This window comes from Xanthomonas sp. NCPPB 3218 (assembly GCF_056725185.1).
This window is the reverse complement of the sequence record NZ_CM161516.1, coordinates 4,849,819-5,044,027: the sequence shown is the minus strand read 5'-3', so window position 1 is coordinate 5,044,027 and position 194,209 is coordinate 4,849,819. Positions and strand designations below refer to the sequence as shown.

148 protein-coding genes, 2 tRNA genes, 3 rRNA genes, 1 other RNA gene and 2 pseudogenes (1 of these 156 cut by a window edge) are annotated in these 194,209 nt (G+C 65.9%); 84 read left to right on the top strand and 72 right to left on the bottom strand.

Features of this window, described 5'->3' with window-relative positions:
• The first annotated feature begins 242 nt into the window (after positions 1-242).
• From rpmH to mnmE, 5 genes are all read left to right on the top strand, one after another.
• Positions 243-383 (top strand): 50S ribosomal protein L34, encoded by a 141-nt coding sequence (gene rpmH, locus AC1PLS_RS21160; RefSeq protein WP_002805908.1) that lies wholly within the window; start codon positions 243-245, stop codon positions 381-383.
• A gap of 38 nt (positions 384-421) precedes the next feature.
• Entirely contained in the window at positions 422-868 is a 447-nt protein-coding gene (rnpA, locus tag AC1PLS_RS21155; protein WP_039512801.1) for a ribonuclease P protein component, read from the top strand.
• A 15-nt stretch (positions 869-883) separates the two neighbouring features.
• Positions 884-2,605, top strand: coding sequence for a membrane protein insertase YidC (gene yidC / locus AC1PLS_RS21150; protein ID WP_024939151.1), 1,722 nt, complete (start codon positions 884-886; stop codon positions 2,603-2,605).
• A 93-nt stretch (positions 2,606-2,698) separates the two neighbouring features.
• Positions 2,699-5,401: a polysaccharide deacetylase family protein gene (locus AC1PLS_RS21145; RefSeq protein ID WP_184380608.1), complete on the top strand. Its 2,703-nt coding sequence runs from the start codon at positions 2,699-2,701 to the stop codon at positions 5,399-5,401.
• A 20-nt stretch (positions 5,402-5,421) separates the two neighbouring features.
• On the top strand, positions 5,422-6,762 hold the full coding sequence (mnmE, locus tag AC1PLS_RS21140; RefSeq protein WP_184380606.1) for a tRNA uridine-5-carboxymethylaminomethyl(34) synthesis GTPase MnmE: 1,341 nt from the start codon (positions 5,422-5,424) through the stop codon (positions 6,760-6,762).
• A gap of 161 nt (positions 6,763-6,923) precedes the next feature.
• On the opposite strand, the gene AC1PLS_RS21135 is transcribed toward mnmE, so the two are convergent.
• Positions 6,924-7,784, bottom strand: coding sequence for an acid phosphatase (locus AC1PLS_RS21135; protein ID WP_065033267.1), 861 nt, complete (start codon positions 7,782-7,784; stop codon positions 6,924-6,926).
• A 195-nt stretch (positions 7,785-7,979) separates the two neighbouring features.
• Here AC1PLS_RS21135 and AC1PLS_RS21130 point away from each other — a divergent pair, with 195 nt between their 5' ends.
• A complete protein-coding gene (locus AC1PLS_RS21130) occupies positions 7,980-10,280 on the top strand; it encodes a TonB-dependent receptor (protein WP_184380604.1) in 2,301 nt (766 codons plus the stop codon).
• 247 nt (positions 10,281-10,527) lie between these two features.
• Positions 10,528-11,628: a glycerophosphodiester phosphodiesterase gene (locus AC1PLS_RS21125; RefSeq protein WP_024939156.1), complete on the top strand. Its 1,101-nt coding sequence runs from the start codon at positions 10,528-10,530 to the stop codon at positions 11,626-11,628.
• A gap of 86 nt (positions 11,629-11,714) precedes the next feature.
• Here the strand turns inward: AC1PLS_RS21125 and AC1PLS_RS21120 are convergent, their stop codons facing one another.
• Together AC1PLS_RS21120 and AC1PLS_RS21115 are read right to left on the bottom strand one after the other, a co-directional pair.
• The gene (locus AC1PLS_RS21120; protein WP_184432748.1) at positions 11,715-12,500 is read right to left on the bottom strand and encodes a rhomboid family intramembrane serine protease; all 786 of its coding nucleotides are present in this window, start codon (positions 12,498-12,500) and stop codon (positions 11,715-11,717) included.
• A 346-nt stretch (positions 12,501-12,846) separates the two neighbouring features.
• On the bottom strand, positions 12,847-13,803 hold the full coding sequence (locus AC1PLS_RS21115) for a TerC family protein (RefSeq protein WP_024939158.1): 957 nt from the start codon (positions 13,801-13,803) through the stop codon (positions 12,847-12,849).
• 261 nt (positions 13,804-14,064) lie between these two features.
• On the opposite strand from AC1PLS_RS21115, the gene AC1PLS_RS21110 reads away from it, so the two are divergent.
• The 10 genes from AC1PLS_RS21110 to AC1PLS_RS21065 all read left to right on the top strand — a co-directional run bounded on the left by AC1PLS_RS21110 (position 14,065) and on the right by AC1PLS_RS21065 (position 27,229).
• The gene (locus AC1PLS_RS21110) at positions 14,065-15,231 is read left to right on the top strand and encodes a class I SAM-dependent rRNA methyltransferase (protein WP_184432751.1); all 1,167 of its coding nucleotides are present in this window, start codon (positions 14,065-14,067) and stop codon (positions 15,229-15,231) included.
• A 31-nt stretch (positions 15,232-15,262) separates the two neighbouring features.
• Positions 15,263-15,580: a hypothetical protein gene (locus AC1PLS_RS21105; protein WP_039518152.1), complete on the top strand. Its 318-nt coding sequence runs from the start codon at positions 15,263-15,265 to the stop codon at positions 15,578-15,580.
• 235 nt (positions 15,581-15,815) lie between these two features.
• Positions 15,816-17,069, top strand: coding sequence for a dipeptidase (locus AC1PLS_RS21100; protein ID WP_184432754.1), 1,254 nt, complete (start codon positions 15,816-15,818; stop codon positions 17,067-17,069).
• 477 nt (positions 17,070-17,546) lie between these two features.
• Complete coding sequence (locus tag AC1PLS_RS21095; protein WP_184432757.1) at positions 17,547-18,857, top strand: MFS transporter; 1,311 nt, start codon at positions 17,547-17,549, stop codon at positions 18,855-18,857.
• A gap of 25 nt (positions 18,858-18,882) precedes the next feature.
• Positions 18,883-20,052: a glycerate kinase gene (locus tag AC1PLS_RS21090; protein ID WP_104608580.1), complete on the top strand. Its 1,170-nt coding sequence runs from the start codon at positions 18,883-18,885 to the stop codon at positions 20,050-20,052.
• 172 nt (positions 20,053-20,224) lie between these two features.
• Positions 20,225-21,403 (top strand): sugar diacid recognition domain-containing protein, encoded by a 1,179-nt coding sequence (locus tag AC1PLS_RS21085; RefSeq protein WP_126966912.1) that lies wholly within the window; start codon positions 20,225-20,227, stop codon positions 21,401-21,403.
• Between the two features lie 142 nt (positions 21,404-21,545).
• Positions 21,546-23,276: a sensor domain-containing diguanylate cyclase gene (locus tag AC1PLS_RS21080; protein ID WP_372469989.1), complete on the top strand. Its 1,731-nt coding sequence runs from the start codon at positions 21,546-21,548 to the stop codon at positions 23,274-23,276.
• A 137-nt stretch (positions 23,277-23,413) separates the two neighbouring features.
• Complete coding sequence (locus AC1PLS_RS21075) at positions 23,414-23,806, top strand: DUF2628 domain-containing protein (RefSeq protein WP_016902101.1); 393 nt, start codon at positions 23,414-23,416, stop codon at positions 23,804-23,806.
• 564 nt (positions 23,807-24,370) lie between these two features.
• Complete coding sequence (locus AC1PLS_RS21070; protein WP_260300084.1) at positions 24,371-24,631, top strand: hypothetical protein; 261 nt, start codon at positions 24,371-24,373, stop codon at positions 24,629-24,631.
• A gap of 120 nt (positions 24,632-24,751) precedes the next feature.
• Positions 24,752-27,229: a GH92 family glycosyl hydrolase gene (locus AC1PLS_RS21065; RefSeq protein WP_184432763.1), complete on the top strand. Its 2,478-nt coding sequence runs from the start codon at positions 24,752-24,754 to the stop codon at positions 27,227-27,229.
• A 454-nt stretch (positions 27,230-27,683) separates the two neighbouring features.
• On the opposite strand, the gene AC1PLS_RS21060 is transcribed toward AC1PLS_RS21065, so the two are convergent.
• Together AC1PLS_RS21060 and AC1PLS_RS21055 are read right to left on the bottom strand one after the other, a co-directional pair.
• On the bottom strand, positions 27,684-29,099 hold the full coding sequence (locus AC1PLS_RS21060; protein WP_039816211.1) for an amino acid permease: 1,416 nt from the start codon (positions 29,097-29,099) through the stop codon (positions 27,684-27,686).
• Between the two features lie 181 nt (positions 29,100-29,280).
• Positions 29,281-29,661 carry a hypothetical protein gene (locus AC1PLS_RS21055; protein ID WP_016902107.1) on the bottom strand — a complete coding sequence of 127 codons (381 nt, stop codon included), beginning with the start codon at positions 29,659-29,661 and terminating at the stop codon, positions 29,281-29,283.
• A gap of 306 nt (positions 29,662-29,967) precedes the next feature.
• Here AC1PLS_RS21055 and AC1PLS_RS21050 point away from each other — a divergent pair, with 306 nt between their 5' ends.
• From AC1PLS_RS21050 to AC1PLS_RS21040, 3 genes are all read left to right on the top strand, one after another.
• The gene (locus tag AC1PLS_RS21050; RefSeq protein WP_184433055.1) at positions 29,968-31,503 is read left to right on the top strand and encodes a DNA recombination protein RmuC; all 1,536 of its coding nucleotides are present in this window, start codon (positions 29,968-29,970) and stop codon (positions 31,501-31,503) included.
• A gap of 171 nt (positions 31,504-31,674) precedes the next feature.
• Positions 31,675-32,079 (top strand): hypothetical protein, encoded by a 405-nt coding sequence (locus AC1PLS_RS21045; RefSeq protein ID WP_180968877.1) that lies wholly within the window; start codon positions 31,675-31,677, stop codon positions 32,077-32,079.
• A gap of 153 nt (positions 32,080-32,232) precedes the next feature.
• A complete protein-coding gene (locus AC1PLS_RS21040; protein ID WP_046345178.1) occupies positions 32,233-32,778 on the top strand; it encodes a glutathione peroxidase in 546 nt (181 codons plus the stop codon).
• A gap of 247 nt (positions 32,779-33,025) precedes the next feature.
• Here AC1PLS_RS21040 and AC1PLS_RS21035 read toward each other — a convergent pair whose 3' ends face one another.
• The 6 genes from AC1PLS_RS21035 to AC1PLS_RS21010 are packed head-to-tail and all read right to left on the bottom strand — an operon-like array spanning position 33,026 to position 37,128.
• Positions 33,026-34,069 (bottom strand): MlaA family lipoprotein, encoded by a 1,044-nt coding sequence (locus tag AC1PLS_RS21035; protein WP_026064229.1) that lies wholly within the window; start codon positions 34,067-34,069, stop codon positions 33,026-33,028.
• 10 nt (positions 34,070-34,079) lie between these two features.
• Positions 34,080-34,379 carry an STAS domain-containing protein gene (locus AC1PLS_RS21030; RefSeq protein ID WP_016902122.1) on the bottom strand — a complete coding sequence of 100 codons (300 nt, stop codon included), beginning with the start codon at positions 34,377-34,379 and terminating at the stop codon, positions 34,080-34,082.
• A complete protein-coding gene (locus AC1PLS_RS21025) occupies positions 34,369-35,031 on the bottom strand; it encodes an MlaC/ttg2D family ABC transporter substrate-binding protein (protein WP_024940545.1) in 663 nt (220 codons plus the stop codon). The genes AC1PLS_RS21030 and AC1PLS_RS21025 overlap by 11 nt, the downstream gene beginning before the upstream one ends.
• Positions 35,028-35,573, bottom strand: a complete 546-nt coding sequence (mlaD, locus tag AC1PLS_RS21020; protein WP_016902127.1) for an outer membrane lipid asymmetry maintenance protein MlaD — start codon at positions 35,571-35,573, stop codon at positions 35,028-35,030. The genes AC1PLS_RS21025 and mlaD overlap by 4 nt, the downstream gene beginning before the upstream one ends.
• Positions 35,574-35,584: 11 nt before the next feature.
• Positions 35,585-36,334 carry an MlaE family lipid ABC transporter permease subunit gene (locus tag AC1PLS_RS21015; protein ID WP_016902129.1) on the bottom strand — a complete coding sequence of 250 codons (750 nt, stop codon included), beginning with the start codon at positions 36,332-36,334 and terminating at the stop codon, positions 35,585-35,587.
• Entirely contained in the window at positions 36,334-37,128 is a 795-nt protein-coding gene (locus tag AC1PLS_RS21010; protein ID WP_102257241.1) for an ABC transporter ATP-binding protein, read from the bottom strand. The genes AC1PLS_RS21015 and AC1PLS_RS21010 overlap by 1 nt, the downstream gene beginning before the upstream one ends.
• 235 nt (positions 37,129-37,363) lie before the next feature.
• Here AC1PLS_RS21010 and AC1PLS_RS21005 point away from each other — a divergent pair, with 235 nt between their 5' ends.
• The gene (locus AC1PLS_RS21005; RefSeq protein ID WP_016902133.1) at positions 37,364-37,651 is read left to right on the top strand and encodes a DUF6916 family protein; all 288 of its coding nucleotides are present in this window, start codon (positions 37,364-37,366) and stop codon (positions 37,649-37,651) included.
• Here AC1PLS_RS21005 and AC1PLS_RS21000 read toward each other — a convergent pair.
• From AC1PLS_RS21000 to AC1PLS_RS20985, 4 genes are all read right to left on the bottom strand, one after another.
• Positions 37,644-38,213, bottom strand: coding sequence for a GNAT family N-acetyltransferase (locus tag AC1PLS_RS21000; RefSeq protein ID WP_024940542.1), 570 nt, complete (start codon positions 38,211-38,213; stop codon positions 37,644-37,646). The two genes, AC1PLS_RS21005 and AC1PLS_RS21000, sit on opposite strands and share 8 nt — an antisense overlap.
• A 4-nt stretch (positions 38,214-38,217) precedes the next feature.
• Positions 38,218-38,757 carry a phage tail protein gene (locus AC1PLS_RS20995; protein ID WP_024940541.1) on the bottom strand — a complete coding sequence of 180 codons (540 nt, stop codon included), beginning with the start codon at positions 38,755-38,757 and terminating at the stop codon, positions 38,218-38,220.
• Positions 38,758-38,816: 59 nt separating this feature from the next.
• Complete coding sequence (locus AC1PLS_RS20990; protein WP_104544315.1) at positions 38,817-39,344, bottom strand: phage tail protein; 528 nt, start codon at positions 39,342-39,344, stop codon at positions 38,817-38,819.
• 65 nt (positions 39,345-39,409) lie between these two features.
• Entirely contained in the window at positions 39,410-39,955 is a 546-nt protein-coding gene (locus AC1PLS_RS20985) for a phage tail protein (protein WP_481104524.1), read from the bottom strand.
• A gap of 259 nt (positions 39,956-40,214) precedes the next feature.
• Between AC1PLS_RS20985 and AC1PLS_RS20980 the strand changes: the two genes are divergently transcribed.
• The 6 genes from AC1PLS_RS20980 to AC1PLS_RS20955 all read left to right on the top strand — a co-directional run bounded on the left by AC1PLS_RS20980 (position 40,215) and on the right by AC1PLS_RS20955 (position 57,567).
• On the top strand, positions 40,215-45,437 hold the full coding sequence (locus AC1PLS_RS20980; RefSeq protein ID WP_184432775.1) for a putative Ig domain-containing protein: 5,223 nt from the start codon (positions 40,215-40,217) through the stop codon (positions 45,435-45,437).
• A gap of 377 nt (positions 45,438-45,814) precedes the next feature.
• The gene (gene recC, locus AC1PLS_RS20975) at positions 45,815-49,219 is read left to right on the top strand and encodes an exodeoxyribonuclease V subunit gamma (protein WP_481104033.1); all 3,405 of its coding nucleotides are present in this window, start codon (positions 45,815-45,817) and stop codon (positions 49,217-49,219) included.
• Positions 49,216-53,268: a UvrD-helicase domain-containing protein gene (locus AC1PLS_RS20970; protein WP_481104032.1), complete on the top strand. Its 4,053-nt coding sequence runs from the start codon at positions 49,216-49,218 to the stop codon at positions 53,266-53,268. Before recC ends, AC1PLS_RS20970 begins: the two co-directional genes overlap by 4 nt.
• 171 nt (positions 53,269-53,439) lie before the next feature.
• Entirely contained in the window at positions 53,440-55,590 is a 2,151-nt protein-coding gene (gene recD / locus AC1PLS_RS20965) for an exodeoxyribonuclease V subunit alpha (RefSeq protein ID WP_481104031.1), read from the top strand.
• 138 nt (positions 55,591-55,728) lie between these two features.
• Positions 55,729-56,784: a virulence RhuM family protein gene (locus AC1PLS_RS20960; RefSeq protein ID WP_047126549.1), complete on the top strand. Its 1,056-nt coding sequence runs from the start codon at positions 55,729-55,731 to the stop codon at positions 56,782-56,784.
• Between the two features lie 351 nt (positions 56,785-57,135).
• The gene (locus AC1PLS_RS20955) at positions 57,136-57,567 is read left to right on the top strand and encodes a hypothetical protein (protein WP_231110695.1); all 432 of its coding nucleotides are present in this window, start codon (positions 57,136-57,138) and stop codon (positions 57,565-57,567) included.
• Between the two features lie 61 nt (positions 57,568-57,628).
• On the opposite strand, the pseudogene AC1PLS_RS20950 reads toward AC1PLS_RS20955, so the two are convergent.
• From AC1PLS_RS20950 to AC1PLS_RS20920, 7 genes and pseudogenes are all read right to left on the bottom strand, one after another.
• A pseudogene (locus tag AC1PLS_RS20950) lies at positions 57,629-57,884 on the bottom strand (antitoxin).
• A gap of 579 nt (positions 57,885-58,463) precedes the next feature.
• On the bottom strand, positions 58,464-58,796 hold the full coding sequence (locus AC1PLS_RS20945; RefSeq protein ID WP_039513672.1) for a lipoprotein: 333 nt from the start codon (positions 58,794-58,796) through the stop codon (positions 58,464-58,466).
• 144 nt (positions 58,797-58,940) lie between these two features.
• Positions 58,941-59,258, bottom strand: coding sequence for a hypothetical protein (locus AC1PLS_RS20940; protein ID WP_155758412.1), 318 nt, complete (start codon positions 59,256-59,258; stop codon positions 58,941-58,943).
• Positions 59,259-59,261: 3 nt separating this feature from the next.
• Positions 59,262-60,017, bottom strand: a complete 756-nt coding sequence (locus AC1PLS_RS20935; RefSeq protein ID WP_481104030.1) for a nucleotidyltransferase domain-containing protein — start codon at positions 60,015-60,017, stop codon at positions 59,262-59,264.
• The gene (locus AC1PLS_RS20930) at positions 59,930-60,736 is read right to left on the bottom strand and encodes a pentapeptide repeat-containing protein (RefSeq protein ID WP_481104029.1); all 807 of its coding nucleotides are present in this window, start codon (positions 60,734-60,736) and stop codon (positions 59,930-59,932) included. Before AC1PLS_RS20930 ends, AC1PLS_RS20935 begins: the two co-directional genes overlap by 88 nt.
• A gap of 187 nt (positions 60,737-60,923) precedes the next feature.
• Positions 60,924-61,760, bottom strand: coding sequence for a restriction endonuclease (locus AC1PLS_RS20925; protein ID WP_481104028.1), 837 nt, complete (start codon positions 61,758-61,760; stop codon positions 60,924-60,926).
• Positions 61,761-61,998: 238 nt separating this feature from the next.
• The gene (locus tag AC1PLS_RS20920; RefSeq protein WP_481104027.1) at positions 61,999-63,390 is read right to left on the bottom strand and encodes an alpha/beta fold hydrolase; all 1,392 of its coding nucleotides are present in this window, start codon (positions 63,388-63,390) and stop codon (positions 61,999-62,001) included.
• A gap of 175 nt (positions 63,391-63,565) precedes the next feature.
• Here AC1PLS_RS20920 and AC1PLS_RS20915 point away from each other — a divergent pair, with 175 nt between their 5' ends.
• Together AC1PLS_RS20915 and AC1PLS_RS20910 are read left to right on the top strand one after the other, a co-directional pair.
• Positions 63,566-64,462 (top strand): pseudouridine synthase, encoded by an 897-nt coding sequence (locus tag AC1PLS_RS20915; protein ID WP_481104026.1) that lies wholly within the window; start codon positions 63,566-63,568, stop codon positions 64,460-64,462.
• A gap of 118 nt (positions 64,463-64,580) precedes the next feature.
• On the top strand, positions 64,581-64,919 hold the full coding sequence (locus tag AC1PLS_RS20910) for a hypothetical protein (RefSeq protein WP_481104025.1): 339 nt from the start codon (positions 64,581-64,583) through the stop codon (positions 64,917-64,919).
• A 28-nt stretch (positions 64,920-64,947) separates the two neighbouring features.
• Here the strand turns inward: AC1PLS_RS20910 and AC1PLS_RS20905 are convergent, their stop codons facing one another.
• Positions 64,948-65,403 (bottom strand): hypothetical protein, encoded by a 456-nt coding sequence (locus AC1PLS_RS20905; RefSeq protein WP_024939627.1) that lies wholly within the window; start codon positions 65,401-65,403, stop codon positions 64,948-64,950.
• 302 nt (positions 65,404-65,705) lie between these two features.
• Between AC1PLS_RS20905 and AC1PLS_RS20900 the strand changes: the two genes are divergently transcribed.
• Positions 65,706-66,107, top strand: a complete 402-nt coding sequence (locus tag AC1PLS_RS20900) for an antitoxin Xre/MbcA/ParS toxin-binding domain-containing protein (protein ID WP_065033331.1) — start codon at positions 65,706-65,708, stop codon at positions 66,105-66,107.
• Positions 66,108-66,177: 70 nt separating this feature from the next.
• On the opposite strand, the gene AC1PLS_RS20895 is transcribed toward AC1PLS_RS20900, so the two are convergent.
• On the bottom strand, positions 66,178-67,803 hold the full coding sequence (locus AC1PLS_RS20895) for an alpha/beta hydrolase (RefSeq protein ID WP_481104024.1): 1,626 nt from the start codon (positions 67,801-67,803) through the stop codon (positions 66,178-66,180).
• Positions 67,804-68,181: 378 nt separating this feature from the next.
• Complete coding sequence (locus tag AC1PLS_RS20890) at positions 68,182-68,859, bottom strand: DUF6393 family protein (protein WP_241235277.1); 678 nt, start codon at positions 68,857-68,859, stop codon at positions 68,182-68,184.
• 136 nt (positions 68,860-68,995) lie between these two features.
• Between AC1PLS_RS20890 and AC1PLS_RS20885 the strand changes: the two genes are divergently transcribed.
• Complete coding sequence (locus AC1PLS_RS20885; RefSeq protein WP_481104023.1) at positions 68,996-69,556, top strand: hypothetical protein; 561 nt, start codon at positions 68,996-68,998, stop codon at positions 69,554-69,556.
• Positions 69,557-69,828: 272 nt separating this feature from the next.
• Here AC1PLS_RS20885 and AC1PLS_RS20880 read toward each other — a convergent pair whose 3' ends face one another.
• Together AC1PLS_RS20880 and AC1PLS_RS20875 are read right to left on the bottom strand one after the other, a co-directional pair.
• Positions 69,829-70,941, bottom strand: coding sequence for a type II toxin-antitoxin system RelE/ParE family toxin (locus AC1PLS_RS20880; RefSeq protein ID WP_184614991.1), 1,113 nt, complete (start codon positions 70,939-70,941; stop codon positions 69,829-69,831).
• Complete coding sequence (locus tag AC1PLS_RS20875) at positions 70,928-71,134, bottom strand: hypothetical protein (protein WP_065046733.1); 207 nt, start codon at positions 71,132-71,134, stop codon at positions 70,928-70,930. Before AC1PLS_RS20875 ends, AC1PLS_RS20880 begins: the two co-directional genes overlap by 14 nt.
• 271 nt (positions 71,135-71,405) lie before the next feature.
• Between AC1PLS_RS20875 and AC1PLS_RS20870 the strand changes: the two genes are divergently transcribed.
• Entirely contained in the window at positions 71,406-71,921 is a 516-nt protein-coding gene (locus AC1PLS_RS20870) for a CcdC protein domain-containing protein (protein ID WP_160954947.1), read from the top strand.
• 39 nt (positions 71,922-71,960) lie between these two features.
• On the opposite strand, the gene AC1PLS_RS20865 is transcribed toward AC1PLS_RS20870, so the two are convergent.
• Positions 71,961-73,226 carry a phospholipase D-like domain-containing protein gene (locus tag AC1PLS_RS20865; RefSeq protein ID WP_024939635.1) on the bottom strand — a complete coding sequence of 422 codons (1,266 nt, stop codon included), beginning with the start codon at positions 73,224-73,226 and terminating at the stop codon, positions 71,961-71,963.
• 178 nt (positions 73,227-73,404) lie between these two features.
• Positions 73,405-73,953, bottom strand: coding sequence for an RNA 2'-phosphotransferase (locus AC1PLS_RS20860; RefSeq protein ID WP_481104022.1), 549 nt, complete (start codon positions 73,951-73,953; stop codon positions 73,405-73,407).
• 393 nt (positions 73,954-74,346) lie between these two features.
• On the opposite strand from AC1PLS_RS20860, the gene AC1PLS_RS20855 reads away from it, so the two are divergent.
• A complete protein-coding gene (locus tag AC1PLS_RS20855; RefSeq protein ID WP_024939637.1) occupies positions 74,347-75,708 on the top strand; it encodes an MFS transporter in 1,362 nt (453 codons plus the stop codon).
• Positions 75,709-75,913: 205 nt separating this feature from the next.
• Here the strand turns inward: AC1PLS_RS20855 and AC1PLS_RS20850 are convergent, their stop codons facing one another.
• The 5 genes from AC1PLS_RS20850 to AC1PLS_RS20830 all read right to left on the bottom strand — a co-directional run bounded on the left by AC1PLS_RS20850 (position 75,914) and on the right by AC1PLS_RS20830 (position 81,262).
• Positions 75,914-78,115 carry an FUSC family protein gene (locus AC1PLS_RS20850; RefSeq protein WP_481104021.1) on the bottom strand — a complete coding sequence of 734 codons (2,202 nt, stop codon included), beginning with the start codon at positions 78,113-78,115 and terminating at the stop codon, positions 75,914-75,916.
• Positions 78,112-79,572, bottom strand: coding sequence for an efflux transporter outer membrane subunit (locus tag AC1PLS_RS20845; protein ID WP_481104020.1), 1,461 nt, complete (start codon positions 79,570-79,572; stop codon positions 78,112-78,114). The genes AC1PLS_RS20850 and AC1PLS_RS20845 overlap by 4 nt, the downstream gene beginning before the upstream one ends.
• Entirely contained in the window at positions 79,569-80,489 is a 921-nt protein-coding gene (locus AC1PLS_RS20840) for an efflux RND transporter periplasmic adaptor subunit (protein WP_434983129.1), read from the bottom strand. Before AC1PLS_RS20840 ends, AC1PLS_RS20845 begins: the two co-directional genes overlap by 4 nt.
• Positions 80,486-80,704 (bottom strand): DUF1656 domain-containing protein, encoded by a 219-nt coding sequence (locus AC1PLS_RS20835; protein WP_024939640.1) that lies wholly within the window; start codon positions 80,702-80,704, stop codon positions 80,486-80,488. The genes AC1PLS_RS20840 and AC1PLS_RS20835 overlap by 4 nt, the downstream gene beginning before the upstream one ends.
• 102 nt (positions 80,705-80,806) lie before the next feature.
• Positions 80,807-81,262, bottom strand: coding sequence for a MarR family winged helix-turn-helix transcriptional regulator (locus AC1PLS_RS20830; protein ID WP_024939641.1), 456 nt, complete (start codon positions 81,260-81,262; stop codon positions 80,807-80,809).
• A 131-nt stretch (positions 81,263-81,393) separates the two neighbouring features.
• Between AC1PLS_RS20830 and folE the strand changes: the two genes are divergently transcribed.
• From folE to AC1PLS_RS20810, 4 genes and pseudogenes are all read left to right on the top strand, one after another.
• Positions 81,394-81,996, top strand: a complete 603-nt coding sequence (folE, locus tag AC1PLS_RS20825; protein ID WP_016902173.1) for a GTP cyclohydrolase I FolE — start codon at positions 81,394-81,396, stop codon at positions 81,994-81,996.
• A gap of 19 nt (positions 81,997-82,015) precedes the next feature.
• On the top strand, positions 82,016-83,485 hold the full coding sequence (locus tag AC1PLS_RS20820) for a DUF3375 domain-containing protein (RefSeq protein ID WP_016902174.1): 1,470 nt from the start codon (positions 82,016-82,018) through the stop codon (positions 83,483-83,485).
• A complete protein-coding gene (locus AC1PLS_RS20815; protein WP_016902175.1) occupies positions 83,472-84,173 on the top strand; it encodes a DUF4194 domain-containing protein in 702 nt (233 codons plus the stop codon). The genes AC1PLS_RS20820 and AC1PLS_RS20815 overlap by 14 nt, the downstream gene beginning before the upstream one ends.
• A gap of 385 nt (positions 84,174-84,558) precedes the next feature.
• Positions 84,559-87,951, top strand: a pseudogene (locus AC1PLS_RS20810) (ATP-binding protein); the annotation flags it as partial.
• Positions 87,952-88,722: 771 nt separating this feature from the next.
• Here the strand turns inward: AC1PLS_RS20810 and AC1PLS_RS20805 are convergent.
• On the bottom strand, positions 88,723-89,502 hold the full coding sequence (locus AC1PLS_RS20805; RefSeq protein ID WP_180968875.1) for a sulfite exporter TauE/SafE family protein: 780 nt from the start codon (positions 89,500-89,502) through the stop codon (positions 88,723-88,725).
• A gap of 90 nt (positions 89,503-89,592) precedes the next feature.
• Here AC1PLS_RS20805 and AC1PLS_RS20800 point away from each other — a divergent pair, with 90 nt between their 5' ends.
• The 6 genes from AC1PLS_RS20800 to bphP all read left to right on the top strand — a co-directional run bounded on the left by AC1PLS_RS20800 (position 89,593) and on the right by bphP (position 97,057).
• The gene (locus tag AC1PLS_RS20800; RefSeq protein ID WP_160954954.1) at positions 89,593-89,982 is read left to right on the top strand and encodes a YchJ family protein; all 390 of its coding nucleotides are present in this window, start codon (positions 89,593-89,595) and stop codon (positions 89,980-89,982) included.
• A gap of 158 nt (positions 89,983-90,140) precedes the next feature.
• Complete coding sequence (locus AC1PLS_RS20795) at positions 90,141-90,347, top strand: hypothetical protein (RefSeq protein ID WP_024939646.1); 207 nt, start codon at positions 90,141-90,143, stop codon at positions 90,345-90,347.
• Between the two features lie 315 nt (positions 90,348-90,662).
• Positions 90,663-92,822, top strand: coding sequence for a lytic murein transglycosylase (locus AC1PLS_RS20790; RefSeq protein WP_481104019.1), 2,160 nt, complete (start codon positions 90,663-90,665; stop codon positions 92,820-92,822).
• 378 nt (positions 92,823-93,200) lie between these two features.
• Positions 93,201-94,466: a TCR/Tet family MFS transporter gene (locus AC1PLS_RS20785; RefSeq protein WP_184615006.1), complete on the top strand. Its 1,266-nt coding sequence runs from the start codon at positions 93,201-93,203 to the stop codon at positions 94,464-94,466.
• Between the two features lie 99 nt (positions 94,467-94,565).
• A complete protein-coding gene (locus AC1PLS_RS20780; RefSeq protein ID WP_104577442.1) occupies positions 94,566-95,159 on the top strand; it encodes a biliverdin-producing heme oxygenase in 594 nt (197 codons plus the stop codon).
• Positions 95,156-97,057, top strand: coding sequence for a bacteriophytochrome BphP (gene bphP, locus AC1PLS_RS20775; RefSeq protein WP_184432849.1), 1,902 nt, complete (start codon positions 95,156-95,158; stop codon positions 97,055-97,057). Before AC1PLS_RS20780 ends, bphP begins: the two co-directional genes overlap by 4 nt.
• A gap of 39 nt (positions 97,058-97,096) precedes the next feature.
• On the opposite strand, the gene AC1PLS_RS20770 is transcribed toward bphP, so the two are convergent.
• Positions 97,097-97,171, bottom strand: a non-coding RNA gene (locus tag AC1PLS_RS20770) — sX9 sRNA.
• Between the two features lie 61 nt (positions 97,172-97,232).
• On the bottom strand, positions 97,233-98,408 hold the full coding sequence (locus AC1PLS_RS20765) for a benzoate/H(+) symporter BenE family transporter (RefSeq protein ID WP_184432852.1): 1,176 nt from the start codon (positions 98,406-98,408) through the stop codon (positions 97,233-97,235).
• A gap of 813 nt (positions 98,409-99,221) precedes the next feature.
• Here AC1PLS_RS20765 and AC1PLS_RS20760 point away from each other — a divergent pair.
• The 8 genes from AC1PLS_RS20760 to AC1PLS_RS20725 all read left to right on the top strand — a co-directional run bounded on the left by AC1PLS_RS20760 (position 99,222) and on the right by AC1PLS_RS20725 (position 108,481).
• Positions 99,222-100,768: ribosomal RNA gene (locus AC1PLS_RS20760) — 16S ribosomal RNA — on the top strand.
• A 92-nt stretch (positions 100,769-100,860) separates the two neighbouring features.
• Positions 100,861-100,936: transfer RNA gene (locus AC1PLS_RS20755), tRNA-Ala, on the top strand.
• 19 nt (positions 100,937-100,955) lie between these two features.
• A tRNA-Ile gene (locus tag AC1PLS_RS20750) sits at positions 100,956-101,032 on the top strand.
• A 227-nt stretch (positions 101,033-101,259) separates the two neighbouring features.
• Positions 101,260-104,140: ribosomal RNA gene (locus AC1PLS_RS20745) — 23S ribosomal RNA — on the top strand.
• A 112-nt stretch (positions 104,141-104,252) separates the two neighbouring features.
• Positions 104,253-104,367: ribosomal RNA gene (rrf, locus tag AC1PLS_RS20740) — 5S ribosomal RNA — on the top strand.
• The 16S, 23S and 5S rRNA genes sit together here with 2 tRNA genes alongside, the layout of an rRNA operon.
• 340 nt (positions 104,368-104,707) lie before the next feature.
• Complete coding sequence (gene mutM / locus AC1PLS_RS20735; RefSeq protein WP_104601556.1) at positions 104,708-105,523, top strand: bifunctional DNA-formamidopyrimidine glycosylase/DNA-(apurinic or apyrimidinic site) lyase; 816 nt, start codon at positions 104,708-104,710, stop codon at positions 105,521-105,523.
• A 184-nt stretch (positions 105,524-105,707) separates the two neighbouring features.
• Entirely contained in the window at positions 105,708-106,811 is a 1,104-nt protein-coding gene (locus tag AC1PLS_RS20730; RefSeq protein ID WP_184435141.1) for a DUF4380 domain-containing protein, read from the top strand.
• Between the two features lie 68 nt (positions 106,812-106,879).
• Positions 106,880-108,481: an OpgD/OpgG family glucan biosynthesis protein gene (locus tag AC1PLS_RS20725; protein WP_039522777.1), complete on the top strand. Its 1,602-nt coding sequence runs from the start codon at positions 106,880-106,882 to the stop codon at positions 108,479-108,481.
• 147 nt (positions 108,482-108,628) lie between these two features.
• Here AC1PLS_RS20725 and AC1PLS_RS20720 read toward each other — a convergent pair whose 3' ends face one another.
• Both AC1PLS_RS20720 and AC1PLS_RS20715 read right to left on the bottom strand, forming a co-directional pair.
• Positions 108,629-109,873, bottom strand: coding sequence for a GAF domain-containing sensor histidine kinase (locus tag AC1PLS_RS20720; RefSeq protein ID WP_024937659.1), 1,245 nt, complete (start codon positions 109,871-109,873; stop codon positions 108,629-108,631).
• Positions 109,874-110,079: 206 nt separating this feature from the next.
• The gene (locus AC1PLS_RS20715) at positions 110,080-110,745 is read right to left on the bottom strand and encodes a thymidine kinase (RefSeq protein WP_184435138.1); all 666 of its coding nucleotides are present in this window, start codon (positions 110,743-110,745) and stop codon (positions 110,080-110,082) included.
• A gap of 113 nt (positions 110,746-110,858) precedes the next feature.
• Between AC1PLS_RS20715 and rep the strand changes: the two genes are divergently transcribed.
• The 3 genes from rep to AC1PLS_RS20700 all read left to right on the top strand — a co-directional run bounded on the left by rep (position 110,859) and on the right by AC1PLS_RS20700 (position 114,674).
• Entirely contained in the window at positions 110,859-112,835 is a 1,977-nt protein-coding gene (gene rep / locus AC1PLS_RS20710) for a DNA helicase Rep (RefSeq protein WP_024937657.1), read from the top strand.
• A gap of 63 nt (positions 112,836-112,898) precedes the next feature.
• Positions 112,899-113,489 carry a GNAT family N-acetyltransferase gene (locus AC1PLS_RS20705; protein ID WP_054592231.1) on the top strand — a complete coding sequence of 197 codons (591 nt, stop codon included), beginning with the start codon at positions 112,899-112,901 and terminating at the stop codon, positions 113,487-113,489.
• Positions 113,490-113,639: 150 nt separating this feature from the next.
• On the top strand, positions 113,640-114,674 hold the full coding sequence (locus AC1PLS_RS20700) for a DUF4272 domain-containing protein (protein WP_184435135.1): 1,035 nt from the start codon (positions 113,640-113,642) through the stop codon (positions 114,672-114,674).
• A 132-nt stretch (positions 114,675-114,806) separates the two neighbouring features.
• Here the strand turns inward: AC1PLS_RS20700 and AC1PLS_RS20695 are convergent, their stop codons facing one another.
• On the bottom strand, positions 114,807-115,475 hold the full coding sequence (locus AC1PLS_RS20695) for a YceH family protein (protein ID WP_481104018.1): 669 nt from the start codon (positions 115,473-115,475) through the stop codon (positions 114,807-114,809).
• A 58-nt stretch (positions 115,476-115,533) separates the two neighbouring features.
• Complete coding sequence (locus AC1PLS_RS20690; RefSeq protein ID WP_481104017.1) at positions 115,534-115,740, bottom strand: hypothetical protein; 207 nt, start codon at positions 115,738-115,740, stop codon at positions 115,534-115,536.
• Positions 115,741-115,756: 16 nt separating this feature from the next.
• Between AC1PLS_RS20690 and AC1PLS_RS20685 the strand changes: the two genes are divergently transcribed.
• The 4 genes from AC1PLS_RS20685 to AC1PLS_RS20670 all read left to right on the top strand — a co-directional run bounded on the left by AC1PLS_RS20685 (position 115,757) and on the right by AC1PLS_RS20670 (position 119,025).
• Positions 115,757-116,722: a 5'-nucleotidase, lipoprotein e(P4) family gene (locus tag AC1PLS_RS20685; RefSeq protein WP_046345132.1), complete on the top strand. Its 966-nt coding sequence runs from the start codon at positions 115,757-115,759 to the stop codon at positions 116,720-116,722.
• A complete protein-coding gene (gene pyrF, locus AC1PLS_RS20680) occupies positions 116,719-117,450 on the top strand; it encodes an orotidine-5'-phosphate decarboxylase (protein WP_481104016.1) in 732 nt (243 codons plus the stop codon). Before AC1PLS_RS20685 ends, pyrF begins: the two co-directional genes overlap by 4 nt.
• A 277-nt stretch (positions 117,451-117,727) precedes the next feature.
• Positions 117,728-118,324: a hypothetical protein gene (locus AC1PLS_RS20675; RefSeq protein WP_126966958.1), complete on the top strand. Its 597-nt coding sequence runs from the start codon at positions 117,728-117,730 to the stop codon at positions 118,322-118,324.
• Positions 118,325-118,329: 5 nt separating this feature from the next.
• Positions 118,330-119,025, top strand: coding sequence for a hypothetical protein (locus AC1PLS_RS20670; RefSeq protein ID WP_481104015.1), 696 nt, complete (start codon positions 118,330-118,332; stop codon positions 119,023-119,025).
• Between the two features lie 205 nt (positions 119,026-119,230).
• Here AC1PLS_RS20670 and AC1PLS_RS20665 read toward each other — a convergent pair whose 3' ends face one another.
• From AC1PLS_RS20665 to AC1PLS_RS20650, 4 genes are all read right to left on the bottom strand, one after another.
• Positions 119,231-120,751, bottom strand: coding sequence for a tryptophan halogenase family protein (locus AC1PLS_RS20665; protein ID WP_047130137.1), 1,521 nt, complete (start codon positions 120,749-120,751; stop codon positions 119,231-119,233).
• Between the two features lie 107 nt (positions 120,752-120,858).
• On the bottom strand, positions 120,859-123,894 hold the full coding sequence (locus tag AC1PLS_RS20660; RefSeq protein ID WP_481104014.1) for a TonB-dependent receptor: 3,036 nt from the start codon (positions 123,892-123,894) through the stop codon (positions 120,859-120,861).
• Positions 123,895-124,271: 377 nt separating this feature from the next.
• Positions 124,272-127,301: a TonB-dependent receptor gene (locus AC1PLS_RS20655; RefSeq protein WP_481104013.1), complete on the bottom strand. Its 3,030-nt coding sequence runs from the start codon at positions 127,299-127,301 to the stop codon at positions 124,272-124,274.
• A gap of 135 nt (positions 127,302-127,436) precedes the next feature.
• The gene (locus tag AC1PLS_RS20650) at positions 127,437-128,489 is read right to left on the bottom strand and encodes a LacI family DNA-binding transcriptional regulator (protein ID WP_166769503.1); all 1,053 of its coding nucleotides are present in this window, start codon (positions 128,487-128,489) and stop codon (positions 127,437-127,439) included.
• Between the two features lie 406 nt (positions 128,490-128,895).
• Here AC1PLS_RS20650 and AC1PLS_RS20645 point away from each other — a divergent pair, with 406 nt between their 5' ends.
• The 3 genes from AC1PLS_RS20645 (at position 128,896) to AC1PLS_RS20635 (ending at position 133,842) form a co-directional block, all read left to right on the top strand.
• Positions 128,896-129,870, top strand: a complete 975-nt coding sequence (locus AC1PLS_RS20645; RefSeq protein ID WP_481104012.1) for a hypothetical protein — start codon at positions 128,896-128,898, stop codon at positions 129,868-129,870.
• The gene (gene plsB, locus AC1PLS_RS20640) at positions 129,870-132,536 is read left to right on the top strand and encodes a glycerol-3-phosphate 1-O-acyltransferase PlsB (RefSeq protein WP_481104011.1); all 2,667 of its coding nucleotides are present in this window, start codon (positions 129,870-129,872) and stop codon (positions 132,534-132,536) included. Before AC1PLS_RS20645 ends, plsB begins: the two co-directional genes overlap by 1 nt.
• 325 nt (positions 132,537-132,861) lie before the next feature.
• Positions 132,862-133,842 (top strand): zinc-binding dehydrogenase, encoded by a 981-nt coding sequence (locus AC1PLS_RS20635; protein ID WP_481104010.1) that lies wholly within the window; start codon positions 132,862-132,864, stop codon positions 133,840-133,842.
• A gap of 416 nt (positions 133,843-134,258) precedes the next feature.
• Here AC1PLS_RS20635 and AC1PLS_RS20630 read toward each other — a convergent pair whose 3' ends face one another.
• Positions 134,259-134,462 carry a YdcH family protein gene (locus tag AC1PLS_RS20630; protein WP_039513143.1) on the bottom strand — a complete coding sequence of 68 codons (204 nt, stop codon included), beginning with the start codon at positions 134,460-134,462 and terminating at the stop codon, positions 134,259-134,261.
• A gap of 156 nt (positions 134,463-134,618) precedes the next feature.
• Here AC1PLS_RS20630 and AC1PLS_RS20625 point away from each other — a divergent pair, with 156 nt between their 5' ends.
• Positions 134,619-135,191: a hypothetical protein gene (locus tag AC1PLS_RS20625; protein ID WP_104555616.1), complete on the top strand. Its 573-nt coding sequence runs from the start codon at positions 134,619-134,621 to the stop codon at positions 135,189-135,191.
• 18 nt (positions 135,192-135,209) lie between these two features.
• Positions 135,210-135,950: a toll/interleukin-1 receptor domain-containing protein gene (locus AC1PLS_RS20620; protein WP_481104009.1), complete on the top strand. Its 741-nt coding sequence runs from the start codon at positions 135,210-135,212 to the stop codon at positions 135,948-135,950.
• 274 nt (positions 135,951-136,224) lie between these two features.
• Here the strand turns inward: AC1PLS_RS20620 and AC1PLS_RS20615 are convergent, their stop codons facing one another.
• The 3 genes from AC1PLS_RS20615 to AC1PLS_RS20605 form a co-directional block, all read right to left on the bottom strand.
• Positions 136,225-138,033, bottom strand: coding sequence for an XVIPCD domain-containing protein (locus AC1PLS_RS20615; protein ID WP_481104008.1), 1,809 nt, complete (start codon positions 138,031-138,033; stop codon positions 136,225-136,227).
• Positions 138,034-138,038: 5 nt separating this feature from the next.
• Positions 138,039-138,650, bottom strand: a complete 612-nt coding sequence (locus tag AC1PLS_RS20610) for a hypothetical protein (RefSeq protein ID WP_481104007.1) — start codon at positions 138,648-138,650, stop codon at positions 138,039-138,041.
• Between the two features lie 158 nt (positions 138,651-138,808).
• A complete protein-coding gene (locus AC1PLS_RS20605) occupies positions 138,809-139,066 on the bottom strand; it encodes an XAC0095 family protein (protein ID WP_104555688.1) in 258 nt (85 codons plus the stop codon).
• A gap of 518 nt (positions 139,067-139,584) precedes the next feature.
• Between AC1PLS_RS20605 and AC1PLS_RS20600 the strand changes: the two genes are divergently transcribed.
• Positions 139,585-139,938, top strand: coding sequence for a ribonuclease E inhibitor RraB (locus AC1PLS_RS20600; protein ID WP_104571171.1), 354 nt, complete (start codon positions 139,585-139,587; stop codon positions 139,936-139,938).
• Between the two features lie 67 nt (positions 139,939-140,005).
• Here the strand turns inward: AC1PLS_RS20600 and AC1PLS_RS20595 are convergent, their stop codons facing one another.
• The 4 genes from AC1PLS_RS20595 to AC1PLS_RS20580 all read right to left on the bottom strand — a co-directional run bounded on the left by AC1PLS_RS20595 (position 140,006) and on the right by AC1PLS_RS20580 (position 146,466).
• Positions 140,006-140,539, bottom strand: a complete 534-nt coding sequence (locus AC1PLS_RS20595) for a lipocalin family protein (protein WP_104596771.1) — start codon at positions 140,537-140,539, stop codon at positions 140,006-140,008.
• Between the two features lie 326 nt (positions 140,540-140,865).
• On the bottom strand, positions 140,866-141,900 hold the full coding sequence (locus tag AC1PLS_RS20590) for a glycoside hydrolase family 43 protein (protein WP_481104006.1): 1,035 nt from the start codon (positions 141,898-141,900) through the stop codon (positions 140,866-140,868).
• Positions 141,901-141,936: 36 nt separating this feature from the next.
• The gene (locus tag AC1PLS_RS20585) at positions 141,937-143,424 is read right to left on the bottom strand and encodes an MFS transporter (protein WP_184435117.1); all 1,488 of its coding nucleotides are present in this window, start codon (positions 143,422-143,424) and stop codon (positions 141,937-141,939) included.
• Positions 143,425-143,523: 99 nt separating this feature from the next.
• A complete protein-coding gene (locus AC1PLS_RS20580; protein ID WP_167709955.1) occupies positions 143,524-146,466 on the bottom strand; it encodes a TonB-dependent receptor in 2,943 nt (980 codons plus the stop codon).
• 282 nt (positions 146,467-146,748) lie between these two features.
• Here AC1PLS_RS20580 and AC1PLS_RS20575 point away from each other — a divergent pair, with 282 nt between their 5' ends.
• The 6 genes from AC1PLS_RS20575 (at position 146,749) to AC1PLS_RS20550 (ending at position 155,940) form a co-directional block, all read left to right on the top strand.
• Positions 146,749-148,257: an MFS transporter gene (locus tag AC1PLS_RS20575; protein WP_439655027.1), complete on the top strand. Its 1,509-nt coding sequence runs from the start codon at positions 146,749-146,751 to the stop codon at positions 148,255-148,257.
• Between the two features lie 10 nt (positions 148,258-148,267).
• On the top strand, positions 148,268-149,254 hold the full coding sequence (locus AC1PLS_RS20570) for an endo-1,4-beta-xylanase (RefSeq protein ID WP_481104005.1): 987 nt from the start codon (positions 148,268-148,270) through the stop codon (positions 149,252-149,254).
• A gap of 43 nt (positions 149,255-149,297) precedes the next feature.
• Positions 149,298-150,719, top strand: a complete 1,422-nt coding sequence (uxaC, locus tag AC1PLS_RS20565; protein WP_184435109.1) for a glucuronate isomerase — start codon at positions 149,298-149,300, stop codon at positions 150,717-150,719.
• Between the two features lie 163 nt (positions 150,720-150,882).
• Positions 150,883-153,582, top strand: coding sequence for a beta-galactosidase GalB (gene galB / locus AC1PLS_RS20560; RefSeq protein ID WP_439655026.1), 2,700 nt, complete (start codon positions 150,883-150,885; stop codon positions 153,580-153,582).
• Positions 153,583-153,698: 116 nt separating this feature from the next.
• Entirely contained in the window at positions 153,699-154,817 is a 1,119-nt protein-coding gene (locus tag AC1PLS_RS20555) for an endo-1,4-beta-xylanase (RefSeq protein WP_481104523.1), read from the top strand.
• A gap of 76 nt (positions 154,818-154,893) precedes the next feature.
• On the top strand, positions 154,894-155,940 hold the full coding sequence (locus tag AC1PLS_RS20550; protein WP_184435103.1) for an SMP-30/gluconolactonase/LRE family protein: 1,047 nt from the start codon (positions 154,894-154,896) through the stop codon (positions 155,938-155,940).
• A 206-nt stretch (positions 155,941-156,146) separates the two neighbouring features.
• Here AC1PLS_RS20550 and AC1PLS_RS20545 read toward each other — a convergent pair whose 3' ends face one another.
• Positions 156,147-157,043, bottom strand: a complete 897-nt coding sequence (locus AC1PLS_RS20545) for a DUF3800 domain-containing protein (RefSeq protein WP_260300210.1) — start codon at positions 157,041-157,043, stop codon at positions 156,147-156,149.
• Positions 157,044-157,160: 117 nt separating this feature from the next.
• Positions 157,161-158,204, bottom strand: a complete 1,044-nt coding sequence (locus tag AC1PLS_RS20540) for a Kelch repeat-containing protein (RefSeq protein ID WP_184435100.1) — start codon at positions 158,202-158,204, stop codon at positions 157,161-157,163.
• A gap of 218 nt (positions 158,205-158,422) precedes the next feature.
• On the opposite strand from AC1PLS_RS20540, the gene AC1PLS_RS20535 reads away from it, so the two are divergent.
• On the top strand, positions 158,423-159,376 hold the full coding sequence (locus AC1PLS_RS20535) for a DNA-binding protein (protein ID WP_104571221.1): 954 nt from the start codon (positions 158,423-158,425) through the stop codon (positions 159,374-159,376).
• Between the two features lie 80 nt (positions 159,377-159,456).
• On the opposite strand, the gene AC1PLS_RS20530 is transcribed toward AC1PLS_RS20535, so the two are convergent.
• Entirely contained in the window at positions 159,457-159,615 is a 159-nt protein-coding gene (locus tag AC1PLS_RS20530) for a DUF2256 domain-containing protein (RefSeq protein ID WP_046346114.1), read from the bottom strand.
• Positions 159,616-159,842: 227 nt separating this feature from the next.
• On the opposite strand from AC1PLS_RS20530, the gene AC1PLS_RS20525 reads away from it, so the two are divergent.
• Both AC1PLS_RS20525 and AC1PLS_RS20520 read left to right on the top strand, forming a co-directional pair.
• Complete coding sequence (locus AC1PLS_RS20525) at positions 159,843-160,265, top strand: hypothetical protein (RefSeq protein WP_481104004.1); 423 nt, start codon at positions 159,843-159,845, stop codon at positions 160,263-160,265.
• A 72-nt stretch (positions 160,266-160,337) separates the two neighbouring features.
• Entirely contained in the window at positions 160,338-160,709 is a 372-nt protein-coding gene (locus AC1PLS_RS20520) for a hypothetical protein (protein ID WP_054591735.1), read from the top strand.
• 66 nt (positions 160,710-160,775) lie between these two features.
• Here AC1PLS_RS20520 and AC1PLS_RS20515 read toward each other — a convergent pair whose 3' ends face one another.
• Complete coding sequence (locus AC1PLS_RS20515) at positions 160,776-161,780, bottom strand: 2-hydroxyacid dehydrogenase (protein WP_046345116.1); 1,005 nt, start codon at positions 161,778-161,780, stop codon at positions 160,776-160,778.
• A gap of 337 nt (positions 161,781-162,117) precedes the next feature.
• Entirely contained in the window at positions 162,118-162,447 is a 330-nt protein-coding gene (locus AC1PLS_RS20510) for a SymE family type I addiction module toxin (RefSeq protein WP_311736862.1), read from the bottom strand.
• A 434-nt stretch (positions 162,448-162,881) separates the two neighbouring features.
• Here AC1PLS_RS20510 and AC1PLS_RS20505 point away from each other — a divergent pair, with 434 nt between their 5' ends.
• Positions 162,882-163,268: a bleomycin resistance protein gene (locus tag AC1PLS_RS20505; RefSeq protein WP_184435097.1), complete on the top strand. Its 387-nt coding sequence runs from the start codon at positions 162,882-162,884 to the stop codon at positions 163,266-163,268.
• Between the two features lie 147 nt (positions 163,269-163,415).
• On the opposite strand, the gene AC1PLS_RS20500 is transcribed toward AC1PLS_RS20505, so the two are convergent.
• The 7 genes from AC1PLS_RS20500 to AC1PLS_RS20470 all read right to left on the bottom strand — a co-directional run bounded on the left by AC1PLS_RS20500 (position 163,416) and on the right by AC1PLS_RS20470 (position 175,200).
• Complete coding sequence (locus AC1PLS_RS20500; protein ID WP_481104522.1) at positions 163,416-164,879, bottom strand: mannitol dehydrogenase family protein; 1,464 nt, start codon at positions 164,877-164,879, stop codon at positions 163,416-163,418.
• 226 nt (positions 164,880-165,105) lie between these two features.
• Positions 165,106-167,724, bottom strand: coding sequence for a glycoside hydrolase family 3 protein (locus AC1PLS_RS20495; RefSeq protein ID WP_184381543.1), 2,619 nt, complete (start codon positions 167,722-167,724; stop codon positions 165,106-165,108).
• Positions 167,725-167,795: 71 nt separating this feature from the next.
• Positions 167,796-169,490 carry a glycoside hydrolase family 43 protein gene (locus AC1PLS_RS20490; protein WP_221237875.1) on the bottom strand — a complete coding sequence of 565 codons (1,695 nt, stop codon included), beginning with the start codon at positions 169,488-169,490 and terminating at the stop codon, positions 167,796-167,798.
• Positions 169,490-170,749: a D-mannonate dehydratase ManD gene (gene manD / locus AC1PLS_RS20485; RefSeq protein WP_039527737.1), complete on the bottom strand. Its 1,260-nt coding sequence runs from the start codon at positions 170,747-170,749 to the stop codon at positions 169,490-169,492. The genes AC1PLS_RS20490 and manD overlap by 1 nt, the downstream gene beginning before the upstream one ends.
• An 11-nt stretch (positions 170,750-170,760) precedes the next feature.
• Complete coding sequence (locus tag AC1PLS_RS20480; protein WP_184435092.1) at positions 170,761-172,725, bottom strand: sialate O-acetylesterase; 1,965 nt, start codon at positions 172,723-172,725, stop codon at positions 170,761-170,763.
• Positions 172,722-174,917: an alpha-glucuronidase family glycosyl hydrolase gene (locus tag AC1PLS_RS20475; protein WP_184435144.1), complete on the bottom strand. Its 2,196-nt coding sequence runs from the start codon at positions 174,915-174,917 to the stop codon at positions 172,722-172,724. Before AC1PLS_RS20475 ends, AC1PLS_RS20480 begins: the two co-directional genes overlap by 4 nt.
• 118 nt (positions 174,918-175,035) lie before the next feature.
• Positions 175,036-175,200 (bottom strand): hypothetical protein, encoded by a 165-nt coding sequence (locus tag AC1PLS_RS20470; protein ID WP_016903660.1) that lies wholly within the window; start codon positions 175,198-175,200, stop codon positions 175,036-175,038.
• Between AC1PLS_RS20470 and AC1PLS_RS20465 the strand changes: the two genes are divergently transcribed.
• Positions 175,151-176,167: a LacI family DNA-binding transcriptional regulator gene (locus AC1PLS_RS20465; RefSeq protein ID WP_311736861.1), complete on the top strand. Its 1,017-nt coding sequence runs from the start codon at positions 175,151-175,153 to the stop codon at positions 176,165-176,167. The genes AC1PLS_RS20470 and AC1PLS_RS20465 overlap by 50 nt on opposite strands.
• A 69-nt stretch (positions 176,168-176,236) precedes the next feature.
• Here the strand turns inward: AC1PLS_RS20465 and xylA are convergent, their stop codons facing one another.
• Positions 176,237-177,574 carry a xylose isomerase gene (gene xylA, locus AC1PLS_RS20460; protein WP_481104003.1) on the bottom strand — a complete coding sequence of 446 codons (1,338 nt, stop codon included), beginning with the start codon at positions 177,572-177,574 and terminating at the stop codon, positions 176,237-176,239.
• A 481-nt stretch (positions 177,575-178,055) separates the two neighbouring features.
• Here xylA and ttcA point away from each other — a divergent pair, with 481 nt between their 5' ends.
• The 3 genes from ttcA to AC1PLS_RS20445 all read left to right on the top strand — a co-directional run bounded on the left by ttcA (position 178,056) and on the right by AC1PLS_RS20445 (position 181,473).
• Positions 178,056-178,976 carry a tRNA 2-thiocytidine(32) synthetase TtcA gene (gene ttcA, locus AC1PLS_RS20455; protein ID WP_184435016.1) on the top strand — a complete coding sequence of 307 codons (921 nt, stop codon included), beginning with the start codon at positions 178,056-178,058 and terminating at the stop codon, positions 178,974-178,976.
• Positions 178,977-179,042: 66 nt separating this feature from the next.
• Positions 179,043-179,948: a recombination-associated protein RdgC gene (locus AC1PLS_RS20450; protein ID WP_007974628.1), complete on the top strand. Its 906-nt coding sequence runs from the start codon at positions 179,043-179,045 to the stop codon at positions 179,946-179,948.
• Between the two features lie 739 nt (positions 179,949-180,687).
• On the top strand, positions 180,688-181,473 hold the full coding sequence (locus AC1PLS_RS20445) for a YgjP family zinc-dependent metalloprotease (protein ID WP_039513591.1): 786 nt from the start codon (positions 180,688-180,690) through the stop codon (positions 181,471-181,473).
• A gap of 150 nt (positions 181,474-181,623) precedes the next feature.
• On the opposite strand, the gene AC1PLS_RS20440 is transcribed toward AC1PLS_RS20445, so the two are convergent.
• The 3 genes from AC1PLS_RS20440 to hemH all read right to left on the bottom strand — a co-directional run bounded on the left by AC1PLS_RS20440 (position 181,624) and on the right by hemH (position 183,886).
• The gene (locus AC1PLS_RS20440; protein ID WP_065048698.1) at positions 181,624-181,911 is read right to left on the bottom strand and encodes a hypothetical protein; all 288 of its coding nucleotides are present in this window, start codon (positions 181,909-181,911) and stop codon (positions 181,624-181,626) included.
• 140 nt (positions 181,912-182,051) lie between these two features.
• Positions 182,052-182,918 carry an alpha/beta fold hydrolase gene (locus AC1PLS_RS20435; protein ID WP_104608968.1) on the bottom strand — a complete coding sequence of 289 codons (867 nt, stop codon included), beginning with the start codon at positions 182,916-182,918 and terminating at the stop codon, positions 182,052-182,054.
• Positions 182,919-182,920: 2 nt separating this feature from the next.
• Positions 182,921-183,886 (bottom strand): ferrochelatase, encoded by a 966-nt coding sequence (hemH, locus tag AC1PLS_RS20430; RefSeq protein ID WP_065033379.1) that lies wholly within the window; start codon positions 183,884-183,886, stop codon positions 182,921-182,923.
• A 152-nt stretch (positions 183,887-184,038) separates the two neighbouring features.
• Between hemH and AC1PLS_RS20425 the strand changes: the two genes are divergently transcribed.
• The 4 genes from AC1PLS_RS20425 (at position 184,039) to tatC (ending at position 186,630) form a co-directional block, all read left to right on the top strand.
• Complete coding sequence (locus tag AC1PLS_RS20425) at positions 184,039-184,941, top strand: lipid-binding SYLF domain-containing protein (protein ID WP_024937602.1); 903 nt, start codon at positions 184,039-184,041, stop codon at positions 184,939-184,941.
• A gap of 73 nt (positions 184,942-185,014) precedes the next feature.
• Positions 185,015-185,242 (top strand): Sec-independent protein translocase subunit TatA, encoded by a 228-nt coding sequence (tatA, locus tag AC1PLS_RS20420; protein ID WP_481104521.1) that lies wholly within the window; start codon positions 185,015-185,017, stop codon positions 185,240-185,242.
• Positions 185,243-185,257: 15 nt separating this feature from the next.
• Positions 185,258-185,896 carry a Sec-independent protein translocase protein TatB gene (gene tatB, locus AC1PLS_RS20415; RefSeq protein WP_184435010.1) on the top strand — a complete coding sequence of 213 codons (639 nt, stop codon included), beginning with the start codon at positions 185,258-185,260 and terminating at the stop codon, positions 185,894-185,896.
• The gene (tatC, locus tag AC1PLS_RS20410; RefSeq protein ID WP_024937600.1) at positions 185,893-186,630 is read left to right on the top strand and encodes a twin-arginine translocase subunit TatC; all 738 of its coding nucleotides are present in this window, start codon (positions 185,893-185,895) and stop codon (positions 186,628-186,630) included. Before tatB ends, tatC begins: the two co-directional genes overlap by 4 nt.
• A 269-nt stretch (positions 186,631-186,899) precedes the next feature.
• Here the strand turns inward: tatC and AC1PLS_RS20405 are convergent, their stop codons facing one another.
• From AC1PLS_RS20405 to AC1PLS_RS20395, 3 genes are all read right to left on the bottom strand, one after another.
• Positions 186,900-187,799 (bottom strand): BPSS1780 family membrane protein, encoded by a 900-nt coding sequence (locus tag AC1PLS_RS20405; RefSeq protein WP_016904253.1) that lies wholly within the window; start codon positions 187,797-187,799, stop codon positions 186,900-186,902.
• Between the two features lie 45 nt (positions 187,800-187,844).
• Entirely contained in the window at positions 187,845-188,609 is a 765-nt protein-coding gene (locus tag AC1PLS_RS20400; protein WP_016904252.1) for a glutamine amidotransferase, read from the bottom strand.
• Between the two features lie 540 nt (positions 188,610-189,149).
• The gene (locus AC1PLS_RS20395) at positions 189,150-190,964 is read right to left on the bottom strand and encodes a GspE/PulE family protein (RefSeq protein ID WP_054591723.1); all 1,815 of its coding nucleotides are present in this window, start codon (positions 190,962-190,964) and stop codon (positions 189,150-189,152) included.
• Positions 190,965-191,054: 90 nt separating this feature from the next.
• Between AC1PLS_RS20395 and glyQ the strand changes: the two genes are divergently transcribed.
• Both glyQ and glyS read left to right on the top strand, forming a co-directional pair.
• Positions 191,055-191,963, top strand: a complete 909-nt coding sequence (glyQ, locus tag AC1PLS_RS20390; protein WP_039513568.1) for a glycine--tRNA ligase subunit alpha — start codon at positions 191,055-191,057, stop codon at positions 191,961-191,963.
• A gap of 293 nt (positions 191,964-192,256) precedes the next feature.
• Positions 192,257-194,209 carry the 5' portion of a glycine--tRNA ligase subunit beta gene (glyS, locus tag AC1PLS_RS20385; protein ID WP_184435004.1) on the top strand. The gene runs 285 nt beyond the window's last position, so the window shows 1,953 of its 2,238 coding nt (coding positions 1-1,953); its start codon is at positions 192,257-192,259; its stop codon lies beyond the right edge, outside the window.

Here is a 194,209-nt window from a genome sequence, read left to right as displayed (position 1 = left end):
CAAAGTATGATCATCTGTTGCTGGCTGCGGCGCGCAGAAAAGCGCCGTGCTCGCAGCCCGGTAGTGAAAAGAGGATGCGCCAGACTAGCACCGAGGACAGGGTTTTCCCAGACTTATTCACAGGTCCATCCACAGGGCTTGACCGCCATCACCTCCCCTGACTTCTGCGGGGAGTTGACCCGGCCTCTGATGGCCCTATAGAATTGCCGGTTCTATTCGTCTCCATTCATGCAGAGGGCCCCATGGCCACCAAGCGTACTTTCCAACCCAGCAACCTCAAGCGAGCACGCGACCATGGCTTCCGCGCACGTATGGCAACTGCCGACGGCCGCAAGATCCTGGCTCGCCGCCGCGCCAAGGGCCGCAAGCGCCTGAGCGCTTGATTGCCGCGCCGCTCCCTGCGGCCGAGGCAGTCCCTAACGTGAACGCATCGAACCCGTGCAGGCGATTTCCTCGCTCTGCGCGGGTTCGTACGCGTGCGCAATATACGGTCGTTTTCGATACTGCACGTCGTACCTCGGACCCGTTGCTCAGCCTGCACTGGCGGACCGGCGATACGCCGCCGCGCCTGGGCATGGCGGTGTCGCGCAAGGTCGATACGCGTGCGGTGGGACGTAACCGGATCAAACGCGTATTGCGCGATGCCATGCGGCATCTGCTGCCCGAGCTTGCCGGCGGCGATTACGTGATTGTGGCGCGCTCCGCAGCCGCAAAAGCGACCAATCCACAGATTCGCGACGCCTTCCTGCGTCTGCTGCGCCGTGCCGGCGCATTGCCCCTGCCTGCTGCGCCCGGCACAATGCCGCCCGCCAGGACGATGCACCCATCCTCCCTTTCCCCGACAGAGCCGGAACCCAGTTCCGACTGAGCGAGTTGCTGCCCGATGAACCAGACCCGTGTTTTCCTGATTTTTGCCTGGCTGATGGTCGCGGCGCTGCTGTGGATGGAGTGGGGCAAGGACAAGGCCGCCGCCAATGCGCCGGTGGTTGCGGCGACGCAGTCGGTGCCGGCTGCGCGCGATCTTGACGCTGCGGCACCGTCGGCCAATGTGCCGGCGGCCCAGGCCATTCCGCAGGCGGGCGTGCCGGGCGCCGTACCGGCGACCAGCACGACTGCCGCGACGCCGGCCGCTGCCGGTGCTGCGCCGGTGATCACCCTGACCTCGGACGTGCTGCGCCTGAAGCTGGACGGCCGCAGCGTGCTCGACGCCGAACTGCTGCAGTTTCCGCAGACCAAGGACGGCACCGCGCCGGTCAGCCTGCTGACCGAAGATGCCGCGCACCCCTATAACGCCACCAGCGGCTGGGCCAGCGAGCATTCGCCGGTACCGGGCGTGGGCGGCTTCCGCGCCGAACAGCCGGGCACCGCGTTCGAACTGGCCAAGGGCCAGAACACCCTGGTGGTGCCGTTCGTGTGGAATGGCCCCAACGGCGTGTCGATCCGCCGCACCTTCACCCTGGAGCGCGGTCGCTATGCGATCTCGATCAAGGACGAGGTGATCAACAAGAGTGGCGCGCCGTGGAACGGCTACGTGTTCCGCAAGCTGAGCCGGGTGCCGACCATCCTCAGCCGCGGCATGACCAACCCGGATTCCTTCAGCTTCAACGGGGCGACCTGGTACAGCCCGCAGGAAGGCTACGAGCGTCGCGCGTTCAAGGACTACATGGACGACGGCGGCCTCAATCGCCAGATCACCGGCGGTTGGGTGGCGCTGCTGCAGCACCACTTCTTCACTGCGTGGATTCCGCAGAAGGACCAGGCCTCGCTGTACGTGCTGAACCAGGACGGTCCGCGTGACGTGGCCGAACTGCGTGGCCCGGCCTTCACCGTGGCGCCGGGCCAGACAGCGACCACCGAAGCGCGCCTGTGGGTGGGCCCGAAGCTGGTCAGCCTGATCGCCAAGGAAGACGTGAAGGGGCTCGACCGCGTGGTCGATTACAGCCGCTTCTCGATCATGGCCATCATCGGCCAGGGCCTGTTCTGGGTGCTGAGCCATCTGCACAGCTTCCTGCACAACTGGGGCTGGTCCATCATCGGCCTGGTGGTGCTGCTGCGTCTGGCGCTGTATCCGCTGTCGGCTGCGCAGTACAAGTCCGGTGCCAAGATGCGCCGCTTCCAGCCGCGCCTGGCGCAGCTGAAGGAGCGTTACGGCGACGATCGCGTCAAGTACCAGCAGGCGACGATGGAGCTGTTCAAGAAGGAAAAGATCAACCCGATGGGCGGCTGCCTGCCGCTGCTGATCCAGATGCCGATCTTCTTCGCGCTGTACTGGGTGCTGGTGGAATCGGTGGAACTGCGCCAGGCGCCGTGGCTGGGCTGGATCCAGGATCTGACCGCGCGCGATCCGTACTTCATCCTGCCGGTGCTCAACATCGCCATCATGTGGGCCACGCAGAAGCTGACCCCGACCCCGGGCATGGACCCGATGCAGGCCAAGATGATGCAGTTCATGCCGCTGGTGTTCGGCGTCATGATGGCCTTCATGCCGGCCGGCCTGGTGCTGTACTGGGTGGTCAACGGCGGCCTGGGTCTGCTGATCCAGTGGTGGATGATCCGCCAGCACGGCGAGAAGCCGAGCAAGATCATCCAGGCCAACGCCAAGTAAGCGCAGTTGCACAGAGCCCGCCGCAAGGCGGGCTTTCTGCATGTCGCCGCAGTTGCTGTCTGCCCTGTTGTCTTCATCGCCAAGGACGCCGTCGTGATGTCATCGCCGCTGTATCGCCTGTTGCTGTGCGCCGCTTGCGCCGGAATGCTGGCGATGGCCGGCTGCGGCAAGCAGACCGCCGGCGAGGCAGCGTCTGCCGCCAGCACCGCTGCGCCGGCCGCCGCTGGTGCGCCAGCCGAAGCCGACAACGACGACGCACGCGCACTGATCGCGCAGCTGCGTGAGCAACTGGACCGGCATCGCCGCATCATCGTGTTGCTGGCCGATGCGGATGCCCAGACGCCACGCGACCGCGCCACCTCCAGCAGCGTGGGGCAGCAGCTGTTCCATGAAAACCTCCAGCAGCGCGAGCGCATCGCTGCGCGATTCGAGACGGTGTTGACGTCGAACGCAGCGCGCCGCTTCGCAACGATCGCCACGGTGCTGGACGAGATCGAATCGGCACCGGATCTCTACGATGCCGACCGCCTGGCGTTTGCCGAAGTGTTGCGCGACCTGCACGCACGCATTGGCCGGGATTCGGCACTGCCGGCAGTGAAGCTGCATCAGCGCATCGGCGAGGATCTGGAAGCGTTGGACGAGATCGAGCGCAGCTACAACAAGGAACTGACGCAGATATTCAGCCGCTTCGATCGCAGCCGCGCGATCGTGCCCAAGCGCGAGAAGTGGGACGACTACGTGGCGCATCTGCGCAGCCTGTACACGCGCGAAAAGATCCTGCGCGATCATGGCGTGGTGGAGCCGTACCCGTTCTCCGCGCGCGAGAGCGACAGCGAGATCTTCGGCCGCGACCTGCCGCCCAAGACGGTGGTGCTGACCTTCGACGATGGCCCGCACAAAGCCTATACCGAGGAGATCGTGGCCATCCTCAAACGCTACGACGTGCCGGGCGTGTTCTTCGAAGTGGGCCGCAACCTGGGTAGCCTGGACGCGCAGGGCAAGCCGACACTCGCGCCGTTATCCAAGATCAGCCACACGCTGATGGAAGAAGGTTATGCGGTGGGCAACCACAGCCTGACCCATGCGCAGTTGTCCAAGACCACTGGCGATGCGTTGCGCAGCCAGGTGCTGGACACCGACACGTTGTTGCGGGCGGTGGACGACAAGCGTGCGCCGTTGTTCCGGTTTCCGTATGGGGCGCGCAATGCCGAAGGCTTGCAGCTGCTGGGCGAGGCAGGCCTGAAGTCGATCATGTGGAACATCGACTCCATGGACTGGGCCGACCCGGTACCCGAGTCGATCGTGCAGCGCGTGCTCGACCAGGTGAACAAGGAGCAGCGCGGCATCGTGTTGTTCCATGACATCCACGACCGTGCAGTGAAGGCGCTGCCGCAGATCCTGGATCGCCTGATCGCCGATGGTTACCAGTTCGCCGGCTGGAATGGCCGCGAGTTTTCGGTGGCGCACGCGCCCAGCGCGGCGGCCGAGGCGACCGTGACCACCGGCTACGCCAACTCCTGGGCGATCGTGATCGGGATCGACGACTACGCGCACTGGCCCAAGCTCGAATATGCCGCCAACGATGCGCAGGCCATCGCCAGCACCCTTACCGGCCCGTTGGGGTTTCCGTCCTCGCAGGTGATCGTGCTCAAGAACGGGCAGGCCACGCGCAACAATATTCTTGCGGCATTCCACGATCGCCTCGGCGAGGGACGCGCGCAGACCAACGACCGCGTGTTCGTGTTCTTCGCCGGGCATGGCGCCACGCGCCGGCTGGCATCCGGGCGCGACCTGGGCTACATCATTCCGGTCGACTCGGATCCGCAGCAACTGGCCAGCGATGCGATCGCGATGAGCGACCTGCAGAACATTGCCGAAAGCCTGCAGGCCAAGCATGTGCTGTTCGTGATGGATGCCTGCTATAGCGGATTGGGGCTGACGCGCGGCGGGCCGACGTCCGGCGCCTACCTGCGCGAGAACGCGCGACGCATCGCCCGCCAGATGCTCACTGCCGGCGGTGCCGATCAGCAGGTGGCCGACAGCGGCCCGAACGGGCATTCGGTATTTACCTGGGTGCTGCTGCAGGCGCTGGCGGGCAAGGGCGACCTCAATGGCGATGGCCTGATCACCGGGACCGAACTGGCGGCCTATGTCGCACCGGCAGTGTCGGCAGTGTCGGCGCAGACCCCGGCATTCGGCAGCCTGCCCGGCTCGCAGGGCGGGGAGTTCGTGTTCCAGGTACCGAGTGGCGAGGAGTTCCTGACCGCCGGTACCGCGCAGTTGTCTGCCGATGCGATCGCACTCAACGGCCGCGTGGATGCGGCGCGTCCTGCCGCCACCACCAGCGGTGCTGCAACAGCTGCGGCGCCGGTGACGGTCAAGACGCTGCAAGGCGGCGAAGCCAGGCTGGTCTTGCCGACCGCGGTGAAGAGCAGCGACCGCCAACGTGCGCAGCTGGCCAACGAGCGCGGCCTGCAGTTGTACAAGGAAAAACGCTACGCCGAAGCGGCCGAGCAGTTTGCCGAAGCCTTGAAGCTGCGCCCGGATTTCGCCTTGGCCGCCAACAACCTGGGCTTTGTGTACTACCGCCAGGAACGCTTTGCCGAATCGGCGCGCTGGCTGGAAAATACCTTGAAAATCGATCCGTCGCGTGCGGTGGCCTATCTCAATCTCGGCGATGCCTACGCAAAAGCCGGCGATCGCGACAAGGCACGCAAGGCCTACGCCACCTATCTGGAACTGCAGCCGCAAGGCAGCGGCGCCGAGCAGGCACGCACGCAACTGCAACGTCTCTGATCCGCGTAACCTGTCTGACTATGTCTTCTTCGCCATCGACCATTGTTGCCATCGCCAGCGCCGCCGGAACCGGAGGCATCGGCATCGTGCGCCTGTCCGGGCCGCAGGCGGCGCAGATCGCCGCCGAGCTGGGTGTCCCGAATCTGCAGCCACGGCAGGCACGCTACGCGCGCTTTCGCGATGCGCAGGGCGAGGTGATCGACGATGGCATTGCCTTGTGGTTTCCGGCGCCGCACAGCTTCACCGGCGAGGCGGTGGTGGAACTGCAGGGACACGGCAGCCCGGTGCTGTTGCGGCAGCTGGTGGCGCGTTGCATTGCGCTGGGCGCGCGGCAGGCACGCGCGGGCGAGTTCAGCGAGCGCGCCTTTCTCAATGGCAAACTCGATCTGGCGCAGGCCGAAGCCATTGCCGATCTGATCGCCGCCGGCGATCTGCGCGCGGCACGCGCTGCGCGCAGATCCTTGGACGGTGTGTTTTCGCAACGTGTCGATGCGCTCAGCGACAGCCTCACCCGGCTACGCATCCATGTGGAAGCGGCGATCGACTTTGCCGACGAGCCGCTCGACACCCTGGGCGGAGCGCAGGTGCGCGACGGGCTACAGCAGGCGCGCGCATTGCTGGCGCAACTGCTGCGCGATGCCGAGCGCGGGCGCAAGCTGCGCGACGGCCTGCACGCGGTGCTGATCGGTCCGCCCAACGCGGGCAAGAGTTCCTTGCTCAATGCATTGGCCGGTAGCGAGCGCGCCATCGTCACCGATGTCGCCGGCACCACGCGCGATACCTTGCAGGAAGCCATCCAGCTCGATGGTTTCGAACTCGTGTTGGTCGACACCGCCGGCCTGCGCGAAGGTGGTGATGCGATCGAGCGCGAGGGCATGCGGCGCGCGCGTGCCGAACTGCAGCGCGCCGATCTGGCGCTGGTGGTACTGGATGCACGCGACCCGCAAGCCGCGCGCGATGCGATCGGCGATGCCATCGATACGGTGCCGCGTCAGCTGTGGATCCACAACAAATGCGATCTGCTGGCCGAAGCCACAGCGCTCGATCGCGATGCGGTCGCGGTCTCGGCGGTGACCGGGCAGGGACTGGAGCAGTTGCACGCCCGGTTGCGCGAACTCGCACTGGGCGACGGAGCGGACAGCGTGGAAGGCGAATTCTCCGCACGCACGCGGCATGTCGAGGCATTGCGCCGCGCCGAACAGCATGCAGACGCAGCGGATCTGGAGCTGGGCTTCGAACAGCTCGAACTGGCCGCCGAAGAAATGCGCCTGTCACAGGAAGCACTCGGCGAGATCACCGGCAAGCTGAGCGCCGACGAATTGCTGGGCAAGATCTTTTCGAGTTTTTGTATCGGCAAGTAGACCGCTTACCTGCCGCGACGCATGACCAGCCGATGCAGACGCTGGCTATTGGTGTTCTGCATCAAGGATCAGGGACGGCGACAAGCGCAACGCTTGTACAGCGGGTCACATGCCGATACCGAAACTCGAAGCGAGCGCCCGTAACTGCGCCGCAGAACGCGTCACATCACACCCGGCAACACCGTCTGCAATGCCGCGTTCTCGGCATCGCATGCTGGCGATGCAGCGGCGGTGGCAGGTTGCTTTGCACGTGCCTTGTCGATCTCGCGGCGCGCAGCGGCTAGATCCTTCTGGAACTCGGGGTTGTCGTGCAGCGCGGCGACGGTGGCGGCGCCCATGATGCGGCCCTGCAGGACATCGCTCTGCCAGTGCACGTTGCAGACCAGGCGGCTGTCGCCGAAGGCGCGGCCGCGGGCGAGCAGGGCGTCGCGCTGGGCGGGGGCCAGCTCGGCCAGGATCAGGCTCCAGCTCCAGCCGATGGCGGTGTGGCCGGAAGGGTAGGAGCCGTTCTTGCGCAGCGCCGCGTCGTCGTCGGGCGTGCACATCGGCTGGTCGTTGCGCATGAACGGGCGTGGCCGCTGGTAACGGGCCTTGGCTGCGCTGGTGCTGGTGCTGGCGTCGCGCATGCTGCGTTCGAGCAGGCGCAGCAGGTGCGGGGTGTGCGCCTGGTCGATCTGGATGCCGAGCGCGCAACTGAAGTGATTGGCGGCCGCCGGGAAACTCAGCGCAGCGTCCTGTGTGGCCAGGTCCCAGCGTGGTGTGCCGCGCAGGGCAAGCATGGATGTGGCGATGGCCTGATCGTTGGCGAGCGCGGCGCTGCCGTCCTGCGGCGGTGGCGGTACCAGGCGCAGGCTGTCGGGCACCTGTGCTTTTTCCAGGTAGCCATGTGCATCGGTGGCGATCACCGAGCCCGTCGAGGCCACCTTGTCGCGCGCGCTTGCACTGCCGCATCCCACTGCCAACACCGCGATGGCGACGCTGGTCAGCGTCCGGAAACAAGCGCGAGCAATGCGATCGGACATGCAGCAACCTTCAGACTACACGGATGGATGAGGGCGCAGATTACGACGCGCAGATGACATCTGCATGCCAGCGCAACGCAGCTGCGGCGCGGAATGCGCAGCTGCTGTCGCAGCACTGTCATGTCCCGGTCGCATCGACGCAAGACGGCTGTCGCACGCTTGCCGTCATCTTTTGACTCGTCCCCCCTGCCGCTCATGCCCAAGACCCATCTGTTAAGTGCCGCCGTCTTTACCGCGCTCGTGCTGTCGCCGGCTGCCCACGCCGCCGATCCCGAGGTGACTGCCGATACCGGCACGACCGTGCAGCAACTCGACGCGGTCTCGGTGATCGGCCAGGGCGAAACGCGTCAGGTGCAGCGCATCACCCAGCAGGACATTCCGGTGTTGCCGCCGGGCACCAGCATCCAGAAGCTGCTCAACCGCATGCCGGGCGTCAACGTGCAATCCAACGATGCCTTCGGTGCCAACGAGGAGTCGCAGACGATCAGCCTGCGCGGCTTCAACGGCACGCGCCTGGGCTATACGCTCGACGGCCTGCCGCTGGGCGACAACGCCTACGGCAACTACAACGGCCTCAATATCAGCCGCGCCCTGATTGCGGAAAACTTCGGCGGCGTGGAGCTGGCCTCGGGCATCGGCGCACTGGGCACCGCGTCCACCAGCAACCTGGGCGGCACCATCCAGTACTACTCGGCCGATCCGTCCAGCGTGTTCGGCGGGCAGCTGTCGCAGACGGTGGGCTCCGATGCCAACCGGCGCACCTTCCTGCGCGTGGACACCGGCGACTACAACGGGTTTTCGGCGTATCTGTCCGGCATCAATGCCGAAGCCGACATGTGGGCGCGCCCGGAGTCGCCGACCACCACGCGGCAGTTCAATGCCAAGGGCGTGTACCAGTTTGACGGCGGCAAGCTGACCGCGTTCGCCGACACCTCGCGGACCTCGCAGGCCGACTATTCGTATCTGTCCAAGAGCGGCATGGCGCGTGGCCTGGGCTGGGACTGGAACCTGTATGCACCGGACTGGAACCGGGCGTTGGCCGCGGCGTACTGCGCACCGGCCACGCGCAATGCGGCGCGCTGCGGTTTCAGCGGCGGCGTGGACAACATCGACGATGCGTACTACCAGAGCCGCGCGTTGCGCGACGACGATCTGTTCTATGTGGCCGGCGACTTCCAGCCCAACGATGCGATCAGCCTGCACACCCAGGTCTACCACCACGAAAACAAGGGTCAGGGCCACTGGTGGTCGCCGGGCCAGGCGTCCAACCCGGGCACGCCGCAGGCATTGCCGATCTCCATCCGCAGCACAAATTACTGGATCAACCGCACCGGCGGCATCGCCTCGCTTGGCTGGAACCTGGGCCCGCATCATCTCGAAGCCGGGCTGTGGTACGAGCGCAATCACCACGATGTGGAGCGCAATTTCTACTGGATCGACGGGCCGGTCAGCGACGACAAGTTCCTGCAGGATCCCGACCGCCGGCTGTTCTCGCAGAACTACATCATCACCACGCGGCAGTTCTATGTGCAGGGCAACTTCAAGTTCCTCGACGAGCGCCTGAGCGTGGATCTGGGCATCAAGAGCCCGAGCACCGAAATGACCGCGCGCGAAACGCCGGGGCTGGCGGTGGAAGCGCCGGTGGCGACCGGCTCGATCAAGGCCAGCGAGTCGGTGCTGCCGCAGGTCGGTCTGGGCTATCGGATCGCAGACGGACAGGAAGTGTTCGCCTCGTACGCGGAAAACATCGCCGCGTTCCAGGGCGGTGGCGCCGGTGGTCCGTTGCTGGTGACGCAGGCCTCCTTCGATGCCAGCGTCGGTGCACTGGAGCCGGAGAAGTCGCGCACCGTGGAAGCCGGTTACCGCTTCGTGCGTGACCGCTTCGAAGCCTCGCTGGTGGGTTACGACGTGACCTTCGACAACCGCCTGCTCTCGCTCAATCCCTGCGCAAGCATCCAGCAGGGCACCACGCCGGCCTGCACCACGCGCTTCTTCAACGTGGGCTCGGTGAGCAGCCGCGGCGGCGAACTGACCATGATCTGGAAGCCGACCAGCTACCTGCAGTGGTACAACTCGGCTTCGATCAACCGCTCCACCTACGACGACAACTACGTGCAGAACGGCGTAACCATTCCCACTGCCGGCAAGACCACGGTGGATACGCCCAAGCGCATGTTCGCCAGCGAAATCGCCTTCAACTACGCCAACTGGAACATCAACCTGCGCGGCAAGTACACCGGCCAGCGTTATTACACCTACACCAACGACCAGGGCTTCGGCGGTTACACCTCGTTCGATGCGGGCGCCGGGTACGACTTTGGCCAGGCCGGCGTGCTGCAGGGGCTCAAGCTCTCGCTCAACGTGACCAACCTCACCGACAAGCGCTATGCGTCCAACCTCACCGCGTTCGCCAACAGCGATCCGAATGGCCGTCAGCTGGCATTCCACGCCAGTGCGCCGCGGCAGGTGTTTTTGACCTTGGATGCCAAGTTCTGAGTTAGGGATTGGGGAGTCGGGATTGGGGATTGGTAACAGCGGGTCTTGTGGCTGCTGACTGATTTCCGGTGGCGATCGACGTGGATGGTTTTAGAGTGGCTGGCAAGACCTGTCGAGTGATTGTCGGGCGGATGCGACGATGCGGAGGTGCGGGATGCAAGGTCGTGCATCCCGCCTCGCTCATCGGCCGCGCTCGTCTGGCGGTCGTGCCGTGGTGTTGATGGCTGCTTTTTTGTTGGAGAAAGGCATGATGCAGTTCCACCGTGCGTTGGTGTTGGGAGCGATGATGGTCGGCATGAGCGGGCCCGCGTTGGCAGAGGCGCCGTTGGCGAAGACGGTGCAGATCTTTGCGCACCGTGGCGCCAGCGCATTGCGCCCGGAACACACCCTGGCCTCGTATGCCAAGGCGATTGTCGATGGCGCCGATTTTGTCGAGCCGGACCTGGTGTCCACCAAGGATGGTGTGCTGGTGGCGCGCCATGAGAACGAGATCGGCGGCACCACCGATGTGGCCAGCCACCCGGAGTTCGCCGCGCGCAAGACCCGCAAGACCATCGATGGCCAGGCGATGGAAGGCTGGTTCACCGAAGACTTCACTCTTGCCGAATTGAAGACCTTGCGCGCGCGCGAGCGGTTGCCGCAGTTGCGCGGCACGCGTTGGGATGGGCAGTTTCAGATCGTCACCTTCGATGAGATCATCGATTTTGTCGCAGCCGAATCGGCAGCGACCGGGCGCACGATCGGGCTGATTCCGGAGATCAAGCACCCGAGCTATTTCAGTGGGCTGAATCTGGCGATGGAAGACAAGGTGCTGGCGAGCCTGCGTGCGCATGCCTACACGCAGACCGCGCCGGTGGTGATCCAGTCGTTCGAGACCGGCAACCTGCGTTACTTGCGCGGCAAGATCGGGCGCAACAGCACTATTCGCTTGCTGCAGCTGCTGGGCGGCGCGCAGATGGCGCTGCCCGATGCGGGCGTGGGCAACGCGCCACGCACCTACGCGCAGATGATCACGCCCGAGGGACTGAAGCAGGTCGCCGGCTATGCCGATGCGATCGGCCCGGACATTCGCAGCATCATTCCGCTGGATGTGCAGCAACGCCTGGGCACGCCGACCAGCCTGGTGCACGACGCGCACGCGGCAGGATTGCAGGTGCAGCCGTATACCTTCCGCCCGGAGAATTATTTCCTGGCCGCCAACAACCGCAGCAGTGCTGCGGTGACCGAACGTAACGAGGCCGGCGCATTGGCCGAGTTGAAGGCGTATCTGGATGCCGGTATCGATGCATTCTTTGCCGATGATCCCGGCTTGGCGCGGCGTGCGTTGAGCGAGCGTGCGACGCGTTAAACGTTGGACGCATATGCGGTCTGTAGGAGCGCGCTGGCGCGCGATGAAGCGTTCCCGATAACGCTCCATCGCGCGCCAGCGCGCTCCTACGTCCCAGGTGGCCGTTCGCGTGGCGGGAAGTGCAGCACCACGTTCTGCGAGCCGTCTTCCTGGCGCTGCCACAGCACTGGCACCTGGCGTGGCGGCGGCGGTTCCAGCACGTCGCGTTCGGCGTTGCTGATCTCCCAGGCAGCGTCCTCGTCCTCGTCTTCCCAGCTGTAGCGCGGCCTGGCCTGTTGCGGGTCGCGCAGGCGCAGCAGCAGTGCAGCGATCAGGCCGGCCACTGCGCCGCCCAGATGCGATTGCCAGGATACGCCGGCCTCGTGCGGCAGGATGGTCAGCAACATGCCGCCGTAGAACAGGAAGGCGATCATGCTGGTGGCAATCGCCGGGCGGTCGCGGCGCAGCAGGCCCAGCACGAACACCAGGAACATCAGCCCGTGGGTGACGCCACTGGCGCCCAGATGCCGGCTGCCGGGCTCGCCCAGCAACCACGCGCCCAGCCCCGAACCCAGCCACAGCAACGGCAGCGCCAGGGCGGTGGCACGCGGATACACGCTGCCGGCCAGTGTGCCCAGGATCAACAAGGCGGCGGCGTTGGCGCCCAGATGCGCGAGCGAGCCGTGCAGCAGCGGCGCGGTGAGGATGCCGAGCAGGCCGTCGGCCTGCAGCGGTGCCACCGCCCAGGCGCGCCAGTCGAACATGTTCTGGGCGGTGAACACCGCCACCAGCAGCAGCACGGCGGCCAGGCTGAAGTTGAAGGCACGCAAGACCCGGGAACGATCCAGGCGATCTTGCGAGGTGGCGTCGGCGGCAACAGGATGCGGTGTCATGCCTTCACGGATGGCGTCGCGCGGATGTTTTACAAGCCTGTTCGGCGCGGGATAAGCAGGCCCGACGACGGGATAATCCAGTTCCGCCACCGGTGATTGGCGCAGCGGCTCGCGTTGCGTCACGCAGGTGGCCGAAGCGCGACACCCATTGGCTGCGGGCCCTTGCCCGCCCACCGTCGCGGGACACGCCGCAAGTACGTCCGTGTAGGCTCTTACGCGGCATCCATGCCGCGTAAGGTCCCGCGACGGCGAGCAGGCAACGACCCCTCGAGTTGGTCAGTGCGTAAATGCGAGCAACGCACGCGGCTCTGCCGTTCCCGAATCCCGAATCCCGAATCCCGGCCGGTCAGTGCCCGGCCGGCTTGGGCGGCCGCAGCAGGCTCAGCACGATGGTGAAGACCAGGATTACGATCACCACCGCCAGCGAGACCAGCACCGGGATCTTGTATAGATCGATGATCATCATCTTGGTGCCGATGAACACCAGGATCACCGCCAGGCCGTACGGCAGCAGATGGAAGCGGTCGGCCATGCCGGCCAGCAGGAAGAACATCGCGCGCAGACCCAGCACCGCGAATACGTTGGAGGTCAGCACGATGAACGGGTCGGTGGTGATCGCGAAGATCGCCGGGATGCTGTCCACCGCGAAGATCACATCGATCACCGCAATCAGGATCAGCACCACGAACAACGGGGTGAACCAGCGCTTGCCGTCCTTGATCACGCTCAGCGCATGGCCGTGGTACTGAGGGCTCAGGCGCAGATGGCCACGCATCCAGCGCAGTACCGGGTTGGCTTCCAGATCCGGCTCCTTGCCGGCGGAGAACCACATCTTGATGCCGGTCAGCAGCAGGAAGGCGCCGAACACGTACAGCAGCCAATGGAACTTGGTCAGCAGCACCGAGCCGGCGAAGATCATGATCGCGCGCAGCACGATCGCGCCCAGCACGCCGATGATCAGCACGCGCTGGCGCTGCTCCTCGGGCACGCCGAAGTAGGTCATCACCATCAGGAACACGAAGATGTTGTCGACCGCCAGCGATTTCTCGACCAGGTAGCCGGTCAGGAACTCCAGCCCGATGCGGTCGGCCGCCGCATCGCCCATGCTGCCCTGCAGGTACCACCACAGCCCGGCGTTGAAGGCCAGCGCCAGCAGCACCCAACCGATGCTCCACCAGGTGGCTTCCTTGAAGGTGACCTTGTGGGCACCGCCGTGGCGCATCAGCACCAGATCGACCAACAGCGCCACGATCACCACGATCGCGAAGCCGCCCCATAACCAGACATTGCCAATGGTTTGCATACAAGAATCCCGAAAGTGAAACGACCTGGACAGCCGGTGGGCTGAGGCCTTGTGACACGGAAATCGTGGATTCCGGGTGACGGACCTTCGCCTGCGCGGCGAAGGTCTCGCTCACAACCGGCCGGGCCGGTTGCCGTTGCACCGGAGCGCCTGATGGCAGGGCTCGTCATGACGGCGACAACGCTGGGAGCTACTCCCCTTCTGCAGCCGATTCTGCGTGCCCGGGGCAGGCACGTCAATCCAGCCGGATACAATGGGCGGATGAATACTCCTGTCCCCGTCGTCCGACTCAAGAATGCGTGGCGCTCCAGCCACCCGTGGATCTACCAGAAGCTGGTGGAAAAGCCCGCCGCCAAGCCCAAACCCGGCACCATCGTCGATGTGGTCGGCGTGGACGGGGAGTGGGTCGGCCGCGGCTTCTACAACGGCCACTCGCGCATCGCCGTGCGCATCCTGGAGACCGACCAGGCGGTGCCGGTGGATGCGGGCTGGTTCTCGCGCAAGATCGCCGCGGCAGTGAGCCTGCGCCGCGACTGGCTCAAGCTCGACGCGGTGTCCGATGCCTGGCGCGTGGTGCACAGCGAAGGCGACGGCCTGTCCGGCCTGGTGGTGGACCGCTATGGCGACCTGGTGGTGGTGGAGTTCTTCGCCGCCGGCATGTTCCGCCACCGCGAATGGATCTACGAGGCGCTGCGCGAGCAGTTCCCGGGCTGCCGCTTCCACAGCTTCGCCGACGAACATGTGCAGAAGCAGGAAAGCTTCGATTTCCACGGCAACACCACCACCGAAGCGTCGGTGATCACCGAGTACGGCATCAAGTTCCGCGCCGACCCGGCCGGTGCGCACAAGACCGGCTTTTTCGCCGACCAGCGCGAGAACCGCCAGTGGCTGAGCGAGCAGGTCGAAGGCAAGAGCGTGCTGGACCTGTGCTGCAACACCGGTGGCTTTGCGGTGTATGCGGCTGCGCGCGGCGCGTCCGAGGTGCTGGGCGTGGACATCGACGAGGACGTGATCGCCATCGCCAAGGGCAACGCCAAGCTCAACAACGTGCGGCCGAAGTTCGTGCAGGCCGACATCTTCCCCTGGCTGCGCGATGCCTCCAACCGCGGCGAGCAGTTCGATGTGGTGATCCTGGACCCGGCCAAGATGACCCGCGACCGCGAGCAGGTGATTCCGGCGCTGAAGAAGTACCTGGACATGAACAAGCTGGCGCTGGGCGTGGTCAAGCCCGGTGGCCTGTTCGCCACCTTCTCGTGCACCGGGCTGGTGGCCGAACAGGAGTTCCTGGACATGCTGCGGCGCGCCTCGTATTTCTCCGGGCGCACCATCCAGATCCTGAAGGTGGCCGGTGCCGGCCCGGACCACCCGTTCATGGCGCACGTGCAGGAATCGCGCTATCTGAAGGCTGTTTTCTGCCGCGTGATCTAGCGCGGCGATCAACCCCTGGAGCGGCCAGTCGATGACAGCGGACGATGAGGAACGCAAGGCGCTGAGCCGGTTGCTGCGCGAGATCGAGCGGCCCCATGCCAGTCTGCTGGCCAGCAACTGGCCGGTGTTCGGCGTGTGGCTGCTGTTCGCCGGCGCCTTCATGTACCTGTTCCAGACCGGCAACGGTTCGCCATTGCATCCGTTGCTGCTGGCGCTGGGCTCGACCTGCCTGGGCGTGCTCGGTGCCTGGATCGTGTTGCGCTCGGTATGGGCGCGGCAGTGGCTGCACGTGCGCGAGCACGTCGATGTCGAGAGCGTGCGCGCGCGCCTGGCCGAACTGGGCGATTGAACCCACACCTGGCCCCGCACGCCATCGCCAGGCGAGCGGTCACGGTGGGCCACGCATGGATCCCTGCGTGCGGCTGCAAGCTGGGCGCGGCGTACAGACGTTGGCACTGCGCGCAATGTGGTTTCGTGTGTTTTTTTTAGAGCCGCAATGTGCGCATCGCCTGCGCCGTGGCGCGTGCAGTACGCGTGCCGCAAGCCGTTATGATCCGGTGACCCCCACCTGGCTGTGAGATCGCATGCACCTGCACACGCTGTCTCTGTCTGTCTCGCTGTTGCTCGCCACCGCGCTGCCTGCCCACGCGCTGGAGTTTTCCAAGGCCGAACTGGCGCGCGCCACGGCGCTGCAAAAACGCCTAGTCACGCTGGATTCGCATCTGGACACGCCGGCCAACCTGGAGCGCCCCGATTTCGACGTGTTGCAGGCGCATGCCGGCAACCGGCTGTCGCAGGTGGACTACCCGCGCATGGTCGAAGGCGCGCTGGATGGTGGCTTCTGGGCGGTCTATACCGCGCAGGGCAATCGCAGTGCGGCCGCGCATCTGGACGATCGCGATGCCGGTCTGCAGCGGCTGTTGAAGATTCACACGCTGCTGGCCGCGCAACCGCAGCGCTTCGCCTTCGCCACCACGCCCACCGATGCCGCGCGCATCAAGGCCGATCGCAAGCGCGTGGTGTACATCAGCATGGAAAACGCCAGCCCGCTGGTGGCCGACCCCACGCTGCTGCGCTTCTATTACGCGCAGGGCCTGCGCCTGATGAGCACCGTGCATTTTCTCAACAACGAGTTTGCCGACTCGGCCACCGACCCCAAGGGGCCGGAGTGGAAGGGCCTGAGCCCGGCCGGCAAGCAACTGGTGCAACAGGCGCAGGCGCTGGGCATCGTGATCGATCAATCGCATGCCTCCGATGCGGTGTTCGACCAGTTGATCGCACTGTCGCCGGTGCCGATCGTGCTCTCGCACAGCGGCGCGCGTGCGGTGTTCGACCATCCGCGCAATATCGACGACGCGCGACTGAAGGTGCTGGCCGAGCACGGCGGGGTAATCCAGGTGAATTCCTATGGCGGCTATCTGGTCGACAGCGGCGCCAGCCCCGAGCGCAAGGCAGCCGAGAAGGCGCTGACCGAGCAATACGGCGGCTGGGAGCACATCAAGATCGCCGACGGCACGGCCCTGAGCGCCGCGCTCAAGGAGCTGGATGCGCGCTACCCGATCAAGCGCGCCACCGAGGAGGATTTCTTCGCCCATCTGGAGCATGTGCTCAAGGTGGTCGGGCCCGAGCACGTGGGCATCGGCATGGACTGGGATGGCGGCGGTGGCGTAGTCGGCCTGGAAGACGTCTCCGACCTGCCGCGCATCACCGCCTGGCTGCTGCGCAAGGGCTACACCGAGCAGCAGATCGCCGGCATCTGGGGCGGCAACCTGCTGCGGGTGATGGGGCAGGCGCAGGCGTATGCGGTGGGGAATGGGGAATCGGGAGTGGGGAGGTAGTGCTGGGATTGGGGAGTCGGGATTCGGGATTCGCAAGGCCGAGGCGGTCTGTCGTGCGGGACTGGGTGCTGTGTCGGGCTTGGCGGTGGCCGCCGGCTTGGTTGTAAGTGCAGGGCTGGGGTAGAGGCGCGTCGCTGCTGTTGGCTTCTTCGCCGGATGGGCTGATAGGGGCGCGCGCGGAGTGCGCCGGCGCTGGTTGTCAGCCAGGTGGTTGGGTGGCGGGCCGCCGTCGCAGCATCGGGGTCGCCAGCCCTGCACCAACAGCATGGTTGCTGTCGCGTTCCGAGCCCGGCACACGCCGGGAGCGGTTGTGGCTGATTTGGGCAGTTGCACAAAAACCGGTGTGTGCCTGCCCGCAGACAGGCAGCAGGCTGACGATGCTTCCGGGAAAAAGCTCCAACTAGAATGCGCCGACCCCTGTGTGGTGCCGGTGCCAGCACTGCGCGCCGGTGGGCCCACCGACTGCTGGAGCGTGCGATGACCCAAGCCACCCGGCCACTGCCGCCCACCGATGGCATGGCCCCGACCTACCGCAAGATCCTGTGGCGGCTGATCCCGTTCCTGTTCGTCTGCTACCTGTTCAACTACCTGGACCGGGTCAACGTGGGCTTCGCCAAGCTGCAGATGCTCGGCGATCTGGGCATGAGCGAGACCGTGTACGGGCTGGGCGCGGGCATCTTCTTCATCGGCTATCTGGCCTGCGGGGTGCCGAGCAATCTGATCCTGCAGCGCATCGGTGCGCGCCGCTGGGTGGCGATCATGATGGTCAGCTGGGGCCTGCTGTCGACCTGCCTGATGTTCGTGCGCACGCCGGCCGGCTTCTACACCCTGCGCCTGCTCACCGGCGCGGCCGAGGCCGGCTTCTTCCCAGGCATCGTGCTGTACCTGACGCGCTGGTTTCCGCGCGCCCAGCATGGCCGGGTCATGACCGTCTTCATGTCGGCCATCCCGATCTCCGGCGTGCTGGGCGGGCCGTTGTCGGGCTGGATCCTCGGCCATTTCTCGGCCGGGCAGGGTGGCCTGGCTGGCTGGCAATGGATGTTCCTGCTGCAGGGCCTGCCGACCGTGCTGCTGGGCATCGGGGTGTGGTTCCTGCTCAGCGATGGCGTGCAGCAGGCGACCTGGCTGGACCCGCAGGAGAAGCAGGCACTGACCCGCGCGCTGGCCGCAGACGAAGCCGGCAAGCCGGCCGGCGCCTCCAGCTCGCTGGGCGCAGTGCTGCGCAACCCGGCGGTGTGGATGCTGGGCACGGTGTACTTCTGCATCCAGAGCGGGGTGTATGCGATCAACTTCTGGCTGCCTTCGATCATCCAGGGCAGCGGCGTCACCGACCCGACCCGGATCGGCCTGATGAGCGCCATCCCGTACCTGGCCGCGGCGGTGTTCATGGTGCTGATGGGGCGCTCGGCCGACCGCCGCCGCGAGCGCCGCTGGCACCTGGTACTCCCGTTGCTGATGGGGGCGGCCGGGCTATGCATCGCCGCCAGCGTCACCGACAACCTGGCTCTGGCCCTGTTCGGCATGACCCTGGCCACGATGGGCGCGGTCAGCGGCTTGCCGCTGTTCTGGCCGCTGACCAACGGCTTTCTCACCGCCGCCGCTGCGGCCGGCGGGCTGGCGCTGATCAACTCCACCGGCCAGGTCGCCGGCTTCGTCAGCCCGTACCTGGTGGGCTGGATCAAGGACGCCACCCACAGCACCGAGCTGGCGCTATACGTGCTGGCCGGGGCCATGCTGCTGGGCGCCGCGCTGGTGCTGCGGGTGCCGGCACGCGCGGTGAACCAGTGATGCGTCCGTCTCAGCGAGTGTGCCCATGAAGATCGTCATCGCCCCCGATTCCTACAAGGAAAGCCTGTCCGCACTGGAGGTGGCCACCCAGATCGAGGCCGGCTTCCGCGAGGTGTTCCCCGACTGGCAGTACCGCAAGGTGCCGGTCGCCGATGGCGGCGAAGGCACGGTCGATGCGCTGGTGGCGGCCACCGGCGGGCGGGTGATCGACTGCACGGTCAGCGGCCCGCTCGGCACCCCGGTGCAGGCGTTCTTCGGCCTGACCGGCGACGGCCGCACCGCGGTGATCGAAATGGCCGCCGCCAGCGGCCTGGCACTGGTGCCGCCGGCCGAGCGCGCGCCGCTGCGCACCAGCACCGCGGGCGTGGGCGAGTTGATCCTGGCCGCGCTGGATGCCGGCGCGCGGCGCTTCATCATCGGCATCGGCGGCAGCGCCACCAACGACGGCGGCGCCGGCCTGGCGCAGGCGCTGGGCGTGCGGCTGCTGGATGCGCAGGGCGAGGCGATCGGCCCCGGTGGCGGCGCGCTGGCGACGCTGGCGCGGATCGATACCCAGGACCTGGACCGGCGGCTGCAGGACTGCCAGTTCGAAGTGGCCTGCGATGTGGACAACCCGCTGATCGGCCCGACCGGCGCTTCGGCAGTGTTCGGCCCGCAGAAGGGTGCCACCCCCAGCATGGTGCGCCAGCTCGACAGCAACCTGCAGCGCTACGCCGATGTGCTGCAACGCGACCTGGGACTGCGCCTGCACGACCTGCCCGGCGGCGGTGCGGCCGGCGGCCTGGGCGCGGCGCTGGTGGCGTATCTGGGTGCGCAGTTGCGGCCCGGGGTGGAGATCGTCGCGCAGGCGCTCGGGCTGGACGCCCTGGTCGCCCAGGCCGATCTGGTCATCACCGGCGAAGGCCGCCTGGACAGCCAGAGCCTGCACGGCAAGACCCCGGTGGGCGTGGCGCGGCTGGCGCAGCGGCACGGCAAGCCGGTGATCGCCATCGCCGGTTGCCTGGGCAATGGCGCTGCGCTGCTGCACGGGCACGGCATCGACGCGATGTTTGCGGTGGTGCATCGCGCCTGCACGGTGGAGCAGGCGCTGGCCGAAGCCGCCAGCAACGTGCGCATCGCCGCACGCAATGTGGCCGCGGCGCTGCAGCTGGGCCAGGCCTTGGCGCAGTTGCCTGCGCGTGCAGCCACGCGCTGACGGCAGCGCGCGGGATGCCGTGCGCAGGCTGTGCCACGCGGTCGCCACGTGATCCACTGATGCTGCCTGCCTGCCTGCCTGATGCATGCGCGCAGCACAGGACGGGGCACCGCCATGCAGCACCGAACGTGCCACCGTGTCCTCCCCGATCGCGCCAACAGACCCCATGCCCATGCTCACGCTCGACCGCACCCTGGCGCAGTCCATCGTCGACCGCGCGATGACCATCATCGACGGCAACGTCAATGTGATGGACCACACCGGCGTCATCATCGCCAGCGGCGAGCCGGCGCGCATCGGTCAGCTGCACGAGGGTGCGCTGCTGGTACTGTCCAGGCAGGGCCGGGTGGAGATCGACGCGGCACTGGCGCAGCAGCTGGATGCGGTTCGCCCGGGCGTCAACCTGCCGCTGATCGCCGATGGCCGCATCGTCGGCTGCGTCGGGCTGACCGGCGACCCGCAGCGGATCGGGCAACAGGCCGAACTGGTGCGCATGGCCGCCGAAGCGATGCTGGAACAGGCCGGCCTGCTGCGCCTGCTGGCCCGCGATGCGCGCCTGCGCGAGGAAGTCACGCTCGGCCTGATCCGCGCCGACGGGCCGACCCCGGCACTGGCCGGCTGGGCCGAACGGCTCGGCATCGCGCTCGACCTGCCGCGCGTGGCAGCGGTGATCGAAGTGGAAAGCGACACCCTCGACCTGGACGCGATGCTGGTGGAACTGCAGCGCCTGCACACGCTGCTGTCCACGCCCGAGCGCGGCAACCTGATCGCCGCCACCGCGCTCAACGAACTGGTGGTGCTCAAGCCCGCACTGGACCGCCGCGGCCACTGGGATGTGGACGAACAACGCCGCCGCGCCCACACCTTGCTCGAGCGCATGCGCGCCAGCAGCCCGCTGCGTATCCGCCTCGCGTTGGGGCAGTATTTCCCGCAGCCCGGCGGGCTGGCGCTGTCGCACCAGATCGCGCGCACCACCATGCGCATCGGCAAGGCGCGCGCGCCGCAGGCCGATGCGTTCTTCTACGACGACCATCGCCTGCCGGTGCTGGTGGACGACCTGCGCCAGGCCTGGCAGGCCGAGGAACTGCGCAAGCCGCTGCAGGCGCTGCTGGCCCAGGACCGACGCGGCGACCTGGCGCAGACGCTGTCGGTGTGGTTCGGCGCCGGCATGCGCATGGCGCCCACCGCCAAGGCACTGGCTATCCACCGCAATACGCTGGATTACCGCATGCAGCGCATCGCGGAACTCTGCGGCGTGGACCTGCGCAATACCGACGACTGCGTGCGCCTGTATCTGGCCCTGCAGATGCGCGACGCCACTGCGGCAAGCGGGACCGAGCCCATCCAGTGACGGAGCGTGTGGGCTGCGCACAAGGCATCTTCTGTGCGATGGCGCACGCAACGCTGCGTTAGCAGGTATGTTCGGTCCGCTAGACTGAGCGGATTGCCCGGGGGACCAAGCGAGCATTTCATTGAGCCACTGCGACGCCGTCGTGTCATCCACCTCCCGCGAGGCCGAGCGGCTGTCGCGTCTGGCGCTGTTGCAGGTCGTCGACACCGATGCCGAGCCGTTCTTCGACGCGCTGGCCGCCGCCGCGCAGGCGATCGCCGGCACGCCGATCGCGCTGGTGTCGCTGGTGGACGAACATCGCCAATGGTGGAAGGCCAATATCGGCCTGCCCGATGCCAGCGAAACCCCACGCGAACTCGCGTTCTGCGCCTACACCATCCAGGACGATGCGGTGATGGAAGTACGCGATGCGCCGGCCGATCCGCGCTTTCGCGACAATACGCTGGTCACCGATGCGCCGGGGATCCGTTACTACGCCGGTGCGCCGATCGTGTTGTCCGACGGCTTGCGCATGGGCACGGTGTGCGTGATCGACCAGCGCCCGCGCGCGCTGGAGCCGGCGCAACTGGCCGCCTTGCAGCAGCTGGCCCGGGTTGCCGCCGAAGGCCTGGAGCAGCGCCGGCTGATGCTGGAACGCCAGGCCGCCAATGAACAGCTGCAGCAACGCCTGCGCGAGAGCGAGGCGTTCCTGGAGCGCACCGGCCGGGTTGCCGGCGTCGGCGGCTGGGAAGTGGACGTGGCCAGCGGCACCCTGACCTGGTCGGACCAGACCTGCCGCCTGCACGATCTGCCGGCCGGCTACCGGCCGACCCTGGCCGAAGGGATCGGCTTCTACCCGCTCGATGCGCGCGCGGTGATCACCGAGGCGGTCGAGGCCTGCGTGCGCGATGGCACGCCCTGGGATCTGGAACTGCCGCTGGTCAGCGCCACCGGCCGGCAGCTGTGGGTGCACAGCACCGGCTCGATGGAGCATGTGGACGGACGCACCCGTCTGATCGGCGCGATCCAGGACGTCACCGACCGCCATCGCGCGGTGGATGCGCTGGCCGCCAGCGAGCGCAAGTTCCGCAACATGTTCCAGTACAGCCTGGGCCTGATCTGCACTCACGACATGGATGGCCGCCTGATCAGCGTCAATCCGGCCGCCGCGCGCTCGCTGGGCCGCAGCGTGGAGGGCATGGAAGGCCGCTCGTTGCTGGAATTCGTCCGCCCCGAGCTGCATGCCGCCCTGCACGGCTATCTGTCGCGGATGGTGCTCGACGGCCAGGACGCCGGCGTGATCGAGCTGGTCGCCAGCGATGGCAGCCTGCGCCACTGGCAGTACCGCAACGTGCTGGACGTGGAGGCCGACGCCACCATCGTGCTGGCGCACGCCCAGGACATCACCAACCAGTACCAGCAGGAGAAGCAGCTGCTGGAATGGTCGTTCACCGACCCGCTCACCAACTGCTACAACCGCCGCTTCCTGGACGAGCTCGACAAGCGCGATCCCAGCGTGCGCTGGGGCTGCATCGTGGTGGATCTGGACAAGTTCAAGCTGGTCAACGACACCCATGGCCACCAGCGCGGCGACGAGGTGCTGGTGCAGATGGCCTGGTTCCTCAACCAGCCGCTGCGCACCCAGGACCGCCTGGTCCGCCTGGGCGGCGACGAATTCCTGGTGCTGCTGCATCAGCCCACCCAGCCGCAGCTGGCGGCCCTGGTGCGCGACTACATGGCCGCCATCGACGAGGCGCCAATCCGGTTCACCCTGGGCACCGCCCTGCGCAACGACGGCGAGGCGCTGGCGGCGGTGGTCGACCGCGCCGACCACTCGCTGTATGCGCTGCGCCGGGCGCGCCGCGGCACCGGCCTCAGCGACCAGCGTGAATAACGCGCGCTGCACCGCTGCAAGCGGCCACTGCCGAAACTGATCGGCGGCTGACCCCGTCTTCCATCCGGCGCCCGCAAACGTGTCCGGTGAATACGCGATCGCCTATTATGTAACCGTTTTCAACTACATGGTTTGGAATGGACACCTTCGATCGCACCCAGCTCAGCCCCAAGTGGCAGTTCCGTTTCGATTTCTTCGACCGGCACGGTGGCCCCAAGGACCCCAGTTACAAGAACGCACTGAAGACCTTGAGCTTTGGTGAGAAGGTCAAGGTCGGCATGAACTTCTATGCCTTCTTCTTCGGCGTCATCTACTTCTTCATCATTGGCCTGTGGCGCAAGGCGTTGAGCCTGATCGGCATCAGTGTCGTGGTGAGCATCGTGGCCTCGTTCCTGCCGGCCGCGTTTCAGAATGTGCTGTGGCTGCCGCTGTCGTTGTTGACCGGCATGATCGCCAACTACGCCTATTACCTGGACAAGGTGAAGGGCAGTACCAGCTGGAACCCGTTCGAAGGCATGCGCTGGATCTGAAGCAACTGCGTCACCGGCGCGTCGGCCCCTCCCGCCGCCACGCCAGCGTCGCCAAGCCCGGTCACTGACCGGGCTTTTTTATGGGCCAACCAAGCCCCGGGAACCAAGCCCCTCTCCCCCGGGGCGATAAGGCACAGCGTGCGCGCCTGGGAGCGCCTGCGCTGCCAGCGCGGGCCGGGGCGCAGAGCGGGGGACTGAGGTGAGGGTCCGGCCCCCTGATACGCGACACGCCCAGGCGCACCTCTCTCAGCCAACCGCGCGCAACGCAGCCAAATCACCTCCGAGCCAGCTCATCCGTCAGCACAACTGACACGCTTCAAAACTGCAGCACTCGGCCACGCGCAGCCTGATTCAAAACGCCTAAAACACCGAAAAACTGCCAGAGCCCGCACACTTTGCTGCGCCGCGGTGTGCAGCCGCGGGTCGAGAATGCTTAATCTTTGCCAACCGATGACACAAAGCGGCACAGGATTTAGATCGATCCAATTACGCCAATCCCCCGCAAGTGTTTAAAAAAAAGACGATGTCTTTCCGTCGTACCACCGCCCTCGACGAGACGCTTGAATGACCGATTACCGCCGTTGTCGCCCGCAGCTGCTGTCCCGAGCCGTGCTGCTCGCATTGCTGTCGCCCCTGTCCGCCCTGGCCCAGCAGGCCAGCGCCCCGCAACAACTCGATGCCGTCACCGTGACTGGTTCGCGCATCAAGCGCGTCCAGGCCGAAGGGCCGGCGCCGGTGCAGATCATCGGGTCCGAGGAGATCCGCAGCCGCCTGTTCAGCCCGGTCGGGCGCGAGATCGCGGCAGAATACGTGTTCGATTTCTGAGCCGCTGCCCACCTGTCGCAAGCCGCCGTCAGGCGGGTATCGACCGGTCGCCGCGTCTGGGGCGTCGGCACGCGTCATCCACCTGCGGCCTCGGCCGCTCTCTCCCCCGAGGTGTCCTGCATGCCCTTCGCCGTTGCATCCGATCGCTCTTCGTCGCATCTCCCATCAATGCCGCGGTGGCGCCGCGCCGCCGCCGGCCTGTGCCTGCTCGGCATGGCGGTGTGCGCGCCGCTGGCCGCGCAGGACCCGGCGCAGGTCAACACCTTCATCGGCAGCAAGGACGACGGCAACACCTTCCCCGGTGCCTCGGCGCCGTTCGGCCTGGTCCAGGTCAGCCCGATCGGCGCGCACTACGCCGGCTGGCGCTACGACGACCCCAGCATCCGCGGCTTCGGCCACTCGTTCCTGTCCGGGGCCGGCTGCTGGGAGCAGGGCGGGCAGGTCTCGGTGCTGCCGGTCACCGGCCGCATCGGCCCGGGCGGCGACTTCGACACCGGCGACGCCAAGGCCTTCGACCAGAAGCGCTATGCCGCCCGCTACACCCATGACGGCGAAGTCGGCCAGGCCGGCTACTACAAGGTGCGGCTGACCGACTACGGCGGCATCGACGCCGAAGCCACTGCGCTCACCCGCGCCGCCGCCGAGCGCTACACATTCGCCCCCGGCGCCGACACTGGCCATGTGCTGGTCAACCTGGGCCAGGCCAACGACCGCCACGTGGTGATCGGCAGCCAGCTGCAGGTGGTCGGCGACCGCGTGGTCGAAGGCAAACTGACCACGCAAAGTTTCTGCGGCGGCCATGAATACACCACCTGGTTCCGGCTGGAATTCGACCGCCCGTTCACCGCACACGGCGTCTGGGGCGAAGACGGCGGCGTGCCCGACGCGCGCCACGGCATGGGTGGCGAACTCAAGCCCAATGGTGCCTGGCTCAGTTTCCCGCTGGGCAACAACAAGAACGCGCGCGCAGTGACCGTGGTCAGCGCCATCTCGCACGTGGATGCCGAAGGTGCACGCAACAACCTGCGCGCCGACGGCATGCTCGGCGGCAAGCTGCTGGGCCTGGAGCAGATGCGCCAGCGCGCGCAACAGGCCTGGCGCAAGCAGCTGGCCAGCCTGCAGCTGGATGGCGCCAGCAACGACGATCGCAGCGTGGCCTACACCGCGCTGTATCACGCCCTGCTGCAGCCGCTGACCAGCAGCGATGCCGATGGCCGCTATCGTGGCTTCGACGATGCGATCCACCGCGCCGATGGCTGGACCTACTACGAGTATTTCTCGCTGTGGGACACCTATCGCTCGCAGAACCAGCTGCTCGCCTTGCTGCAGCCGGCGCGCGCGCGTGACATCGGCCGCTCGCTGCTGGCGATCCATCAGCAAGGCGGCTGGCTGCCGCGCTGGGGCTATGCCAACTTCGATACCAACATCATGACCGGCGACCCGGTGACCCCGTTCCTGGTCGACCTGTGGCGCTTCGGCGCGCTGCAGGACAACCAGGCGCAGGCGTACGCAGCGCTGCGCCAGAACGCCTTCGAACAACCGCCAATCAACTCGCGCCACGCCGGCCGCTCCGGCAACGCCAGCTACCTGGCCAACGGCTTCGTGCAGTACGACCGCGCGTTCCCGTCCAAGGGCATGGACGTGGACCCGCACCACGGCGGCTCGGCCACGCTGGAATACGCGCTGGCCGACTGCGCGCTGGCGCAGATGGCGCAGGCGCTCGGCCACCCCGACGACAGCGCGCTGCTGCGCAAACGCGGCGGCAACTGGCACAACGTCTGGGACGCCAGCGTGCGCGATGCCGACACCGGCTTCAACGGCTTTCCACGGCCCCGGCTGGAAGACGGCAGCTGGTATGCCCCCTCGGACGATCGCTACAGCCCGCGTTCGCAGCACGGCTTCCACGAAGGCACCGCCTGGCAATACCAGTGGCTGGTGCAGCAGGACATCCCCGGCATGCTGCAGGCCATGCACGGCAGCGAGCAGGCCGGCCAACGCCTGGATGCCTTCTTCGCCTACGACGACCTGCTGAAGGATCCGCTCAACGCCGCGCGCACGCACTGGGTAGTCGGCCCATACAGCTACTACAACCAGTACCGCTACAACCCCAACAACGAACCGGACCTGCACGCACCGTGGATGTACACGTTGATCGGCCAGCCGTGGAAGACCGCCACCGTGGTGCGCGCCGCCCAACAGCTGTTCACCAACGCGCCCAACGGCGTCACCGGCAACGACGACCTCGGCACGATGTCGGCCTGGTACCTGTTCAGCGCGCTTGGCCTGTATCCGGCGGTGCCGGGCAGCGGGCAGTTCCTGCTGCACGCCCCGCGCTTCAAGCGGGCCACGCTGGACCTGGGCAACGGCAAGCGCCTTCGCATCGACGCCCCCGGCGCCGACGGCCGCGCGCTGCAGTACGTGGACAGCGTGCGTTTCAACGGCACACCGCAGCGGCAGGTGTTTCTGGACTGGGCCCAGCTGCAGCAGGGCGGCACGCTGTCGTTCGCGCTGACCAGGCAGCCCCCGACCCAGGGCTGGGGCACGCAGGCGGATGCACTCCCAACCTCGTTCTGCGCCACGCCTGCAGCCGCGCCTTGAGCCAACGCTCCTCCCCGGGTTGCGGGGAGTGCGAGGGAAAGCCCTGACGTCGCCGGAGCATGAGCTAAAGCCCCTCTCCTGCGGGGCGATAAGGCACAGCTTGCGCGCCACTGGCGCGCGTGCCTGGGAGCGCCCGCGCCGCATGCGCGGGCCGGGGCGTGGAGCGGGGGGGCGAGGGTAGGGAGCGAAGCCCCTGACCCAGTTGGATAACACCAGGCGTCGCCCGTCCCCTCATCCAGCCCCTCGGGCCACCTTCTCCCGATGGGAGAGGGGAGTGGTCAGCGTGCATCCGCAAGCAGTCGTGCAGCACGGGACTGCTACCGCCAGGACTTTCCCATCGACGATTCAAGCTTGAAGGCGCGTGGCGACGCGTTCGTCATGCATGGCACTGAAAGATATCTGGGGCGCCCCTCATCCGGCCCTTCGGGCCACCTTCTCCCGATGGGAGATGGAACTAGCCAACCTTCGCCAACCGGCTATTCCGCCGCCCATAGGCCACATACACCACCACACCCAGCACGTTCCAGACCAGGAACCAGCCCTGCGTGGTGCTGGGCAGGCTCCAGAACAGGTACAGGCAGCCCAGGATCGCCACCGGTCCCACCACCCACGCCAGCGGCGTGCGGAAGGAGCGCGCACGCGTTGGCTCGCGCACGCGCAGCACCAGCAGGCACGCCGCCACTGCGGTGAACGCGGCCAGGGTCCCGGCATTGGCCAATGCGGCAATTTCATCCAGGCGTGCCACACCGGCCAACGCGGCCACCAGCACTGCCGTGAACAGGGTGATCGCCACCGGCGTGCCGGTGCGTGCGTTGACCTTGGACAAGCCGCGCGGCAACAGACCATCGCGCGACATCACGAAGAAGATGCGGCTCTGCCCGTACAGAAACGCCAGCAGCACCGTCGGCAGCGCGATGATCGCCACCGCACCGATCACCAACGCCGCCTTGCCGTGGCCAAGTTCGCGCATGATCAGCGCCAACGGCTCGGGGCTCTTGCCGAACACGGTAAAGCTCATCGCGCCCACCGCCGACAACGCCACCAGCACATAGATCAGCGTGCAGCCGATCATCGAACCGACGATGCCGATCGACAGATCGCGGCCCGGGTTCTTGGTCTCCTCGGCTGCGGTGGAGATCGCATCGAAGCCATAGAACGCGAAGAAGATGATCGCCGCCGCCGCCATCACCCCGCGCTCCACGCCATCCGGGCCCGCGGTCTTGGGGAAGCCATACGGCATGAACGGCTGCAGGTTGGCACTGTCGAAGGCCGGCAACGCGATCGCCACGAACACGCCCAGCGCCACGATCTTCAGCACCACCAGCACCGCATTGAGCGTGGCGCTTTCCTTGGTGCCGGCCATCAGCATGCCGGCCACCAGGAAGGTGATCACCACCGCCGGCAGGTTGACGATGCCGCCGGCGTGCGGCCCGGCCACCAGGGCATGCGGCAGGTTGACCCCCAACCACTGCAGGAAGCCGACGAAATAGCCCGACCAGCCCACCGCCACCGTGCTCACCACCAGCGAGTACTCCAACACCAGGCTCCAGCCCACCACCCAGGCGATGCTCTCGCCGAGCGCGGTGTAGCTGTAGGTGTAGGCGCTGCCGGCGGCCGGCATCATCGTGGCCATCTCCGCATATGCCAGCGCCGCGCAGGCGCACACGATGCCGGCGGCCACAAACGACAGCAGCACCGCCGGGCCGGCCTTGTCCGCGCCCACCCCGATCAACGTGTAGATGCCGGTGCCGACGATCGCGCCGATACCCAGCGCGATCAGATGCGGCCAACTCAGGCTGCGGACCAGTTGCCGACCGGCCTCGTGCACGGTGACCTGATCGATGGATTTGCGCCTGAGCCAAGACGACATGCGGACCTCGCGGGAATCAAAGAATTCCCGAGTGTCGCCCAACGCGCTGCAGCAAAGCTATCGGTCCGAGGTCATGCGTCGGTGCGGGCATGGCAGCGCAGGCACGCCCACCGCCTGCTGTGAGCCCGCGCCACACCTCGCCGTTCCCTGGTCAAACGCGACCGCCCCGCACAATCCCCGCTCACTCAACCGACGGGCGATGCGGTGGACGCACATTGCGATAGACCAACTGCACCGCCCACGCGCCCACCAGACCCACCGCACCGGCGGCAAAGTGGGTCCAGTCGAGCAGGCGTGGCGCCGCCCCGTTGGCATCATGCCCCCAGAAGTTGAACCACAGCAGCACCAATGCGGTAACCCCGATCCCGATCCAGAACCACAGCCGCGTGCCGCCGATCGCATAGAACCCGAACGGCAACGCCGCACCGATCAAGAAGTGCACCGGGAAGAAATACGCCGTGCCGTATGGCCGCATCAGGTACCACACGATTGCCGCAAAGCTGCCGAGAAACGCGAACAGGCCCAGCGCGAACAGACGGGTTTGGTTGGTGGCAGTGGTCATCAGCTGGCCTGGCAGGAACGAAGCCCCACCCTAGCCATGCGCAGGTCACGTTGAGGTCAATGCGCTGCGAGCAGCCTGCAACTCCATCACCGCGGCGGTGTCTGGCCCGCTTTGCGCAGCGGTTGCAGGCATCTGCGCGAAGTGGCCCCCGACGTGCTGCGTTGGCGCAGTGCGCGTCACCCAACTGCGCCCGGCAGCCGCCGCCGGCCGGCAAGCCACTGACGCAGCCCCTGCGACCGGCCCGGCTACACTGCGCACATGTCATCCGAATCCCCGATCCTTCTTGGGCTGCTCGTCGCAGTCCTGGTGCTGCAGCTGATCGCGCTGCTGCGACGTCCTTCCACCAGCGGCCTGGAGCTGGCGCTGCGCGCCGAGCAACGCGACGGCCGCGGCGAATTGCGCGAGCAACTCGAAGGCCTGGCGCGGCAGCAGGATGGCCGCCTGGAAACCTTCGCGCGCAATCTCACCGAACTGTCCACGCGCACCGACCAGCGCCTGGACCTGTTGCGCGACGCGCTCGGCGAAGATGCCCGCAAGGCCCGCGAAGAAAGCGCCCTGGCGCAACAACGCACCGGCGAACTACTGACGCTGCGGCTGACCGAATTGCGCACCCAGCTCGACGGTTTCGGCCAGCAGCAGGAAACCCGCATCCAGGTGTTCGGCCAGCAACTGACCGAGCTGATCGCACGCACCGATACCCACATGGCCGCCTTGCGCGATGCGCTGGCCGAAGACTCCCGCAAGGGCCGGCAAGAGGCCGGCGAGTCGCAGCAGCGCTTCACCGAGGCCTTGGGCCAACGTCTGACCGAACTCACCCAGCGCAACGAACTGCGCATCGGCGAAATGCGCGCCACGCTGGAACAACAGCTGGCCAACCTGCAGAACGACAACGCCAGCAAGCTCGAACTGATGCGCGCCACCGTCGACGAAAAACTGCAGACCACGCTCAACACGCGCCTGGATGCCTCCTTCAAGCTCGTCTCCGAACGCCTGGAGCAGGTGCAGCGCGGCCTGGGCGAAATGCAGCAGCTGGCCACCGGCGTGGGCGACCTCAAGCGCGTGCTGACCAACGTCAAGGACCGCGGCGGCTGGGGCGAGGTGCAGCTGGAGAACATCCTCGAGCAGACGCTGACGATGGAGCAGTACGCGCGTAGCGTGCGGGTCAAGCCCGACAGCGCCGAAGCGGTGGATTTTGCGATCCGCCTGCCGGGGCGTGGCGACGACACCGTGGTGTGGCTGCCGGTCGATGCCAAGTTCCCGCGTGAGGACTACGAACGCCTGATCGATGCGCAGGAAAAGGGTGACCTCGACGCGATCAAGAATTCGACCGCCCAGCTGGAGCGCGCCATCCGCATTCAGGCCAAGTCGATCAGCGACAAGTACGTCTGCCCGCCGCAGACCACCGATTTTGCGGTGATGTTCCTGCCGACCGAAGGCCTGTACGCCGAAGTGATCCGTCGCGCCGGCCTGGTCGACCTGCTGCAGCGCGAACATCGCGTGGTGCTGGCCGGCCCGACCACGTTCACCGCCCTGCTCAACAGCCTGCAGATGGGCTTCCGCACGCTGGCGATCGAGAAGCGTTCCAGCGAGGTCTGGCAGGTGCTGGGCGCGGTGAAGAGCGAGTTCGGCAAATTCGCCGGCATTCTCGAAAAGGCCGAGCGCCAGATCAGCACGGTCGGCAAGAGCCTGGGCGAAGCCAGCCGCAAGACCCGCACCATCGAACGCCGCCTGCGCGGCGTGGAAACCCTGGCCAGCGAACAGTCCCAGGCGTTGCTGGACGATCCCGGCAGCGACGACACCGGAAGCAGCAGCGAAGACGACAGCAACGACGAGCAGGAGTAATCCGGCCGCAGACGGCGATGCCACATGCCATGACGTAGGAGCGCACCTGGGCGCGACCAGGCATTACCGATAACGCCTCATCGCGCCCGGGTGCGCTCCTACCAACGCAGGCCTCCGGCGCCGATAGCGAGCACGCCGCGCAGACATCGCCACCGCGATGCTGGCAGCCACCTGGTTCAAGACGAGAGTTTCAACATGGCAACCCGATGGATCCACGCAGTGCTCTGCGCGCTGCTGTTGACCGCATGCAGCAATACCCCGGCGGCGAAGTCGGACGCCGCGGCGGACGCCCCGCAGGCTCCGCGCGCCGTTTCCGCCGACGCTGCCGAATGCACGGCAAAGGGCGGGCAGCTGCGTCCGGTCGGCCGCATGCAGACGGTGCGTTGCGTGGTGCCGTACGCCGATGCCGGCAAGACCTGCAGTGACAACTCCGACTGCAGCGGCGATTGCCTGGCCACCAGCATCGTGCCGACCGGCACCGCGACCTCCGGCACCTGTCAGCGCGACAGCGACCGCTTCGGTTGCCGCCAGGAAGTGGTTGGCGGCATGGGCCAGGCCGCGTTGTGCATCGATTGATGGCTGCGAACAGGGTCAAGCGCGCGCACAGGCCGATCAGTCGATCGGCCCGTGCGCGTCGCGTCAGATAACTGCAAGCGCCATGAGCCAGCGGCATCGCTCGCTCCACCCTGGCGGTTTATGCTCTCGGCTCCACCTGTCCAGGACGCACCGATGAGCCAGACGCTGTACGACATCCCCGTGGCCCGCATCGACGGTGAGCCCGCCACGCTGGCCGACTATCGCGGCAAGGTGTTGCTGGTGGTCAACGTTGCCTCCAAGTGCGGGCTGACCCCGCAGTACGAAGGCCTGCAGGCGCTGTATCGCGACAAGCAGGCACAGGGGCTGGAGGTGCTGGGCTTTCCGGCCAACGACTTCAACGGACAGGAGCCCGGCAGCGAGGCGGAGATTGCGCAGTTCTGCCAGCTCACCTACGACGTGAGCTTTCCGATGTTTTCCAAGATCGCCGTCACCGGCGCCGAAACCCATCCGCTGTATCAGGCATTGACCAGCGCCCGCCCGCAGGTCACCGGCGACGGCCCGATGCGCGAAAAGCTGGCGGGCTACGGCATCGCACCCAACCCGGCACCGGGTGTGTTGTGGAACTTCGAGAAATTCCTGATCGGCCGCGACGGCCAGGTCATCGATCGCTTCGCCCCCGACGTGCCAGCAGACGATGCGCGCCTGCGTGCAGCGGTGGATGCGGCGCTGGCGGCGTAGCACCTGGCGCGGTGGCGAACTGATTTGATCCGCGTCGCTGCGATCGCTGTTTATATTGCCGGTGATCTGCGCCATCTAAGGGGAAGGCCTTGCCGGCGGAGTTCCCTCCACGCGAGATCGTGGCCCGGACGGTGCTCCAGCTACCCCAGCCGCCGCCGTCAGCCGGAAGGCCGTAAAAGACCAGCGCACAAAAAAGCCCGGGATCGCTCCCGGGCTTTGTATTCATCCAAACCGCAAGCTCAACAGATCAACGGATCCACTGCGGGATCGGCATCGCATCCACCGGCACGGTGCTGTCCTTGTCCTCGCGCAGGTAGTCGGGCAACTCGTTGTCCTTCTCGCGATGGCTGCGCAGATCGCGCACGATCTGGTAGTTGCGGCGCTGCATCCACGCGTCGCGGGTCAGTGCATATTCGTCCGGTGCCTGGTCGCGCAGCGAATCCAGCGACATCAGTTGCGAGCGCGTATCCACCAGCTGCAAACCCTGCAGGGCGAAGCGCGCACCGCTGTCGTCGACCTGGCGCAACGGCGACAGCGGAATGTCGCCGCCCAGGCCGAAGGTATCGCGCACGGTGCGCGGGCCGAACAGCGGCAACTCGAAGTAGCGCGAATTGCGCCAGCCCCACACGCCCAGGGTCTGGCCGAAGTCCTCGCTGCGGCGCGGGATGCCGGCCGCGGAGGCCGGGTCGAACAGACCGGCCACGCCCAGCGTGGAATTCATCACGAAGCGGCCCAGCGACTGCACCGCATACACCGGATGGCCCTGCAGCAGCTGATTGACCATGGTCAGCGGCGTGCCGAGATTGTCGAAGAAGTTGGTCACGCCCAGGCGGGCCGGACGCGGCACCACCTTGGTATAGCCCGTGGCCAGCGGACGCGCCACGCCGCGGTCCACCGCCAGGTTGAAGCGGTGCATGCCGCGGTTGTAGCGCTCCCACGGATCGTAGGACGGCGCGTCACCGGGTTGTGCCGGTGCACCGTTGGCGCCGGCCTGCGGAGTGGTGGGGCCGTAGAGCGCAGCGAAGTCGTCCTCGGCCGAGGTGGGGGCACCGGCCGTGCCAGCATCGGCGCTGGTTTGCTCGGCAGGCGCCGCCGCGGTGGCTGGTAGGGCGTCGGGTGCGGCAAAGCCGGCGGCGGCCGGCTGCGCGGTCACGCCGGCATCGTCGCGTGCCGGCGCGGGCGTCGCATCCGAGGCGGACGCGGCCGCAGGCGGTGCGGGCTTCGGAGCATGGCTGGCACAGGCGCCAAGCAGCAGGCAGGCCAACAGGGAAAGGGGGCGAAGCTGGGTCATGGGGTGGCGCTCAGGCCTGGAAATCGAAAGTAGGGGACAAACGGTAGGCGGCACGCAATTCGTCCAGACCGGACGCTTCACCCACCACCGTGACAGGACCGGCACCGCTGCTGCGCACACGTGCAGCCAGTTCGGCCAGCATCGCCACGCCGGCACTGTCCAGGCGTTGTACACCCGACAGGTCCAGCGTGCGAATGCCGTCCAGCTGCGCGATCGCCTGCGGCCAGGCCGCAGTGACCGCGTCGCGGTCGAGCACGCCGGTGAGTACCAGCGTGTCGCCATTGCGTTGCACGGAGCTGTTACTTGCCATTGGCCGGTGCCGGACCGACCTGCAGATTGCCACTACGCAGCTCTGCGGCGACCTTGGCGATGCCCTTCTCGCGCAGCGGGCCGTCGAACTGGGTCTTGAAGGTCTGCACGTAGGAGATGCCTTCGATCATCACATCGAAGATCTTCCACTGGCCACCGACGTTACGCATCATGTAGTCGACCGGGGTCGGGTCGTTGCCGGCGCGCAGCAGGTCGGTAGACACCTTGACGCCGCGGTTGCCCGGCAGCGCGCTCTCGGACTTGGCGCGGAAGGTCGGCTTGCCTTCGAAGTTCAGCAGCGCGGTGCCGTAACGCTGCATCAGGTTGTCGGCCAGCGCATCGGCGAACAGCTTGACGTCCGCATCGGAGGCGCCACGGCCGTTGACGCCCAGCACCAGGCGGGCCGAGTAATCGCGGTCGAAGGCCTTGTTCAATTCGCCATTGATGTACTGGCGCAGGGCGGCCGGGTTGCTGCGGAACTCGGCGCGGCGCTGATCCAGCGTGCTCAGGATGCGGGTGCTGCTGTCGATGACGGTCTTGGTCGCCGCGCCCTGCGCAGGCGCGCTGGCGGCAGCCGGCTGCGCCAGCACGGTGGCCGGTGCGCACACCAGCAGGGTCGAGGCCAGGATGGCGGAAAGCAGGGTGGTCTTCATTGGTGTGGTTCCGTAGAGGGAGAAGCGGTCTGGGCAGGCGCCGGGGCCTGGCCATCGGTGGCGGCCGGGGCATTGCTGCCACCACCGCCACCACTGAACATGTACTTGCCGACCAGCTGCAGCAGATCCACCGCCGGCTGGGTGAAGCCGATTTCTTCGCCCGGCTTGAGCGTCTCCGGGTCGCCGCCCGGCTGCAGCCCGATATAGCTCTCGCCCAGCAAACCGCTGGTGAAGATGCCGGCGGAGGTGTCGGCGGGCAGATCCTTGTATTTGTTGTCCAGCGACAGGGTGACCACCGAGTCGAACTTGGTCGGGTCCAGGCTGATGTCGGACACCTTGCCGATGGTCACGCCGCCGATCTTCACCGGCGCCTGCGCCCGCAGCTGGCCGATCTGGCTGAAGCGCGCGGTCAGCGTGTACTGGCTGGAGCCGAAGCCCCAGCGCTGGTTGGTCGAGGCCACCGCCAGCACCAGCAGCGATGCCAGGGTCAGCAGCAGAAAGGCGCCGACGGCGAATTCGAGTCGTGGTCCACGCATGGCCATAGTTATTCCACTCACCTAAACAACATTGCAGAAAGGACGAAGTTGAACATCAGCACCAGCAGCGAGGCGTTCACCACCGCACGGGTGGTGGCGATCGAGGTGCCTTCGATGGTCGGCTCGGCGTGGAAGCCCACGTAGGCGGCGACCAACGCGGCCGTGCCGCCGAAGATCGCCGACTTGAGCATCGCCACGCCGAAGTCGTCCCAGAAGTCCACGCTGTTGCTCAACCCCGACCAGAATGTGCCGTTGTCGATGCCCAACACGTGTACGGCCTCGAAGTAGCCGCCGGTGATGGCCAGCGAGCAGAACACGCCGGTGAGCAACGGCACCGTCAGCACCGCCGCCCAGAAGCGCGGTGCCACCGCCTTGGCGACCGGATCGATGGCCATCAGCTCCAGCGCCTTGATCTGGTCGGTGGCGCGCATCAGGCCAAGTTCGGCCGCGATCGAACTGCCGGCCCGGCCGATGAACAACAGCGCAGTCAGCACCGGTGCCAGCTCGCGGTACAGCGACAGCCCCAGCAAGGTGGACAGCGCATCCGACGCACCATAGGTGGTCAGCGTGCGGTAGCCCTGCAGGGTCAGCACCAGGCCGACGAAGGCGCCGCCGACGGCGATGATCGGCAGCGAGCGCGCACCGACCTTGTAGATCTCGCGCACCAGCTCGGCGATGAAATCGCGCGTGGGTACCGAGCCGCGCAGCACGGTCAGCGAGAACAGCCCGGCGCGGCCGAAGGCGCGGATCGAGTCGACCATGGCCATCAGGCAGCACTCCGGTCGCGCCGCGGCGCCGCATCGAAGGCGATCGGGCCATCCGGCTGGCCATGCAGGAACTGCTGCACCAGCGGGTCGGTGCTGTCCTGCAATTGCTCAGGCGTGCCGGCGAACACGATGCCGCCATTGGCGATGACCACCGCCTGGTCGCTGATCGGCAGGGTTTCGTGCACGTGGTGACTGACGATGATGCTGGTCAGGCCAAGGCTGTCGTTGAGGCGCTGGATCAGGCTCATGATCACGCCAGACGCGATTGGGTCCAGCCCGGTCAGCGGTTCGTCGTAGATCATCAGCGGCGGGTCCAGTGCCAGCGCCCGCGCCAACGCCACACGCCGCGCCATGCCGCCGGACAGTTCGCGCGGCCAGGCATCGGCGGCGGCCAGCAGGCCCACCGCATGCAGCTTCATCTGCACCAGGCGCTGCAGCACCGGCGCCGGCAGGCGAGTGTGGGTGCGCAGCGGCAGCGCGACGTTGTCGGCCACGCTCAGGTCGGTCAGCAGGCCATTGCCCTGCAGCAGCACGCCGACATTGCGACGCATCTCCAGCAGTGCGCGGTTGCCGTGCGGGATCGCGCTGCCGAACAGGGTGACCGAGCCGGCGACCGGACGCAGCTCACCGGTCAGTGCGGCCAGCAAGGTGGACTTGCCGCTACCGGAAGGACCGAGCACGGCCGTGATGCTGCCGCGCGGCACATCGAGCGAGACGTCGCGCAGGATCGTGCGACCGCCGCGATCGATGCGGACACCGGACAACTGCACGACAGGGGATGCGGACGCCGTCATCGAAGCCTTTAACAGAATTCCAACGCGATAGAGTAGCCGTCATCCGGCTGAACATAACCGAACCGGCGCGTGCAGTATTGTCGCATGACGCCTGTACTGCAGCAGACGCGTCACCGTCGGCGCGTATGCAACAGGCCGTCTCATGCATGACGCAATGCAATCTTCGAACGCGCAGGTGTTGTGGCAGGTATGCCCTACGTGGATGATCGGATTCCCAGCCGACCATGAGCACAAAATGGACTTACTGACCCTGGAGCACTTTGCAGGCAGCGTCAACGACACGTTCTCGGCTGCATTGAACGAAGGCGAGGTTCCATTCGTGCTGGTCGAGGCGCGCGCGCTGCCCACCACGCACGCGGTGCATCGCGCGCCATTCTCGCTGCTGTTCCGCAACAGCTCGGCATTTCTGTTTCCGCAGCAGACCTATCGGTTACGTCACACGCGGCTGGGCGAGATCGGCATCTTCCTGGTGCCGGTGGCGCGCGAGCGCGACGGGTTTCTGTATCAGGCGGTTTTCAACTGAGCTGCGTGACCGCGTCTGCTTCGGCGCCGCGCCAATGCATTGCCAGATGCGTATCGCCGGAATCGCCGGCGACAAACCCCAGACGCGCATAGAGACGTTGGGCAGCTGGATTGGCATGCAGAACGTGCAGCGATAAGCCGCATCCCGCTGCACATGCGCGGGTTTGCGCCTGCACAATCAACGCAGTGCCGATGCCTTTACCACGCCATGCCGGCATCAGGCTGATATCGATCACTGCGTGTTGCGACGGTGCGCGCTGCAGATACAGCCGGCCGATGCGTTCGTGCTGCCACTGCACGACCATGAAGTCCGCATCGGGAAAATGGCGCAGATAATGCGCGCGCTGCAGGGCGAACTGCTGATCCAGAAACGCGCGCTTGGTTGCGTCCGGCCAGGGCACCTGCGCCAGCTCTTCGCTGCGCGTGCTCGCGTAGAGATCCTGCAGCCAGGGTAGATCGGCATCCTGCTCGGCCCGCAATGCGATGGCATGCGCATCCGGTACAGCGGCCTGGCCTGCGCCCAATGATGCTGTCATCACCTTGCTGGAAAGCAGGCGTGCCATGACGTCAACCGAAGTCTGGGTAGTCGCCGTACAACGCAATGCAGAAGTTCACTGCCAGATAGGGCTGCTGGTTCTCGTGCGCTACGCCATTGCCGGTTGGCAGCAGCGCGGTCGGCGAGAACTGCGTATCAGGCTGCGTCACCGTCACGAATGGACGTGCGGTGCTGCTGCTCATCGTCGACAGTGCCGCACCATTGGCGGGTGTGCCGGTCTTTTTGGTCGAGTCCGCTTGTGAAAATGCGTTGATGCCGTGTTGGTGCGGCGGAATCTGATTGCTCAGCAGGCTCACCCCGGCTGTGCCGAACGTGTCACCACGCTGCCGGTTGCTCAGTCCGCCGCCCTGGCCTTGCTGGCAGCCGGCGCGCGCGCAGAAGTTGGGCAACTGGAACGTACTGGAGCCGTTGCCGCCGTAGGCGACACCCAGCAGCGAGTACAGCGCAGTGTTCTGAACGATCGGCAATGTGGCGCCATTGCACAGCGCCCAGCCGACGGGATTGAAATCGAAGCCAAACAGCTGGATTTCGCCGGTATAAGGTTCGGTCATGAACGCATTCCTCCGATGGAACGGGTGGGCGTCGCGATGAGCGCGGTGCGCCGAATCGATCAGCTCTGCTGTGGAAAAATGCCGGCGGTGGAGATGCAGTACTGCACCGTCAAGGTCGGCATAGTGTTGTCGTGCGCCTGTCCGCCGCCGGCGATCGTCGTCGATTGCGTCGCCATCGGCGCTGCCGTGGCACCGGTCGTATCGGTCGCGTAGAACACGTCGCCGGTCACTGTGCCGGGCAGCAATCCCGCAGGCGCGGTCGCGGTCGCGGCAGTGGGTGTGGCGACCAGCGTGTGCGTGTGCGCCGGCATCTGCAGGCTGTCGAGCGTCACCGTTTCGGTGCCAGAGGTGTGGGCAATGACGTAGTTGCTCAGACCAGGGCCCTGGCCCTGGTGCAGCGGCACGCGTCCGCGCAGGTCCGGTACCGCAAAGGTGTTCTGCCCGTCACCGCCATAGAGCGTGCCTATCAGCACGAACAGGGTCTCGTACTCGGAGATCGACAGCAGGCTGCCGTCGCACGCCTGCCAGCCCTGCGGGGTGCGGCCGAAGCCGAACATGCGGATCTCGCCGATGAATGGAGTGGCCATGGTGTCCTTCCTGGTCTGTGATGCCGCGCCGTCATCGGCACGCAGCGTGTAGAAGTGCCGGCGAACTAGCTACGCGAGGGAAAGATGCCGGACAGCGCAATGCAGAAATTGATCGTGGTGTAAGGCTGCATGTTTGGATGCGGTTGGCTGCCGCCAGCAGGGCCTACCGACTTCGGGTCCAAGGACACCAGCGTCCCCGGTGCCGCATAGAGCGCAGTGGCCGGACCCGTGGTGCTGGCATTGTTGCCGAAGTTGCGGCCAGAAGGACTGCGGTTATTGCCCGCGGTGCTGGTGGATTCCAGCAGGTGGGTATGTGCGGGCAAATTGCTTGGCAGCAGCGTCACGTTCTCGCTGCCAGCCATCTGGCCCAGTGGCGGTACCGGCGGTTGCCAGCTCGGATCCGTTGACGGTGCGAAGCCGATGGGCGTGCGCCCGCGCATGTCCGGCAAGCCAAAGGTAGTGCGGCCGTCGCCACCGAAACGCGTACCAAGCAAGCTGAAGAGTGCCTGGTTTTGATTGACCGGCAGCAGTTGGCCATTGCACTGCGCAAAATACTTGGGCGCAAACACAAAGCCGGTCATCATGATCTGACCCATGAAGAACTCACTCATGCGGACTTCCTTCCCGTAAGTGCAACGCCGACTGCGTGTCGGAATAATTTGCACAGATACATGTCATGTTTGAATAGAGCAAGTCTCAACTATTCAGAATTGGGATGAAGTATTAAGTTTTTGTTCTTTATTCGTTAGTCAGTTCCTGTTCAAATACCCTCGCAATGTCGAAGGGAGCAATCCCGCTAGGGCGACGTTGCCTTCAGGCACGAGGATCGTTGCCGGCGCCGGGGATGGTGCTTCTGCAGGGGTGTGGACAGTGAATAAGCAGCGTAGGTTTCCAGCGGACGCCACCGGCGGCCGCGCACGTCTGGCCGTGATGTTTGTCCTGTTCGCGATGATGCTCTTGGCGCCAGGCTGGGCGATGGCGCAAGCCTCGACCTACTGCCCGACGCTGAACGCCACCGTGGTGCAGGGCGGTTCGGTACAGATCGACGTGACGACCTGCGATGGCACGGGAGCAGACGATATCGGCATCGGCTGGAACGGCGTGCAACCCCCGCACGGCACGCTCGTGGTGCCCAATCCGAGTGGCGCGCAGGGTACGCAGATCGTCACCTACACCCACAACGGTGACAGCGCCACCAGCGATACGTTCCCGCTGGAAGATGGCCGGGGCGACACCATCACCGTCAACATCACCATCACTCCTAACCAGCCGACGCTGTCGATCAACGACGTGTCGGTGAACGAGGGCAATGCCGGCACCACCAATGCCACCTTCACCGTCTCGCTCAGCCAGCCGGCCGGCACCGGCGGCGTCAGCTTTGATATCGCCACCGCCGACGGCACCGCCACTGCCGGCGTGGACTACGTTGCCTCCAGCCTGACCGGGCAGACCATCCCCGCCGGCAGCAGCAGCGCCACCTTCACCGTGCTGGTCAACGGCGACACGCTCAGCGAGCCGAACGAGACCTTCTTCGTCAACGTCAGCAACGTCACCGGTGCGAGCGTGGGCGATGGCCAGGGCCAGGGCACCATCGTCAACGACGATGCGCTGCCCGCACTGTCGATCGACGACGTCAGCGTCAATGAAGGCAACAGCGGCACCACCACGGCCACCTTCACGGTGAGCCTGAGTGCGGCCAGCGGCCAGACCGTGTCGGTCAATTACATCACCGCCGATGGCACCGCCACCGCCGGCAGCGACTACGCCGCCCGCTCCGGCACGCTGACCTTCGCGCCGGGCGTTACCGCGCAGGGCGTGGCGATCACCGTCAATGGCGACACCGCGGTCGAACCCAACGAGACCTTCAGCGTCGGCCTGTCCGGCGCCAGTAACGCGAGCATCGCCCGCGCCACCGGTACCGGCACCATCGTCAACGACGATGTGGTGGTGGTGGTCGGGCCGGCATCGCTGCCGGCGGCGACCGCGGGCAGCGCCTATAGCCAGACCCTGAGCGCCAGCGGCGGCACCGCGCCGTACACCTTCGCCATCACGGCCGGTGCGTTGCCGGCCGGGTTGAGCCTGAGCGCTGGCGGCGTGCTGTCCGGCACGCCCACCGCCAGCGGCGGCTTCAACTTCACCGCGACCGCCACCGACAGCGGCGGCAGCCCCACCAGTGGCGCCCGTGCTTACACGCTGACCGTGGCCGTGGCCACGACCACCTTCCCGGCGACCAGCCTGCCGGCCGGCACCGCCGGCCAGGCCTATTCGAGTGCGCTCAATCCGGCGACCGGCGGCGTTGCGCCGTACACCTACGCCGTCACCGCCGGTGCCTTGCCGGCGGGCATCACGCTCGACGGCAGCAGCGGCGCCCTGACCGGCACCCCCGGCAGCGTGGGCAGCTTCAGCTTCAGCGTGACCGCCACCGACAGCACCACAGGCACGCCGTCGCAGGCCACACGTGGCTACAATTTGACCATCGCCGCGCCGCCGATCGTGGTCGCGCCGTCCACGCTGCCGGCTGCCACCCGCGGCACCGCCTACAGCCAGACCCTGAGCGCCAGCGGCGGCACCGCGCCGTATACCTACGCGCTCGCCAGTGGCACGTTGCCGGCAGGCATCACCCTGGCCAGCAACGGCACGCTGTCGGGTACCGCCACGGTGGAAGGCAGCTTCAACCTCACCGTGACCGCGACCGATGCGGGCAGCTTCACCGGCAACCAGGCCTACACCCTGACCGTGGCTGGCCCGAATCTGGTCTTGCCGGCGAGCACCTTGCCGGCAGGCACGGCCGGGCAGGCGTACTCCGCGGCGATCACGCCGGCCACCGGCGGCACGGCGCCTTACAGCTATGCATTGACCGGCGGTGTTCTGCCGGCGGGTGTGGTGGTGGACGCGGCCACCGGCACGCTCAGCGGCACGCCGACCGTGGCGGGCACGTTCAACTTCACCCTGACCGTGTCCGACAGCACGCCCAGCCCGGCGGCGCAGGCCAGCCGCAGCTACACGCTGACCATCGCGGCACCTGTGGTCGTGATCGCGCCCACCACGCTGCCGGCCGCCACCCGCGGTACCGCCTACAGCCAGACCCTGAGCGCCAGCGGCGGCACCGCGCCGTACACCTATGCAGTCAGCGCGGGCAGCCTGCCGGCCGGCATCACGCTGGCCAGCAACGGCACGCTGTCGGGTACCGCCACGGTGGAAGGCAGCTTCAACGTCACCGTGACCGCGACCGACGCGAACACCTTCACCGCCACGCAGGCCTATGCACTGACCGTGGCCAGCCCGAACCTGGCGTTGCCGGCGAGCACCTTGCCGGCAGGCACGGCCGGGCAGGCGTACTCCGCGGCGATCACCCCGGCCACCGGCGGCACTGCGCCTTACAGCTATGCATTGACCGGCGGTGTCCTGCCGGCGGGTGTGGTGGTGGACGCGGCCACCGGCGCGCTCAGCGGCACGCCGACCGTGGCGGGTACGTTCAACTTCACCCTGACCGTGTCCGACAGCACGCCCAGCCCGGCGGCGCAGGCCAGCCGCAGCTACACGCTGACCATCGCGGCACCTGTGGTCGTGATCGCGCCCACCACGCTGCCGGCCGCCACCCGCGGTACCGCCTACAGCCAGACCCTGAGCGCCAGCGGCGGCACCGCGCCGTACACCTATGCAGTCAGCGCGGGCAGCCTGCCGGCCGGCATCACGCTGGCCAGCAACGGCACGCTGTCGGGTACCGCCACGGTGGAAGGCAGCTTCAACGTCACCGTGACCGCGACCGACGCGAACACCTTCACCGCCACGCAGGCCTATGCACTGACCGTGGCCGGCCCGAACCTGGCGTTGCCGGCCAGCACCTTGCCGGCAGGCACGGCCGGGCAGGCGTACTCCGCGGCGATCACGCCGGCCACCGGCGGCACGGCGCCTTATCGCTATGCACTGACTGCGGGCGCCTTGCCCAATGGCGTGGTTGTCGATGCAGCGACCGGCGCGCTCAGTGGTACGCCGACCTTGTCCGGCACCTTCAACTTCACCCTGACCGCCACCGACAGCACCCCGAGCCCGGCTGTGCAGGCCAGCCAGAACTACTCGGTCACCATCGCGGCGGCAACGCTGGTGCTGGCGCAACCGACCCTGCCACCGGCGGTGCGCGGCAGCGCGTACAACCAGGTGCTCACGGCCAGCGGCGGCGTTGCGCCCTATCGCTACAGCATCGCCAGCGGCACGTTGCCGACCGGCCTGACGCTGGCCAACGACGGCACGCTTTCGGGCACGCCGACGGCGCAGGGCACCTCGTCCTTCACCATCGCGGTGGCCGATGCCGGCAATGCCAGCGCCACCCAGGCCTACAGCTTCACGGTGAGCGATGCGGCGCCGGTGGCGGTAGCGGATGTGGCGGCCACCATGTCCGATGCTGCGGTGACGGTGGCGGTGACCGCCAACGACACCGGCAACATCACCGCGATCGCCATTGCCGCTGCGCCGGCCAACGGCACCGCCGTAGTCAACGGGCTGGAGCTGGTCTACACGCCGGCTGCCGGGTTCGTCGGCACCGATGTGGTGAGCTACACGGTCACCGGGAGCGGCGGCACCTCGGCGGCGGCCACCGTGACCATTGCGGTCAATGCGCGGCCGGTTGCGGTGTCGGTGACTGCGGCGGCAGTGCCGGGCGAGGCGCAGCAGGTCGACCTGACCCGCAATGCCACCGGCGGGCCGTTCGTGGCGGCGGCCGTGGTCGCGGTGCTTCCGGCGTCGGCCGGTACCGCCACCATCACCCAGGTTGGTGGTCTCGCCACCGCGGCGGCGGCGCGTGCTTCGGGCCCGTCGCCGGCGGCGGCTGCAATGGCCGAGACGCCCACTTTCATGCTGACCTTCACCCCGAACCCGGCCTTCGTCGGCCAGGCCACGGTGCAGTTCACCTTGTCCAACGCGTTCGCCACCTCGGTGCCGGCCAACGTGGTGTTCACCATCGCGCCGCGCCGCGACCCCAGCGTGGATGCGGAAGTGCGTGGCCTGATCGATGCGCAGTCCGAGTCCACGCGGCGTTTTGCGCGGGCGCAGATCGACAACTTCCAGCGCCGTCTGGAAGCCACCCATCGCGGCGGCAGCACCTTCAGCAACGCGGTGAGCTTCCAGCCGACCTCGCACTGCCGCCAGGCCGACCGCGGCATCAGTGCGCAGCCGTGCAGCCCGGACACGCAGGAGGCCGACAACGACTTCCGCGATGCGCCGGCAGTGGCCAGCAGCGGCACCAGCACTGCGCAGGGCCAGGGCGATCTGGGGCTGTGGGTGGGCGGTGCGATCCGGTCGGGCAGTCTGGACAAGCAGTCCAACAGCAACGGCGTGGACTTCCAGACCGACGGCCTGAGCGTGGGCGCCGATTACCGGGTGGCGCAGTCGCTGGCGATCGGTGCGGGCCTGGGTTGGGGCCGCGACGACAGCGATGTGGGCAGGAACGGCAGCCACTCCAAGGCCACCGCCTACACCATGGCGTTGTATGCCAGCTTCCATCCGGGCAAGGCGTTCTTCTTCGACACCCTGGTCGGCTACCAGCTGCTGTCCTACGACCTGCGTCGCTATGTCACCGACGACGCCTCGATGGCCGAAGGCAACCGCGACGGCAAGCAGTGGATCGCCTCGCTGTCCACCGGTGCGGACCTGCAACGCGGCGAGCTGCAGATCACCCCGTATGCGCGTGTGGATGTGGCGCGCGCCACGCTGGATGGCTATGTCGAAGATGGCGTGGCGCCGTTTGCGCTGCGCTATGACGACATGGACGTGGCCACCACCACCGGCAACCTGGGCCTGCGCCTGGAATGGCGCCGCGAAGTGGCCTGGGGCCGGCTGACCCCGCAGTTGCGCGTGGAATATCAGCGCGACTTCCAGGGCCGCGGCGATGCCACGCTGAGCTACGCCGATCTGAACGGCGGGCCGTTCTACCGCGCGGGCCAGAGCGCGTTCGATCGCAACCGCCTGATGGTGGGCATCGGCGCGGCGTTGCTGACCGAGCAGGGCCTGTCGACGCGGCTGGAATACCGCGGCATCACCGATGGCGACAGCAACAACGATCAGACCTGGATGATCAACCTGGAGAAGAAATACTGATCGTCTCCAGCGTCGTGCACCAAGCCAACACGATGGGCCGGGCGAAGACCCGGCCCATCGCTTTTTGTGATGTCCCCGCAGGGGTATTGCATGGCGGTGCCGGCGCCTGGAGGCGCGTTGGTCGACGACGGCTTGCAGCGATACCGCCGAGCGCCGCGGCCGCACGGCATCGCAGGCAGTACTGCATCGTAGGCAACCCGCAATCCGCTCGCACGTGCTGCGTTCGGGTGCAGTAGCTCCAGCGTGTCGGCCGTCATCGCCATGGTTGGCCGCGCGCCTGCCCACTCCAGTACGGCCCGAACAGCGACGCCACTCGCTGCGCGCCGGCCCTGGGCCAACAGCGCAGCACGGCCGCATCCGGCACAATGCGCGTACGCATGCACGCCACTTCCGCGCCCGATTTCCGCCTCTATCCCTCAAATGCGCTGGATACGCTGGCTGCCTTGCTCGCACAGGAGCTGCGCCGGCCGGTGCCGGAGCAGCCGTTGCTGCAGCCGGAGGTGGTGCTGATCCCGCAGGTGGCGATGCGGCGCTGGCTGCAGTCCACGCTGGCGGCCGAGCACGGCGTGGCGGCCAATCTGGAATTCCTCACCCCCGGCGAATTCGTCGCGCGCGCGCTGGAATGCAATCTCGGCCCGGCCGACGACGACCTGGACATGGCCACCACGCAGTGGCGCCTGTACGCCGCCTTGCAGGCCGACCTGGGCAGCGACGCGGCGTTGGCGCCCCTGGCCGGTTATCTGTCCGATGGCGATGCGCTCAAGCCCTGGGCGCTGGCCGGCGAGCTGGGCAATGTGTTCGAGAAGTACCAGGCCTGGCGACGCGACTGGTTGCTGCGCTGGGAAGGCGGCGCCGACCCCGATGATCCGCAGGCGCGGCTGTGGCGCAGCATTGCCACCGGCCGGCAATACCGCGCGCGCCGCATCGGCCAGTATCTGGATCGCTACGCACGCCCGGACGGCCCGCTGCCGCAGGGCTTGCCCAGGCGCCTGTTCGCCTTCGCCATCTTGAATATTTCGCCCGACGTGCTGCGCGTGCTGGCCACGCAGGCGCGCGTGGGCACGCTGCATTTCTACCTGCCCACGCCCACGCAAGGTTACTGGGGCGACCTGCAGACCCTGTGGCAGCGCCGTCGCGAAGACGGTGCGGTGCAGCTGTTTGCCGAGCAGGTGCAGGAAAACCCGCTGCTGCAGGCCTGGGGCGCGGCCGGGCGCGACTTCATGGCATTGGTCGGCGACTACGAGGTGGTGCACCCGCTGGCCGAGATCGCCGCCTACGCCGACCCGCTGGAGTCCGGCCGCCGCGCACTGGCCGACGGCGGCCTGGGCGACAGCCTGTTGCGGCGCATGCAGAGCGACCTGTTCCATCGCCGCGCGCCCAGCGTGCCTGCCGTGTTGCCGGCGGTGAATCTGCACGACCCCAGCCTGCAGGTGCACGCCTGCCACACACGGCTGCGCGAGCTGCAGGTGCTGCACGACCAGCTGCGCGCCTTGCTCGACGATGCGCGCTTCGACCCGCCGCTGCAGCCGCGCGAGATCGCGGTGCTGTCGCCAAATATCGACCCGTACGTGCCGTACCTGGACGCGGTGTTCGGCAGCCACGGCAACGACGATGCCTTGCCGTACGCGCTGGCCGATGCCAGCCCGTTGGCCAGCGAGCCGCTGGCCGAAGTGTTCCTGAGCTTGCTCGGCTTGCCGATCGCACGCTTCGGCCTGCACGAGATCCTCGACCTGCTCGCCAGTGCGCCGATCGCCGAGGCCGCCGGCCTGGACGAAGCCGGGCTGGAACGTCTGCGCGGCTGGCTGCATGCGGCCGGCGCGCGCTGGGGGCTGGATGCGGCGCACCGGCGCCAGCATCAGGCGCCGGGCGACGACGCCTACACCTGGCGCTTCGCGCTGGACCGGCTGCTGCTCGGCCATGCCAGCGGCACCGACGACGATATCGAGGGTGTGGCGCCCTGGCCGCAGCTGGAAGGCAGCGCGCTGGCCGCACTGGATATCTTGTTGAAGCTGCTGCGTGTGCTCGAACGCTACCAGTCCGTGTTGGCCGAGGCGATGACGCCGGTCGAGTGGCGCGAGCGGCTACTCGGCCTGCTGGAGGCGCTGATGCCAAAAGCGCCTTCGGCACCGCGTGCGCAGCGCGCGCTGGATCGGCTGCGCAGCTTGATCGACCAGTTCGCCCGCGACGCGGTGCGCGCCGAGTACGCAGGCAGCGTGCCGGCCGAAGTGGTGCGCGCGCATTTTGCTGCAGTGCTGGGCGAGTCGGACACGCGCGCGCCGCTGCTCACCGGCGGCATCAGTTTCGGCCGCATGGTGCCGATGCGCTTGCTGCCGTTCCGCGCGATCTGCCTGCTCGGCATGAACGATGGCGACTTCCCGCGCCGCGACCCGGCCGCCGGGCTCAATCGCCTCACCGCGGAATTGGGCACCGAGCGTCGCCGGCACGGCGACCGTTCGACCCGCGAGGACGACAGGTTCCTGTTCCTGCAGTTGTTCGCCTCCGCGCAGGAAGTGTTCTACCTGAGCTATCTCGGCGCCGATGCGCGCGACGGCAGCGCGCGCGAACCGTCGGTGCTGGTCAGCGAGCTGCTGGGCAGCGCCGCGCAGTACCACGCCGACCCGGCGGCAATCGACACGCTGGTGGTGCACCACCCGTTGCAGCCGTTTGCCGCCGCTGCCTTCGGTGCGCCGGGCGATCACGGCGCCGACCCGCGCCGTTTCAGCTATCGCCGGCAGTGGCGGCCTGCGGTGGACAGCCTTACCGGCCAGCGCCAGCCGCTGGCGCCCTGGGTGGCCGGTGCGTTGCCGGCCGATGACATCGCAGTGCCGACGAATGTGTCGATCGACGAGCTGCGCCGCCTGTTCGCCGACCCGGCCGGGCAGTTCCTGCGCCACCGCCTGGGGATGCGTTTGCCGGATCCGGCCGGCGAAGACAGCGATCTGGAGCCGCTGCTCGCGCCCACGCGCGGGCTGGAGCAATACGGCCTGCAGCAGCACGTGTTCGATGCCGCGCTGGCCGGCGACACCGAGCGGCTCTACGAGCGTCTGCGCGCGCGTGCGCTACTGCCGTCCGGGCCACTGGGGCGACGCCAGCTCGATGAGCGGGTGGCGCAACTGCGCCCGTATGCCGAGGCATTCCGGCACTGGCGCGGCGAAGCGCCGGCGCAGTCGCGTCGGTTGCAGGTGCAGATCGGCCAGACCGAGGTGCACGGCCGTGTGCCCGGCTGGTATGCGAGCGGGGTGGGGCGGGTGCAGGTCGGCGCGCTCAGCGGCCGCAGCGCGATCCGCCACGGCCTGGAATGGCTGCTGCTGCGCGCCGCCGGCGAGCACGCGCCGTATGTGCGCTTCTTCGAAGACGAAGACGGTTTGGGCCCGCATCCCATCGATGCCGAGCCGCTGTCGCAGACGCAGGCGCAGGGCGCGTTGGCTGCGCTGCTGCAGATGTACCGGCAGGGCTTGCAGACGCCGCTGGCGTTCGCGCCCTATAGCAGCTGGAAATACCACCAGGCCGCGCGTAGCGACGACCTGGACAAGGCCATTAAGGAGGCCGCCGGGCAGTGGCAGTCCAGCTTCGGCTGGAGCGAATCGCACAGCCCGGAACTGCGCCTGGTCAACCGCGGCCGCGACCCGTTCGCCGATGCGCAGCGCTTTGCCGATTTCGCCATCACTAGCCATCGCGTGTACGACCTGCTCGAGCGCGGCAACGCCGATGCCACGCTGGATCCGGAGCGATTGATCGAGAGCTGGCGCCACTGGCACGGCGCGCAGGAAGAGGCCGAATGAGCGCCAGCCCGGTCACCGACCCGTACCTGGAATTGCCGTTGCATGGCGTACGCCTGATCGAGGCCAGCGCCGGCACTGGCAAGACCTTCACCCTGGCCACGCTGTTCACCCGGCTGGTGGTCGAGCGTGGCCTGCGCATCGGCCAGATCCTCGCCGTTACCTTCACCGAGGCCGCCACCCAGGAACTGCGCCGCCGCATCCGCGAGCGCCTGGTGCTGGCCGCAACCCTGGTCCCCGACGCCCCCGTAGGAGCGGCCCGGGCCGCGACCGACCTCGCCGACGACCCGTCGCGGCCAGGTCCGCTCCTACACGAAGCGCCCGACGCCTTTCTTGCCACGCACCTGGTCCCTGGCACCGAAACACCCAGCGCCCCCGTAGGAGCGGCCCGGGCCGCGACCGAGCTCGCCGACGACCTGTCGCGGCCAGGTCCGCTCCTACAGGACGCGCCCGATGTGCTGCTCACCCGCGCCATCCTCGCCACCCACCTGGCCACCGGCACCGAAACACCCGCGGCCCTGCGCCGCCGCCTGCAACAGGCGGTGGAAGAAATCGACCTGGCCGCCGTGTTCACCATCCACGGCTTCTGCGCGCGTGTGCTGCGCGAGCATGCGCTGGAAAGCGGCCAGGCCTTCGCCGCACCGGAACTGCTCGCCAACGACCGCGAACTGCTCGGCGAAGTCGCCGCCGATCTATGGCGCCAGCGCGCCGCCGATGCGGCAATGGCCGAAGACCTGATCGCGCTATGGTCGGGCGGCCCGGAGGCACTGGCCAGCGATCTGCGCGCCTTGGTGCGCCATCCAACGCTGCTGCCGGCCGCCGCCACGACAAGCGACGATTCGGCTGCGCTGCTGCAAGCGGTGCAGGACGCCAGCGCCGCATTGGCCGCGGCATTCCAGACCCACGGCACCGCGTTTTTCGACACCATCATGGCCGCCATCGACGGCGGCATCCTGAGCAAGGTCAGCTACAAGCCCGAGTGGCTAACAGCGTTGTGGCATTGGTTCGACAGCTTCGCCGCCGCGCCCTCAGTCAACGCCGCCCCGCACGCCAAGCTGATCAAGTTGACCGCCGCGGAACTGGCCGCCGGCACCAACAAGAAGTTCGTCGAGCGCACCCCGGCCTCGCCGCTGAGCCACGAGATCGACGGCTATCTCACCGCGCTGGCCGGTGTCGAAGCATGGCGCAGCCGTCGCCGCATCCGCCTGCTGCATGCCCTGCGCGAGGATGCCATTGCGCGGCTGGCATTGCTCAAGCGCCAGCGCCGCGTGCAGACCTACGACGACCTGGTCGATGGCGTCGCGCACGCGCTGGAAGGCGCGCAGGCCCAGGCGCTGGTCACACGGCTGCGCGCGCAATACGCCATCGCGCTGGTGGACGAATTCCAGGACACCGACGACCGCCAATGGGCGATCTTCTCCAACGTGTTCGGCGAAGGCCCGCTCGCACGCGCGGCCGGCCTGGAGCCGGCGCTGTTTCTGATCGGCGACCCCAAGCAGGCCATCTACGGCTTCCGTGGTGGCGACGTGCGCACCTATCTGGCCGCCGCCGTCACTGCCGAACTCGCCCCGCCGCTGAGCCACAACTTCCGCTCGCGCCCCGGCGTGCTGGCGGCCATCGACGCGTTGTACGCGCAGGCCGGCTACACCGACGCCTTCCTCACCGATGGCATCGCCTTCCACCCGGTGCGGCCCGGCACCAAGCGGGTGGATGCGGACCTGCAACGCGATGGCGGCCCCGCCCCGGCGCTGACGCTGTGGCGCGCCCCGGAACCGCCGCCGCCACCTGCCGCGGCAGCGGCAAAAACCAAGCAAGCAGGAAAGCCCAAACCCTGGAGCGCCAACCGCGCCCGCGAGCTGGCCACCGCCGCCTGCGTGGCGGCGATCCGTGGCTGGCTGGCCGGTGGCCGTGACGGCACCGCCAGCGTCAATGGCCGCCCGGTGCAGGCCGGCGATATCGCCGTGCTGGTGCGCAGCCACGGCGAGGCCACGCGCATGCAACAGGCGCTGGGCGCGGTAGGCATCCCCGCCGTGGCGGCCGGCAAGCAGAGCCTGTTCGCCACCGACGAGGCGCTGGAGCTGCTGGCCCTGCTGCAGGCCTTGCTCGACCCGGGCGACGACAGCCGCCTGCGCGCCGCGCTGGCCACCGTGCTGATCGGCGCGGACGCCGCCGCCATCGCCGCACTCGCGCACGACGGCGAGCGTCACCGCCGCTGGCAGCAGCAGGCGCTGGACTGGCGCGAGCGCTGGCAGCGCGGCGGCCCGCTCGCCCTGATCGGCGACCTGGGCGCCGCGCACGGGCAACGCCTGCTCGCCCTGGTCGATGGCGAGCGTCGCCTCACCAACTACCTGCAGCTGGCCGAACTGCTGCAGGAAGCCGATGCCCGCGCACTCGGCCCGCATGGCCTGGTCGACTGGCTGTCGCGCCGCATCGCCAATGCCGACGACAACGACGAAGCCCAGCAGCTGCGGCTGGAATCGGACGCGCGCCGTGTGCAGATCGTCACCCTGCACAAGAGCAAGGGCCTGGAATATCCGCTGGTGTTCCTGCCGTACATCGGCATCGGCCGCAGCGACAAGGGCGCCGGCCGCCATTGCGTGGTGCATGCGCCGGAGCTCGGCCGCCAGCTGCACTGGAAGACTGACAAGGACGACCCGACCTGGAGCGCCGCCGAAGCGGCCTGGAAGCAGGAACAACGCGCCGAAGACGCACGCCTGCTCTACGTCGGCCTGACCCGTGCCGAGCACGCGCTGTGGATCGCCAGCGGCCCGTTCCACCAGCACGAGCGCACCGCACTGTCCGGCATGCTGCGCGCGCTGGACGCGCTGCAGGGCGCGGCCGGCGAGGGCGCAGTGGTGGTGGACACGTCCACGCCGCCCACCAACCTGCCGCGCCTGCCGCCGCCGGTCGAGGCGCAGGTGCCGCCCGCGCGCGCCCCGCAGCGGCATATCGCCCCGGACTGGTGGGTCTACAGCTTCACCCAGCTGGCCAATGCCGATGCCGGCGCCGCCACCGACCCGATGGCCAGCGCCACGGTGGTCGGCAGTGGCGGCAGCGACGAGCCGTCCGGCAGCGAGGCCGTTGCGGTGGCCGCCGAGGTCGACGCCTTCGACCCACGCTTTGCCGGCAACCGTTTCGGCGTGGTGATGCACGACGTGTTCGAGCGCTGCGATTTTGCCGCCTGGCAGGCCTGGCGCCCCGGCCTGCCCGCACCCGAGGGCCAGGCCGCCGCCATCCTCGAGGCGCTGCAACGCGGCGGCTACGTCGAGAAGGAATGGGACGACGGCCTGGCCATGCTCACCGCGCTGATCGGCCACACCCTCACCGTGGCCCTGCCCGAAGGCACCACCCTGGCCGCCGTCCCCGCGCCGCAGCGTCGCAACGAGATGGAATTTCACTTCGCCATGCGGCCCACCCGCGTCGATGCGCTTCTTGCGTTGCTGCACCGGTTTGGTGTGGTCGGCGACCGCCAGGCCTTCGGCGCGCGCCAGCGGCTGGAAGGCCTGATGACCGGCCTGATCGACCTCACCTACACCGTGGACGGGCGCTGGTACGTGCTCGACTACAAGTCCAACCGCCTGCCCAGCTACGACGCCGACGCCCTGGCCCGCGCCATGGCGCACAGCGAGTACGAATTGCAGGCGCTGATCTACACCGTCGCCCTGCACCGCTGGCTGCGTTTCCGCCTGGGCGATGGCTACGACTACGCGCGCGACTTCGGCGGCGTGCGCTACCTGTTCTGCCGCGGCCTGGACGCCACCCGCAACCCCGCAGCCGACTCCAGTTCCATCCCCGGTTCCGGTTCCGACTCCGGCTCCGTCAACGGTGCCAGCGCCGCCTCCGATTCCGACCCAGTCAGTGGAGCCAGCTCCATTTCCGATTCGGGTTTCGACTCCGACGCCCGCTTCGACGCCGTCAACCGCGCCACGCCCGCACCCGGCATCCACGCCTGGCGCTTCGACCCGGCGCTGGTCCAAGCCCTGGACGCCCTGTTCGCCGGCAGCGCCCCGGAGCCGACATCCAGCAACCCAGGCACGCCCGATGCCCGCTAGCGCACAGCCCCTTACCGCTGACGCACCAAAGCCCCGCTCCCCCCGGGACGATAAGGCACTGGTTGCGCGCCACTGGCGCGCGTGCCTTGGCGCGCCCGCGCCGCTGGCGCGGGCTGGGGCGCGGAGCGGGGGGTGGGGTGAGGGCGCCTGCGCCCGGGAGGCGTCCACCGCATGAACCACCCAACCCTCTTCAACGCCCTGATCAAGGCCGACGCCCTGCGCCCGCTGGATCTGGCCTTCGCCCAGAGCCTGCAACGCCTGGCCCCGGACACCGACCCCCAGGTGTTGGCCGGCGCCGCACTCGCCTCGCTGGCCGTCACCAGCGGCCACGCAGGGCTGGACCCCGCCCGCGCCGGCATGCTGCTGGACGCGCGCGAGGGCCCAGCGCCCGCACTCCCGGACCCAGGCGATTGGCAACGCACCCTGGCCGCCTCGCGCTGGGTCGACCAACCGAATCCGCAAGACCCCGCCGCCGCCGACTGCCCGCTGGTGCTGGAACGCGGCCTGCTCTACCTGCGCCGCTACCGCGAGTACGAGCGCCGCCTGGCGCTGGGCCTGCAACGCATCGCCGCCCAGTCGCCGCCCCCCTTCGACGCCGCCACGCTGGCCCCGCTGTTCGCGCAGCTATTCCCCCAGGCTTCCTCTCTCCACATGGGAGAGGGTGCCCGAAGGGCGGGTGAGGGCACGCGCCTGCCCGAGCCATCCGTCGACCAGGAAGGTGCGGCCCCACCGGCTCCATCCCACCACCCAGACCGCCAGGCTCAGGCCGCCGCCCTGGCGCTGCGCCGCACCCTGCTGCTGGTCACCGGCGGCCCCGGCACCGGCAAGACCACCACCATCGCCCGCCTGTTGCTGCTGCGCATCGCCCAGGCACACGCCTCTAACACCCCGGCCCCGCGCATCGCCCTGGCCGCGCCCACCGGTCGTGCCGCCGAGCGCATGTCCGAAAGCCTGCGCCTTGCGGTCACGCGCGCCATCGCTGGCGGCATCGACCCGGCCCTGGCCGATGCGCTGCCCAATGGCGCCAGCACTCTGCATCGCCTGCTCGGCGTCATCCCGGATTCCCCGCACTTCCGCCACAACGCCGACAACCCGCTGCCGTTGGACCTGATCGTCGTCGACGAAGCCTCCATGGTCGGCCTGCCGCTGATGTGCAAGCTGGTCGAAGCCGTGGCCGATGGCACCCAGCTGATCCTGCTCGGCGACGCCGACCAGCTGCCCTCGGTGGAAGCCGGCGACGTGCTCGCCGCCATCCTGCAGGCCGCCGGCCCCGGCGATGCCCTGCAGCCGCAGGACGCACAGGCGCTGCAAGCGCTGCTCGGCAACCCGCCCGGCGACACCACGCCCGCCGCCAGCCAGGGTGGCGGCCTGGCCGGCCACCGCGTGCACCTGCTGCGCGGCTACCGGCAGGCGGACGACTTTGCACTGGCCCCGTTGGCCGACGCCGTGCGCGCCGGCGACGCCGACACCGCCCTGGCCCTGCTGCGCAGCGGCGAGCTGGCCGGCGTGCACTTCCACGAAGACGGCGAAGACCCGCTCACCCTGGGCCGCGACGCATTGCTCGCGCACTGGCGCGCACTGGCCGACGCGCAAGACCCGGCCGCCGCTCTGCGCGATGCCGCGCGCCTGCGCCTGCTCACCGCCGTGCGCGCCGGCCCGCAGGGCGCACGCGGCCTCAACGCCCGTATCGAACAACTGCTGGCCGAAACCGGCTCCGGCGCGCGCCGCCTCGGCGCCGCCTCGCCCTGGTTCCAGGGCCGCCTGCTGCTGATCACCGAAAACAGCTACCGCCACGGCCTGTTCAACGGCGACGTCGGCATCTGCCTGCGAAGCGACGCGAGTCCCTCTTCGGGGCGCAGCGACGAAGGCGCCGCTTCAGGGCCAGGCCAGTCCGGCGGCACCGCCAGCCGCCGCGACCCAGGAACCGACAGCCGTGCCCAAGGCCCGTTGGTCGCCTGGTTCGAAGGCGACGGCGACGGCCAGGTGCGCGGCTTCCACCCCGCCGCACTGCCCGCACACGAAAGCGCCTTCGCCATGACCGTGCACAAGGCCCAGGGCAGCGAATTCGACACCGTCTGGCTGCAACTGCCCACCCGCGACGCCCGCGTGCTCAGCCGCGAACTGCTCTACACCGGCATCACCCGCGCCCGCCGCGCCCTGCACCTGGCCGGCAGCGAGGCGGTCATCCGCAGCGCACTGGCCCGGCACGCCGCGCGCATCTCTGGCCTGGCGTGGCGGTTGGGTGCGCAGCAGCAGGCGGCACCCGTCAAGCCAGCAACAGAACCAGCTACTGCGTTGCCCGTGCAGGGTTCGTTGTTCTGATGGACGCGAGCCGGCGCAATGGCAACATCACTTACGGCAGAACGGCACGTTCGCCTATCACCATCACCGGGCATGCCCGGATAGCATCATGGACGAAGAAAAACTGGTTGTGCGGTATCGCCAGCATGGGAGGCATCAATGGCGAAAAAGCATGAAATTTCGCTCGTCCGCTCGTCGGCGGCCGAATACCTGACCTTCGTGGCCGCCGCAGGCGAGGGCGGCGTGCAGGCGGCGTATGCCGACGAAAACGTCTGGCTGACGCAGAAGATGCTGGCCCAGCTCTACGATGTCGAAACCCACACCATCAACTACCACCTGAAAAAGGTGTTCGCTGACAACGAGTTACAGCCAGATGCAGTTATTCGAAATTTTCGAATAACTGCCGCCGACAGCAAGAGCTACGACACCAAGCACTACAACCTCGCGGCCATCATTGCCGTGGGCTACAAGGTCAATTCCGAGCGCGCGGTGCAGTTCCGCAAGTGGGCCACCACCATCATCGAGTCCTTCACGATCAAGGGCTTCGCGATGGACGATGAGCGCCTGAAGAATGACGGCACGGTGCTCGGCAAGCGCTACTTCGAAGAGCAGTTGCAGCGCATCCGCGAGATCCGTCTCTCCGAGCGCAAGTTCTACCAGAAGATCACCGACATCTACGCCACCGCCCTGGACTACGATGCCACCGCGCAGGCAACCCAGCGGTTCTTCGCCACAGTGCAGAACAAGCTGCACTGGGCCATCCACGGGCAAACCGCAGCAGAAGTCGTCTACCACCGAGCCGATGCCGGCAAGCAGCACATGGGCCTGACCACCTGGGCCGATGCACCGCGCGGGAAGATCCAGAAGTTCGACGTGGCGGTTGCCAAGAACTACCTGACCACCGGCGAGATGGCGCAGTTGCAACGCCTCGTATCGGCCTATCTGGACCTGGCCGAGGACATGGCACTGCGGCAGATTCCGATGACCATGCAGGATTGGGAAACACGTCTGAATCGTTTCATCGAAGCAACCGACCGGCAGGTGTTGCAGGACGCAGGGCGCGTCACCGCCGAGATCGCCAAAGCGCATGCGGAAAGCGAGTTCGAAAAGTACCGCATCGTGCAGGACCAGCTGTTCGTGAGCGATTTCGATCGCGTGTTGCAGCAGCTTGATGCAGGAGACCGTGTGGACGGTGCCGACGAGGACTTGCGCTAGACGGTGATGTGGGAAGCGCCAAAGCGTCAGGTCCCCAACCGCGCGCGATAGTGCACGTTGGATTGAAAGATCGCTCCGAGGATGAATCGCGACTAGCGTCTGCCCAGGAGTCGCCCGCCACGGTGGTTCCGCCCGTCCAGGGCTCGTACCCCAAGCCGGAGAGATGGCATGAGAACTGACGACAAAGAAGCGCTTGCGCGTAAGAGGTGAATGATGAAGGCGATATGGGTTCTTGGGATTCTCGCGCTGTCAGCCTTCTCCAGCGCGACTGCGGCTGGGAGGCTGGAGATCAGACTCCAAAACAGACAGGCAGCGCATACAGCGACAGCTGGAGCATCCGTCTCAGTCACGATGGCCAACGCAGGTGACCAGCCCATCGAGCTACCTGCCTCGTATGTTCCAGACGTAGACAAAGGCGGGGTGTTGCAGACCAATCTGTTCAAGGTCCTGCAAGAGGACGGCAGCCCTGTCGACTATCGCGGCATCTATGTGCACAACGTCCGAGGTTCCACGCCATCTCTTGTCCTGAAGCCGGGGCAGTCAATCGTCAGGACGATCAATCTGTCATTGAGTTACCAGATCATGCCTGGGCGCAATTACTCGGTCGGGGTACACCCACTTATACGTTATCGGGAGCAGCAGGAATCAAAGAGTAAAACCACCTCAGCCGATATGACGTCGCTGAAGACTGCTACATCCAACATCATCGAGATCACGCCTCGCCTCGATAGGTCTGCGATGTATCGGCGAACCTGCGCCTGGCCCCAGCGTGCCGAGGTGTAGCGGATGATCCCGCGCAGATCGGCTTCGGCTTCGGCTGCGTCGGTGAGGACGTAGCCGTGCATCAACCGCGACGGCCCTCGGCGAATTCTTCATACAGGATGGTGCTGATGCTCCTGGTAGACACGTTGCCGGCAAGGCCTTCCTCGACACGTCCCCCAAGGAGGGTCTTCAACTCCTGCCATGCCTGATCAGCGTTTAGGTCGCCAGGGAACAGGCGTTCAAGCGCGTATTTGCTTGATGGTCTTGCCCTGCAGAGCCGCCAGCGCCTTCAGGCTCTGGTGCTGCTGATCGTTCAGATCGATGGTCAAACGGCTCATGACGAGCTCCAAATCCGCACAAACCCACATTAGTGCAGCAGCTTTGGCCGGGTCGTTGATCGGTCTGCTGCAGCGTTGGGGTGCTACCGCAGGTCATGCCAGCGGTGAGTGGGAGAGTCCGACAGGCCGAGTTCGCAAGCCAACGCTCAGCCCCTAGTGAAACGTCCAAAAAACGCGAGGTCAGGCGATCCGCCTGACCTCGTCTGCCGTCTGGCAGGCCGGGCGGCTTACTTGCCCTTCTTTTCCTGCTTGGCCGCGCGCTTTTCCTTCAGCGTCTTGGTCGGCTCTTTCTTCTGGCTCTTCTTCTGGTCCATCCCCTTGCTCATGACACCCTCGTAGTTGCTGGATTGATCGGTCGGGCAGCGCCATGACCCTGGCGTGCCTGCGCACTGTACGGCTTGCGCGGGGTGGAATGGCAGCGGCAGCGCAAGGTCGGGCGACGGGCGGTGTGTCCGGCCCGGCGCCCGCGCGACGCAGCGTGCACCAGTAGCCCTTCGGCGTGGCCGGCTAGGCCACAAACGCAAACGCCCGCGTGCGACCGGCAAGGTCCGCACGCGGGCGCTGGCGACAGCGGTGGGCTTACTTGGCCGGCACGCGCTGGTACTGCTCGCCACCGGTGTTGAGGTGGCCGTTGGCCGCGTCGATGGCGAAGTTCACCGTCTCGCCATCGTTGGTGACCTGCAGCGCCCCGTCCTTGTAGACCGCCGGGTAGCTCTCGGTCTTGGGCTTGCGGCTGAAGAACTTCGGCGTGGTGCTGCGGACCATGAAGGTCTCGCCATTGCGCTCGATGTCCATCGTCTCTTCCTGCGTCTGCACGTTGACCCAGTGGCCGACGAACTTCTCGCCCTCCTCCTTGGCGCAACCGCTCACCAGCAGTGCCGCGGCCAGCGCGGTGCCCATCCACTTCATCATCGTGTGTTCTCCAGTTGAGGCTGGAGCCGAGGATGGCGGGTGGGGGATGTATGGGAGGTCAAGAAATCATCGCGGCAACGGCTCGAATAGGAACAGCTCACGTCGTTGGGAAACTTGTCTACCTAATACTGTTAATGTTCCGCGCTAGCTATCTTCACGGCCTTTCAAGCTTCGTAGTGCAATTTTTAGTTGACTGATAGCGCGTTCTGCTTCCTCCTCCGAGATATCTACAAATATTTCGTCGCTTATATCTGCTTCCGAGCGCGATGCTTCTGCATTCAGCGCCAGCGCCTCATAGATGCCGTCCCAATCTGCATGTGGTTGCTCTTCTCTAGAATCAGAAATCCAACGTCTTATAGTAACCAGAGAAAGCCCAACCAATGGTGTCCTAAGCGTTGAGTCGTTGACGGTATCTAAACACCTTCTCTCCAACTCCACTCGTTTTGGAAACTTAGATTCCATAAATTACTCCTGATATATTTTTTGTCTAAGATTGCAAGACCAGTCTAGCAACTGCCGCGAATGGTGCGTTAGTGTTTTGGAATCTAGCCGGGGAGGAGGAAGTCCTCTGGTAGCCGCATGCCGACAAGCTATCAGTAAAGAATAATCTTCCAGTGATAGAGGGAAGCTAACGACTCTTATTGAGAACGGCGCAAGACGGGAAAAATCAAACTTCCCATTGAACATTTTTGAAGCATACATCGCAGAATTTCTTGCTGCTACGTAAAGTAGGCCTGCCTCATAGCAATGAGATTTTTCCGGGCAAACTTCAATTCTATGGCTTGCTGAATCCATAATGCCGGACATCATTTTGATATCTGATTCCAATGATCTGTAATCAGATGGGCAGCCGAGATTTTCCGCTAGTCCTTTAGAGTACTGAAGTATAGGAATGGATTCCGTGAATAAATGCCAAGCGAAAGGTGATCCTTCTCGCCATAATTGTGAAATTCGATTGATTCCATAGATGGAAAGTCCAATCTTTTTTTCAAAAAGCGGTTGAATTTTTTTGCCAATTAAGTGTTTATCAATTCCTTGAGTCGTATCGACAACGGCAATAACATCTAGGTCGCTGTTTTCGTCGTTAGATCCTCTGGCTACCGACCCAAATATGGCCGCATGAATAATTGAATTCATCTGCGGGAAAATCTCCTGTAAATGACTGATGCCAAAAGTCCAATCGTAAAGTAGCGCACAAAGACAATTGATATCGTCCACCATCTCGGAAATTCCGGGTTATTGCCTGGAGTTCCAATGAAAATCTCGATGGTCCGAGCTAAGCAATCAAAAAAGGTGGGGTCCTCGTAAACTAGTGATCTAGCCAAGGAATTAGCGACGAGAAGCAAGGCGATGCTTACCACCAAGCGGAAGGGGGATTCCCCATAGCCCCATACTAGGCGGCTAGCCCTGAGGCCAAGTAGCTTATATGGAGCCTTGATAAACTTGTCGATTTTTGTGTAGTGATCGGTGTAGTACCAAGTAACGCCTTTTTTCACTTGAATCCAATGTTCCTCACTTGCGTCCATCTCAGCAAATAGGCATGCGCGTGCATCTTCGACATCTCCGAGCGACTCTGCATTTTTTCTAAGGGATCTTATGAGGTCTCTGCTTGCATTGGGCCATATATGCCGGTTTGCAATCACTTTGTGAGAGTCGACTAGCGTGCCTTTGAAGAAAGCATACTTAAAATCGCAATTTATGAAAATTGCTCCACGAAAGTTTGAGTCAAGAAAAACGCAACCGGTAAAGTTGCAATTTTCAAATCTAGATCGATGAAAATAGCAATTCTTGATCTGGCTATGTGAAAAATTGCAATTCTTGAAAATTACTTCCTTTCCTCGACACCAGTCGATCCTACTACTACTTAAATCGAGCCCGAAATTTTCTTTGGGAAATTCCTTTGCCTCTATCTTGGTTCCTAGCCGATCGTGTAAGTTCATTTCTTTCCGAAAATTTGGTTGAGAACAGATGCCAGAAGAAAAGTGAACAGGGGCACCATCCGCGAGCGATTTGAGACAGCTCCGCCTACGCGCTTCCGCGAAATTTGGAAACTTACTGCAACCTAGGGACGAATCGATGATGCACTGGTTCCCCCTTCGTACGAGCGCGCTGTCGCAGCAGCTTCACTTACGCAGTTCCTCTGCATTTCGGGAACTGGCTGCAGCCTAGGAAGTTCTCGCTGGTGCGCCGATTTATTCTTTGCACAAGCGAGCTGCCGCAGCGTGGGCAGTTTGGGGTGGCGATGGTCGCAGAGGCAGTGGACTCAGTCGAAGCAGAGACAGGTTCGACGCGCGTTGCTTGTGGTGTCGCCTGCGCTGTAGCTTGTCGTTGCACCGCTCGAATCATCTCCAATAACTGTTCGCCGCCGATCAATTCAATCGGCTTGCCTTCGGCGAAGCGCTCTGCGTCTTTCGTGTAGCTACCGATGCAGGCGATCTTCACCGCATGGGCCTGGTGATGCGCGAGCAGGCCGTACATCTCCCGCACGACGCTGACGCCAACCTGCTGGCGCTTCCACTGTTTGCATTGCACCAGCGTGCGGCAGCCGTCCTTGCGCAGGATCAGGTCGATGCCGCCGTCCGCGCCGCCCAGGCCGGTTTCTTCGACGCTGTAGCCCTGGCGGCGAAATGCTTCGCCTACCAATAGTTCGAACTGGCGCCAGCCACCGGCGGCCAGGCTCTCCAGGCTTGTGCGTGTTTCCAGAAAGCGTCGCCGGCTGCGTGTGCGCAGATAGGAGAACAGCGCAGCAAGCCAGCAGACGCCGAGCAGCGTCCACGCCAATGGTGCGAACATTCCACTCGATTGTTGGGCGAAGCCCTGCGACAGCATTCCACCTTGGTGAGAGAACCACCAGCCGATGCCATAGCGCACCAGCAGATACGCAGCGATTCCCATCACGAAGCCAACCGGCCACGGCAATGCGGCCAACGCTTCGAACCCGCTCTGCCTCTTTCTGCGTCCCATGCAAGAACCCCCGTTCCAGGTTCGAACATAACCGCTGGAACAAGGTTTGTCAGCAAACCAACCGGCGTTGCGATCTATCTCCCATTAACTGCGCTGCATTAAGTGCTCCGTTGCGGTAGAGCTCGCCGTTGTGCCAATGCTTGAGTTTGCTTGTGTCGCTATCAGCGCATCTTCGTAGGCCGCAGACGGGGAGCGCTTTAAATACTGAGCAATAAGATGGCAGTTCTATAGCCCATAATCATTCCCCAGGCTCACGACAGCGCTCAGCAACTTTCCGGTCCGCCACAAACTCAGCAACCGCACTCGCAAAACACGCAGGGGCTGCAAACGCGAGCAGATGCGCGCCACGCTCAACGGTGCTGAGGGTCATCGGGCCTGCCGTTTTCAGCAGTGCGGCATGCGCCTGCGCGCCGGCGTACGGGGTGTTGGGATCTAGCGTGCCGTGGATGACAAGAGTGCGTGGCAGGGTGGTGGGGCTGCGGCCGAACCAGGCGTCGCGTGGGTAGGTGGGAAGGCCGGCGTCCACCAGCAGGCCGGGGATGGGGCTGACGAACAGGGCGTCCTTGGCTTCGGCCGCGACGGTGTCGCGGGTGAGGGTTGGCCGCGCATTGTTTTCGGACGCGGCAATCAGCATGACCAGCGGCAATGCGGGCTGGTTGTCGCCGCCTTGGCCCATCGCGGCAAGCGCGGTCTGCAGATCGGTGATAGTGGCAGTGAGCAACGTGGCGTCGTCACGGGCCAGGCCGTCGATGATGGCGGGAATGCGGTCGCGCAGCCTGGGGAAGTTGAGCAGCATGCCGAGAAAGCGCTTGAGGTCTTTGCCGGGGATTTGCGTGCGCCATGCGGCGCTATCGCTGCGATCGAGCACGCTGCGATAGGTAGCGATGCGTGCGTCGTCCAACAGCGCGCGGCCTACCGCATCGACCACCGCGGTGCGGTGGCTCAAGTCCCATTGCGCGGCAGTCTCCGGTGGCACCAGGCCATCCAGCACCAGCCCATCCAACGGGATGGGCGCCACTTGCAGGGTGCGCAGTGCCAACTGCGTGCCATAGGATACGCCGTACAGCAGCACCTTGCCCTTGCGTCGTTGCTGGCGGATCAGCAGTGCAAGATCTTGCGCCGCTTCGGTGATGGTGAAGGCCTTGGTTCTTTGCGCATCTGCATACAGCGCGCCGATGCACGGGCCCCATTCGGCGCCGGCCAGGCCCACGCCGTCTGCGCTTTGCGGCGCTTCCTGCGCGGGGCACAGGCGGGCCGAGCGCCCAGTGCCGCGATGGTCCGGAATGATCAGGTCATAGCCGGGAAAGGCGCGCCGGTAAGTGCTGATCATCGGATAGAGCGATGCGCCGGCTTCGCCCGGCCCGCCCGCAATCAGCCAGACTTCGCCGCGTCGCTTGCTCTGGTCCGGCGTAGGAAAACGGCGAACGAACAGCTCGATCGTGCCGGCATCCGGAGCTTCGTGACGCAGCGGCACCTCGGTGACCAGGCATTCGCTACCGACCAATGGTGCGTGTGCCGCAGCGTCGGCACATGCGGCGAATGACGGCGGTGGCGTCTGCGCCGCGGCGGCAACCGGTGCAAGGAATGCAGCAAGGCAGACAACGGCCGCGTAGATCGTAGGACGACGCATCGAGTTCCATCTCTCGGCAAAGATCCGCAGCATTACCTAATGGGGCTGCGCGCGTATCGCCCGAAAGTCATTCTTCGCCGATGAGGTGCGCATGTCGCTGCGCAGAGTGCGCAACAGCCAAACGTAGGCGCGGTACGATCCAACCCCATCTGTTTGAGCGCGCATCGCTGTCGCCATGGTTTCAACACGCCCGATCCTCGATGGCATGGCCGCCAGCCAGTTCCAGCTACCAATGGGAAGCTGGGCCACGGTATTGGAGGCGCTATGCGCATGTTTCCCGAGTGTGGATGCGGCCACGTGGCGTGACCGCTTCGCGCGTGGGCGTGTGCTGGACGCGAATGCGCAGGTGCTGGATGTGGCGGCGCCGTATCGATTGGGTGCGGAGATCTATTACTTCCGCGAAGTGGCTGATGAGCCCGTCATCGCGGCGGCGGAAACCGTGGTGCATGCCGACGCGCACGTGGTGGTGGCGTGCAAGCCGCACTTTCTGCCGGTGGTGCCCGCAGGCGTGTATGTGCGCGAGACGTTGCTCACGCGGCTGGTGCGGCATTTCGATAACCCCGCGTTGGTGCCACTGCACCGCATCGATCGTGACACTGCCGGACTGGTGTTGTTCTCGGCGAATCCTGCAACACGCGGGATCTACCAGGCGCTGTTCCGCGAGCGACGCATCCGCAAGCACTATCTGGCAGTGGCGCCGCCGCTACCTGGGCTGAGGTTTCCGTATGTGCATCGCAGCCGGCTGGAGCCGGGCGAGCCGTTCTTCCGCATGCGCGAGGGCGTGGGTGAGCCGAACAGCGAGACGGTGATCGATGTGGTTGCGCGCGGTGCGGACACGTGGACGTATCGGCTGGAGCCGGTCACCGGGCGCAAGCACCAGTTGCGCGTGCACATGGCCGCGCTGGGTGCGCCGATCCTGCATGACCGCTTCTATCCAGAGCTGGAAGATCAGCGGCCTGATGATCCGGAACGGCCGCTGCAATTATTCGCGCAGACGCTGGCGTTCGACGACCCGATCACCGGCGAGCCTCGGCGCTTCACCGCGACGATCGAACCGACAAAATCGACTTGAGGCGTTAGCCTCTGCTTCGCTAAAAAATCGGGCGAAATATCTGGTTTTCAGATATCCGAAAGAGCGCATTACGCTGGCTTTGCGGACATCCCGTCCGCTTACGCCGAGGACGGACGCCATGACTGCTTCGAAAGCTCTTTCGACTACCGCTCGGCGACGCGCCACGCCAGCGACCAAGCTGCAAACGCACGAAGAGCCCTTCACCTTCGGCGTCACCCTGCAGCAGATCGACCAGTTCCATACGCTGCTGCGCACGATCACTGCGCAGAGCGACATGGTGGCGGTGTGCAGCGGCAAGCCGCTGGATGCCACCAGTCTGTCGGTTCTGGGCGAGAGCATCTTCAATGCCGCCCGCGCGGTACGCGGTGTAGTCGATGAGATTTACGAGCAGCGGCTCGGTGGCGATGGCCCGGTCGATGCGGCCGAAGCGAGCGGGCAGGGCGGCGCCAGGGTCTGACCGGGCGCCGCGGGCAATCGCGTCAGCCTCAACGCACCTTGTACAACACCGCCGCACCCGGCTTGGGCTCGAACATCGGCACGGTCTGCTGCTTGAGCGCGGTGCCCTTGGCGTCCCACACCAGCGTCTCGGCGGGGTATTCCTCGTTGCGGGTCATGGTGTCGATCTGCTTGACGATCACCGTCTTGCCGGCGGGCACTTCCGGGTTCCAGGCGAACACGCCCAGGCGGCCGTAGAACACCGCCGGTGCAGCGGCATCCAGGCGGCGGTCGGGGCACATGACCAAGCCGCGTTCCAGCATCACCCGCAGCGCGCCCACGGGCACGGCCTTGACGGTGGGCGCAGTGCGGTCGGTGCTGTGGCCGGGGCAGACATTGGCCGAGCGGGTGAGCATGTCCTCGACCACCTGGCGGTCGGACTGGGCCAAGGCCGGCAGCGCGGCGGTGGACAGGGCAAGTACGGCGAGGGCGGATTTCCAGGGCATCTGACAACTCCTCATGAGATGACACTCCAATACGGCAGCCCTGCAGGCGGGCTGCTGCCAGTGACGCGCCCGGATGCTAGCAAGCCCCGCGTTAAGCGCCGCCAATGGCTGGCGCCGCTTCCAGGCGGGCGCGCAAGCGGGAATCGGCCACCGAAGCCGCCGTCGGCCCGCCAACCGCGCACGGGCCGGCCGGCGCGTAATGCAACCGCCGCTGACGCCCGTTGCCGCTGTCAGGAGACTCCTGATTGAGCGGCGGCGGCGACGCGGATAGCGTGCGCGCTATCACACCGTTGGACTGCTTTATGGAACGCGCCGACCTCATTGCATCACTGCTCACCGGCATGCGGCGTGCCGAAGACTTCCGCGCGCACGGGGCGGCCTACAACACCGCGCACAGCCAGCAGATGGCGGTCGACCACGGCAAGGCCGCCGACGCCGAGCTGGTGCTGTCGCTGTTCGCCTTCACGCCGGAGCACCTCAAGCTGCTGGGCAGCACCGGCATCGAGAACCTGGGCGAGATCGTCTGCCACGCCTGGGCCTTGAATGGCGGCAACAACGAGGCGCTGATCGGCTGGTTCCGCAAGCCCATGAACGCGCTGGACGGCCAGACGCCGGCTGCCCTGGTCCGCAGCGGCAGCCTGAAAGTGCTGCTGCTGGTGCTCAGGCAGCAGCTGGAGTGGGAATTGCCCAAGCGCTCGGCCTGAGCAGCGGGGCCGGTGAGACCGCGCCCTGGCGTGCCGGTGGCCGGCACGCCGATCGGCAGCGCCGGCGCGCTTACTGCTTGGGCCGCGCCACGGCGTACATCTCCCAGGCAATCTTCTTCATCAAGGCGTTGCTGTCCTCGCCTTCCTTGTACAGGTCGAAGTGGGTGCGGCCTTCCAGGTAGCGGAAGTCGCTTTTTGCGCCCAGGCCGTCCAGCACCGCCTGGAACTTGCGCGCCGCCCCATCCAGGTAGAACGTGTCGGCGGTGCCGACGATCAGGTGGATCTTGCCGTCCAGATCCGGCTTGAGCGTGGGCCACTGCGCGGCCACGCGCGCGGCGATGTCGTAGTGCGTGCGCCAGTAGGCCACCACGGCCGGGTCCACCTTGCCGGTGTCGCGGTCGAACATCGGCACCGGGCGGCCGTCGGGCCCGCGCGGCGAGAACACCCAGTCGAACGAGGCCATCTGCCCGCCGTAGGGGCCTAATACGCGTTCGAGCTTGGCGAAGGTTTCCAAGTCGGCCACCACCTTGCCCTGGTCGCGGATCAGCGGGAACTGGCTGCCGTCCGGGCGCCGGTAGACGTTGGCATTGGGCGCGTACAGATCCGGCCCGGTGAAGTCGTGGAAGTCGCTCGAATCGGGCGAGGTGGACCAGGTACCGCCGAACAGCTTGGGGTAGCGCGTCTGCAGCCACAGCGTGGCCCAGCCGCCGGACGAATGCCCGTTGAGGAACCGGCCCTTGGCGTTGCCGTCCATCTTGTATTGCCGCTCGAGCGCGGGGATCAGCTCTTCGGTCAGCGCGGTGCCCCAGGGGCCGTTGTTGACCGAGTCGGCGAACTCGTGGGTGCCGGTGGGCGTGGACTGGTCCAGGAACACCCAGATCATCGGCGGCATCTGCTTGGCCGCCATCGCGCTCCAGGTGGCGGCGATGCTGCCGGCAAAGCGGTTGTAGTTGCCGCCGAAGCCGTGGGTGACATACACGGTGGGATAGCGAGTGGCGGCCTTGGCGTCGTAGCCCGGCGGGGTGAGCACGCGGGCGCGCAGCGACACCGGCCGGCCCCAGAACGCGCTCAGCGACGGGCTGACCAGCGAGGCGTCCGCGCTATGCAGCCTGGCCTCCGGGATGGCGTCGCGGATCGCCTGCGGCGCCCGCGGCGACACCTGCCACGGGTCGTCCGACGCGGGCACCTGCTTGCTGAGCGTCAGCGTGGGCAACGGCTTGCCCTTGCCCTGCGTCACCGCGGTGACCTCGCTCAACAGGTCGCCGCCATCGCGGCCGGCATAGCTGTAACTGTGGTCCGGATCCAGCACGGCCTGGAACAGGTACTCGCCGGCCGGCAACGCGGAAAAGCCGCTGGGGAAGGCGATGTTGTCCAGGTCGATCTGGACGCTGGCACCGGGGGCAAGCGCGGTCACCTCCTGCGCCGCCACCGCCACAGCGGTCGGGCGGAACGGGTTCACGCTCACCTCCTCCACCTTGCTGGCTTTGCCGTCCTTGCCATCCTTGGCCGCGGCCTGGGCGTCCTTGGCCAGGGTGGCGAAGACCAGCAGGCGGCCGGACACGGGCTGGTCGCTCGCCCCGTCCAGCGTGACGCGCAGCAGGCGATGGGCCGCTACCGGTGCGGCGGCGTGCGCGCAGTAGGCGCACAACAGGCCAACGGCCAGACCCAGGCGGGGGGCAAGACGATGCAGAGACATGCAGATCCTTGGGAACGCAGGTGGATGGAGCGGGCGCACACGGCCCTGTGCAGACTGTAGCCAGTTCCCGGCCGGCCGTGCGCCACCAACGCGAGGTCCGGTCACCGTATCCGATCTGCCCGCTCCAGCGCTCACATCATCAACCGGACGCGACACAAACTCTGGCCGGCATCGCGAGCGGTAGCGTGAAGCTGGGCCAGCCCCAAGTAACCAAAAACGAAAGCCAGCGTCAGTTTCAATTCGGCAAATGTCTGACAGACATCCAATCTATTGTGTTTGGTCCATTGACGGACGCGTTGAAAGCGGTCGAAGCGTTGCGTTGAAGACGGTCGCCATCGGGTCTTACGTCAGCTCTTGTCCATGCCGTGCTTGGTTCGCTTACTGATTTTTGATGTAGACAGCATCGACGTGCGTCACTTTGCCGCTGGAATCCAGAGAAAAAGTCATCACGATGGAGCGTGCATCGGGGTTCAGTATCGCCTGCTCCTTGTTGTCCCTGACGACCAGCTTGCCTGCGGTTTCTTCAACAACATTTGACGTTGGAGAACTGCCGAACATCTCCAGCACCCTTGCTTTTGCTGTAGCCAGCGGTATGTATTTGCTGACGATGCTGCTCACGTCGATCTGTTGGAGTCGAAGGGGTTTTTGGGACGCATAAATTTCGTCGAGCATGGGTTTGGCTTCTGATTTCAGGATGTCATCCTGCTTCGAAGCGGTGCGTGCCGTCTCTGCATTGGTGCAGGACGAAAGTGAGAGCACTGCGATCCCTATGAGTGCGAAGGTTGCAGCCCAACGGCTTGGCGTGACGTGTGGCAAGGCGATCTCCTGATGCAGCTGAGAACATGGATCAGATGTCCGAATCATTCCAGGTAACCGTTCCATCTTGACGGACGTCTGTTGCGAGCAACGGAGCGCGGCGTTTGCTCCCGAATTCCAAACTGCATCACGCAACGACGTCGTTGAGACGATTTGCCGGGTTTGCGAGGCCTTGGTCTTCAACGATGAACCCACCAGCGGCGTGGCCAGCTGGGTGGCGTAGGTGTGGTGCTGCCACACACACGCATGTCGTCATCGTACGCAATCGATCATCTGCCGCTTGGCGTTATGCACAGGTGCCGTTGCGAATGTCCATTCAAGGCGCAAGCGGCAGTCGCTGCCGACACCTTGCATCACACACCAGGGAACGATCGAAATGAAACGTAAAACCAGCTATCGCGGTGCGCTTGCGGCCTGTGGCCTCTCACTCGTCGTGGCCGCGTTGTGCATGGACGCTGCCGTTGCCGCACCGGTGACCGGGGCGGATACGGTCACGTTGAGCTATGTCTTTGCCATGCTGCAGACGGGCCAGCAGGATCAGAAGCCCGAAGACATCGCGGCCTGTCGCAAGCAGGTTTCCGCACCGGGTTCCAAGTACCTGGGTTCGGCGGTCACCACCAAGTACTCCATCGACGTGCAGTCCAAGATGATGTCTGCGTCCTCGTCGCTGCCATCCCCGGGGGGCACGCAGCCGATGACGGTGACGATACCGCTGTCACCGTTGGGCTTGTCCGGGGAGTATGCCTTCGGTGCGTTTCAGCCGAGCGCGCTGCCCAACACCTATGTGCTGTTCTCGGTCGGGCTGGACTTCAAGGGGCCGCAGTCGTCCGTGCTGGTTCTCAACAGCGACAAGACCTACAACTGCCTGGTGACCAGCAATCCGGCGCCGTTGAAGGGAGCACTGGGTACCAAGTTGGGCAAAGACCAGGGGCGCTGATGTCTGCAACCGCCGGGTAATCGGTGAACGCGCCGAAGACAGCTTCGGCTCGTTCGGCTGCTGTTTTCAAAGCAGCACCTTAGAGGGGGCGGGTGAAATGGCGGTTTACCACCGTACGCTCCAGATCAACTCCACGGGTTGATGACCTCCAACGCCATCGCTGCGAACGGTGCCGTGTCGCGAGTTGCAACGGTCAGGCCTTGCGCGGCTGCCGTTGCAGTCATCCCCGCACCAGCAATAAGTGAAACCCGGGGCCAACCTGGCCCCACCACTCACCGATACGGCCCGGGCCCGCGCCATACCGGCTCGCCTTGCTTGTAGACCTCCATCATGTTGATGACCTCGCGGGCATCGCCGATGTCTTTGAGCTCCGGCGAGTCCGGCGGCAGCAGGCGGCATTTGCTGGAGCCGCGCTTGAGCGCGACTTCCAGCGGGCAGACCATGCGGTACTGGGTGCCGGGCAGGATGATGGCCACTTCCTTCATGCCCTGGTCGCGCCAGTTGCGCAGCTGGGTTTCGCTGCGCACTTCGTAATAGACCTGGTAGCCGCCCACATCCATGCTGGGTTGGGCGTTGTTGCGGTCGCGGCGGCGGCCTTCGCTGATGGTGGGCGTGTTGGACATGCCGTCTTCGGCGGCATCGGCTTGTTCTTCGAGCATGCCCGGTGGGCGGCCGGTCCAGGTTTCGGGGCGGCGCTGCGGCGGCGACGAGGGTTCTGCCGGCGGTTGCGGCGGGGTGGGGCGCTGCACCGGTTGCGTCTGGCGCTGCTCGACCAGGCCGCCGCGGCGGGTGTTGCCTGCCGGCGGGATCGGGTTCTTGGCAGTCTTGACCAGGGTGGACTGCACCGGCGAGGCGGCCGGCGGCGGTTGCACGGGTGCTGGCGTTTGCGACGGCGGAGTCGGGGTCGGCGAGGGCGTGGGTTGCTCGGGCGTGGCGGTGTCGCCGACAAAATCCACCTTGGTGCGGCCGCCGCTGGCCGAGCCCTGTGGCGGGGTCATGGTGGGCGTGGAGGCCGACAGCAGGATCAGCAGCATCAGCACATGCAGCAGGGCGCTGATCAGCGCGGCGACCCAGGGCTCGATGCGTTCGATCAGCGGCTCGGTGCGCGGCAGCCAGTCCTGCGTCTGCAGGCGGACGTGCAGCAGCTGCAGCGCGTCGTCGCGCACGCGGTAGACCAGCACATAGGGCGTTTGCTTGACCACCCATTCGCGGGTGCCGGCGACCCGGCCGGCGCGGCCGCGGCCGGGTTGCTCGGCCAGGGTGCGGGTGGCTTCCAGCACCTGCCGCGCCATCGCGGCGGCGGCGGTCGGGTTGAGCGCGTGGTAGTGATCCTGGGCGTGTGCGAGTTGCCTGGCGGCCGGGACGGTCCAGTCACGCCGCAACATCAACGCCCCATCTGGCGAACAGTGCGCCCACCTCTGCCGGCGCGGCAAAGGCGCCCTGATCCGCTGCGGCCATGCCGTCCAGCACGGCGGCCTCGAAGCTGGCGGCGTCCACGACGCGAACCACGTCGTCCCATCCTGCCGTCTCGGGCAGCGTGTCGATCAGCGTGCGGGCTTCTTGCTTGATGGCGGACATGGCACTGCGGTGGGGGGAACTCTGCCGGCAAGTCTACCCGTGCGGCTGCGCTTCGCGTGTGGCAATGGCTGGCGCGCGGCTGGGGCGTTCACCGGCAGTAGCCGGCAGGCCGGTCCTGCGCGAAGGTCGCTCGCCTGTCGCGATTGCCGCGCGCGGCGGTGGCCGCCCGGGCAAGCCGCCTGTGCACGCAGAAAGTGACACTTGGCACCTTGTTCGCTGCGGGGGCCGGTTTCATTCTGCGTCGGTCACCTCACCCCGCAAAGGAATCGCCATGCCCGCTGCTGCCATCGCACCGCTGACGCCGTATCTGTCGATGGCGGCCATCGCCTTGCTCTACTACCGGCGCATCCGGCGCAGCTTCGGCCGCCAGCCGTGGAAGCCGGTGAGCACGGCGGTGCGTACCGTGGTGCTGGTCATTGCGGCGGCAGCGTTGGCGTTTGCGGTGTATGGCTTGCCGCAGGTTCGGCTGGGGATCGCCGCCGGAACGCTGGTCGGCATCGGGCTGGGCGCGCTGTCGCTGCGCTACACGCATGCCGAATGGGTGGAGGGGCGCGGTTGGTATACGCCCAATCCGTGGATCGGCGGCGGCCTGATGCTGGTGCTGCTCGGGCGCCTGGCCTGGCGCTGGGCCGATGGCGCCTTCAGCGCGGGCGCGGCGGCGGCCGGTTCGCAGGCCAGCCCGTTGACGCTGGGCATTGCCGCAGCGCTGGTGCTGTACTCGCTGGTGCACGTTGGCGGGCTGTGGTGGCGGCTGCGTCAGCTGCGGCTGCAGGCTGTGCAGCGCTGAGCGCGGGTGCGCTCACTGCCAGATGGGGAAGGCCGTTGCCTACACCTGCGAGCGGAACGGGACCACCAGCTTCTCGCCCAGCTTCTGCCGCAGCGGCCGCTTGCGCCAGCGTTCCAGCGTGTACAGCTCGGCCCGTTGCAGGTCGCGCTCGAACACCTCGGTCATCTGCGCGGCCAGGTCACGGTCGTAGACATTCAGGCTGGCCTCGTCGTTGAGGCGGAACGAGCGGATGTCGAAGTTGGTCGAGCCCACCGAGACCAACAGGCCGTCGATGATCAGCAGCTTGGTGTGCAGCATGGTGGGCAGGAATTCGTGGATGGCGATGCCGGCCTGCAGCAGCGGCTCCCAGCTGGCCTTGGAAGCCAGCCGCACCGAGACCGCATCGATATGCTTGCCCGGCAGCAGCACGCGGATGCGCACGCCGCGCGCACGCGCTTCCAGCAGCGAGCGGGTGATCAGCGCATCCGGCACGAAGTAGGCGGCGGCCAGGTCGATGGAGCTGCGCGCCGCGGCGATGGCGATGAGATACATCAGGTGCATGCTCTCGCTGCCGCCGGCGGGCGAGGCCACGAACAGCTGCGCGTCGCTGTCGCCGGCCGGTGCCAGCTCGGGGTAGTACTCGGCGCCGTTGAGCACGCGGCCGGTGCTCTTGATCCAGTTGTCGTTGAAGGCGGCCTGCACCTGCGCCACCACCGGGCCTTCGATGCGGTAATGCGAGTCGCGCCAGTGCTCTGGGTCCTGCGCATCGCCCATCCACTGGTCGGCCACGCCAACGCCGCCGGTGAAGCCGATGCGGCCATCGATCACCAGCAGCTTGCGATGGGTGCGGTTATTGACGCGGTGCAGGTTGTACCAGGTCAGCGGGCGGTAGCGATGCACCTCCACCCCGGCGTCGGTCATGTCCTGCACCAGCGAGGCATCCATCTTCAGGCTGCCGCCCCAGTCGATGGTGACGCGCACCTTGACCCCGGCGCGCGCGCGCTCGGACAGCGCCTGGCTGAACTCGCGGCCGATCTCGCCCGACCAGTAGATATAGGTTTCGAAGGTGATGGTGCGCTGCGCGCTGCGGATGGCGGCCAGCATCGCCGGGAAGATCTCGCTGCCGTTGTGCAGCACCTGGATCTTGTTGCCGGGCAGGATCGCCGGACCCAGCAACACCGACATCTCGCGTTTGAACTGCGGGTCGGCGACGTCGTAGCAATGGCTGGGGATGTGCTCGAGCTTTTTCTCGGGCGTGGCGAAGTTGAGCAGCAGCAGCCCCACCACCAGCGTGGTGACGACCGTGGCCACGATGATCCATGTCATGCATCCAACTCCGGTTCCCCTGCCATCGACAGCCCCAAGCGGCCGGCATTCTGGCAAGGCGGGCGGCATGGGGGCCGTGAAGGGGGATGCGTCCGGCGTTTGCGCGTGTCCATGCCGGCCCAGGTGCTGGCCGACACCACGCACCGATGCCGGTGGCCGGCCTGCGGCGTGCCTTAGCTCAGCGCGGGCGGGTCAGGAACGCTGCCGGAACCTGCGCGGTGAGCCAGACGCCGTTGTCGGCCTGGAAGAACGGCAGGCCGTCGCGATGCATGCGCCCGGCGTCGACCTGCAACACCACCGGCTCGCCGTAGCGCTGCCCCACCGATGAGGCGGTCTGCGGGTTGTCGGACAGATGCACATGGTGACGCTGGCCGGGGCGCAAGCCCTCGGCCATGATCGCTTCGAGAAAGCGCGTGGCGGTGCCGTGATACAGCACCTCGGGCGGCACCCTGGCTTCGAGCTGCAAGGCCACGGTTGGCGTGGAATGTCCCTGCACTGCGCGGATCCGCCGCCCATCGGCAGACAGCGCAAAGCGTTTCTTGTCGCTGCCGGCGACCACCGCCTGGATCAGCTCCAGATCGAGCGCGGTGCCGTTGGCCCGGGCGCCGGCAATCAACGCGTCCAGCTCGGCCCAGCCCTCCGGGTCGAGCGTGAGTCCGATCGCCTGCGGCTCGTGGCGCAGCACGAAACTGAGGAACTTGCTGATGTCGGTATGGTGCTTGCTCATGCGGCGGCGCCCGAAGCGTCCTTGCGGCCAGTGATGCCGGCAATGTTGACGCATCCAGGTGGCCAACGCGCGTGCGCGAGCCGTGGTGCCCGGCGGTGCCGGGACTGGTGCTGTATGACCAAGGGGCATCGACAGATTCCCCCGGGCTGCATGCATTCATCGAGACGCCCAGGCAGGTGCTGCCGTAGCGAGTGCCGGGCGTCACTGGCAGAAACCAGCAGTTGCGCTGTTGCCCGCGGCCGCAAGCGACACACCGACGACCGTCGGAAGCGGGCTGAAGCGCGCGCCGCTGCCGGCCGTTGCCGGGCCTGTATATGCGCCGAAATGCTTACATGCGTCACACAAGCGCGCACCTATACTTCCGGGGTGTCCCACCCACAAGGTTCTGACTGCATGAGCGCACCCCCAACGTCTCCGATCGCCGCCGGTTCTGGCGCAGCCCCCGGTAGCCTTCGCCGTTCGGTGTCCAACACGCTCAAGGGATCGGCCGGCAATCTGGTCGAGTGGTACGACGTCTACGTCTACTCGGTGTTTGCCACCTACTTCGAATCGCAGTTCTTCTCCAAGGAAGACAAGAACGCCACGATGTTCGTGTGGGCGATCTTTGCGATGACCTTTTTGATGCGCCCGATCGGTGCGTGGTACTTCGGCCGCTTCGCCGACCGCTACGGCCGCCGGCTGGCGTTGACCATCTCGGTGTCGATGATGGCGCTGTGCTCGTTCGTCATCGCGGTGACGCCGACGGTGGCCACGATCGGCATCGCCGCGCCGATCATCCTGCTGCTGGCGCGCCTGCTGCAGGGCTTTGCCACCGGTGGCGAGTACGGCACCAGCGCCACCTACATGTCCGAGGCGGCGATTCCCGGCCGGCGCGGGTTCCTGTCCTCGTTCCATTACGTCACGCTGGTCGGCGGGCACGTGCTGGCGCAGACCACCTTGCTGGTGATGCTGCATTTCTTCGATGCGCCGCAGGTGTCCGAGTGGGGCTGGCGCGTGGCGTTCGGCCTGGGCGGCATCGGTGCGTTGGTGGTGTTCTGGCTGCGCCAGACCATGGACGAGTCGCTGAGCTCCGAATCCATCGCCGATTCGCGCACCGGCAAGGCCAAGGCGTCGGGCTCGATGCGCGAGCTGTTCGTCAACCAGTGGCGCCCGCTGCTGCTGTGCTTCCTGATCACCGCCGGCGGCACGATCGCGTTCTACACCTATTCGGTCACCGGGCCGAAGATGATCCAGACCGCGTTCGCCGGTGGCGACGTGATGGCCGGCACCATCATCAACCTGGTCGCGCTGACGGTGCTGATGCTGATGCAGCCGGTTGGCGGCTGGTTGTCGGACATCGTCGGGCGCAAGAGCCTGCTGGTGTTCTTCGGCATCGGCGGGGTGCTCTACACCTGGTTCCTGGTGATGGAGCTGCCCAAGCAGACCGACTGGCTGACCGCGTTCGCGATCCTCACCGTGGGCTTTGTGATCCTGACCGGCTATACCTCGATCAATGCGGTGGTGAAGGCGGAGCTGTTCCCCACCCATGTGCGCGCGCTGGGTGTGGGCCTGGGCTATGCGCTGGCGAACTCCGCCTTTGGCGGCACCGCGCCGCTGCTGTACCAGGCCTCGTTGAAGACCGGCCACGTCAGCGAGTTCGTGATCTACGCCACGGCAGTGATCGCGGTGTCGTTGGTGGTCTACATGTTCTTCCTGACCAACAAGGGCAGCAACTGGCTGGACGACGAAGCGGCGATGCATCAGCGCAAGCGCTGATCTGCTTTGCCCTTCTCCCGTCGGGAGAAGGGCCCCGAAGGAGCGGATGCGGGGCGCCTCCGGTGACTGGCACGCCGACCGTGGTAAGCGCGTCGCCACGCGCCGCAAGGTGAAGGATCGATCCTGCGGTCGTAGATTGGTGCACGACCCCTCACCCCAACCCGCACCGCGTCCCGGCCCGCGCCAGCAGCGCGCAGGCAGTGCCTTATCGCCCCGCAGGGAGATGGGCTAAGGACGACTCAGTATCGGCGTTTGCCTGGGTATGCAGCGCCGTCTGCGCAAACACGCTGTAACGCAAGCCGATCAATCCCAGCAGCGCCTCATCGCGATGCGCACCCGCCGGCACCTTGCCGACGCGCGCCAGCGAGGCATCCAGACGCGCACGCAGCCCATCCGGCGCAGGCAGCGGGCGCTTGTGCGCGATCTGTTGCCGATAGTGCGCGGCAACATCGGCCAGAATCGCGTTCACCGCCTCAACGCTCGGCTGCGGCAAACCATGCCGCGCGTTGCGCAGTTGCAGGATGTTCAAGCCCACGCGCACTTCGTTGAGCATATCCACCGAGGCCAGCTCGCTGCCTTCCGGGGTCAATGCCAGCCGGGGCGCGAGCAGGCCAAGCAGGTCCAGCATGCGGGCGGCAAAGTGCTGCCGGTCCTGCGCGCCGCGGCCCTCGGCGGCATCGGCCAGCGTGCGCCAGCCCTGGCGCACCAGCCGGCGCGCGCTCCATTCGGCACCCACCGAGCGGAATAAGCGCGTCAGCACCACGGCAAATCCAATCCCCAGCACCATCGCCACCGCCGCGTTGACGAAGCTCTGGATATTGGCGTTGTAGGTGTTCTGCAGGCTCAGCAGCGCGGTGAGGTTCACCACCAGCGGCAGCGCGATCAGCATGGTCTTGGGGCGATGCAGCAACGCGCCGATCGGCAGGAATACCGCCGCCAGCACCAACACCAGCATCGGGAAATCGTGGATGGCCGGGAAGATGCCGAACAGATAGATGCCGGCGACCACGCTGGCCACCACCGCCCAGGTCAGGAACGACAGCATGCTCGGCGCCGGGTCGTCCTGCGCGGCGAAGAATGCGGCAGTCACCGCCGCCATCATCGCGCCGTTGCCGCCGCCTTCCCAGCCGATGCCGATCCACAGCACGCAGTACGCCATCAACGCAAAGCCCGCGCTGAGTGCGGAAAACGCGGCCATGCCGAAATCGATATGGCGGGTGGTGCTGGCCGCTACCGGCGCATCGGTTGTGTCGCGCGGTGACCGGGTCATGCGCTGCAGCACCGAGGGGTGCATGCGCGAACGCATAGCAGGTTCGCTGTGTGCCGCGTCAGCCCGTTCGGATGATTCCGCCGTTGCAGCTTGTCTCGCCGCACCCGGCATCGCGCGCAGCACCGGCGTCGCCGTGCCGTGCACCACCGCCTGCTGCAGCGCGCGGCAGTCCTGCCACAGGTCGAGCAGCTCTTCCAGCCGCAGCAGCAGGCTGGCCAGCAGCAGATGCTCGATGTCCTGATCCACCACCGGGCGCAGTGCGACGATGCGTGCGCGCAAGGCGTCGACGTCCGCATCGCTGGGTGCGTCCTCGCCCTGGCCCACCCAGGCTGCGACGTCCTCCAGCAGCGCGGCGGTGGCGAGCGGCAACGCAGACCCATCGCGCTGTAACGCATCCAGCCGATCGGCCATCGACGACAGCACCGGCAGCAGCATCAGCATGCGTGCGCGCAGCTGCTCCAGCGTGGGGACGGCACCGGCATGGCGTGGGTCGTCGTGGCGCACGAAGGCGATCAAGGCCTCGAACTGCACCAGATCGGCGGCCAGCCGATTGCGCGGTGCCTGCGACGGGCCGCGCTGCAGCACCTGCCGGCACCATTGCGCGGCGTCCTGCATCCAGTTGCCGATGCGCGCGGTGAGCATCGGCTTGACCGAGGCGGGGAAGACCAGCGCGGCGAACAGCACCGCCATCACCGTGCCCAGGATGATCTCCTCGCTGCGCGCCACCACGGTGTCGAAGATGCCCTCCGGCGCGGTCACCGCCGGGAAGCCGATGAAGGCGGTGGTGTAGCCGGCCAGCAAAAGCGCATAACCGCGCGGGCCGCGATTGAGCAGCGCCAGGAACAGGCAGGCCGACAGCCACAACGCCATCGCCGCACTGAGCAGCAGCGGCGTTTCCACCAGGTTCGGCAGCATCACCAGGGTGGCCGCGCCGGCCAGCAAGGTGCCGAGCACGCGGTACACGCCCTTGGCGCGGGTGGGGCCGAGCAGCGGCTGGGAGACGATATAGACCGTGGCCATCGCCCAGTACGGCCGCGACAGATTGCCGGCCAGCCCCACGTACAACGCCGCGATCGAGGCGGCGAAGGTCTTGGCCGAAAACAGCCAGGCCTGGCGATCGCGCAGCAGCGCACTCATCGCGCGGCAGTCGGGTCGGTGCGGCCGGCGGCTGCTTCCCAGCCGCCGCCCAGCGCCAGGAACAGCTGCAGTTGATCCTGCGAGACCTGCGCCTGCGCATTGGCCAGCGTCATGTCGGCGGTGGCCAGCGTGCGCTCGGCATCCAGGCTGGACAGATACGGCGTACGCCCGCCCTGGTACAAACGCCGGTTCTGCGCCGACGCCAGGTCGGCCTGTTGCTGCGCCTGTTCCAGCAGGTGCAGGCGGTCCAGATCCTGCGCGTAACGCGACAAGGCAGTCTGCACCTCGCGCAGCGCCTGCAGCACGGTGTTGTCGAACTGCGCCAGCGCCGCGTCCGCGCCGGCTTCGGTGGCGCGCACGCGCGCACGCGCACCGCCGGATGGCAGCGTCCACGAGATCAGCGGGCCGAACGACCAGGCATGCGTGGCCGGCTCACCGAAGTCGGCCAGCAGGCCGGTGGCACCGATCGAGCCGCCCAGACGGATATCCGGATACAGCTCGGCGGTGGCCACGCCGATGCGCGCGGTGGCTGCCGCCAGCCGGCGTTCGGCCTGGCGCACATCCGGGCGACGCGCCAGCAGCGCGCGGCCGTCGCCGATCGGGATCGGGCGCTGCAGGGCCGGCGCGTGCGCACAGTCGTCCACGCCGGCCGGCACCTCGCCGGGCGTCTTGCCGAGCAGCGCGGCCAGTTGGTAACCGGCGGCCTGGCGGCGCGCGCGCAGCGGCGGCAGCGCCGCTTCCAGCATCGCCACCTGCGCGGTGGCGCGGGCCAGATCGGGCGGGGTGCCGCGGCCGGCAGCGATCAGGCGCTGGGTGATGTCGCGGCTGCGCTGCTGCAACTGCAGCGAATGCTCGGCCACGTGCAGCTCGTGGTTGGCGTGGCAGATCTCCACGTAGCTGCCGGCCACCTGCGCGGCCACGTTGACCCGCGCGAGGTCGATCGCGGCCTGGGCGACCTGCGTGTCGGCCTGCGCGGCCTCGGCGCCGCGTTGCAGCTTGCCGAACAGATCGAACTGATACGACACCCCGAACTTGCCGTCGGCCAGGTTGAACACCGGCAGCTTTTCCTGCTGCAGGAAGGCCTCGGCCGAGACCTGCGCGCGGCTGACGCCGGCCTCCACCTCGTAATCGAAACCGCCCGCGTCCAGCGCCTGTTCGTACACCGCCGCGGCGCGGCGCAGGTTGGCACCGGCCACCTTCAGCTCGACGTTCTCGCGCAAGGCCTGTTCGATCAGGCCATCCAGCATCGGGTCTTGGTACAGCGCCCACCAACGTGCCGGCAGCGGTGCGCCGGCCTGCACCTGGTCGTTGCCGGTGTCGCCAAACGCGGCATTGGCGGCCGGGCGCTGGTAGGCCGACTCCGCCGGCACCGCGTAGTTCGGGCCAACCGTGGTGCAGGCGCTCAATGTGGCCAGCAGCGTGGCCAGTCCCAGGGGACGCAATACGGTGCGGTTCATGGCGCGGCCTTGGCCGGCACGCGGGCAGGCGCGCTGGCGGCGTCGCGCACGGCGTCCGGCAGGATGGTCACGGTGGCGGTGCGCCCGGCGATCAGCTGCACATGCGCCGGCACCCGATCCAGCACGATGCGCACCGGGATGCGCTGCGCCAGCCGCACCCAGTCGAATGCCGGCGTGACGTTGGGCAAGGCGCCGGCGCTGCCGCTGCGGTAACGGTCCTCGATACCGGCGGCAATGCTCTGTACATGCCCGTGCAAGGTGGCCGGCTCGCCCATCAGGTGCACGTCCACGCGCTGGCCGGCATGCACGCCCTGCAGGCGGGTCTCTTCGAAATAGCCATCGACGCGGAACGAGCCGGTATCCAGCACCGCCACCACCGGGCGCCCGGCGCTGACGTAATCGCCCACGCGCACGGTGCGGTCGCTGACATGGCCGTCGGCCGGGCTGCGCACCTGCGTGCGGTCCAGGTTGAGCTGGGCCAGATCCACCGCCGATTGCGCGGTGGCCACCGCAGCCTGCGCCTTCTGCACATTGGAGCGGCGTACCTCGGCATCTTCGGCGGCGACCAGGTCCTGCAGGCTGCGGTCGCGCGCGATCTCACGGCGCAACTGGCTCAAGGTGGCCTGGCGCTCGGCCAGCGCGGCGCGCGCCTGCTCCAGCGCGATCGCATAGCGCGCACGGTCCACCACGAACAGCAACTGCCCGCGCCGCACCGCCTGGTTGTCGGCCACCGCCACTTTCTCCACCAGTCCGGACACATCCGGCGCCACCTGCACCACATCGGCGCCCACGTGCGCATCGCGCGTCCACGGCGCTTCCATGTAATAGCGCCACAGGTGCTGCAGCACCACGGCTGCCACCACCACCATTGCCAGGGTCAACAGCGCCGGCCCCGCGTTCTTGATCAGCTTTTTCACGATTGCATCCAACGGGTAAGGGAAAACAGGCCGCCCAGCAGCGCGATGTACAGCGCCAGGTTGAACAGCGCCGGGTGCCAGATATGCCGGTACGCGCCGGCCCGGGTCAGCAGCGCGCCGATGGCGCTGTTGAGCAGGTAGGCCAGCGTCATCAACGCAAGCAAGGTGGGAACGAACACACCGTAGAGACTGAATTCGCCGTACATCGGGCACATCCTGGGAAATGGGGAACAACCACGTCCGGCGCCGTACGCAATGCGCACCGGGCCATCCGGAACGTCACAACCGGCGTCGCAGCGCGACGCCCGACAGCGGGCTCAGTCGGGCTGACTCAGCCGCGCGTGCGCCTGCGCGATCTGCTCCCACAAGGTCAGCACCACCTGCACCTGCGCCTCGCTGAGCGCGCCGAACACTTCCGCGCGCAGCGCATCCAGGCGGATCTCGATGCGCCCGACCAGCGCCTGGCCTGCGTCGGTGAGCCACAGCTGGTTGGCGCGGCGGTCGCTGCTGTCGGCCTCGCGGCGCACCAGCGCCTGCGCGCACAACTTGTCCAGCAGCCGCACCAGGGAAGGGCCTTCCATGCCCAGTTGCTGGGCCAGCGCCACCTGGCGGATGCCGCCGCCGGAGCGGCCGATCATCAACAACGGCCCGGTGCAGGCGCTGGACAGCCCGAATTCGGCAAATGCCTGGTCGGCCAGCCGCTGCCACTGGCGGGCGGCGACCAGCAGGCCGGAGCTGAGCTGGGCGCGGGGAGAGAGAACGCTGTTCGTCATAATAGATAGGATGCTATCAATTCAACAATGAATCAATAGTCACTGAACCCCGGCAAGCCGGCGCAACCGCCACTGGGGCCGCCGGCCCGTCCTCGGGTACCATGCTCGCCCCCTTTGGGTGCACCCTGCGCATGAGCCAGTCCGACCAGCCCGATTCCCCCGTCACCCAGGCCCAGGCCGAAGATGCCGTGCGCACCCTGCTGCGCTGGGCCGGCGAAGACCCGGCCCGCGAAGGCCTGCTGGACACCCCGCGCCGGGTTGCCGAAGCCTATGGCGACTGGTTCAGCGGGTACCGCGAGGAACCGCGCGAATACCTGGAACGCACCTTCGAGGAAGTGGCCGGCTACGACGAGCTGATCGTGCTGCGCGACATCTCCTACGAAAGCCACTGCGAGCACCACATGGCGCCGATCATCGGCAAGGTGCACGTGGGCTACCTGCCGCGCGGCAAGGTGGTCGGCATCAGCAAGCTTGCGCGCGTGGTGGAAAGCTATGCGCGGCGCTTCCAGGTGCAGGAAAAGATGACCGCGCAGATCGCCCAGTGCATCCAGGACGTGCTGCAGCCGCGCGGCGTCGGCGTGGTGGTGGAAGGCTCGCACGAATGCATGACCACCCGCGGCATCCACAAGCGCGGCGTCAGCATGGTGACTTCCAAGATGCTGGGCAGCTTCCGCGAGGACGCGCGCACCCGCGCCGAGTTCCTGCAGTTCATCGAAGTGGGCGGCAAGCGTTGAGGCAGCCGTTGCCGTCGCCATGAAGCACCAGGCACGTATCGCCGGCTATCGCCAATTGCGCGAGCAGCCGGTATGGAAACTGCTGGCCGCCGACCACGCGCCGGAGCTGATCGGCCTGCTGCAGACGGTGTTGCTGGACGGCGAACGCCGCCTGCCCTCGGCCGTGCTGCACGAGCGCCTGCAGCGCCAGCTCGACGCGCTGCGCGCCGACGAGCTCTCGCGCGAGTTGCCGCGCACCGCGCAGGCCTATCTGGCGCATTGGCTGGCGCAGGGCTGGCTGGAACGCCGCCTGCCCGAGGGCGCGGCCGAAGAAGAGTACGAGTTGTCGCGCGCGGCTACCCAGGCCATCCGCTTCATCGTCGGCCTGCGCGAGAGCAGCAGCAGCGCCACCGAAAGCCGCCTGTCGCTGGTGATCCAGCAGCTGGTGCAGCTGGCGGGCCAGACCGAAGCCGACCCGGAGCTGCGTCTGGCCGCCCTACGCGAAGAACGCGCGCGCATCGATGCCGAGATCGAACGGGTGGCCTCCGGCCGCGTGGCCGCGCTGGATGGCAAGCGCGCGCTGGAGCGTGCCCGCGACCTGATCCATCTCTCCGACGAGCTGGCCGAAGATTTCCATCGCGTGCGCGACGATTTCGAACAGCTCAACCGCCAGTTCCGCGAGCGCATCATCGACGACGAGGGCGCACGCGGCGACGTGCTGGAGCAGCTGTTCAACGGCGTGGACGTGATCGCCGACAGCGAGGCCGGGCGCACCTTCGAGGCGTTCTGGAGCCTGCTCAACGACACCCAGCAAAGCAGCCAGCTCGATCAGGCGCTGGATGCGCTGCTGGCACGCGGCTTCGCGCGCAAGCTGGACCGGCGCGAACGCGCCTTCCTGCGCGGGTTGACCGGCACGCTGCTGGAGCGTGGCGGCGAGGTGCACACGGTGATGCAGCACTTCGCCCGCAGCCTGCGCGGTTTCGTGCAGAGCCGCGGCTATCTGGAGCAGCGCCGGCTCAATCAATTGCTCAAGCAGGCGCAGGGCGAAGCCTTGCAGCTGCGCGACAGCCTGCACGCCACCACCGCCACCGGCTACACCCAGGCGTTGAGCGCTGCGCGCCTGCGTTCGCTGTCGCAATGGCGCCTGCACGACCCGCGCCTGACCCAGGTCGATGGCCGCGTGCAGGCCGCCGATGCGGCAGACATCTCGCTCGACAGCGTGGGCGATCTGGTCGCGCAATCGGAAATCGACGTGCGCAGCCTGCGCCGCGACCTGCACGAGCTGCTCGGCCAGCGCCCGCGCCTGACCATCGGCGATGCGCTGCAGCAGCGCCCGGCCGCGCAGGGCCTGGGCAGCGTGATCGGTTACCTGTCGCTGGGCACGCGCCACGGCGTGGTGATCGACGGACAGATGGAAACGGTGCAATGGGAAGGCGGCGACGGCGCCCTGCGGCGCGCACGCATTCCGCTGGTGTGGTTCACCCGGGAGAAACGCAATGAACTGGACTGAGGACACCCGCCTGGACGCGGACGAGGACAGCGGCGCGTCGGTCGATGCCGGCCGCACGCCGCTGACGGAGACATCGCCTGCACAGCCGCGCGGCGAACTGTTCCTGGGCGACACCGGCACGCTGCCGTTCGATGCGCGGCGCGCGCTGTGCCAGCTGCTGGCCGGCCCCAGCATCGATGCGCAACGCCACGGTGCGTTGTGGCCTGCGCTGCTGCGCAACGAGGCGGCGATCCGCCAGGTCTTGTGCGAGCTGTTCCTGGAGCTGGTGCTGGACCGCGAGGGCGGGGTGGCCTTCACCCGTCAGGCCGACACCGCCGAGCTGGAATCGCCGACCCTGCTGCGCAGCGCGCCGCTGACCTTTATCGAGTCGGTGCTGCTGCTGTTCCTGCGCCAGCAACTGGCCGAAGCCGATACGCGCGGCGAGCGGGCGGTGGTGGACGAGGCGCAGTTGGTGGAGGCCTTGTCGGTCTACGAGAAGAACGTGTCCACCGACCGCGCCGGATTCGCGCGACGGGTGCTGACGGCGATCGGCAAGATGCGCGAGAACCAGTTGCTGTCGCGGTTGCGCGGCAGCGAGGAGCGCTACGAGGTCTCGCCGGTGCTGAAGTTGCTGTTCTCGGCCGAAGACGTGCAGGCCCTGGTGGTGGCGTATCGCGGCTTGCGCGAGGGAGACGTTGCGCTCGACTAAGTGCCTTCTCCCATCGGGAGAAGGTGCCCGAAGGGCGGATGAGCGGACGGCAGATCGCGATGCCCGATGTATGACGCCCGGGATGCGCGGAGTTTGTGTAGTCGTGCGTTGTGCGACGGATGTCGGCTCTCACGCCCGGTCGAACGCGATCACTTTTTCCACGGGCTGCAGCAAGGCATCCAGCTCCCTTACCGGCCGCCGCCGCCCCACGTCAACGCAGAGCACCGCACCCGTAGGAGCGGCCCCGGCCGCGAAGGGGCCGTACCGAATCACTCCCAGACCACAGCACCGCCACCAGCCCAGCAACACGCAACACCCCGCTACAAACAGTCTTGATGTGAGTCGTCTTCAGCGTTACCCGTCATCCCGTTTTGGTGAGTAAGCCATGAATTCCCAGTCCAACCTGTCGCCGGCGCAGCCGGGCGCGTCCCTGTTCACTGATTCGCTTGCCGAGCAGCGCGCGCAGCAGTTCCGCATGCGGCGGTTGCAGGTGCACAACTGGGGCACGTTCAACGGCTTGACCGAGGTGCCGATCGCCGAGAAGGGCTTCCTGTTCGTCGGGCGCTCCGGGTCGGGCAAGTCGACCCTGCTGGATGCGATGTCGGCATTGCTGACCCCGCCCAGCATCGTCGACTTCAACGCCGCCGCACGCGAGGCCGAGCGCAGCGGGCGCGATCGCAGCCTGGTGTCGTATGTGCGCGGTGCCTGGGCCGATCAGCAGGACAGCGCCTCGGGCGAGATCGCCACCCAATACCTGCGCAAGGGCGCCACCTGGTCGGCGCTGGTGCTGGAATACCGCAACGCGCACGGCGAGACGGTCAGCCTGATTCGCCTGTTCTGGATCGCCGGCAGCGGCAATGCCGCGGCCGACGTGCGCCGCCATTACATGGTCGCGCCGCGCAGCTTCGATGTGGCCAGCGAGCTGGATGGCTTCGATCTGGATCTGCGCAGGCTCAAGGCGCGTCTTGGCGAGGAGGTCGCGCATTTCGACGGCTTTGCCGGCTACGCAGAGCGCTTTCGGCATGCGCTGGGCATCGGCAACGAGATGGCGTTGCGGTTGCTGCACAAGACCCAGTCGGCCAAGAACCTTGGCGATCTCAATGTGTTCCTGCGCGGCTTCATGCTGGATGAGCCGCGCACGTTCGAGGCGGCCGACCGGCTGGTGGAAGACTTCGCCGAACTCGACGGCGCACACCATGCAGTGGTCACCGCACGCCGGCAGGTGGAAACGCTCAGCCCGGCACGCGAGCACCATGCGGCGCTGATGGCCCTGCGCCACAGCGTCGGCGAGTTGCGCGAGCTGCAGCTGGGCGTGGACAGCTACCGCGAACAGCAGCGTCTGGCCTTGCTGGAGACGCGCCTGCACGAACTCGACAGCCAGGACCGCGGGTTGGCCGGCGAAGAAGGCCAGCGGCGTGAGTCGCTGGACAATCACGAACAGAAGCTCGCCGGGCTGGAACGCGAACAACGCGCCGCCGGTGGCGAACAGATCGAGGAACTCGAACGCGAGCGCGCCCGGGTCGAGCGCGAGCGTGACGAGCGCCTGCGGCGTCGCGTGCAGATCGAACAGGCCTGCCGCCAGCTCGGCACCGCCCTGGCCGCAGGCGCCAGCGGCTTTGCCGAGCAGATCGCGTACGCGCAGGCCGTGCTCGAGAACGGCAAGCACGACGCCAGCGCGCTGGACGAGGCGATCGCCGAGCGCATGGGTGTGCGCCGCGACGATGAGCGGCGCTTTGCCGAGATCCGCGCCGAACTGGACGCGTTGAAGCGCGCCCCGTCCAGCATGCCGGCACCGATGCAGGCCTTGCGCGCGCGCCTGTGCGAGGACACCGGCATTGCCGAAGCGGCGCTGCCGTTCGTCGGCGAACTGGTGCAGGTGCGCGAGGATCAATCTGCCTGGCGCGGCGCGATCGAGCGCGTGCTGAGCGGTTTTGCGCAGTCGCTGCTGGTGGACGACCGCCATTACGCGCAGGTCAGCGAATGGGTCAACCGCACCCAGCTCGGCACCCGGCTGGTGTACTTCCGGGTACGCCGCAACGATGCGCTGCATGCGCGCACGCCGGATGCGCGTGCGTTGCCGGGCAAGCTGCAGCTGCGCGAGCATGCCTTCACCGAGTGGCTGCGCAACGAGTTGATGCGTCGCTTCGACTACGAATGCGTCGATAACGCCGCCGCGCTGCGCAATGCCGACCGCGCCATCACCCGCGAAGGGCAGGTCAAGCATCCCGGCGACCGTTACGAAAAGGACGACCGCCATGCGGTCAACGACCGCAAGCGCTGGTTGCTGGGCCACGACAACCGCGACAAGCTCAAGGTGTTCGAGCGCGAAGCGCAGACGCTTGCCCAGCGCATCGCCGGTTGCGATGCCGACGTGGCCGCGCTGCGCAAGCAACGCGAGCAGGACCAGGAACGGCAGCTGGCCGCGCACACGCTAGTGGAGCGCGACTGGGACGAGATCGATGTCGGCCCCAAGCTGCAGCGCCTGAGCGACATCGACGAACAGCTGCAGCAGCTGCGCGAAGGCAACAGCGGCCTGCGCGCGCTCGGCCAGGCGATCGAGACCGCACGTACCTTGCGCGACCAGGCCAAGCGCACTTACGAGGACGTGCGGCTGGAGCGCGCGCAGCTGGCACGCGAGCGGGCACGGCTGGAACAGCAGCACGCCGCCTGTACCAGCCGTGCCGGCACCGCCGCGCTCACACCCACCCAGCTGCAGGGCCTGCGCGAACGCCTGGCGACGCTGGCACCGCTGTCGCTGGACAATCTGGAGGCGCATTTCCGCGTGGTCGAGCGTGGCCTGGCCGAGCAACTGGCCGAGAGCCAGGGCCGCGACAGCCGGCTCAGCGCGCAGCTGCTCGACTGCTTCCGCAAGTACTGCCAGCAATGGCCGGAAGACAGCGGCGATTTCACCGTGAGCCTGGCCAGTGCCGACGATTTTCTCGCGCGCCTGGATCGCCTGGAGAGCGATGGCTTGCCGCGCCACGAGCACCGCTTCTTCGATCTGCTGCAGACCCAGAGCAAGAACAATCTGCTGGCCCTGCAGCGCCACACCGCCGAGGCCCACAAAGGCATCAAGCAGCGCATGGACGAGGTCAACGCCAGTCTGGAGCAGGTGCCGTTCAATCGCGGCACGCTGCTGACCATCGAGGTCAGCGACCGTCGACTGGGCGAGGTGCAGGAATTCCAGCAACAGCTGCGCGCGGTGTTGTCGCATCAACAGACCGAAGACCGCGCACTGGCCGAAGCGCAGTTTTCCACCCTGCGCGCGTTGGTGGCACGCCTGGGCGCGCAGGAACCGGACGCACGCCGCTGGCGTGAGCAGGTGCTGGACGTGCGCCAGCATGTGGAATTCATCGGCGTGGAGCTGGATGCGCAGACCCGCGCGCAGGTGGAGATCTACCGCAGCGGCGCCGGCAAATCCGGCGGTCAGCGCCAGAAGCTGGCAACCACCTGCCTGGCCGCCGCACTGCGCTACCAGCTCGGTGGCGAAGACGGCGAACTGCCGCGCTACTGCGCGGTGGTGCTGGACGAAGCCTTCGACAAGGCCGACAACGAATTCACCGCGCTGGCGATGAACATCTTCGAGAACTTCGGTTTCCAGATGGTGGTGGCCACGCCGCTGAAATCGGTGATGACGCTGGAGCCGTTCATCGGCGGTGCCTGTTTTGTGGAAATCAGCGGCCGGCATAACTCCGGCGTGCTGCTGATCGAATACGACGAGCAGGCGCAGCGACTCCAGTTGCCCGAGCGCTCGCGTGGGGACGAGGTAGCTGCAGCGGTGACGGAACAGGCGGTGAGTGCTGCGCGGCGCGAGGATGCACCGCGTTCGACGCAGGGTGAAACGCGGATGGACAGCACCGCTGCCGTCTCTGCCGCTGAGGGCGCGGCACTTCACGACGTCCCTGCACAGGACGACGTGGCGGCCAAGGCGGGCAGGCGCGCCAGCAAGGTCGCGCCGGCATCGACGCCGGCCGTTCAAGCCGCGCCGAAGCCCGCGAAGACAGCCGCTTCCAGCGCACGTGCGGGATCAGGCAAGTCGGCAGCGGCGAAGACCGCAGCGGGCAAGGCCGCACCAGCCAAACCTGCATCAGCCAGGGGTGCATCGCCTGCAGCGGGCACAGCGCGCAAGCCGGCAACGCCGACCAAACCGGCCAGGACGCCAGCGAACACCGGGACGGCATCCAGGCGCGCGACCGCGTCCGTCAAACCGACTGCCAGGCCGAACAAAGCCGCGACAACAGCGGCAGCGCCGAAAAAGCCTGCTGCCAAGTCGATGGTAGCGACCAGGCGCGCCACCACTTCGCTGGGTGGCGCAACCAAGGCAACTGCGGCGCGTAGCGCGGCCAAGCCCGTGCCAACCAAAACCGCGGCCAAGGCGCGTCCCGCATCCACGCGCGGATCTGCAGGCAAGCCGCGCGGAAAACGCTGAGCGCGCCGCCTGGATGCCTGCGTCACCGCGCTGCGGTCGCAGGCGTCGCAGGTCGGGGACAGCAGACCACCACTCTCCCGGCGCACCGCGCACCGTGTCGGCGACGCTGAGTATGGAGTTCTAAGCGCCGTGCAGCAGATCCCAGCCCATCTTGCCGATCAGCACGATGACCAGCACCAGGAACAACGTGCGGATCAGCGGCGTGCCGCCGCGTAGCGCCATCCGCGTGCCGGCGACCGCACCGGCCACGTTGGCCACCGCCATCGGGATGCCGATCGCCAGCATCACCTGGCCGCTGGGCAGGAAGAACGACAGCGCCGCCAGGTTGGTGGCCAGGTTCACTACCTTGGCTGCGGCCGAGGCGCGCAGAAAGTCCAGCCCGAAAAAGCGGATGAACAGGAAGATCAGGAAGCTGCCGGTACCGGGCCCGAAGAACCCGTCGTAGAAACCGATCGCCGCGCCCATCGCCAAGGCAGTGATCAATTCGCGCCGGCCGATCTGGCGTGGCCGATGCAGCGCACCGAAGTCCTTCTTGATCAGCGTGTAGACCAGCATCGCGATCAGCAGCACCAGGATCAGCGGCCGCACCGCCTGCTTGGGCATCAGGCTGACCGCGGTCGCGCCCAGAAACGAAAACGTAAACGCCGCCACCGTGGCGTACAGCACCGGCCGCCACGGAAAGCGCACGGTGCGCGCATAGCGCCATGCCGAGGCACCGGTGCCGAACATCGCGCTGAACTTGTTGGTGCCCAGGATCAGCGACGGCGCCTGCTGCGGCAGGGTCGCAAACAATCCCGGCAACTGGATCAGGCCACCGCCGCCGACCGCCGCATCCACCAGCCCGGCGACAAAAGCGATGCACAGCAGCCACGGCAACTCGGTGGGAATCAGTTCCAGCAAGGCGGTGCTCCGCACGACGGGGCGACAGCATAAACGCGCAGAAACCCCGCCTCCCACTTCGCCGCTTCCCAATTCCCGCACAATCACCAGATGCCGACTTCCATACCCACCGATCCCTGTCCCTGCGGCCGCGCCGCCACCTACGCACAGTGCTGCGGGCACTACCACGCCGGCGCCGCCGCGCCCGATGCCGAAACCCTCATGCGTGCGCGCTACAGCGCCTACGTCCGCCGCGATGTGGGGTACCTGCTCGCCAGCTGGCATCCCTCCACGCGCCCATCCGAGCTGTCGCTGGACGAGGGCGGCCGCACCACCTGGCTCGGCCTGACCGTGCAACGCGCCATCGAGACCGGTACCGACACTGCCGAAGTGGCGTTCCTGGCCCGCTACCGCATCGGCGGCGGCAGCGCGGTGCGCATGACCGAACACAGCCGCTTCGTGCGCGAAGACGGCCGCTGGTATTACCTCGACGCGCGCTGAGCCGGGCTCAGGCGTGAGCGAGGTCAGCGGTCACGCTCACCATGAAGCTGTTCAGCCCGACGGACGGCACGGGCCGGCGCGGTTTCTCGACGCCACGTTCGCAGCCGATCCCGGAAGCTTGCCGCCTCGGCGGAGCTCGCCGCGGGGCGGACACGATGATGGCAACCTTCAATCTCTGGCAGTGGGTGCTTGTGGCCATCGTGGTATTTGCGATCGTGCTGCCGGCGTGCCTGGCCACGGCACTGATCTGGTTCGGCCCCCGCCACGACGCCCCGCGCAGCGCGCGCGCCCGACGTATGCCCGACACCAGCCCCTCCAGCCCGGCGTTGTCGCTGCTGACCGGCATCACCGGCGACGGTAGCTAGGCGCGGCGATCGACGCGGCTGGGTTGCCGCGGCGTCCTCGCCAGGCGGGCCGGACCGATGCCACTCCATCGGCACGCAACATCATTCTCCGACTCGCGCCACACGATCTCTGCGTCGTGCCCATCGCGCTGAAAAGCGTACGCACCGCACAGTCACCCCTGCGTATCGCTGCCGACCAGCGCAGCGCACGATGCCGTCGCAACATCACGGCCTGCACGCCTGCAACCAGCCAGGTTGGCTATCCTCGGCGGCTCGACCTGCCGCAGGAGCGTTCCACCGCATGACCTCCGTCCACACGCCGGCCATCGCGCCGTGATGCCGACCCGGCGCGTCCTGCCTGCGCTGTTGGCGCTGGCGCCGCTGATCGCCTGCGCCGATCCGGCCTTCGACCGCTGCCTGGCCGGCCTGCAGACCCAGGCCGCCGCCAAGGGCGTGGCGGCCGCCGACTTCCAGCGCTTCACCGCCGGCCTGGCGCCCGATCCCAGCGTGTTGCCGCTGCTCGATGCCCAGCCCGAGTTCACCACCCCGATCTGGGACTACCTCGCCAGCCTGGTCGACAGCCAGCGTGTCGCCGACGGTCAGGCCATGCTGGCCACCCACCGCGATTTGCTTACCCGCCTGTCCGAACAGACCGGGGTTGATCCGGCCACCATCGTGGCGGTCTGGGGCGTGGAGAGCGACTACGGCCGTGTCATCGGCAAGCGCCCGCTGCTGGTCTCGCTGGCGACGCTGTCGTGCGCGGGCCGTCGCCAGCCATTCTTCCGTGGCGAATTTCTCGCCTTGCTCGGCCTGCTGCAGCAAGGCGATCTGTCGCCGAATGGCTTGACCGGCTCCTGGGCCGGCGCCTTCGGGCAGACCCAGTTCATGCCTTCCACCTATGCCCGCATCGCGGTGGATGGCGACGGCGACGGCCGCCGCGACCTGGTCGCCAGCATTCCCGACGCGCTGGCCTCCACCGCCAACTATCTGGTCAAGGCCGGCTGGGAGCGCGCCCGCCCCTGGGGCATGGAAGTCCGCCTGCCTGCCGGCTTTGACGCCAGCAAGGCCGGCCGCACCCGGCGTCAACCGCTGCAGGCCTGGCAAGACGCCGGCCTGCTCGGCACCGACGGCAAGGCGCTGGCGCCGGCCGGTCTGCCCGCCGAAACCCCGGCCGCCCTGTTGCTGCCGGCAGGCGCGACAGGCCCGGCATTTCTGGTGTTCCGCAACTACGACGCGATCTACGCCTACAACGCCGCCGAAAGCTACGCGCTGTCGATCGCCCTGCTCGCCGACCGGCTGCGCGGTGGCGCCGGCCTGGTCGCCGCCTGGCCCACCGACGACCCCGGCCTGGGCCGGCCCGAACGGCGCGAACTGCAGCAATTGCTGCTGGCGCGCGGCCATCTGATCGGCGAGGCCGACGGCATGATCGGCACCGCCAGCCGGCGCGCCATCCAGGTCGAGCAGACCCGCCTGGGCCTGCAGCCGGCCGACGGCCGCCCCGGACAACGCATCCTCACCGCCCTGCGCGCCGCCCCACCGGTCGCCGGCGCGGCGGCCATCCGCGCCACGGCGTTCAAGCTGCCGGCCGCCTATCCCGCATTCGTCCAATCCCCCATCGTCCAGAAGGCACCCCCCATGTCCGACCTCACCGGCCTGCGCACAGGCGACTTCCACGGCTTTCCCTCGCTGTTGATCGACACCCCGTTCTCCACTGCGGCCATCAGCCTGTTCGGCGGCCAGCTGCTGTCGTTCGTGCCCAAGGGCGGGCAGGACGTGATGTGGCTGTCGCCCACCGCCAAGCAGCCGCCCACCCCGATCCGCGGCGGCGCGCCGGTGTGCTGGCCGTACTTCGGCCGCCAGGACCAGACCGGCGAGGTCCCCGCGCACGGCTTCGTGCGCACCGTGCCCTGGCAGCTCACCGAGAGCCGGCGCGAGGACGACGGCACCCTGGTGCTCACGCTGACCCCGCCCAGCTTCGACGACCTGGCGCTGCGCCTGCGCATGACCCTACGCATCGGCCGCACCCTCGAACAAAGCCTGATCACCGAAAACACCAGCCCGGCCCCGGTGCGCTTCACCCAGGCGCTGCACAACTACTTCCGCGTCGGCGACGCGCTCACCGTCAGCGTGCAGGGCCTGGATGGGCTGGACTACCTCGACAAGTACGAGAACTACGCCACCGCCCACCGCCAGCAGGGCGACTGGAGCCTGCGCGACCCACGCGACCCCGGCCGCAGCGATCGCATCTACACCAACGCCGGCGGCCGCTACACCCTGACCGACCCGGTGCTCGGCCGCCGCATCGTCATCGCCACCCAGGGCAGCCGCTCGTTGGTGGCCTGGAACCCGGGCCAAGAAGCGGCCGCCAAGATGGCCGACGTGGGCGAGGGCTGGCGCCATTACGTCTGCCTGGAAGCGGCCAACGCCGGCCCGGACGTCATCGAACTCGCCCCCGGCGCCAGCCACACGCTGACCCAGACCATCAGCGTCGAGTAAGTGCAAGTTGGCACCAGGATCGCCCAGATCCTGCGCTGCCTTCCAACAGGAAAGAAGCAGCACGGCTCCCTTCTCCCGCCGGGAGAAGGTGCCCCGAAGGGGCGGACGAGGGTGTGGGCGAAGCCTCGCGCCACCTCACAATGCCTGTGGCTTCGCACGTACCCTCATCCCAACCCGCGCTCGGCGCCCCCGCCCGCGCATGAGGCGCAGGCGCTCAAATGCACGCGCGCCAGGGGCGCGCAAGCCATGCTTTCTCGCCCCGCAGGAGAGGGGCTTTCAGTGAGGGGGACCTTGGGCTTATCAGGCGACAGCTCATCCCCACAACTGCGCCACCCGGTCCACCGCTACACTCGCCGCTTCGCCCCACTGCGCAGCGCGATGTCCCTCCCAGCAGATTCCGCTCCCGCCACGGGCCGGCGCCGCGCCGCGCTGATCTTCATCTTCATCACCGTGCTGATCGACGTGCTGTCGTTCGGCGTGATCATTCCGGTGCTGCCGGATCTGGTGCGCCAGTTCACCGGGGGCGACTACGCCGTCGCCGCCGGCTGGATCGGCTGGTTCGGCTTCTTGTTCGCCGCCATCCAGTTCGTCTGCTCGCCGCTGCAGGGCACCCTGTCCGACCGCTACGGCCGCCGCCCGGTGATCCTGCTTTCCTGCCTGGGGCTGGGCCTGGACTTCATCCTGATGGCGGTCGCCCATTCCCTGCCGATGCTGCTGCTGGCGCGGGTGATCTCCGGGGTGTGCTCGGCCAGCTTTTCCACCGCCAATGCCTACATCGCCGACGTCACCCCGGCCGACAAACGCGCCGGCGCGTTCGGCATGCTTGGCGCCGCGTTCGGTATTGGCTTTGTCGCCGGGCCGTTGATCGGCGGCTGGCTGGGCAGCATCGGCCTGCGCTGGCCGTTCTGGTTTGCCGCCGGGCTGGCGCTGCTGAACGTGCTGTATGGCTGGTTCGTGCTGCCCGAATCCTTGCCTGCCGAACGCCGCACGCCACGCCTGGACTGGTCGCATGCCAACCCGCTCGGCGCACTCAAGCTGCTGCGCCGTTATCCGCAGGTGTTCGGCTTGGCCTCGGTGGTGTTTCTGGCCAACCTGGCGCACTACGTCTATCCCAGCATCTTCGTGCTGTTCGCCGGTTATCAATACCACTGGGGCCCGCGCGAGGTGAGCTGGGTGCTGGCTGGCGTCGGCGTGTGCAGCATCATCGTCAATGCGCTGCTGGTCGGCCGGCTGGTGCGCTGGCTGGGCGAACGCCGTGCGCTGCTGCTGGGTCTGGGCTGCGGGGTGGTCGGTTTCGTCATCTACGGGCTGGCCGACAGCGGTACCGCGTTCCTGATCGGCGTGCCGATCAGTGCGTTCTGGGCGATCGCCGCACCGGCCGCGCAGGCCTTGATCACCCGCGAGGTCGGCGCCGATGCGCAGGGCCGCGTGCAGGGCGCACTGACCAGCCTGGTCAGTCTGGCCGGCATCGCCGGTCCGCTGTTGTTTGCCAACGTGTTCGCCTGGTTTATCGGCACGGGCGCACCGCTGCATCTGCCCGGCGCCCCCTGGTTGCTGGCGGGTGTTCTGCTTGCCGCAGGCTGGGTCATGGCCTGGCGGCGGGCGGGGCGGGGGGCCGACACGGCCCCCGCGGCACAGGGATGATGCCAACCTATTCAGCTTGTGCTCGCGCCCGCTTTATCTGATTTGCGCAGTCACTGCTAGGCTGATGCATTCCGTGCTGCGGCACCGCCTCCACTCATTATGTGTCCTGACACCCTGGCTGTTCCGCCCTCGGCCGCGCTCGCGCTGCGCCACGCCACGCAGGACGCCCACCGCCTGGTCGAGACGGTTCCGCTGATGCAGGCGCTGGGGCAGGGGCGGGTCGATCGCGCTGCCTACACGCTGATCCTGCGTCGGCACCATGCGCTGCTGGCCGGCTTCGAAGCGCAATTGAGCGACTGGCTCAGCACCCTGATCGGTGCCGGCTGGCAGTACCGCCGCCGCGTCCCGGCCCTGCGCGAGGACCTGCACACGCTCGGGCAGCCGCCACAGGCGCCCATCGCGGCGCCTGCCGCCGGCAACGATGCCGCGCGCTGGGGCATGCTCTACGTCATCGAAGGCTCGCAGCTCGGCGGGCGGATGATCGCGCGCACCTTGCGCAAGCAGCAGCCCGCGCTGGCTGATGCCTTGCGCTATTTCGAACTGGCCAACGACGACCCGGCCGGCTGGCGCCGGTTCCAGGCCATGCTCGATCAACGCCTGGACACCTCTTCCGCGCGCGCGTCCGCCATCGACGGTGCGCAGCGCATGTTTGCCCACTTCCATACCTGTCTTGCAGCGGAGCCGCGCCCGTGAATCAGCCCACCGAACCCCTGGATATGGATGTCTGTGCGCGTGAGCCGATTCATATCCCCGGCCTGATCCAGCCGTACGGCGTGCTGCTGGTGATCGAGCCGGCCGACGGCCGTATCGTGCAGGCCAGTACCACCGCCGCCGACCTGCTCGGTGTACCGCTGGCCGAGCTGCTGGGCATGGTCTACACGCAAGCGCTGGAACTGCCCGGCGAGCAGCCATTCGCGGTCGAGGACCAGGCGCAGCACCTGCTGCATGCCGACGTGCGCTTTCCCCTGCGTGCAGCACCCACCGACCACCCCTGGGTGGCCGCCTGGCATCTGTATCCGGAGCAGTGGCTGGTGGAAATCGAGCCGCGCGACGCACGCCTGATGGACGTCACCCTGCGCGAAGCGCTGCCGCTGCTGCGCAGCATCGAGCGCGATCCCGGCATCGCCGAAGCCGCCGTGCGCGCCGCCAAGGGGCTGCGCAGCATGATCGGCTTCGACCGGGTGATGGTGTACCGCTTCGACGAAGAGTGGAATGGCGACATCATCGCCGAAGCGCGCCAGCCCGAGCTGGATGCCTATCTCGGCCTGCATTACCCGGCCACCGACATCCCGGCCCAGGCGCGCGCGCTGTACCTGCGCAACCGCGTCCGCCAGATCGCCGATGTCGGCTATCGGGCGTCGGCGATCGAACCCACCCTGCATCCGCGCCTGGGCACCCCGGTGGACCTGAGCGATGTCAGCCTGCGCAGCGTCTCGCCGGTGCATCTGGAATACCTGGCCAACATGGGCGTGACCGCCACGCTGGTGTCCTCGATCGTCGTCAACGACGCGCTGTGGGGGCTGATCGCCTGCCACCACTACAGCCCGCACTTCACCAGCCACGCCATGCGCGATGCCACCGATGCGGTGACCCGCGCGCTGGCCGGGCGCATCGGCGGATTGCAGGCGGTGGCGCGTGCGCATATGGAATCGGTGCTGCTCACCGTGCGCGAGAAGCTGATCACCGACTTCAATGACGCCGACCAGATGACCGTGGAAATGCTCGCCGACATGGCGCCCGACCTGATGGACGTGGTCGACGCCGACGGCGTGGCGATCTTCCATGGCGGCGAGATCAGCCGGCATGGCAGCACCCCGGACGCGGCCGCGCTGCGCCGCATCCGCGACCACATCGAATCCGAACACCACGATGCCCTGCGCGAAGATGCGGTCGGCGCCCTGCATGTGGATGCGATCGGCGAGGTGTTCCCCGAGCTGGCCGACCTCGCCCCGCTGGCGGCCGGTTTCATTTTCGTGCCGCTGATGCCGCAGTCGCGCAGCGCCTTGCTGTGGACCCGCCGCGAGCAGGTGCAGCAGGTCAAATGGGCCGGCAATCCGCAGCTGGCCAAGCTGCAGGACATTCCCAATTCGCGCTTGTCGCCACGCAAGAGCTTCGACCTGTGGCAGGAAACCGTGCGCGGTCGCGCGCGACGCTGGTCGCCGCTGCACCTGGAATCGGCGCGCAGCCTGCGCGTGCTGATCGAACTGATGGAGCGCAAGCGCTTCCAGCAGGATTTCACCTTGCTCGAAGCCTCGCTCTCGCGGCTGCGCGATGGTGTGGCCATCATCGAACGCGGCACCGCGGACGCGCACCGGCTGATGTTCGTCAATCCGGCCTTCGCAGAACTCAGCCAGACCGAAGTGGCCGACCTGATCGGTTGCGACATCCTGTCCCTGCTGGCCAGCGATGCCGCCCCGTCCAAGGTGGAGCTGCTCGAAGACGCACTGCGGCAAGGGCGCGCCGCCTATGTCACGCTGCCGCTGCGCTCGCAGGGCGGCGCGCCGGTCTACCGCCAGTTCCATCTCGAACCGCTGCCCAGCCCCAATGGCGTCACCGCCCACTGGCTGCTGCAGCTACGCGACCCCGAATAAGCGCAACCCGCAACCGAATCGCCTGCCGCGGCCAGCAGTGGCTGGCAAAACGTAGCCAGCAGTCGCCAGCTGGGTGCGGACGGTGCGGAAGAAGCGCAGTGTCGAGTGGTTCACGCCGACTCCGCGCATCGGCCGCGCCCGCCTGGCGGTGCGCGCCGTCGTTTTGATCGCTGCCCTAAGCCCGCGGTCGCAACACCAGCAAGGTGATCGTCCCGGCCACCAGGCCCCAGAACGAGGCGCCGATCCCGCCCAGCGTCAGTCCCGATGCGGTCACCAGGAAGGTGATCAAGGCCGCTTCGCGCTCGTTGTCCTGCTGCAAGGCCGCCGCCAGGCTGTTGCCGATCGTGCCCAGCAAGGCGATCCCGGCGATGGCCATCACCAGCTCGCGCGGAAAGGCGGCAAACACCGCCGTCACGGTCGCACCGAACACGCCGATCAGCACATAGAACACGCCCGCGCTCACCGCAGCGGTGTAACGCCGCGCCGGATCCTCGTGCGCTTCGCGGCCCATGCAGATCGCCGCGGTGATGGCCGCCAGGTTCAAGGCATAGCCACCGAACGGTGCCAGCAGCGTATTGACCACCCCGATCCAGCCGATCGTTGGCGAGATCGGTACCGCGTAGCCGGAAGCGCGGATCACCGCCACGCCCGGCACGTTCTGCGAGGCCATGGTGACCACGAACAACGGAATCGCCAGCCCGAACAACGCCGCCCACGACAACGACGGCACCACCAGCACCGGCCGGGCCAGTTCAAGCTGCACGCTCTTCCACTGCATCAACCCGCTGCCGGCCGCAATCGCCACGCCGACCAGCAAGGTCGCGATCACCGCATAGCGCGCAAACCAGCGCCGCCCGGCCAGATAGGCCGCCAGCATCGCCAGTGCCAGCCACACCTGACTCTGCATCGCCACGAACAGGTCCAGCCCGAAGCGCAACAACACCCCAGCCAGCATGCCCGAGGCCAGCGAGATCGGAATGCGCCGGATCGCCTTTTCAAATAAACCCGAGAAGCCGGCCAGCATGCCAAGCACCGCCGCCAGCACAAACGCACCGACCGCCTCGCGCAACGGCACCCCGGCCGCGCTGCCGATCAACATGGCCGCACCCGGCGTGGACCAGGCCGTCACCACTGGCACCCGGTAGCGCAGCGACAGCCCGATGCAGGTCACGCCCATGCCGATGCCGAGCGCCCACATCCACGAAGCGATCTGCGCCTGGTCCGCGCCAAGGTGACGCGCCGCCTCGAACACGATCACCGCAGAACTGGCAAAGCCCACCAGCACCGTGACAAAGCCCGCGGCAATCGCAGGCAGGGATAGATCGCGAAGCAGGCTGCGGGAAGGAGACATCGGGAGCTCTCTATCTAGTGCATGCATTCTTACCGAGCACGCCGGTGATCGATAGCGCAGCACCTTGCGTGGTTGGCTCTCTATCAACGCTCTTGTTGTCCTGCCTGGAAAGCACGATGTCGCTGCAATGCGGACACACGGTCCCATGACCCTGATAGAGAGAGCAGGCCGGATACACCGCAAAGTGCGTGGAATCAGGCCTGGCGCATGGACGCAATGACGTCCGTGTCATGCCAGTGTCAAAAAGTGCTTGCACTTCTGCACAGTCTCGATAAACTGCGCGGCCTCGCTCAGGACGGCGGCGCTTCTCGAAGCATCGCAACAACGAACGGGGCGAATCGGAAACATCACAAGGTGTTGACGAAACGAAAAAGCCGGCTATGATGGGCGGCTCGCTACACGGAAAGACGCTACGGCGGATTGAAATGCAGCGGCGGCAACCTCCTCTTCACGAGGGGTTGACGAAGATGAAAAGCCTGCTAATATGGCCGGCTCGCTTCGCAGAAAACCTTCGGGTCGAAACGAAGCAGCGTCAACCACCTCGAAATGAGGTGTTGACGGCAAGAAAAAGTCCGCTATAATGGGCGGCTCGCTTCGACGGAAACGACGAAGCTGACGGGAACGGCGCTGAGGCCACTTCCCAATGTTCTTTGACAGTGTGCGCAGGTAATTTGTGCGGACGCCTGCAGGAAGGATGATTGTCCATCTTGCAGACGTTTAATCAAAATGCAACATATTAATTGCTTTGCAAGCGATAAGTTGCCAGTGGTTGAACTTCTGCAGCTAAAGTATTTGCCTTCGGGCATGTAATTTTAAGTGAAGAGTTTGATCCTGGCTCAGAGTGAACGCTGGCGGCAGGCCTAACACATGCAAGTCGAACGGCAGCACAGTAAGAGCTTGCTCTTATGGGTGGCGAGTGGCGGACGGGTGAGGAATACATCGGAATCTACTCTTTCGTGGGGGATAACGTAGGGAAACTTACGCTAATACCGCATACGACCTACGGGTGAAAGCGGAGGACCTTCGGGCTTCGCGCGATTGAATGAGCCGATGTCGGATTAGCTAGTTGGCGGGGTAAAGGCCCACCAAGGCGACGATCCGTAGCTGGTCTGAGAGGATGATCAGCCACACTGGAACTGAGACACGGTCCAGACTCCTACGGGAGGCAGCAGTGGGGAATATTGGACAATGGGCGCAAGCCTGATCCAGCCATGCCGCGTGGGTGAAGAAGGCCTTCGGGTTGTAAAGCCCTTTTGTTGGGAAAGAAAAGCAGTCGGTTAATACCCGATTGTTCTGACGGTACCCAAAGAATAAGCACCGGCTAACTTCGTGCCAGCAGCCGCGGTAATACGAAGGGTGCAAGCGTTACTCGGAATTACTGGGCGTAAAGCGTGCGTAGGTGGTGGTTTAAGTCTGTTGTGAAAGCCCTGGGCTCAACCTGGGAATTGCAGTGGATACTGGGTCACTAGAGTGTGGTAGAGGGTAGCGGAATTCCCGGTGTAGCAGTGAAATGCGTAGAGATCGGGAGGAACATCCGTGGCGAAGGCGGCTACCTGGACCAACACTGACACTGAGGCACGAAAGCGTGGGGAGCAAACAGGATTAGATACCCTGGTAGTCCACGCCCTAAACGATGCGAACTGGATGTTGGGTGCAATTTGGCACGCAGTATCGAAGCTAACGCGTTAAGTTCGCCGCCTGGGGAGTACGGTCGCAAGACTGAAACTCAAAGGAATTGACGGGGGCCCGCACAAGCGGTGGAGTATGTGGTTTAATTCGATGCAACGCGAAGAACCTTACCTGGTCTTGACATCCACGGAACTTTCCAGAGATGGATTGGTGCCTTCGGGAACCGTGAGACAGGTGCTGCATGGCTGTCGTCAGCTCGTGTCGTGAGATGTTGGGTTAAGTCCCGCAACGAGCGCAACCCTTGTCCTTAGTTGCCAGCACGTAATGGTGGGAACTCTAAGGAGACCGCCGGTGACAAACCGGAGGAAGGTGGGGATGACGTCAAGTCATCATGGCCCTTACGACCAGGGCTACACACGTACTACAATGGTAGGGACAGAGGGCTGCAAACCCGCGAGGGTAAGCCAATCCCAGAAACCCTATCTCAGTCCGGATTGGAGTCTGCAACTCGACTCCATGAAGTCGGAATCGCTAGTAATCGCAGATCAGCATTGCTGCGGTGAATACGTTCCCGGGCCTTGTACACACCGCCCGTCACACCATGGGAGTTTGTTGCACCAGAAGCAGGTAGCTTAACCTTCGGGAGGGCGCTTGCCACGGTGTGGCCGATGACTGGGGTGAAGTCGTAACAAGGTAGCCGTATCGGAAGGTGCGGCTGGATCACCTCCTTTTGAGCATGACGTCATCGTCTTGCGGGCGTCCTCACAAATTACCTGCATTCAGAGATTCATACCGGCACAGGTCGGTATGCGAAGTCCCTTTTGGGGCCTTAGCTCAGCTGGGAGAGCACCTGCTTTGCAAGCAGGGGGTCGTCGGTTCGATCCCGACAGGCTCCACCATATTGAGTGAAAAGACTTCGGGTCTGTAGCTCAGGTGGTTAGAGCGCACCCCTGATAAGGGTGAGGTCGGTAGTTCGAGTCTACCCAGACCCACCACTCTGAATGTAGTGCACACTTAAGAATTTATATGGATCAGCGTTGAGGCTGATACATGTTCTTTTATAACTTGTGACGTAGCGAGCGTTTGAGATATCTATCTAAACGTGTCGTTGAGGCTAAGGCGGGGACTTCGAGTCCCTAAATAATTGAGTCGTATGTTCGCGTTGGTGGCTTTGTACCCCACACAACACGGCATGTAGCTCCGAGGCAACTTGGGGTTATATGGTCAAGCGAATAAGCGCACACGGTGGATGCCTAGGCGGTCAGAGGCGATGAAGGACGTGGTAGCCTGCGAAAAGTGTCGGGGAGCTGGCAACAAGCTTTGATCCGGCAATATCCGAATGGGGAAACCCACTGCTTCGGCAGTATCCTGCAGTGAATTCATAGCTGCTGGAAGCGAACCCGGTGAACTGAAATATCTAAGTAACCGGAGGAAAAGAAATCAACCGAGATTCCCTAAGTAGTGACGAGCGAACGGGGAGCAGCCCTTAAGCTGGAATGGCTTTAGAAAAACAATCTGGAAAGATTGGCCATAGAAGGTGATAGCCCTGTATTTAAAAGGGCCACTCCAGTGAAGACGAGTAGGGCGGGGCACGTGAAACCCTGTCTGAATATGGGGGGACCATCCTCCAAGGCTAAATACTCCTGACCGACCGATAGTGAACCAGTACCGTGAGGGAAAGGCGAAAAGAACCCCGGAGAGGGGAGTGAAATAGATCCTGAAACCGTGTGCGTACAAGCAGTAGGAGCTCGCAAGAGTGACTGCGTACCTTTTGTATAATGGGTCAGCGACTTACTGTTCGTGGCAAGCTTAACCGTATAGGGGAGGCGAAGGGAAACCGAGTCTGATAAGGGCGCATAGTCGCGGGCAGTAGACCCGAAACCGGGTGATCTAGTCATGGCCAGGGTGAAGGTGCCGTAACAGGTACTGGAGGCCCGAACCCACGTCTGTTGCAAAAGACGGGGATGAGCTGTGATTAGGAGTGAAAAGCTAATCGAACCCGGAGATAGCTGGTTCTCCTCGAAAGCTATTTAGGTAGCGCCTCGGACGAATACTACTGGGGGTAGAGCACTGTTATGGCTAGGGGGTCATCGCGACTTACCAAACCATTGCAAACTCCGAATACCAGTACGTACTATCCGGGAGACACACGGCGGGTGCTAACGTCCGTCGTGAAAAGGGAAACAACCCAGACCCACAGCTAAGGTCCCAAATTCACTGCTAAGTGGAAAACGATGTGGAAAGGCATAGACAGCCAGGAGGTTGGCTTAGAAGCAGCCACCCTTTAAAGAAAGCGTAATAGCTCACTGGTCGAGTCGGTCTGCGCGGAAGATTTAACGGGGCTAAGCAGTGAACCGAAGCTTGGGGTGCATAAAACTTGTTTTATGCGCGGTAGAGGAGCGTTCCGTAAGCCTGCGAAGGTGGATTGAGAAGTCTGCTGGAGGTATCGGAAGTGCGAATGCTGACATGAGTAACGATAATGCGGGTGAAAAGCCCGCACGCCGAAAGCCCAAGGTTTCCTTGCGCAACGTTAATCGACGCAGGGTTAGTCGGTCCCTAAGGCGAGGGCGAAAGCCGTAGTCGATGGGAAGCAGGTTAATATTCCTGCACCTCGCGTGAGTGCGATGGAGGGACGGAGAAGGTTAGGTGTACCGGGCGTTGGTTGTCCCGGGGAAAGGCGGTAGGTTTGGATCTTTGGCAAATCCGGGATCCTTTAAGACCGAGCACCGAGACGAGCCTTTATGGCGAAGTCACTGATACCACGCTTCCAGGAAAAGCTCCTAAGCTTCAGCTCACGAAGACCGTACCGTAAACCGACACAGGTGGGTAGGATGAGAATTCTCAGGCGCTTGAGAGAACTCGGGTGAAGGAACTAGGCAACATGGCACCGTAACTTCGGGAGAAGGTGCACCCTTTTTGGTGGCTCATGCGAGCTATAGCTGAAGAGGGTCGCAGAAACCAGGCCGCTGCGACTGTTTATCAAAAACACAGCACTCTGCAAACACGAAAGTGGACGTATAGGGTGTGACGCCTGCCCGGTGCTGGAAGGTTAATTGATGGGGTCAGCCGCAAGGCGAAGCTCTTGATCGAAGCCCCAGTAAACGGCGGCCGTAACTATAACGGTCCTAAGGTAGCGAAATTCCTTGTCGGGTAAGTTCCGACCTGCACGAATGGCGTAACGACAGCGGCGCTGTCTCCACCCGAGACTCAGTGAAATTGAAATCGCTGTGAAGATGCAGCGTTCCCGTGGCAAGACGGAAAGACCCCGTGAACCTTTACTATAGCTTTACACTGAACGTTGAGTTCGTCTGTGTAGGATAGGTGGGAGGCTATGAAACTGTGGCGCTAGCTGCAGTGGAGCCATCCTTGAAATACCACCCTGTCGTGCTTGACGTTCTAACCTAGATCCGTTATCCGGATCAGGGACCGTGTATGGTGGGTAGTTTGACTGGGGCGGTCTCCTCCTAAAGAGTAACGGAGGAGCACGAAGGTACGCTCAGCGCGGTCGGACATCGCGCACTGTGTGCAAAGGCATAAGCGTGCTTGACTGCAAGATCGACGGATCAAGCAGGTACGAAAGTAGGTCTTAGTGATCCGGTGGTTCTGTATGGAAGGGCCATCGCTCAACGGATAAAAGGTACTCCGGGGATAACAGGCTGATACCGCCCAAGAGTTCATATCGACGGCGGTGTTTGGCACCTCGATGTCGGCTCATCACATCCTGGGGCTGTAGTCGGTCCCAAGGGTATGGCTGTTCGCCATTTAAAGTGGTACGCGAGCTGGGTTCAGAACGTCGTGAGACAGTTCGGTCCCTATCTGCCATGGGCGTTGGAAGTTTGAGAGGGGCTGCTCCTAGTACGAGAGGACCGGAGTGGACGAACCTCTGGTGTTCCGGTTGTCACGCCAGTGGCATTGCCGGGTAGCTATGTTCGGAAGCGATAACCGCTGAAAGCATCTAAGCGGGAAGCGCGCCTCAAGATGAGACTTCCCGGGGCACAAGCCCCCTAAAGGAACCATATAGACTATGTGGTTGATAGGTCAGGTGTGTAAGTACAGCAATGTATTGAGCTAACTGATACTAATGATCCGTGCGGCTTGACCATATAACCTCAAGTTGCCTTGGTCCCAACGAACGTTGGTAGATCACCAAACGCAAGCTACGTCACAAGTTACCTATGCGAGACGAGCGCTATCAAGCGCTGCTCCAACCGTCTCCCTGGTGAAATTAGCGCTGTGGAACCACCCGATCCCATCCCGAACTCGGAAGTGAAACGCAGCTGCGCCGATGGTAGTGTGGCTCAAGCCATGCGAGAGTAGGTCATCGCCAGGGGCTTTACCCGAAACCCTCAGTCCAATAGGACTGAGGGTTTCTTTTTGTCCGAAATTCGGTCGCGAAAAGCCAGAGCCAGAGCCAGAGCCGGGGCTAAATTTAAGCGAGCTGGCCAAAGCCAAAGCCAAAGCTAAAGCTAAAGCTGAAGCTAAAGCTAAAGCCAAAGCCAAAGCCAAAGCCGAAGCCAGAGGCAAAGGTCCGAATCTCACCACGGCACCCGGACGTTTCAGGCGCAATCGAGCACCGTAACGAGACTGGGGCGACGAGCTGGATTTACTGCCGTTGGCCACCATATTGATCCGTGCCGGCGTACCGCCGGCCTGGACGATTGGAGACCTGCATGCCCGAGCTGCCCGAAGTCGAAACCACCTTGCGTGGCCTGGCTCCGCATCTGGTCGGCCAACGCATCCATGGCGTCATCCTGCGACGCCCCGACCTACGCTGGCCGATTCCTGAGCAGATCGAACGCTTGTTGCCCGGCGCGACTATCACCGATGTGCGTCGCCGTGCCAAATACCTGTTGATCGATACCGATGCCGGCGGCAGCGCGCTGCTGCATCTTGGAATGTCGGGAAGTCTGCGCGTGTTACCCGGCGATACGCCGCCGCGGGCGCACGATCATGTGGATATCAGCCTGGAAAATGGCCGTGTCCTGCGCTTCAACGATCCGCGCCGGTTTGGTTGCCTGTTGTGGCAAAACGACACGCACGTGCACGATCTGCTGGCGGCACTTGGCCCGGAACCATTATCGGATGCATTTACTGGCGATTATCTGCATGCACTGGCGAGTGGCCGGCGCGCGGCAGTGAAAACCTTTCTGATGGATCAGGCGGTCGTTGTCGGCGTGGGAAATATCTATGCGGCAGAAAGCCTGCATCGCGCCGGAATCAGCCCATTACGCGAAGCGGGCAAAGTGTCATTGGACCGTTACCGGCGCCTGGCCACAGCAGTGAAAGACATCCTCGGCTACGCCATCCAGCGCGGCGGAACCACGCTGCGCGATTTCATCAGCCCGGACGGGGCACCCGGTTACTTCGAGCAGGAACTTACGGTGTATGGGCGCGAGGGTGAAGCCTGCAAGCAGTGTGGACGTGCGTTGAAACACGCCACCATCGGGCAACGTGCGACGGTGTGGTGCAGCAGTTGCCAACGTTGAACGCCGGCCAGGTGACCCACGCTGATCGAAACACCAGCCTCCAGTTCTGGATCAGTGACGACCGCTGGCGAGTAGCCCTTGGATAACAGCACATGGCGCCCTTGGAGCCGCAGTTGCCGATTGCTTGATGGTGCGTTGCCGTACATCGCGCCACAATCGTGACGTCCTGCGATTGGAGTCGTCCATGCCTGCCTCACTGCGCTACGTTATGCCGATCATGCTTGTGGTTGCATCAGCGTTGCCGCTGGCAACAGGCGCATGCGCGGATGAGCTTATGTCCAGCACCAAACCCGCAGTTGAGCGCATCCAGTTGCACAACGGGGTTGTTGAACTCAGTGCTACGCCCGCGTTCGGTGGGCGCGTGCTGTCCTTTAATTTGCGTGGACACCCCAACGTGTTGAAGACGGGTGAGGCGGTTGATCAGCAGCCCGTGCCAGAAGTGTCCGCGATCGCAGGCGATATCCCGTACCTCGGCCACGATGTCTGGGTAGGGCCGCAGAGTCAGTGGTGGGTGCATCAACAGGTCAACCCGACACGCAAGGCGGCCACCGCGGTCTGGCCACCGGATCCGTATCTGTCGTTGGCAACCACTCGTGCAGTCACACGTAGTGGCGATCACCTGATCCTGGAAGGCGTGCCCAGTCCGGTCACCGGCGTGCAGCTACGCAAGCGCGTGGCTCTTTCATCCACGCGTGCCGATACCGTGGAGGTGGAGGCCACCGCCCGCAATATCCGCAGCGAGTCCATCGCCTGGGATCTGTGGTTCAACACGCGGGTCGCGGCGGGCACGCGTGTATTCGTACCGGTGGCCAATGCAGCTGATATCCGTGTTCAGCCGCCGACCGAGGCCGGCACGGTTGCGCCGACCTACCGGCATCACGGCGGTGTGTTTGCATTGCGTGCCAATGCACGACAGGACGGGCTGATCCAGCGCGGCAAGGTGTTGTTGCAGCCTTCGGCAGGCTGGATGGCGGGCTTTGCGGGCGACCAGGTGCTGGTGATCCGCTTTGCGCATCAGCCGCTGTCCGCGATCCATCCGGAGCAAGGGCAGGTGGAGCTGTATCTGGACGCGCCGCCGCAGCATCCCGAGCGCGGACTGCTGGAAATGGAAGTACACGCACCGTACCGGCAGCTGGCGCCGGGCGAGCGCATGCAGGCGAACGAGCAATGGACCTTGCTGCGCTACACCGGACCCGACGCGCAGCAGGCGCAACACCAGTTCCTGTGCAGCAAGGCGCAAGAGCTGCAACTGACCAATGCGTGCGCGCCTTCGTCTGCCGCGCCCTGACCTCCGCATTCACCTCCGTGCCGAGCTGTGGCTATGATGGCGGCCATTCCCTGAGCAGACCGATGCGCATGCAACGACGCCACTTCCTGAAGAATGCCGCCGCCGCATTGGCCGCGCTCGGTTTGCCGGCGCTGCCGCAGTGGGCGTTGGCGGCCAAGGCCGTTGGACTGCGTCGCCTGGGGCAGCCGCAGCCGTTCGACTATGGCTGGCTCAAGGGGCAGGCGCGTGCCTTGGCCACGGCGCCTTACAAGAGCCATAAGCAGCTGCTTCCGGGGTCGTTGGAGGCGTTGAACTGGGATCAATACCAGTCGATCCGCTACCGCCAGGACCATGCGCTATGGGCCGACGGCAACGGCAAGTTCCAGGCGAAGTTCTTCCATCTGGGGCTGTATTTCCACACCCCCGTGCATATCTACGACATCGTCGATGGCCAGGCGCAGCAACTTGCCTACGACCCGGCGGCGTTCGATTACGGCAGCAGCGGGCTGGGCGGCAAGCAGCTGCCCAAGGACCTGGGATTTGCCGGGTTCCGTCTCAACACGCGCAAGGACACCGATCGCGATTTCTCGGCCTTCCTGGGCGCGAGCTATTTCCGCGCGGTCGGCAAGGAAGGCCAGTACGGGCAGTCGGCACGCGGGCTGGCGATCGATACCGGTACCGGTGGGCCGGAGGAGTTCCCGGACTTTATCGCCTATTACCTGGAGCAGCCGGCCGACGATTCGAACACCGTGGTGGTGTACGGGCTGCTGGATTCGCCCAGCGTTGCCGGTGCGTATCGCTTTGCCATCACCAATGGCGAGGTGCTGGTGATGGAGATCGACAGCGCGCTCTACCCGCGCAAGACCATCGAGCGATTGGGGATCGGTCCGTGCACCAGCATGTATCAGGTCGGCGAAAACGATCGCCGCATGGACTGGGACTGGCGGCCGGAAATCCACGACACCGACGGCCTGGCGATGTGGACCGGCGGCGGCGAGTGGATCTGGCGGCCGCTGTGCAACCCGCCGCAGCTGCGCTTCAACATGTTCGTCGACGAGAATCCGCGCGGATTCGGCCTGTTGCAGCGCGATCGCAACTTCGATCATTACCAGGACGACGGCGTGTTCTACGAGAAGCGCCCCTGCCTGTGGGTGGAACCCAAGAACGGCTGGGGCAAGGGCTCGGTGCAGCTGGTCGAGATCCCGACCGTGGACGAGACCTTCGACAACATCGTGGCGTTCTGGAATCCGCAGGACAAACCGCAGCCGGGGCAAGAGTTGCTGATGGGGTACCGGTTGTATTGGGGTGCGCATCCGCCGGCCAGCTCGCCGCTGGCGCACTGCGTGGCCACGCGCACCGGCCTGGGCGGCATCGTCGGGCAGAAGCGCAGCCATTTCTCGTGGCGGTTTGCGGTGGATTTTGCCGGGGGCGAACTGGCTGCGTTGGCCAAGGACCCCAAAGCCAAGGTCGAGGCCATCCTCCAGGTGTCGCGTGGCAGCACCGAGATCGTGTCGGCGCGTCCGCTGCATGAGCTCAAGGGCTATCGGGCGATGTTCGACCTGGTGCCGCCGGATGACAGCACCCGGCAGATCGATATCCGCCTGTTCCTGCGCGCCAACGGCAAGCCGCTGACCGAAACCTGGCTGTACCAGTGGACGCCGCCACCGGCGAGCGAGCGTAAGGTCTACTAGCGCACAGGGACGTCGCGCGACCGATGAGGTGGGCGATTGTCAGGCAGGTGCGGATGGCGCAGTGACGACAGGCCGCCGATTTCGAATGGCGACCGTGGCTGCGTTACAGCCGCACAGTCGCGGATGCGGCGCCCAGGCGCCGCGGACTTAGGCCGACGTCGAGCTGTTGACCAACTGCATGCGCGCACGCGGGCGCACGCAGGCCAGGTCCACCCGGAAGCAGGTGCCGTCCTTGCCGCTGAGGATGCGCAGTTCGCCTTGATGGGCCCGGGCGATCTGGGCGGCCATGTGCAGGCCCAGATCCACTTCGGGCAAGGCGCGTCCGCCGGTGTGCACGTGGGTGGAGGCCTGCAACACGTCGAGCCGGCGTGGATCGATCCCGTCCAGATTGCAGACCTCGATGCGCAGGCGGCCCTGCTCGGTGACCGCGACCGCCTTGATCAGCGAACTCTGTTGCCCCTGCACCACGGCGTTGATCATCAGGCTGCCGAACATCTGCGCCAGGCGCACCGCATCGCCGTGCACTGGCTCGTCGATGGCCACATGTGTGGACAACACCTGGTTCGGATACGCGGCGCGGGTTTCGTCGACGACCTGCGACAAGGCATCGAGCAGATCGCTGCCGTTGCCGTAGTCCAGCTGCAGCCAGTCGCGTTCGATACCGCGCGCGAAATCGTTGGCGAAGTCGATCAGTTCTTCCATGCGCCGCAGGCTGCGCTGCATCGACCGGATCGCGCCGCCCTGGCGCTGGTTGAGCGGGTCGATCGCCAGCATGTCCACCACCGCATGCATGGACTGCAGCGGGTTGCGCAGATCGTGGCCAAGGATGCCGATGAATTCTTCGCGCAGGCGCGCAGAGGCGCCGATACGCCCCAGTTCGCTGCGTGCGCGCCGCGATTCCTGCGCGCTCTCTTCGGCGCGTTGTTCGGCCTGGATCTGCGCTGCCAGCAGTTGCGCCAGCAGCTCGACCTTTTCCACCATCGGCGCGTCCATGACGCGCGGCAACGGGTCCAGCGCGCACAAGGTGCCGAACACGCTGCCGTCGTCGAACTTGATCGGCACCGACACATAGCTCTCGAAGCCGTACAGCCGCGGCGTGGGGTGGTCGCGGAAGACCGGGTGCTCGGAGGCATGGCCGAACCACAAGGCGTTGCCCTGGGTGCGCACGCTGTCGCAGAAGGTGGTGACCAGGGGCAGCTCGTCGCCGGGCGCCAGGCCGAACGACAGTTCGTCGCGGACCTGGCAGGTGATCCAGCGCGTATCGGTCACGCGCGCAACAGCCGCGAACCCCATGCCGGTCAGACGGGTGAGAATGGTCAGGACATCCGGGACCGACGATAGCCGGCCAACACGCGCGATATCTGCGCGTAACTCGGGAGGAAGCGGACCCATGAATTGCCTCCCGACAAGTGGATGGTCGCCAGTTTACAGGACTGCGGTTGCGCCTGGTTGCGCGTGGATCGCTGCAACGGCACCGCAACGATACGCCTGTTGACGTGTAGCGGAAATACAGCGGCGATCGAATGCCTGCAGGGGTTTAGCGGCGCATCACACGTGCATACCGGGGCAATGCGTCGACAGCGTTTGGGCTGAATTCTTCAGCCCGTCTCCGTGCCGGTTTCCCTGTCCGACGAGCCCGCAGGCGGCAGCGGCAACGCGATCTGCAGCGGGTCGATGCGGCCTTCGCCACGCATGATCTTCTTGAACTCGGCGCGGCTGACCGACACGTAGCGCTCGTTGCCGCCGATCTCCACCTGCGGGCCGTCCTGTACCGCGTGGCCTTGCGCATCCACGCGCACGGTCATGGTGGCCTTGCTGCCGCTATGGCAGATGGTCTTGATCTCCTCCAGCTCGTCGGCCCAGGCCAGCAGGAACTGGCTGCCCTCGAACAGCTCGCCGCGGAAGTCGGTCCGCAGGCCGTAGCACAGCACCGGAATGCGCAGGCGGTCGACCACCTCGCTCAACTGCCAGACCTGGCCACGGTTGAGGAACTGCGCCTCGTCCACCAGCACGCAATGCAGCGCGCCTTCGGCCTGGATGTCGCGTTCGATCAGTTGCTGCAACTCGGTGCCGCGATCGAAGGTGCGCCCGTCCGCGCGCAGGCCGATCCGCGAGGCCACCACGCCGCTGCCGGCGCGGTGATCGAGCTTGGGCGTGAGGATCAAGGTACGCATGCCGCGTTCGCGGTAGTTGTGCGCCGACTGCAGCAAGGTGGTGGTCTTGCCGGCATTCATTGCCGAGTAGTAGAAGTAGAGCTTGGCCATCGGTGGATTTTACCGGGCCGGGCGGCCGGCGGTGACGGCCATCTGCATGAACCGGCGGCGCAGGCCTGCCCGGCGCGGCGCCGGTACAATGGCCTGCTCTGTTGGAAGCCTCTATGCACGGTCTCAATCCCCCGCAAAGCGCCGCAGTGCTGCACTGCGAAGGTCCCTTGTTGGTGCTGGCCGGTGCCGGCAGCGGCAAGACGCGCGTGATCGTGGAGAAGATCGCGCACCTGATCGCCACCGGCCGCTATCCGGCCAAGCGCATCGCCGCGATCACCTTCACCAACAAGTCGGCCAAGGAAATGCGCGAGCGTGTGGCCAAGCGCATCCGTGGCGATGGCGCCGATGGCCTGACCATCTGTACCTTCCACGCGCTGGGGCTGAAGTTCCTGCAGATCGAGCACGCCGCTGCCGGCTTGAAGCGCGGCTTTTCGATCTTCGATTCCGACGATGCCGCCGCCCAGATCAAGGATCTGATGCACGGCGCCAAGCCCGATGCGATCGAAGATGCCAAGAATCTGATCTCGCGCGCCAAGAACGCCGGCCTGTCGCCCGAACAGGCGATGGCGGCGGCACGCAGCAACCGCGAAAAGGAAGCCGCCAGCCTGTACGAGCGCTACCAGGCGCGGCTGACCACCTTCAACGCGGTGGACTTCGACGATCTGATTCGCCTGCCGGTGCAGATCCTGGAGGCCAACGAAGAGATCGTGATGGGCTGGCGCGAGCGCATCGGCTACCTGCTGGTGGACGAGTGCCAGGACACCAACGATGCGCAGTACCGGCTGCTGAAAATGCTGGCCGGGCCGCGCGGCAACTTCACCTGCGTGGGCGACGACGATCAGAGCATCTACGCCTGGCGTGGTGCCAATCCGGAAAACCTGCAGCAGATGGGGCGTGATTATCCGGCACTGGAAATCATCAAGCTGGAACAGAATTACCGCTGCTCCAACCGCGTGCTGCGTGCGGCCAATGCCTTGATCGCGCACAACCCGCACGAGCACTTGAAGACCCTGTGGAGCGATCAGGCCGACGGCGAGCGCATCCGCGTGTGGGAATGCCGCGACAGCGAGCACGAAGCGGAAAAGGTCGCTGCCGAGATCTCGTTCCTGGGTACCGCCAAGCAGGTACCGTGGAGCGATTTCTGCATCCTGTTTCGCGGCAATTTCCAATCGCGGCCGCTGGAAAAGGCGCTGCAGCTGCTGCGCGTGCCGTATCACCTGACCGGCGGCACTGCGTTTCTGGAGCGGCAGGAAGTCAAGGACGTGCTGTCGTGGTTGCGGCTGATCGTCAACCCCGAAGATGACGCGGCGTTTTTGCGCGCGGTGCAGTCGCCCAAGCGCGAGGTCGGTGCGACCTCGCTGGCGCGGCTGGCCGAGCTTGCCAGTGCGAAGTCGGTGCCGATGTCGCGCGCGGCCGAGTCGATGGGCGCGCTGCAGCACCTGCCGCCGCGTGCGGCCAATGGCCTGAGTGCGTTCACCGATATCCTGCGCGATATGCGCGAGCATTCGGCCAGGCTGCCGGCGGGGGAGCTGGTACGCATGCTGGCCGACAAATCCGGCCTGCTCAACGACCTGCGCAACCAGTCCAAGGACGAAACCGGCTTCCAGCGGCGCAAGCGCAATCTGGACGAGTTGGCCGAGTGGTTCGAAGGCGGCCCGCGTGGTGCAAGTGCCAGCGATCTGGCCGCGCAGCTGGCGTTGTTGTCGCGCAACGACAAGGACGATGGCGGCAACCAGGTACGCATGATGACCATGCACGCGTCCAAGGGCCTGGAATTCCGTTATGTGTTCATCGTCGGCTGCGAGGACGGCGTGCTGCCGCATGAAGTGAGCCTGGAAGAAGGCAACCTGCAGGAAGAGCGCCGGCTGCTGTATGTGGGCATCACCCGTGCCAAGGAGCAGCTGTGGATGAGCCACAGCAAATTGACGCGCAAGTTCGGCGAGCATGTGCGGCTCAAGCCCAGCCGCTTCTTCGACGAGATCCCGGCCGAAGAATTGCAGCGCGACGGCGCCGACCCAGTGGCCGATGCCGAGCGCAAGAAAGAGCGCGCCAGTGCGGGCTTGGCGGCGATCCAGGCATTGTTCGACTAGCGGTTGTTGCGTACCGCGCAGGCTTGCCAGCGACACGCTTGCACGGCAGTCTGGTTTGCCCTGATGCCGGAGTGCGCCGTGACTGTCGTGATCGAAACCCCGCGTTTGCGCCTGCGGACATTGGATCCCGAGCGCGATGCCGACGCAGTGCTGACGCTGGTCAACGACCCCGGTTTCATCGCCGGCATCAACGACCGCGGTGTGCGCACCCGCGAGCAGGCGCGTGATCATCTGCGTGAGTGGGCGCAAGCGCACCGGGAAAAATACGGCTTTGCGCACTGGGCGGTGGAGACGCGCGCGGAAGGGGCGTTTGCCGGCACATTGGGGTTGTTGTGCCGCGATACCTTGCCGGTGCCGCATATCGGCTTTGCACTGCTGCCCGAACATCGCGGCAAGGGCTATGTCAGCGAGGCCGGGCGCGCAGTGCTGGACCATGCGCGCGATGTGCTGGGGTTGCCGCAGTTGTGCGCGATCGTGTCGCCGGACAATGCCGATTCGATTCGCGCGCTGGAAAAACTCGGATTGCAGCGGCAAGGCCTGCGCGTGTTGAGCCAGGAGGACCATCCGGTGCTGTATTACACGATCGCGCTCGCTCCGGCCGACATGGACAGCCGGGCAGGCCTGCGGCACCCTGGCGGCGACTCTCACCGCTGAACGCGGCCGACACAACGCAGCAAACAGTCGTCAGCGTGGCGGGGACGGCGCGCAGGCACTTCGGTGGATGGACGGCGCAGCGACTCCGCACCGCACCTGCCTGGCGATGAGCGCCGTCGTTGTGTCCGTCGCCCCAACAAGGACACTTGCATGCCATTGCTGGTCAACGCCTATTCCACGCTGCGCGAGCCGTTGTGGCCGGATTTCCTGCCGCGTGCCGCCGTGCAGCACCGCGACCACGCCGATCCGGAACTGGCCACGCATCTGCATGGCTTCGTCGGCTACGTGAGTCAGGCCGGCGACGGCCAGATGACTCAGCCGCGCTATCACCTGATGCGGCATGTGCAGCGGGTGCGTCAGCATTTCACTTTCGAGGTCGACGATGCGGCTTTCGGGGAATTGGCGCAGTGGGCCGAGCAGGCCAACGCGGTGTGTTTCCTGGCCGACGGCAGCGTGCGCGATCCGCACGGGCGGGTGCTGATCAGCCAGGGCGAGCCGGCGATCGATGAGCAGGCGCAGGTGCCGTATCCGCCGGATGCCTTGCAGCGGCGTGCGCAGCAACTCGCGCAGCTGACCGCGCAAGGCATCCGCGTGCCCCCCAGCCTGCCGCCGGTGCCTGGCGAGGCCGAAGCGCGGGTGCGCGATGCGGCGGCGGTGACGCAGCGCATGCTGGCATTGTTTGCGGTGGCCTTGCGCGCGGAGATGCTGGCCGCCGGCGATACGCCACCCGGGTTGGAAGAGATGGACGCCCGCCTGCCCGGCGTGGCGGTGGCACTGTCGCCGCAGGAGCGCGCCTTTTTTGCCCAGCCTGCGCCGGAGCCGCAGCAGCTCGCCAACTTCGGATGGCGCTACGAGAGCCTGGCCGTGCTGCAGTGGGCCCTGGGGCTGGCCGAGGCGCTGCCGGAGCCGACCAGCCTGTGCGATGTGCCCCTGGCCGCCCAGCGCGCGCTGGAGCATGCCGAAGCCGCGACGCGGCCGTCGCTGACGCTACGGCCGGTGCCCGAACTGCTGGATGCGCTGGACCGGCACTTGCGCCTGCATTGGGCGGTGCGCCAGGCCGGCCAGAGCGAGCAACCGCCACCGGCCGGCATCGTGCCGGGCGTGGTCTACGAGCGTCACTACACCCTCAACTGGCTGCTGCACTTCGAAGACGCCGACTGGGATGAGGTCGATACGCCGACGTAAGCGGGCCGGCCGCAGGGTGCGCCGTCACTGCGCGGCCTGCGCGTCGTCTGGCGGTCTGGCTGGTCGTTGCGTGCTTCGCGCTCCGCGCGGGCGTCGATGTGAAGCGGGCACCTCCAGGAGCGAACCGTCGCCCTAGGCGCCAGCCGCCTCCAGGCGCGCCTGCACGGCGGCCAGTGCATCCTGCAGCTCGGCGACGGTGGCTTCCAGCGTTTGTACGCGCGCTTCCAGCTCGCTGCTGTCGGCACTGCTGCGGGGGCCTGGCGCAGCGCGCGCCGCCGCGGCCTGCAATGCCTCCACGTCCAGCTCGCCGCTGAGCAGATGCATGTAGCGGTCCTCGCGCTGGCCGCTGGCACGCGGCAGTTGCACCGCCAGGCCGCGCTGGATGAGCCGGTCCAGATGGTGGCGCACGTCGTCGGCATTGTTGAAGCGCGCCAGCCGCTCGCTACGCGCGAACAGCTCGCCCAGCGTCTGCGGGCCGCGCAGCAGCAGCAGGCCGATCAGGGCCACCTGCTGGCGCGTCAGATCCAGCACGCTGCCCAGCCGGTGTTCGTAACGCTCGGCGCGCGAGGAGAACTGCTGGCGGACCAGCCCCAGGGTTTCGAGTTGACGCAGGGCGTGATGCACCACGCCGGTCTGCAGGTTCAGCACCGGCTCGCGTGCGGTCTTCTGGTTGGCGGCCACCTGCGCGGCGTTGACCGTGAGCGGATACGCATCCGGCGTGGTCGCCTCTTTTTCGATCAGGCAGCCGAGCACGCGGGCCTGGGCGGTATCGAGGACGGGCGGGGAAGGTACATCTGTCATGGGGGCGACTCCGGGGCAATCAGCGCACAAGCATATGCCGATCCTGCATTGGCGTTCTTCAGGCCGCGATCCCATGCAGGGCAGCCAGAGCGGCAACGGGATCGAAGCGGCCGTCAGTCGTCGCAGGCGCATGAGGCACGCGTGCAACGCCAGCAAATCCCACGGTGGCCACGTCGCCGTGCGTGCGCACGTGCCGCTGCCCGCAGCACTGCTGTCGGCCGGAGCGGGCGGGGCGGCGCGAACCCGCTAAAATCGCGGTCTTCATTGCCGCTCCTGTCCTGGTGGATGCCATGCGCCCCTCGCTTTACGCACCGTTGTCCCTGCTCGCCTGCACTGCGCTGGCCCTGAGCGCCTGCAAACCCGGCGACAAGGAGCTGGCGCAGCGCGCGCAGGACGCCGCCGTGTCCGCCAATGCGGCCGCAGGCGCCGCCGCAGCCAAGACCGCCACGCCGCCCGTGGCCGCCACCGCGCCGGCCGGCGACGACAACCTCAACGCGGTGCTGTGGATGCAGCGCTCGGAGGAATACCGTGCAGTGGCCGAGCAGACCTACCGCGCCGCTGCCGACAAGCTGGACGCTGCGCTGAAGCAGCCCAACTGGGACGCGCTGGTGCCCGAGGAACGCGGCAATGCCGCCACCGGGCTGAAGCCGGCGGTGGTGCTGGACGTGGACGAGACGGTGCTGGACAACTCGCCCTACCAGGCGCGCCTGCTGCGCGACGGCAAGGAATACGACGAGCTGAGTTGGGACCAGTGGGTGGCGGAGAAGAAGGCCAAGCCGATCCCGGGCGTGGTGGATTTCGCCAAGGCCGCAAATGCCCGCGGCATCACCCTGGTCTACATCTCCAACCGCGCCGTGCACCTGAAGGACGCCACGCTTGCCAACCTGCGCAGCGTCGGGCTGCCGGTGGCCGATGACAGCGTGTTTCTCGGCCTTGGCACCGTGGTCCAGGGCTGCGAGCAGAACGGCAGCGAGAAGAACTGCCGGCGCCAGTTGGCCGGCCAGAAGTACCGCGTGCTGATGCAGTTCGGCGACCAGCTCGGCGACTTCGTGCAGGTCACCGCCAACACCGGCCAGGCGCGTGGCGCGCTGCTGCAGCAGTACCACGACTGGTTCGGCGAGCGCTGGTGGATGCTGCCCAACCCCAGCTACGGCGGCTGGGAGCCGGCGCAGTTCAACAACGATTATGCCCAGCCCTGGCAGCAGCGCCACGATGCCAAGCGCGCCGCGCTGGAGGTGGCCCGATGAGCCGCGCCCCGCTGCCGCTGGCCGCGCATGAGCGGCTGATCTTTGCGCTGGATGTGCCCGGCCACGACGAGGCGATCGCCTGGGTCGACCGCCTGGGCGAGTCGGTGTCCTTCTACAAGATCGGCATGGAGCTGCTGGCCTCTGGCGAGTACTTCCAGGTGCTCGACGCCCTGGCCAGGCGCGACAAGCGCGTGTTCGTGGATCTGAAGTTCTTCGACATCCCCGCCACCGTGGCCGGCACCATCCGCCGGCTGGCGCAGTGGCCGGTGAGCTATTGCACCGTGCACGGCTGGCACGCCGGCATGCTGCAGGCCGCCGCCGAGGCCAACCACGGCGACATGCGCCTGCTGGCGGTGACCGTGCTGACCTCGATGGGCCGGCCGGACCTGGCGGCGATGGGCATCGACCGCGAACCGGTGGAGGTGGTGGTGGAGCGCGCGCTGGCCGCGCAGGCCGCCGGCATCGACGGGGTGATCGCCTCCGGCCAGGAGGCCGGCCGGATCCGCAGCGCCACCGGCGCAGGGTTTTCGATCGTCTGCCCCGGCATCCGCCCCGGCGGCCCGGTCGGCGACGACCAGCAACGCACCGTGGGTGTGGCGCAGGCCTTCCACGACGGCGCCGATGCCATCGTGGTTGGCCGGCCGATCCGCCTGGCTGCCGATCCGGCCGCTGCGGCGAATGCGATCCAGGCCGAGATTCGTACTGCATTGGGGCAACGTCACGAGTAAGGCGGCTGCGGTTTCTTGCGACCTCGCAAGATGCGAAATGCGATAGCCAGTCAACTCAGGTAGGGAAATCACCCACCTGGGGTGGGGTATTGCCTGCTGGTGAGGATTACGTGAAAACGTAATTCTTTATCGGCAGGCGACCTAGACGGTGACCATCGTCTGCAAGGATGCGCATGTGCGCGATGTTTGCGCCATATCGCCCAAGGACGGTACTACCGCAGCGTCTCGCGCTGCCGGTCGCTGCCGATATGGGACACCGGTTTCGGATAGCAGTGTCATGCGTGATCTTTTTCGGCCGCTAACTGCGGTGGTGCTTTGTATTGGCCTTGGCGCCTGTTCTCTCGTCGCCAACGTGCCTGAGTTGTTCCGCTACAACGAACCCACCGACGGTCAACGAACGCGTCTGCGCATCGTCGGCGATGACGGTAATACCGTCATCTACCCTGGGACCACGTGCGACCGTGCCAACGTGCCGGGATTTGGCAGAGCTGCTCGCGCGCTGGTGTTCGGTGGGCAGGATCTGGGCATGCCGCGCTTGAGCGATACACCCAAACATCCCTTGGAATTGGCTGTGCGGGCAGGTGAACCCATGGTGGTGGGTTTCAGTGCCGGTGCTGTAGCCAGTCAGACGTGTCCCAAAGCGCCGCCAGGCTATCGAATGGTCTGCAATGCCCCGATCGGTCACGGGCCGACTTGCGCAACCACGCGGAGTTTCGTGCCGGAATCGGGTATCGATTACGAGGCGCACGTGGATTTCGGTGCGGGCCGCTGCCGGCTCGATGTGTATGCCCTGACAAAGCGTAACGACGGTACGACCGAACGCCGCGCCATTGCCGCCGCGTTACCCAGCTGCCCCGCCACCTCAAAGGAATGATTGCCATGGCACATGTCCGTTTAATCTCCATTGGCCTGGGCGCCGCACTGCTCAGCGCCTGCGCAACGGCTCCAAAACCCAAGGCGATCGTCGCCGAGCCGATCCAGCCACCATTGACCGTGGTCGCGTCGAAAGATACCTATCGCAAGACCACCGGGTTGCGTGTCGTGCATCGCTCGCACACCGCAAAGGCAACCAGCCTGAAAGTCATGCAGGGAATCTTCGGGGCGATGAGCACCGGCGGAAACATTACGGCATTTAAGAAGGAGGATCTGCTCGGTGACCCGAATGAGGATCTGGTAGATCCTTCAATCAAGGAACTCCCGCACGCGCTGGAAGAACAACTGCGCAGTTATGCGCTGGCGCATCCTGCGGCCACGCCGCCCGCGCAGTTTGTGATCCGTCCCGCCACATGGGCATTGATCTACACTTCGTTGTCGGATTCGCAGACGCCCTACCAATTGCACCTTTCATTGGGTATGGAAGCGCGTGCTCCGGACCGCGACGGCCAGCGCCAGGCAACGGTCACACAACGCTGCAATCCCGCACCCATTGAGTTGTCACTGGCCGACTGGCAAGCGGCAGACTACGCCAAGGTGAAGCAGGTGGGTGCTGATTACGTTGCTCAGTGCAGCGAAGAGTTCGCACGCAACTTCCCGACCTTGTTTCACGAGACCGCAGCGGTCGCTGCTTCTGACTAATCAATGAGTTACGTAGATATTATTAAAGTGTTGCTTTAACGTTAAAGCCTGCGTACGATGCCCCTCGTCCGAGGTCAGTCGGAAGCTGTGCCACTCATTGTCCACCGGGCTTGTCCCGGTTTTCGAAGGGATCGGGCCTTGTGCCCGGTCCTTTTTTTTGCCTGCCGATCGGTGCGTGCAGCGACTGCGTCGGCGGTGCCGTCGCTCAACGCGGCGCCGCTGCCTTGCAGTAGCGATCGATGAACTGCTGGTGGGTCGGCATGACGTCCACGCAGTGGCCGATGGTCTGCGCCACGCTGGCCAGGAAGCGCTCGGCGTCGTGATCGGGTACCTGGTCCACCAACGGGTGGTAGCCCCGCGGCAGGATGCCCTGGCCGACCATCACCTGCACCCAGCTGATCTCGGCGAACATCTCCTCGGCATTGCGGTAGAAGCGCCCGCTGTCGCGGAACAGGTCCAGCGTGGTCTGCAGCTCCGGGGTGATCGGCATCGTGCGGCAGTGGCGCCAGAACGCGCTGTCGTCGCGCTCGGTGGCGTGGTAATGCAGCACCAGGAAATCGCGGATGCGGTCGAACTCGAACGCCAGTCGGTCGTTGTAGCGCTGCACCAGCACCGGGCTGATGCCCTCGCGCGGAAACAGCTCCAGCAGCCGGGAAATGCCGGCCTGGATCAGATGGATGCTGGTCGATTCCAGCGGTTCCAGGAAGCCGCTGGCCAGGCCCAGCGCCACCACATTGCGGTTCCAGAACTGCTTGCGCCGGCCGGTGGTGAAGCGCAGCGGGCGTGGGTCGGCCAGCGGCTTGCCATCCAGATTGGCGAGCAGCGTGGCGGCGGCTTCGTCGTCGCTGATGTGCGCGCTGGAGTACACATAGCCGTTGCCGGTGCGGTGCTGCAGCGGGATGCGCCACTGCCAGCCGGCCGCGCGCGCGGTGGAGCGCGTATACGGCGTGGGCGGGCCGACGTTTTCGCTCGGCACCGCCAGGGCGCGGTCGCAGGGCAGCCAATGGGTGAAGTCGTGGTAGCCGGTGTGCAGCGCTTCTTCGATCAACAGCCCACGGAAGCCGGAGCAGTCGATGAACAGGTCGCCGCTGACGACCTGCCCGGAGGCCAGCTGCAGCGATTGCACGTGGCCGCTGTCCGCATGCAGCTGCACCTGCTCGACCAGGCCTTCGATACGGGTGACGCCGCGCTGTTCGGCGTAAGTGCGCAAGAAGCGCGCGTACTGCGTGGCATCGAAGTGATATGCATAGGCGATATTGGCCAGCGGCGAATTGGCCGGCACATCGCCGGCCGAGGTCATGAACTTGCCGCGCACCGCGGCCACGGTGTTGAGCGTATAGGCACCCAGCGGCTGCGCCTTGCCGCGCGCGTGCTGCTTGATCCAGTACTGGTGGAACGGCAGCAGCCCGAGCGGGTGCCCGATCTGGGTGCCGAAGCCATGGATGTACGACGTGCCGGGCCGCTGCCAGTCGACGAACTCGATGCCGAGCTTGAAGCTGCCCTGGGTCTGGCGGACGAACTCGGCTTCATCGATGCCGAGCAGGTTATTGAAGGCCTTAATGTGCGGCACGGTGGCCTCGCCGACGCCGACGGTGCCGAGCTGTTCGGACTCGATCAGCTGCACCTTGAAGCCGGGGCCAAGCACGCGCGCGAACGCCGCGGCGGCCATCCAGCCGGCGGTGCCACCGCCGACGATGACGATATTGCGGAGGGGAGCGGGGATCATGCCTGTGTGTTCCTGGGCAAAGATGGCGGACGGACAAACGAACGGAGCCAGCCGGCCCCGTTCGAACTACCACACGCCCACGTCGGCGCGTGTGGCGATGGGGCCAATCAGAACTTGGCGCCGATTTCCAGCACGACACTGCGCGGCACGTAGTTGATTTCGCCACTGGTGTTGATGGCGATGTCCGGATCGAACTGCCCGTTGCTGCCGAAGCCGTTGTAGGCGTACGCGCTGTAGTTCTTGAAGTTGAAGGCGTTGAGCAGGTTCACGCGCGCGTTGAGCTTGAAGTCCCCGACCACGGTGAACTCCTTGGTGGCCTGGAAGTCCACCGTGCGGTAGCCCCAGATATCGCCACCGACCAGGAACTTGCCGCTGCCCGGCGGGGTGACACCGACCTGCTGGCAGGTCGCGCCATCGGGATCGGTGAAGCCGAAGCAGGCGATCGTGTTGATCGGCTCGGGCGTTGCCAGCACCAGCTTGGCACCGAAGGTGACGCCCCACGGACCATCGATCGAACCGGAAGCGACAAAGCGATGTGCGGCCACGGCGTCGGACTTCACGAACGGATAGCCGCGAATGGTCGCCTTGTCGAAACCGTACGGCTCATCGATGTTGCGGTTCTGGCGCGCGCTGGTGTGGGTGTAGGACAGGGTCAGGCCCCAACCGGATTCCTTGGTGTACGGCTTGTCAGCCGACAGCAGGACCTGGCTGTTGCGCTGCTCCAGGCCGTTGCTGCCCAGAATGGTGTTCTGGTAGCCCGGCACCGGCTCGCCCCACGGCACGTTGCCATTCTGGAAGTAGGAGCCATCCGGATAGCGGTTGATCAGGCCCATGGCAAAGCCGTCGTAGCTCAGGATGCGCTGGAACGTCACATCGGTCAGCCAGTCGCCCACCTGGTTGGTGATGCCGATGCTGTACTGGTCGCTGTACGGCGTCTTGAGCTTGTTGTTGAACATGAACAACTCGGCGCTGCCAGCGACACCGGGAATGGTGTTGAGCTGATCGATGCCGTTGAGGTAACGCGGGTCGAACGCAACGCACGTGCGCTCTGCGCGATAGCACTGCTGGGTTGCCGGGTTTTCGAAATACACCGCGACCGGCGACAACGCCGCCTTGCTGGTTTCCAGGGCCAGCTGCTCGAACAGGTTGCGGTCGTACGAACGCGCGGCACCGCCGTGCAGGATGGCGGCCTCGTCACCGAAGAAGTCGTAGGAGAAACCGAAGCGCGGAGCCCAGGCATCCTTGAAGTTCTTGCGGTTGTTGCCGGTGCTGATGTAATCGGCCACGTTGATGCCGCTGGGCAGCAGACGGTTGGCCCATGGTTGACCGGGGTTTTCCGCATCGTTGGCGTACAGCGCGTCGACGAAGGCCTGCGAGGTCACGAAGTCGGTGTAGGCCGGTGTGTCCTCGTAATCCCAGCGCACGCCGATGTTGATCATCAGCTTGTCGGTGGCGGCCCAATCGTCCTGCAGATAGATGCCGTACTGCTTGGACGGCGATACCACCGTCGCCCGCTGGCCGGGCGTGGTGTAGGGCGCAATGAAGTCGACGCGATACGGCGTGGATTCCACGCTGCCGCCGTTGACGCGGTAGCTGAACTGCGGATTCAGCGCGGCCGCGTCCTGCGAGGTCAGCTCGATGTCCTTGTAGTTCACACCCATCTTGATGGTGTGTTCGCCGTGCCACTGGAAGCTGGTGAAGGTCAGGTCGTTCTGCAGGAACCAGCCCTTCTGGCTCTTGCGCTGCGCATTCCTGCCGCCGGCCGAACCGGTGGTCAGGAAGGTGCGCTCATCGATATCGGTGGAGCCGGCACGCGGCTGGAAATACGTGTAGACGATGCCGTTGCCCAGCGTGCGCGGGGTCGGGTTGTTCTCCGAGTTTTCGGTGCCGACGATGACCTCGTTGAACCAGTTGTCGGCACTGTGCTGCCAACGCAGGTTGGTGCGCTTGTCCTTGTTGATCTTGTCGGTGGCCTGCGCGAGCGTGTTGGTGCCGCCCACGTTGGCGGTCTGGGTCTCGTCGCGATAGATCGTGCTCAGCTCGATGCGATCGCGATCGGTGGGTTCGAAATCGATCTTGCCGAAGAACAGGTCTTCTTCGAACGGCATGTTGGCCGGGCCGTACTGGCTGGCCAGATCGGAAGGCAGCTGGTTGAGGAACGCGGCTGCCTCTGCGCTCGGTTGCACGCTCTTGGGTGCGACGTTCTCCTTGCCTTCGTAGGCAACGAAGAAATGCATGCGGTCCTGGATGATCGGCCCACCCAACGCAAACCCGTATTCCTTGGTCTGCGAATCGATCTTGCCGTTGGCTTCCTCGTCGGGCCGCTTGTCGCGCAGATCCTGGTCGGTGTAGCGATAGAAGGCTTCACCGTGGAATTCGTTGGTGCCGGACTTGGTGGCCGCGGTGATCGCCGCGCCACTGATCTGGCCGTATTCGGCCTTGTAGTTGGAGGTGATGACCTTGTATTCGCCGATCGCCAGCTGCGGGAACGGGTTGCCCTGGGTGTCGCTCTGGCCGGCAACGCCGCCGCTGCGCACGTAGCTCTTCTGGCCGACGCCGTCGATATACAGATTGCCGGCGCTGGCATTGGAGGCGCCACCGCGCAGCTTGGTGTTGCCGTTGCCATCCACCTGAAACACCATGCCCGGCACGGTGTCGGCGAACTCGAGGAAGTTGCGCGTGGCCTGCGGCAATTGCTGGATCTGTCGCGCCGAAATGGTGTTGCCCACCTCGGAGGTCTTGACGTCGCGAATCATCGGCGCGCTGACCGTCACCGTGTCCAGTGTGGTCGCGTCGCCGGCGGGCGCCGCGGCCGCCTCGGTGCCGAGATCGACGGTGGCGCTGGAGGCCACCGACAGGGTCACCGTGCGGCTGGCGCCGTTGGATTCGACCTTGTAGGTGCCCGGCTGCAGACCGACGATGGTGTAGTTGCCGTTGGCATTGACCGGTGCGCGTCGCACCGAGCCGGTGGCGAGGTTGGTGACGACGACCTCGCTGCCGCTCTGTGCGGAAGCGACCTGTCCGCGCAACGTGGCGTTGCTGGACTGGGCCATGGCCGGGGGGGTGGCGAACAACGAGGCAGCCAGGGCGCAGCACAACAGGCTACGTGCCGGCAGGGTGGAGACGGTGCGGTGAGTCTTCATGACTTTCCCCCTCCCAGGGGTAAAGCGCGAACCAGTGAAGTGACTGGCGCGTCGAGGTTGGTGCTTGGTGTGGATGGAACGGGTACAGCGGGCAACAAACAAACAGCAGGGACGGCAAACACAACAAAAACGGTCGCCAACCGGAGCGTGGCGTCTGCGGCATCGCGCGCATCGCGCGTCGCGCCGCAGCAACACACCTCAATCGGGACGATGCAACAAGCCTGCGGCCGGCCCCTCCCCATTGCCGTGGGGCCGATGCAGCTTAGGCAGCGGGTGCGGTACCGGCGCCGAGACGCCGGAGCCGCCAACGCAGCCGTTACCAGTTAGGCAGCGGGTGCGGTACCGGCGCCGAGACGCCGGAGCCGCCAACGCAGCCGTTACCAGATGATGCGTGCGCTCATGAACAAGGTCCGTGGCGGAGTGGACATCGCGCCGTACTGGTTGATGCTCACGCGCGGGTCGTACACGCCGGCACTGCCCCAGTCGATGCTGTACTGATCGTAGTTGCGGAAGTTCAGCGCATTGATCAGATCGCCGCGCACCTGCACCGTCACCGCATCGGTGATGTGCATGTCCTTGGACAACGACAGGTCCAGCTGGCGGGTGCCGAAGATGTCGCCGCCGGCGATGAACTTGCCGCCGGGCGCATCCACCGAGACCACGCGGATGTTGTCCGAACTCGGGCCGCCGTACTGGTCGTAGGAGATCGCCTCGTTGCGCGGCGGCACCGTGGCCAGGGTCAGCTTGGCCGAGCCGCTGATGCCCCAGAACAGGTCGTAGATGCCGGTAAGCACCAGGCGGTGGCGCGGCACCGCATTGAGATCCAGGAACGGGTAGTCGGCAATGGTGGCCGCATCGAATCCGTAGCGATCGTCGTTGCCGCGATTGCCGCGCGCACGCGAGAAGGTGTAGGCCGCAGTCAGGCCCCAGCCGCTCTCCTGCGTATAGGGCTTGTCTGCCGACAGCAGCAACTGGCCGGTCTTGGTCTCCACGCCGTTGTTGCCGATGATCAGGTTGCCGAAGCCGCGGGGTGTCTGGCCGAACGCCTGGTTGCCGTTCTGGAAGAAATCGCCGTTGGCATAGCGGTTGCCCAGGGTGAAGATGAAACCGTCCTTGCTGTGGATGTACGACAGCGTGGCCGAGGTGTTCCAGTCGCCCAGCTGGGTGCGCAGGCCCAGCGAATACTGGTCGGCATACGGCGTCTTCAGATCGTTGTTGAGCAGGTCGATTTCGCCGTTGCGCACGCGCGCATCGACCAGGTTGGCCAGGCTGTCGGGATTGCTCACATAGGTCGGATCGAAGGCGGTGCAGGTACCCGGCGCCGGGACGCAGTTGGTGGGTCCGGCAAAGCGGATCGTGTACTGCGCCAGCGCGGATTTGATCTGCTCCAGGCCCATCACGTCGAACAGGTTGCGGTCGTAGCTGCGGCCGGCACCGCCGAACAGCACCAGCGACTCGTCGCCACGGAAGTCGTAGGAAAAGCCCAGGCGCGGTGCGAAGTTGTTGTTGTCCTGTTTGCGATTGCGGCCGTTGCTGATGTAGTCGTTGATGTCCACCCCGCCCTTGGCCAGCTGCTCGGCGTAGGTGGCGCTCACGGCCGGATCGGTGCCGGGGCCGTTCAAGGCCGCCACCACTTCCGGCGGGGTCACGTTGTCCAGGTACGAGGGAATCTTTTCGCCATCCCAGCGCACGCCGATATTCAACTGCAGCTTGTCGTTGACGTCCCAATCGTCCTGGATGTACAGGCCCAGCTGCTTGCTGGTGGTGGTCACCGACGGTGCGGCACCGGCGAACGGCAGGTTGAAGCGCACTTGGTAGGGAATGGCCGAGGTGCCCGCGCCATCGCCCACCGCGTAGTAGAACGACGGGTTGGCCGCAGAGTTCTCGCTCTGGGTCAGCTCCACTTCCTTGTACTTCACGCCCATCTTGATGACGTGGTTGCCGTGCCACTCCAGATTGTTGAAGGTCAGGTCGTTCTGGAAGCTGGGGCCCTTCTGGCCCTTGCGCTGGATCGCCAGGCCACTGGTGGCACCGTCGTTGAGCAGCACGTCGTCTTCGGCGATGCCGCGCGTGTACACGCTCTGGCTGCCCACGGTATAGGCGGTGGGATTGAACAGCACGTCCTCATAGGACACGCGCGCTTCGTTGACGTAGCGCTCGCCGTAATGCTGCCAGCGCAGGTCGAAGCGCTTTTCGGTGTTGAGGTTGATCTTGGAGGCGATCGCGGTGGTCTGGCCGCCGACGCTGTCGCGGCTTTCCTCGTCGCGGTACTTGCCGGTGAGCTCGAGGCGGTCGTTCTCGCCGATGTCCCAGTCGACCTTGCCGAAGTACAGGTCTTCGTTGAACGGGCGGGTGACCGAGCCGAGCCGGCTCTGCACGCCGGCGGGCAGGTCGTCGCTGAGCGCGCTGAAGCGATCGGGCACGGCCACCGGATTGGCCGAGACCTCGAAGCCCTTGCCTTCGTAGCTGAAGAAGAAATGCGCCTTGTCCTGCACGATCGGCCCGCTCAGCGCAAAGCCGTATTCGTCCTGGTGGGTCTTGCGCTTGCTGCCATCGGAGTTGGGCGCGCCGGCGCGTTCGTCGGGCTGACGCGCGCGGAAATCGGTGTTGCTGGTGCGCCCGAAGATCTCGCCGTGGAACTCATTGCCGCCGGACTTGGTCGAGGCCACGATCGCCGCCGAACCGACCTGGTCGAACTCGGCCTTGTAGTTGGAGGTGATGACCTTGTACTCGCCGATGGCCAGCTGCGGGAACGGGTTGCCCGCGCTCTGCTCCTGCCCGGACACGCCGCCGAACAGGTAGCTCTTCTGGCCGACGCCGTCGATGTAAACGTTCACCGCCGAGCTGCCCTGCGCGCCGCCGCGGATCTGGCTGTTGCCGTTGGAGTTGGTCTCGAACTGCATGCCCGGCACGGTGTCGGCGAACTCCAGGAAGTTGCGCGTCAGCTGCGGCACGGTGCTGATCTGCTTCAGCGACACGTTGGTGCCCACTTCGGAGGTCTTGACCTCCTGCAGCGTGGTGGCGGTGACCTGCACCGCATCCAGCGTGGTGGCATCGCCGGCAGGCGCCGGGGCTGCGCTGCCGCCCAGGTTCAAGGTGACCGACGAGGCCACCGACAGGGTCACGGTCTGCTCGCTGCCGGGGCCGGCATCCACCTTGTAGGTGCCCGGGGGCAGGCCAACCAGCGCGTAGCTGCCGTCGGCACCGGTGGGCACGCGTCGGACGGCACCGCTGGCGACATTGGTCGCAGTCACGGTGGTGCCGGCCTGTGCTGCCGCAACCTGGCCGCGCAAGGTCGCATTGCTGGACTGGGCCATGGCCGGGGTGCTGGCCAGCAACGAGGCGGCAAGGGCGCAGCACAACAGGCTGCGCGCGGGCAGGGTGGAGACGGTGCGGTAATTCTTCATGACTTTCCCCCTCCCAGGGGTAAAGCGCGAACCAGCGGAGTGGCTGGCGCGTCGGTACTGCGTCAAGCGGGACAGCTGGCAACAACGGCAAAGGACTGCAAGCAACACACGTTCGGCAAAGCGTGGTGGCGCGTTTCAGGTGGGAGGCGCCGCCCGCGGCGCGCTGGACGCGCGCACGATCAGTTCGGGAACCATCTCGGAAAACGCCGGGGGGGCGGCATCGGCGGGCGGGGCGGGCGCATCGACCAGTTGCTGGCCCAGCAGCAACTGCAATGCCCGCGCGCCCAGCCCGGCGATATCCACCCGCATGGTGGTCAGCGCCGGCAGCACGTAGCGCGCCATCGGCACGTCGTCGAAGCCGGCCAGCGCGATGTCCTGCGGCACCTTCAGCCCGGCATGGCCGAGCGCGAACAGGCAGCCCAGCGCCATCATGTCGTTGGCCGCGAATACCGCATCCGGGCGCGCGCCCTGTGCCAGCGTCTGGCCGGCGCGGTAGCCGGACTCTTCGTCGAAGTTGCCCGGCAGCACCCACGGCTGCACGTCGGCATCCAGCGCCAGCTCGTCGCGGTAGCCGCGCAGACGCTCGTGCGCATCGAAGTTGTCGGCCGGCCCGGCGATGAAGGCGATGCGGCGGTGGCCGCTGTCGCGCAGGTGCCGCGTCATCGTCCGCGCGCCGCCGTAGTTGTCCACGTTGAGCACCGGGCGCTGGCTGGCCGCGCCGGCGCAGTTGAGCAGCACCGCCGGCAGGCCGCCGGGCAGGGCGTCCTCGTGCACGCCGGAGTCGCCCAGCGAGGGCGACATCACCACCACCCCGTCCACGCGCCCGGGCAGGCGTTCCAGCGCCTTGCGCTGCGCCTGCGGGTCGCCGTGCGAGCTGGACACCAGCAGGTGGTAGCCCTGCTCGCGCGCCACCTGGTCGATGCCGCGGATCAGTTCGGAAAAGAACTCGCCATGCAGGTCCGGCAACACCACCCCGATGGTATGGGTGCGCCGGCTGCTGAGGCTGCGCGCGGCGTGGTGCGGGATGTAATGCAGCGCACGGGCCACCTGCAGCACGCGCTCGCGCACCGACTCGGCCACATGCTGGTGCCCATTCATGGTGCGCGAGACCGTTGCCACCGACACCTGCGCTTCGCGCGCGACGTCCTTGATGGTGACGCTACCGCCTTCGGAGCGTGGCCGACTCATGGCAAAACCTCCAGGACAACGCGGCTGCCGCCGCACGCCGGGAAGGGTCGCACGGTCCGCTGGCGCAGAACGTTCGTGTCACACATGCACATGAATGACATCGGCCCCAACCGATGGCGACCTCAGAGCGAGATGGCGCGCACGCTAGCAGGAACTGCAAGCGCTTACATGATGCGCTGCACCATTGGGCCAAACGCAGGTGGCACAAGGGCTTGGCGGCATCCCCTGGACAAGTTTGTCCGGGAAGGACAACGGCAGTCAATGTCGGACACTAGGCGACAACATGCATGGAACTACGAAAATCTAACGTTTCCGTACCGTACCCGGGCGCACGGTTGTCGCGCGCCTTGCCGCCAGTGCGTTCAGACAGCAAGATGCGCCGATCGATCAGGGGAACAGCGTGCGCATGTCGCCATTTACCGTCCGCGCCGGCCGGTTCCAGTCCATCGCGTGGGTGCTGCTGGCAGCGCTGTGCCTGGGCAGCTGCCAGCGCGCCGACAAGACCGCCGCCTTGCCGGGCGCCAGCGCCGAGCCAGCCGCAGCGATGCAGTCGATGACCCTGCCCTTGCGACGCAACGACCTGGTCGCCTATGCGCGGATCCGGGTCACACCTGCGCAATACACCCAGCTGGAGGCGGCCTGGCGCAGCGGCGCCAGCCGTTGGCCGCTGACCGAGCTACCGCTGCCCAACGAGGTCGGCAGCCTGCTCGGCACTTTGTCGGCCCCCGGCGCCGAGCGCCAGCTGCAGCAGGCCTTCGATGCACAGCTGGCCGGCCAGTCGCAGGGCATCCGCCAGGCCGCGCAGTCGCTGGGCCAGTTCGGCGTGCAATACCTGCGCAGCCGCAGCGACTACCAGCCCGAGCAGCGCGCCCATTACGTGCAGCTGGTCGATGCCCTGAGCGCCTGGGCGGCCACCGCGCCGCTGGCCGATCGCGCGCGCGCCAAGGCCAGCATCGCCGACCTGGTGACCGCCGCCCGCGCCACCGGCATCGGCTCGGACGCCGATCTGCAGCGCTTGGGGATGGAAGAGAGCCTGCGCCGGCTCGGGCCGTTCTGGGCCGCGGCCAAGCAGGTGCTGGAGCGTTACGGCCTGTCGCTGGACAGCAGCCTGGATGCGCTGCGCACCGGCTTGATCAGGCAGGACGGCGACCGCGCCCAGGTGCGGCTGCGCTATCCGCTGGCCGCGCACGACATCGACCTGAGCATCGGCCTGATCAAGCGCGACGGCCACTGGTACCAGCAGCAGACCCAGGACGAGGTGCAGGCGCTGCTCGGCGCTGCGCCGGCGGCGCCCGCACCCGACGCCGCTGCAACGCCTGACACCCCGGCGGCCGCGCCCGCCACGCCCGCCGCCACCGGGCAACGCCCGGCTGGGCGATAATGACCGTGATGCCAGAACAGAATCCCCTGCCGTTCCCGGACGGCCAGCCCGTCCCGCCCAGCGCTGCTGCCGATCTCGGTGCCACGGCCGCCGCCTTGCCGACCGCCGTTCCGGTTCCGCCGGACGCTGCGCCGTCGATCGCGCCCGCCGTCGCCGCTGCCCGCAGCGCCAAACGCCCGTGGTGGGCGCGCCTGCTCGGCCGCCTGGCCGACCCCTGGCTGAGCCTGACCATCGAACCGGATCAGCCGAGCCGCTACGACGACGGCACGCCGGTGGTCTACGTGCTGGAGGACTACGGCCTGTCCAGCGCGCTGATCCTGGACAAGGCCTGCCGCGAGGCCGGGCTGCCCTCGCCACTGGTGCCGCTGCCGGGCGACCCGCTGCAGCGCAAGCGCGCCTACCTGGCGCTGTCGCGGCGCAGCAGCAGCAATTCGCTGATCCCCGAGCAGCGCGGCGGCAAGACCCATTCGGATTCGCTGGCCAAGCTGCTGCAGGCGCATCGCGTGCGCGCCGACCTGGACGTGCATCTGGTGCCGGTGTCGATCTTCGTCGGCCGCGCGCCGGACAAGCAGAGCGGCTGGTTTGCGGTGCTGTTCTCGGAAAACTGGGCGCTGGTCGGCCGCTTCCGGCGCCTGCTGGCGGTGCTGCTCAACGGCCGCACCACCATCGTGCGCTTCGCTCCGCCGATCTCGCTGCGCCAGACCATGGCCGAGGGCCTGCCGCCCGAGCGCACCCTGCGCAAGCTGCAGCGCGTGTTGCGCACGCATTTCCGCCGCATCCGCGAGGCGGTGATCGGGCCGGACCTGTCCACCCGCCGCCTGCTGGTGGACCAGGTGCTGGCCGCCGATTCGGTACGCGAAGCCATCGCCACCCAGGCCAAGCGCGACAACTCCAAGCCGGTCGATGCCTGGCGCAAGGCGCATGCCTACGCCTGGGAAATCGCCGCCGACTATTCCAGCCCGGTGGTGCGCTCGGCCAGCTTCCTGCTCACCCACGTGTGGAACCGCATCTACGCCGGTGTGCTGGTGCATCACCTGGACAAGCTCAAGCAGGCCGCGCCCGGGCACGAGGTGGTCTATGTGCCCAGCCACCGCAGCCACATGGATTACCTGCTGCTGAGCTACCTGCTGTACGAACGCGGCATCGTGCCGCCGCACATCGTGGCCGGCATCAACCTCAACCTGCCGGTGGTCGGCACGCTGCTGCGCAAGGGCGGCGCGTTCTTCATCCGCCGCTCGATCAAGGGCAATGCGCTGTATTCGGCGGTGCTCAGCGAGTACGTCGCCCAGCTAGTGGCCGGCGGTTACTCGATCGAATACTTCGTCGAAGGCGGGCGCTCGCGCACCGGGCGCCTGCTGCAGCCCAAGGGCGGCATGATCGCGATGACGCTGCGCGCCTACCTGCGCCAGCCGCGCAAGCCGGTGCTGTTCCAGCCGGTCTACATCGGCTACGAAAAGCTGATGGAAGGCAACAGCTACCTTGACGAGCTCACCGGCCGGCCCAAGGAGAAGGAATCCATCTGGGGCCTGCTGTGGTCCATTCCCAAGGTGCTCAAGCAGAACTACGGCCAGGTGGTGGTGAACTTCGGCGAGCCGATCGCGCTCAACGACGTGCTGGCCAAGCACGCGCCCGACTGGGACGGCCAACCGCTGCCCGACGACGAAAAGCCCACCTGGCTGGCACCGGCGGTGGACACGCTGTCCACCCAGATCCAGACCCGCATCAACTGCGCCGCCGACGTCAATCCGATCAACCTGCTGGCGCTGGCGCTGCTGTCCACGCCCAAGCACGCGATGGGCGAGGCCGACCTGATCGCGCAGATCGAGCTGTGCAAGAAGCTGCTGGCGGAGATGCCGTATTCGGACCGTGTCACCGTCACCCCGCACACCCCGGCGCGCATCATCACCCACGCCGAAGAGATCAACGTGCTCACGCGCGTGTCGCATCCGCTGGGCGATGTGCTGAGCGTCAGCGGCGACACTGCGGTGTTGCTGAGCTACTTCCGCAACAACGTGCTGCACCTGTTCACCGCCTCCTCGTGGGTGGCGTGCTGCTTCCAGAACAACCGCCGCATGAGCCGTGCCGGTCTGTTGCGCCTGGGGCGCACCGTGTACCCGTTCCTGCAGGCGGAGTTGTTCCTGCCGTGGAGCGAGGACCGCTTTGCCGAGCGTATCGAGCAGACCATCGACATGTTCGTGCGCGAAGGCCTGCTGCTCAACGTCACCGATGACGATGGCGGCATCCTTACCCGCAATACCGGGCAGACCGACGAGGTGTTCCGCCTGCGTGCGATCGGCCATTCGCTGCAGCAGGCCTTCGAGCGCTATTACATCGCCATCTCGGTGCTGGTGAAGAACGGCCCCGGCGTGCTCGGTGCCGGTGAACTGGAAAGCCTGTGCCAGCAGGCCGCGCAACGCCTGAGCCTGTTGTATGCCCCGGCCGCCCCGGAGTTCTTCGACAAGACCCTGTTCCGCAGCTTCATCCAGAAACTGCGCGAGCTGCGCCTGGTGTGGCCGGACGAGAACAGCAAGCTGCTGTTCGACGAGCGCCTGGATGCCTGGGCCAAGGACGCCAAGTTCATCCTTGGCCGCGAATTGCGCCATACCATCGAGCGGGTCAGCCCCGAGGCGGTCAAGCCGGACGTGGTGCTGCCGCCGGTCGAGTAAGGCGGCACTACAAACGCCAGCGTCTCCCTGCGGTAGGTGATGCCGGGCAATGGCAGCGCACCCGCAGGAAAGCGCAGATGCGCACCATGCTTCCCTTCTCCCACCGGGAGAAGGTGCCCGAAGGGCGGATGCGGGTCGGTCAGCACGCGACCCCCGGCGCTGTAGTAGGCCAGAGTCACACCAGGCGTCCTCCACCAACGCGCGCAACTTCACACAACAGTTCCGTTCGTTTCATCCGCCTCTTGCAGCCGTGCCGATAGCATCGCGCCACCTTTCATCACGATCGGGTGCGTTGGATCACTGGCGTGCCCGACAGGAGACTTCCATGCGCGCAGCCATCCACACCCAATTCGGCGACCCGGCCAAGGTGCTCGAACTCGGTCAACGGCCTACTCCGCAGCCCGGCAAGGGCCAGGTGCGCATCGCCATGCGTCGCTCGCCCATCCACAACCACGACCTGTGGACGGTGCGCGGCAATTACGGCTACAAGCCGGAGCTTCCCGCAATCGGCGGCAGCGAGGCGGCCGGCGTGATCGACGCCCTCGGCGAAGGCGTCCAGGGCCTGCAGACCGGCCAGCGCGTGGTCGCCGCCGGCGTGCACGAGAGCTGGGCGGAGTTTTTCCTGGCCGACGCGTCCGGCGTGGTGCCGCTGCCCGACGCGCTGGACGACGACCGCGGTTGCCAGTTGATCGCCATGCCGCTGAGCGCGCTGATGCTGATCGAGTTCCTGCAGGTCGAAAAGGGTGACTGGATTGTGCAGAACACCGCCAATGGTGCGGTCGGCAAGACCGTCGCCATGCTCGCCGCCGCGCGCGGCATCAACGTGGTCAATCTGGTGCGCCGCAACGCCGGCGTGGACGAGCTGCAGGCCCTGGGCATTGGCAACGCGGTCTCCACCGCCCGGGAGGGCTGGCAGGACAGCGTGCGCGCGCTGGTCGGCGAGGCGCCGATCGTGCGCGCAATCGACTCTGTCGCCGGCAGCGCGGCCGGCGACCTGATGGGGCTGCTTGCCGAGGGCGGCGAGCTGATCTCGTTCGGCTCGATGACCGGCGAGCCGCTGCAGATTTCCAGCGGCGATGTGATCTTCAAGCAGGCCAGCGTGCGCGGCTTCTGGGGCAGCAAGGTCATGGCCGCCACCAAGCCCGAGGACAAGCGCCGCATGATCGGCGAACTGCTCAAGGCCGCCGTCGATGGCAGCCTGGCTCTGCCGGTGGAAGCGGTATTCGATCTGGAAGATGCAGCCAAGGCGGCCGCGGCAAGCGCCGAACCGGGCCGCCGTGGCAAGATCCTGCTGCGCGCAGGCTGAGGACGGCGGCCCGGGTCGTCTTACGACAGTCGGCGCCTGACGCGCAAAAGCGGTGAGGCGCTTGCACGTCCGCTGACGCGAACAAGCGCCCGGATCCGTTGCCCAGATCGGCCGAAGAGATCGACAATTCTCCAAGACCGGTATATCAAGCCCCTCTCCCCTCGGGGCGAAGCCGCACCGCTTGCGCGCCACTGGCGCGCGTGCCTTGGAGCGCCCGCGTCGCAAGACGTGGGCTGGGGCGCGCAGCGGGATTGGGGTGAGGGTGTGGCCCAAGCGACCAACGCGACACGCCTCAGCTCGAGCCGGCGCCATGCGGACAAACCCCTGCCTGCGTCACCAACTGACTCAACTGCCTGTCACCGCGACCTTGATATCCACTGCCGCAAAGCAGACCCAGGCGGCCGCACGCACCAACCTCACGCCGGCTCGTCAGGCACCAGCTCCATTTCCAGCCGCGTGATGCAGTCCTTGAGATGCAGCTTGCGCTTCTTCAGGCGCTTCATCTGCAACTCGTCCTCCATGTTGGCGGGCACGCGCTGGATCTCCTCGTCCAACGCGCGGTGGGCGCGTCGCAACTCGGCGATCTGCTCGGCGATCTCGGCGGGTGAGAGAGTTTCCACGGCTCCGAGCATACACAACCACGGGCCGGCCGCGTCACCCGTGCTTGCCAAGCCGTCCGGGGCTGCGACAATGCCTGCGCGCCGTTGGGGAAACGGCGGCGCGCCTGATCCCATCATTGCCGCGCGGCCATGGCCGTCGAGAAAGGAGTCTTTACGATGCGTTTGCGTTCTTCCCTGCTGGCCCTGAGCCTGCTCACCGCCGCCAACCTGGCCAGCGCCGCCGACGTCGCCAAGTACGACGGCTTTTTGTGCTGCAACCTGCGCACCGACGGCAGCTGGATCAGCGACAGCAACTACGCCGAAGACGGCAAGCGAATGCTTCCCGTAGGCACCCCGGTCAGCGTCACCGGCTTCGGCCGCAACCGCGTCAACCTCAAGATCGCCGGCGAAAAGCAGTCCATCGGCAACGATTACAGCCGCGACCTGGACAACACCGCCTTCGCCGCCCGCTATGTCGTCACCGCCGACCCCAAGCTCAAGCTGGCCACCTTCCCGCCCAAGATCCGCCAGGCCATCAATGACGGCAAGCTCACCGGCGGCATGACCCGCGAACAGGTGCTGATGGCGGTCGGCTACCCGATCAGCAGCGAAAACCCGAATCTGGACGCCTCGCTGTGGCGCTACTGGCGCGACAGCTTCTCCGAGTACCAGGTGCAGTTCGGCCCTAGCGGCAAGCTGGTCAAGGTGACGGCCGATCCGCAGTTGATGAATTTGATTTGGGTGCAGTGAAATTTTGGGGAAAACCTAATGGCGATACCAAAAGCATTTATATCTTATTCGCACGACTCACAGGATCACAAGAAGTGGGTATTGGATTTTGCAGTTAGGCTTCGAAATAATGGAATAGATGCAATGCTTGATCAATGGGACTTGAAGCCCGGCGATGACTTGCCTCTATTCATGGAGCGGGGCATGAATTCTGCCGATCGCGTGCTAATGGTTTGTACGGATAATTATGTTGGCAAGGCAAATTCCGGAGTGGGAGGCGTCGGCTACGAGAGAATGATTGTCACAGCTGATTTGTTAAAAAAAATAGACTCTAACAAAGTAATACCATTGATACGCCAGAATGGAACTCATGAAGTCCCTGTTTTCCTTCAGTCAAAGTTTTTTTTGGACTTCTCACGACCTGATCAATTTGAGTTTTCATTCGATGAGCTAATTCGCACATTGCACAATTCCCCGCTATTCGAAAAGCCACAAGTTTCCAGTAATCCCTTTGTCTCTGCCTCTCAGACCCCACCTAATCGCGTTGGTGATGGCGTTCTGCAGGTGATTAGGTGCGTTGTAAATATCTTTGAAAAGCAGACATGGGATCATGTCAGTTATTCAGAGCTCATTGCAAAAGCAAAGATGTCGAGAATCATGTTTGACATTTATGTCGATCAAGCTAGATCACAGGGTTTATTAACTCAGGATAGTGATAAGGACGTCATTTTGACGGCTAAGGGAAAGGTTTATGCTATTCAGCATGGACTAATCTCTTAACGCCTAGTGACCAAAGCTACTAATCGGAATAAATGAGTGGAATTGGCGAGCTAAATGTATTTTAGTTCAACTGCCTCCTGAGAGATCTGCAGCCCGTGGGTGAGGTGAGAGGAAGGCAAAGGTGTGAGCTACGCAGGCTCTGGCCAAGTAGCTGGCATTGTGCAGTTATCAACCAGTATGCTGAGATGAGGCGCGTCCTTGGTTCAACTGACGTATCAATCTGGTGTCTAGTGACTTATCCCGCAGCAGGCGTGGAAACCCACGACCAGATTATTCAAATTGACCGAGCTTGTGTTGATTGTGTCTGTATACGATCTTGCTGTTGAGCCTGCATAACCTCCTGCGCCTTTGTCTGCTGGACTACTTCCACCTGTGCCATACGCTGATCGACAGGAACAGAGAGCGCTTCTTGCGTCGGCATGTGCGCTCGATGCGCAGCGGGATCTGGGGACTGGTGGCCCTCTCGCCACATGTGCAGAATTTCGCCGCCAGCCATTTTTTCGGTTGGCGAATTAAATGCAAATTTCAGATCGTCTTTTGCTGTAAAGCCCTTTTCTGCAGCCATCAGCATCAGACTTGCGCTTAGGCGGTCGCTATTCTCATCCCATGATTTCCCTGCTTGTTGATCAAGTCCGCGAACGCCACTACGGATCTTCTCCAATAGCTCATCGTCTGGTCTCCCTGTCTTGTAGGGAACGTTGAGTGCTGGCTGTTGAGGGTCGATGTCGGGAGTCGGGCTGATGTGCTGGTGCGATCCTTTTGTGTGTTGCAAGAGCCCGCGGGTTGGCGGATTGCTGCTGGTGTCCCAATAGATCTGCGGTGTTGCGGTGGTACCTGGGGGCAGCGTGATTCCGTTATGTTCTAAAAGCTCTTCTTTGAAGCGCAAGCGTTGCATATCGAGCTGCATTTGCGGAGCAACCCCACCCACTGGATGCGCATACGCCCTGTCGAATGCAATCGCTCGACTGACAGCGCCGGCCCCATAGTAGTTGGGGTAGTCCGAGTCACCGTGGAATCCAATGCCTGTTGTCTGATTTTGCGGAAGTCCTGGCGTGCCTCTGGGCTGTTTGTCGAAGTAGTAAGTCGCTTGTGCAGATACATTCTGAGGCGTCATGGGCAGTGAGCCGTCCTGATTGAACGTAATCCCTGGCCGCGCTTGTGTCTGCGTCCTGTTGCTCGGATTGGCTTCAACAAAGTCATCCACACGGCCGTTTCCGAGACGTCTCATTGCATTCAAATCGACGGCTGGATTGATTTGCCGCTCCCGATCAATCAATGCGTTCCAACCTGAAATCTGAGCTTTGGCCTCATCGTCGCGCGCACTTTTAACTAGATTCTCCACGGGGATCGTGTAATCGTTGACCGGATTATTATCTTTTGCAATCGCTTTCACTGCGGCATCAAATTGCTTGTATGAGTTGGCCATGCTTACTTGATTGAAGGCATGCTGCGTCTCATGACCAAGAACAAATGTTAGATCAGTAGCGTTGGATTTATTGAACTGACTCTGGGCTTGCCCGACCGTAGCTGGTGGAATGCTCATGGTTTTACTGGTCGGGTTGAACGTCCCCCCTGCAATCGTGCCACTAAGAGGAGCGAAATTTTCCAGCAGCATGCGTTTTTGGGGGTCGCTACTGTCAATGGTCGTAACAGCTCGCTTCATCTCGTTCGCCAGCGTCGGCGAACTGTTGATTGTTGCCTGCAGGTTGGTGACCATATCTTGCGTTACAGGCTGGCTTTGTTGGTTTGCATCCATATACGAACTATTTGCGAAACGCATACCCATCTCTTGCAGCCGGAGCGAACCGCGCAAGCTCGCCGTCGGTGCGGATCCTGGATCAAGCGCCGGGAGAGTGACGATTCCGGATGCCTTATCGTAGGAACCTGTCAGCGGTTCGGAACCGCCAACGCCTGGCTCGAATCCTTTCAGATGACCCCTGGCAGCTTCTTGATTGAGCCTCTGTGTAAGGTCTGGATCGGCCGCAACCGTTGCGCGTAGCTGCGCTTCCTGATCGGGAGTTACATCCGGTCGATTTGCAAATCGAGTCAAAGCGGATTGCAGTTGAGCGTTTGGAACGGCCATGACCATTACTCCTCAATCTTGTGAAGACTGATTGACTTAACGCAGCTGACACTTGCTTGTTGAGGTTCAGGAGAGGCTGGGTGCCATGGATTGATCTGGGCACGTATATTTTTGCGTGAGTACTGAAAAGACAGAATCCATCCAGATTCGTTATAGAGTCCTAGTTCGGCTTTGAACCCAGCATCTTTTAATGCTCTGTCATATTGCTCGAAGGCTAGCTCGCAAGGAGGAGTGGTTGAAAGAGGAATGCTACTCGGTGGTAAAAGTTCCAAAGTGACATTGGAGTACTGCGTAAATTTCTTGTCGAAGTTATACGTGATGCCGTATCCTGAATAAGGAGCTGGTTGATCGAGCGTATAAAAACCAGAATTTTCACTTGCACTCTTGGTGAATGGAACTTCTAGATACTTCTCAAGAAGTAATGGCGATAATTCATCAAAACTTTCGACATTTTCTATTAAAGAGAAGAGACGGTCCAGCAGGGCTTGGGGTGTCAGCTCAGTGTGTGTGGTCATGTCTCTTCCTCGAGGTTCTTCAGCCGAAGGTTTGGCAGTTGCACAAGACGTTGCCAAGCAGATGAGCACTACGACTATCGATAAATTCGCCTTGGATTTCACTTCGCATGCTCCTTTCGTTTGCCAAGTGCACCGCTTAAAAATTTTGTTGCTTGACGATGTTCAACTACTGCCAATTTCTTATAGCTTGTAGAAGCAGCAATAGGTGGCCGAGATCAGGGCCGCAGCGATTACTACTGTTGATTCGAGTCAAGCGCATGCTATGACGAAGCACGTCGCTTTGTCATATCGACAGGCACCGTGGTCTGCAATAGTACATCGTCCAACTGCTCCGCCAGCATATCGAAGCAAAACGCCAACGCATCCATTGGTATGGGAGGTTCATTGATGCCTGAGGTGTTTGACACGTAGCGGGGGCGTGCGAGCGCAGCCAGAAAGCGCAAATGATCGCGCGTTTGCAGCAACCGAAGCTGCGCGTTTTCCGGCAGCAGGTAATACCCGAACAGAGACTGCTCCATGCTCAACTCTCCGGACAGGCTCCCGCCGCACGGTGCGGCGGGATGCCGGGAGGTTAGCAACCGCAAACAGACGGCGGGCTTATTTCCCTTGCGGGTGTTGTATTCGCCGCCCTCCCGGCGTGGAGACGCCGAGCATATACCCGAACATCAGGCACAAAAAACCACCGCTTGACGGGGGTGGTGCCGCTGTTTGCGGAGTTGCTACGCTCCGTGAAGGAGTGTGCTACCGATGCATGGGGGAGTCAAGATGCGGGCCTGGAATCCTCGTGCTCTTTGGATTATCAATGTCGTGTCGCAAAGGTATAGTTATTAATATCCACGCATTTCACATCGGAGGTCTAAATGGGAGGCTCGAATACGCCAGCTGATAAAGCGGAAATGACGTAATTGCAAAGCAATCGTGGGCTCGAGAAGCATTCCGACACGATTCAATTTCAGGCCGCAGTTAATGACCGGCTTCACAAGCCCGGCGCTAGAATTCTCTCTCTGCCAACCGGCCGCCAAAGACCGAAGCTCACATGCAACGACATCCGGACCTGTATCCCAACGACGATAATGGCGACACCCTCTGGCACATTGCCCAGCAAGGCGTGGACCTGTCGAAGCCGCGCGAGATTGCGTTCTCCGTGGTCTTCCCCACGAAGGAGTCGGCCTTGGAGTTCTCGGTGATGCTGCTGCGCTTCGAGCAAAAGGTGCGTTGCTGCCACTATCCGGAAAACACCGCGTTTCCGATGGACGTGACGGTGTATCCGACCATGGTGCCGTCGTACAAGGCGATTTCGGCGTTCGAGGAAGAGCTGGCCGTGGAGGCCAAGCCCCTGGGTGGCCTGAATGACGGCTGGGAGTTTTCCGTGGATGACAAGGACGCCTGACGCAGCCCGTGTGCGAGAGCCGGCGATGCAGTCACTGCATCGCTGAGCTCGTTGCACCCTTACCGCGTCACCGCTGTGACTGCGGTACGCGGCGCAGCTTTGACACGTCATAGCCCATGGCGGCGATGCGTTGGACAGCCTGCTGATAGTCGGCATCGGAGACCTGCGGAGTACGCGCCATGTACCAGACGTAATCGCGCTTGCTGCGCGCCACGATGGTCTGCGCATACGCTGAATCCCGCCAGGCGATCACGTACTCGGCCTTGAACGGCCAGAAGAACTGCATGCTCCATAGCGCACCATTGCCTTCCTTCGCCACCTGGCCGATCGGATGCATGGACTTGAGCGGTGCCTGGAAGCTGCCCTTGCGGTAGGTGAAGGTGGTCTGGATGCGGCCGTCCGGCCGCAGCGCATAGCGCTCCACGGCATCGTAGGCCTTGCGCTCGGGCCGGGTGGGAATGTGCGCGATGACGTACCAGTCGCCCATGAAGCGCGGCACGTCGACGCTGTCTGCGCGGGGCAGGGCGGCACGCGACTCGCTTCCACTGGCACTCCCGTAGACCGCTAGCGTCAGCAACAACAGCATTGAACCACCTCGCATGGCAACCTCCACCAGAAAGAACCCGTAGATAGGCCTACGGCGTTACTGTGCGTCCGGATGCAAGCCCATGCGATGCAGTTCCGGACTGAGTGCTGGCGTGGTGTGCCAGCGGCACGACCGTAACGCTCGACATGTCATGGCGGTGTTGAAGCGCCAGGCCGACGCCTTGCGCATGCCAGGAAACGCGCGATCACGGAGCGGTGAGCGCCGGGTCGACGATCAGCCGCAACGAGGATAAAGACGCGCTTTGAAAGCGCAGCGGTGGCAGGACGTGTCGTTCAGCGCCGGCGGTCGAGCCATGACGCGCTGATAGTCCCCGACTGCATTCACCAGGGCGATACCGCGTCTTCCCCATATGGATGAATCGTCGCGATCCTTCCATCCGCGTCGTGTTCCAGCGGTGCCATCTTGATGCTGCGCAGATGCGTCTGCCCGCCCGACAGCACGGCGTCGTGATAGAACAGGTACCACTGGCCGTTGAACAGGCAGATGGAGTGATGCGTGGTCCAGCCGACCACCGGTGCGAGCAGCACGCCCTGGTAGGCGAATGGCCCGTACGGAGTATCGCTGGTGGCGTAGCAGATGCGGTGGGTGTCGCCGGTGGAGTAGGACAGGTAATAGCGGCCGGCATGGTGGTGGACCCAGGGGCCTTCGAAGAAGCGGCGGGCGTGGTCGCCGGCGCGTAGCGGGGTGCCGTGTTCGTCGAGGATGACGATCTCGCGGGTGGGTTCGGCCAGTTGCGTCATGTCCTCGCGCAGGCGGGCGACACGCGGGCCGAGTGCGGGCGCGTCGTCGCCCGGTTCCTGATGGTCCGGCGCATAGACGTTGTCGCGGTAGTGCTGCAGTTGGCCGCCCCAGATGCCGCCGAAATACAGGTAATGCGCGCCGTCGTGGTCGGCAAATACCGCCGGGTCGATCGAGTAGGTGCCGGCGATGGGCTCGGGTTCTGCGACGAACGGGCCTTGCGGGCCATCGCCGACCGCCACGCCGATCTGGAAGAGGCCGTCGGCCCGCTTGGCGGGAAAATACAGATAGGTCTTGCCGTCGCGCTGCGCGGCATCCGGTGCCCACATCTGGCGCTGCGCCCAGGGCACGTCGCGCACGTGCAGCACTTGCCCCAGGTCTTCCACCGGTGCACCGGGATGGGCCATGCGGAAGACGTGGTAGTCGGCCATGTCGAAGTGCGAGCCGTCGTCGCTGAAGGCAACGCCGGCATCGATGTCGTGCGAGGGGTAGATGTACAAGGCGCCGTCGAACACGTGCGCGGAAGGGTCGGCGGTATAGAGGTGGGTGACCAGCGGTGCGGAAATGGCGGTGCGCGCCAGCGCCTGCAGTGCAGCGGTGTGCAGTTCATCGGACATGCGCGTACCTGTGCATGAGGTGGGAGGAAGAGGGCGTCAACTGGTGGCGAGCGCGGCGCTGCGTCGGCGCAGGCCCAGCTCGTGTTCGATGCGGGTTTCCAGCGGCTTGTCGATCTCGTACAGCGCCAGCAACGCGGTACCGAGCAGGAACGGGATGGACGCATACACGCTGATGGCCAGGCGAATGCCGTTTGTCACCGCATCGCTTTGCAGCGGCAGGGCGGCATCGTAGCCATAGAACGCCAGGATGCCGGCGACCAGCGCGCCGCCGACGCTCAGGCCGATCTTCAGGCCGCACAACATCGCCGAGAAAATGATCGCGGTAGCGCGGCGGTGGTTCTTCCATTCCGAGTAGTCGGCCACGTCGGCGATCATCGCCCACAGCAGCGGGATGGTGATGCCGTAGAAGAAGCCGTGCAGCACGTAGGAGGCGAACACCCAGGCGATCGCAGTCGGTGGATACACGTAGAACGCCAGCAGGAACAGCGTGGAGATCAGCAGCGCGCCGCCGAACACGTTGCGCTTGCCGTAGCGATCGGCCAGCCGCTTGGAGAAGCCGATGCCCACGATCATCGCCAGGATGCCGCCGGCGCTGAACACGCTGAAGGCCGAGGTGGGTGCGTCCTGCGGCCATTGCAGCGCGCTCAGGCCGGCGCCGGTGAGCATGCTGTTGATTGCAGCGATGAAGCGGTTGAAGCCGGCGTTGTCGAGGAACAGCGTCAATGCGTTCGCGTCGAGGGTGTACTTGAAGTAGTAGATGTACATCCCGCCCTTCATGGCGAGATTGATGAAGACCAGGATGGTCAGCGACAGCATCACCAGCCAGGGTTTGTTGCGGACCAGATCGGTGAGGTCCTGGCGCACGCTGCTGCGTTGTTCGCTGATCGGCAGCACGCGCTCGCGGGTGGTGAAGAAGGTGATCAGAAAGCACAGCGTGCCGACGGCGGCGAACAGCGCCATGGTGTTGCGAAAGCCCTGCGCCTTGTCGCCATTGCCCAGGATCAGCACCAGCGGCAACAGCAGCACCTGGATGATGAACTGTGCAAACGTCACCGCCAGGAAGCGGTACGCCGACAGGCTATTGCGCTGCTCCATGCTGCCGGTGAGCACGCCGCTCAATGCCGAGTACGGCAGGTTGTTGGCCACGTACACCAGCATCAGCAGCGTGTAGGTGGCGAAGGCGTAGGCGATCTTGCCCTGCTCGCCGAGTGCGGGTGTGTTGAACGCGGCCAGCGACAAGGCACCGAACGGCAATGCCGTCCACAGGATCCACGGGCGGAACTTGCCCCAGCGCGTGCGGGTGCGGTCGGCCAGGATGCCGATGATGGGCGTGAACACGAACGCGCCGAGCATGCCCACCACGAAGATCAGGGTGGCGGCCACACTCGCCGGGATGCGGAACACATCGGTATAGAAGAACGCCAGAAACGTCACCAGGGTCTGGAAGATCAGATTGGCGGCCAGGTCGCCCAGGCTGTAGCCGATCTTTTCGCGCAAGGAGAGCTGTTGTGAGCGATCGTTCATGAGGTGGGGCGGGGCTCAGGGAGTGCTGCGGAAAACGCCGCGGCGCGCGCCAGGCTGCCGGTCGCGATGGGAGGTGATCGCGACCGGCAAACACAGCACTCAAAAGGTACCGCGGATGCCGAGCATGACCGTGCGCCCGGGCTCGTACAGATCGTAGGTGGCGTTGGGCCAGGCGTAGGTGGTGCGCAGCGGCTCGTCGGTGAGGTTGGTGACGTTGAGGGTGATCTGCGGCTTGGACGGTAGCGATTCCAGCGTGTAGCTGGCAGACAGATCCAGCTGCCCGCGCGCATCGGCGTTGAGGCGCGCGTAGGGAATGCCGTTCTGGTTGGCGCCGGAGATCACCATGTCGTCGTTCCAGGTGTAGGACAGGCGCACCGAGGCGGCGTCCTTTTCCCAGTACACGGTGCCGTTCCACAGGTTGGGTGCGACGCCGACCGCCACTGCCGGAATGCCTTCGCCTTCGGAGGATTGGGTGACATGGGTGTAGTTCACGCTGAAGCCCAGGCCGTCGACCAGCCGGTCCAGCGGCTGCACCCAGATCGCCTCGGTGCCGCGGATGTTGAGCACGCCGTCGGCGTTGACCTGGGTCTGGACATCCACGGTGGCCGCATTCGGGCCGCCGCGCTGGTCCAGGCCGGCCTGCTGGATCGGCAGCAGGCTGTCGTAGGGCACGCCCAGGTCGTTGAAGGGGATACGCCGCACGCCGTTGACGGTGAAGCCGCTGATGCGCTTGTTGAACAACGTCAGGCCCACATAGCCTTCGCCGCCGGTGTACCACTCGCCACCGAAATCCACGTTGGTGGACAGGTACGGCGCCAGGTTCGGATTGCCCTGGGTTGCGGTCTGCGCGGAGGGGTCGCTGAAGTTGGTGTTGGGCAACATCGCGCTGGGGTCGGGGCGGGTGAGCGTGCGCGAGCTGGATAGCCGCAGCACCACGTTGTCGGCCACGTCCCAGGCGGCGTTGAACGAGGGCAGGGTCTCCTTGTAGTCCGAATCCAGCACCTGGACGCGGCGAATGCCGTTGATGGTGACCGGGCCGGTGATGGTCTGGTCGGTGGTCACGTAGCGCACGCCGGCATTGAAGCGCAGCGTGCGGTTCCACACTTCGGTTTCCGCGTTGGTTTCGATGTAGAAGCCCAGGTTCTTTTCGCGGATGCCGCCGGCCGAGGCGCCGGTATTGGCGGAGTTGGTCTCCGGCGCGGAATCGCGCAGCGCGTAGTAATTGGTGTCGCCCAGGAAGCGGTTGAAATCGGCGGTGATGAAGCCATCCGGGCCGGGGCGCAGATAGCCGGCCAGCGCCGCGTTCGGGATTGCCGAGCCAGGGCCGCCGTTGCAGACATTGCCACCGCCACCGCGGCAGACCACCTGCTCCCAGGCGATGCTGTTGTCGAAGCCGCGGATGGTGCGCTCGGCCTGGTCGTAGGCGGCGCCGATCTTGATGTTGCGCTTGTCTTCGCCGAACTGCAGGTCGGCGCGTGCGCCCCGGGTTTCGGTCACGCGTTTTTCGTTCTGGATATTGACCCGGCCGCCGTTCCAGCCCCAGCCCAGATTGGGGTCGTTGAGATCGAGCGGGCTGCTGATCGAGGGGCGGTCGCCGCCTTCGTTGCGGTAATCGACGGTGGTGAACGGCGAGGTGACCAGGATGCTGGGCGACTCGCGCTCCAGCCAGCTGCGCGTGGCATTGGCCTGCACGTTGAGCTTGATGTCCTGGTTCTCGCCGAACAACAGCTCGGCACCCGGATTGACGCTCCAGAACTTGACCTCTTCCCGGTACGGGCGCGCTTCCAGGAAGTACTGCGCATTGGCAAACGTGGCGCTGGTGACCACGTTGTTCTGGTCCAGCTGCATGCCCAGCGGGATCATGTTGCCGTTGCGGCCGATCAGATTCATGCTGATCCGCTCGGTGGTGCGCTTGGCTTCCGAATACAGCGTGTCCAGGTAGAAATGCATGCTGTCGGACGGGCGCCATTCCAGCGACATCACCGAGGCATCGCGGTCGCGATCGCCATTCATGTAGACGCTGCGGCCCAGCCGCGGAATCAGCGCGTCGCTGATCTGGTCGATGCTCAGGCCCGGGTTGCGCGCCAGCAGCCAGGCCGCATCGATGGTCTCGCCGGTGGTCAGGCCGCTGCCGGCGGTGGCCGGCACGCGGTCGGGAATGCGCCAGTTGCCGCCGCCATTGACGTTGCACGCGGCCGGTTGATTGGTGGCCGGGGTGCCGGCAGGCGGGGTGAGCCCGCACTGGGTGTAGGTGAGGCCGGGGTTGGTCCAGCCCACGCTTTCGAAGCCGCGCACGCCCAGCTTGCTGCGCACCGATGCCACGCCCAGCAATGCGCCGAAGGTGCCTTGCTCGTTGGTCCAGCTGCCCATGAAGGCGCCGCGCGGGGTGGTCTTTTCGCTGGTGCTGTTCCAGTCCGCCTGGGCCTGATAGGTGAAGTGCACGCCGGGGCGATCGAACGGACGCGCGCTGCGCATGTCCACCACGCCGGAGACGCCGCCTTCGAGCATGCTGGCGGTGGGCGTCTTGCTGACCGTGAGCTGGGTGAAGAACTCGGTGGGAAACAGGTTCAGATCGACTTCGCGGTTCTGGTTCTGCGCGTTCAGGCCGATCGAGGCGGTGGCAATGCTGGCGCCGTTGAGCGTGGTCTTGGTGAAGCTGGTGCCCAGGCCGCGGATGGCGATGTTGAGGCCCTCGCCATTGACGTCGCGCGAGAGCTGCACGCCGGGGATGCGGTTGAGCGACTCGGCGATGTTCATGTCCGGGAACTTACCGATGTCCTCGGCGAACACGGTGTCGGCAAAGCCCACCGAGTCGCGCTTTGCATCGGTGGAAAACTGGATGCTGCGCCGGTAGCCGGAGACGGTGACGGTGTCGAGCTGGGTCACCGCATCGCCGCTGGCAGCGGCGGCCGTGGGCGGTTGTGCGGTGGCGGCAGCGCTGTCGGCGTCGCTGGACTGCGCCCAGGCGGTGGTACTGGTCATGCCCAGCAGGATGGACCCCAACGCGCAGGACAACGCGGTTTGTGCGTAGCTGTTCTTCACCGTAATCCCTTCCCTAACAGGTGAGCAGATGTCCCACGCATCGCCCCTGCGCAGGGAGTGCCGCTGCCGGTAGCGGCGCGGCGATGGTGCGATGGGGGAGACGGGCGATCAGCGGTGGCCGATGTTAGCGCTACCAAATTCAGAACATCACGCTGCAGGGCAGCATAGGCGACGGAAGGCATCGTGGCGGCTGCGACAGTGGCGCTGATCGGATTGGTGCCGGCTGCATATGGCGCGCTGGCGTGTTGCACTGCGCGATGGTTTTTGCCCGGCAGCGTGGTAATGGTAGCGCTATCACCCGTGGCGCAAGGCCACCTTCGTGCAGGTGCAGTGCTCGATGAATCGAACCGAAGAACGCGGCAACCAGAGGCCGGGCCACACGCGACATGTGGCAGCGCATTGCAGTGGCCGTTGCGCGACTGCCTATCGCAGGCTGGGTCCAGCAGCGCTATGGCGCCCGCGCGCATGAGCGAGTTGCCGCAAGCGGCTGCACCTGCCGGCACGCTGGCGCGCCTGGGCCGCATGCGTTGGCGCGTCTGCGCACTGCTGCTTGCCGCCACCACCATCAACTATGTCGACCGCCAGGTGCTCGGCGTGCTGGCGCCGTTTCTGCAGACGCAGATCGGCTGGAACGAGATCCAGTATGGCTATATCGTCACCGCGTTCCAGGCCGCCTACGCGCTGGGCCTGTTGTGCAGCGGTGCGGTGATCGACCGCTTCGGCACGCGCGTAGGTTACGCGCTGGCGATCGGCATCTGGAGCCTGGCGGCGATGGGGCATGCGCTGGCCACCAGCGTGGTGGGCTTTGCGATTGCGCGCTTCTTCCTGGGGCTGGGCGAGTCCGGCAACTTCCCCGCTGCGCTGAAGACGGTGGCCGAGTGGTTCCCGCGTCGCGAGCGCGCACTGGCCACCGGCATCTTCAATTCCGGCTCCAACATCGGTGCGATCGTCGCGCCGTTGCTGGTGCCGCTGATCGCCACCGCCTGGGGCTGGCAGGCGGCATTCCTGTTCACCGGCGTGCTCAGCGCCACCTGGCTGCTGGTGTGGTGGCTCAGCTATCACCCGCCCGAGCAGCAACCCGGCCTGTCGGCGGCAGAGCTGGCGCATATCCGCAGCGATGCGCACGAGCCAGTGCAACGGCGGCTGTCGTGGTTGCAGGTGCTGCGGCACCGGCAGGCCTGGGCGTTCGTGCTGGGCAAGTTCATCACCGACCCGATCTGGTGGTTCTTCCTGTTCTGGCTGCCCAAGTTCCTGCATGCCGAATACGGATTGAGTCTGTTGCAACTGGGCGCGCCGTTGATCGTGATCTTCGTGCTGGCCGATATCGGCAGCATTGCCGGCGGCTGGGTCGCCGGGCGCTTCATCGCGCGCGGCTGGAGCGTCAACCGTGCGCGCAAGAGCGCAATGCTGATCTGCGCGATCTCGGTGGTGCCGATCGTGTTCGCCGCACGCGCGGACAATCTATGGGTGGCGGTTGGTTTGATCGGTTTGGCCACTGCCGCGCATCAGGGGTGGTCGGCCAATCTGTTCACGCTGCCATCGGACATGTTTCCACGCCACGCGGTCGCCACCGTGGTCGGCATCGGCGGCTTTGCCGGCGCGGTCGGTGGCATGCTGATCGCCACCTTCATCGGTTTCCTGCTGCAGGCCACCGGCAGTTATGTGCCGGTGTTTCTGATGGCAGGCTCGGCGTATCTGCTGGCGCTGGCGGTGGTGCACATGCTGGTGCCACGCTTGGCGCCGGCGCAGCTGCCGGCAGATGCCGCACCGACAGCCAACGCATCTTCCTGAGGGGATCATCATGCAATTACGCACACTGGCAATCGGGTTGTTGTTGGCGGCGAACGTCGCAACGCTTGCGCAGGCCGCACCGCTGGCTTCCGGCGCGCCCAAGTTCCTGGGCAGCGCCTACAGTCCGCAACAGTCCCCGGGATTTGCGCAGTACTGGAACAAGCTCACGCCGGAAAACAGTGGCAAGTGGGGCAGCGTGGAAGCGGTGCGCGACCAGATGGACTGGAGCGGGCTGGATACTGCTTACCGGCTGGCCAAGGCCAACGGCATGCCGTTTCAGATGCATGTGATGGTGTGGGGCAATCAGCAGCCGGAGTGGATCAAGTCGCTGCGGCCGGCCGAGCAGCGCCGCGAGATCGAGCAGTGGTTTGCCGCGGTGGCGCAGCGCTATCCGGAGATCGACCTGCTGGAAGTGGTCAACGAGCCGCTCAACGATCCGCCCAGCAAGGACGACATCGGCGGCGGCAATTATCTGCAGGCGCTCGGCGGCAACGGCGCCAGCGGCTGGGAATGGGTGTTGCAGTCGTTCCGGCTGGCGCGCCAGCACTTTCCGCGTGCGCGGCTGATGATCAACGACTACAGCATCACCAACAGCCCCCAGGCCACGCAGAAGTATCTGCAGATCGTGCAGTTGCTGCAGCGCGAGCAACTGGTCGATGCGATCGGCGTGCAGGAGCATGCCTTCGAAAGCACCCCAAATGTGGCGATGTCGGTGCATCGCGACAATCTCGATGCACTGGCCGCGACCGGCTTGCCGATCTACATCACCGAGTTCGACCTGGACGGGCCCACCGATGCGCAGCAGCTGGCCGCCTACCAACGCGTGTTCCCGGTGTTCTGGGAGCACCCCGGCGTGCGCGGCATCACGCTGTGGGGCTTTCGTTCCGGGCTGTGGCGCGACAAGGAAGCGGCCTATTTGATTCGCGCCGATGGCACCGAGCGGCCGGCGCTGACCTGGCTGCGCGATTACGTTGCCAGCCACGGTGCGGCGCGGTGATCCCGGTGCCCTGCCTTTCTCCTGTCCGTTCGGCGACCGACTGATGCCTACCTCCATTCCGCTGACCCTGCACGCCGACCGCCTGTTGCCCGCCGACCCCGGCACGCGTGCGATCGCGCGCCGCCTGTACGCGCAGATCGCTGCACTGCCGATCATCAGCCCGCATGGTCATACCGAACCGGCGTGGTTCGCTACCGACGCGCCGTTCGCCAATGCCACCGAGTTGTTGCTGGTGCCGGATCACTACGTGTTCCGCATGCTCTACAGCCAGGGCGTCGCACTGGATGCCTTGGGCATTCCGCGTGCGGATGGATTGCGCGCGATCGTGGATCCACGCGCGGCGTGGCGCGTGTTCGCTGAGCACTACACGTTGCTGCGCGGTACGCCGTCAGCGTTGTGGTTGAATCATGTCTTCCATGACGTGTTCGATCTGCGCATCCGGCTGGATGCCGGCACTGCCGATCATTACTACGACCACATCACCGCGGCGCTGCAGACGCCGGCATTCCGTCCGCGTGCCCTGTTCGAGCGCTTCAACATCGAGGTGATTGCCACCACCGAGTCGCCGCTGGACACGCTGCAGCACCACGCGGCCATTCGCGCCAGCGGCTGGAAGGGACGCGTGCTCACCGCGTACCGCCCGGACCCGGTGGTCGACCCCGAACACGAACAGTTTGCCGCTGCGCTGCAGCAGTTCGGCGCGCTCACCGGCGAGGATGTGCTGAGCTGGCAAGGCTATCTGCGTGCGCACCGGCAGCGCCGCGCCTTCTTTGCCGCGCATGGCGCCACCTCGACCGACCACGGCCACCCCAGCGCGGCCACCGCCGATCTGTCGCCGGCCGAGGCGCAACGCCTGTTCGACACCGTGGTACGTGGTGCCGCCACACCGGCGCAGGCCGAGCTGTTCCGCGCGCAGGTGCTGACCGAAATGGCGGCGATGAGCCTGGACGATGGCCTGGTGATGCAGTTGCACCCGGGCTGCTTTCGCAATCACAACCGGCAGTTGTTCCAGACCTTCGGGCGCGACAAGGGCGCCGATATTCCGATGCGCACCGACTACGTGCACGCGCTCAAACCCTTGCTGGACCGGTTCGGCAACGACCCGCGCCTGCGCCTGATCGTGTTTACGCTGGACGAAACCAGCTACAGCCGCGAGCTGGCGCCACTGGCCGGCCATTACCCCTCGTTGTTGCTGGGGCCGGCATGGTGGTTCCATGACGCGCCGGAAGGCATGTGGCGCTTCCGCGAGCAGACCCTGGCCAGCGCCGGCTTCTACAACACCGTGGGCTTCAACGACGATACCCGCGCCTTCCTGTCGATTCCGGCGCGGCACGATGTGGCGCGGCGCGTGGACAGCGCCTTTCTCGCCAAACTGGTCGCCGAGCACAGGCTGGACGAGGACGAGGCGACCGAGGTTGCGATCGATCTGGCGTATCGCCTGCCCAAGCAAGCCTACAAGCTGTGAGGCTGGGCGAGGCAGCACGCAGCGATGCCTGCACGCGTGCAGGTGGTGCGGATGGGACACGCCTGCAGGCACGGTCGATGCGAGGCGCGATATGACGCACACGGGCATGCAGGCGAGGGTGATGCGCGCGCTCAGGGATTGCGCACGCCTCGCAAGTGTCGCGATGCTTTGCATCTGCCTGGTAGTGCCCGCGCTGGCAGCACTACCGGCGCCGACCCAGTTGCCGCGCGAGCGCGTCTCGCTCAACGCGCAGTGGCGCTTCCATCGCGGCGATCCTCCAGACAATCGGCAAATCCTGGACTACGACATCCGCCCGCACGTGCTACGCAGCGAAGACGGCAAGGTGGCCGACGCGCAGCCCGAGCAGGCGCAGCGCCTCGATACCACCGCAACCCGCGTGCTCAAGCCATGGATCCTGCCCACGGCCAATGCCTTGATTGCAGATCCCGCGAAGCGGCACAAACGCCCGCCCGGCCACCCCGGCAGCAGTGTCGCTTTCGTGCAGCCGCAGTTCGACGACAGCGGCTGGGAGCGCGTGGATCTGCCGCACGACTGGGCCATCGCCGGGCCGTTCCTGGCCGATGGTCCCTACGGTGGCATGGGGCGCCTGCCAAGCTGGGGCGTGGGTTGGTATCGCAAGCGCCTGGACATCCCCGCCAGCGATCGCGGGCGCGCGCTGTTTCTGGATCTCGATGGTGCGATGGCCTATGCCACGGTCTGGCTCAACGGCAAGCTGGTCGGCGGCTGGCCGTATGGCTACAGCTCCTGGCGCGTGGACCTGAGCCCCTATGTGGTGTTTGGTGCGCGCAACCAGCTGGCGATCCGCCTGGACAACCCGCCCGACTCGGCGCGTTGGTATCCGGGCGGCGGGCTGTATCGCAATGTGTGGCTGACCAAAGCTGCGCCGCTGCATGTCGCGCATTGGGGCACGCAGCTGACCACGCCGCAGGTCTCGGCCGACACCGCGCAGGTGCAGCTGGCGATCACGCTGGACAACGCCGCGCGCAGTGCAATGCAGGCACAGGTCAGCACCGCCATCTATGTGCTCGACGATGCACGCGGCAAACGCAGCGGCGAGCCGGTCGCGCGCATTGCCGCCGTGCAGGTTGCGGTTGCCGCCGGTGGCAGCGCCCGTGTGCAGGGCAGCACGCAGATCGACCGCCCGCGTCTGTGGGGCCCGCCGCCGACCCAGCGCCCGCACCGCTATATCGCAGTGACCGAGGTCAGTCAGGACGGGCACGTGGTGGATCGCTACGAAACACCGTTCGGTGTCCGCAGTATCGTGTTCGATGCCGACAAGGGCTTGCTGGTCAATGGCGAACATGTGCCGATTCGCGGCGTGAACAATCATCACGACCTCGGCGCGCTGGGTGCGGCGTTCAACCTGCGCGCCGCCGAGCGGCAACTGCAGTTGCTGCAGCAGATGGGCGCCAATGCCATCCGCATGAGCCACAACCCGCCCGCACCGGAGCTATTGGAGCTGACCGACCGCATGGGCCTGCTGGTGGTGGACGAGGTGTTCGACAGTTGGGAGATGAAGAAGACTCCACTGGATTTCCACCTGGTGTTCCCGCAGTGGCACGAGCCGGACCTGCGCGCGATGCTGCGGCGCGACCGCAATCATCCTTCGGTGATCCTGTGGAGCGTCGGTAACGAAGTCGGTGAGCAGTACACCGGCGAGCAGGGCGCGGCGATCGCACGCACACTGCACGCCATCGTGCATGAGGAAGACCCCACGCGCCCCGCCACGGTGGCGATGAACTACGCCTCGCCCGAGATGCCGCTGCCCGCTGTGCTGGATGTCATCAGCCTCAACTACCAGGGCGAAGGCATCCGCGACGCGCCGGAATTCGCAGGCACCGAGCGCATCCGCAAACAACCGCAATATCCCGCGTTCCATGGCAGGTTCCCGCACAAGCCCATTCTCAGCACCGAGACCGCCTCGGCGTTGAGCAGCCGCGGTGTGTATCTGTTTCCGGTGACGCCAGACACCAGCGCACCGGTGCGCGATGGGCGCGGCGGCGATTCGGTCGCGCACCAGGTCAGCGCCTACGAACTGCATGCGGTGGACTTCGGCTCCAGCGCCGACAAGGTGTTCGCGGCGCAGGACCGGCATCGGTATGTCGCCGGCGAATTCGTCTGGACCGGCTTCGATTATCTGGGCGAGCCCACGCCGTACTACAGCTCGCGCAGTTCGTACTCCGGCATCTTCGATCTGGCCGGTTTTCCCAAGGATCGCTACTGGCTGTATCAATCGCGTTGGCGCCCCGACCTGCCGATGGCGCATCTGCTGCCGCACTGGACCTGGCCCGGCCGCGAGGGTCAGGTCACGCCGGTGCATGTGTTCACCTCCGGCGACGAGGCCGAGCTGTTCGTCAATGGCGTCTCGCAGGGGCGCAAGCGCAAGGGCCCGCTGCAGTACCGGCTGCGCTGGGACGCGGTGGTCTACCAACCCGGCGAGCTGCGCGTGCAGGCGTACAAGGAAGGCAAACCCTGGGCCGAAGACCGGGTGCAAACCGCTGGCAGCGCCGCGCGCATGCAGGTGACGCCCGACCGCAGCAGCATTCGCGGCGATGGGCAGGATCTGAGTTTCGTCACCGTGCGTTTGCTAGATCGCGATGGACGCCCTGCGCCGACCGCCGGCGACCGCCTGCGTTTCCGCATCGAAGGCCCGGGCGAGCTGGTCGCCACCGACAACGGCGATCCCACCAACCTGGAATCCTTCGCCGCGCCGCAGCGCAATGCGTTCAACGGGCTGTGCCTGGCGATCGTGCGTGCCAAGCCCGGCGCGCGTGGCACCATCACGCTGCATGTGGACTCCGACAGTTTGCAGGCCGCCAGTGCGCAGGTGGTGGTGGAGTGATGGGGTTCCCGATGACGCACTACCTGCGGTACCTGCACAGGAATCCGGTGATGCAGCAGACCCACGAGCGCCCAGCAGCATGCTTGCGTTTTGTTCTGGCCCTGATCGGCGCTGTGATGGCAGTGCCGGCCTTGGCTGACTGCGACACCCGCAGCACCTCGCTCAAGCAGGCCTACGCCGACGGCTTTCTGATCGGCACCGCCGTCAATGCCGACATCGTCTCCGGCAAGGACGCTGCCTCTGCCGCGCTGGTCGCCTGCCACTTCAATGCCATCACTGCCGAGAACGTAATGAAGGCCGAAGTGGTCGCCCCGCGCCCGGGCGTGTTCGACTTCGGCACGGCCGACGCCTTCGTCGCCTATGGGCGCGATCACGCCATGTTCGTGGTCGGCCATACCCTGGTCTGGCACAACCAGACGCCGGAGTGGTTCTTCGTCGATGCACAGGGCAAGCCCAACAGCGCCGACGCGCAGCTGGAGCGCATGCGCGCGCACATCGAGCGCGTGGCGGGGCGCTACGTCGGCAAGGTGCAGGCCTGGGACGTGGTCAATGAGATCATCGACGAAGACGGACGTTACCGCGATACCAACTGGGTGCAGCGCGTCGGCGATGGCGACACCGTGGTGCGCAACGCCTTCACCTTTGCCCAACGGTATGCGCCGGATGCGGAGCTCTACTACAACGATTTCAACGCATGGCGGCCGAGCAAGCGCGATGGCATCGTGCGCATGGTCAGGATGCTGCAGCAATCGGGCATCCGCATCGATGGCGTCGGCATGCAGGGACACTGGGGGCTCAACTATCCCAGCCTGCGCGATATCGAAGACGCCATCGATGCCTACGCCGCGCTCGGCATCAAGGTCATGATCACCGAGCTGGACATCGACGTGTTGCCACTGACCAGGGAAGGCCAGGTCATCGGGACCGGACTTGCGCACAAGCAGTTCCAGCTGCCGGAATTCAAGCGCTTTCTCGACCCGTATTGCGAGGGCTTGCCACCGCAGGTGCAGGCGCAGCTGCGCGATCGCTACGCCGAGTTGTTCGCGCTGTTCTGGCGCAAGCGCGACAAGCTCGCACGTGTCAGCGTGTGGGGCGTCAGCGATGGCATGTCCTGGAAGAACGATTACCCCGTGCCGGGCCGTACCAACTATCCGCTGCTGTTCGATCGAAACTACCAGCCCAAACCGGCACTGGATGCGGTGCTGGCGGTACCCGCGCACGCTGGCGAGCGCTAGCACGGCTGCCGGCATGCGCAGCAGGCCTGCACGCGCATGGTGGCATCATGGCCCGACTTCGTTACTGGACTGACCGATGCGCTTGCCGCCCTATCTGCTGTTGGCCGTTCCGCTGCTGGCAATCCTCGCCGCCTGCACCAGGAAGGAGGTGCCGCCACCGCGCTTTGCCGCGATCGGGCATCTGCAGAGCTTCGATCGCAGCTTCAGCGACGTGGTCGCTGGCGATGCGCGCATCGAGAAGCTCAGCGAAGGCTTCACCTGGTCCGAAGGCCCGGCCTGGGTCCGCAACGGTGGCTATCTGCTGTTCACCGATGTGCCGGAAAACAAGCTCTATCGCTGGTCGGAGGACGCAGGCCTGTCGGTCCTGCTGTCGCCGTCCGGTTACAGCGGCCCGGAGCAGGCCACGCTGCGCGAAGCCGGCGCCAATGGGCTGTATGCCGAACCGGGCGGCACTGTGTTGCTGGCCGATTCTGGCACGCGCATCGTCGCCAGGCTCGACCCGGCCACGCGCAAGAAGACGCCGCTGGCGACGCAGTTCGAAGGCCACCGTTTCAACAGCCCCAACGATCTTGTCCGCCGTAGCGATGGCGTGGTGTTCTTCACCGACCCGCCTTACGGCCTGAAGGGCATGAACGATTCGCCGGTCAAGCAGCTGCGCTACAACGGCGTCTACCGGCTGGACACCGACGGCAGCGTGCATCTGCTGGACGACAGTCTCAGCCTTCCCAACGGCATCGCACTGTCGCCCGATGCGCGCACCCTGTACGTGGCCAACTCCGATCCGGAGCGCCCGATTTGGATGGCCTACACGCTCGACGCAGCCGGTGCGGTGACCGGCAAGCGCGTGTTCGCTGACGCTTCCGATCTGGTCGCCAAGGACGCGCCCGGCCTGCCCGACGGCATGGCGGTTTCCGCCGACGGCCACCTGTTCGCCACCGGTCCCGGCGGCGTCATCGTGTTCGCCCCCGACGGCCGCAGGCTGGGCCGCATCGAAACCGGCGAACCCATCTCCAACTGCGCCTTCGGCAACGACGGCCATACGTTGTACATGACCTCGCACGCGATGCTGGCGCGGGTGCGGGTCAAGGCGCTTGGGTTGGAGTTTGCCCAATCGCCGCTTTAGTAGGAGCGGCCCTGGCCGCGATGGAGCTGTACCGGTCACCCTGTGTTGCAAATCGTTCTGCTTTCAGCAGTCACAACAGCTGATGGATACGATGTGCTGACAGACCGGTTTTGTAGCGGGCAACCTTGAATTCTGCGGTCCAGAACTCTAGACTCGCACCCTAAGTGGACTGGGGGTTCCCGGTCGGCGTCATAGCCTCGGTGAGATCACCGGGGCTTTTCGCTTTCTGGCGGCGGGAAAATTTTCAGGCCCCAGCCTTCATAGTCGACACCCAATTGGCGCCGGCCTTGCTTGCAGAAGAATTTTCGCTGCAGCACGTCGAATGCGCGATTGGGATGATCCGGGCGCAGTACCGATAGCCCGATGGGCCGCGCAACGAGGTCAGCCAGTTGCAAGCCAGATGAGTTGGCCTTTTTGTCCGCAAAGACGATGGTGAACGGAAGTTGCCGGCCCCAGCGGTTTGCGTCGTCGCAGATCCGCCTGAATTCCAGCTCCAGATCGCGGTCTTCCTTCTTGCCACGGCACTCAACCACCACGTGCGTGGCAACGGCGTCCTGCTTCTTTTCCTGCATCAGTTCGAAAAGTGTTTCCAAGCAGAATGCGAGCGCCAGGTGGTAGGGATTGTCTGCGGTCTGGGCCTTTTCCTTCAGCCGTGTCTTGTCGATGACACAGCTGATCAGGATGAAGTTGTGCGACTCGATGATGCCCGTCAGCTCGTCCAGAAAAATCGTCTTCTCCAATCGATCACCGAAGCGGAAATGTCCCTTTTCCTTGCGGATGTCATGCTCGTGAAGAATCACCACGTCATGCCCGAAATGCCTGAACTTGAATGACTCAATCGCGGGAACCACGCGTTGCGCGTAGTGGCCTTTGTGGAAGACACACAAGGCCAGCACAAACACCGGATAGTTGGGATCTACCGACTCCAGGCCGTGGTCGCCGCTTTCATCGACATAGACGATGTAATTGCTGTAACGCGGGTCGGTAGCTGCCAGCAGTGGCGATGTCGCCGGCTCGCCTTCCGCCTGTACCAGTGGCAGCGAAAATTGCCCGGCAACGCCAGGCATCGTTGATGGCGTGTGATCTGATCCACGTTTCGGCATGACCGCTCCCTGGCACTGCACATTGAACAACGATGCAGCAGATTAGATCCTCGTCTGCAGAGGCACAATCTTCAACCAGGTCTCTTGCAGCATGCCGTACGCGGGAGTCGGCATGGCCTATTGCGCGCTGCTTTCATGCAACACCAGCACATCATTCAGCTCCGGCCCGCCGCCGCGGTTGCCGCTGCCCGCCACGATGTACAGCGCGTCGCCGACCGCTGCGGCCTGGGTGCCATGGCGCCCTTGCGGCAATGCGGCCAGCGTCGTCCAGGTGGAGGTGGCCGGGTCGTAGGCTTCGACCTCGTCGTGCGCCTTCACCTGGCGCGTGCTCTCGCCGCCCATGACCAGCAGCTGGCCATTGCGTGCAATGGCGGCGGCACCGGCGCGCGGCGTCGGCAGTGCGGCCGGGGCAACGCTCCAGGTGCCGCGCTGGATGTCATAGACATCGACTTCGGAAATGGTCTGCGCCAAGGTGTTGCCGCTCTCGTGCGATGACCTGCGGCCACCGGCCGCGTACAGCTTGCCGTCGAGCACCACTGCATGGAAGTGATCGCGCGCACGCGGTGCGTCGGCCAGCTGCGTCCATTGCTGCGTCCTGGTGTCGAACGCATCCAGCCACGGCACGTACCCGCTCATATGGCCGCGCGTGTTGCCGCCGACCAGGTACAGCACGCCGTCGTGCGCCACCGCGCCTGCCGCGCCGCGGCGACGGCCTTTGGGAATCTCCGCGCCTGCCTGCCAGCGATCGGTGGCAGAGTCGTAGATCAACAAGTGGGTCAGCGCGGCTTCTTCCGGGTAGTCGCCGGTCAGGCCGCCGACGACGTAGATCTTCCCCGACGACACCACTGCCTGCGCATGGCTGACCGCCAGCGGCGGCGTGCTGCCTTTGGACCAACGGCGTGTTGTGGTGTCGAAGATGTCCAGCGGGCGGTCGTCGCGCCCTCCGATCAGATAGAGCCTGTCGCCGACCGACACCAGGCTGTTCTCATGGCGCGCGTGCGGTTTGTTGTGCGGGGTCAGCGTCTGCCAGGAGGCCACCTGCTTCGATTGTGCCGAGGTGGCCACCGGCACCGCCTTGTCGGTGGCCTGACCAAGCGCGGGGAAAGTGCCGACCGCGGCAGCAAACAGGCTTGCGCGGAACCAGCTCGTCAACAGGCGCATGCAGCACTCTTCCGATGGCGTGGGCAGGCCAGTGTAGCGACACGTGCGCGATGATCCACTCGCACAAGCAGGCTGATCCAGGGCTAGGTCGCGCGTGCTTGCGCATTGCCGTGATGTCCCCGGCAGGCTGCCTAGGCAGTCCTGGCTGCCGGCTTCTTCACATGCAGCAGCACCGCGCATGCGAACACTACGGCAACGCGATACGACAGGAGAAAGGTGTGGCACGCAAACCGGCAAAGCAGGCGTCTTCGACAACACCGCCCAAGACAGTTGCCGACGCGGCGGCACGCGGACTGCGGTTGCGCGAGCAGCATGGGCGTGGTGGCACCGCAATCGGCGTTGCGCGTGCGCGCGATCTTTCGGCACGGAAATCGCTTTCTACGCAGACCATCCGGCGCATGCATGCGTACTTCGCGCGCCACAGCGTGGACAAGACTGGCAAGGGCTGGGCCGACCGTAGCGCGCCATCGGCCGGCTACATTGCCTGGCTGCTCTGGGGCGGCGATGCCGGCCAGCGCTGGGCGGCACGGCAGTACCAGCGTCTGGAAGAGGCGGCGAGCGCGAAGACCCCGGCAGGAAAACGAGCAAGCGCGACCACGACGGCCGCCGCCCATGCCAGTGCCGCGGACAAGCGCACCCCGAAGAAGACCGCGAGAAAGAAGGCGGTCGCAAAGAAGGCAACCGGAACGTCGCCAGCGAGGAAACCGTCGGCAACACGGGCCGCGACCAAGAAAACGAGCGCCGCTAGCGCAGCGACGCGCAAGTCGGCGCCCTCGGCCGGCGCCCGCAAGGCGACCGGCAAGAAGGCAGTCAAGAAGGCAGTCAAGAAGACTGCGGCCAGGAAATCTCCTGCAAAGAAGGCAGCATCGACGAAGAAAGCGGTAAACAAGACGGTCGCCCGCCGAACTGCAGCCGGGAAGAGCGCTTCCACGCGCGGTGCAGCGAAGAAAGGCACAAGCAAGACGTCTGCGCCATGGAAAAAGCCCAACCCCAAGAGTCGCTCGCGCTCAGGTCCGCTTTCCCCGGCGCAGAAGGCACAGGCCAGACAACGTGCCAAGGCAGCAGGCCGCCCCTATCCCAATCTGGTGGACAACATGGCAGTGGCAGGTAAAGGCAGCGCTGCCAAGCGGGCGAGTGGATCGGGTGCTGCGAAAAAAGCTGGTAAACGTTAGCCGCAACCGGCTGTCAGAATGGCCGAACCCGCTCGGCTCACGCGCGACGGCACGGGAGAGATGGGTTGCGCGTAAGCAGACTATTGTTCCGGGCGCTGCCGCTTGCTGTTTCGGCGGCATTGGTCCGAACAATACTTCACCTCGTCCCACACCTTTTCCCACTTCTTGCGCCAGCAGAAGGGTCGCCTGCATTGAACGCAGAGCTTTTCCGGCAAGTTCTGCTTCTTGTGGGCGGCCATGGGAATGCGGACGTCGGACGCTGTGCGGCAGGGGTTCAAGCATGCCATAGCGATGCATTGGGCCGAAGCCTCCGCCGCTCCACGAGATGCGTCGGCGGGCTTGGCAGCGTGGTCGTGAAAGCGGCACGCGCAGTGTCTATAGTGATGCAGGTTGGCTTGTGCCGAGATGGAACGAGCCTCCCCAACGCGGGGACATGCACTCGCCTCATCATCAGACAAGGACGCCCATGAAGCTGTTTCCACTTCTACTATCTGCCCTGCTGTACGGCATTTCGCTGTGCCTTCCTGCACTGCATGGCGGTAATGATCAACTGGGTGGATTTGTCATCCTGCTGTTTGGCTGGATGCAGGTGCTCGATGGCCAGTGCCTGGCCTGGATGATTAACCCGGTGTTCCTGTTGGCATGGCTGTGTTATTTCCTCAAGGCGGACAAGATGGCGGCGGCCCTGTTGGTAGCGGCTTGCCTGATCGGGTTGGATACCTTTCGCGCAACCCGGTTCGACAAGAACGAGGCTGGCCAGCAAGTCATGATCGATCACGTGGGCGCCGCATTCTATGTGTGGGAGTTGAGCTTTGTGGTCCTGCTCGTGCTGGTGCTGACGCGCATCTTCAATACATCCGGCGGCAGCCAGGGCGTCCGGGTATCGTGACCCACAGGCAAGCCAAGATGTCTGAATTGTGCAGATCTGCATGACATCCAGAGGGCGCTCAGGACCATCGACATGTGGCCGGTCAACTTGAACCGCAGGGCGGTCATTGCCATCGCCACGCTGGCGATTGCCTGCATCGCATCCAATCCGGAGGTTGCAGCGGCCATACCACTGCTGGAGATGGTGGGTATCGACGTGTTTGCATACTTGTTGGCAAGCCGGCTGGGCCCGGTTCTGCTGCAGGGCGTGGCGCCGGTGATCCGGGATGCATACATGCGCCGGGGCCACAGGCGGGTGCGGCCACTGGGCCATGCAGTCAACTGCCGCCTGGGTGGATACTTGCGGCAGGTGAGTTGGTACACCGGTCAGCTGGGGCTGGCCGCCGCGGTTGGTTGCACGCGGATCTGTGCGCTGCGTCGCCAGGCAACTGCCGTACCGGCTTGAACCCGAGTACCACGACAGAGGAGTCGATGAGTCGAACCTGCGCGGCTGGTGAGCGAGAAGGTGCCGCTAAGGTGCCGGAACACGATTCGCGCATGGCGAACCGGCAGCGAAATCGGCAAGGTTGCGCAGGGTGATGTCGGAGATCTCCTGCAATGCCTCTGCGGTGAAGAACCCCTGGTGCCCGGTCACCAGCACATTGGGGAAGGTCATCAGGCGCTGAAACGCTTCGTCGTCGATGATTTCGCCCGAGCGGTCCTGGAAGAACAATGCGCTTTCCTGTTCGTAGACATCGATGGCCAGATGGCCGAGCTGGCGGGACTTGAGCGCGCGGATCACCGCATCGGTATCCACCAAGCCACCGCGCGAGGTGTTGACCAGCATCGCACCCGGCTTCATCGACGCCAGCGCCGTGTCATCGATCAGGTGCTGCGTTGCCGGTGTCAGCGGGCAGTGCAGCGAGACGATGTCCGAGCGGGCGAACAGTGTCTCCAGCTCCACCCGCTGCCCAAGCGCATCGAAGCCAGGCGTGGGATAAGGATCAAAGCCCAGCACATCGCAGCCCATCCCTTGAAAGATACGCGCAGTCGCCAGCCCGATCTTGCCCAGCCCGATCAGGCCCACCGTCTTGCCGTGCAAGGTGCGGCCGAGCAGGCCATTGAGCATGAAGTTGCCCTCGCGCACGCGGTTGTAGGCGCGGTGCGTCTGGCGGTTGAGCGTCATGACCAGCGCCAGGGTGTGCTCGGCCACCGCTTCGGGCGAGTAGGCCGGCACGCGTGCCACGAACAGCCCAAGTGCGGTGGCCGCAGCAAGATCCACATTGTTGAAACCGGCGCAGCGCAGCAGCACCGCGCGCACACCGGTCGCGTGCAGTGCCTGCAGCACGGGCGCATCGAGCTGGTCGTTGACGAACACGCAGACCACCTCGCAGCCCTGCGCCAACGCTGCCGTCCGCAGATCGAGCGATGCCTCGAAATAAACGAACTCGGCTGCACATTGCGTGCCTAGGCGTAGTTTCGCTTCATCGAGAAAGCGCTTGTCGTAAGGGCGCGTGCTGAAGACAGCCATTTTCATGCAGAAAACTCCATCGGTGCGCGAATACGGTAGCTTGCGCATGGCCATATGGCGCTTGAACTTGTCCGAACGTGGGCGGGGCGTAGGTGAGGCCAAGCATGTCATGTCGAGCGATGCGGTGCAGATGTCATTGCAGGCGAGAAGCTCTCTACCGCTGACAGCCCCTGCGCTACGCAGCCTTGCTTTGCTGCTCCGCACCGCAACAGGCACCTCTGCTCTCAGGGGCAAACAGCCGGCCTCCCTTCTGCAATCCAGACAGGAGCAGAATGCGTCCCTTCTCCCGTGCACGGGAGAAGGGACCGCAAAGCGCTGGGCAAGGGCGCTCGCCCCAGGCGTGTCACCTGCGGCGCGATCTCACCGCCGGTACCGCAGGCGCCACGCGGCTGATCAACAGCACGCCGCGTCCCACCGTTACCCGCAACGCATCACCCACTGCGAAACCGCAGTGTTCCAGCCAGCGCCCGGACAGCCGCAGCTTGGGCACCGCGCAACCGATGACATCCTCGGCACGCCGCACGTCGTAGTGCTGGTAGCTCATGGTGACCCGCTCGGGAATGCGGAAGCCGGGCTTGCGCAAGGGCGGGGTAGGCGCAAGCGCTGGATCCACCGCTGGCTCAGCACCGGTCATGCTGGCGGCCGGGCGGTGCTTGGATCTGGCGCGTGTCACAACAGATCGCCTGGAAGGCGATGCAGCGCGTGCACGGGTGGTTGCTTTGGGACGGGTCATATCGAACTCCTTGTGCGATAGGAAGTCCGCCGCATCGCTGCTAAACGAGGGTGGCGGACGATGCGCGGTTAGCAGACCGGTCACAAGGAACCGGCAGACCTTGCGGTCTCCGCGCACCGCCCGCCGTAAAGCGAGCACGCCTGCCCATGCGATAAGTCGGGCAAAAGAAAAGCGCCGACATCGTGCAATGGGCGCTGGTGCGCCTTGTGATTACGGGCTGCTAAACCCGGCTGCGGAATGTGCCGCAGCAGAGCGATCTTGCTACTCGCCAACACAGCGAGTCAAGACAGCACGGCACGGCTCCCAACCGATCCCTCGTATCTGGCGTATCGTTGTGCTCAAAGACGGCTTCGTTATCCCACTACGAGAAAGCGATGACTTCCACTGCCGAAACGCCAGACCGTGCGATTCCACTGCTCCCCGGTCGCTCGATCGAACGCACCGTCGCCTTCTATCGGCGGCTGGGCTTTGTCGGCGACGCGCACCCGCACGATGCGGGCTACGCGATCCTGACGCGTGGCGAGGTGGAGCTGCACTTCTTCGCGCACCCGGACCTGGATCCTGCGGCCTGCTATGCGGGCTGCTATATCCGGGTTGGCGATGTCGATGCGGTCTACGCCGCCATGCGTGCCGCGCAGCTTCCGGCGCACGGCATCCCAAGGCTCGATGCTGTCAGCGACAAGCACTGGGGCATGCGGGAATTTGCGCTTGTCGATGAGAACGGCAATCTGATCAGGATTGGGCAGGTAATCGGTGGCTAGGCGTCCAATCGCCCGCATCTGCGTACCTGGCTATCCGGAACAGGCCATCGATCAGGTGGCACGATATACACGCTGCCCGAGATCGTACGATGCAGACATCGGACCTTGCTGGCATGCGATGGCAGTCGGCGATGCGTTTGCCACGCATCAACTTGCATCGATTGCCAGCTGTATCTCTGCCGGTGTTGCATTGCCCAGCACAGTATAGGCAGCGCGCAGTGCCTCCACAAAACGCGCATCGCCAGAGAGCGTAGCGAACACCGCATCCACGGTGAGGAACGTCGCGATGTCATGGCTGGCATCGCCGGTGGTCGAATGGGCGATGTCGCTGAGGACCTCGCTCAGCGGATCGACCAATGCCACGCCGTTGGCCGCCTGCCTGCGCACGAACTGCAGCCAGGCCGCTACCGGAATGCAGAGCCGGTCGACCCGGCGCCCGGCGTCCAATGCATCGCTGATGACGCCGAGCAGGCGCACCGGGATCTTCTGCGAGCCGTCCCAGGCGATCTGGGCGAGCAGGTGGCGGATGGCGGGGTTGCGGAAGCGGGCGAGGATGGCGCCGCAGTAGTGCTGCGGGTCGAAGCCTTGCATCGGTTGCAGGGTGGGGGCGATGTCCTCGCGCATCAGGGCTTCGACAAAGGTGGCCAGTTGCGAGTGGCGCATGGCGTCGGCGACGGTTTCCAGATCGAGCAGGCCGCCGAGATAGGCGAGTGCGGAGTGCGGGCCGTTGAGCAGGCGCAGTTTGGCGCGTGCGTAGCCGGCGATATCGTCGCTGAGAATCACCCCTGCGCTTTCGAAGGCGGGGCGGCCGTTGCAGAAGCGGTCTTCGATCACCCACTGGCTGTAACGCTCGCGCTGGATCGGCCAGGCGTCGTGCAGACCGGTCTGCGCGTGCACGTTGGCGCGCAGCGCGTCGTCGGTGGCGGGGGTGATGCTGTCGACCATCGAGCGCGGGAAGGTGACGTGCCGGTCGATCCATGCCGCAAGCGCGGGATCGGTTTGCTGTGCGAGCAGCAAGACTGCGCGGCGTAGCAGGCTGCCGTTGTCTTGCAGGTTGTCGCAGCTGAGCACGGTGAACGGTGCGCTGCCCTGCTGCCTGCGTTGTTGCAGGCCGGCGACGAGATAGCCGATGGCGCTGCGCGGCGTCGCGGGATGTGCGATGTCGTGCGCAATGTCGGGATGGGCGAGGTCGAGGGTGTCGCCTGCGAGGCAATAGCCTTTTTCGGTGACGGTGAGGGTGACCAGGCGCACGGCGGGATCGGCCAGGCGCGCGAGCACGGCGGTTTGTTCGTCGGCTGCGCACAGCACCTCGCGGATGGCGCCGATGATGCGTAGCTGCGGGTGCTCGTCGAGCAGGGCGAGGGTGTAGAGGCCGTCCTGCGGGCGCAGGGCGTCGCGCACCGTTGGGCTGTGTAGCGAGACGGCGTAGATGGCCCAGGTGGGGTCCTGCGCGAGCAGGTCATCGATGTAGACGGCCTGGTGGGCGCGGTGGAAGGCGCCTGCGCCTAGATGGACGATGCCGATGGTGGTCTGTTTGGGGTCGTAGCTGGGAGTGAGGACGGTGGTTAGTAGGTGCGCGAGTGTTGCGATGGAGAGCGTTGGAATTGGCATGGGTTTTTGTTTGGAATCGTGGGGGTGCTGCAAGTTCGCCTGTGGCCGTACCCTCACCCCAACCCCCGCTCTGCGCCCCGGCCCACGTCTTGCGACGCGGGCGCTCCAAGGCACGCGCGCCAGTGGCGCGCAAGCGGTGCCTCTTCGCCCCGGCGAGAGGGGCTAGGGCAATCGCGGCTGAGTGGGTTCTTCGCCCACGTCCGCATGGCGAGGGTGTCAACGGCTACTACTTGTCGGTGACGGTGAAGCGTTGTGTACTGCGGATGTCTGCGCTGGAAGCGCCGATCTGTACTTCGTAGTCGCCTGGATCCACTGCGTAGGCCTTGCGCTGCTCGTCGTAGATGCGCAAGGCGTCTTGCGCCTTGAGGGTGAAGCGCAGCTGCCGCTGCTCGCCGGGTTGCAGGGTGATGCGCTGGAAGCCGCGCAGTTCCTTGATGGCACGTTCGCGTTGCGGCTTGAGCGGATGCAGATACAGCTGCACTACTTCATCGCCTGCGCGTTGGCCGGTGTTCTTCAGCGTGACCGTGGCCGTGAGCGTGCCATCGGCGGCAACGGTGGTGCGGTCCAGTTGCAGATCCGAGTAAGCAAACTGCGTGTAGGACAGGCCGTGGCCGAACGGATACAGCGGCTTGCCGGCGAAGTAGCGATAGGTGCGGCCGCGCATGGCGTAATCGTCGAAGGCGGGCAGGCGCTCGTCTTCCTTGTAGAAGGTGATCGGCAGGCGGCCGCCGGGACTGGCCTGGCCGAACAGCACATCGCCGACCGCGCTGCCGCCGCGTTGGCCGGGGTACCAGGCCAGCAGGATGGCGGGCACGTGGTGCTGCGCCCAGTCGATCGCCAGCGCCGAGCCGGTGGTCAGCACCGCAACCACCGGCGTGCCGGTGGCCTGCACTGCCTGCAGCAATTCGCGCTGCGGTTTGGGCAGGCGGGTGTCGGTGCGGTCGCCGCCGGCAAAGCCGGGATAGTTGACGTCCATCTCCTCGCCTTCGACATCGCCGGTGAGACCACCAACAAACACCACCACCTCGGCGTTGCGTGCGGCGTCCACCGCTTCCTGCAGCGGCGGCTTGGCGCCGGGCATGCGCCAGGCCAGACGCACGCCGGCATCGCGTGTGGCTTCGAAGTATTCCACGCGCAGGTCGTAGGCCTTGCCGGCTTCCAGCGCGACGCTGGCATTGCCGCCGCGCATGCGCGGGGCCTCGCTCCATTGATCGATGAGCAGCTTGCCGTCCAGAAACAGGCGCACGCCGTCGTCGGCGGCAATCTGCAGCTCGTAGGTGCCCGACACCGGCGGCAGCAGCTGGCCATGCCAGCGCACGCTGAAGTCGTCCTTGGCCAGCGCCCGATCGGCCTGCAGTTCACCGCGGCCGACGGCATCGTCGGTGGGCGCATTGCGGTCCCAGCGGAAGGCGATACGCGGGTCGACGCGGGTCAGCACCGGCTGGCCGGCCAGGGCACGTCCACGGAAGTATTCACCGGTGAGGCCGTTCTGCTTGGCATCCGGCGCCGGGCGCAGATAGCGGGTGTCGATCGGTGCAGCGGCATTGGGGTCTTCGCGCCCTTCCACCAGATCGCTGCCGCGCGCGTAGACCACCTGTGCCTGCGGTGCGGCGTCGCGGATGCCTTGCAGGATGGTGACCGGCGCGGCCGGCGTGCCGTAGTAATTGCCCAGCAGCGACATCGGGTCGTCGGCGGTGGGGCCGATCACGGCAATGCGCTTGAGCGTGGGTTTGAGCGGCAGCAGGCCGTCGTTCTTCAGCAGCACCAGCGATTCGCGCGCGGTGCGGCGGGCCAGTGCATCGTGCTCTGGCGATTGATTGACCGCCGCAGGAATCTGCGCCCACGGCACCCTGGCCGGCGGGTCGAACATGCCCAGCCGCATGCGCGAGGTCATCAGCCGCTTGAGCGCGGTGTCGATGCTAGCCTCGTCGATCAGGCCGGCACGCACCGCCGCCGGCAGCGCGGCATAGGTGTCGCCGCAATCCAGGTCGGTGCCGTGCTTGACGCCAAGCGCGGCGGCCGCTTCGGGCGTGGGCACGATCTTGTGGTTCTGCCAGATATCGCGGATGGCGGCGCAGTCGCTGACAATGTAGCCATCGAAGCCCCAGTCGCGGCGCAGGATGCCTTCCAGCCGCGTGCTGGCCGAGGCGGATTCGCCATTGACGCGGTTGTAGGCGCCCATCACTGCGGCGACCTTGCCTTCCTGCACCAGGGCCTGGAACGCAGGCAGATAGGTTTCATGGAGATCGCGCTCGCTGGGATGCACGTCGAAGTGGTGACGGTCGGCCTCCGGGCCACTGTGCACGGCGAAGTGCTTGGCGGTGGCATCGAGCTTGCGGTACGGCCCTTGCTGCGCCTGCAGGCCCTGCACGAAGGTCACGCCCATGCGCGCGGTCAGGAACGGGTCTTCGCCATAGGTTTCCTGCCCGCGGCCCCAGCGCGGGTCGCGGAAGATGTTGATGTTGGGCGACCAGAAGGTGAGTCCCTGGTAGCGCTTGTGCTCGCCGCGCGCCAGGAACGCGTGGTGCTTGGCGCGCGCTTCGTCGCTGATGGCGGTGGCCACCTCGGCCATCAACGGGGTATCGAACGTAGCAGCCAGGCCGATCGCCTGCGGAAACACGGTGGCGCCGCCGGCACGCGCCACGCCGTGCAGCGCTTCGTTCCACCAATCGTATTCGGGCACCTGCAGGCGCGGGATCGCCGGGGCGGCGTTCTGCATCTGCGCGGCCTTTTCGTCCAGCGTCATGCGCGACACCAGGTCGGCCGCACGTGCGTCGAAGGGGCGTTGGGTATCCAGATACGGCGGCGGCGTTGCGGCCTGCGCGTCGGTGGCGGCCAGCGCCATCGCCAGCAGTAAGCCGCGCGCAGGTGGGCGACGCGGGGTGGTGGCGCGGTGGGCGGGGTGCGAATGCATGGTCAGTCCTCCTGGGAGCGGTGCGGTTCCAGCTGGGCAAACGGCCCGATCATGCTGCCGACGAAGCCGCCGGCCTGTGCGGTGCTGAGCATGCCCGCAGCATCGTTGCGGTGTAACGATTGCCAGCCGCGCCCATCGGCATCGAAGGCAAAGCTGTACGTACCGCCATCGCCGCTGATCTGCAGGCGCAGCTGCGCCGTTGCGGGGACGCGGGTGCGTGCGAGCGTGGTGGTTCTTGCGCCCTCGCGCTTGTCGAGAAAGACGTCCAGCGCATCGCCGTTGCGTCGCACGCCCAACGCATACCACGCATTGGAATTCTGCAAGACCGCAAGCCCGGCGCTGACGCCGGCCTGCGTGGGCACCGCCAACGCGGTACTCGCGGTAAAGCGCGTGTGTTGCTGGCGCCGCGCGAGGAAGGCCGGTGTGGCGGTGCTGTCCAACCCTTGCGCACTGGCATGCAGGGTCAGCCAACCGGTGCGTGCGCTTAGATCGGCCACCTCATGTTTGGGCACACGCAGAGATAGCCATTCGCGCTGCAGCGATGTGCCGGCGAAGTCGTCGCGCCAGGTGAAGTTGCCCGACAACGGCGCTTGATCTGCCGGGGTCTTGGCGCCGCGCGGGCTCTGTGCGACATACGGAATTGGCTCGCCGGCCGGCAGGATCGACGGCCAGCCATCGCGCCAGTGCACTGGCAGCAGGAAGGTTTCGCGCCCGGTGTTGTAGCGTTCGCCCGCATACGGGCGGCTGGCCAGGAACACCGCCCACCATTGCCCGTCCGGTGTGTCCACCAGATCCACGTGCCCGGCATTGCTGACCGGGTGCGCGCGATCGGCCGGCAGGTCGCGTTGGGTCAGGATCGGATTGTGCGGTGAGGGCTCAAACGGCCCCCACACAGTGCGGCTGCGCAGCACCACCTGCGAATGCTGCGGCCCGGTGCCGCCTTCGGCACACGAGAGGTAATACCAACCGTCGCGTTGATACAGATGCGGGCCTTCGATCCAGATCGGCTTGCTGGCCAGGTCCACGCCACCGTTGAGCAACACCTTGCGAGGGCCGACCGGTTGATTGCTGGCAAGGTCGAAGCGCTGCATCCAGATCGCGCGATGGCCTTCGTACAACGGCGTGCCTTCCGGCGGGCCGTTGTTGAGCAGGTAGGCGCTGCCGTCGGTATCGAAGAACAACGACGGGTCGATGCCGTCGATGCCCGGCAACCACGTCAGTGCCGACCATGGGCCGGCGGGATTGCTGGCGCTGGCGATGAAGTTGCCGCCGCTGTCGACCGAGGTGCCTACGACATAGAAACGCCCGGCATGATGACGGATGCTGGCAGCGAACATGCCACGCGACACGCCCAGCCCGTCGTAGTCGAGCTGTTCGCGGCGCTCGACCACATTGCCGATCTGCGTCCAGTGCACCAGGTCGGTACTCTCGAACACCGGGATCGCCGGGAAATACGCGAACGTGGAATTGACCAGGTAATAGCGCTCGCCCACGCGCGTCACGCTGGGGTCCGGGTAGAACCCGGCCAGCACCGGGTTGCGGTAGTGGCCGGGTGGCAACGGCGTGGCGAACACCGCATCGTCGCCGCGATACTCGAACCAGTCGAAGGCGACATCGGCGTGTGCTTGCGCCTGCACGCGCGCAGGTGCGGCCACCGCAAGCAGCAGTGCCGCAAGCGCGGCCGGCAGCCAGCGCATCACCAGTCCCACATCGCACCGTCTTCCAGCCGCGCGATCGGCAACTGCTTGGGCACGTAGGGATACTTCGCGGCCAGGGCTTCGTCGATGTCCACGCCATGCCCGGGTGCTTCGCCGCAATGCAGGCGGCCATCGCGGAATACGTAATCGTGCGGGAACACCGCGTTGGCCTCGTCGGAATGGAACATGTATTCCTGGATGCCGAAGTTGGGCACCCAGGTGTCGAAGTGCAATGCCGCGCCCATGCACACCGGCGACAGATCGGTGGCGCCGTGGAAGCCGGTACGCACCTGATGCAGCGCGGCGAAATCGGCCAGCCGGCGCACATGGGTGATGCCGCCGGCGTGGACGATGGTGGTGCGGATGTAGTCGATCAGTTGCTGCTCGATCAGGTGCTTGCAATCCCACAGCGAATTGAACACCTCGCCCACCGCCAAGGGGGTGACCGTGTGCTGGCGAATCACCTCGAACGCGCGCTGGTTTTCTGCAGGGGTGGCGTCTTCCAGCCAGAACAGCCGGTATGGTTCCAGGTCGCGGCCCAGCCGCGCGGCCTCGATCGGGGTGAGCCGGTGGTGCGCGTCGTGCAGCAGCTCGATCTCGTCGCCATGATCGTTGCGTAGCTGCTCGAACAGCTTGGGCACCACGCCGAGATAGCGCGGCGTGGACCACACCGTTTCGGTCGGCAATTCGCTCTCTGCCGGCTCATACGGTTTGCCGCCGCTGGAAATGCCGTAGGTCTTCTTGATGCCGGGCACGCCGCACTGCGCGCGGATGGCGATGAAACCCAGCTCGCGGAAGCGGCCCACCTCATCGCTGGTTTCGGCGATATCGCGGCCATTGGCATGGCCGTAGACCAGCGCGCCCTCGCGCGAGCGCCCGCCCAGCAGCTGATACAACGGCATGCCGGCCATCTTGCCCAGGATGTCCCACAAGGCCACGTCCACCGCGGCGATCGCGCTCATCGTCACCGGGCCGCGCCGCCAGTACGCACCGCGGTAGAAGAATTGCCAGATGTCTTCGATACGGCCGGCATCGCGGCCGATCAGGTTCGGCACCAAGTGTTCCTGCAGGTACGCCGCCACCGCCAGTTCGCGGCCATTGAGTGTGGCATCGCCCAGCCCGGTGATGCCCGAGCGGGTGCGGATCTTCAGGGTGACGAAGTTGCGGCCCGGGCAGGTGACGATGACGCGCGCCTCGACGATCTCGCGATCGCGGGCCGAGCCTTGCAGCGGAGCAGGGGAGTCGGGAGTCTGTGACATCGTGGTCTCGCTCAGGGAGAAGTGGCGGCAGTGAGGGGGAGTTCGAACGGGCCGGCCGGCAGGCCGCTGCGGTCGTACAAGGTGCATACCGGGCTGTCGGCCCAGCAGTAGCGCACGCGCGTGACGGCCAGGCCGGTGGGAACGCGCAGGCTGATGGCGTGGTCGTGCAAGCTGGCAACGGCATAGCGGCAGCTGTTGGACGCGGCGCCGCACAGCTCGAAGCCGATCGGCGCATCGGCGCCATAGCTGAGCAAGGCGGTGTCCACCTCGTCGAAGGCGATGCGCACGCTGTCGCCCTCGCGTTGCGCGCTGCGCGGCACCGGGCCGGAGGGCGCAAGCGCCTCGCCGTACACCACTTGCCGTGCCGCACGCGCCAGGCGCCGGCCCAGTTCCTGCTTGTTGGCCGGATGGATGTCGTAGCGGTCGCCGATGTCGATCGTCACCGCCAGGCCCGCATGCGCATCGTTGGCGACGAAGCGGCGCTGTGCCTCGCGCAGCTGCGCCCAGCCGCTGTCGACCGGCTGGGTGGGCGGCGCGCCATAGTTGGCCAGTTGCACGATCAGCAGCGGCAACTGCGCACCGAAGCGCTGCCGCCAATCGCGTTGCCATGCAGCGAGCAAGGCCGGGTAATGCACCGCATCGCCGGCATTGGATTCGCCCTGGTACCACAGCACGCCACGCAGGCCGAGCTGGCCGAGCGGGGCGATCATGCCGTTGTACAAGGTGGTCAGCCCGGCCGCCGACGACCACGGCGCGCGCGGTGGCGAGCCCAGTTGCGGCGGCACGATGCGGTATTGCCAGGGCGCATCCAGCGGCAGCGTGCTGCCATCGGCGAACTGCAGCGCGCGCGATTGCGCATCGCCCAGCAGCCCACCACGCCGATAGGTGTTGAGCACATTGAGCACGATGCTGTTGCGCCCGGCATGCAGGCGCCCGCGCGGCACGCTGTAGCGACGCGGCTGGTCGGCACCGTAACTGCTGCCCACGCCGCGCCCGTTGACCCAGGTCTGGTCCAGTTCGTCCACCGGCCCGAGCAACAAGCTGGCGTCCTGCGCGGCCTGCGCCGGCGTCAGTTCCACGCTGGTGCGGTACCAGACCATGCCGTTGAAGCCGACCAACTGCGGCACTCCCCAGTCGTCCCACGCGCCCAATGCCGCCGGTGCGGTTTGCCAGGCGCCGGGCGCATCCGCCTGCCAGGGCTCGCCTTCGCCGTGCGCATGCCACCAGGCCTCCCACAGCGCCCCCCAATGCGGCGCGGCATCCACCGGGTCGCGTGCGTAACGCGCCAGCACATCCAGCGCCGGGCCATCGTCGCCGGCAGCGCGCAGTGCCTTCTCGCCGATCCAGGCCTGCAGTTGCGAGCCGCCCCAGGAGGCGTTGATCAGGCCCATCGGCACATCGACGGTCTTCTGCAATTCACGCGCGAAGTAATAGCAGGCCGCAGAAAACTCCTTCACCGCCTCCGGCGTGGTGAGTTGCCATGCCGCAGCGCCACCGAAGCGGCGCTGCGGCGTCGGGCTGGACTGCGCCGGCACCTTGAACATGCGGATGCGCGGGTTGTCGGCATCGGCGATCTCGCTGCGTGAATCCAGGGTGCGATGCACCTGCAATTCCATATTGGATTGGCCCGAACACAGCCACACATCGCCGATCAGCACGTCGTTGACCTGCTGCGTCACACCCGTGCTGGTGCGTGCGCTCAAGCTGTACGGGCCACCCGCGGCGTGCGCGGGCAGGCGTGCTTCCCAGTGGCCTTGCCGATCTGCGCGTGCCTGCACCTGCTGCGCATCCAGTTGCACGCTCACGCGCGCGCCAGGGGGGGCGTCGCCCCACACCCGGATCGGCGCATCGCGCTGCAACACGACATGCTCCTGAAACAGCGCATGCAGCAGCGGCGCATCGGCCGCCTGCGCCAGGCGCGGCAGCAGTGCTGCGCAGAGCGTTGCCATGATGACCGTCGACAGGCGCGCGCTCATTTCGGATTCCCCGGTGCATACGGAAACTTCAGCGCCTGGTAATACGCCAACGGATGCGCAGGCGGCGCCGTGCCGGCCGGCAACGGCCGCCCGGACACGCGCTGGAAGTAGGCGATGCTGGCATCGCGCCACCACTGCGCTTCGTCCTGCTGGATCGCCAGGAAACTGGCCACCTGCCGGTAACGCGGTGGATCGATCCTGCCGGCCAGGCCCTGCCAGGTCGCGCGCATGGCACGCACCTCGTCCACGCCATGGTCGTAATGCCATACCAGCTCGTCCCACAGCGGCCGCCCGGAGGCCATGCGGTGCTCCCAGGGCACATGGTGGAACCACAGCAGGTAATGCTCCGGCACGCGCTGCACATCGCCGAACACGCGTGCCACCGGCCTGGCGTATTGCGCCACCGCATTGCTGCCGCTGGCACTGCGATCAAAGCCAATGCCGTCGCGATCGGCGCGGTGGTAGTAGACCGGGTCCCAGTCCGGGCGCTCGCTGCCCGCATCCCAGGGTGCCGGGCCGTAGTGATGGCCGCGCCCCATCAGGTGATGCAGGCCGAGCGGGGTCATGTAGTCCACCACTGCCTCGCGCGAGCGCAGCATCATGTCGACCATGGGCGTCACCACGTCAGCATCGTTGGAGAAGGTCATGCGCGCCCACTCCTGCGCGATCGCCTGCGGCGACAACTGCGGGTTCCACGCCAGCCGCCCGTACGCATACCAGTTGGCCTGATCGAAGATCGAGCCGCTCCAGTTGCGGTCCGCACCGATGTTGGCCACCCCGGCAATGCCGGTCAGGCGCGTGCGTCTGGCATCGTTGAAGAGCGTGCCATCCACGGTTCTGGCAACGGTCGAGCCCTTGCCGCGTGCATAGGTGTCGGCCTGCAGGGTTTCGGCAAACAGCGTGCCCAGATAGGCCAGATGGGTCGAAAAGCCCAGATACTCCTTGGTGATCTGGAACTCCGGCATCAACGGCGTCTTGCGCATCGCACCGAACAGCGGATGGAACGGCTCGCGCGGCTGGAAGTCGATCGCCCCGTTCTTGACCTGCACGATCACGTTGTCGCGGAATTGCCCATCCAGCGGCAGGAACTCGCTGTACGCCTGCTTGGCGCGATCGTCCGGCTGCTCATGCGAATAGACGAACGCGCGCCACATCACCACCCCGCCGTGCGGCGCCAGCGCATCGGCCAGCAGATTGGCGCCATCGGCATGGCTGCGCCCGTAGTCCTGCGGGCCAGGCTGGCCTTCGGAGTTGGCCTTGACCAGGAAACCGCCGAAGTCCGGAATGCGTGCATAGATCTCGTCGGCTTTGTTGCGCCACCACTGCTGTACCTGCGGATCCAGCGGGTCGGCGGTCGTCAAACCGCCGATCTCGATCGGCGCGCTGAAGCGCGCGCTGAGAAACACGCGAATGCCGTAGGGACGAAACGCCTTGGCCAGTGCCGCCGCCTTGTCCAGGTACTGTGGGGTGAGGCTCCAGGCCTTGGCGTTGACGTTGTTGAGCACGCTGCCGTTGATGCCCAGCGATGCATTGGCGCGCGCGTAGTCGGTGTAGCGCGGATCCAGGTAGCCCGGCAGGGTCTGCCAGTTCCATAACGAGGCGCCGGCGTAACCGCGCTCGACCACCCCGTCCAGGTTGTCCCAGTGGTTGAGCATGCGCAGCTGCAAGCGCGGCGATTCGCGCAGGTCCAGCGCGGCCAGCGACTGGCCGGTCTGCAACAGGCGCAGGAAGTGGAACGCCCCATACAGCGCGCCGACATCGCTGCCGCCGACGATGGCGATGGTGCGATGCCCGTCCACGCTGACACTGCGGATCAGATAGCCCTCGCGGCCCAGGCCGGTGGTCTGCAGCTGCAATGCCGCGATCTGCGGCGCAGCCGCCGCGCCCAGCAAGATCGCCCCATCGCGCGTGACATTGGCGGACGACTGCGGCGCAGCACCAAGCAGGCCCGACAGTCCACGCTGCAATTCCTCACGTGCAGCCTGCAACGTCGGCGAGTCGCCGGCGACGATCAACTCGCTTGCGCTGCCACGCAACTGCGCCGCGTCGGCCAGCGGGTGGTAGCGCAACCATAAATCGTAGCCATCCTCGGCCCGCGCGCCGGCACTGGCCAGCATCAATCCGCACAGCAACGTCAGCGCCAGCCACCACGGCTGCGTCAACGCAGCGCAATACGCGCCGCAGCGCCGCATTGCACGCGCGCTCATGCGGCATGCTCCAGCGACATCACCGCACGCCGCGGCGTATCGCCGCTCTGCCTGCTTCCCGGTACCATGCGTCGCATCGTCATGCACGCAGTCGGCGCTTGCGTTACTGCAGCGGGTTGTGTGCATCGTGCAGGTTCGCCACCCACTTGAAGAGGCCACGCTTGGAGAAGGTCAGGAAATCGGTCCGCCGCACCAGCCGCGCGACCACCATCGACGAGGTGGCGGCGCTGGCGAAGGTCTCGCCGATGACGGTCTCGCGCGTGGTCAACAACAACGGCAGCGTGCGCGATGCCACCCGTGCACGCGTGCTGCGCGCGGTCGACAAGCTGGGCTACACGCCCAACCTGGCGGCCAGTGCCCTGGCCGCCGCGCAGAGCACGCGCATTGCGTTGATCTACAGCGATCCCAGCGGCGCCTACCTGCGTGAGTTGCTGCTGGGCGTGTTGCGGGTTGCCTCGCGCACGCCGATCCAGCTGGTGATCGATTGCTGGGACGACCTGGATGCCGACGCCGAACGCCGTGCCGCACGCAAGCTCGCCAAGGGCGTGGCCGGCGTGATCCTGCCGCCGCCGCTGTGCGAATCCAAGGCCGCGGTACTGGAACTGGTGCGCGCCAAGGTGCCGGTGGTGGCGATCGCCTCCAACCATTTCAGCCCGGATGTGGCCTGCGTGCGCATCGACGAATTCGCCGCCGCCAAGGAAATCACCGAGCATCTGATCGCGCAGGGCCACACGCGTATCGGTTACATCGCCGGGCATCCCAACCTGTCTGCCAGCACGCGTCGCTTCGAGGGGTTCCAGGCCGCGCTGGCCGATGCGGGCCTGCGGCTGGACCGGCATCTGGTGCAACCGGGCGACTACACCTACAAATCCGGCCTGGTCGCTGCGGAAAAACTGCTGGCGCGCAAACGCCGCCCCAGCGCCATCTTCGCCAGCAACGACGATATGGCCGCCGCCGCGATCTCGGTCGCGCATCGACGCGGGCTGGATGTGCCGCGCGATCTGTCGGTGGTCGGCTTCGACGACACCTCCGCCGCCACTGCGGTATGGCCCGAACTCACCACCGTGCAGCAGCCCATCGCCGCCATGGCCGACGCTGCGCTGGACATCCTGTTGAAGACGATTCGCGCCAAGGAGCGCACGGCGAAGATGGTCGATCATGTGGTCGCGCACCTGCTGGTCAAGCGGGATTCGGTGGCCGCACCGGCGGTGCCGGATGCAACGGAACAGCCATGACGCTGCACGCGGTTCTGCGCGCAGGCCGCCGGTGGTCGCCTGCGCGTGCAGGCGACCACCGGCACAACATCAACGCGTCAGATACTGGTTGATCAGGTTCTCGTAGGCTTCCTGACGGCCGCTGAGCTGCTTGGGTTCGTTGCCGGCGGCGTACTTGGCCAGATCCACCAGCGTGCTGCTGCCGTTGGCGAAGTCCGCGCCCGCACCGCTGTCGAAGCTGGCGTAGCGCTCGGCGCGCCACTGCTCCAGCGGCGAGGAGGTCAGCAGCGCATTGGCCACTTCCAGCCCGCGTGCGAACGCGTCCATGCCGCCGATATGCGCCAGGAACAGATCCTGCGGGTCGGACGACTCGCGGCGCACCTTGGCATCGAAGTTCAGCCCGCCCGGTGCCAGCCCGCCCTGACGCAGCACCACCAGCATCGCGCCGACGGTGTCGTACAGGTCGGTCGGGAACTGGTCGGTATCCCAGCCGTTCTGCGGGTTGCCGCGGTTGGCATCGATGCTGCCGAGCAGGCCGGCATCGGATGCCACCTGCAGGTCGTGCTCGAAGCTGTGGCCCGACAGCGTGGCGTGGTTGGCTTCGATGTTCAGCTTGAAGTCCTGGTCCAGGCCGTGCTGACGCAGGAAGCCGATCACCGTGGCGCTGTCGAAGTCGTACTGGTGCTTCATCGGCTCCATCGGCTTGGGCTCGATCAGGAAGTTGCCAGTGAAGCCGATCGCGCGGCCGTAGTCGCGTGCCAGGGTCAAAAAGCGCGCCATATTGTCCTGCTCGCGCTTCATCTGGGTGTTGTGCAGGCAGGCATAGCCTTCGCGGCCGCCCCAGAACACGTAGTTCTCGCCGCCCAGCTCGACGGTGGCATCGATGGCGGCCTTGACCTGCACCGCCGCACGCGCGACGACATTGAAGTCCGGGTTGGTCGACGCACCATTCATGTAACGCGGGTGCGAGAACAGGTTGGCGGTGCCCCACAACAGCTTGACGCCGGTGTCGGCCTGGCGCTGCTTGGCAATGCCGACCATGTGCTTGAGGTTGCTCTGGTACTCGCCGATGTCGTCGGCATCGGGCGACAGATCCACGTCGTGGAAGCAGTAGTACGGCACGCCGAGCTTGGTGAAGAACTCGAACGCGGCATCGGCCCTGGCTTCGGCGCGATTCAACGCGGTGTTGCCGATATCCCACGGGTACGCGCGCGTGCCCGGGCCGAACGGATCGGCGCCGTTGCCGCAGAAGCTGTGCCAGTAGGCCACGGCAAAGCGCAGATGCTCGGCCATGGTCTTGTCGCCGACCTGCTTGTTGGCGTCGTAGACCTTGAACGCCAGCGGGTTGTCCGAGTCGCGGCCTTCGAAGCCGATCTTGCCGATACCGGGGAAATATTCCTTGGCGCCGATGTAGACGGTGTTGCTCATGGGGTGGAACTCCTGCAGAGAGGCGAGGGGAGAAGGGAAAGGTGTCGCATGCGAGTGACCAGCCACGCAGCGCAGCGATCGCGCATGCAGGCCGTCACCGCCGCCACCGGCGCGCACTCTCAAGCAGCGCCGGGGACGGACGCCGGCACGGGGCCTGACCCACGCCGCGCAGAATGTTAGCGCTACCACAATCGCGACCGAAAAAAGCCGCGCGATGGAGCGAAGCTGAAGATGCCATGCCGATCCCGAGTGAAGCGGTCTGCCCGACTTTACCCAGCCCGGCGCCGAAAGGCTTGCTGCGCTGCGAGATGTGCGCTGCCCCGAGCACCTGCGGCACACCTCCAGCGGTGATCGGCTCGCTAGCGCCCCGGCACCGCCAAACCAGCGCCGGACACCGCGCCCGCAAGCGGCTGACCGCCCGTTCAGCCGCGTACGCGCGGCGCCGGCCCGCCGCGCGCCGGGCAGCTACAATGGCCGGCTTATGACCGCTGTCCTGCCGCTGCCGCAACCCCTGGCCGACCCCGCGCCGCGCGACCCGCGCCAGCGGTTGCAGCGTGAGCAGCTGCGCCTGGGCAAACGCCTGCAGCGCCAGGTGGGCCAGGCGATTGCCGACTTCGGCATGATCGCCCCCGGCGACAAGGTCATGGTCTGCCTGTCCGGCGGCAAGGACAGCTACACCTTGCTGGACATGCTGCTGCAGTTGCAGCGCAAGGCACCGGTGCCGTTCACCCTGGTGGCGGTCAATCTGGACCAGAAGCAGCCCGACTTCCCCGCGCAGGTGCTGCCCACTTACCTGCGCGGGCTGGACGTGCCGTTCGACATCGTCGAGCAGGACACCTATTCGGTGGTCAGCCGGGTGATTCCGGCCGGCAAGACCATGTGTTCGTTGTGCTCGCGGCTGCGGCGCGGCGCGCTGTATGCCTACGCGCAGGCGCATGGCGTGACCAAGATCGCGCTCGGCCACCATCGCGACGACATCGTGGCCACGTTCTTCATGAATCTGTTCCACCACGCCCGGCTCGCGGCGATGGCACCCAAGCTGCGCAGCGACGACGGCGCGCATGTGGTGATCCGCCCGCTGGCCTACGTGCGCGAAGCCGATATCGCCGCCTACGCGCAGGCGCGCCAGTTCCCGATCATTCCGTGCAACCTGTGCGGCAGCCAGGAAAACCTGCAGCGCCAACAGGTCGGGCGGATGCTGCAGCAGTGGGACCGCGAGCAGCCCGGGCGGGTCGAGCAGATCGCCCGCGCGCTGGGCGATGTGCGGCCCGAGCAACTGGCCGACCGCACCCTGTTCGATTTCCTGGCGCTGGGCCGCAATGGCGATACAGCACCGCCCGATCCTGATCCCGATTCCAGCGCCTGGCTCGCCGCCGGCGACAGCGCACACGACAGCGACTGACGCGGCCATCGCGGCGCCGGCAGTCTTTCCACCCTCCCCGTTTCTTCCTCCTCTTCGGTCCGACGCATGTTCTTTCGTAATCTCACCCTGTTCCGTTTCCCGACCACGCTTGATTTCTCCGAGATCGACACGCTGTTGCCGCAAGTGCAGCTCAAGCCGGTCGGCCCGCTGGAAATGAGCTCGCGCGGTTTCATCTCCCCGTTCGGCCGCGACGAGCAGGAAGTGCTCTCGCACCGTCTGGAAGATTTCCTCTGGCTCACCGTCGGTGGCGAGGACAAGATCCTGCCCGGCGCGGTGGTCAACGACCTGCTCGAGCGCAAGGTCGCCGAGATCGAAGAGAAGGAAGGCCGTCGCCCCGGTGGCAAGGCGCGCAAGCGCCTGAAGGACGACCTGATCCATGAGCTGTTGCCGCGCGCCTTCGTCAAGAGCTCGCGCACCGATGCCATCCTGGATCTGCAGCACGGCTACATCGCGGTCAACAGCTCCAGCCGCAAGAGCGGCGAGAACGTGATGAGCGAGATCCGCGGCGCACTCGGCAGCTTCCCGGCACTGCCGTTGAATGCCGAGGTCGCACCGCGCGCCATCCTCACCGGCTGGATCGCCGGCGAACCCTTGCCCGAAGGCCTGAGCCTGGGCGAAGAGTGCGAGATGAAGGACCCGATCGAAGGCGGCGCGGTGGTCAAGTGCCAGCACCAGGAACTGCGCGGCGACGAGATCGACAAGCATCTGGAAGCCGGCAAGCAGGTCACCAAGCTGGCGCTGGTGCTGGACGACAATCTGTCGTTCGTGCTCGGCGACGATCTGGTGATCCGCAAGCTCAAGTTCCTCGATGGCGCACTGGACCAGCTCGAACACAGCGAAGACGACGGCGCACGCGCCGAACTCGACGCCCGCTTCGCGCTGATGAGCGCCGAAATCCGGCGCCTGTTCCTGCTGCTGGAAACCGCGTTGAAGCTGAGCAAGGCCGAGTAAGCGCAACGGTCGAGCGGTGGCGTGGTGTCGTCGCGATCGATGCTCGAGTCAAACGCCCGGTGAGTGGAGTGCGCGGTGCCATCACCGCTCGCGGGACACGCCGTGCATCCGTTCGTGGAGCCTCCTTGGCGGCATCCATGCCGCCGAGCGGCCCGCAACCGGCAAGGACACCGCATCAGACAGTTGGCCGCTTGATTTCTTGAAAGCGTGTTTCCTGGCTTGCGCTGCGCCAGGCAGTGGAAAGTTTGCAGGTTGCGTGCTGAAAGCCTATCCACCGCTCGGCATGCAAAAGGGGGAGAAGCTGGTCGACGCACAGTGATCCGATCAGCGCAGGTCATGCCCTGCTTGCAAACATGCGTACCTAGCATCTCGATTGGTCCTTGCCCGCCTACCGTCGCGGGACCTTACGCGGCACGGATGCCGCGTAAGAGCCTACAAGGACGTACTTGCGGCGTGTCCCGCGATGGTGGGCGGGCAAGGGCCCTGCAGCCAAGTCGCCGATCAGCCACTCTGCAACTGTTCCATTCGCGCTATCCAGTACGACGCCCAAAGCACAGAGACTCGGCCGTGCTGGGCGGGCAGTAGCCCTGCAGCCAGGCCGCAGATCTAGCGACGCCGGCTGCGCGCACCTGGCGATGGGCAGCGTCGTTTGCCAGTCGCTCAAAGAAGTCGTGCCAACATCGAATGCATCAATCGCTTTGTCTCACCACCTGACACATCGCAGCGCTATCCTGTGCCCATGTTCAAGCCCGTCCGCCGCCTTATCGCGCCCGCCCCGCAGGTTGTCGAACGCGATTGCCTGCGCCTGCAGCTGGACGGGCGCGAGATCGCGGTGCTGCGCGTGCGCGACCCGCGTGCGCGGCGCATCAAGCTCAGTGTGGACGAACGCGGCGCGCGGCTGACCTTGCCACTGCGCGCAAGCCTGGTGGCCGGCGAACGCTTTCTGCAGGCGCATCTGGACTGGCTGAGCACGCAATTGTCGCGTTATCAGCAGGTCGATGCGTTTCCGGCGCTGGAGCGTGGCGTGCCGGGGCTGCTGCCGTTACGCGGTGCCCTGTTGCCGCTGAGCTGGCACGACGGGCGCTACGCACGCATCGAGGTCACCGATGACGGCGCGCAGTTCCATGTGCCGACCCGGCTGGGCGATGCAGGTTTGCGCCGCACGCTGAAGGAATTCTACGAAGCGCAGGCGCGCGCCGATGTCGGCCGTTGGTTGCCGAGCTATCTGCCCGGCCTGCCGCGTGCCCCGGCACGAGTGCGGCTGAAGGTGATGTCCTCGCAGTGGGGCTCGCTGGCGCCGGATGGCTCGATGGCGCTGGATCTGGCGCTGGTGCTCGGCCGCCCGTCCGCGTTCGAATACGTGCTGGTGCACGAGCTCTGCCACCTGCTGCAGGCCAACCACTCGCCGGCGTTCTGGGCCGAGGTGGAACAACGCTTCCCCGCCTGGCGCGACGAACGCAGCTATTTCCACGAGCATGGCCGCCAGCTCAAGGCGCAGCTGCGGCGGTTGTTGCAGGTGGAGTGAGCCAGGTCGTCGCGATGCAGTTGCCGTCGCTGTGGCGACGCTCCTGCAACGATCAAGGCGCGAAGTCGGGGCGCCAATGCGCTTCTGGCTTTCGGAGAGCTGCTGCGCGATGACGCGGCTAGCGAAGCGACATAGCGCCACGCGGCTGCGCTAGCGCCATTGGTAAGACGCGGCGCGCGCAAGGTGCCGGCAGGCCAGCGGCGACAGCCACGCAAAGCGCCTGGTCAGGGCACACTCGATGGCCGCGATGCCGGCCTGCAGCTCGCGTGCCGGTCCCCAATGGTCGGCGTCGCAGGCCACCGACCAGACCTCATCCAGGCGCCGGCGATCGTCCGGATTCAGTTGCGGCGACGCGTGCACCGTCTCCAGGAACGTCCCTGGCAAACTCCACTGCTCGAAGGATTCGATCGCGGCGACAAGCGGGTCTGGATGGCCCATTGCGCTAGCTCAACGGTGCCAGGATGCCGTGCGCCGCTGACGATGCCTGCTGGCACTGAGGTCTGCTGTCGCATGCAAGGCAGCAAGCACGAACGTCAGCGCCATGGCATCGCGCAGGACGCATGCACGCATTCCACGCATCACGTGTGCGGCGGCGGCAACGACGCCAGGAATCCATTGATCACCGCCGCCACCGCGTCCGGCGCTTCCATGTGCACATGATGCGTGCCCGGCAATAGATGCAGGCGTGCATCGCGCATCAGTGCCACGCGGTGATCGCGCAGGGCATCGGGGAAGTACACCTGCGCCGGCGTGGCGAAGATGGCCTGGGTCGGGCAGGCGATGGAGGCCAGCAGCACGTCGATCTGCGCTTCGGTCATGCGGATGGCGGTGGGCAAGGTCAGGCGCGGGTCGCTGCACCAGCTGTAGCCGCCTTCGACCGCGCAGACCCCGCGCTCCACCAGCAGCCGCGCGGCCGGTTCGGTGAGCTGGTTGGCCATCATGCGTGCGCGCACCGGCATCTCCATCGACGGAAACACCCGCAACGGCCGCTGCGCCAGCGTGCGTGCCGACGCCACCGCAACGCGCAGGCGGGTGGCGGTGCTCTCGACCGGCTCGGCCAGCGCACCCAAGGCCTCGATCGCGATCAAGGCCTCGATGCGCTCCGGCGCCGCGGCCGCGAGCAAGCTGGCGACGCCGCCGCCCAGCGAGTGGCCGAGCACGCTGAAGCGCTCCCACCCCAGCGCATCGGCTACCTGCAGCAGGATCGCGATTGCGCTGCTGAGCGTGTATTCGGCGCCGGTGGGCAACCACGCGCTATGGCCGTGGCCGGGCAGATCCAGCAACACCAGATCCAGCTCCTGCGCGTGCAGATGCGCGCTCAGCGGCAGGAAGCTGGCGGCATTGTCGAGCCAGCCATGCAGGGCCAGCACCCGGCGCGGGCCACGTTCGGGGTTGCGCAGCCCGGTGACCCGGCCGATCGCCAGGTCGCACGCAAACGGCTCCAACCTCACGCGCGTCGCGCCACTGCGGCCAGTGCCTGCGCATGCGCCGGGCTGGCGTTGAGGCAGGGGATATAGCTGAGCGTGGCGCCGCGTTCGGCCAGCGTTTCGGCAAAGCCCAGCGCCACTTCTTCCAGGGTTTCCAGGCAGTCGGTGGCAAAGCCCGGGCAGACCAGGTCGAAGCTGCGCACGCCGCCTTCGGCCAGTTTCCACAAGGTCGGCTCGGCGTACGGCTGCAGCCAGCGTTCCGAACCGAAGCGCGACTGGTAGCCCATCTGCCATTCGTCCGCGCCCAGGCCGAGCGCGGTGACGATGGCCTGCGCGCTGCGCTCGCATTGCTGCGGATACGGGTCGCCGGCATTGGCCACGCGCTGCGGCAGGCCGTGGAAGGAGAACATCAGCTTCTCGCTGCGCCCATGCGCCTGCCAGTGCGCACGGATCGAATCGGCGATCGCCGTGACCCAGCCGGCGTCTTCGCAATAGTCCTGGATCACCTCCACCGCGATCTCCGGCGCGCTCGGGCGCCAGGCATCGATCACGTCCTGGATCGAGGCGGTGGTGGTGGTGGAATACTGCGGATACAGCGGCAGCACCACGATGCGCCTGATGCCGCGCGCGCGCAGGCCATCCAGCGTCTTGCGCAGCGCCGGGGCGCCATAGCGCATGGCCCACTCCACGTGCCAGTCCGGCATGACCTCTTTCAGGCCCTCGGCCAGGCGGCGCGTGTACACCGCCAGCGGCGAGCCGTCCGGCAGCCAGACCTTGGCGTATTTCTCGGCCGACTTGGGCCCGCGGATCGGCAGGATCACCCCGTACAGCAGCGGCTTCCAGAACAGCGGCGGGATCGCGACCACGCGGCGGTCGCTGAGGAACTCGGCCAGGTAGCGGCGCACGGCCGGGGCGGTGGGCGACTCGGGGGTGCCGAGATTGACGACCAGCAGGGCGGTATCGGGGGTGGTGTTCATGCGCACCATTCTGGCAGAGCGCAGCGGTGCTGCCGAGGACAGCGCATCGATCGCCGCCATTGACCGCCTCTGCCCCCCGGTTGCGCTCACCACCGATTCATTGCGCCACCACTAACGTCGCGCCATTGCTATCTTTGACGGATTGTCCTTTGGAGCTTGTCATGCCTCGTCTGTCGCGCCTGGCCCTGTTGTTGTCGCTGACCTTCGCCGCCGGCCATGCCGTCGCCGGCCCGGAAGAGGACCAGCGCGCGCGTAATGCGGTGCGCGTGCTCAACGAGATCATGAAGATCCCCGAGCAGGCGATCCCGGACAAGCTGCTCGACGAGGCGCGCGCCATCGTGGTCATCCCCGACACGCTCAAGGCCGGGCTGGTGATCGGCGGCCGGCGCGGGCACGGCCTGATGTCGATGAAGAATGCCGACGGCAGCTGGTCGCAGCCGGTGTTCGTCAAGCTCACCGGCGGCAGCATCGGCTTCCAGGCCGGCGTGCAGTCCTCCGACGTGGTGCTGGTGTTCCGCAACGACCGCAGCCTGGACAACATCGTCAACGGCAAGTTCACCCTCGGTGCCGATGCCGGCGTGGCCGCCGGCCCGGTCGGCCGCAATGCCGCCGCCGCCACCGACGGCCAGCTCAAGGCCGAAATCTGGTCGTGGTCGCGCGCCCGTGGCCTGTTCGCCGGCGTGGCGCTGGACGGCGCGGTGCTGCAGATCGACGATGCCGCCGACCTCAACGCCTACGGTGGCGGCGCCACCCCGCGCATGATCTTCGAAGGCCGCACCAACGAGCGTGCCTCCACCGACGTGATCGCCTTCCGCGACCGCCTGGAAGAGGCGACCTACACCGCACGCGCCAATCGCGGTACCGATGGCAGCGCCGACGACGGGGCCAGCGCGCCGCGTCCGGCAACGCCGCCGCCGGCACCGGCGACCACCACGCCGCCGCCAGCGGTGAACGAGGCCAGCACCGTGCCGATGCAGCCCAGCACGACGCCACCGCCGCAGCAGGGCTTCCAGCCGGTGTCCGATGGCGAAATCCGTACCGAATCGCTGGACGGCAACCGCTGACAGGCTGTCATCCCCCTGCGCGGTGCGCTGGGGTATCCTGCGTCTTCCTTCTTCTTCAGCAAGCGAGCAGATCATGGGCGGTTTCAGCATTTGGCACTGGCTGATCGTGCTGGTGATCGTGTTGCTGGTGTTCGGTACCAAGCGGCTCACCAGCGGTGCCAAGGATCTCGGCAGCGCGGTCAAGGAATTCAAGAAAGGCATGCACGACGACGACAAGCCGGCCGGCAAGCTCGGTGACGACACCCGCACGGCCGAGCAAACACGTGAGGCGCAGGCCGAGCGCGATCGCGACGCGCGTTGATCCGGAGCGGCGTCGGTGTTTGACATAGGTGTTGGCGAACTGACGCTGATTGCGATCGTCGCCCTGGTGGTGCTCGGTCCCGAGCGCCTGCCCAAGGCGGCCCGGTTTGCCGGACTGTGGGTGCGCCGCGCGCGCATGCAGTGGGATTCGGTCAAGCAGGAGCTGGAGCGCGAGCTGGAAGCCGAAGAGCTCAAGCGCAGCCTGCAGGATGTGCAGGCCTCTCTGCGCGAAGCCGAAGACCAGCTGCGCACCAAGCAGCAGCACCTGGAGCAGGGCGCCCGCGCGCTGCACGACGAGGTGGGGCGCGATATCGATATCCGCAGCCCGGCCACACCGGTGGCGACACCGCTGGAGCTGGCGCATGCGGATCTGTCGGTCGGGGCAACTGCCACGTCGGCAGCGGGCGCTGCGGATGCGGCCGACCATGAGGCCGCACCGGTCATTGCCCAGGCCCAGCCGATTGCGCCGGCGCCCCATCAAACCTTGGTACCGGCCCCGCACGACACCGTGGTGCCGGCGCCGCATGCCGCGCATCTCAGCAGCACCGGCGCGCAGGCGCAGACGCCGGCCACCGCCACGCCGCTGGAGCCGAGCACGCTGAAAGCGCCGAGCGAGCCGACCGAGCCACGCAAGATCCAGGAGAAACAGCCGTGAGCCTGTTCGACGACGCACAGGCCGAAAGCAGTCTGATCGAGCATCTGGTCGAATTGCGCGCGCGCCTGGTGCGCGCCCTGATCGGCCTGGGCGTGGTACTGCTGGCATTGCTGCCGTTCTCGCGTGCGATCTATTCGTGGCTGGCCGCGCCGCTGATTTCGCAGCTGCCGCTGGGGCAGACGATGATCGCGATGAACCCGGCCGGCGCGTTCTTCGCACCGCTCAAGCTGACCTTCTTCGTGGCGGTGTTCGTCAGCGTGCCGTGGCTGCTGTACCAGGCCTGGGCCTTCGTGGCGCCGGGCCTGTACCAGCGCGAAAAGAAACTCGCATTCCCGTTGCTGGCCTCGGCAGTGGCGCTGTTCTACATCGGCTGCGCGTTCGCGTATTTTCTGGTGTTGCCGGCGGTGTTCCACTTTTTGACCACGTTCAAGCCGGACGTGATCGCCATTACTCCGGACGCTAATTCCTACCTGGATTTCGTGCTGGCGATCTTCTTCGCCTTCGGCGCGAGCTTTGAGCTGCCGGTGGCGTTGGTGATCCTGGTGCTGCTGGGCTGGGTCAGCCCCAAGCAGCTGAGCGAAGGCCGCGGCTATGCCATCGTCGGCATCTTCATCCTGGCCGCGGTGCTCACCCCGCCGGACGTGGTCTCGCAGCTGATGCTGGCCATCCCGATGTGCCTGCTCTACGAGCTGGGTATCGTCGCCTCGCGCGCGGTGGGGCCGAAACCCGCTTAGCGCACTCGCCGCGCTTAGGCGCGTGCCGACATGCAGCTGCGCAACCCGGCATCACCCGGACGCAATCACGCCCGTAGGAGCGCACCCGGGCGCGACCGGGGCTCTCCTGAGGAAAGCTTCGTCGCGCTCAGGCGCGCTCCTACGGGGTGGGATGGTCAGGTGGCGAACACGTTGGCGCGAGCGAGGGCGTTCCCGGGGGACGCTTCGTCGCGCCCGGGTGCGCTCCTACGGATCAGGGTTTGTTGTCAGCACATCGCCGGTCAAGGCGATCAGGCGGCGAACACATCCGGGCGCGACGGTGCTGTGGGCTGCGCGGTTGCGCCTGCGTGGGTGAACATCTGCTTCCAGGCGGCGTACACCGAGCCGGCGAATACCGGCATCAGCACCGCCATCAGCAGCAGCTGGGCCAGCCACATCGCCACGGTCTGGCCGGCCACCAGGCCGACGATCAGCGCCACGATCATCACCGCAAAATAGATGGCGAAGATGGCGATGAAGGCCAGCACGAAGAACACCAGCATTGCCGGCAGGTTGTGCAGGCTGGCGCGCAGACTCTCGCGCAGCGCATGGCCGCCGGTGCTGCGGTCGAACATCACCTGCGGCGGCATCACGAACAGCGCCAGCGTCATCGCCGCGAACGTGGCGATGGTCAGCAGCAGCCACAGCAGGATGCGGCCGGCCGGCAGGCTGGCGGCCAGTTGCTCGATCTGCACCGGGTCCGGCTGCGCGCCGGACTGGCTGATCTGGTTGATCTTGATCATCACCTCGGACAACTGCTGCAGCCCGCTGGCGCCGATCATCACCAGCAGCAGCACGCCCAGCAGCAGGCCGGCGATCAGCTGCGGCAGCAGCGACACCAGCAGATGCGGCGCGCGGCCGTCCTGCAGGCCGTGCAGCAGATGCGACGGCTTGGCGATGCGGCCTTCGTCGACCTCGCGGATCGCCCACAGCAGGCCGCCCATGAACAGCGGGCCGGCCAGCACCAGCAGGAACTGCAGGGCCGGGCCCAGCAGCGGTACCAGCACCGACAGCGACACCACCAGGGTGGCCGCCACGCTCCAGATCACCCCCAGCGAGCCAAGCGCCAGCGGCGCCCGCTTCAACAGCGAGAAACCGGTCAACAGCCATTCTGCGCCGGCAGACGCCGGCACCTTGCGGATTTCGCTCATTCCCATTCCGGATCGATACGCACCGGACCATCCGGCGTGACGCGATTATCGCTGCTTTTGCGTGTGTGCGGCGGGATGAGTGGTCACTGTTTGCAGGCCGCGTGCGTGATGCACGAACCGGCGCAGCAGCTTGCGGGCGATCGGCGCGGCGGTGACCTCGCGGGCGACCGTGCGGGCGCAGTGTCCGTGGCGGGCAATGCATTCGGCGCGCGCCTGCACATAGCCGCGCATGTGGTGGGTGGCGAACTCGGGGTGGAACTGCACGCCCCAGGTGGCCTGCCCCCAGCGGAAGGCATGGCAGCGGTCCTGTCGCGAATGCGCCAGCACGATGGCGCCGTCCGGGGCGCGCACCACGGTTTGCATGTGCGTGGCGTGCGCCGGGAAATGCGCCGGCAGGCCGGCAAACAACGGGTCCTGCTCGGCTGGCGGGTGCAATTCCAGCGCGATGGTGCCGGACTCGCGCCCGGCCGGGTTGTAGTCGACTTCGCCACCCAGCGCGTGCGCCAGCAGCTGGTGCCCGTAGCAGATGCCGAGCAGCGGCATGCCCTGGTGGGCGGCATCGCGCAGCCAGGCGGCACTGCGTTCGCTCCAGTCGGCGCGGTCGGTGACGTAGGCGGCCGAGCCGCTGACGATGGTGCCGGCAAAGCCGTCGCGGTCGGGCAGGCGGCCGCCGTTGGCGACATCGACGGCGACGGTCTCATGCTCGGCCAGCCCGGCCGCGACGCGGATCCAGTGCCGAAAACGGCCGTATCGCTTCATCTCCGGCACGGGATGCCCGGTTTCGATGATCAGGAACGGCAAGGCGGACATGCGGACGGAAATCCAGCAGCGACTGATGTGCCCGATTGTAGGCAGCTCCAGGCGGTTTTTTTCAAGTGGCGTGCCAACGCATGCAGCTAAGGTTATTCCGGATGGCTATGTGCTGATGGCTGGGGGGCGGGGCGCTGGTTACTTGCGCTGTGTGGATGTAAGAGCAGTGATGGCTGAGATGGTTTCTGCCACGTCGGTTGCCGACTCGGTTGCCGCGGTGATCGTGCGCCGCCGATCTGGTTGTACTCGGCCGTGCCGTGTACCTGGTCAATGGTGAGACCGAGCCCCTGCCAATGGCGCAATGTGCGTGCCCACTTACCCTCATCCGCCCTTCGGGCAGCTTCTCCCGGTGGGAGAAGGGAGCAAACGGTGGAAGAACGGAGCGAGCCCCCCTCTCCCGCCGAGCGAGAGGGCATGGCTTGCGCGCCACTGGCGCGCGTGCCTTGGAGCGCCAGTGGCGCAAACGCGGGCCGGGTGCGGAGCGGGGGTTGGGGTGAGGGTCGCCTGGGCCGATAACCGTGCACGTCCCAGGCGATCCGCCTAGTCCCGCGGCGGCAACACCGACAACACCTCTTCCACCGTGGTCAGCCCGGCGGCGACCTTCTCCAGGCCGGTGCGCCGCAGCGTGCGCAGGCCCTCGCCACGCGCGGCGTGGCTGAAGCTGGCCAGGTCGGTGTCGGCGCGGATCAGGCTGCGCAGGCGCGGGCTCACCGGCAGCAACTCGTACAGGCCGACACGGCCCAGGTAACCGGTGCGGCGGCATTCCAGGCAGCCGACCGGCGCGTGTACGTTCAGCACCTGCGGCAGTGCTTCGCCCGGCTCGCGGATCGCCGCCCACTCGTCGTCGCTGAGCGTATGCGGGCGCTTGCAGTGCACGCACAGGGTGCGCACCAGCCGCTGCGCCAGCACGCCGTTGAGCGTGGACGCCACCAGGTAATGCGGCACGCCCAGGTCCAGCAGGCGGGTGATCGCCGAGGCGGCGTCGTTGGTGTGCAGCGTCGACAGCACCAGATGCCCGGTCAGCGAGGCCTGCACTGCCATCTGCGCGGTCTCCAGGTCGCGGATTTCGCCGATCATGATGATGTCCGGGTCCTGGCGCAGCAGCGTGCGCACGCCGCTGGCGAAATCCAGGTCGATGTTCTGCTGCACCTGCATCTGGTTGAACTCGGGCGCGATCATTTCGATCGGGTCTTCCACGCTGCATACGTTCACGTCCGGCGTGGCCAGGCGCTTGAGCGTGGAATACAGCGTGGTGGTCTTGCCCGAGCCGGTCGGGCCGGTGACCAGCACGATGCCGTGCGGGCGCTCGACCAGCGCGCTCCAGCCGGCGGCCTCTTCCGGGCTGAAGCCGAGCTGCTCGATGCTCTTGAACGCCGAATCCGGGTCGAAGATGCGCATCACGCACTTCTCGCCGAACGCGGTGGGCATCGTGGACAGGCGCATTTCCACCTCGCGCCCACCCGGCGACCGGGTCTTGATGCGGCCATCCTGCGGGCGGCGGCGTTCGGCCAGGTCCATGCGGCCGAGCACCTTGATGCGGCTGACCACCGCGGTCATCACCGACGGTGGTACTTCCAGCACCTTGTGCAGCACCCCGTCGATGCGGAAGCGCATGCGCCCTGCCTCGCGACGCGGCTCCAGATGGATGTCGCTGGCCCGCTGTTCGTAGGCGTACTGCAGCAGCCAGTCGACGATATGCACGATGTGGTGGTCGTCGGCATTGACGTCGCCGGCGCGGCCCAGTTCCACCAGCTGCTCGAAACTGGGCAGGCCGGCACCCGGTTCGGCGCTGCGCACATCGCCGCGCGCGCCGCGCACCGACTGGGTCACGCCGAAGAACTCCATCGTGTAGCGATGCAGGTCCAGCGGGTTGATCAGCGCCAGCTCGATGCGACGCCGGCTCAGATGCTGCACGTCGGCCAGCCATTCCAGCGCCAGCGGCTCGCTGGTGGCGATCAGCACGCGCTCGGCGTCCAGCGCCAGCGGCAGGATGCGGTGGCGGCGCGCATACGCATGCGAGACCACACCGGTGACCGCGGCCACATCGATGCGGGTGGGATCGATGCGCAGATAACGCAGGCCGGTGCGGGTGGCCAGCCATTCGGTCAGCCGTTCCAGCCCGAGTTCGCCGGCCGGCGGCTGCGCGGCATGCAGCTTGAGATTGGCCAGCAGCACCAGCGGATGCACCTCGCTGGCATTGCGTACGCCGGCGGCGGAGAACTGCACGCGCTCGTGTTCGTGCGGCACCACCATGCCATCGGCGAGCAACGCGGCAGCCACCGGGTCGAACATCAACCGGCCGCGCGGCAGGATCGCCGCTGCGCTGTCTGGATCGGCCGTACGCCGCTGTTCCATGTTCGATGTTCCCCTGCGGCGGTGCTCCGCGGCAAAGCGCTGCGGGTCGGCCGGTATACTAGCGCACCCCTTCCGCACGGCCTTTGCTGCATGTCCGATTCCCGGCGCGTTCCGATCACTTTCCAGGGCCTGATCCAGACCCTCAACCAGTACTGGGCCGAGCAAGGCTGTGTGCTGATCCAGCCGCTGGACCTGGAAGTGGGCGCAGGCACGTTCCATCCGGCCACCTTCCTGCGCGCGCTGGGACCGGAGCCGTGGAATGCGGCCTACGTGCAGCCCTCGCGCCGCCCCACCGATGGTCGCTACGGCGAAAACCCCAACCGCCTGCAGCGCTACTACCAGTACCAGGTGGCGATGAAGCCCAACCCGGACAACATCCAGGACCTGTACCTGGGGTCGCTCAAGGCCCTGGGTATCGATCCGCTGGTGCACGACCTGCGCTTTGTCGAGGACAACTGGGAATCGCCGACGCTCGGCGCCTGGGGCCTGGGCTGGGAGGTCTGGCTCAACGGTATGGAAGTCACCCAGTTCACCTACTTCCAGCAGGCCGGCGGACTGGAGTGCAAGCCGGTGCTGGGCGAGATCACCTACGGGCTGGAACGGCTGTGCATGTACCTGCAGAGCTGCGACAACGTCTACGACCTGGTGTGGACCTACGGCCCGGACGGCACACCGGTGAGCTACGGCGATGTCTATCACCAGAACGAGGTGGAGCAGAGCGCCTACAACTTCGAGCATGCCAACGTGGCCGAGCTGTTCCATCGCTTCGACGCCTGCGAAGCCGAAGCCAGGCACCTGGTCGAGGTCGGTCTGCCGCTGCCAGCCTACGAGCAGGTCACCAAGGCCAGCCATGCGTTCAACCTGCTGGATGCGCGCCGCGCGATCAGCGTCACCGAACGCCAGCGCTACATCCTGCGCGTGCGCGCGCTGGCGCAGGGCGTGGCGCAGGCGTATTACGCACAACGCGAGAAGCTGGGCTTTCCCGGAGTGAAGAAGTAACCAAAGCCCCTTTCCCCCGGGAGAGGGGTTGGGGTGAGGGGACGGAGGCGCAGTCCTCCTGCACCCAGACTCCACAGAGCTTCGCCGGTCCCCTCATCCGCCCCTTCGGGGCACCTTCTCCCGGTGGGAGAAGTGACCAGCAGACCCCTCTCCCCCCGGGAGAGGGTTGGGGTGAGGGGACGAGGTGTAGCCCTCCTGCACCCAAACTCCACAGAGCTTCGCCCGTACCCTCATCCGCCCTTCGGGGCACCTTCTTCCGACCGGAGAAGGGAACACGTAAAGGTCCACGTCTTATGAGCGAACAACTTCCCCTGCTGATCGAACTGGGCACCGAAGAGCTGCCGGTCAAGGCGCTGCCGGGTCTGGCGCAGGCTTTCTTCGATGGCGTGCTGCACGGGCTGGAAAAACGCGGCGTCGCAGTCACCCGTGGCGGTGCCAAGCCGTTGTCCACACCGCGCCGCCTGGCGGTGCTGCTGCCGGGCGTGGCCACCGAGCAGCCCGAGCAGCGCTCCGAAGTACTGGGCCCGTATCTCAACATCGCGCTGGATGCCGAGGGCAAGCCGACCAAGGCGCTGGCCGGTTTCGCCGCCAAGGCCGGGATCGACTGGACCGCACTGGAGCGCACCAGCGACGCCAAGGGCGAGCGCTTCGTGCACCGTGCGGTGACGCCGGGCGCGCGCACCGCCGACCTGCTGCCCGACATCCTGCGCGAAGCCATCGCCGCGATGCCGATCCCCAAGCCGATGCGCTGGGGCGCGCACGAATACGCCTTCGCACGGCCAGTGCAGTGGCTGGTGCTGCTGTTCGGCGACAGCGTGGTTCCGGCCGAGCTGCTGGGCGTGCGTGGCGATCGCCTCAGCCGCGGGCACCGCTTCATGCATCAGGGCGAGGTATCGCTGGCGGCACCGGGCGACTACATCGAGGCCTTGCGCGCGGCGCATGTGCTGGTGGATGCGGACGCACGCCGTGCGCGCATCGTCGAAGAGGTCGAAGCCGCCGCCAGGCAGGCCGGCGGCAGCGCACGCATCAGCGACGACAACCTGGAGCAGGTGGTCAACCTGGTCGAATGGCCGTCGGCGGTGCTGTGCAGTTTCGAGCGCGACTTCCTGGCGGTGCCGCAGGAAGCGCTGATCGAAACCATGGAGATCAACCAGAAATTCTTCCCGGTACTGGACGACGGGGGCAAGTTGACCGAACAGTTCATCGGCATCGCCAATATCGTCTCCAAGGACGTGGCCGAAGTCGCCAAGGGCTACGAGCGGGTGATCCGTCCGCGCTTTGCCGATGCCAAGTTCTTCTTCGACGAGGACCTCAAGCAGGGCCTGGAGGCGATGGGTGCGGGCCTGGCCAGCGTGACCTACCAGGCAAAGCTGGGCACGGTGGCCGACAAGACCGCGCGTGTGGCGGCGCTGGCCGAAGCGATCGCGCCGCAGGTGGGCGCCGATCCGGCGCAGGCGCGTCGCGCTGCGCAGCTGGCCAAGAACGACCTGCAATCGCGCATGGTCAACGAATTCCCGGAGCTGCAGGGCATTGCCGGGCGTCATTACGCCAAGGCCGCCGGCGAATCGAGCGAGATTTCGCTGGCCATCGACGAGGCCTACCAGCCGCGTTTTGCCGGCGACGACATCGCACTGTCGCCGCTGGGCAAGGTGCTGGCGATTGCCGAACGGCTGGATACCTTGGCCGGTGGCTTTGCGGCCGGTTTGAAGCCGACCGGCAACAAGGACCCGTTCGCGCTGCGGCGTAATGCCCTGGGGTTGGCGCGGACGGTGATTGAGAGTGGGTTTGATCTGGATTTGAAAGAGCTGCTTGTAGAGGCTAGAAATCAGATCAATGTCCAAGCAAGTGCCAGACAATTACTCAAGACAGAAACTGCGATCACCAAAGCAAAAGATGCCGGTGCTGCCCTGCCGCCATCTGTTGAAAAGGACGCACACACCGCGTTGGCGCAGGCGGCTCAAGATGCAGAGATTTTTGACTTCATCCTCGACCGCCTACGCGGCTACTACGCAGACAAGGGCGTTCCTGCCACCCACTTCAACGCGGTCGCCGCACTGTTCTCGGTCGCGCCCGAGGGCGCTCCTACAGGGCTCGTAGGAGCGCACCTGGGCGCGACCCACGGCTCCCTCTACGACTTCGACCGCCGCATAGATGCGATCGGCATCTTCGCCACGCTGCCCGAAGCCGAAGCCCTGGCCGCCGCCAACAAGCGCATCCGCAACATCCTGCGCAAGGTCGAGGGCGAG

Bases quoted from the DNA above. Each gene is read 5' to 3' on its own strand.
- rpmH (WP_002805908.1), top strand. From the start codon at position 243: ATGGCCACCAAGCGTACTTTCCAACCCAGCAACCTCAAGCGAGCACGC.
- yidC (WP_024939151.1), top strand. From the start codon at position 884: ATGAACCAGACCCGTGTTTTCCTGATTTTTGCCTGGCTGATGGTCGCG.
- mnmE (WP_184380606.1), top strand. From the start codon at position 5,422: ATGTCTTCTTCGCCATCGACCATTGTTGCCATCGCCAGCGCCGCCGGA.
- AC1PLS_RS21135 (WP_065033267.1), bottom strand. From the start codon at position 7,784: ATGTCCGATCGCATTGCTCGCGCTTGTTTCCGGACGCTGACCAGCGTC.
- AC1PLS_RS21130 (WP_184380604.1), top strand. From the start codon at position 7,980: ATGCCCAAGACCCATCTGTTAAGTGCCGCCGTCTTTACCGCGCTCGTG.
- AC1PLS_RS21125 (WP_024939156.1), top strand. From the start codon at position 10,528: ATGATGCAGTTCCACCGTGCGTTGGTGTTGGGAGCGATGATGGTCGGC.
- AC1PLS_RS21120 (WP_184432748.1), bottom strand. From the start codon at position 12,500: ATGACACCGCATCCTGTTGCCGCCGACGCCACCTCGCAAGATCGCCTG.
- AC1PLS_RS21115 (WP_024939158.1), bottom strand. From the start codon at position 13,803: ATGCAAACCATTGGCAATGTCTGGTTATGGGGCGGCTTCGCGATCGTG.
- AC1PLS_RS21110 (WP_184432751.1), top strand. From the start codon at position 14,065: ATGAATACTCCTGTCCCCGTCGTCCGACTCAAGAATGCGTGGCGCTCC.
- AC1PLS_RS21105 (WP_039518152.1), top strand. From the start codon at position 15,263: ATGACAGCGGACGATGAGGAACGCAAGGCGCTGAGCCGGTTGCTGCGC.
- AC1PLS_RS21100 (WP_184432754.1), top strand. From the start codon at position 15,816: ATGCACCTGCACACGCTGTCTCTGTCTGTCTCGCTGTTGCTCGCCACC.
- AC1PLS_RS21095 (WP_184432757.1), top strand. From the start codon at position 17,547: ATGACCCAAGCCACCCGGCCACTGCCGCCCACCGATGGCATGGCCCCG.
- AC1PLS_RS21090 (WP_104608580.1), top strand. From the start codon at position 18,883: ATGAAGATCGTCATCGCCCCCGATTCCTACAAGGAAAGCCTGTCCGCA.
- AC1PLS_RS21085 (WP_126966912.1), top strand. From the start codon at position 20,225: ATGCTCACGCTCGACCGCACCCTGGCGCAGTCCATCGTCGACCGCGCG.
- AC1PLS_RS21075 (WP_016902101.1), top strand. From the start codon at position 23,414: ATGGACACCTTCGATCGCACCCAGCTCAGCCCCAAGTGGCAGTTCCGT.
- AC1PLS_RS21070 (WP_260300084.1), top strand. From the start codon at position 24,371: ATGACCGATTACCGCCGTTGTCGCCCGCAGCTGCTGTCCCGAGCCGTG.
- AC1PLS_RS21065 (WP_184432763.1), top strand. From the start codon at position 24,752: ATGCCCTTCGCCGTTGCATCCGATCGCTCTTCGTCGCATCTCCCATCA.
- AC1PLS_RS21060 (WP_039816211.1), bottom strand. From the start codon at position 29,099: ATGTCGTCTTGGCTCAGGCGCAAATCCATCGATCAGGTCACCGTGCAC.
- AC1PLS_RS21055 (WP_016902107.1), bottom strand. From the start codon at position 29,661: ATGACCACTGCCACCAACCAAACCCGTCTGTTCGCGCTGGGCCTGTTC.
- AC1PLS_RS21040 (WP_046345178.1), top strand. From the start codon at position 32,233: ATGAGCCAGACGCTGTACGACATCCCCGTGGCCCGCATCGACGGTGAG.
- AC1PLS_RS21035 (WP_026064229.1), bottom strand. From the start codon at position 34,069: ATGACCCAGCTTCGCCCCCTTTCCCTGTTGGCCTGCCTGCTGCTTGGC.
- AC1PLS_RS21030 (WP_016902122.1), bottom strand. From the start codon at position 34,379: ATGGCAAGTAACAGCTCCGTGCAACGCAATGGCGACACGCTGGTACTC.
- AC1PLS_RS21025 (WP_024940545.1), bottom strand. From the start codon at position 35,031: ATGAAGACCACCCTGCTTTCCGCCATCCTGGCCTCGACCCTGCTGGTG.
- mlaD (WP_016902127.1), bottom strand. From the start codon at position 35,573: ATGGCCATGCGTGGACCACGACTCGAATTCGCCGTCGGCGCCTTTCTG.
- AC1PLS_RS21015 (WP_016902129.1), bottom strand. From the start codon at position 36,334: ATGGCCATGGTCGACTCGATCCGCGCCTTCGGCCGCGCCGGGCTGTTC.
- AC1PLS_RS21010 (WP_102257241.1), bottom strand. From the start codon at position 37,128: ATGACGGCGTCCGCATCCCCTGTCGTGCAGTTGTCCGGTGTCCGCATC.
- AC1PLS_RS21005 (WP_016902133.1), top strand. From the start codon at position 37,364: ATGGACTTACTGACCCTGGAGCACTTTGCAGGCAGCGTCAACGACACG.
- AC1PLS_RS21000 (WP_024940542.1), bottom strand. From the start codon at position 38,213: ATGGCACGCCTGCTTTCCAGCAAGGTGATGACAGCATCATTGGGCGCA.
- AC1PLS_RS20995 (WP_024940541.1), bottom strand. From the start codon at position 38,757: ATGACCGAACCTTATACCGGCGAAATCCAGCTGTTTGGCTTCGATTTC.
- AC1PLS_RS20990 (WP_104544315.1), bottom strand. From the start codon at position 39,344: ATGGCCACTCCATTCATCGGCGAGATCCGCATGTTCGGCTTCGGCCGC.
- AC1PLS_RS20985 (WP_481104524.1), bottom strand. From the start codon at position 39,955: ATGAGTGAGTTCTTCATGGGTCAGATCATGATGACCGGCTTTGTGTTT.
- recC (WP_481104033.1), top strand. From the start codon at position 45,815: ATGCACGCCACTTCCGCGCCCGATTTCCGCCTCTATCCCTCAAATGCG.
- AC1PLS_RS20970 (WP_481104032.1), top strand. From the start codon at position 49,216: ATGAGCGCCAGCCCGGTCACCGACCCGTACCTGGAATTGCCGTTGCAT.
- recD (WP_481104031.1), top strand. From the start codon at position 53,440: ATGAACCACCCAACCCTCTTCAACGCCCTGATCAAGGCCGACGCCCTG.
- AC1PLS_RS20960 (WP_047126549.1), top strand. From the start codon at position 55,729: ATGGCGAAAAAGCATGAAATTTCGCTCGTCCGCTCGTCGGCGGCCGAA.
- AC1PLS_RS20955 (WP_231110695.1), top strand. From the start codon at position 57,136: ATGGCCAACGCAGGTGACCAGCCCATCGAGCTACCTGCCTCGTATGTT.
- AC1PLS_RS20945 (WP_039513672.1), bottom strand. From the start codon at position 58,796: ATGATGAAGTGGATGGGCACCGCGCTGGCCGCGGCACTGCTGGTGAGC.
- AC1PLS_RS20940 (WP_155758412.1), bottom strand. From the start codon at position 59,258: ATGGAATCTAAGTTTCCAAAACGAGTGGAGTTGGAGAGAAGGTGTTTA.
- AC1PLS_RS20935 (WP_481104030.1), bottom strand. From the start codon at position 60,017: ATGGTGGACGATATCAATTGTCTTTGTGCGCTACTTTACGATTGGACT.
- AC1PLS_RS20930 (WP_481104029.1), bottom strand. From the start codon at position 60,736: ATGAACTTACACGATCGGCTAGGAACCAAGATAGAGGCAAAGGAATTT.
- AC1PLS_RS20925 (WP_481104028.1), bottom strand. From the start codon at position 61,760: ATGGGACGCAGAAAGAGGCAGAGCGGGTTCGAAGCGTTGGCCGCATTG.
- AC1PLS_RS20920 (WP_481104027.1), bottom strand. From the start codon at position 63,390: ATGCGTCGTCCTACGATCTACGCGGCCGTTGTCTGCCTTGCTGCATTC.
- AC1PLS_RS20915 (WP_481104026.1), top strand. From the start codon at position 63,566: ATGGTTTCAACACGCCCGATCCTCGATGGCATGGCCGCCAGCCAGTTC.
- AC1PLS_RS20910 (WP_481104025.1), top strand. From the start codon at position 64,581: ATGACTGCTTCGAAAGCTCTTTCGACTACCGCTCGGCGACGCGCCACG.
- AC1PLS_RS20905 (WP_024939627.1), bottom strand. From the start codon at position 65,403: ATGCCCTGGAAATCCGCCCTCGCCGTACTTGCCCTGTCCACCGCCGCG.
- AC1PLS_RS20900 (WP_065033331.1), top strand. From the start codon at position 65,706: ATGGAACGCGCCGACCTCATTGCATCACTGCTCACCGGCATGCGGCGT.
- AC1PLS_RS20895 (WP_481104024.1), bottom strand. From the start codon at position 67,803: ATGTCTCTGCATCGTCTTGCCCCCCGCCTGGGTCTGGCCGTTGGCCTG.
- AC1PLS_RS20885 (WP_481104023.1), top strand. From the start codon at position 68,996: ATGAAACGTAAAACCAGCTATCGCGGTGCGCTTGCGGCCTGTGGCCTC.
- AC1PLS_RS20880 (WP_184614991.1), bottom strand. From the start codon at position 70,941: ATGTTGCGGCGTGACTGGACCGTCCCGGCCGCCAGGCAACTCGCACAC.
- AC1PLS_RS20875 (WP_065046733.1), bottom strand. From the start codon at position 71,134: ATGTCCGCCATCAAGCAAGAAGCCCGCACGCTGATCGACACGCTGCCC.
- AC1PLS_RS20870 (WP_160954947.1), top strand. From the start codon at position 71,406: ATGCCCGCTGCTGCCATCGCACCGCTGACGCCGTATCTGTCGATGGCG.
- AC1PLS_RS20865 (WP_024939635.1), bottom strand. From the start codon at position 73,226: ATGACATGGATCATCGTGGCCACGGTCGTCACCACGCTGGTGGTGGGG.
- AC1PLS_RS20860 (WP_481104022.1), bottom strand. From the start codon at position 73,953: ATGAGCAAGCACCATACCGACATCAGCAAGTTCCTCAGTTTCGTGCTG.
- AC1PLS_RS20855 (WP_024939637.1), top strand. From the start codon at position 74,347: ATGAGCGCACCCCCAACGTCTCCGATCGCCGCCGGTTCTGGCGCAGCC.
- AC1PLS_RS20850 (WP_481104021.1), bottom strand. From the start codon at position 78,115: ATGAGTGCGCTGCTGCGCGATCGCCAGGCCTGGCTGTTTTCGGCCAAG.
- AC1PLS_RS20845 (WP_481104020.1), bottom strand. From the start codon at position 79,572: ATGAACCGCACCGTATTGCGTCCCCTGGGACTGGCCACGCTGCTGGCC.
- AC1PLS_RS20835 (WP_024939640.1), bottom strand. From the start codon at position 80,704: ATGTGCCCGATGTACGGCGAATTCAGTCTCTACGGTGTGTTCGTTCCC.
- AC1PLS_RS20830 (WP_024939641.1), bottom strand. From the start codon at position 81,262: ATGACGAACAGCGTTCTCTCTCCCCGCGCCCAGCTCAGCTCCGGCCTG.
- folE (WP_016902173.1), top strand. From the start codon at position 81,394: ATGAGCCAGTCCGACCAGCCCGATTCCCCCGTCACCCAGGCCCAGGCC.
- AC1PLS_RS20820 (WP_016902174.1), top strand. From the start codon at position 82,016: ATGAAGCACCAGGCACGTATCGCCGGCTATCGCCAATTGCGCGAGCAG.
- AC1PLS_RS20815 (WP_016902175.1), top strand. From the start codon at position 83,472: ATGAACTGGACTGAGGACACCCGCCTGGACGCGGACGAGGACAGCGGC.
- AC1PLS_RS20800 (WP_160954954.1), top strand. From the start codon at position 89,593: ATGCCGACTTCCATACCCACCGATCCCTGTCCCTGCGGCCGCGCCGCC.
- AC1PLS_RS20795 (WP_024939646.1), top strand. From the start codon at position 90,141: ATGGCAACCTTCAATCTCTGGCAGTGGGTGCTTGTGGCCATCGTGGTA.
- AC1PLS_RS20790 (WP_481104019.1), top strand. From the start codon at position 90,663: ATGCCGACCCGGCGCGTCCTGCCTGCGCTGTTGGCGCTGGCGCCGCTG.
- AC1PLS_RS20785 (WP_184615006.1), top strand. From the start codon at position 93,201: ATGTCCCTCCCAGCAGATTCCGCTCCCGCCACGGGCCGGCGCCGCGCC.
- AC1PLS_RS20780 (WP_104577442.1), top strand. From the start codon at position 94,566: ATGTGTCCTGACACCCTGGCTGTTCCGCCCTCGGCCGCGCTCGCGCTG.
- AC1PLS_RS20765 (WP_184432852.1), bottom strand. From the start codon at position 98,408: ATGTCTCCTTCCCGCAGCCTGCTTCGCGATCTATCCCTGCCTGCGATT.
- mutM (WP_104601556.1), top strand. From the start codon at position 104,708: ATGCCCGAGCTGCCCGAAGTCGAAACCACCTTGCGTGGCCTGGCTCCG.
- AC1PLS_RS20730 (WP_184435141.1), top strand. From the start codon at position 105,708: ATGCCTGCCTCACTGCGCTACGTTATGCCGATCATGCTTGTGGTTGCA.
- AC1PLS_RS20725 (WP_039522777.1), top strand. From the start codon at position 106,880: ATGCAACGACGCCACTTCCTGAAGAATGCCGCCGCCGCATTGGCCGCG.
- AC1PLS_RS20720 (WP_024937659.1), bottom strand. From the start codon at position 109,873: ATGGGTCCGCTTCCTCCCGAGTTACGCGCAGATATCGCGCGTGTTGGC.
- AC1PLS_RS20715 (WP_184435138.1), bottom strand. From the start codon at position 110,745: ATGGCCAAGCTCTACTTCTACTACTCGGCAATGAATGCCGGCAAGACC.
- rep (WP_024937657.1), top strand. From the start codon at position 110,859: ATGCACGGTCTCAATCCCCCGCAAAGCGCCGCAGTGCTGCACTGCGAA.
- AC1PLS_RS20705 (WP_054592231.1), top strand. From the start codon at position 112,899: ATGCCGGAGTGCGCCGTGACTGTCGTGATCGAAACCCCGCGTTTGCGC.
- AC1PLS_RS20700 (WP_184435135.1), top strand. From the start codon at position 113,640: ATGCCATTGCTGGTCAACGCCTATTCCACGCTGCGCGAGCCGTTGTGG.
- AC1PLS_RS20695 (WP_481104018.1), bottom strand. From the start codon at position 115,475: ATGACAGATGTACCTTCCCCGCCCGTCCTCGATACCGCCCAGGCCCGC.
- AC1PLS_RS20690 (WP_481104017.1), bottom strand. From the start codon at position 115,740: ATGAAGACCGCGATTTTAGCGGGTTCGCGCCGCCCCGCCCGCTCCGGC.
- pyrF (WP_481104016.1), top strand. From the start codon at position 116,719: ATGAGCCGCGCCCCGCTGCCGCTGGCCGCGCATGAGCGGCTGATCTTT.
- AC1PLS_RS20675 (WP_126966958.1), top strand. From the start codon at position 117,728: ATGCGTGATCTTTTTCGGCCGCTAACTGCGGTGGTGCTTTGTATTGGC.
- AC1PLS_RS20670 (WP_481104015.1), top strand. From the start codon at position 118,330: ATGGCACATGTCCGTTTAATCTCCATTGGCCTGGGCGCCGCACTGCTC.
- AC1PLS_RS20665 (WP_047130137.1), bottom strand. From the start codon at position 120,751: ATGATCCCCGCTCCCCTCCGCAATATCGTCATCGTCGGCGGTGGCACC.
- AC1PLS_RS20660 (WP_481104014.1), bottom strand. From the start codon at position 123,894: ATGAAGACTCACCGCACCGTCTCCACCCTGCCGGCACGTAGCCTGTTG.
- AC1PLS_RS20655 (WP_481104013.1), bottom strand. From the start codon at position 127,301: ATGAAGAATTACCGCACCGTCTCCACCCTGCCCGCGCGCAGCCTGTTG.
- AC1PLS_RS20650 (WP_166769503.1), bottom strand. From the start codon at position 128,489: ATGAGTCGGCCACGCTCCGAAGGCGGTAGCGTCACCATCAAGGACGTC.
- AC1PLS_RS20645 (WP_481104012.1), top strand. From the start codon at position 128,896: ATGTCGCCATTTACCGTCCGCGCCGGCCGGTTCCAGTCCATCGCGTGG.
- plsB (WP_481104011.1), top strand. From the start codon at position 129,870: ATGACCGTGATGCCAGAACAGAATCCCCTGCCGTTCCCGGACGGCCAG.
- AC1PLS_RS20635 (WP_481104010.1), top strand. From the start codon at position 132,862: ATGCGCGCAGCCATCCACACCCAATTCGGCGACCCGGCCAAGGTGCTC.
- AC1PLS_RS20625 (WP_104555616.1), top strand. From the start codon at position 134,619: ATGCGTTTGCGTTCTTCCCTGCTGGCCCTGAGCCTGCTCACCGCCGCC.
- AC1PLS_RS20620 (WP_481104009.1), top strand. From the start codon at position 135,210: ATGGCGATACCAAAAGCATTTATATCTTATTCGCACGACTCACAGGAT.
- AC1PLS_RS20615 (WP_481104008.1), bottom strand. From the start codon at position 138,033: ATGGCCGTTCCAAACGCTCAACTGCAATCCGCTTTGACTCGATTTGCA.
- AC1PLS_RS20605 (WP_104555688.1), bottom strand. From the start codon at position 139,066: ATGGAGCAGTCTCTGTTCGGGTATTACCTGCTGCCGGAAAACGCGCAG.
- AC1PLS_RS20600 (WP_104571171.1), top strand. From the start codon at position 139,585: ATGCAACGACATCCGGACCTGTATCCCAACGACGATAATGGCGACACC.
- AC1PLS_RS20595 (WP_104596771.1), bottom strand. From the start codon at position 140,539: ATGCGAGGTGGTTCAATGCTGTTGTTGCTGACGCTAGCGGTCTACGGG.
- AC1PLS_RS20590 (WP_481104006.1), bottom strand. From the start codon at position 141,900: ATGTCCGATGAACTGCACACCGCTGCACTGCAGGCGCTGGCGCGCACC.
- AC1PLS_RS20585 (WP_184435117.1), bottom strand. From the start codon at position 143,424: ATGAACGATCGCTCACAACAGCTCTCCTTGCGCGAAAAGATCGGCTAC.
- AC1PLS_RS20575 (WP_439655027.1), top strand. From the start codon at position 146,749: ATGGTAGCGCTATCACCCGTGGCGCAAGGCCACCTTCGTGCAGGTGCA.
- AC1PLS_RS20570 (WP_481104005.1), top strand. From the start codon at position 148,268: ATGCAATTACGCACACTGGCAATCGGGTTGTTGTTGGCGGCGAACGTC.
- uxaC (WP_184435109.1), top strand. From the start codon at position 149,298: ATGCCTACCTCCATTCCGCTGACCCTGCACGCCGACCGCCTGTTGCCC.
- galB (WP_439655026.1), top strand. From the start codon at position 150,883: ATGCTTTGCATCTGCCTGGTAGTGCCCGCGCTGGCAGCACTACCGGCG.
- AC1PLS_RS20555 (WP_481104523.1), top strand. From the start codon at position 153,699: ATGGCAGTGCCGGCCTTGGCTGACTGCGACACCCGCAGCACCTCGCTC.
- AC1PLS_RS20550 (WP_184435103.1), top strand. From the start codon at position 154,894: ATGCGCTTGCCGCCCTATCTGCTGTTGGCCGTTCCGCTGCTGGCAATC.
- AC1PLS_RS20545 (WP_260300210.1), bottom strand. From the start codon at position 157,043: ATGCCGAAACGTGGATCAGATCACACGCCATCAACGATGCCTGGCGTT.
- AC1PLS_RS20540 (WP_184435100.1), bottom strand. From the start codon at position 158,204: ATGCGCCTGTTGACGAGCTGGTTCCGCGCAAGCCTGTTTGCTGCCGCG.
- AC1PLS_RS20530 (WP_046346114.1), bottom strand. From the start codon at position 159,615: ATGGCCGCCCACAAGAAGCAGAACTTGCCGGAAAAGCTCTGCGTTCAA.
- AC1PLS_RS20525 (WP_481104004.1), top strand. From the start codon at position 159,843: ATGAAGCTGTTTCCACTTCTACTATCTGCCCTGCTGTACGGCATTTCG.
- AC1PLS_RS20520 (WP_054591735.1), top strand. From the start codon at position 160,338: ATGTGGCCGGTCAACTTGAACCGCAGGGCGGTCATTGCCATCGCCACG.
- AC1PLS_RS20515 (WP_046345116.1), bottom strand. From the start codon at position 161,780: ATGAAAATGGCTGTCTTCAGCACGCGCCCTTACGACAAGCGCTTTCTC.
- AC1PLS_RS20505 (WP_184435097.1), top strand. From the start codon at position 162,882: ATGACTTCCACTGCCGAAACGCCAGACCGTGCGATTCCACTGCTCCCC.
- AC1PLS_RS20500 (WP_481104522.1), bottom strand. From the start codon at position 164,879: ATGCCAATTCCAACGCTCTCCATCGCAACACTCGCGCACCTACTAACC.
- AC1PLS_RS20495 (WP_184381543.1), bottom strand. From the start codon at position 167,724: ATGGCGCTGGCCGCCACCGACGCGCAGGCCGCAACGCCGCCGCCGTAT.
- AC1PLS_RS20490 (WP_221237875.1), bottom strand. From the start codon at position 169,490: ATGCGCTGGCTGCCGGCCGCGCTTGCGGCACTGCTGCTTGCGGTGGCC.
- manD (WP_039527737.1), bottom strand. From the start codon at position 170,749: ATGTCACAGACTCCCGACTCCCCTGCTCCGCTGCAAGGCTCGGCCCGC.
- AC1PLS_RS20480 (WP_184435092.1), bottom strand. From the start codon at position 172,725: ATGAGCGCGCGCCTGTCGACGGTCATCATGGCAACGCTCTGCGCAGCA.
- AC1PLS_RS20475 (WP_184435144.1), bottom strand. From the start codon at position 174,917: ATGCGGCGCTGCGGCGCGTATTGCGCTGCGTTGACGCAGCCGTGGTGG.
- xylA (WP_481104003.1), bottom strand. From the start codon at position 177,574: ATGAGCAACACCGTCTACATCGGCGCCAAGGAATATTTCCCCGGTATC.
- ttcA (WP_184435016.1), top strand. From the start codon at position 178,056: ATGACCGCTGTCCTGCCGCTGCCGCAACCCCTGGCCGACCCCGCGCCG.
- AC1PLS_RS20450 (WP_007974628.1), top strand. From the start codon at position 179,043: ATGTTCTTTCGTAATCTCACCCTGTTCCGTTTCCCGACCACGCTTGAT.
- AC1PLS_RS20445 (WP_039513591.1), top strand. From the start codon at position 180,688: ATGTTCAAGCCCGTCCGCCGCCTTATCGCGCCCGCCCCGCAGGTTGTC.
- AC1PLS_RS20440 (WP_065048698.1), bottom strand. From the start codon at position 181,911: ATGGGCCATCCAGACCCGCTTGTCGCCGCGATCGAATCCTTCGAGCAG.
- hemH (WP_065033379.1), bottom strand. From the start codon at position 183,886: ATGGTGCGCATGAACACCACCCCCGATACCGCCCTGCTGGTCGTCAAT.
- AC1PLS_RS20425 (WP_024937602.1), top strand. From the start codon at position 184,039: ATGCCTCGTCTGTCGCGCCTGGCCCTGTTGTTGTCGCTGACCTTCGCC.
- tatA (WP_481104521.1), top strand. From the start codon at position 185,015: ATGGGCGGTTTCAGCATTTGGCACTGGCTGATCGTGCTGGTGATCGTG.
- AC1PLS_RS20405 (WP_016904253.1), bottom strand. From the start codon at position 187,799: ATGAGCGAAATCCGCAAGGTGCCGGCGTCTGCCGGCGCAGAATGGCTG.
- AC1PLS_RS20400 (WP_016904252.1), bottom strand. From the start codon at position 188,609: ATGTCCGCCTTGCCGTTCCTGATCATCGAAACCGGGCATCCCGTGCCG.
- AC1PLS_RS20395 (WP_054591723.1), bottom strand. From the start codon at position 190,964: ATGGAACAGCGGCGTACGGCCGATCCAGACAGCGCAGCGGCGATCCTG.
- glyQ (WP_039513568.1), top strand. From the start codon at position 191,055: ATGTCCGATTCCCGGCGCGTTCCGATCACTTTCCAGGGCCTGATCCAG.